Genomic DNA, 221827 nt, shown 5'->3' on the forward strand with positions numbered 1-221827 from the left:
CATTGAGGCCGACGCGTATGCGTTCCTCGCCAGCAATCCGAAGCTGGATTCCAACAAGACGCTGTTCCACGCCGACCACGGCAACATCCTGGCGGCAGCGGTGCCGAGCGTCACCTCGGTCGACGCGATGCGCGTCCAGCTGGCCCAGCAGAAGGACGTGGGCGGGAATGATGTGCTGGATCTGTCGCCGGCACTCTGGCTCGGTCCGACCAAATACGGCAGTGCCGCGCGTGTCACCAACAAGGCCGAGTACGACCCGGACGCTGAAGGGAAGCTGCAGCGCCCGAACGCTGTGCAGGGTCTCTTCCGCGACATCGTCGACACCGCGCGCATCAAGGACGACAAGTGGTACCTGTTCGCCGATCCGAACGACTGTCCGGCCATCGAGGTCGCATTCCTTGATGGGATCACCGAACCCTTCCTGGACTACGAGGAGGGGTTCACCGTCGACGGTGTGCGTTGGAAGGCACGCCTCGATTTCGGCATCGCCGCCCTCGACTATCGCGGCGTGCAGCGCTGCGGCTGATCCCCAACTGGAGCACTGAGACATGGCACAGAACTTCGTATCCGATGGGGACGTGATCCCTTGGACCAACACCACCGATCAGCCGGTTGCATCGGGTCAGCCAGTTGCCGTCGGGCACCAGCTGGGTGTCGCCCTGGTCAACGTCGCAGTCGGCGCGACCGGCAGCGTAGCCCTGGGCGGCGTGTTCACGCTGCCGAAGGTGCCGGCGGCGGTCTTCGAGCAAGGTGAAAAGCTGGTGTGGAGCGCGAGCGCCAAAGCATTCGACGGAAGCGCCGCGACCGCCGCTGCCGGCGACATCACCGGTGCGGCGTTTGCCTGGGCTGCCGGCTCTGCCGGTCAGGCGACGGCCGAGGTGCGGCTCTCGCCGGGCAACGCCACCAAGGCATAACCGAATAGGCCGGCACCGCTCACTGATGCCCGTGTGGCGTGAGCGGTGCCGGTTCTTCCACAGCGACAACGGGGAATCGCATGGGTACCACCGGCACGCCGCGCGGCGTACGCAACAACAATCCTGGCAACATCGACCGTACCAGTACGCCGTGGCAGGGTGAGGATCGGTCAGCTGCTGCCGTCGCCCGCGAGGCCCGCTTCTGCGTCTTCCTGACCCCGCAGGCGGGGTTCCGGGCCTTGGGCAAGACCCTGCTCACCTACCAGCGCAAGCATGGCCTGCGAACGGTGAAGGAGATCATCGGTCGCTGGGCGCCACCGGTGGAGAACAACACCACCGCATACGTGCAGCAAGTTGCTAACGCCGTAGGCGTGTCGCCGTCCGAAGTGATCCGGTTGGACAACCCTGTGACGCTGGGTCGTCTCGCGACCGCCATCGCCAAGCACGAGAACGGTGGCACGTACTGGAACGCCGACGTTGTCGCCGCAGGCATTGCCGAGGCGCTGAAATGATTGGGAGCGGCGTGGGGGATAGCGCACCTTGGTGGCTGGCTGCCAGCGCAGTCGCGCTATGGCTCGTCCGGGAGACGTGGGGTGCGGTTCTGGCGCGCCGAAAAGAGCGCACCGAAACCGACGCCAACGTGGATCTGCTGAACGGGCTCGTAGAGCGGGTGAAGTCGTTGGAGACGTCCCAAGCGGAGGTGGTCAAGCAGTACAACGAAGAGGTTCGCTTGCGCATGAAGGCGCAGGAGGATGCTCATCGCCTGCGGTTGCGTGTCATCTCGCTGGAGTCGGCGCTCAAGCAGTTGGGAGTGGTGGTCCCGCCTGTTGAGGAGTCTGTGGCATGACGCGGGTACTCCTAGCGCTACTGCTCGGTCTGAGCGTCTTGGTTATCTGGCAGAGGGGTTCGGTTGTTCAAGCTCACCGGGCTGCCGACATCGCCTTGGCTGCCCGGGACAGAGCCCGCAATGAGCGTGATGCCGCTGCGACGGCACTGGCCGATGCAAATGGTGTGCTTGCAGCAGAGCGCGGACGCGCTCAGGCAGCCAATGACTTGGCTGCCACATATGAGAAGGAAAAGAACGATGCACAGAAAGCCTCTGATCGTCTCGTCGCTGATCTTCGCGCTGGCAACCAGCGCCTGCACCAGCGTTGGCAAGCGTCCGTCGCCACCGCAGAGCTGTCCGAGGCCGCCGCTGCCGGCAGCCAGCCTGATGGTCGAGCCGACGACCGAATTGAAAGTGCGGGCCGAGCTATTGGCGCCGCCGCCCAGTGCGACGCCCAGGTGAGGGCGCTGCAGGCTTACGCGATGCTGTGTTCGGGAGGTGCGCGGTGAGCGAGCTGGAGTTCCTGCGTGACATGGACGCGACGATCCACGCCTCGTTAGCCCTTGCCGGCATGGCCTGCACGGCCAAGGTGACGGCGGTGAAGGACGGGACTGTCACTGAGGGTGTGAGGGTCTATGTCGATCGCGACGTAGAGACGATCGGCGAGCTGCGCCAGTTCGTCGCCGGCCGTGTCGAGGTGTCCTTTCTGCGTGTAGATGTCGAACCTGAGCAGGGCGACCGTGTAGAGGTTGGCGGTGAGGTGTTCGTGACTTCGAAGAAGCTCAGTGACGACGGCTCGCGCAGCGTCTGGCTGGTGCGCCGTGGCTGAGCGACCCGAACCCCTCTCCTGGCAGCTGGTCGAGTTCTTGCGCGGTCGAGTGCAGATGATCCAAGCCAGCGCCGGATTCCTCACCGACATAGGGGCGGGGCTGATCGTGGTCGACGATGCCGAGCTGGGTGAGGATCAGTCGGGACCAGCCACGCTCATTTCGGTCCAGCAGCTGTCGCGCACCGGCGGTGGCTCTGCCCAGGTCACCTCCGACGCCTCGGTCACGATTGAGTTTGAGGTGCCGCGAGAGAGCGGTGAGGTGAACCCTCGGCTGCTCGTGCACCGGGCCAGGTACGACCTGATTCGCGTGTTGACCTTCAACGACAAGCTGCTACCCAAGGGCATTACCACGTTTGAGTTGCTTCAAAGCCAGATGGCAACCATGGAAGACGACGCAGGGCATTCCGCCGTCGTCGCTCAGATCACCGCGCGGGCTGGTCTGACCGAGACCTTTGAGCCCGTCCCCAACCCGTAGGAGCAGCACCACCATGGCACAGCCCAAAGTCCGCAAGTTTGCAGGCGATCTGCGTTTCTGGGAGCACGGCGCGAACGGCGCCCGCGTTCCCGTCATCCCGGAGCCGGCCGACAAGTTCGGCAACCAGCCGCTGGAGCAGTCGTCGCTGACGTTCAGCTACGAAGCTGGCGACTCGGTGGAAATCAAGAGCAAGCGCCGCGACGCGCGCTATCAGCAGATCATCCACAAGGATTCCAACCCTGGTGTCACCAGTGTCTCGATCACCGCGCTGGAAGTTCCGCCGGCCATCCTGGCCCGCATGCTGTACGGCACGCTTGTGGCCACCCAGGTCGCCGCCGGCACCGCAACCGGCATTTCCGTGACCGTGGGTAGCGCGGACACGCCTGTGAAACTGCCGCACAACTTCCTTCTGGCCGACCCCGAACCGACTTTCAAGAAGGGCGCGGTCGACCTGGTAAAGGGCACGGATTACACCCTCGACTCGGCGCATGGCCTGCTGATCCCGAAATCCAGCGGCCAGCTGCAGGCGGGCGATACCGTCGTGGCGAACTACAAGTACGACGCATATCTGGAAACCGCCATCAGCGGCGGCACCACGCCGAGCAAGTCCTTCCAGATCCTGGGCGATATGCAGGACCGCATTAGCGGCGACGAGGGCCTGCTGACCATCCCGAACGTCGACCTGACCGTGGACGGCGACGTGGACTGGTTCAGCGATGAGCCGATCCAGGTAACCCTGACCGGCCCGGTGATCTTCCAGGCCGGCGAGGCCGATCTCTACACGTTCAAGATCGCAGCGCAGTCGGCGGGCTGAACGAGCTGTTGCCTTCGGCAAAAGGGAGGGCGCCCGAACGGCGCCCTCCCAGCATGAATCAGGAACGTTCAGTGGCGTCCAATCGCAACAACAACCTGCTCAAGTACTACGTCAGCGGTCGGCGGGCAAAGGGCTTCCACGGCCTCACCGACCTGGCTGGCGACGTGCTAAACCGCTACGACCTGTCGGTGCAGCGTGCCTTTGTTGGGCTGCAGCGCCGGGCCGGGCCGGCGACTGCACAGGAGGTGCGCGCCTCCTACAACATCCGGGCCTCGGCTCTGCGCGGTAAGTACCGAGTGGAGACAGGGGAGCGAGGTTACAGCACGGGCAAGCGCGGCAAGGATGATTTCCTCTCCATCTGGGCAAGCACGCGGCAGATTTCGCTGATCGAGTTCGGTGGCCGTTGGGCCGGCCGTAAGTCCAAAGGCGCGACAGCCAGCATTGGTCTGGGCGAATCAAAGACCTACGACGGTGCCTTCATAGCCACGATCAAGGGTCGCAGAGCCATCCGGGTGCGCAGCTGGGATCGGGCGCAGCAGAAGCGCCACGGCCGTGGCCCGGTTCGCATCCTGCGTGGACCCAGCCCGTTCGAGATGCTCTCCGGTGCTGATGGTAACAGTCGGGCCCTGGCGGCGCGCCGTCGCCTGATAGACCGTTTCCACACCACCTATCTGACTGAGTTGCGCCGTCAATGGCGCGTCAACGGAAACACCAATGGCTGATCGGCTGGAAGAAGCAATCCGCGTTGTCATCGAAACCCGGGGCCGCGAGGGTGTGGAAGAACTGCGCGCGGCGTTCGGCGATCTGGGTGACGTATCGGTCGAGACGGCTGGGAAAGCTTCCAAGCTTTTGGACTCGCTGACCGGCCTGAACGTAGCAGCTGCGAAAGCGGATGCGTACGACGGGATGCTGGCTGACCTTGCCGAGCTGGAGCAGCAGTTTGACGCCAACCAGAAAGCCGCGCTGGCCCTTAGCCTCGGCATCGGCGAGATGGAGAAGCCATCCCGTGAGGTACTGGCTACCCAGCGTGAGTTGCGCAAGGAGGGCGAGCGCCTGCAGAAGGCGCTCCATGAGCAGTGGGAAGCTGTCGCCAAGGCCGATAGCGAGCTGTCCTCGCTGGGCGTCAATACCGCCAACCTGGCCGATCACCAGCAGCGTCTGCGGGTCGAGGCAGCCCGTAGTGCAGCAGCACTCAGCGAGCAGGCCCGAGCCGCAGCTGCAGAGGCTGAGGCGGGGCGTCGGCGCAAACAGCTGATCGAGGAAGGCGACGCTGCCTTCCGCAAGCAGGCCAGTACCAGCAAGGCGGCGGCAAAGGCGTTGGCCGATTACCGAGAGCGCGCTGATGACGCCGCAGCCGGCAGCGGTGACCTGGCGTCGGCCACCGAGAGCACTGTTAGCTGGTTTGGCAGGCTCAAGGCGGTAGCCGCTGGCGCGATTGCATTTGTCGGTCTGAACCGAGTGGTCGATGGCATCAAGGCCATCGTGAAGGAAGGCAGCGACGCCGAGCAGGAGCTGGCGCAGCTGGAAGCGGCCCTACAAGCCACGGGACGCACCAGTGAGTTCACCGCGCAGAGCCTGGCCGCCATGCGCCAGCAGCTGCAGAGTGGGCTCTTTGACGATGGGCAGATCAGCGCCGCCCAGGTGCGCCTGCTGTCCTACACCAATATTGTAGGCGAGCAGTTCCCGGCAGCGATGCAGATCACCATCGACCAGGCCCAGCGGTTGGGCATGTCGCTGGAGCAGTCGGCCGAGGTTGTGGGCAAGGCGCTGCAGACGCCGTCTAAGGCTATGGAAAGCCTGAGCAAGCAAGGCTTCACGCTGGACGACAGCCAAAAGGCGCTTATCAAGAGCCTGGAGGCCACGGGTCAGGTCGCGCAGGCGCAGTCCATTATTCTGGACCTGCTTGCAGAGTCGTACGGCGGAGCGGCAGCAGCAGCGAAGGTGGGTACCATCGCAGGCCTGTGGAAGGCGGCCACTGATCGGTTCAAGGACTGGAAGCAGGAAGTTGCCGACCAGGGTGTGCTGACCTACTTCAAGGACCAGCTGAACACGCTTCTGACCACGCTGGATCGCCTTGCGGCCGATGGCAGCCTGTCGCGCTGGGCCAAGCAAACCGCCCAGGCCATCATCACCATGGCCGAGGCGGTAAATGGCACGACCCAGTGGGTTGTGGACCATGCGCGCGTGATCGGTCTGATGGCCGCCGCGTACGCTCAATTCAAGATCGTCGGCGCGCTGATCCAGCTGAACGCCTGGCGTGCCTCCCTGATTGCGACTACGAACGCTCAGATCGCCAACAACGCAGCGGTTGCCAGCGGAAGCCGTGGCATCGGTCGGTTTGGTGCGCTGTTGCGTGGTCTGCCAAAGATCGTGCCCATTACCGTCGCTGTACTGGGGCTGGAAGCGGCCATGGGCGGTCTGGATGTCCTCAAGACCGTGGCTCAGGATATCTGGAAGCAGCACGACCCGGCGCTGAAGCGTGCCGGTGAAGCGCAGCGGGCCTACATCAGCCAGGTACGCGACTCCGCGCTGCAGCTGCGTCAGCAGGCGGTGTCTTTCGTCGCATACCGTGACGTGGTCATCAAGTCAGCCGAAGAGGTTGCGAAGCTGGGCGAGGCCGAGCGGCAAGCCTACGAGAAGCGGCTGTCTGGTCTGGAGCAGTACCTCACCGCGCAGGAGGGGTTCCTGCTGATGCAGCAGAAGGCCGGTGTTGCGACGGCAGAGCAGCTGCAGCAGCTGGGCCAGGTCACACAGCGGTTGCTGGAAGTCTCCACGGGCTTCGCATCCCTGAAAACAGGTGTGAAGACCGCCGCTGATGCTCTATCCAACGGCATTGGTGGCGCTGCTCAGCAGGTTGTGGCGCAGCTTGAAGGGATTGATGGCAACGCCAAGCTGGCGGCTGAGTCCATCCGTAAGATGTTCTCCGGGCTCAACTTTGCCGATACGGCCAGCCTTGCCTCGGTAGGCGAAGCGCTGGGCTTCATCGCCACGCAAGGTGCTGCGGCCCAGCAGAACGTGCGTGATGGCCTTCTCGCGACGCTGCAGCAGCTGTCGGGTGAAGAACTCGCCCGGTTCCAGGGTGCGGCGCAGGCGGCATTCAGCTCGCTGCCGCAGGGGGCAGTGAACGCTGCGGCGGTGCTGCAGACCACTCTGCTTGCCGCGATGACCAAGCTGGGCGTGGCCTCGGGCCAGCTGGGGGTCAGCTTCACCCAGGCAGGTCGGGATGCCATCGCTGCGTTCGGTGCCGTCACAGAGAACGCCATTGCGACCGGCACGCAGATTGAGGCTGCGTTCAAAGCTGCCTTGGGAAATGTGGCAACACTGGACGAGGCACGTACCTTAGGCAGCCTGCTACAGGCTGCGGGCGAGCAAGGGCGCGTCGGCTTTGACTCGGCAGCGAGGTCGGCGGCCGCCTTGAGCGCACGGATTCGCGAGATCCAGGCCGGCCTCAACCCGCTTGCCGATGAGTTCAAACGGCTTGGTATCCAGTCGCAGCAGTCTCTGGATGCGGCCCGTGACTCTGCTTGGGAAGCCTTCGAGACCATCCGGCAGGGAGCGGCCAGCGGTAAAGCATCTGTCGAGGATGTCCGTCGTGCGTTCAGGGCGTACGCCGATACCGCAAAGGCAGCTGTCGCCGATAGTGATGCCTGGCGCCGGAGCCAGGTGCAGTCCCAGCTGGACGTTCAGGGCGCGATCTACGACACCAGCGATTCGATGGAGCAGCTTGGGACAAAGGGCGCCGCTGCGATGGGTCGAGTCGAGCAGGGTGCTCAGAAGGCGACTGACGCCATGCTCGACGTTAAACGCGCATCAGATGAGGCCGCGACCGGCGTTGAACGGGTCGCTGAGGGGGCTTCTGCGGCCGGAGGCAGCTTGGCGAGCGCCTCAAATGCCGCTCAGGGTTTCTCGCTGAGCATGGGTGAGATTTCGCAGAAGACGAGAGACATGTTGAGCCAGATGAGCGGCCCGAACAGCCTTCAGCAGTTCGCCAACATCTGGAACTCGCTGTACGCACAGCGACAGGAGCTTGCCAGGTACACCGAGGAGCAAAAGCAGTTGCTCGAAGGCATGGACGAACTCGCAGGCAAGCGAAAGGAGCTGGCCGAGCGCTTTGACCTGGTCGGCGCCAGCGAGCTCGATAGCGTGGTTCAGCTTGAGAACCAAATCGAAGCGAAGCGGCTGGAAAAGGAAAGGGCCGCGAAACAGGCGGCCGAGGAGCGGCGGAAAGCTGCTGTCGCTGAGGCGGAAGCACAGGCGAAAGCCGACGCCTCCCGGATCAAGGCGGGTGAGGCGAAGGAGCAGGTTCTGGTCATTGACTGGAAGGCGCCTAGCAAGGAGATCGTTGCTGGCGCGACTGCAGCCGAGCAGCAACAGGCCGAGCGCATCGCGAACATGGTTGCGCCACTGGTGCTCCGCAAGGTTCAGCAAAGCCGATCCGTGTCTGTGCGGGGGAGGCGCTGATGACGCGCATCATTCTGGGAGGCATCGACCTTCCTGCCGATCTCCAGTGGACCGATGAGTTCACCGCCTGGCGTATCGGTCAGCAAGCGCGCACGAGCTTGACCGGTGCGTTGATCGTTCAGGAATCGGCGCGACAGGCTGGACGCCCGATCACCTTGAAAACTTCTCGTGACGGGACGGCATACGTTGGCGTGGTGGACCTTCCAACCCTCCGAGCCCTTCAGGAAAGCGAAAGCGAGGCGCGCCTGGCGCCCATCAATCTCATCATGCCCGCGCACAACGGCGGGGACCGCCCCTTCCAGGTGCGCTGGCGCCGAACCGATGGCCCGGCGATCGAAGTTGAGCCGACTCGCTTCGCAGTACCGGCACTCGATGCCGACCTCTTCTCTATCACTCTTCGCCTTATGACGGTGTAATACATGACGATCTCTGCTATCGATATCAAGCTGCGCCAGTCGCAGCGACTCACCGACAACCCCGACGGTGGTGGCCGGATGGTGCAAGCCGAGATCATCGACGGCGCCATGAACAATCTGTTTCCCGACATCGGTGATGAAGAACGCACAACGGGGCGAACGACTCTGCGCAAGTTGTTCGTACACCTGGATACGGCAGCGCCGGACGTCCTGAAGGATGCGATCGGCGTGCTGATCGACCCGCCGAGCGACCCTCGTGTGACCGTGAGCATGTTCGCGACCGGGTCGTACAGCGATGTTCGGCTGGACGCAAAGAACCGCGTCGAGAGCTACATCACGCGCGGTACCGAGTCCAGATTCATCCTGATGGGCAACCATTTCAGCGGGCAGATGACGATGCTGGTCTATACCACGTCAGATGCGCCCAGCCCCGACATCAATGACAACTTCAGCCTGTTGACTCTCGCCGGCTCCGGGCATGACGAGGCGGAGCAGTACGTTCGTGTGAAAACTGTCCTCTCCAGGACCACTCGCACCTTCACGGACGATCAGGGCGCATTCGAGCGCGATGTTCTCGTGATCGAGTTGATCAACCCGCTGCTGCGGAACTTCTTCGGACAAGAGGTCGTGCGCTACAGCGCAACAAAGCCGGCCACCCGCGTGTATGAGACAAACGTGGTTGACGCGACGAGCTATCACAGCGTCAAGCGCCTCTCTGCGGCTGCCAAGCCTGGCGACCTCTCTGTGGTGGTCGACACGCCGTATGTTCCGATTGTCCCCACCTCCACGGCGGAGACGCCGGTGAGCGACGTTCTGGCTGGTATGGGCACCATCAGTCACGTGCAGTCCGGCCCGGTCGGGAGCTTGAGCCAAACGTTCTCGGCGAGCTTCAACGCAGGTGTGCCAGTCAACCGCTACCTGGGCACCGGAATGGCCGTTGGCAGCATCAAGGTCATGGCTGGGAGCGTCGAGCTGGTAGATGACGGCAGCGGTGGCCTGGTATCTGCGGCCGTGACTCCCTGGGGTGGCAGCGTTGACTATCAATCCGGCGTGATATCCATCTCGCACGCGACGGGCGCTGGATTGACCAGCCTGAGCATCTCCGCCACTCCTGCCGGCTCAATCTCTGTGCAGGGCTACACCGACGAGATCACGGTGACCCAAAACAACCAGGGAATGGTCTGGTTGATGCAGCTGACCCCTCTGCCGGCGCCTGGGACGGTCACTGTCGACTATCGGGCTCTGGGGCGTTGGGTGAGGCTGAGCGACAACGGGAAGGGGCAGCTGGTTGGCAAGCCGGGTCAGGGCGGTGGCACGATCAACTACATGACCGGCTCGGTCGTCCTGACGGCCGGGGCTTTGCCGGACCTGAAGAGCAGCATCATTGGCGCGTGGGGCACGGCGGTTGTGGCAGAGCCTCGGACGGGCGATGCCGCCATTTTGCCGCCCGCGTTGCACTTCACGTTGGGGGAGGGGACCGCGATCCCGGGCAGTGTTCACATGCTGCTCCGCGTCGGCGGGGCTGACATCGAGGTGACCGATAACGGCGTGGGTGGTCTGCTTGTCGGGGGACAGCTACGCGGCTCGATCGCGTATGCCACAGGTGAGGTAACGCTGCGGCCGGCGACCCTGCCGGACGCTGATAGCCAGGTCGCGGTCACATATGACTGGGGCCAGCAGCTCAATGCGGCGCCACAGCCGGTGCCGGACGGCTCCGGGATCGTCTCATTTGTGCTGCCGCAAGGGCCTGTGCGGCCGGGCTCGGTTCTCCTTGACTGGGTGATCAGCGTGCGCCGCGATCGCGACGACATCTCGTCAGCGCCGCAGCCAATGCGCGCGATCGCCAGGGACGATGGCAATGGAAACCTGCGGGCCGTCTCGGTCGGTGATGCCAGTGCCGACACGGTGTTGGGCTCGGTGAACTATGCGACCGGGGCGGTAAGCCTGCAGGCTGGAAAGTTCATGGTCCGCCAGGTGTCCTACCCGCAGTACGAGCTTCAGTCCGGTCGGCTGAAGGTGGTGGGGTACGGCCGCTTGGATGTGCTCGCTGAGTTTTCTGCTGGCACTATCATCTCAGTCGCTTGGCTGTTGTCGGGCGACTCCTCGCAGCAAGCGCAGGAGAGCTTGCCGCTGCCCGCGATGCAGCTGCAGCTGACGCCCACCATCAGTGATAGCGTCGTTCCTGGTAGCGTGCGCTTCAGTTTCCGTGGGCGGACATACGTGGACCGCAGCGGCGGCCTGTATCACAGCATCGACCCTGCCACTGGTGCGGGTGTTTACGCCGGCACGATCGACTACACGTCCGGAGTGGTGAATCTGTCGCAGTGGGTGCCGGGCGGAAGCAACCAAGTCCAGATCCTCTCCCTGCTGACCCGCATCGCTGACCCGGGCGTTGCGTTCATCTTCTTCCGCGCGCCGGGCTCCCCTTTGCGACCGGGTATGTTCACGTTGAGGGCCAGCCGCCTCGACGGTGAGCTGCTGACTGCGACGGCTGATATCAATGGTGATATCGCCACCTCCCAGATGCGGGGCACGGTCGATTGGGAGAGCGGTGTCGTCAAGGTGCAGTTCGGCGAGCTCGTGCCCGTCGCCGGCAATGAGGGAATGCCCTGGTTCGACCCCGCATTGGTGGAAGGGGGCCGCGTCTGGCGGCCGGCTCTGGTCCTGCCTGGCTCGATTTACATGGGAGCCGTCGTCTATCGGTCTATCCCCCTGTCTGAGGTCGTGATCGGCCTCTCATCTGTTCGCCTTCCCAGCGACGGCCGTGTTCCAGCGTTCAAGCCCGGGCAGACGGTCCTGATTCACCACACGGCAAAGCACAGCGTTGCGGAGCCCCAGGCGAATCAGGTGCTGAGCTTTGGCCGGACGCGTATCGCAGGGCTGGAAGTCAGGGACGCGGCTGGGAAGCCCGTGGATAGCGCTTGGTACACCGCTGACCTTGATGCAGGGAGCCTGACCTTCAGCGATCCGCTCAACCTTTCCGCATACACGCTGCCAATCGTAGTGAGCGAGCGTGTCGAGGACCGGCGTTTGGTGGTCCAGCCGCAGATCACAGGAGAAATTGAAATCAACACCGGCTTGACCCACGACTACCCAGCTGGCGAATCCCTCATCAGTACGGCGCTGCGGCTTGGCGAGGCGAATGGATCACTGGACCTGCAGGCGCGGGTCGAGAGCCTGTTCGATCAGGCCGCGTGGACCGGAGCCTGGAGCAACATTCCGATTGGCAGCCCGGCGCCTGGCACCTACAACGACACGGACTTCCCTCTCGACGTGACCAACAGCGACGCCATAACGGAAAGGTGGGCTGTGCGGTTCACCAGTTCGACGAATTTTGAAGTCATGGGGGAGACGGTGGGCGTGATCGCCACTGGGAGTACCACAACGGACCTTGCGCCCATCAACCCTCGCACCAACAAGGCGTACTTCAGCATGCGGGCTGCTGGCTGGGGTGGTGGTTGGTCGGTGAACAATGTCGTGCGATTCAATACCGTGGGCGGCTTGGCACCGGTGTGGATGGCGCGGACCACGCTACCTGGTACGCCGGCAGGCGCGACCGACTCCACACGGCTGATGGTCGTGGGCAACGTTGCTGGAGGTGCCCAGTGACGTTGATACCTATCGTCTACCGCAGCACTGATCCGGGAGCGCCTATTCTTAACGGCCAGGCCGGCTCATTGCTTGCCGTGCTCAACGCGATCCTGGTGACAGGGTATGGGGATGGAGCATCCGCGAAGCCTGGCGCAGGCTGGACTCGCCCCTACGCCAGTTCTTCTGTGCAGGTGTTCCGAAACAGTGCTACGACGGGCTCTGGCACCTATTTGCGAGTGCGCGACGATGCATCGGCTGCAACGTTGAACACGGGTTGTCTGGCTCAATTGTTTGCCTACAGTTCGATGTCCGACATTGACACCGGCGCGGATCAAACCCCCAGCGCTGCGCTACAGGCCCGTGGCTCATTCATTGCGAAGGCGCCGACAACAACCGCCGACGCTCGGAGCTGGATTGCCATAGCGACGGAGATTGGTTTCTACCTTTTTACGGCGTGGAGCAACTTTGGCAACGGCCTTGGCCCCTATTACTACGGCGACATTGACACGACAGTATCGGGCGATGTTTTCCCCTTCGTGATGTTCGGTTCGAACGATCTGACGTTCTACACCCCGGCTTGGAACGCCGACGTCTGCTCGTTGTTCTTTGCATCGCCTTTAGGAGTCGCGGTCGAAGGAGTGTCCAGTCGCGACAATTCGTACGTTCCCGGTGGATTTGTGGTGCGCAGCTACAGCGGCGGGCAGAATGCTCCAGGTCGGGTCGCCACTACTGGGATCGATCCGCCTGCAGGTGGGCAGAACAGGCGTTCATATGGCTCCGGGGCATACCCTGTGGGCCCAGACCGTGCGCACGGGGGATACAACTACATGCGCGCAGCAGTGCGTGAAGCGCCGTTCGCCTTGCGTGGTCACTTGCCGGGAATTTTGGTGCCGCTGCATGCCCGGCCGCACGCAGAGGGCAGCGTAGTGCCCTTCATCGAAGGAATCGGGCTCGGCCAATGGCTGGCTGTGAACTACAACGTTGTAGAGCCCGATGTCGCCGATCGCAACGGCCAAGTGCTGTTCCGCCTGGATGCGCCCTGGCGATGATTCATGGAACCTTCTATCGCAGTTGGGGTCCCCGAGGCGGCGACGGCTTCCTCGGCGGAAACGCGCCGGAGGGCGAGGACGACGGCCGGGCGAAGATCATGAATGTGCCGAGTCGCGTGTACATCCAGGTTTATGCGATGCAGGACGCCGTCACCTTCCAGTACCTCGCGTCAGTACTGAGCGGCCCAGATGGCGTGTGGCGTCTTCAAGGTATCGATCGAAAGCTGAGGTACCGGCTGATCGGTACTGATGTGGCTGGCAGGGTCAACTCAGCCATCCAAGACGGGGTAGTGCCGGCAAAGATGGAGCCATGATGGCCCAGGGTGGGGCGTTTGTTCGGCTGAACCTTGGTCCGCGCTTCGGTGGCAGTGGCGGCTTCGCGTCACTGAATCTCGGTGTCGACTGGGATGAGAATCCTGTTGAGCCCGTATTGCGAGGTCTTTCGCTAGCCGCCGCTATCACCTGGAGGGGGGCTGCACAGGCCACGCGCTTGACCAGTGTCGGCTGGGGAGCGTCCACGTCCCTTCGGTGCTTGCGGCTCGTGCCATGGGGAGGCGCGTCGCGCGTCGATGGTTCTACATCAGTGGCTTGGGATGTTGCCCCACGCATAGCCGGCCAAGTCGGTCTGCGATGGGGAAATGCCGCTCGTACGGGCGAGGACATCCTGCTCATGTGGAGCGGGTTGCCGCAGGCGTCCCGATGCCTTCTAGCGTCATGGCGAGGCTGGCTCAGCGTTGCGGGGACCTGCTGTCGCATCGTGTGGATGCGCGGCTCGCCTGTCCGTGGGGATAGGAAGCTGTCGTGGCAGGGTGCGCCCAAGAGGACGAGCGCAATCTGGTCCGATGGCTGGAAACACCTCGGAGCAACCAGGCGATATGGTCGCTTGCCTTGGGGGACTGCGAGGCCGGTGCAGTGGGTTACCCGCCCTCCGGTCAAGCCGGACCCTGATCCAGATCCGGAGCCCGGCGTCCCGCCAGGTCATTCCGTTTCGCTGAACTTGGGTTGCCCCCTGGTCGGGGTTCCCGGTCTTGCCCCCCTCAACCTTGGGACCACAGCGTGCTACGTGGTTCGCCCACAACGCAGGACATATGTCGTGATCAATGAAGTTTCGTTCGTCCGTCTTCCTGACCGGACGCCTATCGAAGTGTCGAGGATCTCCCTCAGCGCTAGCAGGAGCGCTTGGGGGTGGACCTTCGACGTGGAGCTGGCCGACCCAACGCACCTGCCTCTGCTGAAGCCAACAGCGGCGGGCCCTCGCCAGTTTGAGGTATCCCTGAACGGCCATGTGTGGACCGGCATCATCGAGAGTTTCCAGAAGCAGCGAGAGTTCGCCGATGGCGGGGTTCGGCTCAGTGGCAGGTCGCGAACGGCTCTGCTCGCGGCTCCGTACGCGCCGGCAAGGGTGAAAGTCGCTAACGAGGACAGGAGCATGGCTCAACTGGTTGCTGAAGAGCTGGCTGATACGGGATTTACCAGCGAGTACCAGACGGTCGATTGGACGGTTCCTGGTGGTGCTTGGTTCTATGACGCCAGCACGCCGCTAGAGGCGATTAGCGCGCTGGCAGAGGCGAGCGGGGCGGTGGTCCAGTCCCATCCGCAGGATTTGTCGCTTCACGTCCGTGCGAGCTACCCGACCAGCCCGTGGCTCTGGCGCGAGACCCAGCCCGCGCATGTCGTGCAGGAGGACATTGTGCTGACCGAGAGCTTGCAGATGCGGAGCGCGCCACTGTACGACGCCGTCGTGGTGACCGGCGAGATTCCGGGGAAAGGAGTCACTTGCAAGGTGCGTAAGGCTGGCGAGGCGGGGCAGCTCTACGCCCAGCAGGTAAGCAGCCCGCTGATCAGCGTCGCTGCAGCAGGCGCTGAGCGAGGACGCAACGTTCTGAGCGATCGCGGTGAGCAGGCGGCCGTGGACCTGACCGTCCCCCTCTTTCCGAAGCCACTGAAGGCAGGGGAAGTGGGAGCCATCATGCCTCTGGATCTGGTGGAGGTCGTCGCTGCTGAGGGCACCTGGCACGGCCAATGCGAGTCCTTGCGCATCGAGGTTGTGATCGACCAGCAGGCCGTTGTGATTGAACAGACCGCCACTATCGAGAGGCACTACACCGATGCGGACTGACCTGTGGGATCAATTCGGCGAGCTGGTGACCAGCAGCCCGCGATTGCTGGCGACAGTCACCGCCCACAACAGTGACGGAACCAGCACGCTGACCACTTATGACGGAGTGCAGATGCGGGCTTTTGGTCAGCTCCAGTTGCCCATTCCTTACAACGTGTGGGTTCGGGGTGGGCGCCTGGTTGAGGCCGCCCCCAATTTGCCCCTCATCGAAGTAACCGTCTAGCAAGACAGGGCACTGCCCGGACGCCGGCAAGCATCCGGGCAGTGCCGCAACACAGGTGATCTCAGCACCTGGCATTGGCCGTGGCCCCGTCGCCCTCGCGAGAGCGGCGGGATTGTCGGCTTCACCACAAGCTAGCCACGTCATAGGTTCATCTTTCTCGTGAAGCGTCGCGGGGCGGTAACGTGCCAAGGCGCACCATCGTCTGGCGGTGAGTTCATCGCGATGGAGTGATTTATGTATGAACGACGTCGAGGGCTACAGGTACGCATCCAGCACCAACTTGAAGGGCTGCGAGCGATATGGATACGGGTCAAGTATCGGAGTGAAAGGCTTCAAGCGATACGGGTACATGCTCGGCGCAGAAGCGACCGTTCCATTGAGGCTGCTTTCCTGCGAGCAGCAAATCCAGCTCAAGATGTTCAGTGAGGCCTGTGCGCGAATCTAGTGGAACATGATCTAGAAGGCTGAAGTCTCAAAAATGCAAGTAGGAGCAATTAGCGTAAAACTTGAGTGGGCGGCGTAGAACTGCGCCGTCCATCATCGTTCTATTTGCCCGCAGGCGGCTTGGCTTGGGGCGCTCTTGCTTGAGAAATGCAGTGTGAGTGAAGTCGGGTCCTTCATCAGTGGAGGAGGTGGTCCCAGCATCGAGAAGCAAATTCTCTGGCGGCGGTCTCATTGCTCATGTCGCGTGATCGCATGTTGAGTCTCCTCACTAGATCGTCAAGCCAGGCTTCACGGCTCCCATGTGGATCTCTTGTGTAGATGTCGCATGCGATTTTGATGATCGGTTGAATATCTAGGCCGAAGCTGGCTCCAGGAAATGCACCGGAGCCGAAGTGCACGCGCCAATAGATGATCTCTCGTTCGACATCAACGAAGCTTGTATCCCTGCTCATGGCATTTTCCTCGAATGCGCCAAGGTCAGTGTATGAATCGCCCAGGGTTCCGTAGACACCTCGCAGCCATAAACTATGGCTTAGGCGGAGGTGGTTATGAGCACGAAGCGGTACACCGATGAGTTCAAGATCGAGGCGGTCCGACAGATCGTTGAGTACGGCCGTCCGGTAGCGGAGGTTGCCGAGCGACTGGGCGTGTCGATCCATAGTCTTTACGGCTGGAAGCGGCAACAAGGCAAAGGCGATGTTGGCCGGCGTGTCGAGCAGGACCAGAACGCGGAAGTGCGCCGCCTCAAGGCTGAGCTACGCAGGGTCACTGAAGAGCGAGACATCCTAAAAAAAGCCGCCGCGTACTTTGCAAAGGGGTAAGAGCAAAGTACGCCTTCATGAAGCAACACGCAGATGAGTTCGGCCTCGCGGCGATGTGTCGGATGCTTGGCGTCCATCGCAGTGGCTACTACGCCTGGCTAAAAGAGCCGGCAAGCGCTCGCGACAAGGACGATCAGCGGTTGCTCGGCCTAATCAAGCACAGCTGGCTGGAAAGCGGCTCTGTGTATGGCCACCGCAAAGTGACCACAGATCTGCGCGAGCTTGGCGAGACGTGTAGTCGTCATCGCGTGGCACGCTTGATGAAGAGCGAGGGGCTGCGGGCAATGGTCGGCTACGGTCGGCGACCACGCCCATTGAGCGGCCCTGTTGGATCAGTCGCCAAGAACGTTCTGGCTCGCGGCTTCAAAGTCAGTGAGCCAAATCGCGCGTGGGTCACGGACATCACCTACATCCGCACGTACGACGGCTTCCTGTACTTGGCGGTAGTGCTTGATCTGTTTTCGCGTCAGGTCGTTGGATGGGCAACCCGACCAACTCAACATACGGACCTGGTTTTGCAGGCGCTATTGGCTGCAGTGTGGCGGCGCAAGCCAAGCCCCGGGCTTCTGCTTCACTCCGACCAGGGAACCCAGTTCACCAGCGAAGACTGGCAGAGCTTCCTGCGCGAGCACGACATCGTGTGCAGCATGAGTCGACGAGGAAACTGCCATGACAACGCAGCGATGGAGAGCTTCTTCCAGCTACTGAAGCGGGAGCGTATTAAGCGGAGGATCTACAGCAATCACGACGAGGCACGGGCCGACGTCTTCCAGTACATCGAGATGTTCTACAACCCAAAACGGCGGCACAGTTCCAACGACGGGCTGTCCCCGGTAGAGTTCGAGAAGCAGTACGCACTAAACGGCTGACGACTGTCTAGAAAACCCTGGGCGATTCATTCTTTCTCCCGCGATACAACTTAAGCGCATCGCTCTTCTCAATTTCCGCAAGTTCACGGAGAAGGGAGGCAACGTTCTCAATCGACTGAGGATCAGCCTTTACCTCAACCAGCTTGATCAGTACTTCGCTTGCGTTGGCAGCGCCAATGACCAATGGGGCTACATGCTTGAATTCGTCGCTTTCAACACCGAACCGCGCCGCCAGGTTGTGCAGTAGCGACTGTATTGGTTTCCTGGTGCGCTTGGGTAGCTGTTCTGCTACCTTCGCCAATGCTCGGCTGGAATCATTTTTCTGAATTTCTTCGTGCGCCTTCTTCTCTCGGTAAACGGAATGGGCACGAATTCCGGCTTCCATTGCCGAAGTGATGGTCTTTAGAAACTTTTCGACAAGTTCGCTATCTTGTCGAAGATGAGTGCGGTTTGTATTAATGATGTCGACACCGAAACGGTCCAGCTCATCCGCGATTACAATGCACTCCATATAGGATTGTGCATGAAAATTGTGCATGCCGGTTGATAGATCGAGAAGCGTCGGGCCGGCAGCCAGTCGATTGTTGCAGTAGATCCGCGCGCCGCGTTTGGCTGCGGTAAGATGAGCGCCGGGCTTACGGAACTTCACGGAGTACTTGAATTCAAGTGGATCGGTAAGATCGTCTATCTCAATTCTGGTTGACGCAAAACCATCTTTAACGTCGCTTCCGTTGGGATGTACGAAATCGTACTCGGGTTGCTCGGCAACAATTATCTCGCCGTTAACTCTTATGGTGAAGTCTTCCGGAAGGATGCCAAAAAATGCCTCGGCGATTGTATTCTTGATGGAATCAACGCTGTTGCGAACGGCATCGCATTTAAGGCCGGACAGTTCAATTTCTGTGAAAGAGGCCTCAACAGGCTGGTCGTGGTTGTACGTCGCTACAAGCACGGCCTCTTGCAGATTCGGCGAGTTGGCAAGATCGGCGTATCTCATTACAAAGCTTGTAGAAAAGTCTTGTCCTTTCCGTTTTGTCTCGATACGAACAACTTCAGCGGCGCCAAAACCAGCGAGCTTTCCCAATCCTTTACGTCCCATGGCGAATCTCTTGCCAGTCTCCGTTTTTAGATTGTCTTCTTCGCCGGACTTGCTGAGTCGTCGCTTGCGATTAACAGGTAGGAACGCGTTCTGCACCTGGTCCGGGCTCATGCCGTTGCCAGTGTCGCGAATAGAGACTTTAATGCTCTCTGGCAAGGCTAGTAGAAGAACTTGGCCTCGCTTGGGTTTATAGCTCTCTCCTGCCGCTTCAGCTTGCGCTTTTGCGGCGGCCTTCGCGGCATCTCTCACTTCTGTACGAGCTGCTTCAATAGCTTCAACTGGAATTGAAATATCCACGGAAGGTGATTCAGCGTCATATGCGTTTGCCACGAACTCCACCAAACACTTACCGAGTGTCGTGTACATGTTGATGCCGAGCGCTTCAAGCATGCCGCCTTGAATGGACATGGTGAACTTTTGAGGAAGGTCCACTTGCTTTCCAGGCAAGGTCACTGGCGGCGCGTCGTCGCCCGGAGTGGCGGCTGCCGGTAGATCCGAACTATGTACTTGGTTCATGGTGGCTCCTTCCCTGAATTGGCTGCGGCGTTTGGCGAGCATCCTAACAGTGAAGGGCTTTAACGCAATCGCAGGGGCAATCTTGCTATGCGTGGATTGGCGCATCAGGTGTCAATGCTTCCTAGGTGATTGATTTGCAAAGAAAGTCTGTGGATTGCAAATCCGTTTACAGCGGTTCGATTCCGCTTGAGGCCTCCAATTGAAAAGCCCTGACTCCGGTCAGGGCTTTTTTGTTGGCTACGATTGCTTTCCCGCTTGCGCGATCGTTGCGCGGCCTGGCGGCCAGTCATGGCGGATCCGGTGGCGCTACACTGGTCTGATGAACCAGATTGATCACTTCCGCGGCGCCTTGCTCGGCCTCGCGTGCGGCGATGCCGTCGGTACCACGCTGGAGTTCAAGCCTCGTGGCAGCTTCACCCCGATCACCGACATGGTGGGTGGTGGGCCGTTCCAGCTGCAGCCGGGGCAATGGACCGACGATACCTCCATGGCGATGTGCCTGGCCGAGAGCCTGGTGCGTTGTGACACCTTCGATGTGCACGATCAGATGAACCGCTACGCCAACTGGTACCGGCATGGGTACTGGAGTGCGACCGGCGAGTGCTTCGATATCGGTATGGCAACGCGGGCTGCGATCGACCGGTTCCTGCAGGATGGCCATCCGCTGGCGGGTAGTGACGACCCACGCAGCGCTGGCAATGGCTCGATCATGCGTTTGGCGCCGGTGGCATTGCGCTACGCCGGGACCCCCGACCTGCAGGCAATGGCCGAGCTGAGTTCGCGAACGACGCACGCTGCGCAGGAGTGCCTGGAGGCGTGCCGCTTGCTGGCGGTCGCGCTGGAGCGGGCGTTGGCAGGTGGCACCCGTGACGCGGTGCTGGATCTCAGCAATGTCCCCGTCGAGAGCGCGCGGCTGCAGCAGATCGCGGCGGGCGGCTACCGCGGTGCCGCGCGTGAGCAGATCCGTGGCAATGGCTATGTTGTCGACAGTGTCGAAGCTGCACTCTGGTGCTTTGATCGCCACGACACCTTTGAAGCCGTCGTACTCGAGGCGGCCAATCTTGGCGAGGACGCCGACACCACGGCCGCCATCGCGGGGCAGCTGGCGGGCGCATTCCATGGTGCGCGCGGAATCCCCGGGCGGTGGTTGCAGCGGCTGGCCCTGCGTGCCGAAATCCAGGCGCTGGCCAATGCGCTGCACGCCTTGAACCAGGGCAGCGACCGCGCTGCGTGAGTCGGGTTCCCTGCCTGTGAACTGCGCCGGCAGGACGCTCCCTGCCGGCGCCATTTCCGACGCCGCGAGGGAACCCGTGCGGCAGCTCGCATGCCGCGGCCGCCAGTCTCAGCCGGCCACGACATGGAAAGGCGCTATGGTCGGGTTCCACGTCTCAGGGAGCCGCAATGTCGAGCAAGGACATCACGCGTCGCTTCAGCCACGGAGCGAAACGGAAATGAGCAAAGTCATGGCAGATGTGCGTTGGCTGACCTTTCGGTTGAAGAACGGGCAATCCATCGGGCCGGAGCGGCTGAAGGACGGATGGGTGATTGCCTCGGAAACCGCCCGCTGCGAGGTCCGCCGCGAGCATATCGAGGGATCGGGCCTGGTGTATGCGCTGTATGCGCCGGCCAGCCTGGCCTCACCGCGGCGCGCGGAAATGCGCATGCGCGAATTCCTGATGAGCTCGGGCTACACCTTCACGATGGGCACGCTGGGCGGCTGACTGGGCCCGTCATGGTTGCGCTCGCACGGTCAGCGCCTGGCCCTGCATGCCGATCGGGCGGCGTGCATCGTGCAGCACCATGCCGGTCAGGCCGAGGCCTTGGCGGCTGAACGACACATGCCACCCGAGCAGCCCCTTCCGGCACGGTGGTGATGCGTTGCGGCACGCGATGGACTCAGCGTTGCACGGCCTTCAAGGCGTCGACCACCTGTGCCCCAGAAAAACCACAGTGTCCTTCGCCCACCGGCGGCAACACGCGTGGCAGGGGGCGTGCGCCAGCCCGTACGGCCAATTGCGGATACACCGTCTGCATGTGCGGCACGATGGTCGGGTCGTTGTGGTTGAACTGGATCACCAGCGGTCGCTTCAGTGCGCCGGTCATTGCCAGCGTGTCGCGGACATGCGCCTGTGCCGCAGGCACGGGATCGATGCGCTGAACGCCGGCATTGAATGCGGCGTCGTCACCGAATCCGCTGTACACCACCCCCAGGTTGCCGACCGGCATGCCGCCGCTGCGCGTGGCCAGTTCGTGCAGCACCAGCGCGTGCAGGCTGATGGTGCCGGCCAGTGCATCAGGGGACACCTGCAGCCGCCGCGCCAGCACTGCGGCGTGCGACGGATCACGTTGCAGGGCATTGGCGATGCCCTGGTACAACTCGCCCTGTGGCAGCGCGGCGGCTTCGCGCGCTACCAGGCCGGCGGCCGGCAGCCCATCGGCCTTGGGGAAGAAGTAATCGAATGCGACCAGCGTGGTCAGCAGATCGGTCGCGATCTGTTCGCCGCCGAGATTGGCGCCGCACAGCGACACGCCACCTGCGTAGTGCTGCGGGAAGCGCTCGAGGCTGCCGATGGTCACGGCGCCGCCCATCGAGAATCCCAGCATCCAGGTGTGGCGGACATGCTTGAGTTCACCCACTGCCTGCTGGCGCAGGCGTTCTGTATCGGTGATCGCATCGGCCACCGCCCAGCCCTGGCTGGCATAGGCGCTCTGCGCGACGGCGTAACCTGCTGCCAGCAGTGGCGCGGTGCTGTCATTGGCCGCCATGGGTGCGGTGCGTGGTATGCCGACCGGTTCATAGCCATGGGCCAGCATCACCAGGTCGCCGTTCCAGCTGGCCGGTACATCCAGCCGCCACGGTGCGCCCTGCAGCTCGCCGCTGAGCGTGCGCGGTGCCGGCGGTGGTGCAGCCAGCGATGTCATCCAAGGCAGCAGGCAGAGGGCAAGCGCACATCGAAACAAGGGTCGCATCGGGGTCATTCCATGCGGGAATGGCGCCGAGCATAGATCCCTGCACAACCTTGCGCGCGCTGCAGTGCCGCAGGGCATTGCCGGTCGGCGGTGCTGCGCTCTACGCTGGCGGCATGGCCCTGCACAGCATCGCGTCGATTATCCGCATTCCCCACGGGAAGGCGGGGTAGCGCGCGGTCATCTCGGCCAAGCAACCTGCCCGGGAAGGCGGGTTGCATGCAGCGCTCTCCCGGGTAATGAATCCACCAAGGAGAATGCAGATGCACGACCTTTCATCGAACGACGCTGCGCCGACCCTGCACCTGGTGTGCGGCAAGATCGGTGCCGGCAAATCCACCCTGTCGCAGCAGCTGGCGTTGAAGCCGCGCCACGTATTGATCAGTGAGGACACTTGGCTGGCGGCGCTGTATCCGGGCGAAATCCATTCCATTGCCGACTATCTGCAGCGTGCAGCCACGTTGCGCAATGTGCTGGCCGATCATCTGCGCGCATTGCTGCAGGCCGGTGTTTCGGTGGTGCTCGATTTTCCATTCAATACGCCAGCCAGCCGCGCGTGGGCACGTGAAGTGTTCTCGCCGGTTGGCGCTGCACATCAACTGCATTTCCTCGACATTGCCGATGAGGTCTGCAAGGCGCGGCTGCGCGCGCGCAATGCTCTCGGCGAACATCCGTTCCAGGCCAGCGACGAGGAGTTCGAACGTATCACCCGCCACTTCGTTGCACCGGCCGCGGAAGAGCGCTTCGTGGTGATGCGCTATACCGAGGCAGGCCCGGCGTAGCGCAGCACCAGGCGGCCGTCGTCATGCTGGCGCAGCTGCATGAATTCGAGACGGATCACTCAGCCAGTGCCGCCCCCTCAACCGCCGATTCCGATACGATCTGTCACATTGAGTTAGTCTCGCTTGATCCGGAGTCCCGTCATGGTCGACCGTCTCGCCATTCTGCTGGAACGTTTTTCGGTCACCGCCTCGGTGTTCCATGCCGGCGCGCTGTGCGGCATCAACACGCTGGAGGGCGAGGATGAAGCCGGGCAGTTGCACCTGGTGCGACGTGGCCCGCTGCAGGTCAGCCACGGCCAGCAGACCGTGCAGGTCGAGGTGCCGAGCCTGCTGCTGTACCCGCGGCCGATGCCGCATCGGTTCAGCACCGATCCGCAGCACGGCGCCGACATGGCCTGCGCCAACCTGCATTTCGAGGGCGGACGGCTCAACCCGATCAGCGCCGCATTGCCCGATTTCATCTGCCTGCCGCTGGCCGATCTGTACGGCGGCAACGCAGCGCTGGAACTGCTGTTCGAGGAAGCCTTCGAGCAGCGCTGCGGGCGTGCGGCGATGGTCAACCGGCTGTTCGAGGTGGTGATGATCCAGGTGTTGCGGCAGCTGATGGAAGGTGGCGAAATGCGTGGTGGCCTGTTTGCCGGGCTGGGTCATCCGCGGCTGCGGCTGGCGCTGGTGGCGATGCATGAAGCGCCCGCACAGTCCTGGACCCTGGAAGACCTGGCCGAGGTCGCCGGCATGTCACGCAGCGTGTTTGCTGCCAGTTTCCGTGAGGCGATGGGCACCACGCCCGGTCAATACCTGCAGGGCTGGCGGGTGGGCCTGGCGCAGCAGGCACTGCGCCAGGGCAGACCGCTCAAGCGGATTGCCGACGATGTGGGGTACGGCAGCGAAGCCGCGCTGTCGCGCGCATTCAAGGCGCACACCGGGCAGTCGCCGCGCGAGTGGCGTGGGCAGGCCCGCGCCGGCGCGGCCTGAGCTTCAGCCCAGCACCAGCCGGGCCAGTTTCATGCCACCGAACAGGCCGACCAGGCCCAGTGCCACCGAACCGCCGGCGTACAACGCTGCCAGGCCGTGCTGGCCGCGCTGCAGCAGCACGCCGATTTCCAGCGCATAGGTGGAGAACGTGGTGTAGCCGCCGAGAACGCCGGTGGCCAGCAGCAGGCGCAGCTGCGGCGAGGCGCCATTGCGCAGGGCGAAGGCTTCGACCAGCACGCCCATCAGCAGCGCGCCGCTGATGTTGATCAGGAAGGTCGACCATGGCCACGGGCTGCCGACTGCCACCCGCGTACCGATCAGGTTGCAGGCATGGCGAAGGCAGGCGCCGAGCCCGCCGCCGATGAAGACCAGCAAGTAGTTGTTCAATGCGTGCATCACGTGCCTCGGGTACGGGTTCGCTGATTCGATGGCGAACGCCGAGGGCAGGCACGGCCTGCCATCGACGAACGCCGGTTCGTCCTGGCAGGAGCCATCAGCCCTTTCAGGCGGTTATCGGGGGAGCCCCATCCCCATCGGCGACCATGCTACCAGCGGTAGTGCATTCACGTCATCGAGGTCGTCAGCACCCGGATGACCTTGCTGCGGCTGAAGCCGTCCATCAGCAGTTCGAAGGCCAGCAGGTCCAGGGCCGCGTGGCGGCGGTGGTCGATCTCCAGGCCCTTCTCTTCCACCAGATGGCTGACCAGTTCGTAGGCGTCCTGCCAGACATCCAGGTGGGCCTGGCTGGGGATATAGGTATTGCCCCGCTCACCGACGCCTAGCCCGCTCACGCCATACAGCAGTTCGCGCGCATCCAGCTTGGCCGCATCGGCGATGCGGAACAGCTGTTCGGCCTTCACATGGGCGGGGCTGACGTGGTCGTTGAGCCAGTTGCTGATGGTTGCCGTCGTCGAATCGGCGGCGCGGGCCAGATCGGCCGGGCGAGGGTGCCCGGCTTTCTTCATGGCAATGGCGAGTCGTTGGCCGAGAGTATTCATCTATGCAAGCCAGCTTAACGCGTGGATCGCAAAGATCCCTTGTTCCAAGAATAAGTCTGGTTAACAGAAGGACCGACCGTGACCGAATTCTGGAGCAAGGGGCAGGTGCGCACCCGGCTGGGTTTCCGCACCGATGCCGAACTGGCGCGCTTCTTTGGCATAAGCCGATCTGCAGTGTCGCAATGGCCCAAGGATTTCCCGATTCCTGCGTTACGCCAATACATCCTGCATCAGCGCTATCCCAACCTGTTCCCGGCAACTGAAGCCACGCAGGGCGAATAAGCCTCAACTGCGCCGCCTTTTGTCGCATATAGCACTCTAAGTGCCATTTGCTAAGTATGCTTAGCAACATAGGAAACTTCGATGGAACGGGGTCGGGCTATCGATGAGGCCTACCAGGGCAGAGGCTGGAGGAATCGGGTAGGTTGTCGGCTCCGGCCCATCCGGGAAGCCTGTCATCCCGTATGTGGTTTCGTGAACGATTAATAATTTCGATCACGAAAGTCGCTGCATGTAATTGACCTGTCGTGAAATCTATGACTAATTGGCATCAACCGGGCGTGAAGCCCGGGAGTCTTTCAGTAGCTCGCAAGTGAGTCGGTAGACCGTCAACGATGCAGAACAAGTCCAACGGAGGTCGTATGGAATACGGCATGCATGGCTTGGCTGAACGGGTACGCCGCGAACTGGAAGCCAGTTATCACAAACACGGATGCGGTCCGGCGTTCTGGGATACCTACCAGCAGGTGCTGGACCGCCTGGTCCCGCAGGGGACCGAGCGTACCGAAGTCACCAATGAAATGGCGCTGATCATCGAACAGCTCGGCATCGTCCGACGTGCGCAGCTGGTGCCGCCGCACGCCAACGGGCCGCGTTGACCCGTTGATTCAAAGCAGGCGCCAGGCGCCACAGGCCAACAGCGCCAGCAGCATTGACAGCAGTGCCAGGGTCCGCGGTCGCCACCATTGCCGCGGTTGCCCGGCCATGGCCTGCGGACTGCAGTAGCGCACCAGCCCCGGGCCGAAACCGGCCTGGTGCTGCTGCCGCGAGCAGGCGTCCAGGCAGGCGCCGCAGGCCAGGCAATCGGCCTGCGGTCCCTGGCGGATGTCCAGCTGCATCGGGCAGGCGCTGACACACGCGGTGCAGTCGGTGCAGTCGCCCAGGCGATCGGCGCTGAAGGTGGGCATCGGTCCGGCCAGCAGCGGATGTGCGGCGCGGAACACGTAGTCCTGTGCGGTGGTCGGGTCGAGCAGGCCGCGGCCGCGTCCGAGCACGCCCCCCATGCCCGGAGGGCGCATGCCGCGCGGTTCGCCGCGGCGCGCGTCGTACAGCATGCGTGGTGTATGTGGATCGATCAGCAGTGGTTGCATGCGCGCGAACGGGCACAGCGAACGGCACACCTGCTCGCGCAGGAAGCCGGCATTGCCCCAGGTGGCGGCGGCATAGAACAGCACCCAGAATGTTTCCCAGCCGCTCCAGCCGGCATTCGGAGCGGCGGCCAGCAGTCCGGCGATCGGGCTGAACAGGCCGACGAAGGTGATGCCAGTCCACAGCGACAGCAGCCCCCACGCGACCTGGGTGGCCGGGCGCACGGCTGGCACTGGCAAGACCTTGGCCATGCCGTGCGCGATCCAGTCGAAGGCACGACGCCACAGCGTCTGCGGGCAGGCATGACCGCACCAGATGCGGCCGGCGAGGTGGGTGAGTAGCGCAAGGCCCACCGCCAGCACCGCCAGCAACCCGATCAGCACGCCGACATCGCCGGGCCACAACGTCCAGCCGAACAGGTCGAAGCGCCGTGCGTTGATGTCCAGCAGCAGGGCCTGGTGTCCATTCCAGCGCAGCCATGGCAGGGCATAGAACAGGACCAGCAAGAGCGCGCTGAGCGCGCCGCGCCAACGCCAGGGGCGTGGGGTTCCGGTTCCGGTACAGGGCGTACTCATCCCAGCGGCAGCTCGTCGTCGTCATCGCTCGGCAGGGGCCGCTGCAGGTACCAGGTGACTGCGCTGGAAAGTGCGGTCACCGACCAGAACATGAAGAATCCTGCCGTATAGCCCAGTTCACGGCTGATCGCCGTGCCCGGGAAGCTGATCGCCTGCAACCGCAGCGGGTCGACGAAGGCGAAGAACACCACGCTGGCCAGGCCGGCAGCGATGAAGCTGGGCCAGAGGATGGCGCCCCAGTGCTGGATCAGCTGCTGGCGGCGGCTGGGAGAGGGTCTGTTCATGCTGTCCCGGATCGGAATGAGGGCGGCGCGTATACTCCGCCGAGGCCGGCGCAGCATCCGCAGGGCATGCTTCCTGCAATCGTGGCAGCCTAGGTGCAGCGGACTGCGCCGACATTGATCTGGATCAACGGCGGTGCCGGCCGGCTGCGGCACACTGCCGGCACGCTGTGGGTACCCCCGATGAACGCAATACCGCCACCTGTCCTGCCCGTCGCCTCGCCCGGGCTGTGCACCGAGCAGGAAGTGACCCGCCTGGTCCACGACTTCTATGCGCGCGTGCGCGAGGAAGAGCGGTTGGGGCCGGTGTTCCAGGCGCATGTCCACGACTGGCCGGAACATCTGGCGCAGCTGGTCGATTTCTGGTCGGCGATGCTGCGCGGCACGCGCCGCTTCAAGGGCTCGCCGATGTCCAAGCACATGGCCATCGAGCTGGACAAGGACTTGTTCGATCGCTGGCTGGTGCTGTTCCGGATCACCACCGCCGAGTGCGGCAACCCGCCGATGCAGGAGCTGGCCAACGACGTCGCCGCGCGCATCGGTGACACCTTCTGGAAGCGCTACCAGATGCTGCGCTGGCCGCAGGTGGGTCTGCCGGTGCTGGGAATCCCCACCCGCGATTGATCTGGGTCAAGGCGGTCATGGCCGTCCGGCGCGATGCTGGCGGCATGGACACGTTCTCTCCCGCCGCCGGTGGCCTGGCCTGGACCTTCGCCCCCGACCTGCTGCGCCGGCATGACCGGCCGGGGCCGCGCTACACCTCGTATCCGACCGCGCCGCACTTCCACGATGGCTTCGACGCGCCGGCGCTGCGCCAGGCGATCGCCGACAGCAACCAGCTGGCGCGCGCGCTGTCGCTGTACGTGCATGTGCCGTTCTGCTCCAGCCCCTGCTTCTACTGCGGCTGCAACCGGGTGATCACCCGCGACCGCGGTCGGGGCCACAGCTACGTCGCGCGCGTGCTGGCCGAGGCCGACCTGCTGGCGCCGCAGTTCGAGGACGGCCGTGAGGTCATCCAGCTGCATCTGGGCGGTGGTACGCCGAACTTCCTCGAGGCCGAGGCGATGACCACGCTGGTGGAGGGGCTGCGCCGGCGCTTCGATTTCAGCGATTCGCCGCAGCGCGATTTCTCGATCGAACTCGATCCGCGCTTCATCGATACCCGCGATGTCGCCATGCTGGCGCGGCTGGGCTTCAACCGGGCCAGCCTGGGCGTGCAGGATTTCGATCCGCATGTGCAGGAATCGATCAACCGCATACAGGGCGTGCAGCAGACGCTGGACATCCTGCATGCCTGCCGCGACAGCGGCATGCGCTCTGTCAACGTCGACCTGATCTATGGGCTGCCTGGACAGAGCCTGCAGGGATTCGGCCGCACCCTGGAACGAGTGCTGGCATTGCGACCGGATCGCCTGGCGGTGTATGGCTACGCACACCTGCCACACCTGTTCCGCGCGCAGAAGCAGATCGACGAGCGCCGGTTGCCTTCACCGGAAGACAAGCTGGCGCTGCTGGGCCTGGCGGTGGAGAAGCTCTCTGCTGCGGGTTACCAGTACATCGGCATGGACCATTTCGCACTGCCGGAAGAGGACCTGTCGCGCGCGCAGCGTGCCGGCCAGCTGCATCGCAACTTCATGGGCTATACCACCCACGCCGATACCGACCTGCTCGGCCTGGGCGTGAGTGCGATCAGTCATATCGGTGCCACCTACAGCCAGAATCCGCGCGACCTGCCGTCGTGGGAGGACGCGGTGGACCAGGGCCAGCTGCCGGTCTGGCGCGGCGTGGCACTGAGCGCCGACGACCAGCTGCGCGCTGAACTCATCCAGCAGCTGATGTGCCAGGGCGAGGTGGACGGTGCCGTGCTGGGCCAGCGCCATGGCGTCGATTTCGAGCAGTACTTCGCCGAGGACCTGCGTTCGGTGCAGCGGTTGCAGGAAGACGGCCTGGCCGAATACCGCGACGGTGTAGTGCGCGCCAGCGAGCCGGGTCGGCCGCTGCTGCGGCTGCTGGCGATGTGTTTCGACCCCTACCTGCGCGCGGCGCATGAACAGCCGCGTTACTCGCGTGCAATCTAAGGTGTACTCGCGCAGCGCGGTTGGTGCCCGGAGCCGGAATCGAACCGGCATGGGGTTGCCCCCGGCGGATTTTAAGTCCGATGCGTCTACCAGTTTCGCCATCCGGGCCTGCAGCGCGGCGCCGATTGTAGCCCAGCTGCAGAATCGCAGCCGGATTGCCGTGGAGCGGCAGCGTGTTTAACTGTCGCTCCCATTCATGTCATAGTCCCAACCATCGTTCCCAGGGGGGGAGCCGCACGATGTCGCTGCACGCGATTGCCTATTCCAGTGAGGCCCGCGCCGATCTGCAGACAACCGATCTTGACCGCCTGCTGGCCGATGCCACGGCATTCAACCGTGTAGCCGGTGTCACCGGTGTGCTGATGTTCGATGGCAGCCGTTTCCTGCAGTACCTGGAAGGCCCGGAGGACGGTATCGATTCGGTGTACCAGCGCATCGTCAATGCGCGCAGCCACGGCCAGCTGAAGGTGCTGTGCCGCGCGCCGGTGGCGCAGCGGGCGTTTCCGCGCTGGTCGATGGGAACCCGGCGCATTGATGCGGAGCTGCTGGCACAGATCGTTGAATCGGCGTGGCCGGGCTTCCTGCTTGGCAGCGGTGGCTTCGAGCGCCTGCGGCAGGCCTGGACCGGCGCCGATGGCGAACTGGAACCGGCCGCGGTCGCACTGGGCTCCTGATCCCATCTTGGCGGGCAGGCGCCCGGGCCGTTACGCTGTCGCCTTTCTGGCGTGGAATTACACGGAGTGGTGCAGCGAATGAGCAGGTCGGCCGAATCCATGGCGGCATGCATGCCGTTGCGCGGGACATGCCAGTGAGCGCGTCCCTTGCGGCAGCGGAGACCCCGCGTTTTGCGGTGATCGGCCTGGGCTACGTCGGCCTGCCGTTGGCGGTGGCCTTCGGTCGGCACTGGCCGACGCTGGGCTTCGACATCGATGCCGATCGCATCGCCGAGCTGCGCGATGGCCAGGACCATACGCTGGAGGTGGAGGCCGACGAGCTGGCCAGTGCTCGGCAGCTGCAGTACGGCAGCGATCCGGCCTTGCTTGATGCATGCAACGTCTACATCGTCACCGTGCCGACGCCGATCGATGCCTATGAGCAGCCCGATCTGGAGCCGTTGCGTTCGGCGACGCGGCTGATCGCCAGCCATCTGCGCGCGGGTGACCTGGTGATCTACGAATCCACGGTGTACCCCGGCACCACTGAAGAAGTCTGCGTGCCGCTGCTGGAAGAAGGCTCGGGCCTGCGCTTCAACGAAGACTTCTACTGCGGCTACAGCCCGGAGCGGGTCAGTCCCGGTGACCGCCAGCGGCGCCTGGCCGACATCCGCAAGATCACCTCGGGGTCGACAGCGGAAGTGGCTGCGGTGATCGATGGCCTGTACCAGCGCATCATTGCCGCCGGCACGTTCCCCGCGCCATCGATGCGCGTGGCCGAGGCGGCCAAGGTGGTCGAGAACATCCAGCGCGATGTGAACATCGCGCTGGTCAATGAGTTGGCGCTGATCTTCGACAGGCTGGGCATCGATACCCAGGATGTGCTCGATGCCGCCGGCAGCAAGTGGAACTTCCTGCCATTCCGGCCGGGCCTGGTCGGCGGCCATTGCATCGGCGTGGACCCGTATTACCTGCTGCACAAGTCCGAGAGCGTGGGCTACCACCCGGACCTGATCCACACGGCGCGGCAGGTCAACAACCGCGTCGGTGAGCATGTGGCGTCGCGGGTACTGGCGATGCTGGCCGAACGCGGCCGTGAACCAGTGCAGTCGCGCATCCTGGTGCTCGGTGTGACCTTCAAGGAGGATTGCCCGGACCTGCGCAACAGCCGCGCGCTGGAGCTGGCGCAGCGCCTGCGTGATGCCGGCGCTCAGGTCGAGGTCAGTGATCCCTGGGTCGGCCCGGCGGCATTGGCCGATGAGGGCGTGCAGTGGCTGGCCGAACCCGTGGCAGGGGCCTATGACGCGGTGGTGCTGGCGGTTGCCCATGCCCGCTTCAAGGCGATGGATGAGGCGGGTATCCGGTCGCTGCTGGCGCCGGGCGGCCTGGTCTACGACGTCAAATCGGCCTGGCCACGCAACGTGGTTGACGATCGCCTGTAAACCCGGGCGGCGGGCAGCACGGTAGACTCGCAGGCAGTTGCAACCAAGGAACGCCATGCACCGGTATATCGTCTACCTGCTCGCCATCCTGATGTTCCCCATCTGCCTGTGGTTGGCCACGATCTGGCCGGCCTGGTACTGGGGCGTCGGCCTGACCGCCGCGATGGTGGCACTGGGGACCTGGGACCTGCTGCAGAAGCGCAGCACGCTGCGCCGCAACTATCCGGTGATGGCGCACTTCCGCTACGGCCTGGAATCGATCGGTCCGGAAATCCGCCAGTACTTCGTGCAGAGCGACCTGGAGGACGTGCCGTTCTCGCGCCAGCAGCGTGCACTGATCTACCAGCGGGCCAAGAACGAGATGGACACGGTGCCGTTCGGCACCCTGCGCAGCACCTACGCGGTGGATTACGAGTGGATCAACCACTCGCTGGCGCCGACCGCCATCGCCAAGCACGATTTCCGCGTGCTGATCGGCGCCAATTGTGCAAAGCCGTATTCGGCGAGCGTGTTCAATATTTCGGCGATGAGCTTTGGCTCGCTGTCGGCCAACGCGATCCGCGCACTGAACGAAGGCGCGCGGCGCGGTGGCTTCTACCACGATACCGGCGAAGGTTCGATTTCGCCGTACCACCGCGAGATGGGCGGCGATCTGGTGTGGGAGATCGGCTCGGGCTACTTCGGTTGCCGTGACGAAAAGGGCGGTTTCAGTGAAGAGCGCTTCGTCGCCAACGCCACCCATGATCAGGTCAGGATGATCGAGATCAAGCTGTCGCAGGGCGCCAAGCCCGGTCATGGCGGCGTGCTGCCGGCGCCAAAGGTGACCGCCGAGATCTCGGTCACCCGTGGCGTGCCGATGGGCGTGGACTGCGTATCGCCGTCGCGTCACTCGGCGTTCTCGACGCCGGTCGAACTGCTGCAGTTCGTCGCCCGTCTGCGCGAACTGTCCGGCGGCAAGCCGGTCGGTTTCAAGCTGGCCATCGGCCACCCGTGGGAGTGGTTCGGCATTGCCAAGGCGATGCAGGAAACCGGCCTGCTGCCGGACTTCATCGTGGTCGACGGTGCCGAAGGCGGTACTGGCGCAGCACCGGCGGAGTTCGTCGACCATGTCGGCGTGCCGATGCACGAAGCACTGCTGCTGGTGCACAACACGCTGGTCGGCCTGGACCTTCGCGAGCGGATCCGCATCGGCGCGGCGGGCAAGATCACCAGCGCCTTCGACATCGCGCGCACCATCGCGCTGGGTGCCGACTGGTGCAATGCCGGCCGTGGCTTCATGTTCGCGCTGGGCTGCATCCAGTCGCTGAGCTGCCATACCGACAAGTGCCCGACCGGCATCGCCACCCAGGACCCGGCGCGCTGGAAGCACCTGGATGCACCGGACAAGGCCACCCGCGTGTACAGCTACCACGAGCACACGCTGCACGCCCTGAAGGAGCTGTTGTGTGCGGCCGGCCTGAACGATCCGGCCGAACTGGGGCCGGAGCACATCCTGCGTCGTGTTTCGCCTGTCGAGATCCGCTCGCTGGCGTCGCTGTACCGCTACCTGGAACCGGGCGAGCTGCTGCACAAGGTGCCGGATCATGCGGTGTTCCATGCATTCTGGGCCGATGCACGCAGCGATTCGTTCCAGCCGCCGCCGAAGATCCAGGCGCTGCGCGCCAGCAAGTCGCGATAATGTGTTGCTGTAGAGCCGAGCCCATGCTCGGCTGCTTCTCTCATCGCGATGTTGGAACGAAGAACAGCCGAGCCGAGCATGGGCTCGGCCCTACAGGGGGATGTCATGCGGTTCAGGACCGGCACCATCGACGATGTCGCCATGCTGTGGGCACTGCGCACGCGTTGCGTTCGCGAGACGTGCAGCAGCCATTACCCGGCGGAGGTGATCGATCCGTGGTCTGCTTCGCCGCCGCCGTCGCAGTACGCACGGCTGCTGGGGCAGGGAGGCTGCGTGGTGGCCGAGGACGGGCAGGGTGTCCTGCTCGGGTTCGGCGTGTTTGATACCGACGCCAATGAAGTCGATGCGCTGTTCGTCGATCCGGATCGTGGCGGCACGGGCATCGGCCAGGCGCTGATGCAGCGTCTGCTGGCGATGGCCGATCGTGAGCGCGAGGTGGTGCTGTCAGCCTCGCTAAACGCCGTGCCGTTCTACCAACGGCAGGGATTCATTGCCGTGCGGGAGGAAGCCTACCCGCATCCCAGCGGCGTGGCGCTGGCTTCGGTGAACATGCGCAGGCCGTGGTGAGCGCCCGGGGATTGTAGAGTCGAGCCATGCTCGACTGCTTCATCGCCTGAATCAAAGGCAGTTGAGCATGGCTAAACTCCACAATGCGGGTGTCACCGCCCAGCCAGCCACCCGATCACGCCCTCGGCGGCGCGCAGGCCACTGGCATAGCACGCCGTCAGCAGGTAGCCCCCCGTGGGGGCCTCCCAGTCCAGCATCTCGCCGGCACAGAACACGCCGGGTACTGCCCGCAGCATCAGGCCATCATCCAGCGCATCCAGGCGCACGCCGCCGGCAGTGCTGATCACCTCGGCCATCGGCCGTGGACGCAGAAGGCGCAACGGCAGGCGCTTGAGCGTGGTAGCCACGGCAGGCAGGTCGTGGCCCGCATCCTTGCCAAGGATCTCGAACACCAGGGTGGCCTTCACCGCATCCAGTCCGGCCTGACGGCGCAGATGCTCACCAAAACTGCGACCCTTGCGCGGCCGCGAAAGATCAGCCAGCAGGCGTGCTTCATCGCGTCCCGGCACCAGGTCCAGCCACAGCATGGCATGGCCATCACGGTTGATGGTCTCGCGCAGGTCTGCGGCCAACGCGTAGATCAGGCTGCCTTCGATGCCGTACTCGCTGGCTACGCATTCGCCCTGCAGCGACTGCGGTTGTCCGGCCAGGTCGAGCCAGTGCGCGACCACCGGCTTCAACGGTGCGCCTGCATTGCGCTGGGCGAAGAACGGCGTCCAGTCGATGTCGAAGCCGCAGTTGGCCGATTGCAGCGGCGCAATGTCCACGCCTCGTGCCTGCAAGGGGGCGACCCAGGCGCCATCACTGCCCAGCTGCGGCCAGCTGCCGCCACCCATCGCCAACACGCTGGCATCGGCGTGGACATCGATCTCGCCGGCTTCGGTGGCGAAGCGCAGCGCGCCGTCGTTGCCCCAGCCGATCCAGCGGTGGTTGGCATGCAGGCGCACGCCCTGTTCCTTCAGTCGGCGCACCCAGCCGCGCAGCAGCGGCGCAGCCTTGCGGTCGACCGGAAACACGCGGCCGGAGCTGCCGACATAGGTCTCCACGCCAAGGCCGGCAGCCCAGTCGCGCAGCGCCTGCGCGTCGAAGCCATCCAGCCAGCGGCCCACGGCCGTGGATTGCTCGCGGTAGCGGCTGTCGAACAGCGGCCGCGGATCGGAATGGGTGAGGTTGAGACCGCCCTTGCCGGCGATCAGGAACTTGCGGCCGGGTGAGCCCTTGGCCTCGTACAGGTCCACGTCCAGCCCCGCGGCGCGCAGGCGCTCGGCGGCGAACAGGCCGGCCGGGCCACCGCCGATGACGGCGACCCGATGGGGCAATGCGGTATTACGGCTTGACATCGAGCAGCTCGACATCGAACACCAGCGACGAACCGGCCGGAATCGGCCCGACCCGGCGGTCGCCGTAGCCGTAATCCGGCGGGATCATCAGCGTGCGCTTGCCGCCGACCTTCATGCCGGCCACGCCCTCATCCCAGCCGCGGATGACCTGGCCGGCGCCGAGCGCGAAGGTGAACGGCTGGCCGTGCTTGAAGGAGCTGTCGAAGGTCTTGCCGTGCTTGGTTTCGGTGCGGTTGTCGTAGATCCAGCCGGTGTAGTGCACGGTGACCTTGCTGCCGGGAACGGCTTCGGTGCCGGTGCCAGCGACGGTATCGATGCGCTCGAAGGTGGTCAGGGTGCCGCCCGGCGGAGGACCGGAGGGCTCGCTCGAGCAGCCAGCGGCGGCGAGGGACAGCAGCAGGGGAAGCAGCAGGCGGCGCATCGGGCGTCTCCAGAAGGGCGCAGGGCGAGGGCGGCAAGGGTAGCGCATCGGCGCCGGGTATCATGGCGGCATGGCAAAACTCCTGCTCAATCTGCGCAATGTCGGCGACGACGAATATGCCGATGTCTGCACGCTGCTCGACCAGCACGGCATCGCCTGGTACCGCACCGAACCCAGCCCCTGGGGCATTTCCAACGGTGGCCTGTGGCTGCGCGAGGACGCCGATCATCCGCGCGCGAAGGCGCTGATGGCCGGGTACCAGGCGGCGCGCGGTGTGCGCGTGCGGGCCGAGCGTGAGCAGGCGTTGCGGGATGGCACGGCGGAGACCTTTGGCAGCCTGTTCCGGCGGCGGCCGGTGTTCGTGGTGCTGGTGCTGCTGGGCATGGCCGCTGCGGCGGCGCTGGTGCTGCTGCCGTTCATGCTGTTGCGGGGGTAGGGGGCGCGGCCGGGTTGCACCCGGCACCCGCGGTAGTGCCGGCCGTTGGCCGGCAACAGCAACAGCAACAGCAACGGCAGGCAATCCGTGGCGGGCAGGGCGGTGTCGGCAGGCGGGACACGCCGTAAACCCATCCTTGGGGGCTCGATGGCGCCATCCATGGCGCCAACGGTCCCGCCTGCCCACACCGCCCCGCCTCTGACAGATTCCGGGTGTCTGCCGGGCTTGGGGTCGGATCCCTCTGCTGCGCAGAGGGCTCTGACCCCCTGAATCTGTCTGTGCGGGCTGGAGGCGCTAAAATGGCAGGATGATCGCCAACACCGCTGCCTACCATTTCGCCGTCATCGACGCCCCCCAGGCCCTGTGCGACCAGCTGTTGGCGCGTGCCCAGGCGGCCGGGTTGCGGGGCACGATCCTGGTGGCGGGCGAGGGACTGAACCTGTTCCTGGCCGGTGAGCCGGAGGCGGTCGAGGATTTCTACGCCGCGCTGCATGCCGATGCGCGTTTTGCCGGGATGCGGGTCAAGACCAGCCTGAGCGAGCACCAGCCGTTCGCGCGGCTGAAGGCCAAGGTGAAGGACGAGATCATCAGCTTCCGCCGCGATGACGGCCAGCCGCTGGACTATCCGCGTGCACCGGCGGTCGATCCGGCCACCGTGCAGCGCTGGCTGCGGCAGGGCCACGATGACGCCGGCAAGCCGGTGGTGATGCTCGATACCCGCAACCTGCAGGAAGTGGAGTACGGCACGTTCAAGGATGCGCTGGTGCTGCCCATCCACAAGTTCACCGACCTGCCCGAGGCGCTGGCGCCGCATCGCGAGGCACTGAAGGACAGCACCGTGGTCAGTTTCTGCACTGGCGGCATCCGCTGCGAGAAGGCCGCACTGTGGATGGCCAACGATGGCATGGACAACGTGCTGCAGCTCGATGGCGGCATCCTCGGCTACTTCGAGGAGGTGGGCGGCGAAGGTTATGAAGGCCGCTGTTTCGTGTTCGACGAGCGCGTGGCGCTGGATGCCGAACTGAAGCCGATGGTCGACCAGCCGCTGCCGGAACCGCGCCCCAGCGCGTTCTGACACGCTTCTGTAGAGCCGAGCCCATGCTCGGCTGCCTTTTGTTGATCAACAGCAGCCGAGCATGGGCTCGGCTCTACACGGTCCGGCAGGCCCTGAACCGGCTCCGCGGGAATCAGCATCCCGCCACCGTCACTGGCCGCTGCGCCTGGCCGACCCCATGCAGGGGGGATACTGAGACGGAAAACCGCTGATGATCCCGTTGTCGATCCTTGACCTGGCCCCGGTCTGCGAGGGCAGTGACACCACCGCCGCCTTCGCCAACATGCTGGAACTGGCCCAGCACGCCGATGCGCTGGGCTACCGCCGTTACTGGCTGGCCGAACACCACAACATGCCCGGCATCGCCAGCGCGGCCACGGCCGTGCTGATCGGCCACGTCGCGGGCGGCACCCGGCGTATCCGCGTCGGTGCCGGCGGCATCATGCTGCCCAACCATGCGCCGCTGCAGGTGGCCGAGCAGTTCGGCACGCTGGCTTCGCTGTATCCGGACCGCATCGATCTCGGCCTCGGCCGTGCGCCGGGCACCGATCAGCCCACCGCGCGTGCACTGCGCCGCTACTTCGACAGCGCCGACCAGTTCCCGCAGGACGTGCGCGAACTGCTGCACTACTTCGAGCCGGTACAGCCCGGGCAGGCGGTGCAGGCGGTTCCGGGCGGTGGCCTGCGGGTGCCGACCTGGATCCTGGGGTCCAGCCTGTTCGGCGCGCGCATGGCCGCCGCGATGGGCCTGCCCTATGCGTTCGCCTCGCACTTCGCGCCCGACGCCATGGACGAGGCGCTGGCGGTGTACCGCCGCGAGTTCCGCCCCTCGGCCACGTTGAAGCAGCCGCACGCGATGCTGGCCCTGAATGTCGTCGCCAGTGACAGCGAGGCTGAATCGCGCCGCCTGTTCACCAGCCAGCAGCAGAGTTTCGTCAACCTGCGCCGCGGCCGGCCGGGCAAGATTCCGGCGCCGATCGACGACATCGAAGCCTTCTGGGAGCCGCACGAAAGACTCGGCGTGGAGCGGGCCCTGGCCTGCACCGTGCTCGGCGATCCGCAGCAGGTGGCCGATGGCATCGCCGCGTTCGTAGAGCGGCACTCGCCGGACGAGCTGATGCTCACCGCCAACCTGTATGACCACCGCGCGCGCCTGCGTTCGTTCGAACTGGCGATGCAGGCCTGGCATGCCCGCCACGCGGGCTGAACAATGGCGTCACGGCCCGTTGCAGCCGCGACGGGTCTGATGGGGGCTCTTCCCATTGGAGCCTCCCATGGCGGATACCCGCGCCGAACACATCGCCCAGCTGGCAGAACTGATCAAGGACGTGGAGGTGGCGATGTTCACCACCACCGGCGTCGACGGACGACTCTACAGCCGGCCGCTGGCCACTCAGCAGGTCACCTTCGACGGTGACCTGTGGTTCGTCATCACCGCCGACAGCCCGAAGGTTGCCGAGATCGCGCTTGATCCGCACGTCAACGTGGCCTATGCCTCGCCGTCGAAGAACACCTACGTATCGGTGGCAGGGCGCGCGCGCATCGTTGATGACCGCGCGAAGATCGAGGAACTGTGGTCGCCGGCGATGAAACTGTTTTTCCCGGGCGGCAAGGACGACCCGAACCTGCGCCTGATCCACGTGCGGGCCGACTCGGCCGAGTATTGGGATGGTCCGGGCACGCTGCTGGGCAAGGCGTTGAATTTCGTGCTGTCGGCGGTGCAGGACGAGCCGGCGCAGTTGGCCGACAATGGCTTCATCGATCTTCGGTGAGGATCGATGTCCGGTATTGGTAGTGCCGGGCGCTGGCCGGCAGACCTGGAAACGTGGCAGCCGGCCAGCGGCCGGCTCTACCGGATTCCGGCTCAGAACCAGCGCTGGAACAGGTCCACCGTGTAGCCCACCAGCTGTCCCGAACTGAAGCCGAAGAACGCGATCGCCGCCAACGCGGCGATCCAGTTGAACAGCATCAGCGCGCCATCGCGTTCCAGCAGCGCCAGCGAGAACAGCAGCAGCTGGAAGCCGAACAGGAAGTTGGTGAAGGGAATCGGCAACGACAGCAGAAGGCCCAGCAGCACCAGCAGCAGGCCGCTGAAGGCGTGGGCGGGGAGGGGTGTCAACAGCTGCGGCAGGCGTGGCCTCAGCATCCTGTCCAGGCGCCGCAGTGGGCGGTCGATGCGGTCCAGGAAACGGTGCATGGTGCCGCGCTTGGGTCCGCGGCGGGCAATGAAGCCGGGCAGCCACGGCCGGCGCAGGCAGAACAGCATCTGCAGGCCGATCAGGATCACCAGCGGGCCGCTGACCGCGCCACCCATGCCCGGGATCGGGATGAACGAGGGCAGGATCGCCACGAACAGGAACACGCCGAACGCGCTCTGCTGCAGGTTGCTCAGGATCCGGCCGAGCGGCATGTGCTCGGCGGGGTCGCCGGAAGCGAACATCTCCAGCAGGGTGCGGATGCCCTCGTTGCGGTAGGCCGGGCGCTCGGCGCCTGGACCCTGGCCGGCCTCAGGCGGTGAGCTCATCGGCCTGCTCGTCGGACAGCGTGCGCAGCAGCAGCTTGTCCACCCGCGCACCGTCCAGGTCGACCACTTCGAAGCGCCAGCCGGCCCAGTCGAAGTACTCGCCTGCGTGCGGGATGCGGCCGAAGTAGTGGATGCACATGCCGGCCAGGGTGTAGTAATCGCCGTCCTCGGCATCGGGCAGCTCGTTGCTGCCGATCAGTTCGCGCAGGTCTTCGATCGGCAGCGAGCCGTCCACCAGCAGCGAACCGTCCTCGCGGGTCACCACCAGCGCGTCTTCATCGGCATTCTCCACCGCCTGCAGGCGGCCGACCACGGCGCCCATCAGGTCGCTGATGGTCACCAGGCCCTGGATCTCGCCGTACTCGTCCACCACCAGCGCCATCGACTGCTGTTCCTCGCGGAAGATCTCCAGCAGCTTCATCGCGTGGGTCGATTCGGACACGTAAAGCGGTTCGCGCAGGGTCTGGAACAGCGCGTTGTCGCCGCGCGCCATGCGCGTGGCCAGCGATTTCAGTTCAAGTACGCCGACCACGTCCATGTCGTTGTCGCGGTACACCGGGTACCGCGAGAACTCGTGCTCGGCCATGATTTCCAGGTTGCGCTCCAGCCCGGCCTGGGTGTCCAGCCAGGCAATGCGGTTGCGCGGGGTCATCAGGCTGTCGGCGGTGCGGTCGCCCAGGCGCATGACGCGGTTCATCATGTCACGCTCGTGGGCGTCGATCACACCGGCTTCGTGGCTCTCGGCCACCAGCATGCGGATCTCTTCTTCAGTCACCGAGGCGACTTCGTCCTTGCCCAGGCCGAACAGGCGCAGCACCAGCTGGGTGGTCTTGGACAGCAGCCAGACGAAGGGCAGGGCCAGCTTGGCCAGCCAGCTCATCGGCATCGCGACCAGGCCGGCAATGGCCTCCGAGCGGGTCAGCGCCAGGCGCTTGGGCACCAGTTCGCCGAAGATCAGCGTGATGAAGGTGATCAGGCTGACGGCCAGTGCGGTACCGATGTTGCCCGCGTACGCAAACCCCGGCATCAGCCCCTGGATCCAGCCGGCGAAGGCCTCGCCCAGCGCCTCACCGCCGAGGTAGCCGGTCAGCACGCCGATGACGGTGATGCCGATCTGCACGGTGGACAGGAAGCTCTCCGGCTTCTCGGACAGCTCCAGTGCCTTGGCCGCGCGCTTGGAGGTGGCAGCCATCTGCTTCAGGCGGCTCTTGCGCGAGGTCATGACCGACATCTCGGACATGGCGAAGAAGCCGTTCAGCAGAACAAGCGCGAAGACAATCAGGATCATTTCAAACACGGGCGTCGTCCCCGGTTGGTGGCAGGGAGGGCGGGTGCTGGCGATGGCGGCAGGCGCTCAGGAACGGGGTCCGGCGCGGCGCAGGGGGATAAGGGTCGTCGTCCATAAGGTGCGCCCGAAGGCGCGCTGGCATCTTAGCAAAGGGGCATGGCAGGGTGGCAACCGCCTGTTCAGGTTGGGGGTTCCAAGGCCTCGAAAGGGGGCGGGGATACCCGTGATGGTCATCTAGCCGTCATAATTCCGTCTGGTGCCGTCCTTCCCGCGACGGCTGACAGGTTTCTCAATGTTCTCTCTGCAGACCATTTTCGGTTCCGGCAAACAGTTCTACACCCTGCTCGATGAGGCTGCCGTCGCGGCTTCCGACGCCGCCAAGGCGCTGCATTCCATGCTGCGCGAGGCCGACCGCCAGCCCGCGCTGGACGCCTTCAAGCTGGCCCGCCTGCGCGAACGCGCGGCCTCGGACAAGATCAGCCAGGCGCTGGTGGACAGCTTCATGACCCCGATCGAGCGCGAAGACATCGAAGCGCTGGGCTCGGCGCTGTACAAGATTCCCAAGCAGATCGAGAAGTTCGCCGATCGCTATTCGCTGGCCACGACGCACCTGGAGCACATCGACTTCGCGCCGCGCGCGGCGATGCTCGAACAGGCCGCCGGCGTGGTGGTGGAGATGGTGGCCGATCTGCGCCACATGAACCTGGACCGGATGACCGCGCTCAACGAGAAGCTGCGCTCGCTGGAGAACGAGGCCGACCGCCTGATGCTCGAGCTGTACCGCGACATCTATTCGGGCCGCCTGGACAACCTGCAGATGTTCCTGCTGAAGGAGTTCTTCGAGATCCTGGAAAAGGCCATCGACCGCTGCCGCGAGGCTGGCGTGGTGGCGTACCAGATCGTGTTGAAGAACAGCTGACGGACGCCGCCGCATGTTGACCCTTGTCCTGGTGGTGATCCTGGCCGCGCTCGTTTTCGAGTTCATCAACGGCTTCCACGACACTGCCAACTCCATTGCCACCGTGGTGGCGACCAAGGTGCTCTCGCCCGGCTGGGCGGTGATGCTGGCCGCCTTCATGAACCTCATCGGTGCACTGACCGGTACCGCGGTGGCGCTGACCATCGCCTCGGGCCTGCTCAACACCAACGTGGTCGAGGTCACCCCGCAGGTGATCCTGTGCGCCCTGCTGGGCGGCATCATCTGGAACCTGATCACCTGGTGGAAGGGCCTGCCGTCCTCGTCCTCGCACGCCCTGATCGGTGGCCTCTGCGGCGCCGGCCTGGCTGCCGCCCACAACAACTGGGACGCGCTGATCTGGTCCGAGCGCCTGGGCAGCTGGGCGCAGAACAAGGGCCTGCTGTGGAAGGTGTTCGTGCCGATGATCACCTCGCCGATCGCCGGCTTCCTGCTCGGCATCGTGGTGATGGTGCTGCTGTGGGCGCTGATCGCCGGCCTGGCCAAGATCGGTGGTGCCATCGGCCGCCTGGCCCGTCCGCGCATCGTCAACGCCTTCTTCGGCAAGGCGCAGATCGCCTCGGCGGCCTACATGGGCTTCGCCCACGGCCACAACGACGCGCAGAAGACCATGGGCATCATCGCCATGACTCTGATCGGTGCCGAAGCCACCGGCGCATTGAACGACCTGCCGTCCTGGCTGGCCTTCATGCACCCGGACGCGCATGCCGGTGACGGCATCGCGATGTGGATCGTGCTGACCTGCGCGGTGGTGATGGCGGCCGGTACCGCTTCGGGCGGCTGGAAGATCATCAAGACCCTGGGCCACAAGATGGTCAAGCTGCACCCGATCCACGGCTTCGCCGCGGAGACCAGCTCGGCCACCATCCTGACCCTGGCGGCCCACTTCGGCATGCCGGTCTCGACCACGCACAGCATCTCCACCGCGATCATGGGCGTCGGCTTCGCCAAGAACCCGCGCTCGCTGAAGTTCGGCGTGATCGAGCGCATCGTCTGGGCCTGGATCCTGACCATCCCGGCGGCCGGTGGCTGTGCGTACCTGATCCTGAAGCTGTTCGAGCTGTTCGGCTGGACCTGATCGCCACGCCAAGGTTGCAAACGAAAAAGCCCGCCGTATCAGGCGGGCTTTTTCATGGGCAAGAATTTTCCGCACCCACCGTGTCGACCAAGGTCGACACCTACCAGAGCAGAACCAGGGTCAGAGCCCGTTGCCAAGCAACGGGATCCGCCCCCGTGCCGACCAACGGTCGGCACCCACCAACAGCCCTCAGGAAGCCAGCTTTTGCCGTTGCCGTTGCCGTGGCTGTCAGCGGGTGCCGGGCCGCAGGCCCGGCCAAACCCCTTCAATTACGCTGGAACAACGCCTGTACATCCTTGCGGAACGCCGCCTGGCTGTCCGCCCGGCTGTAGAACATGTGCCCGCCCGGATAACTGCGCACCTGCACCCGGTCCGGATTGCTGCCCATCGTCGGCATCTGGTCCACGGTCAGGATCGAGCCCATGAACGGGCACGACAGGTCGTTCCAGCCATGCACGATCAGCACCTGCAGATGCGGGTCGATCGCCACCGCCTGGCGCAGCTGGGTCACCGCACCCTGGCGCAGTTCGCCATTGCGGTCCCACAGCCGGTTCACGTCGTAGTTCAGCGCCTGGTAGCGCGCATCTACTTTCCAGCCGACCACGCGCGTCACGAAGTCGACCATCGCCGTGGTGGTCGGCGCGATGATGCTGTCCAGCAGTGGGTCGTTGGCGCGCTGCTCCGGATCATTCGGGAACGGATCGAACGCGGTCACGTTGGAGTCGTAGCGGCTGCCCAGCGTGCCCTTGTCGCGGAACACTTCACGCAGGTAGGCCTGGGTCTCCAGGCGCCCGCCAGCGCGGCGCACGAACTGCGGGTCCAGTCCGGTCAGCGCGGTGACCCGGCGCAGCATGGCTTCCGTAGCCTGCGGATCGCTGCGGCCCTTCATCAACGCGGTGGCGTAATCGCCACGGGTGTACTCCACCACCTCGCGCATCGCCGCATCGGTCAGCTTGCCCTGGCGCTCCAGGTGCGCCGCGGCGATCGACGGCAGCGTCTGCATCCACGCCATCGGCGAGACATCGGCGTTGTCTTCCAGGGTCGGGCTCAGGTAGGGCGAGACCAGCACCAGTCCGTTCATTGCCACGCCCAGCCGGGTCTGCAGGAAGTGGGTGATGCGCGGGCCGCGGTAGCCACCGTAGCTCTCGCCGGTCAGGTACTTGCGCGAGGCCATGCGCTGGTTGCGCAGCAGCCAGTCGTAGATCGAGCGCGACAGGTATTCGACGTCGGCACTGGGGTTGTAGAGCGCTTTCTTGGCTTCATCGTCGCCGATCCGCGCGCGGCTGAAGCCGGTACCGACCGGATCGATGAACACCAGATCGGTGAAGTCCAGCCAGGTGCCCGGGTTGTCGTGCAGGGTGGCCGGCGCCGATGCGCTGTCACCCTCGGAGCCGAAGGTCACCACCTTGGGCCCGATCGCGCCCATGTTGAGGTACACCGACGACGCACCGGGGCCGCCATTGAGCGCGAAGGTCACCGGCCGGTCCTTGCCCGGCATCGTGTAGGCGGTGAACACCACATCGGCGATCACCTTGCCCTTGGCATCGCGTACCGGCAGGGTGCCGACGGTGGCGGTGTAGTCCAGGGTGCGGCCGGCCAGGCGCATGCTCTGGCGGGCCGAGGCGTCGGCGGGCAGCGCAGGCGCTTCGGTCTTGTCGTCTTTCGGGTCGGGCTTGCCCTCGGCGTCGGACGCGGCCAGCACGCTGGCAGGGGCGATGAGCAGGCCGACGCAGAGCGCGGCAGTGTGCAGCAGGGACTTCATGGCACCGGTTCGGCAGCGGAAGGGGGTTCCGATGCTAGGCCGGTGGCGGGCCATGCCGTATGTGTCCAAAGGCATGGCCGTGCGTTGAGCCCGCTACTGGCCAGATTGGGTCAAGCGGGGAGGGTGGCTGCGGCGTCGTCATCGGCCAGCAGGCCGTAGACGGCCGAGTCGGCCAGCTGCCCCTGGATGCGCCAGCGCTGGCGCAGCACCCCCTCGCGGTGGAAGCCCAGGCGATCCAGCACGTGCGCGGACGGCGCATTGCGCGGGTCGATCTCGGCTTCCACCCGATGCAGGTGCAGGGTGCGGAACAGGTAGGCCAGTACCTGTTGCAGGGCCTCGTGCATATAGCCCTGGCCCTGGCGATCGGGTGCCAGCAGGTAGCCGATCTCGGCGCGCGCCGCATCGCGGTCCACCGCGAATACCACGCAGATGCCCAGCAGCGGACCTTCCAGCGATTCGCGCACGGCCAGCTTCAGCTGGGTGCCGATGGCATGGGCGGCGAGGTCATCGTCGATCTGCTCGCGCGCTTCGGCCAGTCGCGTCCAGGCTGGATGGTTCCACCATCGCATGACATCCGGGTTGGACTGCAGCGTGAACAGCGCGGCGGCGTCGTCACGACGGATCGGGCTCAGGACCAGCCGTGCACTGTGCAGCGGCAGGCCGGGGAACAGCAGCGAGTGGCTGGCCAATACGATGGTCCACACGGGTGGACGCGCATTATGGCGCTGCCGGGTTTGCCGATGGGGGCGGATGGGGTCGGAGCGCATGGGGTCGGATCCGTTTCCTGACAGGAAACGGCTCTGACCCCACTGCCGCCAACCGGGTCAGAGCCCTTTCCTGCGGAAAGGGATCCGACCCCGCTCCGGATCAGACTTCCAGCGAAGCCAGGTCGCCCTTCGACTCCAGCCAGCCCTTGCGGTCGGACGCGCGCTTCTTGGCCAGCAGCATGTCCATCAGCGAACGGGTCTGCTCGCCATCGTCCACGGTCAGTTGCACCAGGCGGCGCGTATCCGGATGGATGGTCGACTCGCGCAGCTGGTTCGGGTTCATCTCGCCCAGGCCCTTGAAGCGGGTGACGTTGACTGCGCCCTTGATCTTCTCGCGCTCGATCTTGTCCAGCATCGAACGCTTCTCTTCCTCATCCAGGGCGTAGAACACCTGCTTGCCCACGTCGATGCGGAACAGCGGCGGCATTGCCACGAACACGTGGCCGGCATCGACCAGCGCCGGGAAATGCCTGAGGAACAGCGCGGTCAGCAGGGTGGCGATATGCAGGCCGTCGGAGTCCGCGTCGGCCAGGATCACCACCTTGCCGTAGCGCAGGCCGGTGATGTCGTCCTTGCCGGGGTCGCAGCCGATGGCCACGGCCAGGTTGTGCACTTCTTCGGAGGCCAGCACGCTGTTGGACGACACTTCCCAGGTGTTGAGGATCTTGCCGCGCAGCGGCAGGATCGCCTGGAAATCCTTGTCGCGCGCCTGCTTGGCGCTGCCGCCTGCCGAGTCACCTTCCACCAGGAACAGCTCGGTGCGCGACAGGTCCTGGCTGATGCAGTCGGCCAGCTTGCCAGGCAGGGCCGGGCCCTGCGTGACCTTCTTGCGGACGACCAGCTTCTCGGTCTTCAGGCGCGCACTGGCGCGCTCGATGGCGATCTGCGCGATCTTCTCGCCCAGCTCCACGTTCTGGTTCAGCAACAGGCTGAACGCATCGTGCGCGGCGCCCTCTACAAAGCCGGCGGCCTGGCGCGAGGACAGGCGTTCCTTGGTCTGGCCGCTGAACTGCGGGTCGGTCATCTTCAGCGACAGCACGAACGACACCCGGTCCCACACGTCTTCCGGGGCCAGCTTGACGCCGCGTGGCAGCAGGTTGCGGAAGTCGCAGAACTCGCGCAGCGCCTCGGTCAGGCCGGTACGCAGGCCGTTGACATGGGTGCCATGCTGGGCGGTCGGAATCAGGTTGACATAGCTTTCCTGGACCAGCTCACCTTCCGGCAGCCAGGCCACGGCCCAGTCCACCACCTCGGTGTCCTTCTTGAGGTTGCCGACGAACAGGTCGGCCGGCAGCGATTCGCGCTCGCCCAGTTCCAGCTTCAGGTAGTCGCGCAGGCCGTCTTCGTAGTACCAGGTATCGACTTCACCGGTGGCTTCGTCGGTCAGCTTGACGGTCAGGCCCGGGCACAGCACGGCCTTGGCGCGCAGCAGGTGCTTCAACGCGCGCACTGCGAACTTGGGCGTGTCGAAGTACTTCGGGTCCGGCCAGAAGCGCACGCGGGTACCGGTGTTCTTCTTGCCGACGGTGCCGACCACCTCCAGCGGCGTGGCGCGGTCGCCATTGCGGAAGGTGATGCGGTGTTCGGCACCTTCGCGCTTGATGTGCACCTCCACCAGGGTCGACAGCGCGTTGACCACGCTGACGCCGACGCCATGCAGGCCGCCGGAGAAGGTGTAGTTGTTGTTGCTGAACTTGCCGCCTGCATGCAGGCGGGTGAGGATCAGTTCGACGCCCGGGATCTTCTCTTCCGGATGGATGTCCACCGGCATGCCGCGGCCGTCATCGCTGACCTCCACGCTGCCGTCCTTGTACAGGGTGATCTCGATCGAGCGGGCATGGCCGGCGAGGGCCTCGTCCACCGAGTTGTCGATCACTTCCTGCGCCAGGTGGTTCGGGCGCGCGGTGTCGGTATACATGCCGGGACGGCGCTTGACCGGGTCAAGGCCGGACAGGACTTCAATATCGGCGGCGTTATAGCGGGCGTTCATCTATCTTCTAAAGCGCGGAGCGACGCGCAAGTGTGCGGTCTGGACGGCGATTTTGCACGCCTGCGGTTCAGCCTCGGCGCCGGGGAGGGGGTAAAATGGCAGCCGCTGGAATCTGAACGCCGGCGGCCCCATCGGGTCGAAACATCCAAGCCATACCGCGAGGAGGACCTCATGAAGAAGTTGCTGACCGTTGCAATCCTGGCCGCTGCCGCCGTTGCAGTGCCGCTGGTGGTGGCGCAGAACGCGGGCCAGCCGGCCCCGCAGCAGGGTGACCAGGCCGACAAGGCGCAGGCCGAGGCCGATGCCAAGGCCAAGCGTCGTGCCCAGGCCAATGCCGAAATGAAGGCGCAGGGCCAGCCGGCCCCGCAGAAGGAAGAAGAGGAAGAAGCGCGCAAGAAGCGCTGATCCCGCAACCTGCCAAGCGCCCTTGCGACAAGGGGTGCGCAACGGAACGCCCCGCTCAGCGGGGCGTTTCTTTTTAGGAACGTGGCGTCTGCCCCTTGGGTTGGCGGCCATCAATCTGTAAACTATGGCTTTCCGGGAGTAAGTGCGTGTCCACCCTTTGCGAATGGGCTGGAGCGGCCAAGCGTGGCTTCCAGCATGGCGGGTCGCAGGTGACGGTCGATTTGGCCGGCACGGCCGCCCCGACCTCGCACGATGGTCCCCGTCCGGCGCCTGCCGCCGCACGGATCCGCACCTCCCTCGCTGTCCCAGCGAACCGGAAAACCCCCTCCGAGCACCATGCCCGCCCTCCGGGTGCGCGTGGTGTTGCCGTGTTCCATTTCCAGACAGGATGCTTGCAGCCATGACTCCCTTGATTTTCGTAACCGGCGGCGTGGTGTCCTCGCTCGGCAAAGGCATTGCCGCCGCGTCGCTGGCCGCCATTCTCGAAGCCCGTGGCCTGAAGGTCACGATGATGAAGCTCGACCCGTACATCAACGTCGACCCGGGCACCATGAGCCCGTTCCAGCACGGTGAGGTGTATGTCACCGACGACGGCGCCGAGACCGACCTCGACCTGGGCCACTACGAGCGCTTCGTGCGCACCCGCCTGAGCCGCAAGAACTCGGTCACCACCGGCCGCATCTACGAGAACGTGATCCGCAAGGAGCGCCGCGGCGACTACCTGGGCGCGACCGTGCAGGTCATTCCGCACATCACCGACGAGATCCGCCGCTGCATCGACGAAGCCACCGAAGGCTACGACGTGGCGCTGGTCGAGATCGGTGGCACCGTCGGCGACATCGAGTCGCTGCCGTTCCTGGAAGCGATCCGCCAGGTGCGCACCGAGCGTGGCCCGGAGAAGGCGCTGTTCATGCACCTCACCCTGGTGCCGTACATCGGCGCCGCCGGTGAGCTGAAGACCAAGCCGACCCAGCATTCGGTGAAGGAACTGCGTTCGATCGGCATCCAGCCGGACGTGCTGCTGTGCCGTTCCGAGCAGGCCGTGCCGGATTCGGAGCGCCGCAAGATCGCCCAGTTCACCAACGTCTCCGAGCGCGCAGTGATCAGCGTGCCGGACGTGGACGTGCTGTATCGCATTCCGTCGGGCCTGCACGCGCAGGGCCTGGACGAGATCGTGGTCAACCAGCTGAAGCTGGCCGACAAGGCCGGTCCGGTCGATCTGTCGATGTGGGAGGACGCAGTCGATGCGACCCTGCATCCGCTGGATGAAGTGACCATCGCCGTGGTTGGCAAGTACGTGGATCACCAGGATGCCTACAAGTCGGTCGGCGAAGCACTGAAGCACGGCGGCCTGCGCCAGCGCACCAAGGTCAACCTGAAGTGGCTGGAAGCACAGGATCTGGAAGGCACCGACATGGCCGCACTGGCCGATGTCGACGGCATCCTGGTGCCGGGTGGCTTCGGTGACCGTGGTTTCGAAGGCAAGGTGCTGACCTCGAAGTTCGCCCGCGAGCAGCACGTGCCGTACTTCGGCATCTGCTACGGCATGCAGGCGGCCGTCGTCGATTACGCGCGCAACGTGGTCGGCCTGGAAGGCGCCAACAGCACCGAGAACGACCGCCAGTCGCCGAACCCGGTGATCGGCCTGATCACCGAATGGCGCACCGCCACCGGCGATGTCGAGAAGCGTGACGACAAGAGCGACCTCGGCGGCACCATGCGCCTGGGCCTGCAGGAACAGCGCCTGAAGCCGGGCACGCTGGCCCGTGAGCTGTACGGCAAGGACGTCGTCGCCGAGCGCCACCGCCACCGCTACGAGTTCAACAACCGTTACCGCACCCAGCTGGAAGATGCCGGCTTGGTGATCGCCGGCAAGTCGATGGACGACACCCTGGTGGAAGTGGTCGAACTGCCGCGCGACGCGCATCCGTGGTTCCTGGCCTGCCAGGCGCACCCGGAATTCCTGTCCACGCCGCGTGACGGCCACCCGCTGTTCATCGGTTTCATCCGTGCCGCGCGCGAGCGCAAGGCCGGCGGCAAGCTGCTTTCCGAAGCGCGCGCCTGACTTGTGAATGGGGGCTTCGGCCCCCATCCTGCATGCTTCAACCCCCAGCGCACCGGCCCGGCCGGTGCTGCGGACAACAAGGAAACGCCATGAAACTGTGTGGATTCGAGGTCGGGCTGGACCAGCCCCTGTTCCTGATCGCCGGCCCCTGCGTGATCGAGTCGATGCAGCTGCAGCTCGATACCGCCGGCAAGCTGAAGGAAGTCACCGACAAGCTCGGCGTCAACTTCATCTTCAAGTCCAGCTTCGACAAGGCCAACCGCACCTCGGGCACCGCGTTCCGCGGCCCGGGCATGGAAGAGGGCCTGAAGGTCCTGGCCGAGGTCAGGAAGCAGATCGGTGTGCCGGTGCTGACCGACGTCCATGAGTACACCCCGATGGACGAAGTGGCCTCGGTGGTGGATGTGCTGCAGACCCCGGCGTTCCTGGTCCGCCAGACCGACTTCATCCGCAAGGTGTGCTCGGCCGGCAAGCCGGTCAACATCAAGAAGGGCCAGTTCCTGGCGCCTTGGGACATGAAGCCGGTCGTGGAGAAGGCCAAGGCCACCGGCAACGAGCAGATCATGGTCTGCGAGCGCGGTGCCAGCTTCGGCTACAACAACCTGGTCAGCGACATGCGCTCGTTGGCGGTGATGCGCGATACCGGTTGCCCGGTGGTGTTCGATGCCACCCACTCGGTGCAGTTGCCGGGCGGGCAGGGCACCAGTTCCGGTGGCCAGCGTGAGCACGTGCCGGTGCTGGCCCGTGCTGCCGTCGCGGTGGGCATCTCCGGCCTGTTCGCCGAGACCCATCCGGATCCGTCCAAGGCCCTGTCCGATGGTCCCAACGCGTGGCCGCTGGACCAGATGGAAGCGCTGCTCGAGACCCTGATGGAGCTCGACGCGGTGACCAAGAAGCACGGCTTCTCGCGCTTCGCGTGAGTCGTGACCCGAGGGTGGCGCTGGAAGCCCAGCGTCATCGCCGGCACTGGAAACAGTGGCCCTGGGGCCTGATCGCACTGGGCCTGGCCGTGCTGTTCACCGTGGGCATGTTTGGCCTGGTGCTGATCGGTGCGGCGTCGGTGCGCCCCCCGGGTGATGGCAGCAGCGCGCTTGATCTGCGTGCGTATTTCATTGCGCTGCTGGTCGCGGAGCTGCTCGGTGCCGCGGGCTGCCTCGCGGCCGCGGTGCTGGCCTGGCGGCTGAATCGCGGCAAGGTGGCGGCTGGCTTTGCGATCATCCTGCTTTCGCTGTGGCTCGGCGCCCTGTTCTACGGATTGCTTTGATGAATACGAGCACGTCGGCGCGCGGCTGGCCCTGGGGCCTTGTCGCGCTGGGGCTGTCCGTGCTCGCCTGGGCGTCCCTGCTGCTGGGAGTAATGGCCTTTGCGGCCAGCTTCGGCTCGCCGGGTGACGGAAACCATGGCATCCAGGCCATGCAGTACTGGATCGTGGCCGCGCTGGTCGCGCTGGGTGTGTCTTTCGTCGGCAGCCTGGTGGCGATGGTGCTCGCCTGGCGACGCCGTCGTGGACCCGTCGCGGCGGCGGTGGCCGGTGCGTTGCTGGTGATGCTGGTGTCGCTGGCCCTGATCGTGATCGGGTCCAGCCGGGGCTGATGCCGCCCAGGCCATTTGGCAAGTGGCGGGCAGCCGGGGATAATCACGCGGCATTCGTTTTGTCGCCCCCTCTCCAGACAGGTAACCGGCCCGACCATGAGTACGATCCGCAGCATCCACGCCCGTGAAATCCTTGACAGCCGTGGCAACCCCACGCTGGAAGCCGAAGTCATCCTGGAGGACGGTTCGTTCGGTCGTGCCGCGGTTCCCTCCGGCGCCTCGACCGGCACCAAGGAAGCGGTCGAGCTGCGTGACGGTGACAAGACCCGTTACCTGGGCAAGGGCGTGCGCAAGGCCGTCGACAACGTCAACACCACGATTGTCGCCGCGCTGAAGGGCTTTGAGGCTACCGACCAGGCCGGCCTCGACCGTCGCCTGATCGATCTGGACGGCACCGAGAACAAGGGCCGCCTGGGTGCCAACGCGCTGCTGGGTGTTTCAATGGCCGCCGCGCATGCCGCCGCTGCATCGAACAAGCAGGCACTGTGGCAGTACCTGGCTGCCAGGACCGGCGTGACCCCGGCGCTGCCGGTGCCGATGATGAACATCATCAATGGCGGCGCGCATGCCGACAACAACGTCGACTTCCAGGAGTTCATGGTGCTGCCGGTCGGCTTCACCTCGTTCTCCGAAGCGCTGCGTGCCGGTACCGAAATCTTCCATTCGCTGAAGTCGGTGCTGAAGGGCCATGGCCTGAGCACCGCGGTCGGCGACGAAGGTGGCTTCGCGCCGGACTTCCGCAGCAACGTCGAAGCGCTGGACACCATTCTCGAAGCGATCGGCAAGGCGGGCTACACCGCCGGCGAAGACGTGCTGCTGGGCCTGGACGTGGCCTCCAGCGAGTTCTTCGAGAACGGCAAGTACAACCTGGTCGGCGAGAACAAGCGCCTGACCTCCGAGCAGTTCGTCGACTTCCTCGCCGACTGGGCCGCGCAGTACCCGATCATCACGATTGAAGATGGCCTGGCCGAGAATGACTGGGCCGGCTGGAAGCTGCTGACCGACCGCATCGGCAAGAAGGTGCAGCTGGTCGGCGACGACCTGTTCGTGACCAACCCGAAGATCTTCCAGGAAGGCATCGACTCGGGCACCGCCAACGCGATCCTGATCAAGGTCAACCAGATCGGCACCCTCAGCGAAACCCTGGAAGCGATCGCCATGGCCGACCGTGCCGGCTACGCCGCCGTGGTCTCGCACCGTTCGGGCGAAACCGAAGACACCACCATCGCCGACATCGCAGTGGCCACCACTGCCACCCAGATCAAGACCGGTTCGCTGTGCCGCAGCGATCGCGTGGCCAAGTACAACCAGCTGCTGCGCATCGAGGAAGCCCTCGGCGCCGGCGCGCGTTACGCCGGTCGTGACGCGTTCGTTTCGCTGAAGCGCTGAGCCGATGCGCGACTGGCGCTGGATGCTGCTGGTGCTGGCCCTGTTGCTGGGCTGGCTGCAGTACCGCTTCTGGTTTGGTCCGGGCAATTCGGGTGAAGTGATGATGCTCGAAGCCCAGGTCGCCAACCAGGAGCGGGACAATGAGGGCCTGCAGCAGCGCAATGATGCGCTCGCTGCGGAAGTGAAGGACCTCAAGGAAGGCCAGTCCGCCATCGAGGAACGCGCGCGCAGCGAGCTGGGCATGATCAAGCCCGGCGAGAAGTTCTATCGCGTGGTCGAGGATGCGCCGGTCCACCCGGCGCAGCCTGCGGCAGGTGTCAGTGCGCAGGTTGGCGACCACCCGGCGGACGTGCCATGAGTGCGGCGATCTGGGTCGTGGTTCCGGCTGCTGGCCGTGGCACCCGCTTTGGCGCGCCGTTGCCCAAGCAGTACCTGCAGGCGGGCGGGCAGATCCTGCTTGCCCATACCCTGGACGCCCTGCTGGCGCACCCGGCCGTGGCCGGGGCGATGGTGGTGATCGGCCCGGACGACGCCGACTGGCCCGGCTGGAACGAGTGGGCGGGCAAGTCGGTGCTGACCTGCATCGGTGGCGCGACCCGTGCCGCTTCGGTGCTGGCTGGCCTGCAGGCGCTGCCGGAGACGGTGCGCGCTGATGAATTCGTGCTGGTCCACGATGCCGCGCGGCCGAACCTGTCCCTGGTCGATCTCGGCCGCCTGCTTGAAGTCGGTCGTGCCGATCCGGTCGGGGCGATCCTGGCCGCACCGGTACGCGACACCCTCAAGCGTGCGGGCGACGACGGTGGCATCGATGGCACCGAGCCGCGCGAGCGGCTGTGGCGCGCACTGACACCACAACTGTTCCGCCGCCACCAGCTCAGCCGCGCGCTGTCCGAAGCCGCCGCCGCCGGTGTTGAAGTCACCGATGAGGCCATGGCCATGGAGCGCCAGGGCCAGCGCCCGCTGCTGGTCGAGGGCAGCGAGGACAACTTCAAGGTCACCACCCCGGCCGATCTGGACCGGTTCGAATTCGTACTTTCCCGCCGCGCCGGCTGACCGTCCGCGCGGCCCTGCAGCAAGGGTTGCATCCATGAGCACCGCACCGTTCCCGCCCGTCCGCATCGGCCAGGGCTACGACGTCCATGCCTTCGGTGAAGGCGACCACATCATGCTCGGCGGGGTGAACGTGCCGCACAGCTGCGGCGTGCTTGCACACAGCGACGGCGACGTGATCCTGCACGCCCTGTGCGATGCGATGCTCGGCGCGCTGGCGCTGGGTGACATCGGCCAGCATTTCCCGCCCAGTGACGACCGCTGGAAGGGCGCCGACAGTAGCGAGTTCGTGCGCCACTGCGACAGCCTGCTGCGCGAGCGCGGCTGGCGCGTCGGCAACACCGACATCACCGTGATCTGCGAGCGTCCGAAGGTCGGCCCGCATGCGCTGGCCATGCGTGAGCGCATCGGTGGGTTGCTGCAGCTGCCGCTGGACGCGGTCAGCGTCAAGGCCACCACCTCGGAGAAGCTGGGCTTCACCGGCCGTGGTGAAGGCATCGCCGCGCAGGCGGTCGTGTTGCTGGTGGCGGCATGATCCCGCTGCCGTTGGCGTTTGGTGCGCCGTTGTTGACGGCGCGCATCCGCACCACGCCGGACGATTTCCAGGTGGATGAACTGCCGGCGTTCGAGGCGAGCGGTGAAGGCGAGCATCTGCTGCTGCACATCCGCAAGCGCGGCGCCAACACCGTGCATGTGGCCAAGGTGCTGGCAAAATGGGCGGGCCTGCCGGAAATGGCGGTGAGTTACGCCGGCATGAAAGACCGTCACGCGGTCACCACCCAGCGTTTCAGCGTGCACCTGCCCAAGCGCATTGCGCCGGACCTGGCCGAGTTGGCCAGTGACGAAATCGAAGTCATCGAGGCAACCTGGCACAACCGCAAGCTGCAGCGCGGCGCACTGGCCGGCAACCGCTTCAAGCTGGTGCTGCGCGAGGTGCAGGGCGATCCCGCCGCGATCAGCGAGCGCCTGCAGCAGATTGCCGCGCGCGGCCTGCCGAACTGGTTTGGTGAACAGCGTTTCGGCCGCGACGGTGGCAACGTGCCGGCTGCACTGGCGATGTTCGGTGGCCGCCGCATGCGCAAGGACCAGCGTTCGCTGCTGCTCTCTGCAGCCCGTTCGGCGCTGTTCAACCGCGTGCTGGCCGCGCGCGTGGAGCAGGGCAGCTGGGACCAGCCGCTCGATGGCGAAGTCTGGATGCTCGATGGCAGTCGCAGCGTGTTCGGCCCCGAGCCGTACACGGATGTGCTGGCCGAGCGGCTGGCGCGTTTCGACATCCATCCCAGCGCGCCGTTGTGGGGCGAAGGCGAGCTGCGCAGCACCGACGCTGCGCGTGAGCTGGAGCTGGCCGCGCTGGACGACGACGAGTCGAAGGCACTGCGGGCCGGCCTGGAAGATGCGCGCCTGAAGCAGGAGCGCCGCGCGTTGCGCCTGCGTCCGGCGCTGCTGCAGCACCAGTGGCTGGCCGACGACGTGCTGGAACTGTCGTTCGCGTTGCCGCCAGGCTGCTACGCCACCGCCGTGCTGCACGAACTCGGCCCCGTCGAAGACGCCTCGCAGGTCTGACAGAAAAAAGGGGACGGAGGGAATTAAGTCGTTTGTGGCACAAACGACTTAATTCCCTCCGTCCCCTTTTCAACGCCGCGCCAGCAGCACCAGTACCGCGCCGGTGCCGCCTTGTCCGGTCGGTGCCGAATGGAATGCCAGCACGTCGTTGCGCAGCCGCAGCAGGCGATCGACCAGGTTCTTCAGCACCGGTGCGCCGCCATCGGACTGCAGTCCCTTGCCGTGGATGATGCGCACGCAGCCGTACTCGTGTGCATGCGCTTCCAGCAGGAACTGGCGCAGCAGGGCTTCGGCCTGTGCGGCGGTGGCGCCGTGCAGATCCAGTTCGTCCTGCACCGAGTACTGGCCGCGCTTGAGGCGCTGGAACAGGCGTGGTGGCAGGTTGTCGCGGCGATAGCTGGCCACGTCGCCGGCTTCCAGTGGCGCACTGTCGCGCAGCAGCCGGGCGAACTCGCCGGCCGCTTCGGCCTCGTCACGTTCGGCCATGCGCGCACGCGGTTTCGGCCGGGGCGCGGCAGGTGCCGGCTCGGCATCCTTGCGCAGCGGCTTCACTTCGCCGATGGCCGCACGGAACAAGGCGGCCGGATCTTCATCATCAGGGTGCGACATGCGCACAGGGTAAACCGCCGGCGCAGGTCTGCCTATGACGGTTCGATGTCGGCCGTGACCGCTGACAGGGTAGGACCGGCGGCCCGCATGCGGCACAATAGACGATGCCCTTGCAGGGTCGACCGCTTCCGCAGGGGAGCGCGACGGTCCCGCCCACACTGCACGGTGATGGAATCGAATTCTTGGAAAATCAAGCGGTTAAATCGAAGATGCGAATCCTGGTCAGCAATGACGATGGTGTCGACGCCGCAGGCATCCGGATGCTTGCCGCGGTCCTGCGCGAGGCCGGTCACGAAGTCACGGTGGTTGCGCCCGACCGCGATCGCTCCGGCGCCAGCAACTCGCTGACCCTGGACCTGCCGATCCGGCTCAAGCGCATCGACCATTACACCGTTTCGGTGGCCGGTACACCCACCGACTGCGTGCACCTGGCGCTGACCGGCCTGCTTGAATTCGAGCCTGACATTGTCGTGTCCGGCATCAACAACGCCGCCAATCTCGGCGACGACGTGATCTATTCCGGCACCGTCTCGGCGGCGATGGAAGGTCGCTTCCTCGGCCTGCCGGCGGTGGCGGTCTCGCTGGTCAGCCGCAACCACGATCCGAAGCACTTCGAGACCGCCGCGCGTGCTGCGGTGGAGATTGTCGCCCGGCTCAAGGCCGATCCGCTGCCGGCCGACACCATCCTCAACGTCAACGTGCCGGACCTACCGTGGAGCGAGGTCAAGGGCTTCGAGGTCACCCGCCTCGGCAACCGCCATCGTGCCGAAGGCTGCATCGCGCAGAAGGATCCGCGCGGCAACGAGGTGTACTGGATCGGCCCTGCCGGCCGTGAGCAGGATTCCGGTCCCGGTACCGATTTCCACGCGGTGCGCACCGGCCACATCTCGATCACCCCGATCCAGGTCGACCTCACCCGCTACCAGGCGCTGGAGAAGGTCGCCAGCTGGGTCGGCGGCCTCAGCGCCGCGCTGGACCAGCCGGCATGAGCCCACGCCTGCGATTGCAGCCGGAAGCCGTCGGTATCGGCATGACCTCGCAGCGCGTGCGTGACCGCCTGGTCGACCGCCTGCGCGAAGCCGGCATCGTCGACGAGCCGACCTTGAACGCGATCCGGGTGGTGCCGCGCCATCTGTTCATCGATGAAGCCCTGGCCTCGCGTGCCTATGAAGACACCGCGCTGCCGATCGGCCATGGCCAGACCATCTCGCAGCCCTGGGTGGTTGCGCGGATGACCGAGGCAGTGCTGCAGGTCTCGCCGAAGCGGGTGCTGGAAGTCGGCACCGGTTCCGGTTACCAGGCCGCCATCCTTGGCGCGTTGGGCCTGGAGGTCTACACCGTGGAGCGCATTGGTGATCTGCTGCGCCAGGCCCGCAAGCGCTTCCGTGCGCTGGGCATGAACATCCGCACCAAGCACGACGACGGCCGCGTCGGCTGGGCCGAGCACGGCCCGTTCGATGCCATCGTGGTCACTGCGGCGGCGCCGGCACTGGTCGACGCCCTGATCGAGCAGCTGGCCGAAGGCGGCCGCCTGGTGGCGCCGGTCGGTGGCCCTGGGGCGCAGTCGCTGGTACAGCTGGACCGCAAGGCCGACGGCAGCATCGAACAACACGTGCTGGCGCCGGTCACGTTCGTGCCGCTGCTGTCTGGCATGCTCGACTAATCCACGGAGCAGGGTTGCATGAAGATTTTCGGGCCGCTGTACGAGCGGGCGATGAAGTGGGCGGCGCACGAACGCGCGCCGACCTATCTGACGGTGTTGAGCTTCTTCGAGGCGATCATCTTCCCGGTGATGCCGGAGGTGATGCTGGCGCCGATGTGCGTGGCCCAGCCCAAGCGCGGCTGGTGGTTTGCCACCCTCAGCCTGGCCGGCTCGATGGTCGGTGCGCTGGTCGGCTACGCGCTGGGTCACTACGCTTTCGAGGCGATCAAGCCGCTGTTTGAAGTGCTGGGCATGCTGCCGGCGATCGAGCAGGGCATCACCACCGTGCAGGCGAAGATGGCCGAATCGCCGTGGGCGGTGTTCACCTTCCTGGTGCTGGGCGGCTTCATGCCCATCCCGATGAAGGTCTTCACGTGGGCATCGGGTATCGTCGGCGTACCGATGCCGCAGTACCTGTTGAGCATGCTGATCGGTCGCGGCAAGCGCGTGTTCGTGCTGGCTGCGGTCATCCGTATCGGTGGTGCGCGTGCTGAAGCGGCACTGCGTCGCTGGATTGAACCGCTGGGCTGGATCGCCACCGCGTTGGTGGTGGTGCTGATCGCCTGGCTTGTATGGAGGTCGAAGTTCGCATGAGTCCTGATCGTCTGAGCAAGGGAGTGCGCATCGGCGCGCTGGCGTTGCTGGTTTCCACCCTGGCCGCCTGCGGCACCGCCACTGTGGTTCGTCCTGGTGGTGGCAGCACCGGTGGTGGTGTGACCACGCCGAAGACCTCGGTGCCCAAGCCCGGGCAGACCGTGGTGGTGCGCAAGGGCGACACCATCTATGCGCTGGCCCGCATCCATGACATCACCCCGGCCGACCTGATTGCCTGGAACAGCCTGGACAACCCCTCGACCATCCATCCGGGGCAGGTGATCCGGCTGTATCCGGCCGGTGCCAGCGGCGGCCGCGCGCCGACCACGGTGGTCACCGCGCCGCGCCCGGGCGGCAGCAGCGCCGGCAGCACGGCGCCAACTCCGGCGCCGGCCGGTCCGGTGAAGAGCAACATCGCCTGGCGCTGGCCGGCCGACGGCGCGATCGTCGGCCGCTACGTTGCCGGCGATGCGACCAAGCAGGGCGTGGACATCGCCGGTACCAGCGGCCAGCCGGTCAAGGCCACCGCCAACGGTGTGGTGGTGTACTCCGGCGCCGGCCTGGTCGGCTACGGCGAGCTGATCATCATCAAGCACAGCGACCAGTGGCTGTCGGCCTATGGCCACAACCGCAAGCGCCTGGTGAATGAGGGGCAGAGCGTGAAGGCCGGTGAGCAGATCGCCGAGATGGGCCGCACCGGTGCGAACCGCGACATGGTCCACTTCGAGATCCGCTACAACGGCAAGCCGGTCGACCCGCAGCAGTACCTGCCGGCGCGCTGATCGTCGATTCATAATCCGGGCGGATCCCCGGCCCGGCGCAGCGCGCCGGGCGTTCGCCGACGGTGCGGCCCATGGGCCGCAAACACCGCCGGCTCACCCGCTACAACGGCAAGCCGGTCGACCCGCAGCAATACCTGCCGGCGCGCTGATCGTCGATTCATAATCCGGGCGGATCCCCGGCCCGGCGCAGCGCGCCGGGCGTTCGCCGACGGTGCGGCCCATGGGCCGCAAACACCGCCGGCTCACCCGCTACAACGGCAAGCCGGTCGACCCGCAGCAGTACCTGCCGGCGCGTTGAGGCAGTGGGATCGGGTGGCGCCGGGCAATGCTCGGCGTTCCCGACCTGTAGCGTCGAGCCGTGCTCGACTCACTGTACGCTGGCCGCCGTGGGTGGCCGTTTGCGACCTTGAGTGGCACATCTCAAGCTTCCCGACAAGCCAGGGAAGCGGCATGCTTCAACGGAACCAGCCTCCCGATCCGGTGCCGCATGTCTCGCCCAACAGCCCTTTTCGCGCTGCTCATCGTCGCGCCGTTGGCGACCGCCGCCAGCGATCCACGTGACGTGGTCACCCGCCTCTACGACGCCATCCAGGCGCCGCAGTCGAACGAAACGGCGATTGCTCCGCTGCTGGGTGATGCCCTCCGCTCAGCCATCGATGCGCAGCGTGCATATGAACAGGCCTGCACCGCACTGGCCGCGCCCGACGAGAAGCCGCACATGCTCGACCAGAGCCCGTATCTGTTGGCGCCGGACCGGCCGGAGACGATAACGGTGGGAGCGCCAGGATCGAGCGGTGACGCCACCTGGGTCCATGTCGACATGGCCGTGGGCGACTATCGCTGGACCGACCGGGTCCTGCTGCAGCGGCAGGGCCCGGACTGGAAGGTCATGGATATCCGCTGGGGGCAGGGTGGCAACCTGATCGGTCGGCTGCAGGCGTTCTCCGCGTTCCGCTGCACACCTTCGGGCAGCTAGTGCCCGGGCGCACCCGGCGGCTCGAACTCAGCCTTCCAGGATGAAGGCGGCCGCGACCTTGCGGCCTTCGCCGGCCAGAATGTTGAAGGTGCGCGCGGCGGCCGGATTGTTCATCACCTCCAGGCCGATGCCACGCGACAGACAGGCGGCCATCACCACCGCGGGCGGGAATACCTGACGGTCTCCCGTGCCGAGCACGATCAGCGCCGGATTCAGCGCCAGGATCGGCTCCAGGTCCGCCAACTGCAGCGCGGCGGCACTTGCCACCGGCCAGTGCGTGACCAGTTGGTCCGGGGTGAGGAAGAAACTGCCGCCCAGCACCTGGTCATTCACCTTGGCCGAGCGGCCATCTGCGGCACGCAGGCTGTAGGCGTAATCCGGCGGTTCGTGGTTCAGCTGCATGACGGTAGGACGATCAGCCGCGCGGCAGCACGATCTGGCGCTGTTCCTTGCTCGGGCGGTACAGCACCGCGACGTGGCCGATGCGCTGCACCAGCGCGCTTTCGGTGGCTTCGACGATCTCGCCGATCATCGCGTCACGGGCGTCGCGATCCTCTGCGGCGACCTTCACCTTGACCAGTTCGTGGCGCTCCAGCACTTCGTTCAGCTCCGCGATGAAGGCTGGGGTCACACCCTTGCCGCCGGTCTGCAGCAGGGCCTTCAGGTCGTGGGCTTGGCCGCGCAGGAAACGGGTCTGGGAGGCGGTCAGGGCGATGGACATGCAGGAAAACACGGTTGAATGGGACGATCAGGGTATCATGAGGACCCCATCAGCCCCTATTTTCAATGGCTACCCGCAGCAAAAGCAGCCAGCGCTGGCTCAAGGAACACTTCTCCGACCCCTTCGTGAAGAAGGCGCAGGCCGAGGGCATGCGCTCGCGCGCCGCCTACAAGCTCGAGGAGCTGCTCGAACGTGACCGCCTGCTGAAGCCGCACATGGTGGTGGTCGACCTTGGCGCGGCCCCCGGCGGCTGGTCTCAGCAGGTTCGGAGACAGATCGGGGACACCGGTCGTGTGCTGGCGCTGGACATCCTGGACATGCCGCCGCTGGCCGGCGTGGAGTTCCTTCATGGTGACTTCAGGGAAGAAGCCGTCCTATCGCAGTTTGAAGCCATGCTCGGGGATCAGCCGGTAGACCTTGTGCTGTCGGACATGGCCCCCAATAAGAGTGGTGTAGGCGCGGTCGACCAGCCGCGGATGATGCACCTGGCGGAGCTGGCCCTGGATTTTGCCGACAACCACCTGAAGACCGGTGGGGCGTTCCTGATCAAGCTGTTCCAAGGTGAGGGCTTTGACGACTACGTGCGCGACATGCGCCGCCGTTACGACAAGGTCTCCATCCGCAAGCCGGAGGCGTCGCGCAAGCGCTCTCCCGAGGTGTATGCCTTGGGTCAGGGAAAACGCGCCCACATGAAGTAAGCTCGCAACGTACGCAAGTTCGACCCCAACGCAACGCCAGCACTGAGAGGAACACCGGAGCCAATGAGGATGAACGACTTGACCAAGAACCTCCTGCTATGGGTGGTCGTCGCCGTCGTGCTGATGGTGGTCTTCCAGAGCTTCTCGCCGAAGTCCTCCGGGGCCGGCGCGCAGGGCGCGTCGTACTCGCAGTTCCTGGACCAGGTGGACAGCGGCAACGTGCAGAAGGTCGCCTTCGGCGGCGACATGCGCGGCGGCACCAGCCAGCTGACCTACACCACCCGCGGTGGGCAGTCGTCCACCATCACCGCGCCGTTCGATCGTGACCTGATCAACGTGCTGCGCACCAAGAACGTGGAGATCGTGCAGGAGGAGCCGTCCAGCGGCATCTCCCTGGGCGCGATCCTGATGAATTTCCTGCCGGTCATCCTGATCATCGGCTTCTGGTTGTTCATCATGCGCCAGATGCAGGGCGGTGGTGGCGGTGCCAAGGGCGCGATGTCCTTCGGCAAGTCGCGCGCCAAGCTGCAGGGCGAGGACCAGATCAAGGTCACCTTCGCCGACGTCGCCGGCTGCGACGAGGCCAAGGAAGAAGTGGGCGAGCTGGTCGACTTCCTGCGCGACCCGTCCAAGTTCACCAAGCTGGGCGGCAAGATTCCGCGCGGCGTGCTGATGGTGGGCCCGCCGGGTACCGGCAAGACGCTGCTGGCCAAGGCCATTGCCGGCGAAGCCAAGGTGCCGTTCTTCTCGATCTCCGGTTCGGACTTCGTGGAAATGTTCGTCGGCGTGGGCGCCAGCCGCGTGCGTGACATGTTCGAGCAGGCCAAGAAGCACGCCCCGTGCATCATCTTCATCGACGAAATCGATGCCGTCGGTCGCCACCGTGGCGCCGGCCTGGGCGGCGGTCATGACGAGCGCGAGCAGACCCTGAACCAGCTGCTGGTCGAGATGGACGGTTTTGAAGGCGGCGAAGGCGTGATCGTGATCGCCGCGACCAACCGTCCGGACGTGCTGGATCCGGCGCTGCTGCGTCCGGGCCGTTTCGACCGCCAGGTGGTGGTCGGCCTGCCGGACGTGAAGGGCCGCGAGCACATCCTGAAGGTCCACATGCGCAAGCTGCCGCTGGCCGACGATGTCGAGCCGATGGTGATCGCACGTGGTACCCCCGGCTTCTCCGGCGCCGACCTGGCCAACCTCTGCAACGAGGCGGCCCTGTTCGCCGCGCGCGGCAACGAGAAGGAAGTCCGCATGGACCACTTCGACCGTGCCCGCGACAAGATCCTGATGGGTGCCGAGCGCCGCTCGATGGCCATGAGCGAGGACGAGAAGACCCTGACCGCGTACCACGAAGCGGGTCACGCCATCGTCGGCCGCCTGGTGCCCGAGCACGATCCGGTCTACAAGGTCACCATCATTCCGCGCGGCCGTGCGCTGGGCGTGACGATGTACCTGCCGGAAGGCGACAAGTACTCGATGAACCGCGTGGCGATCCAGTCGCAGCTGTGCTCCCTGTACGGCGGCCGTGTCGCCGAAGAGCTGATCTTCGGCGAGGACAAGGTCACCACCGGCGCCTCCAACGACATCGAGCGCGCAACCAAGATGGCCCGCAACATGGTCACCAAGTGGGGCCTGTCGGAGCAGCTCGGCCCGATCGCCTATGGCGAAGAGGACGACGAGGTGTTCCTGGGGCGTTCGGTCACCCAGCACAAGAGCGTGTCCAACGACACGGCGCGCCGGATCGACGAGGAAGTGCGCAACATCCTCGACAAGGCCTATGCCCGCACCACCCAGCTGTTGACCGAGAACATCGACAAGCTGCATGCGATGTCGCAGCTGCTGCTGCAGTACGAGACCATCGACGCACCGCAGATCGACGCCATCATGGAAGGCCGCGATCCGCCGCCGCCGGCGGGCTGGAGCAAGTCGAACAAGGACGGTGGCAACGACAAGGGCGGCGACGCCCGCCCGCTGCCGCCGATCGCAGGCCCGGCCGAATCGCATTGACGGCCCGCTGCACGTAACACCAGACGAGGCCGGGGAAACCCGGCCTTGTCGTTTCCGGGCCTTCGGCCCCTTCCGAACCGAACTGATGCTGGAGCCTGCATGTCCGCCCCGAAGCCTGAACCGATTTCCCACACCGCCGAAATGATCATCGCCACCGTGGTCGGCGTGGGCGTAGGGCTGGGCGCCGACAACCTGCTGCTGGGCTGCGTGGTGGGTATCGGTGTCGGCATCGTGCTGAGCATCGCCAGAACCCTGTACGTGGACCGCAAGCGCCGCCGCCGTTGAGGGGTGTCCGCAGGGCTTCGCCCTGCACCCGCGGTAGTGCCGGCCGCTGGCCGGCAACCTCAGCAGCAACAGCAACAGCAACAGCAACATTCCGTGGGGTGGCGGGGCGGTGTCGGAGTGCGGGGACGCCGTGAACCCATCCATGGGGGCTTGGCAGCCGCATCCATACGGCTGACACCCCGCCCTCCGACACCGCCCCACCTCTGACAGATTCCGGCCGCTGTTGGTAGGTGTCGACCTTGGTCGACACGGTAGATCCTCGCCATGCGTGGATGAATCTCTGTCAGATATCGAATCAATTCGGGGTCAGATGCGTTTTCCGTAGGAAAACGGATCTGACCCCACGCCATCCCTCAGTACACCTGCTGTTGCTTCGGCTGTTGCTTCAGCTGTTGCTGTAGCCCGGGCCTCTGCGGGTGCAGGGCGCCGCCCTGCCGAACTAAACTACCCGCCGTCGTCCCTGCAGGATTGCCCATGTTCGATACCTCGCCCCAGCTCGATTGCGCCGGCCGCATCCTGCGCCTGGACCGTGCCCGGGTCATGGGCATCGTCAACGTCACCCCGGACTCCTTCTCCGATGGCGGCGCGCATGACACCACCGAGGCTGCGGTCGCCCATGGCCTGAAGCTGGTCGAGGAGGGCGCCGACCTGCTCGATATCGGCGGCGAATCGACCCGCCCGGGCGCTGCGCCGGTATCGGTCGAGGAGGAGCTGCGCCGGGTGATTCCGGTGATCGAGCAGCTGGCCGCCCGCACCCGGGTGCCGATCAGCATCGATACCTTCAAGCCGGAGGTGATGCGCGCGGCGGTGGCCGCTGGCGCCGGCATGATCAACGACATCTTCGCCCTGCGCCAGGGCGGTGCGCTTGAAGCTGCCGCCGAAAGCGGCGTGCCGGTGGTGCTGATGCACATGCAGGGCGAGCCGGGCCACATGCAGGCCGATCCGCACTACGACGACGTGGTCGCCGAGGTGCATGGTTTCCTGGTGCAGCGCCTGTTCGCTGCCGAGATGGCGGGCATTGCGAAGAAGAACCTGCTGATCGACCTTGGTTTTGGCTTCGGCAAGAGCACCGCCCACAACATGACCCTGCTGGCGCGTTCGGAGCGCTTCCTGGAACTGGGGGTGCCGGTGCTGGCCGGCCTGTCACGCAAGCGCAGCCTGGGAGAACTCACTGGCCGCGACACGCCCTCCGAACGCGTGGCGGCTTCGGTGGCCGCGCACCTGATCGCGGTCCAACGTGGCGCGCGCATCGTGCGCGTGCATGACGTGGCGGCCACCGTCGATGCGCTGAAGATCTGGCAGGCAGTGGAGGCCGTGCCGACGCCGCGTGCCGACGCTGCGCCGACGATCCGCTGGCCGGACGAAGACTGATGGGCGTCGATCGGCGGCCGCTGGCGATCGCCGTGATGGGGCCGACCGCCAGTGGCAAGACCGCCACCGCAATCGCTTTGGCACAGCAACTGGACGGCGAAATCGTCAGCGTCGATTCGGCGCTGGTATACCGCCACCTGGACATCGGCTCGGCCAAGCCTGATGCGGCCGAGCGTGCACAGGCGCCGCACCATCTGCTGGACCTGCGCGATCCCTGGCAGACCTATTCGGCGGCCGAGTTCGCCGCCGATGCCGGCCGGGTCGTGGCCGACATCGTGGCACGCGGCAAAACGCCGATCCTGGCAGGTGGCACGGGGCTGTACTTCCGGGCCCTGCTGCAGGGCCTGTCGCCGATGCCGGAGGCCGACCCGGTGATGCGCGAAGCACTCAGCACCGAGGCGGCCGAGCGGGGCTGGGCGGCATTGCACGCAGAGCTGGCCGAGGTCGATCCGGCCGCCGCCGCACGCATCCATGCCACCGACCCGCAACGCATCCAGCGGGCACTGGAGGTCTATCGCCTGACCGGCACGCCCATCACTGAATGGCAGCGCCGTCCGGGCGTGGCGCCGCTGCCGGTGCGCACCCTCAAGCTGATCCTGGCCCCGCGTGACCGCGCGGTACTGCACCAGCGCATCGAGGCGCGCTTCGACACCATGCTGGCGCAGGGCTTCCTGGACGAAGTGCGGGCACTGCGCGCGATGCCGGAAATGGCCGCCGTGGAGGCCCCGTTGGACCTGCCGGCGGTGCGTGCGGTCGGCTATCGCCAGGCCTGGGAGTACCTGGACGGGGAGGGTGATGCCGCCCGTTTCCGTGACAAGGCGATCTTCGCCACCCGCCAGCTGGCCAAGCGCCAGCTGACGTGGCTGCGCGGCGAGCTTGATGCGCGCTGGTTCGACCCCCATATCGACCAGGAGCGCCTTGCCGGCGCGGTGTCGGCCTTCGTCGCACGCTGAACCCCCGCCAGCCGTGTAACATCATCGGTCGGCGGGCGGCTCGGGGGCCGTGGCAACCGTCGGCAACCCAATAAGAACAATAATCAGGAGTGTGCAATGTCCAAGGGGCAATCGCTGCAGGATCCTTTCTTGAACGCACTGCGGCGCGAGCGCGTGCCGGTTTCGGTGTACCTGGTGAACGGCATCAAGCTGCAGGGCACGATCGAGTCGTTCGACCAGTTCGTGGTCCTGCTGCGCAACACGGTCAGTCAGATGGTCTACAAGCACGCCATTTCCACGGTGGTTCCGGCACGCAACGTGAAGGTCGGTCCGGGCGGTGGTTACGTGCAGTCGGGTGAAGGTGGTCAGGCAGGTGATGAAGCAGACGAGTAATACCGGAGCGGTGAATGTTTGACCGCTCGAAAAAGGGCGAACACGCCCTGTTGATCCAGCCCCATTTCGGCAAGCTGGAAGACGATGTGCTGGAAGAGTTCGGTGATCTGGCCCGCTCGGCTGGGGCCAGCATCGCCGCGACGATCACCGCGCGCCTGGACCGTCCGAATCCGTCAACCCTGATCGGCAGCGGCAAGCTGGACGAGATCAAGGCCGCGGCCGCTGCCAGTGGCGCCGACCTGATCCTGGTCAACCATGCGCTGAGCCCGGGTCAGGAGCGCAACCTGGAACGCTTCCTCGAGCGCCGGGTGATCGACCGCACCGGTCTGATCCTGGACATCTTTGCCCAGCGTGCACACAGCCACGAGGGCAAGCTGCAGGTCGAGCTGGCGCAGCTGCGTCACTTGGCTACGCGATTGGTTCGCGGCTGGACCCACCTGGAGCGCCAGCGCGGCGGTTCGATCGGCCTGCGTGGCCCGGGTGAAACCCAGCTGGAAACCGACCGCCGCCTGTTGCAGAAGCGGGTCGAGCAGCTGCAGAAGCGCCTGGAGAAGGTTGAAGTGCAGCGCACCCAGATGCGCCGTGCGCGTGTGCGCAGCGAGCTGCCGCGCGTGGCCCTGGTGGGCTACACCAACGCCGGCAAATCGACCCTGTTCAACGCCATGACCGGCGCCGAGGCCTATGCCGCCGACCAGCTGTTCGCCACGCTGGACCCGACCGTGCGCCGCATCGCGGTCCCGGGCGGCAGCGTGGTGCTGGCCGACACCGTCGGTTTCGTCCGCGACCTGCCGCATGATCTGGTCGCCGCGTTCCGCTCGACGCTGTCCGAGGCACGCGAGGCCGATTTCCTGCTGCATGTGGTCGACGCCGCCGATCCGCACCGCGAGGAGCGCATCGCCCAGGTGGACGAGGTGCTGACCGCGGTCGGTGCCGGTGACCTGCCGCAGCTGCTGGTGTTCAACAAGATCGACCGCATCGACGGTGCCGACGTCCGCCACGATGGCCAGGATGGCGTGCCCGACGAGTCGCGTCGTGAACGTGTCTGGATTTCCGCGCGTGACGGGCAGGGCCTTGAGCTGCTGCAGGCAGTGCTGGGCAAGCGCCTGGGCCTGCAGCACGTGACCGGTGAATTGCGCCTGCCGCCGGATGCCGGCCGCCTGCGTGCGCGCCTGCACCAGCTGGAAGTGATCCGCAGCGAACAGGCCGATGAAGAGGGCTGGCTGCTGCAGGTGGACCTGCCGATTGCCGAAGCCGAGAAGCTGGCCGCCAGTGCCGATGGCGCGCCGATCCGGGCGCTGTTGCCGGAGAAACTGCCGGTGTGGTGAGCTAGCGGCCCATGGCTGGTAGTGCCGGCCGCTGGCCGGCCACGCAATCGTGCCGGAGGGGCGCGACATCCGGCTGTCATCTGCGGTACAACGGGGTTCTTCACCCCACCGTCATGCCGATGTCCATCCCCACCGACGCCGATCTCAACACCCAGTCCGCCGCGCTCGGGCAGCGCCTGCAGCAGGCCTCGCTGCAGCTGGTCACGGCCGAAAGCTGCAGTGGCGGCTGGATCGCCAAGTGCATGACCGACATCGCCGGTTCTTCGGCGTTCTTCGACTGCGGCATGGTGGTCTACAGCTATGAAGCCAAGCAGCGCCTGCTGGGCGTGCGTGCGCAGACGCTGGAACAGTTCGGCGCGGTCAGTCGCGAAACCGTTCTGGAGATGGTGTCCGGTGCGCTGGTCAATTCCGGTGCCGGCATCGCCGTGGCGGTGACCGGTATCGCCGGCCCCGGCGGTGGCAGTCCGGACAAGCCAGTCGGCAGTGTCTGGATCGGCTGGAAGCGCCGCGGTGGCTACGCCCGCGCCGAGCTGTTCCAGTTCGATGGCGACCGCGAAGCCATCCGCCGGCAAACCGTGGCGGCGGCATTGCGCGGTATCGACGCCCAGCTGTGACATGCTGCTCCGGTAACCGTCCGGAGCACGCATGATGTGGGAAACGCTGGGCACGGTCCGTGACCTGGGCCGACTGCAGGAAATCGCCGTTGTCCTGATCCGCTACGGCTTCGGCGACGTGGTTCGGCGCATCGGCCTGGCCAGCACGCTGGAGCGGGCAGGGCGCCTGTTGCACTGGAACGAGGACCGGCAGGAGCTGCTGCGGATGACCGCACCGGTGCGCGTGCGCAGTGCGATGCAGGATCTTGGCCCGACCTTCGTCAAGCTTGGCCAGGTGCTGGCAACGCGCGTCGACCTGTTGCCGCCGGAGTGGATTGCCGAGCTGTCCGAACTGCAGAACGCGGTGCCGGCCCTGCCGTACGCCGAGATCCGCGGGCAGCTCGAAGCCGACCTGGGCGCGTCGCCGGCGGAGGTATTCGCCTTCCTTGACGAAACCCCGATGGCCGCCGCCTCGCTGGCGCAGGCCCATCGCGCCCGGCTGCATGATGGTCGTGAGGTGGTGCTGAAGGTGCGGCGTCCCGGCATCCGCGACGTGGTCGAGGCCGACCTGCGGCTGCTGGCGCGGCTGGCCGAGATCGTCGAGGCCCGGTTGCCGGACCTGCGTCGCTATCGCCCGGCCGAGGTCGTGCAGCAGTTCACCGTATCGCTGCGCCGCGAGCTGGATTTTGCCGCCGAATGCCGCAATGCCGAACGCATCGCCCGCAACTTCAGCGGCCGTGACGACATACTGATTCCGAAGGTGCACTGGCAGTGGACCTGCGAGAGCCTGAACGTGCAGGACTTCGTCGACGGCATTCCCGGCCGCGATCTGGCCGGCGTCGATGCGGCGGGCCTGGACCGGCGCGAGCTGGCGCGGCGTGGCGCCGGCATCGTGCTGAAGATGGTGCTGGAGGACGGCAGCTTCCACGCCGATCCACACCCCGGCAACATCATCTACCTGCGTGACGGCCGCATCGGCGTGATCGATTTCGGCATGGTCGGCGCGCTGTCCGAAGTGCGCCGCTTCCAGGTCGCGCAACTGCTGCACGGCCTGGTCGAGCAGGACCCGCAGGGCGTGGCGGACGTGCTGCTGGACTGGGCCGGCGGCGTGGAAGTGGACGAGAACCGGCTGCAGCACGACATCAGCCAGTTCGTCGACCAGTACCGTGGCGTGCCGCTGAAGGATCTGCGCATCGGCCTGATGCTGGGCGACATCACCCAGCTGCTGCGCAGCTACAGCCTGACCCTGCCGGCCGACCTGGCACTGATGATCAAGGCCTTCCTGACCCTGGAAGGCATGGGCCGGCAGCTGGATCCGGATTTCGACATGGCCAGCGCCGCCCGCCCGTTCCTGGAGCGCGTGGTGCTGCAGCGTTATGCGCCCAGGGCGCTGCTCAAGCGCGGCCGGCGCAGCCTGTTGGGCCTGGTCGACTTCGCCGGCGAGTTGCCGCGCGACCTGCGCAAGCTGGTCCAGGCGGCGCGCCGTGGTCGCCTCCAGCTGAAGGTGGAGACCACCGCGTTGCAGGGCTTCGGCGAGCAGGTGAACCGAGCCGCGAACCGACTGGTGGTGGGCGTGATCACGGCCGCGCTGATCATCGGCTCGTCGATCGTGATGCACAGCGTCGGCGGGGTTTCCAGCCGCTGGTTGCTGGCGCTGGGCGTGTGCGGATTCATCGGCGCCGGCTTCTGCGGCGTATGGATCCTGTTCTCGATCTGGAGAAGCGGCAAGCACGCCTAGCGTGCTTGCCGCGGAATCGCGCAGCGATTCCCGTAGAGCCGACCGCTGGTCGGCTGCCTTTGCCTTTGCCTTTGCCTTTGCTTTTGCTTTTGCTTTTGCTTTTGCTTTTGCCGCCCGGCCGGGCGTTCGCGCGCTCGCCGGGCATGCCTCGGCACTGCAGATGCCGCCGTGCCACCTCGGCACTTGCAGACCTGAGCGTTAGTAGTAATACTACTAACCATGGACCTGACCGACACCCAGCAGGCGATCCTGCAGTTGATCGCCGAGCGTATCGAGAGCGATGGCGCACCGCCGTCGCAGACTGAAATCGCACGTGCGTTCGGCTTCAAGGGCGTGCGCGCGGCCCAGTACCACCTGGAAGCCCTGGAGCAGGCCGGTGCGATCCGTCGCATCCCCGGCCAGGCCCGCGGCATCCGCCTGGTGCAGGCACCGCCGGTGGAGACTCTGGCCGAGCCGGGCCTGCCTGACAGTGTGCTGCGCCTGCCGGTGCTGGGCCGGGTCGCGGCCGGCCTGCCGATCGGCGCGGATATCGGTTCGGACGATTTCGTGGTGCTGGACCGGGTGTTCTTCTCGCCGGCGCCGGACTACCTGCTGAAGGTGCAGGGCGATTCGATGATCGACGAGGGCATCTTCGACGGCGACCTGATCGGCGTGCACCGCACCCGCGACGCCCATTCCGGGCAGATCGTGGTGGCCCGCATCGATGACGAGATCACCGTCAAGCTGCTGAAGATCGCCAAGGACCGCATCCGCCTGCTGCCGCGCAACCCCGACTACAAGCCGATCGAGGTGCTGCCCGACCAGGACTTCGCAATCGAGGGCCTCTATTGCGGCCTGCTTCGGCCCAACCGTTGACCTGTTCCATAGCGCATTACCCGCGGTCTTTTGTGGCGATTCTCTGGTTCCACTGAGGTTGGTACGGATGTCCGATAATTCTTTTCAGAGCGCCGGGCAGAATCTCAGCCTGTGCGATACGTCCGACTTAAAGTGAGCCCATGGCAAAGAAGACCCCCAAAGACAGCACCCCCAACGACATGACCTCTGCAAGGACCAATACGATGGACGAGAACAAGAAGCGCGCCTTGGCTGCTGCTCTGGGCCAGATCGAGAAGCAGTTCGGCAAAGGCTCGGTGATGCGCATGGGCGACCGCGTGGTCGAGCCCGTCGAGGCCATCCCGACCGGTTCGCTGATGCTCGACATCGCACTGGGCATTGGCGGTCTGCCGAAGGGCCGTGTCGTCGAAATCTACGGGCCGGAATCCTCGGGCAAGACCACCCTGACCCTGCAGGCCATCGCCGAATGCCAGAAGATGGGCGGCACTGCGGCCTTCATCGATGCCGAGCACGCGCTGGACCCGATCTACGCCGCCAAGCTGGGCGTGAACGTGGACGACCTGCTGCTGTCGCAGCCGGATACCGGTGAGCAGGCGCTGGAAATCGCTGACATGCTGGTGCGCTCGGGTTCGGTCGACATCCTGGTGATCGACTCGGTTGCTGCGCTGACGCCGAAGGCCGAAATCGAAGGCGAGATGGGCGACCAGCTGCCGGGCCTTCAGGCCCGTCTGATGAGCCAGGCGCTGCGCAAGCTGACCGGCAACATCAAGCGCTCCAACACGCTGGTGATCTTCATCAACCAGTTGCGCATGAAGATCGGTGTGATGATGCCGGGGCAGAGCCCGGAAACCACCACCGGCGGCAACGCGCTGAAGTTCTACGCCTCGGTCCGCCTGGACATCCGCCGCATCGGCGCGATCAAGAAGGGCGACGAGATCATCGGCAACCAGACCAAGATCAAGGTCGTCAAGAACAAGCTGGCGCCCCCGTTCAAGCAGGTCATTACCGAGATCCTGTATGGCGAAGGCATCAGCCGCGAAGGCGAGCTGATCGACATGGGCGTGGATGCCAAGCTGGTCGAGAAGGCCGGTGCCTGGTACAGCTACGGTGAAGAGCGCATCGGCCAGGGCAAGGATAATGCCCGTGGCTACCTGCGCGACAACCCGACCGTTGCCGCAAAGCTCGAGGCCGAGCTTCGCGAGAAGTTCCAGCCGGCCGAAGCGGCCCGCGAGGAAGGCGACGACGAAGGCGACGACGAGTAAGGCTTGCTGTGGGGCAGGGCGGCGCCGTCAGTGACGTCGCCCTGTCCCGCAGGTTCGAATCGCCCAGGGATGGGCTGGGCGCCACGGATGGCGCCACCCTTGGAGTACCCATGTCCGACGCCGAAGACATTCCGACCGGCCGCAAGCGCCGGCCGCGTGAGCAGACCCCCGTGCAACGGGCGTTGGGCCTGCTGGTCCGCCGCGAGCACTCGCGCAAGGAACTCACCCGCAAGCTGACCTCCCGTGGCATCGAAGACGAAGCCGCGCAGGCCGCTGTCGCCAAGTTGACCGAGGCCGGCTGGCAGGACGACACCCGTTTTGCCGAGAACCTGGTGAGGATGCGCGCCAACACCGGTTATGGGCCGATCCATGTCCGCGCCGAGCTGGGGACCCACGGCCTGGACAGTGCCGCGATTGCCGCAGCGATGGACAGCTACGAAGGCGACTGGCAGGAAAACGCCCGTGATCTGGTCCGCCGACGCTTTGGCGAGGCCGGCCCGCAGGACCTGACGCAGCGGCGCAAGGCTGCCGATCTGCTGGCCCGGCGGGGCTTCGACGGCGACAGCATCCGCCGCGCGACCCGTTACGACCCGGATGACTGAGACTGGCGGCGCCGGGCCTGATACCCTTTAGGTTTTCGGCGGTCCCTCGCGACCCTGGCCAACGCGGCCGGTGGTCCGGGTCCGCCGGCCCGCAGACTGCCAGCCCCCAATGAACGCATCCGCCAAATTCACGACATCCCAGATCCGCAGCGACTTCCTTGAATTCTTCAAGGGTAAAGGCCACACCATCGTGCCGTCGGCGCCGCTGGTGCCGGGCAATGATCCGACCCTGCTGTTCACCAACTCCGGCATGGTGCAGTTCAAGGACGTGTTCCTTGGCGCGGAAAAGCGCAGCTACGTGCGCGCGGCCGACGTGCAGCGCTGCCTGCGCGCGGGCGGCAAGCACAACGACCTCGACCAGGTCGGCTACACCGCGCGCCACCACACCTTCTTCGAAATGCTGGGCAACTGGTCGTTCGGCGACTACTTCAAGAAGGACGCGATCGCCTGGGCCTGGGAGCTGCTGACCCAGGTCTGGAAGCTGCCGGCCGAACGCCTGCTGGTCACCGTGTACCAGACCGACGACGAAGCCTACGAACTGTGGCGCGACATGGTCGGCGTTCCGGAAGAGCGCATCGTACGCATCGGCGACAACAAGGGCGCGCCGTTCGCTTCGGACAACTTCTGGCAGATGGCCGACACCGGCCCGTGCGGCCCGTGCACCGAGATCTTCTACGACCACGGTGATCATATTGCTGGTGGTCCCCCGGGTTCCCCGGACGAAGACGGCGACCGTTTCATCGAGATCTGGAACCTGGTGTTCATGCAGTTCGACCGCCAGCCCGACGGCACCCTGGTGCCGCTGCCGGCGCCGTGCGTGGATACCGGCATGGGCCTGGAGCGCCTGGCGGCGATCCTGCAGCACGTGCACACCAACTATGAGATCGACCTGTTCCAGGCGCTGATCCGCAAGGCTTCCGAGCTGACCGGCACCGCCGACCTGGAGAACAAGTCGCTGCGCGTGATTGCCGACCACATCCGTGCCTGTTCGTTCCTGATCGTCGATGGCGTGCTGCCGTCCAACGAAGGCCGCGGTTACGTGCTGCGCCGTATCATCCGCCGCGCCCTGCGCCATGGCTGGATGCTGGGCGTGCGCCAGCCGTTCTTCAGCAAGCTGGTACCGACCCTGGTCGAGCAGATGGGCGAGGCCTATCCAGAGCTGCCGGCGGCGGTGGACACCGTCACCCGTGCGCTGCAGGCCGAAGAAGAGCGTTTCGCCGAAACCCTCGACGCCGGCATGAAGATCTTCGAGGACGTGGCCGGCAAGGCCAGCAATGGCGTGATCCCGGGCGTTGACGCGTTCCGCCTGTACGACACTTATGGCTTCCCGCTCGACCTGACCCAGGACATCGCGCGCGAGCGCGACCTGACCGTCGACATCGCCGGCTTCGATGCCGCGATGGAACAGCAGCGCGAAACCGCACGGGCGGCCGGCAAGTTCGGCGGCGGCGTGACCCTGCCGGCCGAGCTGGTGGCAACGCTGAGCCCGACCCTGTTCCTGGGCTATGACCGCCTGCAGGCCGACGGCCTGAGCGTGCTGACCCTGCTCAAGGACGGTCGTCCGGTGCAGTCGGCCGATGCCGGTGATTCGGTCATCGTCATCACCAACCAGACCCCGTTCTATGCCGAATCCGGCGGCCAGGTCGGTGACACCGGCGTGCTGGCCGGCAACGGCGTGCGCCTGGCGGTGGAGGACACCCAGAAGTTCGCCGGCCAGTTCCATGGCCACGTCGGCACCTTGTCCGAAGGCGGCCTGAAGGTCGGCGATGTGCTGTCCGGCCAGGTCGATGGCGAGCGCCGTGGCGCCACCATCCTCAACCACTCGGCCACCCACCTGCTGCACGCCGCGCTGCGCGAAGTGCTGGGCACCCACGTGCAGCAGAAGGGCTCGCTGGTCGCGCCGGACCGCCTGCGTTTCGACTTCTCGCACTTCCAGCCGATCAGCGCGGAAGAGCTGGCGGTGATCGAGCGCAAGGTCAACCAGCAGGTGCGTGCCAACAACGCCGCTGAAGTGCACACCATGGCCATGCAGGAAGCGCTGGACTTCGGCGCGATGGCCCTGTTCGGCGAGAAGTACGGTGAGCACGTGCGCGTGCTGAAGATGGGTGACTACTCCACCGAGCTGTGCGGTGGCACCCACGTCAACCGTACCGGCGACATCGGTCTGTTCAAGATCACCTCCGAGGGCGGTGTTTCCGCCGGGGTGCGCCGCATCGAGGCGGTTACCGGCCAGGGCGCCCTGGACTACGTGGACGCCGAAGAGGCCCGCCTGGCCGAGGCCGCTGAACTGCTCGGTGGCAGCGCTGCCGACGTGGTCGAGAAGATCCGTGCCCTCGGCCAGCGCCAGAAGCAGCTGGAACGCGAACTGGAGGCCGTGAAGGCCAAGGTCGCCGCGGGTGCCACGGCCGACCTGTCCGGCCAGGCCGTCGAGGTCGCCGGCGTGAAGGTGCTGGCTGCCCGCCTGGAGGGCTTCGACGCCAAGGCCCTGCGTGACGCCATGGACCGCCTGAAGCAGCAGCTGGGCGACGCGGTGATCGTGCTGGCCGGTGCCCAGGACGGCAAGGCCGCCCTGGTCGCGGGTGTGAACGGCAGCGCAATGGGCAAAGTCAAGGCCGGGGAACTGTTGTCCCATATCGCCGGTCAGATCGGGGGCAAGGGCGGCGGACGCCCGGACCTCGCCCAGGGTGGTGGCGAGGACGGGCCCGCCCTTGCCACTGCGCTGGCTGCAGTCGTCGAATGGGTCAGCCCCCGCCTGTGATGAACCCTGCCGTCCCCCTCCTTGTAGGAGCGGGACGGCTGACGGTACCATTGCGAATCTTTTCCCTTTGTCGTGGTAGCGCTTCTTGACGGAGCGTCAAGCCGGTGGGGGATACCCTTCCACACGGTTCCATGGAGACTTACAAAAATGTTGATCCTGACTCGCCGCGTCGGCGAAACCCTGATGATCGGTGACTCGGTGAGCGTCACCGTGCTTGGCGTCAAGGGTAACCAGGTGCGTATCGGCATCACTGCGCCGAAGGACGTCGCTGTGCATCGCGAAGAGATCTACCAGCGCATCCAGCGTGGTGATGAAGCCGGTGGCACCGGTAGCGAAAATTCTGCCGAATAACGCTTTACCTTCGCACTCGATTAACGTTATGATTCACGCCCCGCTGAGGTGCAACGCACCAGATGCGGAGAATACCCCGGAGTGATGCCCGAGTGGCCGAAGGGGCTCCCCTGCTAAGGGAGTATAGGGTCAAAAGCTCTATCGAGGGTTCGAATCCCTCTCACTCCGCCAGATACAAAGAAGCGCCTGCAGATCCTCGATCTGCAGGCGTTTTTCTTTATGGCCGGCCTTCAGAGCCGTATCGTCACGCCGACCTGGAAGCCCCGCCCCGGCAGGGGCGCGATGTACTTCAGCGGCGAGTTGTGCGGCCGCGCTTCTTCATTGAGCAGGTTGCTGCCATTGACGAACACTTCCACGCCTGCGATGTAGCTGTTGCGCACTGGAAGTTCGCGGCTGACCTGCAGGTCGACCAGGTTGAATGCGTCGAGCGGAATTTCCTCACTGACATTGCGACCCAGGTACTTCTGCGCGTCGTAGTAGGTGCTGGACAGTTGTGCCTTCCAGCCTTCGCGCTGCCACTGCAGGTTGGCGCCGTAGCGGTTGGTCGGCATGTTCGGCAGATACTCGCCGTCGTTGTGGGCGCGCAGCGAATCCGGGTGGTCGGCCTTGTTCTTCACCAGGTCGGCGAAGGCGGAGACGTTCAACGTGCCATAGCGGCCCAGGTCCAATGCCTGCGACGCGTCGATCTCGAAGCCCTTCACCGTGGTGTCGGTCTGCTTCCAGTACTTCAGCGGCAGGCGGTTGGCGGTCTGCAGGCCGGAATAGCCGAGATAGAGGTAGTTCTCGTACCGCATCCGGTACGCGGTGGCGGACAGCTCGAAACCGCCGAGGTGGAACCGGCCGGTCAGTTCCAGGTTCTTCGCGCGCTCCGGTTCCAGGTTCTGGTTGCCTTCTTCCTGTGTCATCACCGAATAGTGCGCGTTGCTGGCATACAGCTCGTTGATCTCCGGGGCGCGCTGTGAGGATGAGTAACGGACCTTGGCCGCGAACAAGGGGCCGAGCTCGACGTACGAGCCGAGGCTGTAGCTGTTGAGCCGGTAGTCGCGGTCCTGCAGTTTCGTGTTGGCGGCATTGCGCGCGGTCTTGAAGCGGCTGGGCTGTAGTGCGTGGTCGACCCGTTCGTGGCGTACGCCGGCATCGAAGGTAACCCAGCCGACGTCCACCGTTTCCTTCAGGAATACCGCATTGCTGCGGGTGTCCACGTCCGGCAGGTAGCGCTGCGAGCCGCTGCCGCTGACATCACGCGACTGGTGGCTGAAACCGACCAGGCCGCTGAGCGGGCCGACGCGTTGATGGCTGAGCAGCAACTCGGCCTGGGTGCTCTCGAAATCGTAGTCGTTTGCCCTGGTGGTACCCAGCCGCTCGCCTGAAGTGTTGTCCAGCCTGGACACGCGGAGTTCCGCGCGCTCGAACCACGGCAGCGGATCACGCAGCAGGGCTTCCAGCGCGTAGCGCTGCTGCTTGATCACCACGCCCACCGGCAGGCCATCGGCATGGTTGGAACCGAACGACAGGTTCTGCATCGAGAAGCCCGGCACGCCGTACTCGCTGTCCTTGGCATCGATGCTGACACCGACGTAGCCGCGGTCAAAGAACAGGGTCGAGCCGAAGGCCACCTGCGAGTTGCGCGCATGGCTGTTGCCCAGCCGATGATGGTAGTCGGGCGTCACATCATTGTTGATCTGCTTCTGCACGTATGACGGCGTGCCGGCGACATAGGCAGGATTGACCGGGTTGATATAGGTGCGGCGCTGCCAGACCGAGGTCGGGTTGTTGGTGTAGAACGAGAATTCACCATCGGCCCAGTCAGGATTCTCGGTCATGAACTGGTCGATGTAAGGCTGCGAGGCCTTGTTGTAGATCTGCTGTACGCGTGCTTCCTTCTGGCAGCTGTCGGCCAGCGCCGAGTTGACGCCGCCGGTCGGCGGGAACAGTCGGGTGTTGCAGACACGGGCCTTGCTGTTGCCGGGGATGTCGTAGTGCGAGATGCGCTGGCGCGAGACCTGCAGGTTGGTCGAGAGGTTGCGCTGGTTGTTGAAGTTCATGCGGAAGCCCTGCGCATCGGCGGCATTGAAGCCCTTGCGCAGGACCAGTTCCATCGACTGGTCCTTGTCTTCCATGCTGCGCGAGATCAGGCCCGAATCGATCTCGACGCTGCCGCCGATCGCATTGCCGCCATAGCGCACCGTGTCCGAGGACTTGTTGACGGTGACGCTGCGCACGAACAGTGGATCGAACGGAATGTTGATGTCGCCGCTGATCGCGTTCATGCCGAGGATGGACTGGCCGTCCTGCAGGATCTGCACGCGGTTGCCGCTGAGGCTGCGGATGACCGGGGCGCCCGCGTTCGGCCCGAAAGCACTGTTCTGCACGCCGGAGACGTGTTCGAGCAGGCCGCCGAGGGTGCGGTTCTGCGCCTGCGGATTGTCGACGGTGACCCGGCTGTCGATGCGCGAGGGCTGGGAGGCCTGGACCTGGAGGGTGGGGAGGGTGGGTTCGTCCGCGGCCTGGGCGGTGTGGACGGCGAACAGAATGGCAGCAGCAAGCAGGTGGCGACGCATGGCAGGACTCGTGAAGGCGAAGTGAAATGTTATAACGTAACTCTTTGTATCGGCAAGGACGGATGAGACCTTGCCGCCAGACCGAAATCGCGGGGGCGCGAATGAGGTTGCCGCGTGTTCAGCGCCCCGCCTTGCGCCGGGCGCCGATGCTGTGCACGATCCGAGGCGCTGCGCCCCACAACGCGTCACGCAGAATCTTCTTCACTGGAACGGAGCAACGTATGAAGCTGTTGTCCGCTGTGTTGTTGTCTGCGCTTTCACTCCCCGCCGTTCCGGCGCTGGCAGTGGAGACTTCGCCTTCTCCCCTGCTGGGGCGCTGGTCGCTGGATATCGCCACGTCTGCGCTACCCGAAGCGCAGCGCCCGAAGCACGTGGTGCTCGAGTTCAAGGACGCCGGTGGTGGCCGCTGGAGCTCGCACGTGGACATCGTCCTGCACGACGGCAAGACCATGAAATCCGACGGCACGCTGGCCCTGGATGGCACGCCCGGCGCCCTGTCCGGCACCTATGGCGCGGACAAGGCCAACCTGAAACTGCCTGCACCGAACACGCTGGTGATGCAGCTGGTGGACCATGGCACGCCGGCCTCCACCCGCATCTACACCGTGGCGGATGACCAGGCGACGATGACCGAGACCAAGGCGTTCTACGGTCATGACGGCACGCCGATCCTGCAGACCAACCTGTTCAAGCGCATGCCGTAGCGATGCTGCATTCACCACGCCCGCAGGGCAGGCGTGGTGAATGCAACGGCCTTACACGGCGGCGGCCGGATCGCGCTTGCCGGTGTCGATGCCGTACTTGTCGATCGCGTCCTGCATCCGCGAGCGTTCGATGCGGCCTTCGTCGGCCAGCGACTTCAGGGCCGCCAGTACGATGAAGTGGCGATCCACTTCGAAGAACGTGCGCAGCGATTCACGCGTGTCGGAGCGGCCGAAGCCATCGGTGCCCAATGCGGTGAAGCGGCGGTCGTTGATGAAGGGACGGATCTGGTCGCCGACGATCTTCATGTAGTCGGTGGCCACCACCACCGGGCCTTCATGACCCTGCAGGCACTGCTGCACGTAGGGCACGCGCGGTTCTTCGGCCGGATGCAGCAGGTTCCAGCGCTCGGCGGACAGCCCGTCGCGGCGCAGTTCGGTCAGGCTGGTCGCGCTCCACACATCGCTGGCGATGCCGAAGTCCTGCTGCAGCAGGTCTGCCGCGGCTTCCACTTCGCGCAGGATCGAGCCGCTGCCCATCAGCTGGACGCGTGGCTGCAAGGCGTTGTCGGCGGCTGCCGGATGCAGCAGGTACAGGCCCTTCAGAATGCCGGCTTCGGTGCCTTCGGGCAGTGCCGGCTGCGGGTAGTTCTCGTTGAGTACGGTGATGTAGTAGTAGATGTCTTCCTGGTCGACATACATGCGTCGCAGGCCGTCGTGGATGATCACCGCCAGTTCGTAGCTGTAGGTCGGGTCGTAGGACACGCAGCTCGGAATCACCGACGACAGCACGTGGCTGTGGCCGTCATCGTGCTGCAGGCCTTCGCCCATCAGCGTCGTGCGGCCCGACGTCGCACCGAGCAGGAAGCCGCGGGTACGCGCGTCGGCAGCGGCCCAGGCCAGGTCACCGACGCGCTGCAGGCCGAACATCGAATAGAAGATGTAGAACGGAATCGTGGCCAGGCCGTGGTTGCTGTAGGCGGTGCCGGCGGCGATCCATGAACAGATCGCACCGGATTCGTTGATGCCTTCCTGCAGGATCTGACCGTCCTTGGCTTCCTTGTAATAGCTCAGCTGGCCGGCATCCTGCGGGGTGTACAGCTGGCCCAGGTAGGAGTGGATGCCGATCTGGCGGAACAGGCCTTCCATGCCGAAGGTGCGCGATTCATCGGGCACGATCGGAATCACCAGCTTGCCCAGATCCGGGTCCTTCAGCAGGCTGGTGAGGATGCGCACGAAGCCCATGGTGGTGGACTGGCCGCGATCGCCACTGCCCTGCAGCTGGGTGTTGAAGATCGACAGCGGCGGCAGCGGCAGCGGATCCACCTTGGCCAGGCGCGCCGGCAGCTGCCCACCCTGGATGCGGCGGCGTTCGGCGAAGTAGGCGGCCTCGGCGCTGCCCGGTTCCGGGCGCAGATAGGGCATCTCCTCCAGCTGCTCGTCGCTGACCGGCAGGTTGAAGCGGTCGCGGAAGGCGCGTACTGCATCGGCGCTCATCTTCTTCAGCTGGTGGTTGATGTTCTGGCCTTCGCCGGCTTCGCCCATGCCGAAACCCTTGACCGTCTTGGCCAGGATCACCGTCGGCCGGCCGCGGGTGTTCACCGCCTGCTGGTAGGCGGCGTACACCTTCTGCGGATCGTGGCCACCACGTGCCAGCGCCCAGATGTCGTCGTCGCTCATGTGCGCGACCAGCTCCAGCAGCTCGGGGTAACGGCCGAAGAAATGCTCGCGCACGTAAGCACCGCTCTGCGACTTGAAGGTCTGGTAGTCGCCATCCACGCATTCCATCATGCGCTGGCGCAGCAGGCCGCTGTGGTCGCGGGCCAGCAGGTCGTCCCAGCCACTGCCCCAGATCAGCTTGATCACGTTCCAGCCGGCCGCGCGGAACGTGCCTTCCAGTTCCTGGATGACCTTGGCGTTGCCGCGCACCGGACCGTCCAGGCGCTGCAGGTTGCAGTTGACCACGAACACGATGTTGTCCAGCCGCTCGCGGCCGGCCAGCGAAATCGCCGCCAGCGATTCGGGCTGGTCCATCTCGCCGTCGCCGAGGAAGGCCCAGACCTTGCGGTCCTGGTGCTGCTTCAGGCCGCGGTACTCGAGATAACGCATGTAGCGCGCCTGGTAGGCGGCGGTCAGCGGGCCCAACCCCATCGACACGGTGGGGAACTGCCAGAACTCCGGCATCAGGCGCGGGTGTGGATACGAAGACAGGCCGTCACGACCGGCTTCGCGGCGGAAGTTGTCCATCCGTGCCGGATCGATGCGCCCTTCCACGTACGCACGGCCGTAGATGCCCGGCGCGGAATGGCCCTGGATGTAGATCATGTCGCCGTCGAAGGTGTCGGTACGGCCACGGAAGAAATGGTCGAAGCCCACGTCGTACAGCACCGCCGCCGACTGGTAGGTGGCGATGTGGCCGCCGACGTTGGAGTGCTTGCCGGCGCGCAGCACCATCACCATCGCATTCCAGCGGATCATCGCGTTCAGGCGGCGCTCGATGGCCAGGTCGCCCGGGTAGGCCGGCTGGCGCTCCGGCGGGATGGTGTTGACGTAGGCGGTCCACGCGCGCGCATGCAGATCGCCGTGCCGCTGCGCATCCAGCTCGCTGAGCTGGTCGATCAGGTAATGCGCGCGTGGCCGGCCACCGGCCTGCATCACCGCCTCCAGCGATTCACGCCACTCCCGCGTTTCCAGCGGGTCGGTATCGAAGGGGGTCAGGGCTTGGTTCATGACTGTCTCCAGAGGGCGCCGACTCCGCCTGGGCGACAACACCGGCTGGGCGCACAGCACTGGAGCGGGGTCGCAATGGCGGGGCCGTGACGCGAAGGGCGACCGTGGCGGCCACCGGGGAGGCAAGCGTAGGCCCGGCCCCGCGGCTTCGATAGGCGGGCCCGGCTTGGGTCTCTGGCAAGCAAGGGTTGGCACGGTGCGCCATATCATGGGCGAATGTGCCGGGCGGAGAGTGCCTGGCATGGCCGCCTGCTGCAACGCCACTGTCATCGATGGCCGTCACCCTGCGGGGCTTTCCAGCCTCGGGGTGTTGGCCGGCCGTGAACAGCGTGAGGATCTGGGAGAAGAGCTACGCGCTGCGCCGACGGCTGCTGCGTGGCTTCTTCCTGCGTCGCGGTTCTGCCAGCGAAGACGCCGAGGACCTGGCGCAGGAGGTGTACCTGCGGCTGCTGCGGGCCACCGGCGAGAATGCCGCAGCGATCGAGAACCCGGAGGCCTACCTGTTCACGGTCGCGGCCAACCTGGCACGCGAGCACGCGCGCGCGCGTTTGTCGCTGCCGCCGTTGGAAGACGTGGATCAGCTGGCCGAAGTGCTGAAAAGCGAAGAAGACATCGAGGGCGAGTTCGAGCGCGCGCAGCGCTGGAACGATATCCGCAGCACCATCGCACGTCTGCCGGCGACCACGCGACGGGTGATGGAGCTGCATTACCGCGACGGGCTGGACTGCCCGGCAGTCAGCCAGCAGTTGCAGGTGTCGGTGCACATGGTGCGCAAGCACATCGGCAAGGGTCTGGAGGCCTGCAGGAAGGCGCTGGGCGCCAGGGAGCACGCATGAACCGGAACGCATCGCCCATGGCCGACGACACGGTCGCCTGCGAGGCAATGGACTGGTTCCTGCGCAATCGCGAGGGAGTGCTGGACGAGGCCGAGCGGATTGCGTTCCTGGACTGGATGAAGCGCTCGCCCGAGCACGTGCGCGCCTATATGCACGCCCTCGCGCTGCACCGGCAGGTCGGCGAGGCACTGCAATCGCCGTTGCCGGAAGAGGCGCCGGCGCCGCCACGGCAGGCGGCCGCCAAAGTGGTGCCTCTGTTCGATAGTGCCCCCGCCGCGCCGCACGCCGCGCCGCTGCGCCGCCGCACGCGCGGGTGGGTGATGGCTGCCGCAGCCTGCATCGCCCTGCTCGGCGTGGGCCTGGTTCCGCAGCTGATACCCACCGAACAGCTGTACAGCGCCGACCACGGTGAACTGCGTGACCTGGTGCTGCCTGACCGGACACAGGTGCGGCTCAACGCGGACAGCCGCCTGCGGGTACGCATGGGCTGGTTCAGTCGCAAGGCGGAACTGCTGCAGGGCGAGGCGACGTTCGACATCGCACGCGACCGCCGCCCGTTCGAGGTGCAGGTGAACGGCTTGGAGATCCGGGACATCGGCACAGTCTTCGACGTGTCGCGACGCCTGCAGAGCACGCGCATCGGTGTGGTTTCCGGCGAGGTCGAGGTCTGGAGCCAGGGCGCGGGTGCCCGCCGCCTGGCCCAGTTGGGGCAGGGCCGGGTGGTGCAGGTCGACGCGCGCAGCCATGCGGTGGAGTCCTTGGACATGCCACTGTCGATGCTGCTGGACTGGCAGCAGCGCAAAGTGTCCTTCCTTGACGAACGCTTGGACGAAGTGGCTGCTGCCTTCAACCGGCACAACCAGGTGCAGGTGCGCGTGCTGGACGAGGGCGCGGCATCGGCACGGTTGTCCGGCAGCCTCGATGCGCATCGCATCGGTGCGCTGCAGGCCTTCCTCGAACGTGACCCGCGCTTCGTGGTGAGCCGCGAGTGCGACACAGTGCGGGTTGGCAGCCGCTGAGGCCGAGGTGGCCGTGGACTGTCAGAAAAAATTCATTGAATCCGCGTTCTCCACTTTGGTGGATGCGGGCTCTTACTTGGGAGAAGCCGCTGCCGATCCGCGCAGCGGCGCCTGCTGCCTTCTCTCTTCCAAGGACCCGTGATGCGCAACACGCTCTACCTGTCGATCATCCTCGCCCTGTCTCCCGGCAGCATGCCATTGGCCTTCGCCGCCGCCGCCGATGGCCTGGAGGCGCGTGTGTCCACGCCGATCGCGGCACAGCCGTTGGCGCGTGCACTGGAGCAGTTGTCACGCAGTTCCGGGGTGCAGTTCCTGTACTCGGCCGATGGCGATGCCCGCATGGCCGGTGCGGTGCCGCGCGGTGCCACCGTCAGGCAGGCGCTGGATGCACTGCTGGCCGGTACCGGTCTGGGCTACACCGTGGTGGATGGCAATGTCATCGCCATCGATCCGGCACCGGTACGCAACGCGCCGAACCCCGGCGCACCGAAGCCGCGCGAGGCCGAGGCGGTGGTGGCGCCGACCCTGGACACGGTGAAGGTGATTGCCGCGCACGAGGTGATCGACCAGAAGAAGACCTCACCGGTGATCAAGGATTCGGTGGTCTACGACGAAATGGACAGCTACGGCGACGAGACCCTGGCCGAGAGCCTGATGGCCGCTCCAGGCCTGAGTGCGGTGGAGGATGCCGGCGAGCCACGTTACGTGACGGTGCGCGGCGTACAGGCCAATCTCAACTACACCACCATCGATGGCATCGCGATTGCCAGCGTGGGTGGCAGTGGCTCCGGCGAACGCATGAACAACCTGCAGCTGATTCCCAGCGACATCGGCACCCGTACCGACATCTACAAGAGCTTCAGTGCGGAGCAGGCACCGGATGCGATCGGCGGCGTGATCGACATCATCAGCCGCAGTGCCTTCGACCGGTCCGGCAAGTACGTGTTTGCCGACGTGGCAGGTATCTATTCCACGGCCGAGACCAACGTCGAGCGCAGCGCTGGCGGCAACCACGAAACCCTGGGCCACTTCGGCAAGAGCGCCAAGATGGTGTTCTCCAACCAGTTCGGCGCCGGGCAGGAGTTCGGCATCGTTGCGGTGGCACGCTATGAGCAGCGTTCGCGCAACAGCGTCAAGCGCTGGGTGGAGTCGAACTACTACTACAACGACGCCGGCAAGTACCTCACCGACGGCACCACCGGGCCGGATGAGGCCAAGGGTTGGAACGGGCTGCGTGCGCCCGGCAATTTCAGCACCGGCACCTACACCAACTTCATCACCAACTTCGGCGGCTCGGCCAAGCTGGAATGGAAGCCGTCGGACGATCCGTTCTACGCATCGCTGCTGCTGTACTCGTACCGGTTCTACGAGAACTCGACGATGAACAAGACCGACCTGTACGGCAACGCCAAGTTTCCGATCCGCAACCAGACCGAGGACAGCGGCACCACCCAGATCAACAGCATCTACATCAAGAACCGCCACGACCGCTGGGACCGCAGCAACCGTGGCGCCATCGCCAGCTTCAACTGGGACATCGGCGACCGTTCGCGGCTGAGCCTGCGTGGCGGCCATACCGAAGAGACTTTCCACAACAACCAGGTCTACTGGGGTGTGCGCGCCTACCCAAGCAGCCTGTTCGTCGACTACGAGAACGACAGCCACGGTTTCCCCAACGCGGTAGCGGTGTCCGATTCCAGCCTGTTGACCAGCTCGGCGTTCAAGCTCAATCCGGCGCAGGCCTATGTCTCCCCGCGCGATGCCAAGGAGAGCATCGACAACCTGCGCGCCGACTTCAGCTACAACATCGACGCCGATGCGCGTGGCTTCGGCCTGGCCACCGGCGCCGAATACCGCCACCTGAAGATCCGGCAGGACATCGACTTCGACTACTTCAAGAGCAGCGCCACGCTCAACGATTACCTGTATCCGGGATCGACGCTGCTGGGCAGCGTGCCGGGCTTCCCGCTGATCGACAACCGCAAGTGGAACGAGGAACTGCTACCGGAACTGGGCAACAACAATGCGGCGTATCCGAATGCCAACTTCACCAGTGACTACAAGTACGTGGAGGACATCACCAATGCGTACGTGTCCGCGCACTACGCCTGGGACCGGCTGCTGCTGATCGGTGGCCTGCGCCATGACCACACCCGCTTCGATGCCTACAGCCCGTTCAGCAATGATGGCGGCACCACCTATACCTCCGCCTTCCGCAACACGAGCGGTGGCTACAACAACCTGTTGCCCTCGTTGAATGCGACGTTCAAGCTGAGCGAGGACCAGCACCTGCGCTTCTCCGCCAGCCGCACGCTGGGCCGGCCGACGCCGAGCAACATTGCCCAGGCCACCAGCACCAGCTGTGGCGATGACGAGGAGGGCAGGGGCTTCTGCACCATCAAGCAGGGCAATGCGAACCTGCAGCCGCGCCGTTCCACCAACATCGACCTTGCATGGGACCTGTACTTCAACGGCAACAACGGCCTGGTCTCGGTGGCGTTGTTCGACAAGGTAATCAAGGACGACATCTACACCCTGACCACCTTCGAGAACGTGGGCGATACCCGTTACCGGGTGACCCAACCGATGAACACCGATGAGTCCAGGCTGCGCGGCGTCGAGTTCGCGGTGGCCAACCGCAACCTGCAATGGGGCCGCCAGCGCTTCGACATGTACTTCAACGCCACGCGGCTGGAAGGCAGGACCAACTACCGCATCACCGATGGCACCGAGCGACGCCTGGACCGGCTGCTGTACCAGCCGGACTGGTCGCTCAATGGTTCGGTGATCTGGCGCATGCCGTGGAAGAACTCGCAACTGCGCCTGTCCGGAACCTACCGCAGCCGGATGCTGGTCGACTTCGGCGACACCCAGTGGCTGGATTCGTACTACGACCCGTACATGACCTTCAACATGGCCTTCAGCCACAAGGTCAGCAGGCACGTGACGCTGAAGTACGAAGCCAAGAACCTGTTCAACACCCAGCCGACCTACAGCACCGGCCCGAACGGGCGCTTCCGTACCGAGATCGACGACTACGGCCGCTTCTTCTACTTCCACATCATCTACAACTGAGGGCACAGCCGTGGAGACGATCAATCGCAGGCGATTCCTGGCCCTGGCCGGCCTGTCCGCTGCCGGCGCCTGGATGGGCACGGCACGCGCGCTGGCCGCGCAGGCCGATGCCACCACGCTGAACCCGCGCAACCTGCTGGCCAAGCCGCGCTTTGCCAGCACGCCCTTCACCCTGGGCGTGGCCTCGGGTGATCCCACGGCCGACGGCATGGTGCTGTGGACGCGGCTGGCGACGGAGCCGCTGGTGTTCGGCGGTGGCATGCCGACCCGGCCGATGGTGGTCGAATGGCAGCTGGCAGCGGACGAAGGCATGCGCAAGGTGGTACGCCAGGGTTCGGCGCTCGCGCATCCCGAACTCGGCCACGCGGTGCACGTGGAACTGGAAGGATTGGCGCCCGGACGGCCCTACTGGTACCGCTTTACCGTGGGTGGCCACGCCAGTGCAGTCGGTTGTACCCGCACGCTGCCGGCAGCCGCGGCAGCGGTGGATCGCGTGCGCTTTGTGGTGGCCGGCTGCCAGCACTACGAAGAAGGCCACTACACCGCGTGGCGGCGCATCGCCGAGGAACCGCTGGATTTCGTCTTCCACTACGGTGATTACATCTACGAAGGTGAAAGCCAGCCTGGCCTGCGGAAGATGAACGGCCAGCCGTTCACCAACCTGCGCAACCACGTCGGCCCGCAGACCTACACGCTGGATGATTACCGCCGCCGCTACGCCCAGTACAAGAGCGATGCCGACCTGCAGGCCGCGCATGCGTCGGCACCGTGGTTCGTCACTTTCGATGACCATGAAGTGGACAACAACTGGGCCGGCGCCGAAGACCAGGACGATACGCCCAGCGAAGTGTTCCTGCTGCGGCGCGCACAGGCGTTCCAGGCCTACTACGAGAACATGCCGATGCGCCGTTCGGCATTCCCGCGCGATGGCCACATGCAGCTGTACCGGCGCGCACGCTACGGAACGCTGATGGACCTGCACCTGCTCGACACACGCCAGTACCGCAGCAAGCAGGTGAACATGGCGCTGCGTGAGGACGTGGAATCGCCGGAGCGCAGCATTGTCGGTGCGAAGCAGGAGCGCTGGCTGTTCGATGGCCTGGCCGATGCCGCACCGCGTTGGCACACCATCGCCCACCAGGTGGCGCTGGGCAACTACATGCGCGAGAAGGACGGCGTGGTGCAGTCGTCCGATGACCAATGGTCGGGTTACCTGGACAGCCGTCGGCGCCTGCTCGACCACATCCAGAAGGTCGGCTTCGGCAACGTGGTGACCGCCTGTGGCGACGCGCACCGGCATTACGCCAGCGACCTGGTGCAGGACCACCGTGACTCGGGCGTGGTCTCCAGCGAGTTCCTTGCCACTTCGATCACTTCGGGGGCCGATGGCCAGGGCGTGGACGCTTACGCCCGCAACCAGCTTGCGCACAGCCCCAATCTGAAGGCGACCACCGACAAGCGTGGCTATGTGCTGTGCGATGTCACCCCTGATGCGTGGATCGGCGACATGAAGACGCTGGATACGGTGATGCGACCGAACGGTACCGTGCAGAGCTGGAAGCGCTACGCGGTGGAGCACGGCCGGCCGGGGCTGCAGGAGGCCTGAATCTAGCGGTCTGCGCTGTAGAGCCGAGCCCACGCTCGGCTGCTTCTTTCGGGGCAATGCGACCGGGGCGAAAGCAGCCGAGCATGGGCTCGGCACTACAGGGATTCTTCAATCGTGCTCGAACCGCAGCGGTTCGGTGCCCATCGCCGGGTCACTGGTACCGGGACGACCATCCTCGGTGCGGCCGGCCAGGCGCAGGGTACTGTCGCCCGCACCGATGTGCAGGTCGTACCAGCCTGCGGTGGGCGTTGCGTCCCACGCCAACGTGGTCTCCGCGCGCGCCGGCAGGGCCATCGTCTGCTCGGGCATGTGGCCGGCATAGGCGCCCGCCTGCACACGCACCTGCTGTGCGCTGTCACCCAGATTGCGCAGGTGCAGCCGCAGCTGGCCATCCGCGCGATCAATTGAAGCCTGCACGGCAGGAGCCTTGGCCGCACCCTGGAAGTGGCGGTGGAAGCCGTTCGGACCGAGCAGCCACAGGTCATAGCGGCCCTGGGCGTCCAGCGGCCAACGCTCGCGCAGCGGCATGCCCGGCAGCAGCGTGTAACGGCGCGGCACCGCCTCCAGCCGCAGCCGATCGTAGACATGCAGCACTGCCGCTGCGCCCTCGCAGGACAACGCCAGGTCAACGCCCGCGACGTCGACCGCAGCAATCGATGCCTGCGGTCGATAGGGAAGGGCACGCGCCGGGCGTACACCGCTTTCCTGTTTCGCTGGCTTCAGCCCCTCTGGCAGCGCGGGCACGGTGCGCCCCGGCAAAGCAGCGGCGCGTGCGGCCACCGCGCTCACGTCGGGCAGGCCGCGGACGAACGGGCGGGTATCGCGCTGGGCAAAGTCGAACGCAGTGCTGAGGTCGCCGCAGACCGCGCGGCGCCACGGCGAGATGTCCGGCGCGGACACACCAAAGCGGCGTTCGATCAGTCGAATGACCGAGGTGTGGTCGTACACCTGCGAATCGACCCAGCCACCGCGGCTCCAGGGCGAGATCACGTACAGCGGCACGCGCGGGCCCAGTCCATACGGGCGGCCGCGCAGTTCGGCGAAGTCGTACTTCTCATCTCCCGGTGCCGGATGGCGGTGGTACTCGCCTTCAGTGCTGACCGAGGACGCACCCGCCCAGCCACCGTCCACCGGCGAAGGCGGTGCCGGTGGTGGCATGTGGTCGAAGAAACCGTCGTTCTCGTCGAACATCAGCAGCAGGGCGGTGCGGCTCCACACCTGCGGATCGGCGGTCAGTGCATCCAGCACGCGCGCGGTATAGGCCGCGCCCTGGGCCGGGCTGGAGGGGCCGGGATGCTCGCTGCCTGCCGCGTCGGCGATGATGAAGCTGACCTGCGGCAGGCGTCCGTCGATGACGTCCTGGCGCAGCTGCGCCAGGCCACGCGTGCTGACCCCGCGTGCGCGCAGCTGCGGGTCATGCCCCGGCGCAGCGCGGTAGGCCTGGCGGAACGCCTCGAAGCCGGCCAGCGGGTTGTCGGTGAAGTTGTCGGCCATGTCCTGGTAGATCTGCCAGGATACCCCCGCCTTCTGCAGGCGTTCGACATAGCTGGCCCAGCGGTACGACGCAGGATGCCCGCCGTGCTCGGTGAAGTTGTCGTGCGAGTTGGCGATCACCGGGCCGCCGGCGCGGGCGGCAGCATCGTTGTGGCCGGTCCACAGGAACACCCGGTTCGGGTTGGTTCCGGCCTGCATCGCGCAGTGGTAGGCGTCGCAGATGGTGAAGGCATCGGCCAGGGCGAACTGGAAGGGCAGGTCGCTGCGCTGGAAGTAGCCCATCGAGTGGTTCTGCTTGGCTTTCGGCCATTGCCCCATGCGTCCGTGGTCCCAGGCCCGCTGTGCATCCGGCCAGGTGTGCGGCGTGCCTTCCACGCGCATGTAGCCGAAGTGCGCGGCGGTATCCAGCGGGAACGGCGCGATCGCGCGCTTGCCGCTGGCATCGGGCTGCAGCCACAGGCTGCGCGCGCGGGCGCCGGCCTGCAGTGCCTGCGCCGGAGCGACGAAGCGATCGCCGAAACCCCGCACGCCCGGCAGCGTGCCGAAGTAGTGGTCGAACGAACGGTTCTCCTGCATGAACACCACGATGTGCTGCAGGTCTTCCAGGCTGCGGGTCCGCGCGGCGGGGGCGATCGCGGCGGCCCGGGCGATGCTGGGCAGCAGCGGGGAAAGGCCGGCGGCAACGCCGGCCTGCAACAACCGGCGTCGGCCGATATCGGTCACGGGCTCACTCACAGGTCCACACGGAAGGAGATGCCGACGGTGCGCGGAGCGCCGATGAAGGCGTTGTCGCGGCCGTCCACCCCCGCAAGATACCGCTTGTCGGTGAGGTTGCTCACCACCAGGTTGGCACCCATGCCCTTCAGGCGCGGCGACAGGCCCTGCAGGTCGAAGCCGATGTTCGCGTTGAACACGGTGGCCGAGGGCAGCTTGTTGACGTTGGCGGCGTCGAGGTAGCGGGTGCCCAGGTAACGGCCGGACAGGCCGAAGTTCCAGTTCTCGCCCTGCCAGTCCGCCGAGAGTACGAGGGTCTGTTCGGGCTGGCCGATCACCTTGGCGCCGTCGACGATGCCCAGCTGGGTATCGCGCGCGGCATCACCGCTGCCCAGGTACTTGGAGCGGTTGTAGGTGTAGGCGGCGTTGAGGCGCCAGCCGTTGTCCCAACCGTAACCGAACGCCGCTTCCAGGCCGTTGCTTTCCACGCCGCCGAAGTTCTCGTAGACGCCGTCGGTCTCGCCCAGGTAGTCGATGCCGCTGACGAAGCCGGCCGGCAGGTAGACGATGCGGTTGTCGAATTTGATGTTGTACAGCGTGACCGAGGCGGTCAGGGGCCAGCGGCTGATGCGCATGCCCACTTCAATGTTGTCAGCGGTCTCCGGCTCGACGTTGCGGAAGCGCTGCGGGTCGGTCTCGCCGAGCACGCCGGAAGGAATCGCGGCGAAGTTCTGCGAGAAGCCGGCGAACAGCTCCATGCCTTCCGCGCCCGGCGCCCAGGTCAAGCCGGTGGACAGAAGCGGGTCGGACCTGGAATCGGATGTGACGTGCTCGCTGGCACCGATCACGCGGCGGCGCGACTGGTCGACGAAGAACTGCTTCACGCCCAGACGTGCGCTGAACGGCCCGAACCGCGCCACGTCCTCGACGTAGTACATCTGTTCGTCGACCTTGTACTTGTCCTCGAACTGTACCCAGTACGGCTGGTGGTCGAAGGCGATGTCCTGGCCGACGTTGAGCAGGCGATGCCAGTCGCGGCGTGCCGAACGGTCCAGCTTCTCCACCCACAGGCCGCCGCGGATCGTGTTGTCGACTGCGCCGAAAGTCTGGCGCCATTCGACGTCGGCGGTAACGCCCATGCGGTCGTTGTCGTAGTGGGTGTGGCGATACGACTGCGCGCCCAGCACGTTGCCGGCGTAGCAGTTCGGATCGTACTCGGCGGTGAAGCCCAGGCGCGGGCTGCAGCTGGCCAGGCGCTGCGCGGCACTGCCATCGGGATTGACGAAGAAAATCTGGCCACGGTTGCTGCCGCCGTACACGGTCTTGCCACCGAGGTATTCCGACTCCGGGCGACCGGCTCCGTCATCGCTGACCTGGGCCAGGTACGGTGGCAGCCAGTCGCCGCGGCCTTGCATGCGGTGCCCGTAGGCGGCCACCGAGGCCTTGAAGCCGTTGCCACCGTCGAAGGCCGCGCGCAGGTAGCCGAAGGTGTTCTCGCGCAGCGCACGCGAGCCGGAACGGTAGTTCTGGTCCAGGTAGGGAATGCCGGTGAGGGTACCGACCAGGTTGTCGCGATCCGGATTGGTCGCGAAGCCCTTCGGTGAGACGCTGGTGTACTCCGGCTCGTCCGCATCGTTGTAGGACAGGTAGCCGGTCAGGGTCCAGCGATCCAGTTCGGTGATGAACTTGCCGGCGATGTGGTCATTGCTGGTCTTGCCGCTGCCATCGATCCAGTCATGCACGCGCGCCGACGAGGCACTGACCCAGGCGCGGGTGTGGCCGCCGAGCAGGCCGGTGTCGTAGCGCACGTAGTACTTGCGTGCCTCGTTGTCACCGGCGCCGACCACGAAGCGCAGGCGGCTGTCCTGCAGCGGATCGCTGGTGAGGAAGTTGAGCGTGCCGCCCAGGGCCTCGTTCGAGCGCGAGGAGATATCGGCGGTGCCCTGGCTGACTTCCACCGTTTCCAGGTCGAGGGTGTCGATGTAGCGGTTGGCCAGCGAGCCGCCGCCGTAACCCGAACCACCATTGGGCAGGCCGTCGATGGTGGTGCCGATCTGCTGGGTATCACGGTTGGTGACGAAGCCACGCATGCTGATCTGCGTGCCCCACACCGACGAGCCGGTGGCATCGGCCTCGCTGACCACCACGCCGGGCACTTCGTTGAGCGCGTCGTTGACGCTGCTCATCACGGTCTGCCGGTTCAGCGTTTCCGCACGCACGGAAGTCTTGGCATAGCTGGTGGCCTGGCCGATCACCTGCACCTGGTCGAGGGTGCGGGCCTCACTGCTGCGCGCTTCAGCGGCATCGCCCTGCGGTGCTTCGGCCAGGGCGTCCAGTGCGGGAGCGATCAGCAGGGCAAGCAGCGAGACACGGGGAAAGCGCGCAGACGTTCGCATCGAGACCGGACCTTCAGAGCAGGGAAGCCCCGGAGTGTCGGCAGCGCCAATGACATCGGCATGACGTGGCGATGCAGGAATCGTGTTCTGCGACGGCCGGCACCCGCCGCCTGCTTCAGTACCGTGCGTCCTTGGGCTTCGGGTCACGCGGCCAGTCCTTGCCCTTGTTGGCGAAGTCCGGCCGCGGCTGGTTGATGAAATAGCCGGCGATGTCCACCGCATCCTGGTCCGGCATCACCTGCTGCCCCAGCGGCGGTGCGCGGGTCACTGCCGGTGGCATGTTGTGCTTGATGAAACCGGCCGCCTTGTACAGGCGCGCCATGCCGGCACCGATGTTGAAGCTGTGGTCGCCCCACAGCGGCGGGAAGGCGATGTCACCGCTGGCATCGCGTCGGCCTTCGCCGTTGTCGCCATGGCAGGCGGCGCACTGCACGGCATACAGCGCCTGGCCGCGGACCGGGTCCGGAGTCAGCGTGCTGTCGATGGGGCCCTCACTGGGCGCGGCCACTTTTGCACCCTCTGGCACCGGGCTGCTCAGCCACGCCATGTAGTCGAGCATCGCGCGCATCTGCGGTGCGTCCTTCGGCAGCGGCTTGCCGTTCATCGAGCGCTGCAGGCAGCCATTGATGCGCTCGGTCAGCCCGATCACCTTGCCCGGGCGCGGCATGTAGCGCGGATAGGCACCGCCGCCGGTATTGAAGTAGTGGTTGCCGAACGGTCGCTTGCCCTCGGCCATGTGGCACGAATTGCAGTTCAGATCGTTGCCGACGTTGTCCGGAAGCAGGCGCGCGGTCTCGTTGAGGATGCGCCGGCCGAGCATCACCGATTCGGCATTGCCCAGTCCGGCGATCTCCTCGGCACTGGGCGCGTGGTAGTGGGCGACCACCTTGCCCTGTGCATCGAGGATATCGATCGTACTGGCTACGGCGGCATCCAGGCCCGGGTGCAGGTGACGATAGGCGAGGGTGCCCGCACCGGCCAGCAGCACCACGGTGATCGCACTACCGAGCAGCAGGCGGGAACGTTTGCGCGAACGCTTCATCGTGCGGCCTCCTGCGGAACGAAGTGCACCGGCTTGTCACGCACCACCCGGCGCATGCGTGCCACCTCGACCTCGCTCACCGCGCTGGCCTGGTTGCCCCAGCTGCTGCGGATGAAGGTCAGGATCTGTGCCAGCTGCGCGTTCGGCAGCTGCTCGAAGCCGGGCATGGTGAAGGCCATGCGGTCGTGCGGGGTGTGCGGGGTGCGACCCCCGATCAGGGTCACCTGCACCAGCGAACTGGGGTCGTCGGCGAACACGATCGAGTTGCCGGCCAGGGCCGGATAGACGCGTGGCATGCCGCGCCCGTCGGCACGGTGGCAGGCCTGGCAGTGCTCGGCATAGGCCAGCGAACCGGCCACGCGATAGTCGCCACTACGCAGCGCGGCGGTGGTGGTGTCGGTACCAGGCGACCACTGAGCACTGCGTCCCTCACGCGCCGGCAGCTGCTTCAGGTAGCGCGCCATGGCCAGCAGGTCAGCGTCGGACAGGTACTGCGTGCTGTGCTCGACCACGTCGGCCATGCCACCGAAGGCTGCCGATCGATCGGTGCGCCCGGTGCGCAGGAAGTCGACGATCTCGCCCTCGCTCCAGCTGGCCAGGCCGGTCGATTCATTGCGCAGGTTCTTCGCATACCAGCCTTCCAGCACCGAGCCGGACAGGAACTGGCGGCTGCCATCGTCGGCCATCGCCTTCTCCTGGAACGCCAGCCCACGTGGTGTATGACAGGCGCCGCAGTGGGCCAGGCCCTCAACCAGCTCAGCGCCACGCTGCTGGCCCACATCCAGCGACGGATCCGGGTTGAAGCTGCGCGGGCGCGCGAACAGCAGCTGCCACCATGCCAAAGGCCAGCGCATGTTGGCCGGCCATGGAATCGTGCTGTCGGCGTTGCTTTGCTTCACCGGCTGCACCGAGCCCATGAAATAGGCATACAGCGCCTTGATCTCGGCATCGCTGGCGATCACGTACGAGGCATACGGCATCGCCGGATACAGCGGCTGGCCGTCGTGGCGGATGCCGCGGCGGACCGCGCGTTCGAAATCGGCGTAGTCGTAGGCACCAATGCCGGAGTCCGGATCGGGGGTGATGTTGGTCGAATAGATCGTGCCCATCGGCGTCTGCATGCCCAGGCCACCGGCGAACGGCTTGCCGCCCGGCGCGGTGTGGCAGGCCGCGCAGTCGGCGGCACGTGACAGGTAGCGCCCCTGCGCGATCAGCGCCGGATCGTGGATGTCGACCTGCGCGGTCTGTCGCGGTGCGAACCAGTAGGGCGTGCTGCGGGCGATGCCGTAGGCGGCGGCCACCGTGGCGGCCAGGGCAATGGCGAGCTTGAACGAGATGCGCATGGCGGCACTGTGGGCACTCCCGGGCGCGCGTTCATTGATCCGGATCAATGACTGAACGGATACAGCTTTTACACCAAACTGAATCGTTCCTGCGTTGTCATCAAGCCGTCATCCGTGCGCGATAGATGGCCGGTCTATTGGGCGTTACCGTCCCAATCTGTCTGATTCACCCCTATGACGTGATATGAAGCGCCTGCTGCTGTTGTTGCTGGCGTGCGCCGGCCTGTGGCTGGCCGCATGCTCATCCTCGATCAACGCCTCGTCCACCTCACTCGCCGATCAGCTGATCGCGCCGGGCGGCGTGTCGACCCTGCTCGATCGTCCGCGCATCGCCGCGGCCATCGCCGAACTGCCCAACCGCCATGGCTTCGCGGCGGGCCGCGATGGCGTGCCGATCTTCTGGCGCGTATTCGATCCGGGCGACTACGGCGCGCGTTACCGCTACCTGCCGCAGCGCCACGAGAACGGCCTGCCGCTGGATACCGGCCTGAGCCTGGCCGTGCCGCAGCCGTTCCGCGCGCAGGCGCCGCGCGGCACCGTGGTGCTGCTGCATGGGTGGATGATGAACGGTGATTCGATGCTGCCATGGTCGCTGCAGCTGGCCGAATCCGGCTACCGCGTGGTCACGCTCGACCTGCGCAACCATGGCCAGTCCGGCACCGGCCCGTCCGGCTATGGCACCTATGAGTCGGATGACGTGGTCGATGTGATCGGCGAGCTGCGCGCGCGCGGCGAAGTGACCGGGCCGCTGTACCTGTTCGGTGTGTCCTATGGTGCGGCCACGGCGGTGTTCACCGCCGACAAGCTGGGTGACCAGGTCGAAGGCGTGGTGGCGATGGAATCGTTCGCCAATGCCGGCGTGGCGATCCGCACCATGATCCCGCACCTGATGGGGCTCCAGCCGGAAGGCCTGAAGGCGCAGGCGGTGGCGTCGTACGCGCGCTGGCGCTACGGCGGCCAGGACATCAACCAGGTGATCGCCGCCGCCAGCCGCCGCATCGACGTCGATCTGGACCGCGTGGACGTCGCGCGTGCGTTGGCCGATACCCGCGCCTGCGTGCTGTTGCTGCACGGGCAGGGCGACCAGCACATTCCGGTCAGCCAGGGCCGCGAACTGGCCCAGGCCAATCCGCGCGCGCACTACATCGAAATGCGCGGCGAGGACCACATCACCCTGCCGCTGCGGCTGGACCTGCTGGCGGGCGTGGTCGATGACTGGATGGCGCGCGACGAGCACCATCCGCAGAGCGCGTGCCCGGCACCGCAGCTGCCGGCCCAGGCTGAGTGGCTGGCGCGCAGCTGAGAAAAGGGGACGGAGGGGATTAAGTCGTTTCCAGGCCAGGTGTGCGGGAAACGACTTAATCCCCTCCGTCCCCTTTTTCTGTCAGGCCACGCGTCGTGCCAGTGCGCGGGCAGACGCCGCGACGCCGAGCAGCAGCGCGGCCACGCACAGGAAGGCGAAACCGAGGCTGGTGGCATGCGCCAGTGCGCCGATCGCTGCCGGACCGGCGAGGATGCCGGCGTAACCCAGTGTGGTCACCGCGGTGATGGCGATGCTCTCCGGCATCACCCGCTGCTGGCCCGCCATCGAGAACAGCGCCGGCACGATGTTGGCGCAGCCCAGCCCGACCAGTACGTAGCCGGCCAACGCCACCGGGAACGAGGGCACCAGCGTGGCCAGGATGAAGCCCGCCGCAGCGGTGATGCCGCCGATGACCAGCGTGCGGGTCCGGCCGAGGCGCTCGACGATGCCGTCGCCGAACAGGCGCATCGCGGTCATCGCCAGGGTGAACAACGCAAAGCCGGCCCCGGCCTGGTCGCGCGGTACCTGCCGCACTTCCGCCAGGAACACCGCACTCCAGTCCAGCATTGAGCCCTCGGCAAGGAACACCACGAAGGCCAGCACGCCGATGAACAGGACCACGCCGTGCGGCAGCGCCAATAGCGGGCCTTCGTGCAGGATCCGTTGCGGACGCCAGTGCGGTGCCGACAGCACGGCAACCAGCAGCAGCGCGGCCACCGAAAGCAGCGCGGCCAGCCACAGCGGCGTGCCGAGGATCAGCAGCCCGGTCATGCAGCCGGCGCCGACGAATCCACCGATGCTGTAGAAGGCGTGGAAGCCGGACATCATCGCGCGCCCGGCGTCGCGCTCGACCGCCACGGCCTGCATGTTCACCGTGCAGTCCATCGCGCCCACACCGGCGCCGAACAAGAACAGGGCGGCGCCCAGCGCAAGCGGCGAGGGCGCCAGTGCCAGCAATGGCAGTGCCAGCAGCAACGCTGCGCAACTGGCCACCAGCAGGCGCCGGCAGCCCAGTCGCCCGGTCAGCGCACCTGCCAGTGGCATCGCCAGCAGCGAGCCGAGCCCGAGGCACAGCAGCACGGCGCCGAGGCTGGCGTCGGACAGCCCGGCCTTGGCCTTGGCGTAGGGGACCATCGGTGCCCACGCGGCGGTGGCGAATCCGGGAATGAAGAAGGCGGCGCGGGTGGCGTGCTGCTGGGCACGTGGGGATGAAGGCGTCATGCTTGATGCGAAGCTCCGGGAGAGCTCCATGAAATCGTTATCAGGCCAGGTCGGCAAGTGCCATGCATGACATCAAACGACGCATACGATTGCAGTGACCCGATTGCGTCACCAGCGATTAACGCCACGCACGGACAGTGGCTGCACAGTCGGCATCCCGCCGGCCGCTGCCGGAGACCTGTACATGAGCACGACACCGACCATCCTCCTTGTCCATGGATTCTGGGGCGGGGCCGCACATTGGGCCAAGGTGATCCTGGAACTGCATCGCAACGGCCACGACCGCGTGCAGGCGGTGGAACTGCCGCTTACCTCGCTGGCCGACGACGCAGGACGCACCCGGAAAATGATCCGGCAGATCGACGGGCCGGTGCTGTTGGTCGGCCACTCCTACGGCGGCGCGGTGATCAGCCAGGCCGGTAGCGAGCCCAACGTGAAGGGCCTGGTCTACATCGCTGCCTTCGCGCCTGATGCCGGCGAGAGCCCCGGTGGCATCACCCAGCAGCACCTGCCGGAGGCAGCGCCGAACCTGGCACCGGACAGCGATGGCTACCTGTGGCTGCGTGCGGACAGGTTCCATGAGAGCTTCTGCCAGGACCTGAGCGCCGACGAGGGCCGGGTGATGGCGGTGACCCAGAAGGCGCCGTTGGCGAGCACCTTCGGTGATGCGGTCAGCGATCCGGCCTGGAAGCACAAGCCGAGCTGGTACCAGCTGTCCCGCCAGGACCGCATGATCGCGCCGGACAACCAGAAGGCCATGGCCACGCGCATCCAGCCCAAGCGATTGCTGGAGCTGGATGCCAGCCATGCCTCGCTGGCCTCGCAGCCGAAGGAAGTGACCGCGCTGATCCTGGAGGCCTGCGCCGCCATCGGCGGCTGAGCCTGCGCGGCGCGTCGCACCGCACGACAGGATTCCACCTTCGGCGAGATCACCAACCCGGCCACGCAGGCCAAGGTGGTACATCGCACCCAACCGTATTGGTTGCTGGATGCGATGGCGCGTTATGAATTCAGTGATCGCCTGTCGGCCACGCTCAACGTCAACAACCTGCTGGACAAGCGCTACTACACGATCTTCAGCTGGTACAGCACCTACACCTGGGGTGAGCCGCGCAATGTGCGGCTGGCGATGACGTACAGGTTCTGACGCGGGTCCTGTAGAGCCGAGCCCGCGCTCGGCTGGCTGTCACACCGCAGCCGAGCGTGGGCTCGGCTCTACGGAAATGCGCCCGCGATGCTTTGCGGCATCGCGGGCGTTGTGGTTACAGCGGCAGGTCGAACACCAGCACTTCGGCGTCGTTGCCGTTTTCCAGGGTCAGCTGCGCTTCGTCGCTGACCTGCAGTGCATCACCGGCTTCCAGGGTGATGCCATTGACCTGCAGCTGGCCTCGGGCAACCTGCACATAGGCACCACGGCCATTGCCGAGCGCGTGGTGCAGCTTCTGGCCGCCATCGAGGATGGTGGCGAAAATGCGGGCATCCTGGTGGATGCGCAGCGAACCGTCGGCACCGTCCGGCGAAGCGATCAGGCGCAGCTGGCCGCGCTTGGTCTCCGGGGCGAAGTGGGTCTCCTCGTAGGACGGCGTGATGTTCTCGCGGTCCGGGAAGATCCAGATCTGCAGGAAGTGCACGGTCTCGTCGGCCGAGTGGTTGAATTCGCTGTGGCTGACACCACTGCCGGCACTCATGCGCTGCACGTCGCCGTAGCGCAGCACCGAGCCGGTGCCCATCGAGTCCTTGTGCTCCAGCGCGCCGCCCAGCACATAGGAAACGATCTCCATGTTGCTGTGGCTATGGGTGCCGAAGCCCTGGCCGCCGATCACCTTGTCTTCGTTGATCACCCGCAGCGGGCCGAAGCTGACGTAGCGGGGGTCGTAGTAGTTGGCGAAGGAGAAGGTATGGCGCGAGGACAGCCAGCCATGCTCGGCCAGGCCACGGGTAGCGCTCTTGCGGATCTGCAGCATGATGGAATCTCCTTGTTCGATGGTTTCGATGGGGCGGGGTGAGGCGGTAGTTGCCGTGTTTCCCCGTTGGAGAGAAGTATCTGCTTGCGCCCGGGGTTTGAAAAACGGATAGTTTTGACGGCCATCATCGAAAAATTCGAATGCTCAAGCTCAGCCTCGATGCCCTGCAGATCCTGGATGCCATCGACCGCCGCGGCTCTTTTGCCGGCGCCGGCAAGGCGCTGCACAAGGTGCCCTCGACCATTTCCTACACTGTGGCCAAGCTGGAGGAGGACCTGGGCGTGCAGCTGTTCGACCGGGTCGGCCCGCGTGCCGAACCGACCGAGGCCGGACGCGCCCTGCTGGACGAGGGGCGCCATCTCCTGCGTGCGGCCCGCGAGCTGGAGCTGCGGGTGCGCCGGGTGGCGTCGGGCTGGGAGACCGAACTGACCCTGGCGGTGGACTCGGTGTTCCCGACCTGGCTGCTGGGCCCGGACATCGCCGCGTTTCGTGAGGCGGAGGCGCCGACCCGGCTGCGGCTGATCGGCGAGGCCTTGTCCGGCACCTGGGAGGCCCTGCTGGACCGCCGCGCCGACCTGCTGGTCGGGGCGCCGGGCGAGGGGCCCAGTGGCGGTGGTTACGTGGTCGAGCCGCTGGGCACGGTGGAGTTCGTGTTCGCGGTCGCACCGGATCATCCGTTGGCCAAGGTGCCGGGCGTGCTCGGTCGCGAGCAGCTGGTCGAGCACTGCGCGATCGCCGTTTCTGATTCGGCGCGGCGGTTGCTGCCGCGCACGGTGGGCCTGTTGATGGGGCAGGAGATGCTGACCGTGCCTGACATGGCCAGCAAACTGAAGCTGCAATGCGAAGGTGTGGGCTTCGGCTTCCTGCCCGAGCCGTGCGCGCGCGCTGCAGTGGCGCGTGGCCAGCTGGTGATCCGCGAGGTGGAGGAACACAAGCCGGAGGAAACGTTCTGGCTGGCCTGGCGCACCGGCGAGGACGGCGCGGCACTGCGGTGGTGGCGCGAGCGCCTGCGCAGGCCGGAGCTGCTGTCGCAGTGGTGGCAGGCAATGGCCAAGGGGTAGGGTTTGGCAGGGCTGCGCCCTGCACCCGCCGAGGCCAAAGCAACAGCAACAGCAACAGCAACAGCGTGCATTCCGTGAGGTGGCGGGTTGGGTCCGGCTGCGGGAGACGCCGTAAACCCCCAGGCCGGCCCAGCCGCTGGCGGCTGTGCGTTCGGGCGCTTGCGAAGCAGTGCTTCGCAAGCAAAGCGCCCTCACCCATGGGGGCTTGGCCGCGGCATCCATGCCGCGGACACTCCCGCAACCGGACCCACCCCGCCTTCGACAGTTTTCCGCGATCTGTCGGAACGGCGTACTGCTCTGGTAGGTGTCGACCTTGGTCGACACGGTAGATCCACGTCATGCGTGGATGAATTCACTCAATATCTGACAGATGTGTCGACCAAGGTCGACACCTACCAACAGCCGCGTGAACCTGTCGAAGGTGGGGCGGTGTCGGAGTGCGGGGTGTCAGCCGCATGGATGCGGCTGCCAAGCCTTATCTGATCGGAATCTGGCAGCGTAGGTGTCGAGAGCCGGCGTGGGCCGCCGTGTAAGCCTGGATCTCGACGATCGCCATGTAGCAACTGTGTTGATGGAGGGGCCAAGCCCCTCCATCAACACAGTTGCCACATGGACGTACTTGCGGCGTCCCCGCACTCCGACACCGCCCCGCCAACCCACGGAATGCCAGCTTCTGCTGTTGCCGTTGAGGTTGCCGGCCAGCGGCCGGCACTACCAGGGGTGCAGGGCGCAGCCCTGCCGAAAAACACGCATAAAAAAAACAGCAGGCCGAGGCCTGCTGTTTCGGTGTAATGGTGCGCCCGGAGAGATTCGAACTCCCGACCGCCTGGTTCGTAGCCAGGTACTCTATCCAACTGAGCTACGGGCGCCAATTACATAAACTTGTTGTGCTGACTGTGTATGGTGCGCCCGGAGAGATTCGAACTCCCGACCGCCTGGTTCGTAGCCAGGTACTCTATCCAACTGAGCTACGGGCGCGCGGTACACAATCAAATTTTACTGCATTTCCAGCGGCGGATGCTGAAAACCTGTCGAGTGGTGCGCCCGGAGAGATTCGAACTCCCGACCGCCTGGTTCGTAGCCAGGTACTCTATCCAACTGAGCTACGGGCGCCCTGCGACAGGAGCGGAATTATGCGGATGTCGGCGCGTACCGTCAACAGTTTTGTGAAAATTTTCATCCAACTGAATGAAAAAGCGGTCCGCCACAGCGTCAGGGGCCTTCAGCCAGGCGAAATGATCGGCACGCGTGCCCAGTTCCTGCCCCGACAGCACGCGCAGCTGCGCGTCCACATTCGGCAGCTTGGCCAGCAATGTCTGCATCGATCCGGTCGGTGCCAACCAGTCGTGTTCCATCAACACCGCCTGCGCGCTGCCATGCACGCGCGCCATCTGTGCGTCGAGGTCTTCGTCCATGCCGGCCGCGGCATAGTGGTTGTTCAGGCCCACGCGCGCCCAGTCGGCGATCAGTCCGCGCGCTTCGGTGCCGCCGAAGCCGAGGCGCCGACCATGCAGTACGCCCTGGCGCTGTGCGATCCACGGCAGGAAGCGGTAGACCAGCGGCAGCAGCCAGCCGCGCGGTGGTGGGAAGCCACGCCAGAACGGTGAGCCGCTGGCCGCCAACCACAAGCGGTTGAAGTGCTGCGGATTGCGGCCGGCATGCACGCAGGCCAGCTGACCGCCGAGGCTGTGGCCACCGATGATCCAGGGCAGCGCGCCGGCCTCGTCATCCGCCGCGACAAGGACCGCCTGGCTGGTGGGCAGATCCTGTTCGAGTACCTCGCGATAGCCCCAGTCCTGCGTGCGCGACGGCCGCAGTGAGCTGCTGCCATTGCCGCGCCACTCGTGCAGGTACACCGCCACGCCCTTCGCCGCCAGCGCCTGCGCCAGCGGCAGGTAGTGGCGCGCGGCCACGCCCAGTGCCGGCAGCCACAGCAGGCGCGCGATGGGCTGTGCAGGCACGCAGGCAATCACTTCGTAGCGATGGCCATCAGCGCACTGCACGGCGAGGACGTCCGGTGTGAGGCTCATGCGTGTGGTGCCGCGCCGAAGTGATCGAGCACCAGCACCTCGCTGCGGCCGGGGGCATAGCCCTGCTGCAGGCCGCGTGCAACGTAGTCGATACCGGCTTCGCAGGCATTGGCCAGGCTCAAGCCGTTGCACAGTTGCGCGGCGATGGCCGAGGCCAGCGTGCAGCCGGTGCCATGTGCGTCCAGCGGCAGGCGGGCATGGATGAATTCTTCGCTGCTGACGCCGTCGAAGTAGCGGTCGATCACGCGGTTGCCTTCCTGCAGATGGCCACCTTTGAGCAGCACCGCACCGGCGCCCAGGTCGAGCAGGGCGGAGGCCGCCCGTTCGGCGTCATCGCCGTTGCCGATCTTCCGTCCGACCAGCAGCTCTGCTTCCGGCGTGTTCGGGGTGATCAGCGTGGCCAGCGGGATCAGCCGCTCGCGCATCGCCTGCAGGGCGCTGTCTTCCAGCAGGCGCGCGCCGCTGGTGGCGACCATCACCGGGTCCAGCACCACGTGTGGCGGGCGATGGCGCTCCAATGCATCGGCGACGGCATTGATCACCTCGGCGTTGGCCAGCATGCCGAGCTTCACCGCGTGGATGTCGAAGTCGTCGAAGCAGGCGTCCAGTTGCGCGCGCAGGAAATCGATCGGCGGCACATGCACGGCGATGACGCCGCGGGTGTTCTGCGCGGTCAGTGCAGCAATCGCGGAAAGGCCATGCACGCGGTGTGCGGCGAAGGCCTTCAGGTCGGCCTGGATGCCGGCGCCACCACCGGAGTCGGAGCCGGCGATGGTGAGGGCGGAAACGGGAGTGGTCGGGCTCATCCAGCGATTGTGCCGTGGTCACCGTAAAGGCGGTAGCGTCGCCGCTGATAGATGGGGTCAGATCCCTTTACCGCAGGCAAAGGGATCTGACCCCTGGAGCGCCGCCCTCAATGCCGCCAACGCGCCCACTGCTGGTACAGCACATAACCCAGTCCGGTCAGGCCGGTCAGCAGGGCGGGGGCAAGCAGGGCGTCGTACTGCCAGCGCACGAACAGCCAGGCGCCGAGGATGCCGCCGGCGAGGAAGCCGCTGATGATCAGGCCGCTGAGGGTCAGTCGCCGTACCTGCAGTGGCAACCCGCGCAGCAGGTGGCCCAAGCCGATGCCGAGGTCGGTGAACATGCCGCTGAGGTGGGTGGTGCGCACCACCGCGCCGCTGAAAGTGGTGGCCATTGCATTCTGCAGGCCGCAGGCCATGGCGGCGGCCAGTGCGCCCCAGATCTGGTGCTGTTCGAACAGCGGAATGGACACCAGCAAAAGAGCCGATTCCAGCGCCAGCGCCACGCCGTAGCGTCGGCCCAGCTGCAGGGTGCTGTCCTGGATCAGCAGGCCGCTGAGCATTGCGCCCAGCGAGAACGCGATCAGCAGTCCCCACAGGTGTCCGACCGCGCGCCAGTCACCCTGGGCCAGCGCCATGCCGAGCTGGCTGGTACTGCCGGTCATGTGGCTGACCGCCTGGTGCTCGAAACCGAGGAAGCCGACCACGTTGACCATGCCGGCCACGCACGAGAGCGCGACCGCGCCGATCCAGACCCAGGTGGGCAGGCGTATTCCCATCGGCGGGGCCCCTCAGGGCCCGCCGAAGCCGCCGTTGAACTGCAGCTCGCTGAAGGTGTTGCTGGCCGGGTCGAACACCGCGCCCCAGAACTGCGCGCCGCCATCGCAGACGCGGATCGCTTCGCGGGCCGGATTGATGCCGCTGTCGTCGGGCAGGTGGAAGGCATTGATGTAGATCAGGCGTCGGCCTGCGCTTTCGATGCCGACGTACTGCCGGTCAAAGTCGAGCACCTTCGGCACCTGGGCCTCCAGCGAAGACAGATTCGCTTCCAGCTGGTCGATCTGCTGCCGGCTGGGTGCCCAGTAGCCGCTGACCCGCCCGGCCTCGCGGCCGGGGCTGGGCCGCGAGCAGGTGTCGAGCACCTGCGCGGCGATGATCGGGCGGGTGACCACCCAGGACTGGCCGGTGCGCTCGGCGGTGGGCACACTGGCCGGGCCGCGCGTAGTGGTGCAGGCGCCCAGCACGGCTGCGAGGGTGATTGCAGCCGTGGGCAGCAGCAGGCGGGTGCGGCGGTTCACAACACCTCCGAAGCGTAATCGGCCAGGCGCGAACGCTCGCCACGGCGCAGGGTGATGTGTGCACTATGCGGCCAGTTCTTGAAGCGATCCACCGCGTAGGTCAGGCCCGAGGTGGTCTCGGTCAGGTACGGGGTGTCGATCTGCTCGACGTTGCCCAGGCAGACGATCTTGGTGCCGGGGCCGGCGCGGGTGATCAGCGTCTTCATCTGCTTCGGGGTGAGGTTCTGCGCCTCGTCCAGGATCAGGTAGCGCGACAGGAACGTGCGGCCGCGCATGAAGTTCATCGAGCGGATCTTGATGCGGCTGGCCAGCAGGTCGTTGGTCGCCTGGCGCCCCCACGTGCCGCCTTCCTGGTTGTGCGTGAGCACTTCCAGGTTGTCGGTCAGCGCGCCCATCCACGGCGTCATCTTCTCTTCTTCGGTGCCGGGCAGGAAACCGATGTCTTCGCCGACGCTGACCGTGGCGCGGGTCATGATGATCTCGCGGTAGCGCTGCTGGTCCATCGTCTGCGCCAGGCCGGCGGCCAGCGCCAGCAGGGTCTTGCCGGTGCCGGCGGTACCCAGCAGCGTGACGAAGTCGATCTCCGGATCCATCAGTGCGTTGAGGGCGAAGTTCTGCTCGCGGTTGCGTGCGCTGATGCCCCACACGGCGTGGCTGCCGTGGCGGAAATCATCGACCAGCGACAGCACCACCTTGCCGTCACCGACCACGCGGCTGACGCGCAGCTCGACTTCATCTTCGCCGGGCAGGTAGACGTACTGGTTCGGGTACCACTCCTCGCCGTCCTGCGCCTGGATTTCGTAATGGGTACGGCCCTTGTCGCTCCAGCTGCGCAGGTCGTCGCCGTGGCGCTTCCAGAAGTCTTCCGGCAGCTCGGTAGCGCCGGTGTAGAGCAGGCTGAAATCGTCCAGCGCGCGGTCGTTCTCGTAGTCCTCGGACACGATGCCGGCGATGGCGGCCTTGATCCGCAGGTTGATGTCCTTGGAGACGAACACCACCGGCAGGTCGGGGGTTTCTTCCTTCAGGGCCAGGATCGCGCCGAGGATGGCGTTGTCCGGGATCACCTTGCCGAAGCTCTTGCCAGCGTCGAAATGGCTGGTCTGGAAGCGCAGCTTGCCGGCGCTCTGCTTGCCGCGCAGCTGCAGCCCATTCGGGCGCTGCAGCGGAATGCCGTCGGCCAGGTTGTCCAGGCCGGAGGCCTGCACCAGCTCGTTGAGGAAGCGGCTCACCTGGCGGGCGTTGCGGCTCGCTTCGGAGGTGCCCTTCTTGCCGTTGTCCAGCTCCTCGATCACCTGCATGGGCAGGTAAACGTCGTGCTCCTCGAATTTGAACAGCGCGGTCGGATCGTGCATCAGCACGTTGGTATCCAGCACGTAGATGCGCTTGCCTCGGGTCATCGTCGATTCCTGGTTACGGACAGGGAAAAACCACCACGGCCTGCTGCCGGGCAGGGTGATGGCAGACACAGTAGGCAGTGGGACTCACTTGGACTGGGAGGCCTTCAGTTCGGCGAGAACGGCATCGGCATGGCCGGCGACCTTGACCTTGCGCCAGGACTGCACGATGCGGCTGTCGGGGGAAATCAGGAAGGTGCTGCGTTCGATGCCACGTACCTGCTTGCCGTACATGTTCTTCATCTTGATCACGTCGAAGGCGCTGCACAGCGCTTCGTCGCCATCGCTGACCAGGGGGAAGCCGAAGCCCTGCCTGGCACAGAAATTGTCGTGCGACTTCACCGAATCGCGCGAGACGCCCAGCACGACCGCGCCGGCCTTCTTGAACTTCGGCAGCAGCGCGTTGAAGTCGATACCTTCGGTGGTGCAGCCGGGAGTGCTGTCCTTGGGGTAGAAGTACAGCACCAGCCACTGGCCGGCATAGTCGCCGAGGGTGGCCTGGTCGCCACCGGACAGCGCCAGCGGCAGGGAGAGGGTGGTGCTGTCCAGGGTATCGCCGTTGTTCATGAGGTCCTTCTGTCGAGCCTGGGTTCTTTCCAAGACAATTGCATGAAACGCCACGCGCCCGTGAGAGGCGCGCGAAAAATCAGGAATTCATTCAGAACTTCATCGGGTCCATGATCGCGTCCAGGTTCAGGTGGTCGCAGAACTCAAGGAAATCGTCGCGCAGCGCGGCGATGTGCATGTTGGCCGGCACGCCGATGGTGACCTGTGCACTGAACATTTCCGCACCGGTCTGCATGGCGCGGTAGCGCGTGCTCTGCAGGTTCTCGATGGTGATGCCCTGGCGGTCGAAGAAGTCGGCCAGCTGGAACAGGATGCCCGGCTTGTCGGCGGCGATCACTTCGACGATGTATGGCAGCAGGTTGGACTGCGCCTGCTTGGCGGCGGTGCGGTACCAGACCAGCTTCAGGCCCTCCTCGCGCTCCAGCCGGGTCAGCATCGCCTCGAGCTTGGCCACCGAGTCCCAGGAGCCGGTGGCCAGGGCGGTGACCGAGACATCGCGGCCGACCGTGGCCAGGCGTGCGTCCACCAGGTTGCAGCCGCTGTCGGCGATGCGGCGGGTGACGGACAGCAGGGGGGACTCCGGATGCGTCGTATAGGCGTTGATCAGGAGGTGGTTTTCGCTCGGCGCGGGGCGCGGGGTGGTGTCGGTCAAGGCGATTCCGGGTAATGCATGCGTGAGTCTGAATGCCCGCCAGAGGCGGGGATCCACCGGTGTCCAGCATACTTGCCCGTGCTTTCGCGCCGCAAGTAACATTCAGGCCGCCCCCAGCCTTTCGTGGCGGGCGTTTCCCTTCCCAGCCAAGAGCAGCACGTCCTTGTCCCTTTCCGGCCTCATCACCGCGCTGGCGACCCCGTTCCGGGCCGACGGCGCCCTCGATCCCGATGGTTGGCAGCGCCTGCTGCACCTGCAACTGGAGGGTGGCGTCCATGGCGTTGTCGTGGCTGGCTCGACCGGCGAAGCGGCGACCCTGACCGATGCCGAGTACGACCAGCTGCTGGCCAGCGCCGTCGAACGCATCGGCGGCCGCATCCCGGTCATGGCCGGCACCGGCCTGTCGGGCACCGCCAAGACCATCGAACAGACCCGCCGTGCCGCCGCCCTTGGCGCCAGCCACGCACTGGTGGTCACCCCGCCGTACGTGCGGCCGACGCAGGCTGGCCTGATCGCGCACTATCGCGCGGTGGCCGACCAGGGCGGGCTGCCGGTCGTGCTGTACAACGTGCCCGGCCGTACCGGCTGCGACATGCAGCCGGAGACCGTGGCCGAACTGGCCAGCCACCCCAATATCGTCGGCATCAAGGAAGCGGTGGGTGACACCGGCCGGGTGCAGGCGCTGCTGGCGCTGCGCAGCCCGACGTTCGCGGTGCTCAGTGGCGACGACGGCACCGCCGCGCGTTCGATCCGGGCCGGCATCGATGGCCTGATCTCGGTCGGTTCCAACGTGCTTCCGGGCGCGTATCGCCGGATGTGCGAGCTGGCTGCCGCGCACGACCAAGAAGCCACCGAGTCGTGGGACGCGCGCCTGCATCCCTTCCATGATTTCTGTGGCGTCGAACCCAACCCGATCCCGGTCAAGGCGCTGCTGCGCCGCATCGGCATCGGCCATGACCTGCGCCTGCCGCTGCTGCCGCTGTCGGCAGCACATCATCCCGCGGCCGACCACCTTGCCGGCGACATCGCCGCCCTCGAAGCCCTTTCCAGCCACTGACCTTCCGTCTTGGTCTGACCCAGGAGATTCACATGCGTCAATCCGTTTCCACTGTCCGCGTGCTGTCCTACGCCCTGCTTGCTGTAGCTGTTGCGGCCGGCACCACCGGCTGCTTCAAGCGTGGCGTCAAGGGCGACTACGCCCTGGCCCCGGAAATGCGCCCGCTGGAAGTACCGCCGGACCTGAACCTGCCCAACGCCACCACCGACAACAAGGTGCCGACACTGGCCTCGGCCACCAAGCCGGCGGCGCCGGTCGCCGCAGCCCCGGCGGTGGGCAACACCGGTTTCACCATTGCCGGTGGCAAGGATGAAGCCTTCGCCAAGGTCGGTACCGCGCTGGAAGGCGTCGAAGGCGTGACCATCGCCAGCCGCGCGCAGCTGCTGGGCTCGTACGACGTGGCCTACGAAGGCAGCAACTTCCTGGTCCGCGTGGTGGCGGTTGATGCAGGTGCCTACATCTCCGCGGTCGACCCGCGTGGCCTGCCGGCCACCGCCGAAGCGCCGGTGAAGCTGATCGCCGCGCTGAAGGCGAAGCTGGCTCAGTAAGGGTCGCCCTGGTGGAGGCCGACCTTGGTCGGCGCTTCCGTGCCAACCAAGGTTGGCACCTACCGGAAGACGTGCCTTGGTAGAGGCCGACCTTGGTCGGCGCTTTTGTGCCAACCAAGGTCGGCACCTACCGGAAGACGTGCCTTGGTAGAGGCCGACCTTGGTCGGCGCTTTTGTGCCAACCAAGGTTGGCACCTACCGAGAACAGAAAAGGGCGCCATGGGCGCCCTTTTCCGTTGCCGCCGCGGGCGCTTCTCAGCGCTCCAGCAGCTTCAGCTTGTCCGGCTTGCCGTCCCATTCGCCGGCGTCGGCGGGCGGGTCCTTGCGCACGGTCAGCACCGGCCATTCCTTCGCCAGCTCGGCATTGAGGGCAACGAAGCCTTCCTGGCCGGCGGGGACGTCGTCCTCGGGGAAAATCGCGTTGACCGGGCACTCCGGCTCGCAGAGGGTGCAGTCGATGCACTCATCCGGGTCGATCACCAGGAAGTTCGGGCCTTCGTGGAAGCAATCCACGGGGCACACTTCCACGCAATCGGTGTGTTTGCACTTGATGCAGTTTTCGGTGACGACAAAGGGCATGGGCTGGGGGTGGATCGATTCCTGAACCCGCCAATTCTAGAACAGGTTGGCCCCCGGTGTCGGGATGGGACGGAAAACGGGCGTCTGGCAGGCGCGGCCATTGGCGGCACGGCAGGGCGTGTGCGAGGCTGCGCGACAACCGGTCCTGGTGGCCGGGCTCCCTTCCCAGCAGGATCGTCCATGTCCCAGGCCCCGTCCCGCACCGCCTCCCACGGTGGTGAAAACACGGCGTTCATCGTCCTGATCAGTTGCGTGGCCACGCTTGGTGGCTTCCTGTTCGGCTTCGACAGTGGTGTCATCAACGGCACGGTCGATGGCCTGCGCCAGGCCTTCAACTCCAGCGAGGCGGCGCTGGGTTTCGAAGTTGCCTCGATGCTGCTGGGCTGCGCGGTCGGTGCATTCCTGGCCGGTTGGTTGGGCGATCGCCTGGGGCGCCGTGGTGTCCTGATCGTGTCCGCGCTGATGTTCCTGGTCTCGGCGCTGGGCGCCGGGGCGGCCCACGCGTCCTGGCTGTTCATCGCGGCCCGCGTGCTGGGCGGCTTTGCGGTGGGGGCGGCCAGCGTGATGTCACCGGCCTACATCGCCGAAGTCGCCTCGGCGCGCTATCGCGGCCGGCTGGCCACGGTGCAGCAGATGGCCATCATCTGCGGTTTGTTCGCGGCCTTCCTCAGCAATTACCTGCTGGCCCGCGCCGCCGGCGCCTCGACCGAGCCGCTGTGGCTGGGCCACGAAGCCTGGCGATGGATGTTCTGGATGCAGGCGCTGCCCTCCGCGCTGTTCCTGCTGTTGCTGCTGGTGATTCCGGAAAGCCCGCGCTTCCTGGTGCTGAAGGGCCGCCAGGGGCAGGCGAGGGCGGTGTTGTCGCGACTGTACGGCGAGGCCGCTGCCCGGGCCAAGCAGGCCGAGATCGAAGCCAGCCTGGCACAGGACCAGCACAAGCCGCGCTTCGGCGACCTGCGCAGCAGGGCTACCGGCAGGCTGCGCCCGATCCTCTGGGTGGGCATCGGCCTGGCCATGTTCCAGCAGCTGGTCGGCATCAACGTGGTGTTCTACTACGGCGCGGTGCTGTGGCAGGCGGTGGGCTTCTCTGAAAGCGACGCACTGCTGATCAATGTGCTGTCCGGCGCGCTGAGCATCGGCGCCTGCCTGCTCACCGTGCTGCTGATCGACCGCATCGGGCGCAAGCCGCTGCTGTGGGTCGGCTCGGTCGGCATGTCGGTGGCGCTGGTGCTGATGGTGGTGGCGTTTGCCAGCGGCAGCCTGGCCGGCGGGCGCCTGCAGCTGTCCGATGGCATGGGACGGCTGGCGCTGGTCGCCGCCAACGTCTACGTGGTGTTCTTCAACATGTCCTGGGGCCCGGTGATGTGGGTGATGCTGGGCGAGATGTTCCCCAACCAGATCCGCGGCCCGGCGCTGGCGGTGGCGGGTGCGGCGCAATGGACCTCGAACTTCGCGATCACCGTGACCTTCCCGATGCTGCTGGCCGGCATCGGCCTGGCCGGCGCCTATGGCATCTACGCGGTGGCGGCCATCCTCTCGATCGTCTTCGTGGTCCGCTACGTACGCGAGACCAAGGGCAAGGAGCTGGAGCAGATGGAAGGCTGACGGCGACTGGCTTCGGTTGCGTTCCGTTGGCGCCTGCTTGTCCAGAGTGTGAGGGGGCAGGCCGCCCTCTCCAGGACACGCAAGAGCCCATCCATGGTGCTCGATGGCGCCTTGCTCGCGTGCGCTGTCCTGCGCACTCGGCAAGACCAGGCTTGTGCTCCTGCCCAACCCGTCGGGCGCATGCGCCCAACCCATCGCGCCAACGGTCCTGGAGAGGGCGGCCTGCCCCCTCCTGACAGTTTCATGGTGCGTGCGGATGCGGCGAAGCGCTGGTCGGTTGTTGCCGCAGCTGGCGGGAAACCGTCCAGAGTCGGTGGGGTCACCCAGGGCAGGACCGTTGGCGCCAAGGATGGCGCCATCGAGCCCCCATGGATGGGTTCACGGCGTGTCCTGCCCTGGGTGACCCCACCGGCTCGAGCCGATTGCAGGGAGGCGCCAAAGCGACCAACCCGACCGCAATCACTGCAATCCCGGAAAACAGAAAAGCCCGCACAAGGCGGGCTTTTTCGGTTCCTGCTGCGGCGACTGGCGCTCCCTAGGGGACTCGAACCCCTGTTTTAGCCTTGAGAGGGCCACGTCCTAACCACTAGACGAAGGGAGCGTAACTGTGTCGCTGCCGAGGCAGGAGCGCTAGTATATGCACCTCGATGCCATTGGGCAATCCCGAAACTTCAACCGGAAGCGCCAACATCATTTCCTCTGCTACATCACCGTTCAGCCTGCGCGTCATCCCGCGCGACCAGCACACGATCTCCCGCAAGGACATCAGCCCGAACGCCCTGCGCGTGCTTTACCGCCTGCGCGATGCCGGCTTCGGCGCCTACCTTGTCGGCGGCGCGGTGCGCGATCTGCTGGTCAATGGCCAACCCAAGGATTTCGACGTGGCCACCGACGCCACGCCCGAGCAGGTCAAGCAGCTGTTCCGCAACTGCCGCCTGATCGGCCGCCGGTTCCGCCTCGCCCACGTAGTGTTCGGTCGCGAAATCATCGAAGTCGCCACCTTCCGTGCCAACAGCGATGACGGCAGCGGCGACCGCGAGATGGAAAACGGCATGCTCGTGCGCGACAACGTGTACGGCACCATCGAAGACGACGCCATCCGCCGCGACTTCACCTGCAACGCCCTGTACTACGCCATCGAGGACTTCTCGGTGCGCGACTACACCGGTGGTTTCGAGGACGTGCAGGCGCGCCTGATGAAGCTGATCGGCGACCCGGTGCAGCGCTACCAGGAAGACCCGGTACGCATGCTGCGAGCGGTGCGCCTGGCGGCCAAGCTCGGCTTCCAGATCGAAGAGGGTACTGCCGCGCCGATCCCGCACCTGGCCGGCCTGCTCAACGAAGCTGCGCCAGCGCGCCTGTTCGAGGAAGTGCTCAAGCTGTTCCTGTCCGGACACGGCGTGGCCAGCTTCGAAGGCCTTGAGCGTTACGGCCTGCTCGACGTGCTGTTCCCGGAAAGCGCCAAGGCGCTGAAAGCCAACCGCACCGGCGCGCTGCGCCGCATGCTGGTCGAGGGCCTGGCCAATACCGATGCGCGGGTGGCCAACGACGAACCGGTCTCGCCGGCGTTCCTGTTCGCGCTGCTGCTGTGGCCGGCGTTCTGCCGTGCACAGGCGACCCTGCTCAAGCAGGGCGTGGCACCGGAAGAGGCGCAGCGCCGCGCCGCCGACCGCGTCACCGTGCAGCAGTTGAGCACCATCGCGCTGCCGCGCCGCTTCTCGCTGCCGATGCAGGAAATCTGGCTGCTGCAGTCGCGCTTCAGCTCGCGCCAGCGCAAGCGCGTGTTCCGCACCCTGACCCATCCGCGCTTCCGTGCCGCGTTCGATTTCCTCAGCCTGCGCCAGGTGGCGTCGTCCGAGCACGCCGCCGATGTCGAGTTCTGGCGCGAAGCGCAGGCGCAGTCCGGTCGTGAGCTGGAGTCGTCGCTGGATGCGATGCACAGCGAAGATGGCGATGACGAGAGCGGAGCGCCGCGCAAGCGCCGCCGTCGCCGCCGTCGTCCGGGTGCCGCGGCCGGTGCAGCGGGCGAGTAAGCGATGACCCTCGCCTGGATCGGCCTCGGCGCCAACCTCGGCGACGCGGCCGCCACCGTCGGCGCGGCGATTGCCGCGCTGGACGGCCTGCCCGGTACCCGGCTGCGCCAGGCCTCGCGGCTTTACGCAACGCCGGCCTGGGGCAATGAAGACCAGCCGCCGTTCGTCAATGCGGTGGCCTCGGTCGAAACCACCTTGCCGGCCGATGAGCTGCTGCAGGCCATGCTGGCGCTGGAGCAGCGCTTCGGTCGCACGCGTGATCCGGCAGTGCACTGGGGCCCGCGCGCGCTGGACCTGGATCTGCTGCTGTATGGTGCGCAGGCGCTCGACCAGCCTGGGCTGAAGGTGCCGCATCCGTACCTGCACGAGCGTGCCTTCGTGCTGGTGCCGCTGGCCGAAATCGCGCCGGAACTGACAATTCCTGGCCATGGACGCGTGCAGGATGCAGTGATGCGGGTCGATGCCTGCGGGATCGCGCCGATAGGGTGATAATGCCCGGGTTATCTCCCCCGGTTATCAGCACATGAGCACCCACGCAGACAGCAAGCCCTGGACCGTTCCCGCCCTGGCCGAGGCCAAGCGCAATGGCCAGAAGCTGGTCATGTTGACCGCCTACGACGCCGGCTTCGCCCGCACCTTCGATGCCAACGGCGTCGATCTGATCCTGATCGGCGATTCGCTGGGCATGGTCGTGCAGGGTCATGATTCGACCCTGCCGGTGACCGTGGCCGACATGGTCTACCACACCCGGGCCGTGGCCCGCGTGCTGCAGCGTGCGCTGCTGGTGGCCGACCTGCCGTTCGGCGCCGATGCCACCCCGGAACGCGCGCTGGATGCCTCGCTGCAGCTGCTGCAAGCCGGTGCCGAGATGGTCAAGATCGAAGGTGCCGGCTTCAAGGTCGACATCATCCGCTACCTGGTCGAGCGCGAGATTCCGGTCTGCGCGCACCTCGGCCTGACCCCGCAGTCGGTGCTGCGACTGGGCGGCTTCAAGATCCAGGGCCGCGGCGATGCTGCGCGCCAGCTGGTGGAGGACGCCAGGGCCGTGGCCGCCGCAGGCGCCAGCATCATGGTGCTTGAATGCGTGCCGACCCCGGTCGCTGCCGAAGTGACCGCTGCGGTGGATGTGCCGACCATCGGCATTGGCGCGGGCCCGCAGTGCGATGGCCAGGTGCTGGTGCTGCACGATTTCCTCGGCCTGGACAGTGGCCATCGCCGTCCCAAGTTCGTCAAGGATTTCCTTGCCGAAGGTGGCTCGGTGGCCGGTGCCACCCGCGCCTTTGCCGACGCGGTGCGCGACGGCAGCTTCCCCGACGAACAGCACGCCTACGCCCAATGATCCAGACCTTCAACGAGCTCGGCGCGTTGCGCGAGCAGATCGCCCAGTGGAAGCGTGAGGGCCTGCGCGTGGCGCTGGTGCCGACCATGGGCAACCTGCATGGGGGGCACCATTCGCTGGTGACCCTGGCCCGCCAGTACGCTGACAAGGTGGTGGCGAGCATCTTCGTCAATCCGACCCAGTTCGGCCCCAACGAGGATTTCAGTCGCTACCCGCGCACGCCCGAGGCCGACGTGGCCGGGCTGGAGCAGGTCGGCTGCGATGCCGTGTGGCTGCCCAGCGTGGAGACGATGTATCCGCTGGGCGTGGACAGGACCACGCGCATGCACGCGCCGGGTGTCAGTGAAGTGCTGGAAGGCGCCAGCCGCCCGGGGCACTTCGATGGCGTCTGCACGGTGGTGGCGCGCCTGTTCCTGCAGGTGCAGCCGGACGTGGCCGTGTTCGGCCGCAAGGACTACCAGCAGCTCGCCGTGATCAGGCAGATGGTGGCCGAGCTGTCGTTCCCGATCCAGATCGTCGGTGCTGAGATCGTGCGCGACGAGGATGGCCTGGCCAAGAGTTCGCGCAACCAGTACCTGAGCGACGAACAGCGCCCGGTCGCGACCACCATCCACCGCACCCTGCTGGGCATGCGCGAGGGCTACGTGGCGGGGCAGGCACGTGATCGCATCGAAGCCGACGCCACGGCCACATTGCAGGCAGCCGGGTTCCAGGTCGACTACGCGGTGCTGCGCACCCCGGAGCTGGCCGAGCCGACCTTCGACGGCGGTGGCCGCGTGGCGCTGATTGCCGCGCGCCTGGGAACCACCCGGTTGATCGACAACCTGGAGTTCTGAGTTCCGGCGGCGCCGCGCGATGCATGGGGTCAGATCCCTTTTCCAGGGGAAAAGGGTTCTGACCCCGGTTTCACCGGCTACCTGAACAGGTTGCCGGCCGTGATGCCCCGCGCTGCGCGGGTGCTAGAATCCGCTCTTTCCTTTGCCGTTGCAGCGCCCCCATGCACCTGTCCCTGCTCAAGACCAAGATCCATCGCGCCACCGTCACCCATTCCGAGCTGAACTACGAAGGCTCGATCGCCATCGATGACAACCTGCTGGCTGCCACCGGCATCCGCGAGTTCGAGCAGGTGCACATCTGGGACGTGACCAATGGTGCGCGTTTCTCGACCTATGCCATTCGCGCCGAAGCCGGCAGCGGCGTTGTCTCGCTCAACGGTGGCGCCGCGCGCCACGTGCAGGTCGGTGACATCATCATCATCGCCGCGTTCGCCAGCATGACCGAGCAGGAAGCTGACAGCTTCAGGCCGAAGCTGGTGTACGTTGATGGCAACAACCAGATCACCCACACCAACGACACGATCCCGACCCAGGCCGCATGACAACGAACAACGGATTCGACTCGCTGCATTCCCACGCCCAGCGCCTGAAGGGCGCAAGCATTCCCAGCCTGCTCGCCGCCGAACCCGGCCGTGTACAGGAGCTGGCGCTGCGGGTCGGTCCGTTGTACGTCAATTTCGCCCGGCAGAAATACGATGCCGCGGCGTTGAAGGCGCTGTTGGCGCTGGCTGCCGAGCGTGATGTCGGTGGTGCCATCACGCGCCTGATCCGCGGCGAACAGGTCAACCTGACCGAAGGGCGCGCCGCGCTGCATACCGCGCTGCGCGGCGATGTGGTCGATGCGCCGGTGGCGGCCGAGGCCTATGCCACCGCGCGCGCGATCCGCCAGCGCATGGGCGTGCTGGTGCGCGCGCTGGAAGACAGTGGCGTGACCGATGTGGTCAGCGTCGGCATCGGTGGTTCCGACCTTGGCCCGCGCCTGGTCGCCGACGCGCTGCGTCCGGTCAGCGGTGCGCGCCTGCGCGTGCATTTCGTCTCGAACGTGGACGGCGCCGCCATGCAGCGCACGCTGGCCACGCTGGATCCGGCCAAGACCGCCGGCATCCTCATCTCCAAGACCTTCGGTACGCAGGAAACGCTGCTCAACGGCCAGATCCTGCACGACTGGCTGGGCGGCAGCGAGCGCCTGTATGCAGTCAGCGCCAATCCGGATCGCGCCGCCAAGGCCTTCGCGATCGCCGCCGATCGCGTACTGCCGATGTGGGACTGGGTGGGTGGCCGCTATTCGCTGTGGTCGGCGGTCGGTTTCCCGATCGCGTTGGCGATCGGCTTCGAGCGCTTTGAGCAGCTGCTGGAAGGCGCCGCACAGATGGATGCGCATGCGCTGGATGCACCGCTGGAGCGCAACCTGCCGGTGCTGCATGGCCTGACCGACATCTGGAACCGCAACCTGCTGGGCCATGCCACGCATGCGGTAATGACCTACGACCAGCGTCTGGCGCTGCTGCCGGCCTACCTGCAGCAGCTGGTGATGGAAAGCCTGGGCAAGCGCGTGCAGCGTGATGGTGCGCCGGTCACCACCGACACCGTGCCGGTGTGGTGGGGTGGGGCAGGCACCGATGTGCAGCACAGCTTCTTCCAGGCGCTGCACCAGGGCACCAGCGTCGTTCCGGCCGACTTCATCGGCTGTGTGCACAACGATGATCCCTACACGATCAATCACCAGGCCCTGCTGGCCAACCTGTTGGCACAGACCGAGGCGCTGGCCAATGGCCAGAGCAGCGACGATCCGCACCGTGATTACCCGGGCGGGCGGCCGAGCACGCTGATCCTGCTCGACGCGCTGACCCCGCAGGCACTGGGTGCGCTGATCGCCATGTACGAACACGCCGTGTACGTGCAGTCGGTGATCTGGAACATCAACGCGTTCGACCAGTTCGGTGTCGAGCTCGGCAAGCAACTGGCCAGTGGCCTGCTGCCGGCGCTGCAGGGCGAGGATGTAGCGGTTGCCGATCCGATGACCCGCGAGATCCTGGCGCAGCTGAAGCGCTGATGCTCTGGTAGTGCCGGCCGCTGTCCGGCAACCAGGTGATGCTTCAATCGTTCATGAGGTTGCCGGCCAGCGGCCGGCACTACCGCAGAAGATGGGTTGCCGGCCAGCGGCCGGCACTACCGCGTCACCGGCTCGGGTCGCGCTCCGGGCTTGGCCGCTTGGCCAGTTTGCGCTGCAGCGAGCGCCGGTGCATGCCGAGCAGGCGCGCGGCCGCTGACACGTTGCCGCCGGTCTCGTGCATCGCCTGCTGGATGTGTTCCCACTGCAGGCGGCTGATCGGCGTCATCGCATCGGGCACTTCCATTTCGCCATCGTCGGCCGGGCCGTCGTCTTCCTCGCCGAGGGCGCGCAGGATCATCGGCACCGTGGCCGGCTTCGGCAGGTAATCATCCGCACCCAGCTTGATCGCCTCCACCGCGGTGGCGATGCTGGCGTAGCCGGTCACCAGCAGGATCCGCATGTCCGCGCGCAGCGCGCGCAGCGGCTGGATCAGTGCCAGGCCGGAATCGCTGCCCAGCTTCAGGTCGATCAGCGCGAAGGCCGGTGGATGCTGCCGGGCCAGCGCCAGCGCACTGGCGGCATCCTGTGCGGTCTGCGTTTCAAGCCCCTTGCGGGCCAGGCTGCGTTGCAGGGTACGCAGGTACAGCTCGTCGTCGTCGACCAGCAGGCCCAGGGTGGAATGGTGAAGGCTCATGGGGTGTCCTCGCGTGGGGCCAGCGGCAGGCGGAAGCCGACGCGGCTGCCGGCCCCCTGGGCCGGGCGCATCCACATCTCGCCGTCGAGGCGTTCGATGGTGGCATGGGACAGGGCCAGGCCGACGCCCATGCCCTCGCTCTTGCTGCTGCCGAACAGCTTGCCCGGCAGCACGGCGGCACGGGCGTCGAAGCCATGGCCGTAGTCGCGGACTTCGCCGATCAGGTCGTCGCCTTCGATGCGCAGGTCCAGGTCCACGCGTGGCCGGCCGGCTTTCTCGCCGGCATCGGCGGCGTTGTTGAGCAGGACCATCAGCAGATGGCCTACGCCCGGGTCCAGCGGCAGCCGCAGCGGCGCATCATCGTTGCGGTGCAGGTCGATGGTCGGCCGCACCAGGCGCCATTGCTCAAGCACCTGCTGTGCGCTGGAATGGCTGCGGCCCGGTGCGTCGGCCGAGGCCGGAGCAGCCAGCGCCAGCACGCGCTCCCGGCACTGCACCAGCAGCTCGCGCAGGGTTTCCATGTCCTCGCGCACTTCCGGCTCTTCGCTGCGCTCGGCCACATCGTCGGCGAGCAGGGTCATGGTCGCCAGCGGCGTGTTCAGTTCATGCGCCACCGAGGCGGCATGGGTGGCCAGCGCGACGATGCCCTCGTTGCGGGCGAAGCGCTCGCGCAGTGCCGACAGTTCCAGCTCGCGCTCCCGCAGGGCCAGCGCCAGCCGGGTGGAGAAGGCCAGTACCACCGCGGCGGAAATCAGGAAGTTGGCGACCACGCCCCAGCGATTCAGGTCCTGCGCGCGGAAGTAACCGTCCGGCAATGGCTGGCCGAAGATGCCGCTGGCGGCGTAGCCGAGCAGGCAGGCCAGTGCGACCGCCAGTGCCCAGCGCAGGGGCAGGGCGAATGCGGCCAGCGCGATCAGGATCAGGAACAGCGAGCTGAACGGGTTGGCCATGCCGCCGCTCCAGCCGACCATCCAGGTCAGGATGATCACGTCCACCAGGATGTGGCCGAACGCGGTCAGCGGTGCGGTGTCAGCCGCGTCCGGACGCAACTGGGTATAGATGTTGAACAGGGCCAGCACCGCCACGCCGGCCCATAGCGGCAGCTGCGGCAACGGCAGGCCCAGCACCCAGGTGGCAACCAGGATGGTGGCGGCCTGGCCGCCTACGGCAAGCCAGCGCAGGCTGCACAGGGTACGGAGAAACGGGGCGTCGGGACCGGTCATTCACGCTCATCGTATGTGTTCACGGGCGGCTGTGCCTGCGACAATCGGCCGCAGCCGTGCCACCGGCTGAATGCGAGTCACCCGGAATGCGGGGGCGGGCGGTAGAATGCGCCCATGCACGACGCCGTCACCCGCCCGACTCCTCCCTCCGATGCCACCTCCTGGCCCCGCCGCCAGACCCATGCCGTGCAGATCGGCGGGGTCACCGTAGGCGGAGGCAAGCCGGTCGTGGTGCAGTCGATGACCAACACCGACACGTCCGACGTGGCCTCCAGCGTGAAGCAGGTGGCCGAGCTGTGGCGGGCCGGTTCGGAAATGGTGCGTTTGACCGTCAATACCGTGGAAGCCGCTGCGGCGATCCCGCGCATCGTCGACAAGCTGGCGATGATGGGCATCGACGTGCCGCTGATCGGTGATTTCCACTACAACGGCCACCAGCTGCTGACCGCCGAGCCGGCATGTGCCGAAGCGCTGGCCAAGTACCGCATCAATCCGGGCAACGTCGGCTTCGGCAAGAAGAAGGATCTGCAGTTCGCCCAGTTGATCGAGTTCGCGATCCGCTACAACAAGCCGGTGCGCATCGGTGCCAACTGGGGCTCGCTGGACCAGGCCCTGGCGGCGAAGTTGATGGACGAGAACAACCTGCGCGAGCAGCCCTGGGATGCCGGTCGCGTGCTGCGCGAGGCGCTGATCCGTTCGGCGCTGGATTCGGCCGAGCAGGCGGTGGAGCTCGGCCTGCCGCGCGATCGCATCGTGCTGTCGGCCAAGGTCAGTGGCGTGCAGGAGCTGATCGCGGTGTACCGCGACCTGGCCCAGCGCTCCGATTTTGCCCTGCACCTGGGCCTGACCGAGGCCGGTATCGGCAGCAAGGGCATCGTCGCCTCGTCGGCGGCGCTGGGCGTGCTACTGCAGGAAGGCATCGGTGACACCATCCGCATCTCGCTGACCCCGGAACCGGGCCAGTCGCGCACGCAGGAAGTGATCGTCGCCCAGGAACTGCTGCAGACCACCGGCCAGCGTGCCTTCACGCCGCTGGTCACGGCTTGTCCGGGCTGCGGCCGCACCACCTCCGAGTTCTTCCAGGAACTGGCCAAGGTGGTGCAGAACCACGTGCGCGAGAAGATGCCGCTGTGGAAGATCCACCATCCGGGTGCGGAGAACATGACCCTGGCGGTGATGGGCTGCATCGTCAATGGGCCGGGTGAGTCGCGGCACGCCAACATCGGTATTTCCCTGCCGGGCACCGGTGAAACCCCGGCCGCGCCCGTGTTCGTCGATGGCGAGAAGAAGGTGACCCTGCGTGGCGAAAACATCGCCCAGGAGTTCGTCGCCCTGATCGACGATTACGTCGAACACAAATATGTCCGAAGCGCCGGATAAGCCTGCGATCCTCGCTGCGCCGGAGTCCGCCTCCGGTTTCCGCCACTGGATGGCCCGCAATGCCTGGCGCCTGGTGCTGCTGTTCGGTGGCGTGCTGCTGCCGTTGGCGGGTTTCGTCGCGCTGGCCGACGAAGTGCACGAGTTTGAATCGTTCCATTTCGATGCGCCGCTGCTGTGGCAGATGCATGGCCTGCACTCACCGCTGCTGGACCGCTTCTTCGTGCTCATTTCCAGGCTGGGCTACGAATGGTTCCTGATTCCCGCCGACGTGCTGATCATCGGCGTGCTGCTGGGCTACCGGCGTTGGCGTGAGGCCACGTTCGTGGCGGTCAGCTTCGTCGGCTCGGCGCTGCTGAACATGGGCAGCAAGCATTTCTTCCAGCGCCAGCGCCCCAGCCTGTGGGAATCGATCGCGCCGGAATCGACGTTCAGCTTTCCCAGCGGCCACGCGATGGGCTCGATGACCCTGGCCGTGACCCTGGTGCTGCTGGCCTGGAACACCCGCTGGCGCTGGCCGGTGCTGCTGCTGGCGCCCGCGTTCAGCCTGCTGGTCAGCGTCTCCCGGGTCTATCTGGGCGTGCATTACCCCTCCGATATCCTGGCCGGATGGTGTGCCGCGCTGGTTTGGGTGGTAGGGTGCTATCTGGTCATGTTCAGTCGCCGGCATCCTTGGCGACGTCAGGATTCGCCGCCAGCGACGGCCAGCGAAGCATCATCACAGGGGGATTGACGTGGATGGCCCCTCCGGGGCGTCTACGTAATAGATCAGTTGTTTCGTTGCAGCAGGTTCTGCAAGACAGGGGGCAAGCACAACGCGCGGTACTGTGATGCGCAAGGCAGAATGCCCGGGTCGCATCTCGAACGCGCTTGCAGGGGTATCGGCGCCCTGCCTAGCTTGACCTGCAATGGCCGCATTCGAAGAGGTACGTGAATGACGATTCGAGTCTACCTGGTGGATGACCACGCACTGGTCCGCACCGGGATGAAGATGATCCTGTCGGGGGAGACCGACATCGAGGTGGTGGGCGAAGCCGAGACCGGCGAAGATGCGCTGCGCGACGTCCGCCAGCTGCTGCCGGACGTGGTGCTGTGCGACCTGCACCTGCCCGGCGTGAGTGGCATGGAGGTGACCGAGCGCATCGTCCGCAGCCATCGCAACACCCGCGTGGTGATCGTGTCGGTGCTGGAAGACGGTCCGCTGCCGAAGCGCTTGCTGGAAGCCGGGGCTGCGGGCTACATCGGCAAGGGCTGCGATGCACAGGAGCTGCTGCGTGCGGTGCGCGATGTGGCCATGGGCCGTCGCTACCTGGGCACCAGCATCGCGCAGAACCTGGCCCTGTCGACCGTTGAAGGCAACGGCTCTCCATTCGACAGCCTGTCGCCGCGCGAGCTGGAAGTGGCGTTGCTGCTGACCCAGGGCCTGCGCCAGGAAGACATCGCGCGGCGCCTGAGCCTGAGTGCGAAGACGGTGAACACGCACAAGGCGCGGCTGTTCGAGAAGATGGGGATCCACGACAACATCGCGCTGGCGCGCATGGCCAGCCAGTACGGGCTGGTGGATCCGGCACGGCCGCTGTAAGGGATTCGGCCAACGGCTGAGCCCTCCGCAGGGCCACCGACAGGTTCCGTGCGCCGTCACTGCCGATAGAGGAAATGTAGAGCCGAGCCTATGCTCGGCTGCTTTCCGGCCTGCGGGCGCGGAGCCGAGCATGGGCTCGGCTCTACAGCTGCGTCGGGCTCAGTGGCCGCGTACGCGCTTGATGATCTTCGCGGCGTCGGCGGCGCTGGCGCGCACCTTGTCCCACTGACCGTCGGCGATCCAGCTGCCCGGCACCATCCACGAACCGCCGATGCAGACCACGTTCTTCTGCTCGAGGTACTCGGCGGCGGTGTTTTCGGTGATGCCGCCGGTCGGGCACAGCTTGAGGTCGGCAACCGGGCCGGCCAGACCCTTGATCATCGCCAGCCCCCCCACGGCGGTGGCAGGGAACAGCTTGCACACGCGGAAGCCGCGCGCATACAGCGACAGCAGTTCGGTCGGCGTGGCCGCACCCGGCACTACCGGCAGCGGTGCCGCCGCCAGCGCATCGGCCAGCGCCGGTGGCGTACCCGGGGTCACCAGGAAGTCCGCGCCCGCATCGATCGACTGCTGCATCTGCTCCACGGTCAGCACCGTGCCGGCGCCCACCACCACGTCCGGCAGCTCGCGCTTGAGCATCGCCAATGCTTCCATCGCCACTGGCGTACGCAGCGTCAACTCGATCGCCGGCAGGCCACCTTCCAGCAACGCCGCACTGACCGCACGCGCCTGGTCCAGCGTATGAATCGTCACCACCGGCAGGATGCCCGCCGCACGCAACAGCTCCGCCGCCTTCACCTGATGTTGTTCGATACCCATGCTTTTGCCCTTGCCTTTGCTCTTCTTGATTCAGTGGCCGCAGCGCAAATGACGCGCCGGGAATTGTCCAGGGCGCTCTACTGCCCAGGCCGGGAAGCCTGCCGCGGCTTTTCGCTTCAGGCGTCTTTTGCCTCATGCGGCGCCGCCGCCGCTGCGGCATCGTGCCCCAGCTCGTACTCCGCGTCGTATTCCCACGGCCCGCCATCGGCCGCCGCCGGCCCGCACGAAATCGAAATCGCGCCCTGATCAGCCGGACCCACCACGCGACGGTTGATCGCGAACAGGTTGCGGCCCAGGTCATGCGCGGCAGGCGCCGTGTTCGGGGCCAGCGGACGCGCGGCCCACTCGGCCGCGTCCACCAGCACTTCCAGCGTGCCGGCCTCGCCATCAAGGCGGATCATGTCGCCCTCGCGGACCTTGGCCAGCGGACCACCGCGCGCCGCTTCCGGCGTCACATGGATCGCCGCCGGAATCTTGCCCGAGGCGCCGGACAGGCGGCCGTCGGTGACCAGTGCCACGCGCCGGCCCTGGTTCTGCAGCAGCCCCAGCAGCGGCGCCAGCGAATGCAGTTCCGGCATGCCGTTGGCACGCGGGCCCTGGTAACGCACCACCGCCACGAAGTGCTCGGGCAGCAGGCCGCCGGCATGCAGCTTGTTCAGCACCTGCGGCGCATCGACAACCACGGCCGGTGCTTCGATCGTGCGGTACTGCGGCTTCACCGCCGACAGCTTGATCAGCGACTTGCCCAGGTTGCCGCGCAGCAGGCGCAGGCCGCCCTGGTGCTCGAACGGGTTGTCGACGCCACGCACCACTTCGTCATCGGCGCTGTGTTGCAGGCCCGGCAGGTAGACCAGCTGGCCGTCGCGCAGCTGCGGCTCGCGCGCGTAGTCGGCCATGCCGCCGCGCGCCACGCTGACCAGGTCACCGTGCATCAGGCCCGCCCTGATCAGCTCGCCGAACACGAAGGCCGGTCCGCCAGCGGCCGCGAAGCGGTTCACGTCGGCCTCGCCGTTCGGATAGACGCGGGCCAGCAGCGGAATCAGCTGCGACAGTTCGTCGAAGTCGTCCCAGGTCAGCACGATGCCGGCGGCACGCGCCACTGCGATCCAGTGGATGGTGTGGTTGGTCGAACCGCCGGTGGCCATCAGCGCGATGACCGCGTTGATGATCGCGCGCTCATCGATGATCCGGCCCAGCGGACGGAAGTCGTCACCGAGCGCGGTGATGTCCAGCGCACGTTCGGTGGCTTCGCGGGTGAGGGCGTCGCGCAGCGGCGTGCCCGGATTGACGAACGATGCGCCCGGCAGCTGCACGCCCATCGCTTCCAGCAGCACCTGGTTGGAATTGGCGGTGCCGTAGAAGGTGCAGGTGCCAGCGCCGTGGTAAGACGCGGACTCGGCTTCCAGCAGCTCTTCGCGGGTGGCTTCGCCGGCGGCATAGCGCTCGCGCACTTCCGCCTTCTGCTTGTTCGGGATGCCCGGGGTCATCGGGCCGGCCGGCACGAACACCGCCGGCAGGTGGCCGAAGGCCAGCGCGCCGATCAGCAGGCCCGGCACGATCTTGTCGCACACGCCGAGGTAGACGGTGGTATCGAACATGTCATGGCTGAGGCCGATCGCAGTGGCCTGGGCGATCACATCGCGCGAGAACAGCGACAGTTCCATGCCGCCGCGGCCCTGGGTGACGCCGTCGCACATCGCCGGCACGCCGCCGGCCACCTGTGCCGTAGCACCCAGCTCGCGGGCGATCTCGCGGATCTGCTCGGGATAGGTCTCGAACGGCTGGTGCGCCGAGAGCATGTCGTTGTAGGCGGTGATGATGCCCAGGTTCGGCGTCACGCCGCCGCGCAGGCGGCTCTTGTCGGTACCGCCACAGGCGGCGAATCCATGGGCGAGGTTGCCGCAGCTCAGGCGGCTGCGGAACGGGCCTTCGCGCAGGGAGGCGTCGATCGCGGCCAGGTAGGCGGCACGCGAGGCGGCGCTGCGGCGGATGACACGCTCAGTGATGGCTTGCAGTTGCGGATGGAGGCTCATTGGCTACCGGCGTTCAAGGTGGCGAGAGGCAAGCGGCGGCGGGGCGCCGCCGCCGACATCAATCAGCCCAGTGGACGCGCAGGCGCGCGCCTTCCAGGTTGATCGCGTTGAGGATCGGATACTGCTGGGCGTCGTTGCTGTCCAACGCTTGGCGCAGCACCTGCAGCTTCTGCTTGCCGCGCAGCAGCAGCAGGCGCTGTCGGCACTGGCGCAGCCCATGCGGGGTCAGCGTGATGCGCAGCGGCCACTGGTTCGCACCCGGGCAGCCGGTGGCATCCAGCGCGGCATAGGGCAGGGTGCTTTCCAGTGCGCGGGCGAGATCCTTCGAGCCCGGGAACAGCGAGGCGGTGTGGCCGTCGTTGCCCATGCCCAGTGCCACCAGGCTCGGCGGCTGGCTGTGCTGTGCCTGCAGGTTGGCGGTGTACACGCATTCGGGCAGGGGCTTGCCGATCCGCACCAGTGGATCGAAATGCGCACCCTCGGCGCGTTTCAGCAGGTGCTCGCGCACCAGCCAGGCATTGCTGTCGCGATCCTGCGGCGACAGCCAGCGCTCGTCGGCCAGGCTCACTTCCACCCGGTCCCAGTGCACGTCCAACTCGGCCAGCGCCTGGTAGACCGGCGCCGGTGTAGTGCCGCCAGACAGCAGGATGCGGGCGCGGCCCACTTCGTTGATGTCGTGGTTGAGGGTGTGCGCCATCTCGGCAGCAACGGCTTCGATCCAGCCATCGGCATCGCCATGGTTGATGAACTCGATGCGGTCGTCGTGGAAGGTGGTGGGGCTCATGCGGCAACTCCAGGTGCGTCACGTTCGGCGTCGGCGGCATAGGCGGCGGCGCCCAGCAGTCCGGCGTGGGGATGCATCACCGCCAACGAGGGCACGCGCGCCATGATGGAAGAGAATCGGCCCTTGTGCTCGAAACGCTGGCGGAAACCGGAGTGCTGCAGCGAATCGAGCATCTTCGGGGTCAGCCCGCCGGTCAGGAACACGCCGTCCCAGGCGCCCTGGGTCAGCACCAGATCGCCAGCAATGGCGCCGAACACGGCGCAGAACACATCCACGGTGCGCATCGCCTGCGGATCGCCGTGCAGGGCGCGGGCGGTCACGTCCACCGGCTGCAGCTGGCCCGGATCGATGCCGGCCATCTCGCACACGGCGCGATGGATGTTGACCAGGCCGGGGCCGCAGATCAGGCGCTCGTTGGAGACGCGGCCGAACTGCTCGGACAGGATCTCCAGGATGCGGATCTCTTCCGGGGTTCCCGGCGGGAAGCTGACATGGCCGCCTTCGGTTTCCAGCGGATAGCAACGGCCGTGGCGCATGATCAGGCCGCCGACGCCGAGACCGGTACCGGGCCCGATCACCGCGTAGTTGCGTGGCTGGCCGGGCTTGCCCGGTACCCAGGCAGCCCCACCGACCTGGACCACGTCATCGGGCTGCAGCAGCGAAATCGCCATCGCCTGCGCGGCGAAGTCGTTGATCAGGTGCAGTTCGTCGAACCCGAGCATGGCAGCGGTGCGGCTGCGCGAGATCACCCACGGATGGTTGGTGATGCGTGCTTCGTCACCATCCACGCGACCGGCCACGGCGAACACGCCGCGGCTTGCCGTGGCGCCGATCTGTTCCAGATGGTGGCGCGCGGCATCACCCAGCGACGGGAACTCCGCCACCGCGTACTCGCGGATGCTGTCCTTCTGCAGCGGTGCGTCCAGCGAGGTGTCGGCCAGGGCGAAGCGCGCGTTGGTGCCACCGATGTCGGCGACCAGCACTGGCTGCGAGCTGGCACTCATGCCGACGCTCCGCTGTCGGGCGCGTCCAGGTCCTGCGGCAGGAACCCGCCCGCATTGCCCGGGCCCCATTGGCCGGCGGGGTAGGGCTCCAGCGGCAGCTTGGCGTCCTTCCAGGCGTCGGCGACGCTGTCGATCCAGGCCCAGGCCGCACGCACTTCGTCATCGCGCACGAACAGCGTGTGGTTGCCGTTGAAGGCATCCAGGAACAAGCGTTCGTAAGCGATACGGCGGTGCAGGCCGGTCGGCACCGACAGTTCCAGCTCCAGCGGATGCAGCTCCAGCGCGCCCCATTCCGGGCCTGCCAGGCTGCTCATCAGGCCCAGTTCGATGTTTTCCTGCGGCTGCAGCTGGAACACCAGGCGGTTCGGTGCGGCCTGCGCGCGCTGCGGGCGCTCGAACAGCCAGTGGGTGACCGGCTTCAGCGTGACCACCACGCGGGTGGTGCGCTCGGGCAGGCGCTTGCCGGTGACCAGGTGGAACGGCACGCCGCTCCAGCGCCAGTTGTCGATATGCGCGGTGACACCGGCGAAGGTTTCCACGTCGCTGCCTTCCGGCGGCTGGTAGGCCTGTGCCGGCTGGCCATTGATGGTGCCGGCGGTGTAGCGGCCACGGATGCTGTCACGCGCGGCGTGCCTGGCATCGAGCGGGCGCAGGGCGCGCAGCACCTTGACCTTCTCGTCGCGGATGCGATCGGCTTCCAGCGATGCCGGCGGTTCCATCGCCACCATGCACAGCAGCTGCAGGATGTGGCTCTGCACCATGTCGCGCAGCGCGCCGGAGCGGGCGTAATAGGCATCGCGGCCATCCACGCCTTCGCTTTCGGCCACCAGGATGTGCACCGATTCGATGTAGTTGCGGTTCCACACCGCTTCCAGCAGCGTGTTGCCGAAGCGCAGTGCGATCAGGTTCTGCACCGCGGCCTTGCCCAGGTAGTGGTCGAGGCGGAACACGCGGTCCTCATCGATCCACTGGCCGATGGTGCTGATGATTTCCTCGGCGCTCTCGCTGTCGCTGCCGATCGGCTTTTCCAGCATCAGGCGTGCCGGCGCGGCGAGGGCGCCGCCCTTGGCCAGGCCTTCGCAGGTGGAGATGTACAGGCCCGGCGGGATGGCGAGGTAGCTGACGCACTTGCGGTGCACGAGGTCGGCGACCGCGGCGGCAACCGAGTCGACGTCGCGCAGGTCCACAGAGCGGTAGTCGATGCGACGCAGCAGGGCGCTGATGTCGTCCTGCGTGGCCATCGGCATGGCCTGCTGCAGGCGCGGCCGCAGGATGTCATGGAAGGCTTCGGTGTCATGCCCGGACAGGGCCAGCGCACGGATGCGGAAGTCCTCCGGCAGCAGGCCGTCGCCAAGCAGGCGAAGCAGCGAAGGGAACAGGTAGCGCTGGGCCAGATCACCTGTGGCACCGAACAGGAAGAGGGTGTCGTGCATCGCTCGAGTTTCAGATCCGGGTGACATCGTTGTCAATCGCTTCATGGCTGGGTTCGGGGGACATCCGCGCAACTGCCTGTCCGAGGTTCGTCAGGGGCGTTCTCCGGGGTGCCGGAAGACCGTTCCATTCGAAACCACTGCCTCGGTGGAACCTTCGTTCAACCGCCGACGCAGATCGGTGCGCACCGATCATCGGATAGTGCCACGTGAAAACGTTTACATGGCAGAATGGGCAACTGTATTCGATTGCAGTGCTCGCCGTCATGCGGCAAGCGCGCAATCATCACTGCCATCGGGAGGGCCGAGGCAGTCCCAAAAGACAGCCCGGCTTCGGGCGGACCGGATAGGTGATATGGCAAAAGTGCAGTTGCAGGGTGTGCGCAAGGTCTATGACAACGGCCAGGTCGCGGTGAAGGACGCCAGCTTCGAGGTCGCCGATGGCGAGCTGATGGTGCTGGTCGGCCCGTCCGGCTGTGGCAAGTCGACCCTGCTGCGGATGGTGGCTGGCCTGGAGGAGATCAGCGGCGGCACGCTGACCATCGGTGATCGCGTGGTCAACGACGTGGCGCCGAAGGATCGCGACATCGCGATGGTGTTCCAGAGTTATGCGCTGTACCCGCACATGACCGTGGCCGAGAACCTGGCCTTTGGCCTGAAGCTGCGCGGTCACGACAAGGCGACCATCGACAAGCGCATCGCCGAGGCGGCGCAGACGCTGGGCCTGACCGAGATGATGGACAAGCTGCCCAAGGCGATGTCCGGTGGCCAGCGCCAGCGTGTCGCGCTGGGCCGTGCGCTGGTGCGCGAGCCGGCGGTGTTCCTGCTCGACGAACCGCTGTCCAACCTGGATGCCAAGCTGCGCCACAGCGTGCGTACCGAGATCGCGCAGCTGCACCGCAAGCTGGGCACCACCATGATCTACGTGACGCACGACCAGGTCGAAGCGATGACCCTGGGCCAGCGCATCGTGGTGCTGAAGGATGGCGTCATCCAGCAGATCGATACGCCGATGGCGCTGTACGATCGCCCCGCCAACCTGTTCGTGGCCGGCTTCCTCGGCAGCCCGGCGATGAACGTGCTGCGCGGTACGCTGCAGGGCGATGCCGGTGGCGTGACCGTGGTCGATGGTGAGTGGCGTGCACCGCTGGGCCAGGCCATCATCGATCCGGCCTGGCTGCAGAAGCCGATCGCGGTGGGCGTGCGTCCGGAGCACCTGCAGCCGGCGGACGCCGACGATGCGCATGCGTTCGTCGCACGCATTGAAGGCATCGAACCGGTCGGTAACGAGATCTTCGTCAACCTGAGCAGTGGCCAGCACGCGCTGACCATGCGCGTGGCGCCGCAGGCGCTGCCCGAGGTGGGCGAGCAGATCCGCGTGGCGATCCATCCGCAGGGCCTGCATTTCTTCAACCCGGAAACCGGCGCGCGCCTGTAAGGGGTAGTGCCGGCCGCTGGCCGGCAACCTCAACCCTGCATGGTTGCCGGCCAGCGGCCGGCACTACCATTCCTGCACCCACCCGTGCAGGTCCCCGCCTGCTTCAGCGGGCCAGGCCATCCAGCAACGGCACGCGCTGCGCAATGGCATCGCCCACCTGCAGGTCAGCGTCGCTGGCCTCCAGTGGCAGTACCGCCAGTGCCAGGTCGCCGGCCACGCTGGCAATCGTGCCCAGCCCCGCGCCATCCTGCTGCACGCCATCGCCGGCCTGTGCCGGTGCTGCGGTATGCAGCAACTGCACCGCACGCTTGGCCTTGCCGAGGAAGTGGGTGCGGGCGACGATTTCCTGGCCGGGATAGCAGCCCTTCTTCACGCTGTAGCCGTTCAGGCGGTCCAGGCCCAGCTGTTGGGGGGTCCACACTTCGCGCTGGCCTTCTTCCAGCCGCGGCAGGCCGTAGCGCAGGTCGGCCTGGCGCCAGGCCAGGGCGAAAGCGGCCTCATCGGCTTCATTGCCGGCAGCGAACGCGTCGGCGCTGCCAATGCGCAGGGTGCGCGGCAGGGCATCGCTGCCCAGGTCCAGCTCCCAGCCGTCGCCTGCGGTCTGCGCAATCGCCGCGCCGCTGGCGGCCTCGGGCGCGGTGAACGCGCCAGCCGCCGCCAGATCGCTGCGCACCTGCACCTTCACCTTGCGGCGGAACACGAAGCGCTGCAGTTGCGACGCAATCGCATCGGCATCGCCGTCAGCCAGCACCAGCATCACGTGGTCGTCGGCCAGCCGAAGCAGCTGGAACACCGCCAGGGTACGGCCCTTGGCGCTCAGCCAGGCACTCCACTGCCAGTGCTGCAGGGGCAGGGCGGTGACATCGCTGCTGAACTGGGCGTGGGCAAAGACAGCCGCATCCGGGCCCTGCAGGCTCAGCAGCTGGTGGCCGGGCAGGCGCGGATATCCGACGAAAGCAGGGGGCAGGTTGTCAGGCACGTGAACGAGGTCTAAAATTTGTGCGTTGCGAGACCGAACATGATAGGCCAAACAACCCCCACTCCCGACGACGAATCTGAAGCCCCGCTGGTCCCCGTGGCACCCGTGCCCGTGGAACAGGAAAAAGCGGAAGAATTCGGCGGCCGCGGCGGACTTGATCCGGTGCGGTATGGCGATTGGGAGAAAAACGGACGCTGCATCGATTTCTGATCAGCATTGAGCCAACGCGGCCGTGTGCCGCCCAGCCGAGACAACGAGCCCAGCGAATGGCGACCAGACAACGCCCACTTTCCCCGCACCTTCAGGTGTATCGCTGGCAGATTCAGATGGCCACCTCGATCCTGCATCGAGCCACTGGCGTCTTTCTGTCTGTTGGTGCCCTCATCATCGCCGCCGGCCTGCTGGCCCTGATGATGGGGCCCGAGTCCTGGAACTGCTTCACCGGCCATGCCGGGGCCTGGTATGGCCGCGTGTTCCTGTTCGCGTGGACATGGTCGTTCGCCTATCACCTGTGCAATGGCATCCGCCACGTCGTGCAGGACTTCGCCATCGGCTTCAGCATCCCCGCCTTCATCCGCAGCAGCTGGCTGTCGGTCATCGGCAGCCTGGTGATCACCCTGCTGGTGTGGGCCTATGTGATGTTCGGAGGTGCCGCGTGAGCAAGTTCCGTACCCCGTTGAAGAACGTGCGCGGCCTTGGCTCGGCCAAGACCGGCACCGAGCACTTCGTGCACCAGCGCCTGACCGCCGCCGCACTGGTGGTGCTGGGCATCTGGTTCCTGGTCTTCGTGCTGGGCCTGCTGGGCTCGGACTACGCCACCGCCGCCGCCGCCGTGGCCAAGCCGTGGAACGCGGTGCCGCTGATCGGCCTGCTGATCGCCATGTTCTGGCACGCGCAGCTCGGCATGCAGGTCGTGCTGGAAGACTACATCCACGAATCGCTGCTGGCCCTGGTGCTGCAGACCGCGGTGAAGTTCGTCGCCGTGCTCGGCATGATCGTCAGTGTGTTTGCGGTGGGCCGCATCGCCCTCGGCGTTGCCTGAGCCCAGGCACCTACACAGGAATCCAGATTAGATGTCCGCTTACAAGATCACCGAACACAAGTACGACATGGTCGTGGTCGGCGCCGGCGGTGCCGGCCTGCGCGCCACGTTCGGCCTGGCCGCCAAGGGCCTGCAGACCGTGTGCCTGACCAAGGTCTTCCCGACCCGTTCTCACACCGTTGCCGCCCAGGGCGGTATCTCGGCCGCGCTCGGCAACATGGGCGAGGACGACTGGCGCTACCACTTCTTCGACACCATCAAGGGGTCGGACTGGCTGGGCGACCAGGACGCCATCGAGTACATGTGCCGTGAAGCCATCCCGGCCATCATCGAGCTCGAACATTACGGCGTGCCGTTCTCGCGCACCGCCGAAGGCAAGATCTACCAGCGTCCGTTCGGTGGCATGACCACCAAGTATGGCGAAGGCCCGGCGGCGCAGCGTACCTGCGCGGCGGCCGACCGTACCGGCCACGCGATGCTGCACACGCTGTACCAGCAGTCGCTGAAGCACGACGCGCGCTTCATGATCGAGTACTTCGCGCTCGACCTGATCTTCGACGAGGAAGGCGCCTGCCGCGGCGTGCTGGCCCTGGACATGTCCGACGGCACCCTGCACCTGTTCCGCGCCCAAGGCGTGGTACTGGCCACCGGCGGCTACGGCCGTGCCTACTTCAGCGCCACCTCGGCGCACACCTGCACCGGCGACGGTGGCGGCCTGGCCATGCGTGCCGGCATCGCCATGCAGGATATGGAGTTCGTGCAGTTCCACCCGACCGGCATCTACGGCGCCGGCTGCCTGATCACCGAGGGTGTCCGCGGTGAAGGTGGCATCCTGCGCAACAGCAGCGGCGAGCGCTTCATGGAGCGTTACGCGCCGCACTACAAGGACCTGGCCTCGCGCGACGTGGTCAGCCGTTCGATGACCATCGAGATCCGCGAAGGCCGCGGCGTCGGCGAGCACAAGGACCACATCCTGCTCGACCTGACCCACCTCGGCCCGGGCGTGATCGACGAGAAGCTGCCGGGCATCGCCGAGAGCGCCCGCATCTTCGCCGGCGTCGACGTGCACAAGCAGCCGATTCCGGTCATCCCGACCGTGCACTACAACATGGGCGGCATCCCGACCAATTACCACGGCGAAGTGGTGCAGAAGGTCGGCGACAACGACAATGCCGTGGTGCCGGGCCTGTACGCCATCGGCGAAGCGGCCTGCGTGTCCGTGCACGGCGCCAACCGCCTGGGCTCGAACTCGCTGCTGGACCTGGTGGTGTTCGGCCGTGCCGTGGCCAACCGCTGCGCCGAGACCATCAAGCCGGGCGCCGCGCACAAGCCGCTGCCGGCCGATGCCTGCGACAAGGCGCTGGGCCTGCTGGACAAGCTGCGCCACGCCAACGGCGATACCCCGACTTCGGTCATCCGCGATCGCATGCAGCGCACCATGCAGGCCGACGCGGCGGTCTTCCGCACCAGCCAGACGCTGAAGGAAGGCTGCGAGAAGATGGACAAGATCTTCGACTCGTTCCAGGACGTGAAGGTCTCCGACCGTTCGCTGGTGTGGAACTCGGACCTGATCGAGACCTACGAGCTGAACAACCTGCTGCTCAATGCGGTGGCGACGATCAACTCGGCCGAACAGCGCAAGGAAAGCCGCGGCGCGCATGCGCACGAGGACTTCCCGGACCGCGACGACGTCAACTGGCAGAAGCACACCCTGGTCAGCGTCGACGAGAAGGGCAAGTGCAGCTTCGACTACCGTCCGGTGCACATGTACACGTTGACCGACGACGTGTCCGTGGTGCCGCCGAAGCCGCGCGTGTACTGATCCGACCCCGCCTACCATGCAATCCGCGCCCACGGGCGCGGGCCGCCTGAGCCAACGAGAGCAGCCATGGCCGAGTTTTCACTCCCCAAGAATTCCAAGATCACGAAGGGCAAGCATTTCCCCGTCAAGAACGGCGGCAAGAATGTGCGCACCTTCAAGATCTACCGCTGGAGTCCGGACGACGACAGCAACCCGCGCACCGATACCTATGAAGTCGATCTGGACGCCTGTGGCCCGATGGTCCTGGACGCCCTGATCAAGATCAAGAACGAGATCGACCCGACCCTGACCTTCCGCCGCTCGTGCCGCGAAGGTATCTGTGGTTCGTGCGCCATGAACATCGACGGCACCAACACCCTGGCCTGCACCCGAGCCATCTCGGACTGCGGCAAGAAGGAAGTGCCGATCTACCCGCTGCCGCACATGAACGTGGTCAAGGACCTGGTTCCGGACCTGACCCACTTCTACGCGCAGTACGCGTCGATCAAGCCGTGGATCCGCACCCAGACCCCGGCACCGCCGGACCGCGAGCGCCTGCAGTCGCCGGAAGACCGCAAGAAGCTGGACGGCCTGTACGAGTGCATCCTGTGCGCCTGCTGCTCGACCAGCTGCCCGAGCTACTGGTGGAACGGCGAGCGTTACCTGGGCCCGGCGATCCTGCTGCAGGCCTACCGCTGGATCATCGACTCGCGCGATGAGGACACCGGTGCGCGCCTGGACGATCTGGAAGATCCGTTCAAGCTGTACCGCTGCCACACCATCATGAACTGTGCCCGGACCTGCCCGAAGGGCCTGAACCCGGCACTGGCGATCGCCGAGATCAAGAAGCTGATGATGGAACGCCGCGCCTGATACACGGCGCAGGGTAGTTGCATGACCCCAGTAGAGCCACGCCATGCGTGGCTTTGCTGTATCTGGAGAAACACGATGGAAGAAGACGTTCTGCTGAAGAAGCTGCGCTGGCGCTGCCGCCGCGGCATGCGTGAGCTGGACCAGCTGTTCGGCCGCTACCTGGACCACGAGTGGAGCACTGCGCCGACCGAAGAGCGCGAGGTTTTCCTGTTCCTGCTCGACTGCGAGGACGATAAGTTGTGGCGCTGGTTCATGGGCTACGAGGCCTGCCCGCATGCGCACGCGATCCCCCTCATGCAGAAGATCCTCGCCCTCAAGCCTTGAGTGGCGCCCCTCGCGGCTGCAGGCCGCCGCCCAGTTGGCGGTGCTGCTGGCTGCGCCGTGGCTGCTGCGCGCATCGGATCTGCCTTCACGGCTGCTGATGCCCGCAGTGGTGCTGGCCTGGTGCACGGGCCTGGCCGAACTGGCCTGGCGCCAGCGCAGGCCGCGCGTGCAGGTGCTTCTGCCGCCGCTTCCCGAGCCACTGCAGGTGGCCGGGCAGGACGTTGATACGCCACGGCTGGTGGTGCGTGGCCCATGGCTGTTGTTGCTGTGGCGTGAGGATCGGCGCCGCCAGCGCCTGCTGTTCTGGCCGGATGTGCTCGATTCCGGGCAGCGACGTGAACTGCGACTGGCCGTGGCCGCACCCGCCGTTTCCCGTCAGCCCCGGACGATGGCACCATAAGCTGAATTGACCGGCGTGCCTGCATGTTCAAACCCATTCCCGTGGCCATTGGCCTGCGCTACCTGCGCGCCAAGCGCCGCAACGGCTTCATCTCCTTCATCTCGATGGCATCGATCCTGGGCATCGCGCTCGGCGTTACGGTGCTGATCACCACGTTGGCGGTGATGAGCGGATTCCAGAAGGAAATCCGCAGCCGCCTGCTGCAGATGACCGCGCACACCACCATCAGCCGCGACGGCGAGCCGATGCCGGACTGGATGCGCGTGGTCGACGTAGCCCGCAAGGATCCGCGCGTGGCCGGTGCCGCGCCTTACATCGAGATCCAGTCGATGATCAGCGGCCCACGCGTGCAGGGTGCGATCATCCAGGGCATCGATCCGGCGCTGGAGCCGAAGGTATCGGTGATCGACAAGAAGGTCACCAAGGGCAGCTATGCCAGCCTGACGCCGGGCAGCTTCAACCTGCTGCTGGGCAAGGAACTGGCGATCTGGCTCGGCGTCGACGTCGGTGACCAGGTGCTGGTGACCTTCGCCGAAGTGCAGGGCACGCCTGCCGGTGCCGTGCCGCGGATGAAACGCTTCACCGTCAGCGGCATCTTCGAGGCCGGCTACAACGAGGTCGACCGGGGCGTCGGCTTCGCCAACATGCAGGACCTGGAGCGCGTGCTGCGCAGCGACGGCGCCACCGGCGTGCGGCTGAAGCTGCACGACATGGACCGCTCGCTGGAAGTGGGCGTGGACCTGGCGCAGAGCCTGGGTGGTGCCTACCGCGTGAGTGACTGGACCCAGCAGAACGCCAACCTCTACCACTCGCTGCGCATGGAGAAGGTGGTGATGGGCATCCTGCTGTCGCTGATCATCGCCATGGGTGCGTTCAACCTGGTGTCCTCGCAGGTGATGCTGGTGACCGACAAGCAGGCCGACATCGCCATCCTGCGCACCCTCGGCCTGACCCCGGGCGGGGTGATGCAGGTGTTCATGGTGCAGGGTTCGCTGATCGGCATCTTCGGCACGCTGGCCGGCCTGATCGGCGGCATCACCCTGACCCTCAACCTGGAACGCATCCTGGGCGCCATCGAAAGCGTGTTCAACGTCAAGCTGCTGCCGGAGGATGTGTACTACATCACCGGCCTGCCGACCGACATGCAGACCGGCGACGTGGTGGCGATCACCGTGGTCGCGCTGCTGATGAGCTTCCTGGCCACCCTGTATCCCGCCTGGCGGGCGGCACGCACCCAGCCGGCGGAGGCCCTGCGTTATGAATAAGGTCTTCAACCGCGGCGATGAGGTGATCCGCGCCGAAGCACTGGGCAAGACCTACGCCGAAGGGCGCATGCAGACCCCGGTGTTCGATGGACTGGACCTGACCGTGACCGCCGGCGAAACCGTGGCGATCATCGGTGCCTCCGGTGCCGGCAAGAGCACGCTGCTGCACCTGCTGGGCGGGTTGGATATTCCGACCGCAGGCGAGGTCTACGTGACCGGCCAGCGCATGTCCGCGCTGTCGGACACCGCGCGTGGCCTGCTGCGCAACCAGGCGCTGGGCTTCGTCTACCAGTTCCACCACCTGTTGCCTGAGTTCACCGCGCTGGAAAACGTGATGATGCCGGTGCTGCTGGCCGGCACTGCCGTGGCCGAAGCGAGCAGCCGGGCCACCACGCTGCTGGAAGCGGTCGGCCTCGGACATCGCCTGGACCACAAGCCGGGCGAGCTGTCCGGTGGTGAGCGCCAGCGTGCCGCAGTGGCCCGTGCGCTGGTCAATCATCCGGCCTGCGTGCTCGGTGACGAGCCGACCGGCAACCTGGATGACCGCACCGCGGGCACCGTGTTCGAGCTGATGCTGGAACTCAACCGCGCGCGTCATACCAGCCTGGTGCTGGTTACCCACGACCGCAGCCTGGCGAGGCGCCTGGACCGGGTGCTGGAGCTGCGCGAAGGTCGCCTGCACGCGCTGGCCCACGCCGACGTCTGAGCGGCCGGCAACGGCCGCCTCCCGGCGCCTGAACGGGTTTACCTGCCCTCGCGCCGGCCGCACATCGGCCGGCGCATGATCGCAGCAGGTTCCCCGAGGAGATCGCCATGAAGACCCCGATCCTGATCGCCGGACTCTGCCTGGCGCTGGCCGCCTGCGCGACCACCGGCCGGCTCAGCAGTACCGAGAAACTGGATCTGTACCGCGCCCACGCCGGCGCGCCGCAGAACGACATGCAGTTCTTCGGCAGCCTCAATGGCTGGACCGAACTGGGTGACAGCGCGCTGGCGGTGTGGACCCGGCCGAGCGAGGCTTACCTGCTGGAACTGAGTGGTCCGTGCCCGGACCTGTCGTACGCCACCGCCATCGGGTTGACCAGCAGCATGGGCCGCGTGTCATCGCGTTTCGACAAGGTGCTGGTGCGCGACCCGACCGGTGGCCCGCGCATGCCGTGCTTCATCAACAGCATCCGCAAGCTGGACGTGAAGGCACTGCGTGCCTCCGAGCAGGAGCTGCGCCAGGCGCAGGTGCAGGAGCGCGAGGAAAATACGAAATAGCGCGGTAGTGCCGGCCGCTGGCCGGCAACCTGGCATCTGCGCGATGCCGGCCAGCGGCCGGCACTACCTTTGGGTCAGGCTTCCGGGGTGAAGCCGGCAGGCTTTTCCGCGTCCTTCTCGAACAGGAACTTGACCAGTTCGCCCTCAAGGAATGCGCGATGCTCCGGGGTGCGCGGCGACAGGCGGTTTTCGTTGATCAGCATGGTCTGGTGCGCGAGCCACGCGGCCCAGGCCTGCTTGCCGATGTTGTTGAAGATGCGCTGGCCCAGTTCGCCGGGGTAGGGCACGAAGTCCAGGCCCTCGGCATCGCGTTGTTCGTACTGGCAGAAGACGGTTCGGGACATGGCACTCACTCGTGGTTGCGGGGTTTCTTGGAATTTCGTTTCGGCGCCTTGGTCGTGGCGCCGTCGAGCAGCTTGCGGATCGGCGCTGGCAGGCCCAGCGCGGGCAGCTCGTCGTTGGCGACCCAGCGCAGCGTGGGTTCTTCCACGCGCAGGCCGTGCACCTGCCGCGACAGTACCTGCAGGTGCAGCTTGTAGTGGCTGAAGGTGTGCTGCAACACCGGCAGTTCCTCGGCGTCTTCCAGCGAACCTTCGACGTGCGCGTCGAACCAGTCCTGCAGTACGCTGCCGGCATCGGCCTGCGGCAGCGTCCACAGCTGCGCCCAGATGCCGGTGTCCGGCCGCTTCTGCAGCAGCACGCGCTGCTGGGCATCGCGCAGCAGCAGGGCCACGGCTTCGCGCTCGGGCAGGGTCTTGCTGGGCTTGGGCGTGGGCAGTTCGGCGGTACGGCCTTCGCGGCGCGCCGCGCACGCGTCCTGCAGCGGGCAGATCACGCAGGCTGGCTTGGCGCGGCTGCACACCGTCGCACCCAGGTCCATCTGCGCCTGGGTGTAATCAGCCATTCGCCCGGCCGGCACCTGCGCCACGTGCGCCTCGGCAATCGACCACAACTGTTTCTCGATGGCCGGCAGGCCGGGAAAGCCGTCGATGCCGTGGTAACGGCTGAGCACGCGCTTGACGTTGCCATCGAGGATCGCGAACGGATCGTTCCAGGCCTGGCTGAGGATCGCACCTGCGGTGCTGCGGCCGATGCCGGGCAGGGCATGCAAGGCATCGAAATCGCGCGGCAGGTCGCCGTCGTGCAGTTCCACGCAGCGCTTCGCGGCGGCATGCAGGTTGCGTGCGCGGGCGTAGTAGCCGAGCCCGGCCCACTGCGCCATCACCGCGTCATTGCTGGCGGCGGCGAGGTCGGGCAGCGTCGGGAAATGCTGCAGGAACCGCTGGAAGTACGGGATGACCGTGGCTACCTGGGTCTGCTGCAGCATGATTTCCGACAGCCAGACCCGATAGGGGCTGCGTGGGTGCTGCCAGGGCAGGTCGTGGCGACCATGGTCGTCGAACCAGTGCAGCAGGCGGGCGACGAAACCGTCCCGTTCTGCAGTTTCGGCGCTGGCGTGCGGCTGGCGGGGCATTGGAGTTCCAGAGAGGCAGCCACCCGTGGGGTGGCTCTACCAGGCTGCGGTAGAGCCACGCCATGCGTGGCTGCGCGGTGTATCAGGCGCCCAGCGCTTCGGGCAGCAGGGCGTCGACGAACGCTTCCGGATCGAACACGCGCAGGTCTTCCGGGCGCTCGCCGATACCGGCAAAGCGGATCGGGATGCCGAACTCGCGGGCCAGCGCGAACACCACGCCGCCCTTGGCAGTGCCGTCCAGCTTGGTCACCACCAGGCCGGTCACGTTCACTGCGGCATTGAACTGGCGCAACTGCGACAGCGCGTTCTGGCCGGTGGTGCCGTCGATCACCATCAGCACTTCGTGCGGGGCGGTGGGGTCGATCTTGCCGAGCACGCGGCGGATCTTGCCCAGCTCGTTCATCAGGCCGGACTGGGTGTGCAGGCGGCCGGCGGTATCGGCGATCAGCACCGAGGTGCCGCGGGCCTTGCCGGCCTGCAGCGCGTCGAATGCCACCGAAGCGGCATCGGCGTTCTGCCCCTGCGCGACCACGGCTACGCCGTTGCGCTCGCCCCAGGCCTGCAACTGGGCCACGGCGGCGGCGCGGAAGGTATCGCCGGCAGCCAGCATCAGGCTGTGGCCGTCGTCCTTGAAGCGCTTGGCCAGCTTGCCGATGGTGGTGGTCTTGCCGACGCCGTTGACGCCGACGGTGAGCACCACGAAGGGCTTGGCGTTGCGATCGATCACCAGCGGCTTGGCCACCGGCTGCAGGATCGCGATCAGCTCGGCGCGCAACGCGGCCAGCAGCGCATTGGCGTCGGCGAACTCGCGCGACTTCATGCGCTTGCGCAGGCCCTCGACCAGATCGGTGGTGGCGCCCACGCCGACGTCGGCGGTGATCAGTGCGGTTTCCAGTTCGTCCAGCAGATCGTCGTCGAGCTTGGGGTTGCGCGAGAACAGTCCACCGAAGCTGCGCGCGATGACGCTGTTGCGCAGGCGTTCGCGCCAGCCGGGCTTGCCGGCAGGCGCCGGAACGGCATCGATCGAGGCGGCGGCAGGCAGGTCGTCGGTGACCGGTGCCGGGGTGGGCTGAGGCAGTGGTGCGGGTGCCGGTTCGATGGCCGGGGCCGCCACCGGGGCGACGTCGATCCGGGCGGCCGATTGCGGAGCGCTCGGAGCGGGAACGACCGGAGCCGGAACCACCGGAGCCGGAACCACCGGGGTGGGCTCGAAAGCGACCGGAACGACGGCTGCCGGCGGCGGCTCGGCCGGCGCAGGCGCGGCCGGTACGGCTACCGGTGCTGGCTCTTTGTCCTCGACCGGCGCGGCCGACGGGAACGCCGCCGCCAGCTCTTCAGCCGAGTAGTGCTGGGTCTTGGGTGCCTCCGCTGCGGGGGCATCCTGGGGCTTCTTGCGGCGGAAAAAACTGAGCATTGGCAAAAGGCGCTGAAATCAGGGGGATATGCTACCACTCGGGCCTGTCGGGCCGATGTGACTCAAGGTCGCGGCCCGCCGGCCGTTAACCGGTCCGGAGGGCTGCGTCGTGCGGCCCGGAGACCGCCATGGACAACGTGATGGGAATTGCCCTCGGCGGGATGCGTGCGTCCCAGCAGGGCGTGCAGGTGGCTGCGCACAACGTGGCCAACCTGGCGACCCCGGATGCCCAGCGCCTGCAGCTGCAGCGCAGTGCTGCCGGGCAGGGTGGGGTGCAGGCCGCGGTGATTCCCGTCGGCGCCGATGCCGGCGCGCCGCTGGGTGACCTGCTGGCCGCGAAAGCCGAGGTGGTGGCCTTCGCCGCCAATGCCGCGGTGATCCGCCGCCAGGACCAGATGCTGGGTTCGCTGCTGGATCGCGACGCCTGAACCCCTTCGGCAGGCGCCAACCGCCGCCCCTGGTGGGTGCCAACCTTGGTTGGCACTCTCCACCCGCGCCGGTAGGTGCCAACCTTGGCTGGCACGCTCGATCCGCCCCGGTAGGTGCCAACCTTGGTTGGCACGCTTTTGGGGCGCCAACCAAGGTCGGCCTCTACCAGAGCACCGCCGGGTAAGCCGGGCCATGCCCGGCGACCACCCTGTCGATCAGGCCGACAGCTCCAGCAGCAGCTTGTTCAGCCTCGCCACGTAGGCACCCGGGTCCTTCAGGCTGTCACCGGCGGCCAGCGCGGCCTGGTCGAACAGCACCCGGCCGAGGTCGTCGAAACGCGCGCCATCGGCTTCGGCATCCAGCTTGGCAATCAGTGGGTGGCCCGGGTTGATTTCCAGCACCGGCTTGCTGTCCGGCACCTTCTGCCCGCTGGCTTCCAGGATCTGGCGCATCTGCAGGCCCAGGTCCTGTTCGCCGATGGCCAGTACCGCCGGCGAATCGGTCAGGCGGTGTGACACGCGCACTTCGGCCACGTCATCGCCCAGCACGGTCTTCAGGCGCTCGACCAGGCCCTGCTTGTCCTTCGCCGCGGCTTCCTGTTCCTGCTTGTCCGCTTCGGTTTCCAGCGCGCCCAGGTCGAGATCGCCACGAGCGATGTCGACGAAGCCCTTGCCGTCGAAATCGGTCAGGTAGCCCATCAGCCACTCGTCGATGCGGTCGGTCAGCAGCAGCACTTCCACGCCCTTCTTGCGGAACACTTCCAGGTGGGGGCTGTTGCGCACCTGGCTGTAGCTCTCGCCGGTCAGGTAGTAGATCTTGTCCTGGCCTTCGGTCATGCGGCCGAGGTAATCGGCCAGCGACACCGTCTGCGCATCGCTGTCGCCGCGGGTGGAGGCGAAGCGCAGCAGCCCGGCCACCTTCTCGCGGTTGTTGTAGTCCTCGGCCGGGCCTTCCTTCAGCACTTGGCCGAATTCCTTCCAGAACGTGGCGTATTGCTCCGGCTTGTCGGCGGCCAGCTTGTCCAGCATGTCCAGCGAGCGTTTGGTCAGCGCCGCCTTCATCGAATCGATGACCGGGCCGGACTGCAGGATCTCGCGCGAGACGTTCAGCGACAGGTCGTTGGAGTCGACCACGCCCTTGATGAAGCGCAGGTACAGCGGCAGGAACTGCTCGGCCTGGTCCATCACGAACACGCGCTGCACATAGAGCTTCAGGCCCTTGGGCGCATCGCGGTGGTACAGGTCGAACGGCGCGCGGCCGGGCACGTAAAGCAGCGAGGTGTACTCCAGCTTGCCTTCGACCTTGTTGTGGCTCCACGCCAGCGGATCGCTGTGGTCGTGCGCCACGTGCTTGTAGAACTCGGTGTACTCGGCGTCGCCGATCTCGGTGCGCGGACGGGTCCACAGCGCGCTGGCGCGGTTGACGGTCTCCCACTCGACGGTGGCGCCTTCCTCGCCTTCCTTCGGCATCTGGATCGGCAGGCCGATGTGGTCCGAGTACTTCTTGAGGATGCTGCGCAGGCGCCAGCCGTCGGCGAAATCATGTTCGCCATCCTTCAGATGCAGGACGATGCGGGTGCCGCGCTCGGCCTTGTCGACGGTGGCGACGTTGAAATCGCCTTCGCCGCGCGAGGTCCAGCGCACGCCTTCACCTGCGGCCAGGCCGGCGCGGCGCGAGGTCACTTCGACCTCGTCGGCAACGATGAAGGCGCTGTAGAAGCCGACGCCGAACTGGCCGATCAGCTGCGAATCCTTCTTCTGGTCGCCGGACAGCTGGCGCAGGAAATCGCCGGTGCCGGACTTGGCGATCGTGCCGAGATGGGCAATCGCCTCGGCGCGACTCATGCCGATGCCGTTGTCTTCGATGGTGATGGTGTGGGCGGCGGGGTCGAAGCTGACGCGCACGCGCAGTTCGCTGTCGCCTTCCAGCAGGGCCGGCTGGGTCAGGGCCTCGAAGCGCAGCTTGTCGGCGGCGTCGGCGGCGTTGGAGACCAGCTCGCGCAGGAAGATCTCCTTGTTCGAGTACAGCGAGTGGATCATCAGCTGCAGCAGCTGCTTGACTTCGGTCTGGAAGCCAAGGGTTTCGGTCTGGGTGGTCTCGGTCATCGATAGGGCTCCATGTGCAATGCCGCGCCAGCGCGTGCGGCCTCGCCAAGGGGTATGGCTGATTGTCCCGAAATCAAGGGGTTGGTCGGCCGGGCTTGCAGCCCTGCACCTGCAGAGGCCGATGCAACAGCAACAGCAACAGCGGGCTATCCGTGGGATGGCGGGGCGGTGTGGATTGGCAGGACACGCCGTGAACCCCCCTCCGGGGGCCGGCCCAGCCGCTGGCGGCTGTGCGTTCGGGCGCTTGCGAAGCAGTGCTTCGCAAGCAAAGCGCCCTCACCCATGGGGGCTCGATGGCGCCATCCATGGCGCCAACGGTCCTGCCACCCCACACCGCCCCGCCTCTGACAGGTTCACTCGGCTGTTGGTAGGTGTCGACCTTGGTCGACACATCTGTCAGATATCGAAATAAATCTGGGGTCAGATCCGTTTTCCGCAGGAAAACGGATCTGACCCCAAGAGCTGTTCCGACAGATCGCAGGGAACTGTCGAAGGCGGGGTGCATCCAATGGGGTCAGATCCGTTTTCTGCAGGAAAACGGATCTGACCCCAAGAGCCGTTCCGACAGATCGCAGGAAACTGTCGAAGGCGGGGTGGGTCCGGTTGAGGGGGCGTGTGATCTGGCCCCCCGTCAGCGGACGCCAAGAAGCGATACTTTGATCGCACTTGGAGGTCCCTTATGTCCCGTATCACCCGTCGTAGCTATACCGATGAGTTCAAGCACCAAGCCGTGGAGCTGGCCGAGTCGCTCGGGCCGGCCGCAGCGGCCCGTCAGTTGGAGATGTCGGTCAAGACGCTGGCAAATTGGCTTGACGCGGTCCGTGCTGGCCGGTCGTTGACCTCTGAGGCTCGCAGGCCAGCCACCGACCTGGAAAGCGAGATCAGCCGCCTTCGGGCCGAGAACGCCAATCTGAAGATGGAGCGGGAAATCCTAAAAAAAGCGGCGGCGTTCTTTGCCAGAGAGTCCAAGTGAGGTACGCCTTCGTCGCCAGTCAAAGGACTCAGTACCCGACCAGGTTGTTGTGTCGGGTTCTTGGGGTTTCTGTCTCTGGATTCCATGACTACCTGCACCGGCAGTGTGCCCAAACGTGCGATGTCGATTTGGCCCTCCGTACCGAGCTTCGGGCCATTCATGTGACCAGCAGGCGCAGTTATGGGCGACGTCGGCTGGTCAGGGCCTTACGAGCCAGGAATCATCCAGTCGGCCACAAGCGCGTGGCACGGTTAATGGCCGAGGAGCGAATCCAGGGCAAGGCCAAAGGCCGATTCCGACCCAAGTCCTCTGGCGGCTCATCTCAGCTCGCCCCCAACCTGCTGGATCGGCAATTTGCCCCCGGAACCGGACCGACGGCGTGGGTCGGGGATATCACGTATGTCCCTACCCGCCAGGGATGGCTGCATCTGGCCGTGGTCATCAGCGTCCAGACCCGGCAGGTGCTGGGCTACAGCGTTTCCACGCGTCTGACTGAAGAGCTGGTGGTGAAAGCATTTGCCAATGCTTGGGCTCTGCATCCACAACGACCCGGCCTGATCTTCCATTCAGATCGTGGTGGGCAGTACTGGGGAAACGAGTTTCGCCAGCTGCTGCAGTCCCATGGCGTGGTCCAAAGCATGAGCCGGCCTGGCAATTGCTGGGACAACGCGGTGGCCGAGAGCTTCTTTGCGACGCTCAAGACAGAAGAGGCTGCCGAGCCTTACGCCAGTAGAGAACAAGCCAGCCAGTCCATCGCTGCTTACATCCACGGCTTCTACAATCCAGCCCGGCTACACTCGGCGCTGGGCTACCACTCGCCTAACAACTACGCCCGGCAGCTCCGGACTGCCGCCTGAAACGGCTTCATGGCGTCCGTTTTCAGGGGGCCAGATCAGTGAGCCGCATGGATGCGGCGACCGAGCTTACATGGACGTACTTGCAGCGTCCCCCTCAACCGGGCCCACCCCGCCATCCCACGGGGATGCCCGCTGTTGCTGTTGCTTCGGCTTCTGCGGGTGCCGGGCGCCGCCCGGCCGAACTACAATCCCGCTCATGCTGAATTTCTCGAATTCCTCCCGCCGGGGGCGCCGATGAGCGGCCGCGGTGGCAATGACGGCCAGGTCCGCATCATCGGCGGGCGCTGGCGCAATACCCGGCTGCCGGTGCCGACCCTGCCGGGCCTTCGCCCCAGCAGCGACCGCGTGCGCGAAACCCTGTTCAACTGGCTGATGCCCAAGCTCGGCGGGGCCCGCGTGCTGGACCTGTTCGCTGGCAGTGGCGCGCTGGGCCTGGAGGCGGTCTCGCGTGGCGCTGCCCACGCCACCCTGGTCGAGCGCGATGCGCAGCTGGGACGCAACCTGACCGCCGCCGTCGCCAGGCTGCAGGCCAGCGACCAGATCACCGTCGTGCAGGCCGATGCCCTGCGCTGGCTGCAAGGGGCGCAGGCGCAGCAGGCCGACCTGGTCTTCATCGACCCGCCGTTTGCCGATGGCCTGTGGCAGGACGTGCTGGCCCAGCTGCCGCGGCACCTGGCCGCCGACGCCTGGCTGTACCTGGAATCGCCGGCCGGCCACGTGCCGGTGCTGCCGCCGGACTGGCTGCTTCACCGCGAGGGTGGCACCCGCGAGGTGCGCTTTGCCCTGTACCGCCGTGCCACTGCTACACTTTGACCTCATCTGAACATCTGCATCCGCCCATGACCGTGGCCAATCGCCGCATTGCCGTCTACCCCGGCACGTTCGACCCCATCACCAACGGTCATATCGACCTTGTGAGCCGGGCCGCGCCGCTGTTCGAAAAGGTCGTGGTCGGCGTGGCGCAGAGCCCGTCCAAGGGCCCGGCGCTGCCGCTGGAGCAGCGCGTGCAGCTGGCGCGTGGCGCGCTGGCCCACCACGGCAACGTCGAGGTCATCGGCTTCGATACCCTGCTGGCCCATTTCGTACGTTCGGTGCAGGGCGGGGTGCTGCTGCGCGGCCTGCGCGCGGTGTCCGACTTCGAGTACGAATTCCAGATGGCCAGCATGAACCGCCACCTGATCCCCGAGGTCGAGACCCTGTTCCTGACCCCGGCCGAGCAGCACAGCTTCATTTCGTCCTCGCTGGTCCGCGAGATCGCGCGCCTGGGCGGCGACGTGTCCGGTTTCGTGCCGGCCGCGGTGCTCGAAGCCCTGCGCAAGGTCCGCGAAGCGAAGTCGGCACAGTCGTAAGCCCCGCTGTACCCGCACCCCATTACGTACACCACCACGCACCATTCCGGGAGGAAACCCATGAACACCACCATGCGCGCGATGCTGATCGCTTCGTTGGCCCTGGCCTTCACCGCCTGCAAGAAGGAAGAGGCCGCTCCGGTCGACGAGGCCAAGCAGGCCCTGGTCGCCCCGGCCAAGGACGACGATGCAGGCTGGAAGAAGTACCTGCAGGAAGTGGCGATCCAGAACATGGGCAACATCACCAACAGCCCGTTCCTGTACTACCTCTCGCCGGAATCGGACCCGGACTTCCAGGCCAAGTACGAGCGCCAGACCGAGAGCGCGACCCAGGCCGTGGCCCGTGGCGTGCAGCCGGGCAACATGCTGGCCTTCGGTTCGTCGGCCTCGGGCAAGATGGCTGACATGATCCAGGCCGTGTTCAAGGACGTGTCGCCGGATTCGATGAAGGGCGTGCGCGTCGTCTTCATCGGCCAGTCGGCCGACAACGCCCGCGTGCAGGCTGCGATCCAGCCGACCGGTGCCGAGTACATTTTCGTCGAAGCCAAGTAATACCGAGCCATGGCGGCCATGCTCCGGCATGGCCCGGGCGGCATCCTGCAAGGGCGCCGCTGATGACCTGACCGGCCCGCGCGCCCGCGCTGGCCGGTCCTTTGTCCCAGGGCGCGGGCGAGGAGTATCGCCGTGTCGCTGAAAATCAACGAGCTCTGCGTCAACTGCGACGTATGCGAGCCGGCCTGCCCCAACCAGGCCATTGCGATGGGTGAAACCATCTACGTGATCGACCCTGCGCGCTGCACCGAATGCGTGGGTCATTTCGACGAGCCACAGTGCGTGGTCGTCTGCCCGGTCGAGTGCATCGACCCGGACCCGGAGATCGTGGAAACGGAAGACCAGCTGCTGGCCAAGCTGCGCCAGCTGCAGCACGATCACCCCGAACTCTACGCGGAGCCCCCATCCGAATGAAGACGCTGATCGTCCGCCCCCTGTTGCTGCTCGGCCTGCTGCTGAGCCCCATGGCCTGGGCCGACAGCCCGGCCCGTGCCGATCGCCCTGATGGCGCGGCCATTGCCAGCGGCCACGCACTGGCCACCCAGGCCGGCATCGACATCCTGGCGCAGGGCGGCAACGCCTTCGACGCTGCAGTGGCGGTGTCGTCCACGCTGGCGGTGGTCGAGCCGATCAGTTCCGGGTTGGGCGGCGGCGGCTTCTTCCTGCTGCACGACGCGGCCACCGGCAAGGATGTGATGCTGGATGCGCGCGAGACCGCCCCGGCCGCGGCGACCCCGCAGGCCTTCCTCGACAAGCAGGGCAACCTGGACCGTGATCGTTCGGTCAACGGTGCCTGGTCGGCGGGTATTCCCGGCCTGCCCGCAGCGCTGGTCGAGCTGTCGGCCAAGCACGGCAAGCTGCCGTTGTCGGCCTCGCTGCAGCCGGCGATCCGCATCGCGCGCGAAGGTTTCCCGGTGTACGACCGCATGGCCAAGGGCTACGCGTCGCGGCGTGAAGTGATGGAGCGCTATCCCGGCACGCGCGAGGTCTACCTGCGCAATGGCAAGCCGATCGCCAGCGGCGACCTGTTCAAGCAGCCGGAACTGGCGCAGACGCTGGAGCGCCTGGCCGCGGGGGGCTTTGATGGCTTCTACAAGGGCCAGACCGGAAAGCTGTTGCTGGCGGGCGTGAAGCAGGCTGGCGGCAAGTGGACCGCTGAAGAACTGGCCGGTTACCGCGTCAAGCAGCGCGAGCCGATCGTGTTCAACTACAACGGCTGGAAGATCACCACCGCGCCGCCGCCGTCGTCCGGTGGCATCGCGCTGGCGAGCATGCTGCAGATCCTGGAAGGCTGGGACATCAGGAAGATGGACCCGGCCCACCGCACCCACCTGGTGGTGGAGTCGATGCGCCGCGCCTACCGCGACCGCACCTTCTTCCTCGGCGATCCGGACTTCGTGCAGATCCCGCAGAAAGTGCTGACCAGCAAGGATTATGCGCAGGGCCTGCGGGCGACCATCCATCCGGAGAAGGCCACGCCCAGCGACCTGCTGTCGGGCAATCCGACGCCGCTGGAAGATGACGAGACCACGCACTTCTCGATCATCGACCGCGACGGCAACCGCGTCGGCGCCACCCAGACCGTCAACCTGCTGTATGGCTCGGGGCTGATTCCCAAGGGCACCGGCGTGCTACTGAACAACGAGATGGACGACTTCGCGCTGAAGCCGGGCACGCCCAATGCGTTCGGCGTGATGGGCTATGAGGCCAATGCGCCGAAGGCCGGCAAGCGCATGCTCAGCTCGATGACGCCGACCTTCATGGAGAACGCCGACAAGGTCGTGGTGCTGGGCACCCCGGGTGGCAGCCGCATCATCACCATGGTGCTGCTGGGCATCCTCGGCTACGACGACGGCCTGGATGCACAGCAGGTTGCCGCGCTGCCGCGCTACCACCACCAGTGGCTGCCGGACCTGATCGAAGCCGAGGACGATGCGTTCGACGCGGCGACGGTGAAGCAGTTGCAGGCGATGGGCCACAAGATCGACCTGCCGGGTGACGTCGCCGCAGGCGGCCGCGGTTCCAGTCACGTGTGGGGCAACCTGCAGACCGTGGAATGGGACCGCAAGGCGAACAAGCTGTTCGGCGGCAGCGACCCCCGCAACCCGGTGGGCAGCGCCCAGGTCGTGCCGGCACGCTGATCCGGTAGCGCCGGCTGCTGGCCGGCAATCCGGCAGATTACCGAAACCCCGCCTTTGCCGGCGGGGTTTTCTGTTTCCTTTCTAGCGATTATTTAACGGGCCGGCGCCGATAATCGACGCATGAAACTCTGGTCTATTCGTGGAAACTCGCAGCGCCTCGATGGCGGCGCGATGTTCGGCAACGCACCGCGTGCGTTGTGGGAAAAATGGGCGGCGCCGGACGAGCTCAATCGCATCGAGCTGGCCTGCCGCGCACTGCTTGCCAGTCCGCTGGAAGGCAAGACCGTGCTGTTTGAAACGGGTATCGGGGCGTTCTTCGATCCGCGCATGCGCGAGCGCTACGGCGTGCAGGAAAGCCAGCACGTACTGATCGATTCGTTGCGCGAAGCCGGCTTCGAGCACGAGGATATCGACGTGGTGGTGCTCAGCCACCTGCACTTCGATCATGCCGGTGGCCTGCTGGCGGCATGGAGCGAAGGGCGAGAGCCGGAACTGCTGTTCCCCAATGCGACTTATGTGGTCGGTGCGCAGCATTGGCAGCGCGCCGTGCAGCCGCATCCGCGCGACCGTGCCAGCTTCATTCCGGAACTGCCGGGCCTGCTGCAGGCCAGTGGCCGGCTGGAAGTGGTGGACGGGGAGTACTCGAAGGCACTTGGCCGCAGCGTGCGCTTCAGCTACAGCGACGGGCATACGCCGGGACTGATGCTGGCCGAGATCGTCGGTCACGCGCATGCCGGCGAAAGTGCGCATGGTGGCGTGGTGTTCTGTGCCGACCTGATCCCGGGGCGCTCATGGGTACACGTGCCGATCACCATGGGCTACGACCGCAACGCCGAGCTGCTGATCGACGAGAAGCGGCAGTTCCTTGAAGACAAGCTGGCGCGCAACGTGCGGCTGTTCTTCACCCACGACCCGCAGGTGGCGCTGGCGCAGCTGGGCCGTGATGACAAGGGACGTTTCGTGACCCTGCACGAACAGGGCGAGCTGAAGGCGCGCGCCCTGGGGTAATGAAAAGGCCGGGCAATGCCCGGCCTTTCACTGACGGTGGTAGATCCACGCCATGCGTGGATGGCGTTCGATCCGGACGCGACGATTATGACGACTTCAGGCAGCTGCTCATGAAGGTCTTGCGCGCATCACCGGCCAGCTTCTTCGCGCCCGCGTCAGCGTTGCACTTGCGCATCCGTTCCTGCTGCGGATTGACCGCCTTGGTCTCGGCGGCGTGGCCGCTGAGGCAGGAGCTCTGCGCGGTCTTGTAGGCATCACCCTTCAAGCCCTTGTTCTTGGCCGAGCATTCGGCCATGCGCTGCTGCTGCGGGGTTGTGGCGTTGGCAGCCAGGGGCAGGCCGACCAGCAGGACGGCGGCCAGCAGGAAAGAGGCTTTCATCGGGAGCTCCAAGGGTGGCGGGTGCGCGGAGCATTCGCTTCAGGCCGGCAAGGCCACGTGAAGAATCACGCCAGTGCCGCGCCTGCTTGCGGCAACGTTCAGACCGGCGTATTACTTAGCTATATGGGTAAGTATTATCCTGCCATTGAAGACGTCTTCCAGGCACTGGCCGACCCGACCCGTTGCGCGATCGTAGCGGCGCTGGGGCAGGGACCGCGCACGGTGTCGATGCTGGCCGAACCCTTCGAGATGGCCTTGCCCTCGCTGATGAAACACCTGGCCGTGCTGGAGCGCAGCGGCGTGGTGCGCAGCCACAAGCAGGGGCGCACACGCACCTGCGAACTGGTGCCGGCGCGGCTGGGCCAGGCCGAACAATGGCTCGCAGAACAGCGTGCGGCTTGGGAAGCGCGTTCCGACCGCATGGTCGATTTCGTCGAAACCCTTCACCGACAGGAGCAGGCCCATGGCCGTAGACGCAGGTAACAACCCCGACACCGATCTGGTGATCAGCCGTGTGCTGAACGCACCGCGCGCCGCCTTGTGGCGGGCGTGGACCGACCCGGAACTGCTGCGCCAGTGGTGGTGCCCGAAGCCGTGGACCACCGAGGTACGCGCATTCGACCTGCGCCCCGGCGGGGCCTTCCACACCTTCATGCAGGGCCCCGATGGCGGCAGCAGTGACAATCCGGGCAGTTTCCTGGAGATCGTGCCGCAGCAGCGCCTGGTGTTCACCTCGATGCTGGGTGCGGGCTGGCGACCGCAGTCACCCTGGCTGGGCTTTACCGCCGTGATCACGATGGAGGACGAGGGGCAGGGCTGCCGCTACACCGCGCGGGTGATGCACCCGGACAAGGCCCTGCGTGACCAGCATGAGCAGCTGGGCTTCTTCGACGGCTGGACCACCGCCATCGACCAGCTGGAAGCCTTCGCCGCCGGGCTGTAGGCCGGAATGCGGGGTGGTGGGGTCAGGGCCCTTTCTGCGAAAGGGGTCCGACCCCCGCGATGTTGGGGTCGGATCCCTTTCGCTGTGAAAGGGCTCTGACCCCGGTTCACCGGATCAACCGACGCGGGTACCGAAGATGCGGTCGCCGGCGTCGCCCAGGCCCGGCAGGATGTAGCCCTTGTCGTTGAGCTGGGCATCGATGGCTGCGGTGTAGATCTCCACGTCCGGGTGCACGGCCTTGACCGCTTCGATGCCTTCCGGCGCGGCCACCAGGAAGATGCCCTTGATGCGGCGGGCACCGGCACGCTTGAGCATGTCGATGGTGGCGATCAGGGTGCCGCCGGTGGCCAGCATCGGGTCCAGGATCAGCGCGTCGCGCTCTTCCAGGCGGCCGGTCAGGCGCTCGAAGTAGGGCACCGGCTGCAGGGTTTCCTCGTCGCGCTGCAGGCCGACCACGCTGACACGGGCCGCCGGGATCAGCGACAGCACGCCACTGAGCATGCCCAGGCCGGCACGCAGGATCGGCACCACGGTGATCTTGGCGCCGGCAATACGCTGCACCGTCACCGGGCCGGCCCAGCCGGGCAGGGTGTGCGGCTCGGTGTCCAGGTCGGCGGTGGCCTCGTAGGCCAGCAGCGTACCCAGCTCGTTGGCCAGTTCGCGGAAATCCTTGGTGCTGAGCGCAGCGTTGCGCATCAGGCCGATCTTGTGCTGCACCAGCGGGTGGCGCACTTCGACGATCTTCATGGTCGGGAAGGGGGAAAAGGAGAGAGGAGGCCATTTTGCCGGATTGGCGTGTCGAACCCCAAACCGGGCCTGGATCTGATCTACATGAAATGTGCAGGCGCATGTCACGGCCATGCAACCTTGCGGACATACCGTGCAGACCCATTCTTAACAGGAATGGGGATTCCCAGTGCATATCAAGACTCCGTTGGCCGTTGCCATCACCCTGACCCTGGCGATGGGGGCCGCGGCACCGCTGCAGGCTGCCGGGCAACAGGCGGTAGCCGCTACCGGCGCCGTGGCGGCCGACGCGGTAGACCTGGACCGTATCGAAGTGCGCGCCCAGCTCGAATCGCAGATCCGCGCGGTCGACCTCAAGCGCAGCAGCGACGCCATCGAGGACGCGGTGTCCTCCGATGCCCTGGGCCAGTATCCGGACAAGAACGTGGCCGAATCACTGCAGCGCCTGCCGGGCGTCAGCGTGACCCGCGACCAGGGCGAAGGCCGCTTCGTGGTCATTCGCGGCCTGGATGCCAATCTCAACAGCGTCAGCGTGGATGGCATCGCCATCGGTACGCCGGAAGATTCCAGCCGCGCCGCGCCGCTGGACGTGATCCCATCGGACTCCACCGAGCGCCTGCGCGTGGTCAAGTCGCCGACCCCGGACATGCCCGGTGATGCCATCGGCGGCGCCGTGCTGGTGGAATCGGCGTCGGCCTTCGACCGCGACGGCCGCAGCCTGCGCGGCAAGATCGAGGGCAGCCACCAGCAGCTGTCCGGCGAGACCAGCCCCAAGGCCGCCTTCAACTACAGCGAAGTGTTCAACGACACGTTCGGCGTGGCGCTGGGCGTGAATTACCAGAAGCGGAAGTTCGAGTCGGACAACACCGAAGTGGAGTACGACGGCGAGGACGATGCCGCCCCCGGTGACGTGACCGCGATCAACCTGCAGCACCGCAAGTACGAGATCGAGCGCAAGCGCATCGGTGCCAACCTCAACCTCGACTGGCGCCCCAACGAAGACAGCACGTACTACCTGCGCACGCTGTACAGCCAGTTCGACGATGCGGAGACCCGCCAGCGCGTGATCTTCAACTTCGACGACGCGAAGATGGTCAAGACCGGCACCGACCAGTACCGGCTCGATGGCATGCCGAAGGACTCGATCGACAAGCGCATGCGCTACCGCACCAAGAAGGAGAACACCTTTGCGGCCAGTCTTGGTGGCGAGAACAAGCTGACCAACGCCGTGGTCGATTACCGGATCGGCTACACCCGTACCGAAGAGCGCGTGAACGACGAGATGGAGGCGCGCTTCAAGCTCAACGGCAAGGCCTTCAATGGCACCCTGGACCAGAGCAGCCGCCTGCCCAGCTACAGCTTCGACAATCCGCAGTGGCTGGACAACGGCAACTACGCGTTCGACCGCGTCGTGCTTTCGCCCAAGCAGGTGAACGACAAGGAACACAGCGCGCAGGTCAACGTGCGCTTCGACGGCGACAGCAGCAGCATCAAGTTCGGCCTGCTCGGCCGCTGGCGCGACCGCGACGTGAATGTCGATGAGCGCGAACTGCGCGTCGGCCCCAAGGTGGTGCTGTCGAGCTGGACCACCTCTTCGCCGGAGCATCGCCACGGCAACATGGGGGATGGCATGGACTCGGCTGCGATGCGCGCGTTCTGGGCCGCCAATGGTGGCCAGTACAGCGCCCGCCCGCAGGATGTCGGCGGCAATGCGATGACGTCGCTGGAAGAGGATTACGTGGCCAGCGAGGACATCTTCGCCAGCTATGCCATGGGTACCTGGGATGTGGGCGCGCTGCGCATCATCGGCGGCGTGCGCGTGGAGAACACCCGCTTCAAGGCGGTCGGCAACCAGGTGGACGTGGCCGCCAACGGCCGCAGCTTCACCGTCACCCCGCGCGTGGCCAACAGCAGCTACACCAACGTGCTGCCGGGCCTGCATCTGCGCTATGACGCGGCCGATGACTGGGTGCTGCGCGCCTCGGCCAACAAGACCGTATCGCGCCCGTCCTTCGGCGACGTCTCGCCGCGCGTGGGTTACAGCCGCGGTGACGAGGAAGTGCGCCTGGGCAACCCGGAACTGGATCCGTACGAGTCGAAGAACATCGACCTGTCGGTGGAGAAGTACATCGGCAGCAGCGGCATCGTTTCGCTGGGCCTGTTCCACAAGTCGATCGATGGCTACATCGTGGAGACCGTGCGGACCAATGATCCGGCCTACGGCGGATTCGACGTGACCCAGCCGATCAATGGTCGCAAGGCCACCGTGCGTGGCGCGGAATTCAACTGGCAGCAGCAGCTGGCCTTCCTGCCGGAGGGCCTGGATGGCCTGCTGATCGGTGCCAGTGGCACCTGGCTGGACACCACGTTCGATGCCGGCATCAAGGGACGTGAGGGCGAGGACTTCACCCTGCCGCGCGCTTCCAAGCGTGTCTACAGCGCACACATCGGCTATGAAAAGTACGGTGTAAGCACGCGTCTGGCGGCCGTGTACCGCAGCGAGTATTTGGACAGCATCGGCAAGGGGCGTGCATTCGACATCTACGTGGCACCCAACACCCAGCTCGATTTCTCGCTGGACTACAAGTTGACCCCGCGCGTGAGCATGTACTTCGAAGCGCAGAACCTGCTGGACAAGCCGCTGGAGCTGTACCAGGGCACCCGCTCGCGCACCCTGCAGATGGAAGAGTACGGCCGCACCTATGCGCTGGGCCTGAAGGTGGCGCTGTGATGGGGCGTGGCGTCACTGTCCTGGCCGCCGCGCTGGCGGCTACGCTGGTCGCCGGCTGCACGCCGGCCACCGGCAACGATCCGGTTGCGGGAGCGGCCGCGCCGGCCGCCAATGGCGAGCGCGTGGTGAGCACCATCGCCGAAGCATTCCTGTCACCGATGACCCCGGCCGACAACATCGACTCGCCGGCGGCCTGGCGCGCGCCGGACGGCGCGCTGTGGCTGATCGCCACCGCCAAGGCCACCGACAAGCTGGTGGTCTACGACGGCAGCACCGGCCAGCACCTGCGTGACGTCGGCAGCAGCGGCACCGCACCGGGGCAGTTCGACCGCCCAAACGGCATCGCGGTGACCGACGACCTGCTGTGGATCGTCGAGCGCGACAATCACCGCGTGCAGGTGCTGAGCCTGCCGGACTTCGCGCCGCTGGCGACCTTCGCTTCGGACGACCTGCGCAGGCCGTACGGTCTGTGGGTCGACCGCCGTGCCGATGGCTACAGCGTCTACGTCACCGATTCCTGGGACAACGGCGAGGATGCGCAGGGGCGTGACATCCTGCCGCCGCTGGCCGAGCTGGACAAGCGCGTGCGCCAGTACCATGTGACCCGCGACGGCGCGAAGGTCGAGGCGAAGCTGGTGGCCAGCATCGGCGATACCACCGAGGCCGGTGCACTGCGCGTGGTCGAGTCGATCTGGGGCGACCCCGAGAACGACCGGCTGCTGATTGCCGAAGAGGACGAGCGCTACGCCAGCGAGTTCAAGGTCTACACCCTGGCGGGCCGCTTCACTGGCACCACCTTTGGCCGCGACGTGTTCAAGGCCCAGGCCGAAGGCGTGACCCTGCGCACCTGCGGCAAGGACGGCTGGTGGATCACCACCGAACAGGGCAAGCAGCGCAGCGTGTTCCACCTGTTCGACCGGCACACGCTGAAGCCGGTCGGCGCGTTCCAGGGCAATACCGTGGCCAACACCGATGGCATCTGGATGATGCAGCAGCCCAGCGCGCGCTTCCCACACGGTGCGCTGTATGCAGTACATGACGACCAGGGCGTGGTGGCCTTCGACTGGGAGAGCATCGCCAAGCAGCTGGCGTTGCCGCTGGAGTGTGGCGCATGAGCGGGCAGTGCGTAATGCGCGCGCTGGCGCTGGGCCTGCTGCTGGCGCTGCCGTCGCTGTCGTTCGCGGCGGCCGAACCGAATACCCAGGTGCCGGCAGGTAGCCGCCACTACGCGGCGACGACGGTGCCGGACCGCATCGTCGCCTCGCCGGCGGTTGATTCCAGCCATGGGTTCGCCGTGGCCTGGCGTACCGACGACAGCGTGCAGGCGCCGCTGCTGGAAATCGCGCTGGCCGCAGATTCGCCGGCCATTGAAGGCATCCGCCAGGTGCGTGCGACGACCCGCGCGCTGCAGACCGAGAACGGTCTGTCGCACCACCATCGGGCAGATATCGATGGCCTGCAGCCGGATACCCAGTACGTCTACCGTGTGCAGGGCAATGGCAGCTGGAGCGCCTGGAACCAGCTGCGCACGCTGGCCAGCGCCGATCAGCCGCTGACCCTGCTGTACTTCGGCGATACCCAGAACAAGAACGTCAGCCATGTCAGCCGCGTGGTGCGTGCCGCGCAGAAGGCTGCGCCGCAGGCGCGCATGAGTCTGTTTGCCGGTGACCTGGTCAGCGGAGGCGACAACATGGATGACAGCGAGTGGGGTGAGTGGTTCGCTGCGACCAGTTGGCTGGCGCAGGAAACGCTGGTGGCGCCGGCCATCGGCAACCACGAGTACTTCGAGGAATTCGAGGACACCCCGCAGGAGCGCCGCGTGCTGGGCCGCCACTGGCCGGTGACGTTCGCGCTGCCGGGCAATGGTGCCACCGCCGCGCAGCAGACCAGCTACTGGTTCGATGCGCAGGGCGTGCGCGTGGCCGTGGTCGATGGCACATCGGCACTCGACCTCGGCACCGCCAAGGCGCAGGCACAGTGGCTGGACAAGGTGCTGACCGGCAATCGGCAGGCGTGGACCATCGTGCTGCTGCACCAGCCGTTCTACTCGCCGCGCGAAGGGCGCGAGAACGCCGCGTTGCGTGACGTGCTGCTGCCGGTGGTACGCCGCCACAACGTAGATCTGGTGCTGCAGGGCCATGACCACACCTATGGCCGCCGTGGCGAAGGGCAGGCCGCGACGCCGCAGTATGTGGTGACCGTGGCCGGACCGAAGCAGTACCGCCTTTCCGACGAAGCGCGCAGGACGATGGACCCGGTGGCCGAGGACACCCAGCTGTTCCAGGTGCTGAACATCGACCCGCAGCACCTGCGCTATGAAGCACGCACCGTGACCGGCCGTTTTTACGATGCCTTCGAATTGCGTCGTGATGCCAAGGGTGGAAAGCAGCGCACGGAGTTGACCGAAGGCCGCATCACGCCACGCGACTGCCCGCGTGCGCAGACCGCCAAGGGTCGCGCCGACCGCTGCTGGGAATGAGGAGACGCCGATGACCACACCCCGCCGCATCATTCCATTGGCTGCCATCGGCGCGTCCCTGCTGTTGCTGGCCAGTGCGGTAACCGCCGCCGATACCGTGCTGCATCCCTTCCTGGTCGCCCAGCCGGCGCAGGCCCCGCAGGAAGTGAACCTGGCGGTGGAGATCCCGGCCGGCAGCTTCACCAAGTACGAGATCAAGGAAGACGGGCTGGTGCACGTGGACCGCTTCCAGTCGATGCCGGTCGCCTATCCGGCCAACTACGGCTCGATGCCGCGCACCCTGGCCGGCGACAACGATCCGCTGGATGCGCTGGTGTTGACCCGCGAACCGCTGCATCCGGGCGTGATCGTGCGTTTCCGGCCGATTGGTTACCTGAAGATGATCGATGGCGGCGAGCACGACGAGAAGATCATCGGGGTGCCGACCGACAAGGTCGACCCGACCTACGCCAGTATCCGCGACCTGGCGGACCTGCCGGAGGCCGAACGGCAGCGGATCGAAGCATTCTTCCGCGTCTACAAGGACCTGCCGGCCGGGCGCAACCCGGTGCAGCTAAATGGCTGGGGCAACGCCGCCGAGGCACGGTCAGTGATCCGCGAGGCCATGCAGCGGTTCAAGCGCTAGAACCCCGCCGTGGGTGGGTGGCCGGACGCGCGCATCACCTTCACCGCCCCTGGCTATCATGTCCGCCTTCCACATCGAAGGCGGTGCATGTGTCGGTAGCGTTGGTATGGTTCCGCCGTGATCTGCGGCTGCAGGACAATCCGGCCCTGCAGGCCGCGCTGGATGCGGGTCACGACGTGGTGCCGGTCTATCTCCACGCGCCGCACGAGGAAGGCGAGTGGGTGCCTGGCGCGGCCTCCGATGCGTGGCGCCACCGTTCACTGGGTGCCTTGGACGCCGACCTGCGCACGCGCGGTTCGTCGCTGGTGCTGCGTAGTGGTGACAGCCTGCCGGCCCTGCAGTTGCTGATCGAGCAGACCGGCGCCGAGGCGGTGTACTGGAACCGCAAGTACGAGCCGGCTACGCAGGCACGCGACGCCACCATCAAACGCACGCTGCGCGAGCAGGGCATCGACGCACAGAGCTGCAATGGCAGCCTGTTGTTCGAGCCCTGGGACATCGCGACACAGCAGGGTCAGCCGTACAAGGTGTTCACTCCGTACTGGCGCAACGTACTCAGTCATTGGCGCCTGCCGACGCTGAGTGCCGCGCCGAAGGCACTGACCGCGCACTCGGTCGACGGCCTCGCATTGGACGAGCTGCGGCTGGCGCCCACGCTGGACTGGGATTCCGGCTTCTGGGAGCACTGGCAGCCGGGCGAGGCCGGCGCGCTGGAGGCGTTGTCCGTGTTCGAGGACGGCGCGTTGCGCGGTTACCGCGAGCAGCGTGACCTGCCGGACCGGGTCGGCACCTCGCGGCTGTCGCCGCATCTGCATTTCGGTGAGATCGCACCGTGGCGCATCGCGCATGCGCTGGAGAGATTGCGCAGTGCCGGCACTGATGCCGACATCGACGGCTATCTGCGCCAACTGGGTTGGCGCGATTTCGCCTACCACCTGTTGCATCACTTCCCGAAGACGCCGACCGACAACCTCAATCCGCGTTTCGACCGCTTCCCTTGGGCCACGCCCACTGCAGCGCAACTGCATGACTGGCAGCGCGGCAACACCGGCGTGCCGATCGTCGATGCGGGCCTGCGCGAGCTGTGGCACACCGGTTACATGCACAACCGGGTACGGATGATTGTTGCCAGCTACCTGTGCAAGCACCTGCGTGCGCACTGGCTGCAGGGCGCGCGCTGGTTCTGGGACACCCTGGTCGATGCCGACCTGGCCAACAACACGATGGGCTGGCAGTGGGTGGCAGGCACCGGCGCCGACGCGGCCCCGTACTTCCGGGTGTTCAACCCGGTCACCCAGGCGGAGAAGTTCGACCCGCAGGCGCGCTACATCAGCCGCTGGGTGCCCGAACTGGCGGCGCTGCCGGTGAAGGCGCGCTTCGCGCCGTGGCAGCATCCGCTGCTGCTGGCGGCGCATGCCCCGGGCTATCCGCGTACGCCGCTGGTGGATCTGGCCGCCGGCCGCGATGCTGCGCTGGCCGCCTACCGGCAGACGGGGGCTGGGTAAAGCGCGGGCTGAGCGTTCCAGTCAGTTAGCTGAACGCGGCCCTGTTGCCGCGACCGATCATCATCCCGACATCGCATCGGGCTGTTTATTCTCTCTGCGCCCGTAAGCTGCCGACCCGACCGGAAAACAAGGAGAACCACATGATCCGCAACACCACCCGCAACGTCGCACTGGCCCTGATGAGTGCGGCCGTCCTGTCGGCCTGCGCCACCGGCGGCTCCTATGTGCAGAGCGACCAGTACGGCAACCCGACCGAACAGCAGAACCGTACCGGCCGCAACGCGCTGATCGGTACCGCCATCGGTGTGGCTGCCGGCCTTCTGACCGGTGACAGCGCCACCGAGCGTCGTCAGCACGCACTGATCGGTGCCGGTATCGGTGCGCTCAGCGGCGCCGCCGTCGGCCAGTACCAGGATCGCCAGGAACGCGCGCTGCGCGAGCGCACCGCCAACACCGGCATCGATGTGCAGCGCCAGGGCGACAACATCATGCTGAACCTGCCGGACGGCATCACCTTCGACTTCGGCAAGGCCACCCTGAAGCCGCAGTTCTACGGCTCGCTCAACGGTGTGGCCGGTACGCTGCGCGAGTACAACCAGACCATGATCGAAGTGGTGGGCCACACCGACAGCATCGGCAGCGACGCGGTCAACAACCGCCTGTCGAAGGAGCGCGCCGATTCGGTGGCGCAGTACCTGATCGGCCAAGGCGTGCAGAGCGTGCGCATCGAAACGCTGGGGGCCGGCAAGTCGTATCCGATTGCCGACAACAGCACCGATGCCGGCCGTGCCAAGAACCGTCGCGTTGAAATCCGCGTGATTCCGCTCAAGCAATAACGCGTAGCGTTGTTGCTGTTCCGGCCTGGCCGGAACGAAAATGCCGCCCTTGCAGGCGGCATTTTCTGTAGGTGCCGAGCGTGCTCGGCACGCCGATAGCGCTTCCGGTTGCGGCTTCTCCGAACGGCGCCGACCAAGGTCGGCATCTACCGAAAGCCACGCAGCCGGAACGAAAATGCCGCCCTTGCAGGCGGCATTTTCTGTAGGTGCCGAGCGTGCTCGGCACGCCGATAGCGCTTCCGGTTGCGGCTTCTCCGAACGGCGCCGACCAAGGTCGGCATCTACCGAAAGCCACGCAGCCGGAACGAAAATACCGCCCTTGCAGGCGGCATTTTTGTGGGTGCCGAGCTTGCTCGGCACGCCGACAGCATTCCCGTTCGCGGCTTCTCCGAACGGCGCCGACCAAGGTCGGCATCTACCGGACGCCCGGCGCAGTCGGAAGGAAATGCCGCAACTCATCTCCTGGTAGATGCCGACCTTGGTCGGCGCTGTTCCAACCGCAGTCGAGCATGGCTCGACTCTACAGAAGCCGGTTACACCGCCGAGGCGGCGACCTTCTCCAGGATGCGCTTGCCGCTGCTCTCCAACGCCGCGTCTTCCTGGGCCTTCTGCTGCTGTGCCAGCTTCGCACCCGGGCACTGCGCCAGCATGTAGTTGGCGTCGAAGTTGAGCTTTTCCACCAGGAAATCGACGAACGCCCGCACCTTCGGCGAGACCAGGCGGCCACCGGCGAACACGGCGTTGAAGTCCACTTCCGGGCCGGTCCAGCCGGCCAGCACGCGCCGTACCATGCCGGACTCGACGAACGGCTTGGCCATCACATCACCGGTCAGCAGCAGGCCTTCGCCACACACCAGTGCACCATTAAGCGCAGACATGTCGTTGGCGGTCATCAGCGGGGTGACCGGGAAGTCACGCAGCTCGCCGCCGTTCTCGCCCAGCTGCCAGGTGAAGCGCGGTGAATTGCCAGTGTGATACGGCTTGCGCATCGCCAGGATGCGATGGAACTGCAGTTCTTCCGGATGCAGCGGCTCACCATAGCGCTCGATGTAGGCCGGGCTGGCGAACACCTGCGTGCGCAGGCTGCCCAGCTTGCGCGCGACCAGGTTGGAATCGGGCAGGGCGCCCACACGCAGCGCCAGATCCGCTTCGCCGGCAATCAGGTCCAGCTTTTCGTTGCCCATGTGCATGTCCAGGCGGATTTCCGGATACTGCGCATGGAACTGGCCCAGCAGCGGGGCGATCCAGGTGATGCCGATCGAATAGGGCACGGTGAAGCGCAGCCAGCCGCGCGGGCCGGACTGCAACTGGCTCACCGCGCTTTCGGCTTCTTCCAGCTCGCGCGCGATGCGCTGGCAATGCTCGTGGTAGATCGAGCCGGCTTCGGTCAGGCCGAGGCGGCGGGTGGTCCGGTGCAGCAGCCGCGCGCCCAGGCGCGTTTCCAGCTCCTGCACTTTGCGGCTGACCGTGGTCTTGGGCAGGCCGAGCGATTTGGCAGCGGCAATGAAACTGCCTTGCTCGACCACCTTGACGAAGATCAGCGTCTCGTTGAGATCGTGGGACATGGTCGGGGATCCTGGACGTCGGGGATGGGACAATCGTGACAGAACGATTGGACCGGGAGCGGGATGATTATTCCCCTTAATCAGGACTAATCAAGTAAAGGTTTGAGGTCTATCGTGGCGCCATTCGTGAAATGGAGCCCCCTCGCCATGAGCCTGCGCAACATTCTTGCCCGCTTCCGGCATGTCGGCCAGAACACCCTGGACCTGGCGATGACCGTCGAAGCCCGTCCGAGTTCCTTGGTACACAAGGACTTTCGTGAGTTTACCGCGCCCATGCGTCAGCAGCGTGGCGGTGCCATCCGCCTGGCCCCGCACAAGGGTGACCGGCTGCGCCGGATCGGGACTGTCCCGGATTTGGGAGGAAATGTCCCGTGAATGGGATACTGACGCCCGAAGTCCTGGTCCTCGGCGGCACCGGTGCCGTCGGCCAGGGCGTGGTCGGCGCATTGCTGGAAGCCGGCAGCCCTGTGCTGGTGGTTGGCCGCGACCCGGGTCGGCTGGCGGCGCTGCATGAGCAGTTCGCCGACGAGCCTGGCCTGGAGACGCTGCTGGGCTCGCTCAGCGATGACGGCTCGGCACGTGCCTTGGCCGAACGCATCGCGCAGCGCCCGCGTCCGCTGGCGGCGGTCATCGCCGCAATGGGTGGCCCCTACCGTCGCGGCCGGGTGACCGACCGCAATGGCGATGAGCTGTTGGGGGCGATGCAGGCCGACCTGATGCCGCACGTGCACGCGGTGCGTCACCTGCTGCCACTGCTGCAGGACAACGTGCATGCACGCCGCTACGTGATGATCGGCAGCCCCGCCAACGCCAAGCCCTGGGCGGGCTACGGCGAGACCTCGATCACCACCGCCGCGCTGCGCATGTACGCGCAGGTGGTGCACCAGGAAGCGCAGGCACTGGGTGTGCGCGCGCAGATGCTGGAAGTCTGCAGTCCGGTGTGCACCCCGGCCAACGCGGCCAATGCGTGCATCGAGTGGCCAAGTTCGTTGCTGGTCGGTCGTCGTGTGGTCTCCCTGCTGGACGGCTGCCGCGACAACCGCGCCATCGTCCGCTGCGACAGCAGCGATGCCGAACTGCCGCGCGGCCTGCTGCACCTGGATGTCCCTCCACTGTGGCGCGATACCGCGGGCATCGCTTGACCTCGACCATGGTTGAGGTCGCAGTATGCGCCGCCGATTTTTGCAACACGTTCTCATATAGCTGTACCACCCCTCCGTACGGATGCATGCCATGACTTCCCCCAATACCACCCCACATCGTTTCGGCCATCGCATCGCGATGGTCGGCGTGTCGATCCTCGCCGCGGCCGTGCTTGCGGCCTGCAGCGGCGGCCATGCCGAAGAGGCCGGTGCTCCGCCGCCGCCGCAGGTCAGCGCCGCGCCGGTGCTGGTCAAGCAGGTCAGCCAGTGGGACGAGTTCAGCGGCCGCGTCGAAGCGGTGCAGAGCGTTGAACTGCGCCCGCGCGTGTCCGGCTACATCGACAAGGTCAACTACGTCGAAGGCCAGGAAGTGAAGAAGGGCGAAGTGCTCTTCACCATCGACGCGCGCAGCTACCAGGCCGAGTACGATCGCGCGGCCGCCGAGCTGGCCCGCGCCCGCACCCAGGCCACGCTGGCCCGCAGCGAGTCCGAGCGTGCCAAGCGGCTGTCCGAGCAGCAGGCGATCTCCACCGAGACCGCCGAGCAGCGCCGCGCGGCTGCCGACCAGTCCGGCGCCGCCGTGCAGGCCGCGCAGGCGGCGCTGGATGCAGCCCGCCTCAACCTGGAGTTCACCAAGGTGCGTGCACCGATCGATGGCCGTGCCGGCCGCGCGATGGTCACCGCCGGCAACCTGGTCACCGCCGGCGACAGCGCCAGCGTGCTGACCACGCTGGTCTCGCTGGATACCGTGTTCGTCTACTTCGATGCCGACGAAAGCACCTTCCTGCGCTATGCACAGATGGCACGCAAGGGCGAGCGCCCCAGCGAGCGTGACAGCGCGCTGCCGGTGAAGGTCGGCCTGTCCGGCGAAGAGGGCTACCCGCATGCGGGCAAGGTCGACTTCCTCGACAACCAGGTGGCCCGCAGCACCGGCACCATCCGCGTCCGTGCGCTGCTGGACAACGCCGACCGCCAGTTCACGCCGGGCCTGTTCGCCCGCGTGCAGCTGCTTGGCAGCGGCCAGTTCCAGGCCATGCTGATCGATGACAAGGCCGTGCTGACCGACCAGGACCGCAAGTACGTCTACGTGGTAGACAAGGATGGCAAGGCCCAGCGCCGCGACATCCAGCTCGGCCGCACCGCCGACGGCCTGCGCATTGTCGAGCACGGCCTTGCCGCCGGCGACAAGGTGATCATCGACGGCGTGCAGAAGGTCTTCATGCCGGGCATGCCGGTGCAGGCCAAGGCCGTGGCGATGCAGCCGCAGGCTGCGCCGGCACCGGGCCGCGATGCCACCGCCGCCCTGAACCACTGATCCGCCGGCTCCTGATCCGCGTCCCCGCTTAGCTGCCGGCGCCAGCGGCAGCCTTCCCTGCCTTCGTCATCCCGGCGAGGGGCAGGGTGGCTGTTGCCCGCCGGACGCCTTTCCCAGGAATTCCTCCATGGACTTTTCCCGTTTCTTCATCGACAGGCCGATCTTCGCGGCGGTGCTGTCGATCGTGATCTTCGCCGCAGGCCTGATCACGATTCCAATCCTGCCGATCAGCGAGTACCCCGAAGTGGTGCCGCCGTCGGTGGTCGTGCGCACGGTGTATCCGGGCGCCAACCCCAAGGTCATTGCCGAGACCGTCGCCACGCCGCTTGAAGAAGCGATCAACGGCGTCGAAGGCATGATGTACCTGAAGTCGGTTGCCGGCTCGGACGGCGTGCTGCAGATGACCGTCACCTTCCGCCCCGGTACCGATCCGGACGCGGCGGCGGTGAAGGTGCAGAACCGCGTGGCGCAGGCGCAGGCGCGCCTGCCCGAGGACGTGCGCCGGCAGGGCGTGACTACGCAGAAGCAGTCGCCAACCTTCCTGATGGTGGTGCACCTGACCTCGCCGCAAGGCAAGTACGACACCCTGTACCTGCGCAACTACGCCCGCCTGCACGTCAAGGATGCGCTGGCGCGTATTCCGGGCGTGGGTGACGCGCAGATCTTCGGTGGCGGCGACTACGCCATGCGTGCCTGGCTGGACCCGGACAAGGTGGCTTCGCGTGGCCTGACCGCCAGCGACGTGGTGCGTGCCATGCGCGAGCAGAACGTGCAAGTTTCGGCGGGCCAGCTCGGCGCCGAACCGTTGCCGAACAGCCAGTTCCTGACCCTGATCAACGCCCAGGGCCGCCTGAAGAGCGAAAAGGAATTCGGCGACATCGTGCTCAAGAGCGGCACCGATGGCGAGATCGTGCGCCTGGCCGACGTGGCCCGCCTTGAACTGGGTGCCGGTGACTACACCCTGCGCTCGCAGCTGGATGGCAAGAACGCGGTCGGTATCGGTATCTTCCAGTCGCCCGGTGCGAATGCGCTGGAGATTCGTGACCAGGTCATCTCGACGATGGACGAGATGCAGAAGACCATGCCGGCCGACGTGAAGTACGAAGCGGTGTATGACACCACCATCTTCGTGCGCGACTCGATCAAGGCCGTGGTCTCCACGCTGCTGGAAGCCATCGCCCTGGTGGTGCTGGTGGTGATCCTGTTCCTGCAGACCTGGCGTGCCTCGATCATCCCGTTGATCGCGGTGCCGGTGTCGGTGGTGGGTACCTTCGCCGCGCTGTACCTGCTGGGCTTCTCGATCAACACGCTGAGCCTGTTCGGCCTGGTGCTGGCGATCGGCATCGTGGTCGACGACGCGATCGTGGTGGTGGAGAACGTCGAGCGCAACATCGAGGAAGGCCTGTCACCCACCGCTGCGGCCCACCAGGCCATGCGTGAAGTGTCCGGCCCGATCGTGGCGATCGCGCTGGTGCTGTGTGCCGTGTTTGTGCCGATGGCCTTCCTGTCCGGCGTCACCGGCCAGTTCTACAAGCAGTTCGCAGTCACCATCGCCATCTCCACGGTGATCTCGGCGATCAACTCGCTGACCCTGTCGCCGGCCCTGGCCGCGCGTCTGCTGAAAGCCCATGGTGCTCCGAAGGATGCGCCGAGCCGCCTGATCGACCGCCTGTTCGGCTGGGTGTTCCGTCCGTTCAACCGCTTCTTCAAGTCCAGCTCGGAGAAGTACGAGCGTGGCGTAGCCCGCATCCTCGGCCGTCGTGGCGCGGTGTTCGTGGTCTACGCGATCCTGCTGGTCGGTACCGGCGTGATCTTCAAGCTGGTGCCGCCGGGCTTCATCCCGACCCAGGACAAGCTGTACCTGATCGCCGGTGTAAAGCTGCCGGAAGGTTCGTCGATCGCGCGCACCGATGAAATGCTGCGCAAGGTCGCCAAGATCGCCCAGGAAACCGATGGCGTGGCCCACACCATCTCGTTCCCGGGTCTGAACGCGCTGCAGTTCACCAACACGCCGAACACCGGTGTGGCGTTCATCCCGCTCAAGCCGTTCGCCGAGCGCCATGGCCGCACCGCCGCACAGATCAATGCCGAGATCAACCAGAAGATCGCCGGCCTGCAGGAAGGCTTCGCGTTCGCGATGATGCCGCCGCCGATCCTCGGCCTGGGCAACGGCAACGGCTACCAGATGTTCATCGAGGACCGTGGCAACCTGGGTTACGGCGCGCTGCAGAACGCGGTGCAGGCAATGCAGGGCACCGTTGCGCAGACGCCGGGCATGGCCTTCCCGATCAGCAGCTACCAGGCCAACGTGCCGCAGCTGGATGCCGAAGTGGACCGCGTCAAGGCCAAGGCGCAGGGCGTGCAGCTCACCGAGCTGTTCGACACCCTGCAGACCTACCTCGGTTCGGCCTACGTCAACGACTTCAACCAGTTCGGCCGTACCTGGCAGGTGATCGCCCAAGCCGACGGTCCGTTCCGCGAGACGGTCGAGGACATCGGCAAGCTGCGTACCCGCAACGACCGCGGCGAGATGGTGCCGATCGGTTCGATGGTCACCATCAAGCAGACCTTCGGCCCGGACCCGGTGCTGCGCTTCAATGGCTATCCGGCAGCAGACCTGGCCGGTGAGGCCGACCCGCGCCTGCTGTCCTCGGCCGAGGCGATGAACAAGCTGACCGAGATCGCCGGCAAGGTGCTGCCGGTGGGCATGACCACCGAATGGACCGACCTGAGCTACCAGCAGGCGACCCAGGGCAAGGCGGCCTTCATCGTGTTCCCGGTGGCGATCATGCTGGCCTTCCTGGTGCTGGCCGCGCTGTACGAGAGCTGGTCGCTGCCGCTGGCGGTGATCCTGATCGTGCCGATGACCCTGCTGTCCGCGCTGTTCGGCGTGTGGCTGACCGGTGGCGACAACAACGTGTTCGTGCAGGTCGGCCTGGTGGTGCTGATGGGCCTGGCGTGCAAGAACGCGATCCTGATCGTCGAATTCGCCAGAGAGCTGGAGATGGGCGGCAAGGGCATCGTTGAAGCCGCGCTGGAAGCCTGCCGCCTGCGTCTGCGCCCGATCGTGATGACCTCCATCGCCTTCATCGCCGGTACCGTGCCGCTGGTGCTGTCGCACGGCGCGGGTGCCGAGGTGCGCTCGGTGACCGGTATCACCGTGTTCGCCGGCATGCTGGGCGTGACCCTGTTCGGCCTGTTCCTCACCCCGGTGTTCTACGTGGCCCTGCGCAAGTTCGTCACCCGCAACGGCGGTGGCCAGCTGGTGCAGCACGGCGAGCCGACCATCCACCACTGACATGGAACCCCGTCGCCGCCGGTCACTGGCCGGCGGCGGCTTTCCCCTCACAAGGCATGCATCCATGAATACCCATCAGAACAAGATCGCGCTGGTCACCGGCGCCACCCGTGGCATCGGCCTGGAAACCGTGCGCCAGCTGGCCCAGGCAGGTGTGCATACGCTGCTGGCCGGTCGCAAGCGCGATACGGCGGTGGAGCTGGCACTGAAGCTGCAGGCTGAAGGCCTGCCGGTCGAAGCCCTGCAACTGGACGTGACCGACGCGGCCAGCATCGCCGAAGCGGTCGAGCAGGTGCGCCAGCGTCACGGCCGCCTCGACATCCTGGTCAACAATGCCGGCATCATGATCGAGAACCCGGCGCAGGCGCCGTCGGAGCAGTCGCTCGACACCTGGAAGCGTACCTTCGACACCAACGTGTATGCGCTGGTCGCAGTAACCCAGGCATTCCTGCCGCTTGTCAAGCAGGCCAAGTCCGGGCGCATCGTCAACGTGTCGAGCATGCTCGGCTCGCAGACCCTGCACGCGGATCCCTCATCGGGCATCTACGACTTCAAGATTCCCGCCTACAACGCGTCCAAGGCCGCGGTGAACAGTTGGACCCTGAGCCTGGCCTACGAGCTGCGCAACACCCCGATCAAGGTCAATACCGTGCATCCGGGTTACGTGAAGACCGACATGAACGGCGGCAACGGCGAAATCGAAATCGCCGAAGGCGCGCGCTCCAGCGTGCAGATGGCGCTGATCGGCGAATCCGGTGCCAGCGGCAGCTTCACCTACCTGGGCGAGGTGCTGCCATGGTGATCCGCACGTTGGCGATGGCCGTCTCCAGCCTGGTGCTGGCAGGCTGTGTCAGCGTCGGCCCGAACTACAAGGCCCCGGTGCAGGAACCGGTGGTCCTGCAGAGCGCACAGCAGCCGGTCTTCAGCACCGTTTCGCCGGTGGCCAGCTGGTGGGCGCAGTTCGATGATCCGGTGCTGGAACAGCTGGTGCATGGCGCCCTGTCGGACAACCTGGACCTGCGCGTGGCCGTGGCCCGCGTCAGCCAGGCCCGCGCGGTGTTCGTCGAAAGCCGTTTCGACCAGGCGCCGCACATCACCGCTGGCGGCAGCTACGACCGCCGCAAGCAACCCGATCCGCAGCTGGGTGGGCAGCGGGTGTTCAGTGAAAGCTACCAGCTCGGCTTCGACGCCGGCTGGGAGCTGGATCTGTTCGGCCGCAAGCGCCGTGCCGCTGAGGCCGCACGCGCCGACCTCGGTGCCGAGCAGGCCAACCTGGCCGATGCGCAGGTACTGGTCGCCGCCGAAGTGGCACGCAATTACTTCGAGCTGCGCGGAACGCAGAAGCGCATCGCGGTGGCCCAGCACACGCTGGAAAACCTGCGCGATACGCAGAAGCTGACCGAGGCGCGCTGGGAACTGGGCGCGGGAAGCGAGCTGGATGTGCAGAGCAGCCGCGCCCGCCTGAAGGCGATCGAGGCCGACATCCCGTTGCTGGAAGTGGCCGAGGCGCAGTCGCGCAACCGGCTGGCCGTGCTGCTCGGCCAGCGCCCGGAAGTGCTGACCGACATGCTCGCGCCGCACGACGTGCCGGCCTTCGCCAAGGCGCTGCCGCTGGGCGATACCCGCGAACTGCTGCGCCAGCGCGCCGACGTGCGCGCGGCCGAGCGTCGCCTGGCGGCTGCGACCGCACGCGTGGGCGTGGCCACCGCGGACCTGTTCCCGCGGTTGTCGCTGTCCGGCTTCGTCGGGTTCCTCGGCGGCGATGCCAGTGGCCTGGTCAATGGCAACAACAAGGCCTGGTCGCTGACCCCGTCGCTGAGCTGGGCAGCATTCGACTTCGGTACCGTGCGTGCACGCCTGCGTGCCAGCAAGGCTGAAGCCGAAGGCGTGGCCGCGCAGTACGAGCAGGCCGTGCTGCTGGCGCTGGAAGATACCGAGAACGCGCTGACCCGCTATTCCAAGCAGCAGGCACGGCTGGCGATCGTGGTCGAGCAGGCACAGGCCGCACGGCGTGCCGAATCACTGGCACAGATCCGCTATCGCGAAGGCTCGGAAGACTTCCTGACCCTGCTGGATGCGCAGCGCACGCAGCTGGCGGCCGATGACGCCCTGGCGGCGGCCGAGTCCGAAGTCAATGTCAGCGTGGTGGGCGTGTACAAGGCGCTGGGCGGCTGGGGGCAATCACCGCAGCAACCGAGCGTGGCGCAGGTGCAGTAACCGCAGGGGACGGAGGCAGTGCTTCCGTCCCCTCCTGCTTTCAGGGCCACTGATTGGCAGGCACCTCGCGCTCGCGCATGCGCACGATGCAGAAGCGATGGCCGGTCGGTGCTTCCATCACCCACCAGCGTTTGACGAAGCCTATCCGGCGCGCGCCGAGCTTCTCCAGGCGGTCGGCCTCGGCATCGATGTCGTCGCTCTCGATGTCCAGGTGCACCCGTGACGGGTGATCGACCCGCTGGACTTCCACGTTCAAGCCCGCCGGTGCACCCAGCAGGTCTGCATACTCGGCGCCCCCTTCGACACGCGCCGCCTGTGCCTGCAGGCCGAGCGCGGCGGCCCAGAAGCCGGCACCTGCGTCGGCGGGAAGGTCCTGGCAGTCGATGATGAATCCAGCCAGCCGGCTCTGGTGGGCCATGTCCTGCTCCGCAGTTCGGGGGAGGAGGCAGGGTAACGCGATGCGTTCCGCGTACATCTTCACCTTCGTGACGTTTCTGACTCTGCCGGAATGCCGGCCCGACGTGTAACAAGTGGGTCAGGCACTCGGGAGGACAGGCGATGGCGGATGGAAGGCGGGATACCCAACGGATGTTGTTCGGCGATCCGGGTCCACCCGGTGCGGGTCTGTCAGTGGCGGTCGTGGTGCTGCTGGTGCTGGCGACGATGGCGGCGGCGGTCGGTTTCCTGCGCCTGCAGGATTCGATGTTGGGGCTGGGCCTGATTGGCGTGGCCGTGTTCCTGGCGATCGGGGCCCGCATCTGCCAGGCGCGCGACCAGCATCAGGCGCTGTATCGCCTGCTGTCGCGGCAGCCACCGCCGTAGCGGCGGCTGCCGTGGCTGCTCAGTGCCTGGGCCAGTCCAGTTCGACCACCAGCGGGAAATGATCCGATGGCAGCACGCCACCGATGCGGCGGTCATCGGTCAGGAAGCTGCGCGCATGGAAGCCGCGCACCAGGACCCAGTCCAGCTGCACGGTGGCCTTGCCGGTAAAATCGTGGAAGGTCAGCCGCGGGCCCTGCGGAGCCTTCACCTGGGTACGGGTGTCCTGCAGCACGCGGGTGAATGCCTTGTAGGTGTCGCCGCCGGGTTCGCTGTTGAAGTCGCCGGTCAGCACGACGGGCAGATCGGCCGGCAGGTTGGCCACGCGCTTGCCGATCAGTTCGGCACCCTTGACCCGCCGCGGCTCGTCTTCGTCGCGGTAGGGCAGGTGGGTGTTCATGAAGTAGAAGCGGCGGCCGTCGTCGATGCGGCGGAACAGCGCCCAGGTGACCATGCGTGGGTACAGGTTGCCCCAGGTGATGCTGCCGGGCACATCGGGCGTATCGGACAACCAGAAGTTGCCTGATTCCTCGATCGCCAGCACCTTGCTGTCGTAGAACACGCCCATGTGCTCGTCGCCGCTGCCGCCGCGGCGGCCCTCGCCGAACCAACGGTAGCCGGGGAGGTGTCCTGCCAGGTACTCGGCCTGCTCCTGCACCAGTTCCTGGGTGCCGATCACCGCCGGGTGCGCATCGAGGATGACCTTCACCATCGCGTCGCGACGGTCGGGCCAGCGCTTGCCCGGCTCGGTATCAGCCGGGGTGCGCACATTGAACGACATCACCTTCAACGGCGCGGGGGCTGCGGCCCAGGCGCTGGTCGCAGGCAGGGCAAGCGCCAGCAGCGCAGACAGTACAGGGCGACGGAAACGCGACAACATCGTGGAATCCCTCCATTCCATGAAAACGGTTTCATGGAGCATCGCACGGATTGCCTGTTCATGGCTGTGCGCGCGCTGGCGGTATCCGCCGGTCGCCGCGGCGTATTCAGCAGGGCCTTGACAGCGCATTGACCCGCCCGCGCGGGCCTGCGTGCTAGAACGGCGCTGCCGGCCACTGAACCCGGCACCGCAGCAACCATCCACGGAACCACAAGGAGCTGTGCCATGACACGATTGATTCGCGCCCTGCAGGTGTCGCTGAACCTGCGTTCGGACAATTCCACGCAGTGCATCCGTTCCAAGTATCGCTACTGGAATATCTTCTGACCGGAAGGACTCCACGTATTCGATGACATCGCCAGGGAGGGTCGATGATCTTCCCTGGCATTGGAGGCAGGGCATGGATGAGCGTGCAGCGGATGCGGAAGTGGTTTCCATCGACGACCTGCTCGAACGCGTGCGTCGCGAAGGGCCGGTACTGCGCTTCAACAATGATGTCGTCGGCATCTTTGATCCGGCCCTGGCGGTCAGGATCGACAAGGCCAACACCGACCAGCACACCGTACCGGATTCACTGATTGATTTTCTCGGGCTGCGCAGTGGCAGGGACCCTGTTGCGTGGCGCGAGGTGCGGGCGTTGCTGAGCGAGCAGGCCGGGCGGCTGGCCAGTCCCGGCCACATGCGCGACCTCTACACGCGCATGCACGGCTTCCTTGCCCAGCGCGCGGACAGGCCGCATGACCTCAGCGAACTGAGCTGGTGGACGATCTCGCAGTCGCTGTTGCCGATGCTGATCGACGGCCTCAGTCGATCCGACGTCGATGCGCTCATCGGTGAGCAGAAGACCCGATACAACGCCATCGTGCTGCAGAACTTCTCATTCTGGCGGCGGATCATCGACTTCCATCTTTCCCGCCGCGCGGCGCGCACGGTGTCGCGGCACATCCGGCGTCGTGCGCGCCAGACCGTGCCGCGCGAGGACTTCCTGCAATCCCTGCTGCCGCTGGTGCAGCGGGTCGGGGTGGATCGCGTGGCCTATCTGGTGTCGATGGTGCTGGCCGGCATGTCGGGCCTGCCGGGCATCACGGCGGCCAGCCTGCTGTACGCGATGTACCGATTTCCGCACTGGCAGGCGCGTATCCGCGAGGAAACCTCGGCGCTGAGCCTGGAGCAGTTGTATGCGCTGCCGATCAAGTCGCTGCCGTGCACGTCGCGTTTCGTCAAGGAAACCCTGCGGCTGTGGCCGGGACTGTTCGCCCTGCATCGTCCGGCCTCGCACGATATCGATATCGAGGGCGTGTGCATCCGCAAGGGCGGGGCATACGAGTTGTCGTCCTACTTCCAGCATCATTCGCCGGAGTACTGGCAGAACCCGGACAGCTTCGATCCTGATCGCTGGTTGCCGGAGCGACGCCAGGCCAACAAGGGCGCCTACGTGCCCTTCGGATTTTCCTCGCGGGCCTGCATCGGCAGTGCGGTCGGCCACGCGCAGCTGCTGCTGTTCTGCGCATTGGTGACCCGCGATTTCGAGTTGACGGTGCAGGATGAGCCCACGCCGTGGATGCAGCTGGAAGGCTTTGCCATTCCGGTCGATTTCATCGGTACGCTGACGCCGCGGCACGCCTGACAGCATCTGTACTGCCTGGCTCAGTCTTCAATCTCGCCACGGCGGCCTGCCGCGCGCACCGCCTGCGCGGTGGTGGCCACGCCGAGCCGTTGTCGCGCTCGCCGCAGGTGGTTCTCCACCGTGCGTGCAGACAGCCCCAGCGTGGCCGCGATCTCCGCCTGGCGCCGTCCAGCGGCGACCCAGCGCAGCACCTCGCGTTCGCGTGCGCTCAACGCGCCTGCGCGAACATCCGCGGGCGCCTCGGCGAGCTGGCGCGCCGCACGGAAGGCTGACGTTCCGACCATTTCCAGCAGCAGGCGCGCGCTGGCGGATGCATCAATCGAGGTGCCGGCGAAACTGACCGCACCCTCCAGGCCGGTCGGGCCGAACACCGGAACCTGTAATCCATGCAGGCCATCGCCGCGCGGCTGCTTCACCACCTGATAGCGTTCGCCGCGCACCCCCTGGCGCTTGCTCCAGAAGAACGGCGCATTGCTGTCCAGTACATGGCGGTTGACCGGGCAGGCATGCAGGTAGCGGGCAAGTCCGGTATCGCTGCCGTCGCCGAACCAGTCACCCTCGATCCAGTACACGCGCTGCGCGTCGCGTTCCAGCCCGGTCCCGGTGGCAAACACCAGCAGTCGATCGTAGCCCAGGGGTGAGGCGGCGGCGCGCAGCACGCCGCCCACCGCGGGCAGTGACCGCGCCTGTTCCAGTTCCAGCAGCGCGGGCACCAGCGCAGGCATGTGCTCAGCGCCCCGCCAGTGCATCGAGCAGCGTACGCGCGGCCAGCTTGCCCAACGCGTTGCCGGCCAGCGGACTGTCGCCGGTCAGCAGCAGGCGATCCTGCAGCACGCTGCCATCAACCCCCTCGTTGACGATCTGCACGCCCTGCTGCGCCAGGCGTTCACCGAAGAACCAACGCAGCTGCCCCGGCATGTAGCCGATCTCCGGTGTCTGCCGGTCCATTGCGTCGGGGAAGGCGCAGATGCGGTAACCACGGAACAGCGAGCCACCGTCGGCTTCGTCGACGCCCGCCGCCAGCAGCGCCGCCGGGCCATGGCAGAGCGTGATGATGTGGCGCTGCCCGGCCATGGCCCACTGCAGCGTGGCCTTCACCGCCGCGCTCTCCGGCAGGCCGATCAGTGCGCCGTGGCCACCGGGAATGAAGATGGCGGCATAGTCCGAATCGGCTCCCAGGCCGGCCACCACCTCATCCAGCTGCAACGGCTGGCGGAAGCGCGCCTCATAGCGTTCGTACAGGGCGCCGATCTCGCGGTCCTCGCGCGGGAAGGCCCACCACTCGAACTTCACGGCGTTGCCGGACAGCGTCGCCACGTCGATGTCGAAGCCGGCCTTGTCCAGGTGGTACATCGGCAGCAGGGTTTCCACCGGGTGGTTGCCGGTGGAGAACAGGTGGCCATTGGCGGTCGGCAGATAACGCTCGTCGGCGGCGATCATCAGCACCTTCCAGCGGCCATCGCGGCGTGCATCCGGATAGTCGGCCCCGGACAGGTCGCTCTTGGGCGAGGTGAACTGCGAAAGCGAGTACGGCGACGGGAAGAAGGCATCGCGCTCGGCCGGATCGGGGCTGGGCTGGCGGCTGGGCTCTTGCGTGTTCATGCGGACCTCCGTTGGGGGAAAGTGAGCCCAGCATAGGAGGCCGCGTGCGCAGGCGCGATGAGGGATTCCCCTCAATGGACCACCACCCGGATGCTGCATCGCGCCACCGGCCCGGTTGGACAGCGGGATTATGTCGTGTTATCTAGCCGGTGCCGGGATAATCCCGGCATAACCACACAGCAAGCAAAGGAATGAAAATGAAAAGATTCGCCCGAGCATTGCGCGTCACTCTGAATATCCATCCGAACGAGAAGAGCAGTGTGTGGAATACCTGGCCGCTCTGGGTCGAGTTCTGATCCTGCGGGGCAACCCCGCGATTGAGCGGTAGCAAGACGAAGGGACTCGTCTTTCGAGTCCCTTCCTGCCGGAGACGCACTGCATGCAAGGGATGTCGAATGAAGGCAGCGCCATTGCTGCCGAGCGCCTGGCTGCGCGGGTGGAGCGCGAAGGACCGGTGCTGAAACTGGAAACCGGCGGTATCGGGGTGTTCTGCCCAGAGCTGGCCGGCAAGGTCGACAAGGAGAATTCCGAGCACCTGTTCGTGGTCGAGTCGCTGGCCGACCTGTTCCGCCGGCACGAACGCGTGCGCTGGACCGAAGTGCGCAGCCTGATCGCGACCCGCAGTGCTGAGCTTACCGGAGCGCAGACCCTGGAGGCGCTGCAGTCGCGCATGCGGCAGGCGTTGGACGCACTGTGCGGGCGCGAGCTGGATGCCACGCCAGCCGTGTGGAAGGTGATGGCGCATCCGCTGGTGCCACTGGTGATCGATGGGCTCGACGCGCGCGGCACCGCGGCCATCGAACGCGCCCTGCATCTGCGCTACACCACCCAGGTCGAGCAGGTCATCCATCGGCGTCATCTGCTGCGCAACTTCCTCATCGGTCGTGGCGAATCGCGGGCGATCGCCGCCGAACTCAGGCGCCGGGTCCGCAGCGGACGTTCGGCGCTGGACTATGCACAGTCATTGTTGACCCTTCGCGAGCGCATCGGCCTGGACAAGGTCACCTACCTGGTCACCGTGCAGCTGATCGCCATTTCCGGGGTGCCCGGCATGATGGCCGCCTGCCTGCTGCTGGCGATGCAGATGCATCCACACTGGCGCCAGCGCATCGAGGAGGAATTCGCGCCGCTCTCGGATGCGGAGATCCATCTGCTGCCGATGGCCAGGATTCCCTGCACGATGCGCTTCCTGAAGGAAGTGATGCGGCTGTATTCCACGCCCTTCAACAACCGTCGGGTGGCCGCCTGCGATCTGCAGGTGGAAGGGCAGGCCATCGCCGAGGGCACGGTGTTCGAGCTGAGCTCGTTCATCCAGCATCGCTCGGCGAAATACTGGGATGACCCGCTGCAGTTCGATCCCGATCGCTGGCTGCCCGAGCGGCGCAAGCGCACCGCCGGCATCTATGTGCCTTATGGCTTCCCCACGCGCTCGTGCGTGGGGTCGGCGGTGGGCAACGCGCAACTGGTACTGCTGTGTGCGCTGCTGGCGCGCGAATTCCGTTTCACCCCCAGCGCCGACTACCGGCCCGAGGTGCGCATGGAAGGCTTCGCGATTCCCGCGGCGCTGCACGGCACGTTCTCGCGCCATGAGGCCGGTGCCTGATCTGCAGGGGCGGGCGGCTTACTTTGCCGTACGCCCGTGTTCCTGCATGTCCTCATGCAGGATCCGCCGCAGCTCGACGATGGCCGGCGTGGCTTCCTGCACGCTGTGACCGGACACGATCACCTTCTCCGAAACGGCGTGTGGCAGGTGCGAGCTCCAGTAGGGCACCAGCCCGTCATCGGTTTTTTCCAGTGGGCCATCGGCCTTGGCGCGGGCGATGATCGAGTGGTAGTGCACCTTCGGTGACATCGGCAGGTCGGCCACGGCGCGGACGAACGGGTCGTCCTTGTCCAGGTTCTGGATGCTGTTCATCTGGTAGCCGTGCTTGCCATCGTTGCGATCGATCTGGCCGTCGTTGGCCAGCGTCGCCACGTCCTCCAGCACGGTCAGCGGCAGCCGTACCAGGCGGCCGATCCAGCGGCCGAGGCGGGTACCGGCCACGTCGGTGCCGCGATGCGGTGTGGCGATGAACACCACCCGCGATACTTCCGGTTCCGGCAGGAAGGTCAGTACCGGCGCGCCCTTGGTGCGCAGCAGCTCGCGCTGGGCGGGCGTCATCTGCGCGGTGGCCAGCAGGGTGTCGACCAGGTGGTCGCCGGAGGAAGAGACCATCAACCGCGCGATCACCCCGCCCATGCTGTGCCCGACCAGCACCATGTCATGCGAGGCCTGCGCCTTGCCGCTGGGGTCGAAGTGCTTGAGCACTTCGGCCAGCGTGTGGCGCATCGCATCGTGGCTCATCGCGATGGGCATGTTGGTCGGGTAGTAGAACTGCCAGACCTGGAAGTCCTGGCGGATCTCGTCGTCGCGCATCAGTTCGTTGGCCACGTTCACCCAGGCCTCGGGACTGCTGGCCAGCCCATGGATCATCAACAGCACGCGGCGGTTCGGGTCGTAGGGCTGCATCATGTACAGATGCGGCGCGTCGATGCCGCCCTTGCCACCAAACAACGAGCGCAGCGACTGCTGGCTGAAGTTGGAGCGCGCCAGCCACAATGCGTAGCCCGCAGTGAAGTTGGCCGCCAACGGCACCTGCTGGCCGTGCAGGGTTACTTCCGAGACCTGGTAGGGATCGTGGATCTCCAGTTCCGGCTCGTCGTCGTGCAGCACTTCCCACAGGTTCTTTCCCGAGAAGCGCAGCAGCACCGTCATCGAAGGCGAGGGCATCTCGCTCCAGCTCTGCGCGGCCGGGGTGCTTGCCTGCGCGGCGGGCGTCGCTGCCGAAGGCGGGGTGGCCGTGCTGCCAGCCGGATCGTCCATCACCGCCACCAGCTCGGCACCGAAGCCATCGCGGCGATGCACGCTGCGCAGCGTACCGGTGAACGACAGCGAGGCCGCCGGTACCAGCTCGGTGGGGGTGCGCGTGTCCAGCGGCGATGCTTCGCCTGAAGGGGCCAGCACGAAGGTCCAGCGGCCCAGCTGGAAATGGCTGGCCTGGCTGTGCACGCGCCCGGTGGCGTACGCGTTGTACAGCTGCACCGAGGCTTCCTGCACAGCCAGGTTGTAGTAGTCGCGCACCTGGGTCTGGCGGTCCTCGAAACCACGCTGATTGGCGGTGCGCTCGGTGAAGAACAGATAGGCATAGGCCTGGCGCGCGACCTGCATCCACGCATCGAGGCGCGGCTGGAAGTCGGCATCCAGTTCGGTGATCGCGGTCTTGGCGCGGCCGGATGCCGAGTACTCGCGCTTCGGTGCCGGCAGGGTCATCGCATGCTGCAGCCACAACTCGGCCAGGCTGGAGCGCTTGTCTTCCTCGCGCACCACGATGCTGCTTTCCATGGCCTCGATGCAGGGCAGGCCGGGCTTGGCACAGACGCCCTCATCGAGCCCGGCCACGCGCAGGGTCTCGGTGGTCGCCGCGCTGAGCTTGCCGGAGGTGAGGATGTCACCGCGCTTGAGCGCGATGTACTGGCCGGGCGTGACCGAGGCGACCTGCACCGACGGTCCGAACTGGCGCAGCGTCGCGCAGCCCCCCAGGGTGAGCAGCACGGTGATGATGAGGGTCGTGCGGCCGATGAAGCCCATGCCCGTGGTAGCCATACGATGCTCCTGCGCGGTGGCGTCACTCTAGCGGCCGGCCTGTCAAAGCGGAATAGACCGAACGGTCGGTTTGGGCCTGGCCGCCGTGGGCGATTCAGCCATTCCCGTGTGACACTGCGGCGAATGGAAGGGACACGGTGATCGCGATGGCCTGGCTGGAAACCCGCATTCCCCCGCCCGTGGTGATGCTGCTGTGCGCCGCTGCGGGCTTTGCAGCACGCTGGCTGTGGCCCGGTTTCCACCTTCGGGTGCCGGTGCCGGTTCTGCTCGCAGGCGTGACGGTGACGCTGGGTGTCGTGCTCAATCTGCTGCCCAAGCTGTCTTTCCAGCGCGCCGGTACCACCGTCAATCCTCTGCGACCTTCGGCGTCGAGCGCGCTGGTTACCAGCGGAATCTACCGCCGCACGCGCAATCCGATGTATCTGGGCCAGGCGTTGGTCCTGCTTGGCGCCATGGTGTACCTGCAGAACCTGATCGCGCTGCTGGTGGTGCCGCTGTTCCTGGTGTACATCACCCGGCTGCAGATCCTGCCGGAGGAGCGGGCACTGATGGCCCGCTTTCCCGAGGCGTACGCGCAATACCGTCATCGCGTGCCGCGCTGGCTGTAGCGTCGGCTACGCCATCAGCGGCTGATCTGGCACTTCACCGCAGCCGAATAACCCTCGTAGTCGTCGCCCGCGATCACGTGCAGGGTGTGGCGCTTGTCGATGCGCTTCACGTACGACGGCTCTTCGGTGTTGGCATGCTCGTTGACCTCGGTCACCGACCAGGCCTTGGCCAGGCGCTTGGAATCGACGCCGTTCAAGTACACGAAGAGGCTCTTCTCGCCTTCGGCCACGTTTACATCGGCACTGGTGACCGTGCCGCCAAACAGCGCGACCGGCTTGTCCTCCGGCTCGAAGGTGCCGCCCGGTTTCTTGGCCAGGCCGGCGGCCTGCAGCGCATCGATGGCGTCGGCCGCACTGAAGTTCGAGCCGGCCTTGCAGGCCAGCAGCGCTTCCAGCGTGGCGGTGCCGGGGGGCGCGATGGCCGGCGCCGCAGCGTGCGTGGCTGAGGCTGCGGCGAGGGTGGTGAGGAGCAGGACGAGCGTGGTTGTGGCGGTTTTCATTGCAGATCCTTCTGGCGGCAGCAGGCCGGGGCAATGCAGCGATGGAGCGAAAGCTCCATCCCGATTATGCCCCACGCTTCCCGCACGACGAGCAGGCACAAAAAAGCCGGAACCCCCTCGACGGGAGATCCGGCTTCTTGCGGCCTCGACAGGCCATACAGATGGTGGAGGTGGGCGGATCGTCCCAGCACCTCTTTCTAAGCAGTTGAACTGCAAGGAAAAGTTGCCGGGCCCGCTCCCTCAAAACGATACCTCAAACGATACCCAATCGTAGCATGCAGGCACGGTAAGGGACTCGTGGGCGGCCGTTCTCGAAAGAGGACGGCATGCTGTGGAAACTTTTGGCGGTGATGGCTTTGTTGGCCGGCGTTCCGGCCTGGGCGCAGGGCGGTTCGATTCCGCCCACCGGAACGGAGCAGGGTTGGAAGGGGCTGCACCTGGCGGAACTGGTAAGCGAGCCCGGGGAGGGCCTGAGCGATTTGATGCTGCGCATTGCCCCGGTCCTGGACCAGCACACCCGTGAAAGCGGCCACGAGGTTTGCGGCATGGTCGCCCAGTCTGCGGATGCAGAGCGGTTTGGCATCCGCTTGGGCACGACGAAAGGGGCGATGACCTGTTCCATGTCGCGGTCCAACGTGCCCGACGGCATGCACGCCCTGAACGTCTCTATCCACTCTCATCCCCACACCCGTTCAGTGCTGCCGACCGCCGCAGACGTGTCCTTCTACGCGGAAAATCCGCTGTCGTCGGGCCGAATGGTGAAGCGTGGGCGTTCTGAGCGTGTGGGCGGCGCCTACTTCTCAAGCGGCGATTATGCCGCCGGCCCGGGCTACCTGGTGGCCGAAGGTCAGTTGCTCTACCAGGAAGGCAAAGGAACCGAGCGAAACCTGGGCCGCTTTGATGTTACGCCGGCTGCGTTGGCGGAGCCCAAGTAAACCGAAATCAAGCCAGGAGAAAGTCCCGCAATGCGGGGCTTTCTTATGCCATTTCAGGGCAGAACGCGGTAGTAAAAGGCAACGCTGCCGCGTATGACGGAGCCGTTGTCAGTGGAGGCGTTGCCACGAAACTCAAACTCCACGCGCTTACCGTTGAAGCTGAGAACCTGGTTGCTAGCCGTGAATGACGTCGGGCTTCCCGGACGTGCGGTGTTGCTGCTGTTCCCACCACCTGCAACCGTGGCGGTGGCTCCGTTGTAGGTGATTTCAATGCTGCCGTTGCCGCGCACTGGTCCCCAACTGCTGGACCACTCGGAGCTCTGGCCTGCCAGATAAGTCCAACTCGTGGCTTCGGTCAACGTGCGGTTGCCCACGGTTCCGTAGGCATTGGCCACAGACAGATTGACGAATCCCGAGGTAACCACCAGCCCCTGCGTGGCGCAGTTGTTGGATGTAGTCCCCCACCCGCTGGTAGCCGTGTAGGTGCCGCTCCAGCTATCCGACGTGCTCGACACCGGCGAGCCGGTGGCGGCCGGGCACACCCAGGACGTGGTGCGCGTGCCGTTCTCGACGCGGCTGCGCTGCTGCCAGTGCTCGCCCACCTGGCCAGCCGGGCAACCGACGTTTTGGCGTTCGGCCGGCGCGTCGCGGGAGATGGCCACGGAGGTAGGCGACGGAGCCACGCACGCGGGCGCGCATGTGCTGGAAACAGTCGTCCACGGTCCATAGGTCCCCGTGGCCCAGGCCTCGTAAGGCCCGCCCACCTCGCCGCAATAGCCCTCTCGTTGCTGCCAGTGCTCGCCCACTTGGCCAGCTGGGCAACCCACGTTTTGAGATTGCGTCGGCGGCACCGTGCAGACCGGCAAAACCTTCGGCGTGCTCGGAGGTAAAACTCCCGGCGTTGGCGGCGGGGTCGTCGGTGTCGCTGGTGCTGGCGGGGCCGTAGGCACGGCCGGGGGGGGTGCTGAGGGCGTGCCAGGCGTCACCACGCCAGGCGTTCCAGGCACAGCATCGCCCACGCTGGGGGCTCCATTGACCGGGGCGACTGGCGTGGCTGGGTTGGTCGGGTTCACCGATGGCGGAGCCGTAGGCAGCGCGATGGACGACACCGCAACCGACGAGCCGGACGCCAGACCGGAGAAATACACGAAGCCCAGGCGGTCCCCGCCGTGCTGCTCGCACGCAACGGCGGCGCTGGCCGGGTCGTATTTGTTGTTCACATAGACGCTCTCGCCATTGACCTGCGCATCGGCAACGGCCGGGTCACCGGCCATCGCGGCAACCAGCTTGGCGCATGCCGCCTTGGGCACGTCGCGGGTTTCGACTAAAAACGAGTCGTTGCCGTGCTTGACGGTGTTCGGCAAGAACGACACCGAGCCGCCCCATGCATTGCGGAGGCCATCGCTGTGCCGCAGCCGCTGCGCAGCCAGGCCATCGGTTTGCACGAGCGAGGTGGACAGGCCCGAGTAGCCGCCAAGGATTCCTAGGCTGCGGTCGATGGCGTTGGCGGTTTCACTGAAATCTAGTTGAGTTTGTTTCACGTAGGCGGCCACTGAAGTGGGGCCGAACAGCAGCCAGCCGGCGGCCGCCATGGCTGACATTGCGGCCAGCACCAACAACACCTCCACCAGCGTATAGCCGCCCGGCTTCTGGCCACGCGGAGCGCTTGGCGGGGGCGTCGGGCACTCCGCCTTGCGCTTGCGACGCGCGTCGAGCAGGTCGCCCAGCGAGCCCAGGAAGTGAACGCGCAGGGCTTCGCTCTGCTGTTCAAGCAGCGGGTCCGTGGATCTCTTATCGTCGATCATGACCGGGCCGCCTCTCTTGCGGCCGCACGAGTTTCGAGGTGTTTGATGCCGCGCTCGCGAAGTGCGTCCCGCCGTTGTGGTTCGCGCTCGAGTTGGCCGGCGATGATCAAAAGGGCACCCACAATCTCTGCCTCATCCCAGCCGTCTGCACCGGCGGCGATGACCAGCCCGCCCAACCCAATCTTGCGGTGCGCATCGGCCGAGCGGAACAGTTTGGCGCGCTCCTTGGCCTTGTCGCGCGCGGCTTGGCGGGCTTGCCGCTCTTTCTCTTGCTTCTCAGCGACCAAGAGCTTTGCTTGCTCCTTCGCCGCGACTTCCAGCATCTTCGCCAGTTTTAGTTTTTGCTTTTCAATAGCTGCCACGGCACGCCTGCATTAAGTCCTGATAAACCATGCAAGCAGATTCGGCGCGGAGCGCAAGGGGGCAACGCCCATTTTCTGGCGCGAGCGAGCAGCGAGCGCCGCTTTTGACTTTGGCTAAAAAGTTGACAGTTCCGTTGTGCATGTAACTCTGATTCAGGGGGCCCGCGAGCGTAGCGAGTAGCCCCGGTTCTCTTGAGTTTGATGCGGGTGCGAAGCGCCCAAAGAAAACAACAAGAGCGCACTTAGAGTAATCCCTTCGGGATTACGTGCGGTCAGGGGCTTCGCCCCCGACACCCCGGCGCGCTTCGCACGCCAGCCCCCCATTGCTCGCCCCCCCAGGGGGCTGCGCTCGGAGACTGGATTGGCGATTTACCACCTCACTGCTAAGGCTTACTCGCGCTCGGGAGGACACTCGTCCACCGCTGGCGCTGCCTATCGTGCAGGGGTGCGGATTGAAGATGCATTGACCGGGACGGTCCACGACTACACGCGCCGCCAAGGCGTCGCGTTTTCGGCGCTCTGCCTGCCGGGCGAACAGACAGCCGACCGGGCCGAGTTTTGGAACCGGGTCGAGGCACATCACAAGCGCGGAGACGCCATCACGTGCCGCGAGGTGGAGGTGGCGCTTCCCGCCGAACTTTCGGCCGAAAAGCGTCAGGAACTGGCGCATGGCTTTGCCCGTCATTTGGCCGAGCGCTACGGCGTGGCCGCTGACGTGGCCATCCACGAGCCGAGCAAGGGCGGGGACGGGCGCAACCACCACGCGCACATTTTGCTCAGCGCGTGCAGCGTCAACCCAGACGGAAGCTTGGGGAAAAAGGCTGTGGCATTGGACCCGATTGCGTGCAAGCGAGCCAAGCAACCCACACTGGCCGAAAGGGAACGCGAGTTCTGGGCCACGGCCGTCAACCGCATGCTGGCCAGCGAAGGCATGGCTGCACGCGTGGACCATCGTTCGTTGTTGAGCCAGCAGGCCGCGGCCGTCCAAAACGATGATTTCGCCAAGGCGGCCCAGTTGGACCGCCCGGCCACCAAGCACGAAGGCAAAGCGGTCACCCAAGCCCGCCGCCGTGGCGAACGGTTGCCGCGCGCCAAGCGAAACGATCGGGTCCGCCAAGCGGCCGACAGCCGCGTCACCGCCCATGCCGAGCGCTTCGAGGCATTGAAAGCCCAAGCCGCCGCCGAGGGGCGCTTGGCCCATGTGGACGAGCAAGCCCTGCACGCGCAAGCGCTTTTGGAACGTCGCAAAGAATCGGCGGTGCGCTTGCGCGCTGCTGCCCAGCCATCCCCCACCGAGGCCCCACGCCATGACCGAACTACCACCACTCCCCAGCGCCGACGCGCCCCCGCTCTCACGCGAGATAGCGTTGATGCTCTCCGAGTCCGAAAACCCGGAGTTGGCAACGAGCGCATGCCTGCGCTGCGCCCACTCCACAACCTTAACCCTAGGTTGGCCGGTGGCGGACGACCAGCCGCCGAGAGGGCCGGATTTAGTCGTGTTTTGCGGACAGATGCACCGCGACATCACGACCCTCGTCCGGCGGTGCTCCGGATTCCAGTCCAACTCCTGACGCCCAAGCCAGGGGCCGCCGTCCAGGCGCGTGCACAGCGTCCCGCTGCGCACAGAGCCGGGGCATCCATGCCCCGGCCGGCCGCTGGCGCGGCTGGTCAGCAGGGCAAGGGGGCGGCAGGCATCGAGCGCGCTTCACGCAAACACACTCAGAACAGGCAGGCGGAAATCATGGCCGGAGACCAGGCGGTAAAAAATCTAGAAGAGATGATTGAACAGATGTTCAAAGTGGCGCGTCGGGCCCTTCAGTCCACGAATGCCACCCCTGAGCAGCGCTCTGTCTCTCGCACGCTCCTCCAACGGCGTGACGACTTGGCCGAAAAGCGCCAGGCGCATGCGGACGCCAAACAAGCCAGGGAGGACGCCAGGCTGGCCCGCCGCAGGGCGGTGGCTGACGCCAACACGTTCCCAGTGCCGATGGATCTCCGCTCCACGTTGCTGCGCAAGATGGGACGGCCTACCGCAATAGACCGGGCCGCACAGGCGGTGCAAGAACAGAAGCAGCAGGCCCGGCTGCAAGAGCAGCACGCCCGCGCGTTGCGCGAACAGACTAAAGAAGCCACAGACAAGGCCGGTGTGGCGTTTGAGTTGGCAACCTCGGACTTTCTGACGCAGTTCCCGCACCAGTTCCCGCCCGCCAAACCCACTGCCGAGCTCGCACCGACGCACGACCTGCTCCCATTGCCGCCGAACTCAAAGCAGGTCCCCCGGTTACCCGAGCCCGTCAGTTCGCTCCGCCGTCCGTCGCGGACGCCCTGAGTAGGGCGTCGCGCTGCTCTGGAGTCAGCTAGGCAAGCACCTGCAAGGCTTCGGCCATCCTAAAGTTGAATCGCCTTAGGGAAAACTTTCTCAGCTAACGACGCCTCTTTACCTATGGATACGATGTCACTAATGGCGCTTGCGTGAACAACATTGCCTAGATTCATCATAGATTGGACTACCGGCACAATGGTCGTGGAGGTCGGGATATTTCTTTGGATGAGCTTGCCTTCGCTAGTGTAAAGCGGCCCTGAAGCCAAGATGCCTAGCAGCTGCGCCCTAGTTCCCGGCGTGTATGCGTTATCTTTTGTTCTATACATCAAATCTTCAAACAAAAAAACCGGAGATCCGCTCGAGCCAGGGAAGCAAGCGGCATCAATAACGAACTCGGGCTTTCCATTCCACTTCAAGAACGGATGGGAGGCGGTGCTTCCTCGCCTTGCTAACGGGCGATTATTTTTCTCATCCCATAGTCCGTTCGGATAACCAACCATCATCACCGGCTCAATCGGTCTGATGTTTTTTATTTCGTCATCCGGGACTAGAAATCTGGCATTTAGAAATGTATTCCTAAGCTGGTATCCGGTCGAATGGATTTCCTCCATAATGTCGCCAATAAAGAAGGCGCAAAGGTCAACGTTGGGGTCGGGGTGCGGTAGCATCCGTTCCTGACAGCCAGGGATGAAAAAAACTCGGTGGATGTCTCCTGGCGCAACGACCATCTCGCTGATGTCCGTGCTTGGCTGACGAACAGTCAGCGTCATTTTTATCTCATTGCAGTTGGCGACAACATGCTTATTCGTAACGACCATCGGAAACGTTGCGACTCCCTCAGGGACATTGAACTCACCCACATAGAAGAATCCCGTTCCTACAGACGCTGATACGCCCGCGTTGCCGCATAGAAGGCGAACCGTGGAGAGTGAAATCAGAGTTGCTGGGTTCATTCACTACCTCTAGAGATGAAAAATACGCCCCCGGCTTGACAAATGCCGGGGGCGTCTTAGTTTGGATTCACGGCCCCCGAGTTTGACCGACTCGGAGGCGAGCAAAGTAGGAATCAGCTACGCATGCCCAGGCGGTGCCCCTTGAGGCCACTCTAACAAGCCCGGACAGACCCGCAAGCCCCCCCCCCCCTCCTTTCCTCGCCCCCGAATCTGCCCAGCCCGAAGGCCGTTGGTAGCCGTAACTCGTTGTCGGTGGAAAGACCGGCTGCGCACAAGGAGAACTGGGAGCCCGCAAGGGCTTGGGTTGACCCCACCAGGGTGCGCAGGCTTTGAAGCAGGGGGACCGGGCGCTGTATGGCCTGCAACCTGCGCCAACCAGGTAGTTCAAGCGTCGCAGAGGCGTGGGGAGTGCTCAATCTGGCCCCACTCGTGTGCCCTGTCGCGGTCCGACTATCAGCGGTTTGTGGCCCATGGATGGCAGCTAGGATGATATTTTCCAGCGACGGCTGGGGAACGGGCAAGCCCACAGGAGAGACGCCACATAGTGGTGACGGAACCCTGAGCCGGCGCGGTTGGACCGCGTGAATCCGTCGTAGCGGTGTAGTCCTTCTATCACCGCGCCCGACTGTCGGGCCGTCCCTTGGGGCGGTAACCAACGGGGGCCAAGTCACCCCGACCGCTTCGCGCGGAGGTCCTAGGGGAGACTTTGCCCTTCATCGTCGGGGGGAGCCGGAGGCGACCCCCAAGATGAAGGGCAAAGCAGGGGAGCTCAGCGAAGCTTTAAGGGGAAGAAGGGCAGGCCCGTGCAGGCTTTTCCAGTTCCAGAAAAGCACATCGGCGCGCGTCGGCCCCTTGCGCATCCAGCGAGATGCGCTAAAAACTGTCGATGGACAGTGCCACCCGCCGAGCCGCCGCCAAAGCGGCAGACAAACTTCTGAAAGCCGCTGGTTACGACACGCGGGGCAAGAACCTGCGCAAGACCATGAAGAAGAAACGCAAAGCGGCCCACGTTGCCCGGCAAGGGAAAAAGACGGGGAAAATGCGGGGTGCTTTGGCCCGCAAGTCCATGGCTTGACGCCTACTCATGTGCATGCCGTCGCTGGGACGGTATTCCTGGCAGTTTGACTGGCGTCGGGGTATTGTTCGCCTACACCCTGCTAGGAGGCATACCGTGGGCGAATGGTCGGACTATTTTGACGATTTTCCGGAGGAGAACCCAGCGAACTGGGTTAACGGACGTTTTGACCCTGCGGGGGCCCGGCGCGAGCATCACAGGGCCGAAGCGCTTACGCAGGCGCAAGCAGACTTGAACAGCACCATTCGAAGGATGATTGACGAGGGCAACCGGCGCGCCAGCGAAAAGGACGCTAAACCGTAGTCAATGGCTAGCCGGGGTAAGAGGGCGGATGCACTTTTCTTGGTCTTCTCTTGACGCGCCGACACCCAAAGCCCCCGCTCACTCGGGGGCTTTGCTTTTCTTGGCTTGGCGCGTCTTGGCGGCTTTCTCCCTGCGGCGCTCGATGTGGGCCACCTGCTTAAAGGCCCGGTCAAACTGACCTGGCACATAGGTCGGCAGCGGCACGGGTGGGCCGTATTCGTTCAGCGCCGCAAAGCGCTTGGGGATGGTGCCGGGGTTCACGTAATGCTTGAGGCCGCTGGGCAAGGTCAAGTCATGCCCCGTGATTTCCTGGGTCACTTGGATGGCCGCCCCGAGTTCGTTGACCAGCGTGTTCGCTACGTTGTGGCGGAAGCAGTGGAAGGACTTCAGGCGACCGGTGAGGCCGCGCTTGATGGCGTAGGCGCGGAACTGGTCGCCCATCGTGTCCCCGTAGCCGCCGGCTTCCGAATGCTGGAGGTGCGGGAACAGGCGGTCAAACCCGGCCCGCTTCACGTCCTCGACGAACTCTAGGAATCCCGCCTGCAGCACGTTGTCCGACAACGGGACAAAGCGCGAGGAATGCGCGTTCTTCAGGCGCTGGTCCGGGCGCAGGGCACGGATATGGATGCCCCAATGGCCGCCCACCTCTGCAACGTCGTCCACATAGAGCTGGGCCACCTCGTTGACGCGCGCACCCGTGGCGACGCCCAGGATGGAGCCGAACCAGCGGTGCGGGTATTTGCTCGCCCACGGCGGGAATGCCTCGGCATCGAAGAGCGCGGCCAGCTCTTCCGGCGTGAAAGGTTCGCGGGTCGGTGCGTCGGTCTTCGACTTGGAGCGATTCATGATGGCCTTGTGCGGGGCTTTGGGGATAAGGGCCTCGTCGGCCTGGGCGTTGAAGAAAGCGGCCAGGTGGTCGCGGCGCTTCTCCTGGGTGCGTTCCAGCAGGGTCGGGTGGCCGCCTCTTTTGGCCTTCGCCAACACTTCCTTGGGCGTCAGGCCACGAAACACGGCTTTCTTGCTTGCGTTGGCCGGGTAGACCGCCAGCGCATCCAGGAACGCGCGCACGTCCGTGGCCGTGACTTCTTCAATCGGCTTGTCATCGCCCAGGGCCAGGAAGAGGCGAAGCGTGTATTCGGTGTCCATGACGTTGCGCACGGCCCGTTGAGCGCGTTGCATGTCGCTGAGGTAGACGTCAATGCGCTCGGACAGCAGCGGCCCGGCGGGAGGCGCAGGTGGCGCCAGGGGCCGCGGGGGTTCCCAGCCGTGCATGCCCGCCATGAGCGGGTCCTTTGCTGCGAGAGCGTTCAAGTCCTGCACGGTCTGCCGGAACAGCCGGCGGTCCTCGGCCGTGTTGATTTCCACGCCGCCGAGCGTCAGCCCGTTGGGCAGCCGCACCTGCTGGATGGTCAGGTCGTTGTGCCCGTTCTCGCGCACCCTGCGCAAGATGTCCTTGATGTCGTCGTTCACCATCGCCCCTGTTCGAATGGCTCGGAAAGACTCCGATAGTGCCACCGCCATGCGTGCAGCGACCAGCCTGGCGGTATCGCCTCGGCCGGGCAGGGCACGAACAAGGAAGCGGCAACCCAGCACCGGGCGTAAATCCACGGGCACCAGAAAGCGGGCGTAAAGCCCGCTGGCGCGCTTCAACAAGAAGGGTTTGGGCAAAACGATACCTCAAACGATACCTGAAAGGGGTATCGTTTGAGGCGCGTTTTCTACCAAAAAGCCTTGAAAAATCAACACACTTAGCGTAAATTTCAAGGCGAGAATGGTGGAGGTGGGCGGAATTGAACCGCCGTCCGAAGGCACTCCATCCCCAGCACTACATGCTTAGCTCACCGTTGGATCTCGTCCCCGAACAGCACGGTGCGCAAAGCGCATCCGGGAACCAGCCTGTTGTGTTCTAGTGCCGGACTGACAGGCAGCCATCCAGCGCGATTCCATGATAGTGACTCTACACCGCGAGCATGGACACAAGCGGTTTCGAGGCTTAGGCCTTAAGCGGCCAGAGCGTAGTTGTCGTCGTTGGCAACTAGAGTTTTGCAGCTGGATTTACGAGGAAAGCTACCCCCTCGGCATGCGCCAGGCAACTTCACAACCCCCGTCGAAACCAATGCACCCCCGGTTTCTTCAAGTTCTGCAAGGTACAAGGCCTGTTTCGTGTCGCCACGGCCAGTGCCTGCCCAACGCTGCCAATGCTACGCCAAAACAGCTGAACAGTCACCGTGGCAATCCACAACATGTTGTAGAGCCAGCGGCATAGCGGATTGGTAACGTCATTGGCACGAATTTGCGACACACTGGCGGCGACCATCCGGGCCAGGACAGACACGGAGACTGTGGGTGACCGATGCAAGCCAACAACGCAGCCTGCGGCAGCTGATCGGGCCGGTCGGTGCCGACTACCAGCGGCGCGCCCTGCCGCCCGGCTGGGTCTGGGCGGTGCTGGCGGTGTTGCTTGCGGCCACCGCACTGACCGAGCTGCCGGCGACTGCGGCCGCGGCATTGGTGGCCAGTGCGGTGGTTGTGCACTGGTCGCAGCGCGGTCGCATCCATTGGCTGGGCTGGCGCCTGCCGGGCCTGGCCGTGTTGGCGGCCCTGCTGTGGGGGCCGGAAGTGCTGTCGCAATGGTTCGAGCACGGGCTGGCCGTGGTCCTGATGTCGCTGGCCAGCCTCAGCATCGGCGTGCATGTATGGCAGGCGCGACAGATGGCGCGGCAGCTCCAGGGCGCGGCCGATTCGCTGGATGACGCCCAGCTGCTGGCCCTGCTGCCGGCCGACGCGGCCCAGCTGGCGCAGCGGTGGCGCGCCGGCGATGACCGGCATGCGCCGGAACTGGCAGTGGTGATGCACCTGGCCGTGATGCACGCGGCGCTGGCACCGCGCATGCGCGGGCAGGGCGTGCTGGCAGGGTGATCGGTCGGCGGCTTCTACAGCCGCCGTGGTCAGGAGCCTGGCAACGCCTTGCGCAGGTAGATCCGCTCGTGCCCGGGCGGGCAATCGGGCAGCCGCCCATAGACGGTGTAGCCCTGCCGCAGGTAGAAAGCTTCGGCCTGCCAGTCGAAGGTATCCAGCATCACGTTGCGGGCGCCAAGCTGGCGCGCGGCGGCTTCTGCTTCCGCCAGCAGGCGCTGGCCGATGCCTTGCCCGCGCAGTTCCGGGTCCACCCACAGCACATGTACCTGCAGCCAGCCGGCACAGACGTCGGCCAGCACACCACCGCGCAGGGCGCCGTGCTCGTCATGCCAGGCCAGGCGGACTGGAGTCTCATCGAGTGAATCGCCGCCGTGGGCCTGGTTGAAGGCCAGCAGGCGCGCGCACAACGTGCGCGTTTCATCGGCGCTGGCAGTCACCATGGCGCCGATGGGGGCGGTCATGCGTCGCGGTTGCCGCGACGCATCACACGCTGCTTCTCGATCGCCCAGTCGCGGTCCTTGGCGGCATCGCGCTTGTCGTGGGTCTGCTTGCCCTTGGCCAGCGCGACTTCGAGCTTGATCTTGTTCTTGCTCCAGTACATCGCAGTGGGCACGATCGTGTAGCCATCGCGCTCGACCTTGCCGACCAGCTTGTCGATCTCGCTCCGGTGCAGCAGCAGCTTGCGCTCGCGCCGGTCATTGGCCACCACGTGGGTGGAGGCCTGGATCAACGGGGTGATCTGCGCGCCGATCAGGAAGATCTCGCCGTGCTTCACATAGGCGTAGGCGTCGATGATGTTGCCGCGGCCCGCACGGATCGACTTCACCTCCCAGCCCTGCAGGGCCAGGCCGGCTTCGAAGCGCTCTTCGATGTGGTACTCGTGGCGGGCACGCTTGTTCAGCGCGATGGTCTTGGTGGCCGTCGCGCTCTTTGCTTTATCCTTGCCGCTGTTCTTGCTCATTTCCGTATTGTCTCCGATTCGGGCCCGCCCGGTCGATTGCCGAAACGTCCTGTATTCATGCCTACTATCCGCCGCAGCGCCCTGGTCGAACATTCGGCCGCGCGCATGTTCGACCTGGTCAACGACGTCCAGGCCTATCCGCGCCGTTTCCGCTGGTGCTCGGCTGCCCAGATCCTGGAGCAGGGCGAGGACCGCCTGGTGGCGCGCCTGGACCTGGGCCTGGGCTCGTTCAGTACCTGGTTCCAGACTGAAAACACCCTGCAGCGCCCGCACAGCATCGACATGCAGCTGCGCGATGGCCCGTTCAAGCAGCTGCACGGCCGCTGGGAATTCCATGCGCTGGCCGAGGATGCGTGCAAGGTCACCCTGACCCTGGAGTTCGAACCCAGCTCGCGCCTGCTCGGTCCGGCCCTGGCGATCGGCTTCCAGGGACTGGCCGATCGCATGGTCAATGATTTCGTCCGCGTCGCCGACGAGGGCTGAGCGATGATCGAGGTCGAGGTGGTGCTGGCCTGGCCGGAGCGCGTGCTGTCGCGCCACCTGCAGCTGGAAGAGGGAGCGACCGTGGCCGACGCCATCGCCGCCGCTGCGCTGGAAGGTAGTGCCGACTGTCCGGCCGCCGCGGTGCATGGCGTGCTGGCCCGTCCACAGCAGGCGCTGCTGGACGGGGACCGCATCGAGCTGCTGCGCCCGCTGCTGGCCGACCCCAAGGACAACCGCCGGCGTCGCGCGCTCGGCGGTTGATCCCGGCAACCCGTCCCTGCGGACGGGCAGGCCTCAGCGGCCCTTCTTCTTCTTGTCCTTCGGCAGGTTGCGGCCGAACTGGCGCACCGTCTGCTGGGCCAGGGCCTTGTCGTTGTCCGGGAAGTAGTCGCCTTCCCAGCGGGTAACGGCGTCATTCTCGAAGAACACCACGAAGTTCTTCACTTCGGTGCGGCCGAGGCGGTTCACGCGCTGGCTGGAGGTATAGTCCCAGCGCTGGGCGTGGAACGGGTCGGGGATGGACGGGGTGCCCAGCAGCGCGGTGACCTGCTGCTTGCTCTGCCCGACCTGCAGCTTGGCCACGGCATCTTCCCGGATCAGGTTGCCCTGATAGATGGGTTGCTTGTAGATGATGCCGCACCCGGTGGTGGACAGGGCGACGGCGGCGACCAACAGGAGATTGCGCATCGGGACTGGCGGTTGGGGAAATCAAACCGATGATACACTCCCGGCGTGCCACCGCGACCCAATCCGAGGCAGCTGGCGCTAAATCGCCAATGAACGGAGACCTATGGAAACCCACGACCTGCGTAAAGTCGGCCTGAAGGTGACCCATCCGCGGATGCGGATCCTGGCGCTGCTCGAACAGCGCAATGCCCAGCACCACCAGCACCACATGACCGCCGAGGACATCTACCGCCAGCTGCTCGAGCATGGCGACGAGATCGGCCTGGCGACGGTCTACCGGGTGCTGACCCAGTTCGAGGCCGCCGGCCTCGTGCTCAAGCACAATTTCGAGGGTGGCCAGGCCGTTTACGAGCTGGACCGTGGTGGCCACCACGACCATATGGTCGACGTGGACAGCGGCAAGATCATCGAATTCGAAAGCCATGAGATCGAGGAGCTGCAGCGCAAGATCGCGGCCGATCACGGCTATGAGCTGGAAGAACACTCGCTGGTGCTCTACGTGCGCAAGAAGCGCAAGTAGGCCGTTCCGGCCAGCCGCTAGCGACGAAACCCCGGGCTTGCCCGGGGTTTTTCGTTGCCGGGGTCAGGGCCCTTTCCCTCCAGGAAAGGGGGCCGGCCCCGGGCGCTCTGCGGGGTCGGATCCCTTTGCGCCAGCAGAGGGCTCTGACCCCTTGCAACCGAGCAGGATCTCCAGGTCCACCGCCTCGGCCATCGCCCGGTTGCCGGCATCCCCCGGGTGGAGGTGGTCGCCGGAGTCGTAGGCGGCGGCCATCCGTGACGGATCGGCCGGGTCGCGCAGCGCCGCGTCCAGGTCGATCACCGCGTCGAACGGGCTGTTGCTGCGCAGCCATGCATTGAGCTGTTGGCGCAGGGCCTCCTTGTCCGGGTGGTAGTAGTCGTCCAGCGGCGTGCCGGGCAGGGCGCCCGCGAACGGCATCAGGGTGGCGCCGAATATGCGTAGACCCCGCCGGTGGGCCTGTTCGGCCAGGGCACGATAGCCGGCCTGCAGCTCGGGCAGGGTGGGCCGGGGCTGCGCGCGGGCGAAGGCAGTACCGGGCCAGCTGATGTCGTTGATGCCGATCAGCACGATGACGCTGGCGACGCCGGGCTGATCCAGTGCATCACGCCGCAGGCGGGCCAGAACCGACTCGCCCATGCCGTCGCTCAGCAGCCGATTGCCGGAAATGCCCGCGTTGACCACCGCCACCCCGCGCGGGGCGAGGCGTGCGGCCAGGTGGTCGGTCCAGCGCTGGTCCTGGTCGAGGCTGGCGGTGGCGCCGTCGGTGATCGAATCGCCGATCACCACCACGCTACGCGCACTGGCGGCGCCCTCGACCTCGATCCCGGTCAGGAACAGGCGTGCGGTAGTGGAACTGGCATCCTGCAGGTCGCGCGCCCGGGCCTGATTGCCGCTGGCGATCCAGCTGGTCTGGCGGCCGTCCCAATGGAACGTCTGCACCGGCGTCGGCCCCGGCACGAAGACGCTGACCTGCAGCGCCTGGTGGTCTTCCGTGGCCACCGCCAGCGGATCGCTCAGCCGTTCCTGACCGACACCGATCAACACCCCAGGCTGGCCGTCGAAGCTGAGCGGTTGCGGGGTGGCGCCCGCGCCCGCGGCCACGCTGGCCGCCCCGATCCGCAGCGGCTGGGTGCCGTAGGCATTGCTCAGCCGCACCCGCAGCCGGGACCCGCCCAGGCTGATGCGCGCGGTCTGGCGGAAGGTCTGGTCCTGCAGCGCGGCCGGAACCAGGGTCGGGAACAGGAAATCCGCGTCCCAGACCGGTTGCGGGCTGGCCTGCCAGCTGGCGACCCAGTGCGGGGCGGATGCGGCACTGGCGACGCCGGACAGGGCGAGCAGGGCGGTGGCGGTGAGCTGGCTCAAGCGGTTCATCGGGCAATCCAAGGGGAAGGGAACGCCATGGTGATTCCGGGGTCATCTGTGAACTAGACTGCGCATGGACAATCATCTGTGAACTGGATTCATCGTCATGGCGCGACCCGACATCAACCGATCCGGCGAACTGGAAGTGTTCGTGCGGGTGATCGAGACCGGTGGCTTCTCCGCCGCCGCACGCACCCTGGACATGACGCCGTCAGCAGTGAGCAAGCTGGTGGCCCGGCTGGAGCAGCGGCTGGGTACGCGCCTGCTGCAACGCTCCACCCGCCAGCTGCAGCTGACCCCGGAAGGCTGCGCGTTCTACGAGCGCGGCCTGCGCGTGCTGGCCGACCTGGAGGAGGCCGAGCGCTGTGCCAGTGCCCATGCCGAGCCGCGTGGACGGTTGCGGGTCAACTCCAACGTGCCGTTCGGCCAGCATTTCCTGTTGCCGCTGCTGCCGGCATTCCTCGAACGCAACCCGCAGGTAGGCGTGGACCTGACCCTCAATGACGAGGTGATCGACCTGCTTGAGCAGCGCACCGACGTGGCGGTGCGGGCCGGTCCACTGAAGAGCTCCAGCCTGGTGGCGCGGCGGCTGGGTGCGACGCGGATGATGATCGTGGCTGCACCGGCCTACGCGCAGCGGCACGGGCTGCCACGCACTGCCGAGGAGCTGCAGTCGCACAACCGGTTGGATATCGGCCATGCGCGCGCGATGCAGGGCTGGCCATTGTTGCAGGACGGGCGCGAACGCATGCTGCTGCCCAGTGGCAACGCGCGCGCCAGCAACGGCGATGCGCTGCGCCAGCTGGTGCTGGGTGGGCTGGGCATGGCGCGGCTGGCAGCATTCCAGGTGCAGCAGGACATTGCCGCCGGGCGCTTGCTGCCGGTGCTGGAGGACGCCAATCCCGGTGACCTGGAAGAGGTGCACGCGGTGTTCCTGGGGCAGGGCGGCTACCTGCCGCTGCGGGTGCGCGCGTTTCTTGATTTCCTGGTGGAGAACGTCGATCTGACGCAGCCACAGGGGTAGTGCCGGCCGCTGGCCGGCAACCTCATGATCTTCATCCACCCGCATCGGGGTGCCGGCCAGCGGCCGGCACTACCTTGCGGAAGCCGAGCCAATGCTCGGCTCGGCCGGCGTTACACCTGCAGCAGCTTGCGTGCGGCGGCGCGCGCTTCCTTGCTCACTTCCACGCCGCCGAGCATGCGCGCCAGTTCTTCCTCGCGCGCCTTGCTGTCCAGCTTTTCCACTGCGCTCTGGGTCATGCCTTCCACCGGGGCCTTGCTGACCCGGTAATGGGCATGGCCCTTCGAGGCGACCTGCGGCAGGTGGGTCACGCACAGCACCTGGCGCTTCTCGCCAAGGGCGCGCAGCTTCTGGCCGACGATGTCCGCCACCGCGCCACCGATGCCGGAGTCGACTTCGTCGAACACCATGGTCGGCACTGCATCCAGGTCCAGCGCGGCCACTTCGATGGCCAGCGAGATGCGCGACAGTTCGCCACCCGAGGCCACCTTGCGCAGGGCACGCGGTGGCTGTCCGGCATTGGCCGCCACCAGGAATTCCACGCGCTCGGCACCCTGCGGGTCGGGCTTGCCGGCGTCCTGCGGCTCCAGCTCGATCAGGAACTGGCCGCCGCCCATGCCCAGCTCGGCGATGATGCCGGTGGTGGTGGCCGACAGCTCGGCAGCGGCGGCGCGGCGGCTGGCGGTCAGCAGCCCGGCCTGCACGCGCCAGGCCGCAGCGGCCTTGTCGATCTCGCCGGCGAGGCGCTGCAGGCGTTCGTCAGCACCACGCAGCTGTTCCACTTCGGCGTGCATGCGCTCGCGCTGCGCGCCCAGCTCGTCCATCGGCACACGGTGCTTGCGGGCCAGGTCGTGCAGGCGGCCGAGGCGACGCTCGTTCTCCTCGAACTGTTCCGGGTCGGCGTCGAGGTCGTCATGCACGCGGTCCAGCAGCGACAGGGCTTCGTGCAGCTGGATCGAGGCGTTTTCGATCAGGCCGTCGACCTCGCCCAGGCGCGGGTCGTGTTCGATCAGGCGCGACAGCTCGTGGCGCACCTGCTGCAGCAGGTCCAGCGCGGAACTGCCGTCGTCGCCATTGAGCTGGTTGCTGGCCGTCTGGCAGGCACTCAGCAGGGCACTGGCATGGGCCTGGCGGCGGTGGCTGGCGCCCAGCGCGGCAATCGACTCCGGTTCCAGATCCTCGCGGTCCAGTTCGCGCAGCTGGTGCTCCAGGAAGCCGATCCGGTCACTGACGTCGCCCTGCTGCGACAGCGCCAGCGATTCATCGACCAGCGCCTGCCAGGCCGCAGCGGCGCGGCGCACCTGGCGGCGCTCGTCCTCGTTGCCGGCATAGGCGTCCAGCAGGGCCAGCTGTGATGGGCGTGCCAGCAGGGCCTGCTGCTCGTGCTGGCCGTGGATCTCCACCAGCAGCGAGGCCAGGTCGCCCAGCTGCGCCAGGGTCACCGGGCGGCCGTTGATCCAGGCCCGCGAGCCGCCATCGGCACGGATCACGCGGCGCAGCTGGCACTGCTCCTCGTCGTCCAGCTCGTTGTCGGCCAGCCACTGGCGCGCGGCCTGCAGCTGGTCCAGCGCGAACTCGGCCGACAGCTCGGCGCGCGCGGCGCCGTGGCGGACCACGCCGCTGTCGGCGCGCAGGCCGGACAGGAAGCCCAGCGCGTCGACCATCAGTGACTTGCCGGCGCCGGTCTCGCCTGAAACCACGGTCATGCCTGGCCCGAACTCCAGTTCGGTGGCGCGGACGACGGCGAAATCCTTGATCGAAAGATGTCTGAGCATGGGTAAGGGGGTGTCAGCAGCCGCGCAACGCTAGCACGCGGGCGCGGGAGGTCCAATGACTTGCCAAGGTGATCCGCCGCCATTATCTAGTGTCCGTGTCTCACAGGTTGATTCCATGCACGGTTCTCCCGACCAGCTTGCCCCGCGTGCGCGCCATCTGCTGCGCACGCTGATCGCGCGTTACATCCAGGACGGTGAGCCGGTCGGCTCGCAGACGCTGGCGCGCGTGGCCGGGCTGGAGGTCAGTCCGGCCACCATCCGCAACATCCTGGGTGACCTGGAAGACCTGGGGCTGCTGGCCTCGCCGCACACCTCGGCCGGGCGCGTCCCGACCGCACATGGCTACCGGGTGTTCGTCGACAGCCTGCTGCAGATGCAGCCGCCGGGCGAAGGCGAGCTGGCCCGGCTGCGCCAGGAACTGGCCGGCGGCGGCAGCACCCAGGCCCTGCTTGGCAGCGCCTCGGAGCTGCTGTCGGCGATGAGCCACTTCGTCGGCGTGGTCAGCGCCCCGCGGCGCGAGCAGTTCGCGTTCCGCCAGATCGATTTCGTGGCGCTGGACGGGCGCCGGGTGCTGGCGATCCTGGTGTTCGCCGACAACGAGGTGCAGAACCGGGTCATCGAGACCCGCCAGGAGTTCGCGCCGGGCCAGCTGGAACAGGTCGCCAACTACCTCAACGCGCATTTCGCCGGCCTGCCGATGGCCGAGATCCGCACCCGCCTGCTGCTGGAACTGCGTGATGCCCGTTCGGAGCTGGAGCAGCTGCTGGCGCACAGCATCGAGCTGGCCGAGCAGGCCCTGCAGCCGGCGGCCGACGACATGCTGGTGGCCGGCCAGACCCGCCTGATGGGGGTGCAGGACCTGTCCGACCTGGAGCGGCTGCGCGAGCTGTTCGAGCTGTTCTCCAGCAAGCGGGAGATCCTGCAGCTGCTGGAGCGCACCATCCAGGCCCCGGGGGTGCGCATCTTCATTGGCGAAGAGACCGGGATGATGCCGTTGCAGGGGGTGTCGCTGGTCACCGCCCCCTATACCGCCAATGGCCAGGTGCTGGGCGTGCTGGGCGTGATCGGCCCCAAGCGGATGGCCTACGACCGGATGATCCCGCTGGTCCAGGCTACTGCCGATGTACTCGGCGCGGCGTTTTCGCCAGCCGGGCGCACTCCTGGAACATCCGACGCTTGAAACGCAGCATCCCGCCCACACTAGGGTGGGTGGAGGCGGAGACTGACCGCCAGGGACCCAGACATGAACCACGAACATCCAGATATCGAATCCCAGCAGACTGCCGCCGATGCGGCCGCCGCCGCCGGCGTCAACGACGAAGTGGAGCGCCTGCGCGCCGAGGTCGAGCAGATCAAGGCCGATGCGCTGCGTGAGCGCGCCGACCTCGAGAACCAGCGCAAGCGCGTTGCCCGTGACATCGAGCAGGCCCGCAAGTTCGCCAACGAGAAGCTGCTGGGCGAGCTGCTGCCGGTGTTCGACAGCCTGGATGCCGGCTTGAAGGCGGCCGGCGATGACCCGCATCCGCTGCGCGAGGGCCTGGAGCTGACCTACAAGCAGCTGCTGAAGGTTGCCGCCGACAACGGGCTGGTCCTGCTGGACCCGATCGGCCAGCCGTTCAACCCGGAACACCACCAGGCCATCAGCCAGGTGCCGGCCCCAGACGCCGCCCCGGGCAGCGTGGTGACCGTTTTCCAGAAGGGTTACCTGCTCAACGAGCGCCTGCTGCGGCCGGCGCTGGTGGTGGTGGCCGCCGACTGACCCCTCCAGGGCCGGAAGGCGGGAATGTCCCGTCACCCGGCCCGACGCTGAACGCGCCGAGCGACCGGAAACACAGCGTTCGGGAGATGGCTTGAATGTTCCACGAGCCTCCCCCACATCGTATTCATCCACCGGCCGAACGGCCGGACTGACCCCAACAAGCATCCTCAGGAGTCTCCCCCATGGGCAAGATCATTGGTATCGACCTCGGCACCACCAACTCGTGCGTGGCGATCATGGACGGCGGCAAGGCCCGCGTCATCGAGAATTCGGAAGGCGATCGCACCACCCCGTCGATCGTCGCCTACACCAAGGACGGCGAAGTCCTGGTGGGCGCCTCGGCCAAGCGCCAGGCCGTCACCAACCCGAAGAACACCTTCTACGCGGTGAAGCGCCTGATCGGCCGCAAGTTCACCGACGCCGAAGTGCAGAAGGACATCGCCCACGTCCCGTACAGCATCCTGGCCCATGACAACGGCGATGCCTGGGTGGCCACCAGCGACGGCAAGAAGATGGCGCCGCAGGAAATCTCGGCCAAGGTGCTGGAAAAGATGAAGAAGACCGCCGAGGACTTCCTCGGTGAGAAGGTCACCGAAGCGGTCATCACCGTGCCGGCCTACTTCAACGACAGCCAGCGCCAGGCGACCAAGGATGCCGGCCGCATCGCCGGCCTGGACGTCAAGCGCATCATCAACGAGCCGACCGCGGCCGCGCTGGCCTATGGCCTGGACAAGGGCGACAACAAGGATCGCAAGATCGTGGTGTACGACCTGGGCGGCGGCACCTTCGACGTCTCGGTGATCGAGATCGCCAACGTTGACGGCGAGAAGCAGTTCGAAGTGCTGGCCACCAACGGCGACACCTTCCTGGGCGGCGAAGACTTCGACAACCGCGTCATCGAGTACCTGGTTGAAGAATTCAACAAGGACCAGGGCATCGACCTGCGCAAGGATCCGCTGGCCCTGCAGCGCCTGAAGGACGCTGCCGAGCGCGCCAAGATCGAGCTGTCCAGCGCCCAGCAGACCGAAGTGAACCTGCCGTACGTCACCGCTGACGCCTCGGGTCCGAAGCACCTGAACATCAAGCTGACCCGCGCCAAGCTGGAAGCGCTGGTGGAAGACCTGATCAAGAAGTCGATCGAGCCGTGCCGCGTCGCCCTGAACGATGCCGGCCTGCGTTCGAGCGACATCAGCGAAGTGATCCTGGTCGGTGGCCAGACCCGCATGCCGAAGGTGCAGCAGGCGGTGACCGAATTCTTCGGCAAGGAACCGCGCAAGGACGTCAACCCGGACGAAGCCGTGGCACTGGGCGCTGCGATCCAGGGCGGCGTGCTGGGCGGCGACGTCAAGGACGTGCTGCTGCTGGACGTGACCCCGCTGTCGCTGGGTATCGAAACCATGGGCGGCGTGTTCACCAAGATCATCGAGAAGAACACCACCATCCCGACCAAGGCCTCGCAGGTGTTCTCCACCGCCGAGGACAACCAGTCGGCCGTGACCGTGCACGTGCTGCAGGGTGAGCGCGAGCAGGCCCGCTTCAACAAGTCGCTGGCCAAGTTCGACCTGTCCGGCATCGAGCCGGCTCCGCGTGGCCTGCCGCAGGTGGAAGTGTCCTTCGACATCGACGCCAACGGCATCCTGCACGTGTCGGCCAAGGACAAGAAGACCAACAAGGAACAGAAGGTCGAGATCAAGGCCGGTTCGGGTCTGTCCGAGGAAGAGATCGCACGCATGGTCGCCGACGCGGAAGCCAACCGCGAAGAAGACAAGAAGTTCCAGGAGCTGGTGCAGGCCCGCAATCAGGCCGATGCCCTGATCCACGGCACCCGCAGTGCCATCACCGAGCACGGCAGCAAGGTCGGCGGCGATGTCATCGGCAAGGTCGAGGCGGCCCTGGCCGACCTGGAAACCGCGATGAAGGGTGACGACAAGGCACAGATCGAAGCCAAGTCGAAGGTGCTGGAGGAAGCCGGCCAGTCGCTGTTCGCCGCTGCTTCGGCCGACCAGGGCGGTGCCCCGGGTGCCGACGCCGGCAACGCCGGCAAGGCGCAGGACGACGTGGTCGACGCCGAGTTCACCGAAGTCAAGGACGACAAGAAGGCCTGATCCGGACCGACACGGGACGCTGGCCATCAGCGTCCCGTTGTCGCATCAGGGTCCTGACCGCCCACCGGCGTGTCGGGGCGCCCGACGCAAGAGCGGACCTGGTTCCGCTCTTCCGCTTTGACGAATCCCGACTTTCCGGAACCAGATTCACCATATGAGCAAGCGCGATTACTACGAAGTGCTGGGCGTTGCCCGCACCGCCACCGACGACGAGCTGAAGAAGGCCTACCGTCGCTGTGCGATGAAGTTCCACCCGGACCGCAACCCGGGTGATGCGGCGGCCGAAGCCTCCTTCAAGGAGTGCAAGGAAGCCTACGAAGTGCTGTCCGATGGCAACAAGCGCCGCATGTACGACAGCCACGGCCACGCTGCGTTCGAGCACGGCATGGGCGGTGGTGGTCCGGGCGGCCCGGACATGAACGATATCTTCGGCGATATCTTCGGCAACATTTTTGGCGGTGGCGGCGGTGGGCCGCGCCAGGCCCGTCGCGGCGCCGACATCGGCTACGTGATGGAGCTGGACCTGGAAGAAGCGGTACGCGGCGTCGAGCGCCGCATCGAGATCCCGACCCTGGCCGAGTGCGGCGACTGCGATGGCAGTGGCTCCGAAGACGGCAAGGTCGAAACCTGCAATGTGTGCCATGGCCGCGGCCAGGTGCGCATCCAGCGCGGCATCTTCGCCATGCAGCAGGCCTGCCACAACTGCGGCGGCCGTGGCCAGATCATCGCCAAGCCCTGCAAGACCTGCCACGGCAACGGCCGTGTCGAGGAAGACAAGGTGCTGTCGGTGAAGGTGCCGGCGGGCGTCGATACCGGCGACCGCATCCGCCTGCAGGGTGAAGGTGAGGCCGGTCCGGCCGGTACGCCGCCGGGTGACCTGTACGTGGAAGTGCGCGTGCGCGAGCATGCGATCTTCCAGCGCGATGGCGACGACCTGCACTGCGAAGTGCCGATCCGCATCTCGCAGGCAGCGCTGGGCGACACCGTGCGCGTGGCGACCCTCGGCGGCGAAGCGGAAATCCGCATCCCGGCCGAGACCCAGACCGGCAAGCTGTTCCGCCTGCGTGGCAAGGGCGTGCGTTCGGTGCGCAGCCGCAGCGAGGGCGACCTGTACTGCCGCGTGGTGGTGGAGACCCCGGTCAACCTCACCAACGAACAGCGCAAGCTGCTGGAGCAGTTCGAAGCCACCTTTGTCGGCGAGGAAGCACGCAAGCATTCGCCGAAGTCGGCGACGTTCATGGATGGCGTGAAGGGCTTCTGGGACCGGATGACGTCCTGAGTTTTTCAACCGAAGCGTTGAGCGGTAGCGCCGGGCCATGCCCGGCGTTTTCGTTTGCGATCAGCGGAAAAACGCCGCGGGCGTCTGCCCCAGTTGGCGTTTGAACATGCTGGTGAACGCGCTGGGGCTGTCGTAGCCCATCGCCAGCGCCACATCGATGACCTTGTCGCCGACTGCCAATCGCTCCAGGGCGGCCAGGAGCCGCGCCTGCTGCCGCCACTGCCCGAAGGTCATGCCCAGTTCGCCGGCGAAATGGCGCTGGATGGTCTTCACGTCCACCTGCAGCGCCTGGGCCCAGTCCTGCAGCGTGGCGTCATCGGCGGGATGCTTCTGGATGTGCTGGCAGATCCTCTGCAGGCGCGGGTCGGTGGGCGAGGGCAGGTGCAGCGGCAGCACGTCCATGCGGTGCAGCTCGTCCAGCAGCAGGCGCACCACGCGACCGTCGCGGCTGTCGTCCACGTGCGCGGACTCGATCAGGCTGGCCGCCAGCAGTAGTTCGCGCAGCAGCGGCGCCACCTGTACTGCGAACGCCCCATCCGGCAGTTGCGGTGCAAAGTCCGGTTCCACGTACAGGCTGCGCATGTGCACCTCGGCGATGCAGTCCACCGCATGCACCATGCCGGCCGGAACCCAGATCGCGCGGGTGGAGGGCACGACCCAGCGGCCACCGTCCGCGCGCACCACCATCAGGCCGGACATGGCGAAGACCAGTTGGTGACGGCGATGCCGGTGTGGCGCGATGTGGGTACCGGGCGGGTAGTGCCGGGCGCGGCTGGTCACCGGGCGGTGTACCGGCACTTCGTTCCACGGCGCGGTCTCGCGGATCGGGCAGGGAGTGTCCTTTTTGCGATAGGCCATGACCCGAACGCGGCAGAAGGGAGTGGGGGCCCACCGTAGCATGCGTGGCTCGCCCCCAACCTGACTGTGTCCATGTCGACCCTGGCTTCTCCCGCAACGACCTCACGCCCGGTGGCTCCCGGCGTGCTGGCCGCCATCTCCACCTCGCATGTCGTCAACGACATGATGCAGTCCCTGATCCTGGCCATCTATCCGGTGATCAAGGGCGGCTTCAACCTCAGCTTCACCCAGATCGGCCTGATCACGCTGACCTACCAGCTCACCGCGTCGATCTTCCAGCCGTTGATCGGCATGGCCACCGACCGCCGCCCGGCACCGTACTCGCTGCCGATCGGCATGGCCTCGACCCTGTGCGGCATGCTGCTGCTCGGCTTTGCGCCGAACTACGCGGTGGTGCTGATGGCTGCGGCGATGGTCGGCATTGGTTCGGCCATCTTCCACCCGGAGGCCTCACGCATCGCCCGGCTGGCCTCGGGCGGTCGCCATGGCTTCGCGCAGTCGGTGTTCCAGGTGGGTGGCAACTTCGGTACCGCGCTGGGGCCGTTGATCGCTGCGGCCGTGATCGTGCCGTATGGCCAGCGTGCCGCATCATGGTTTGCCGGCGCCGCGCTGATCGGCATCGCGCTGCTGACCTATGTTGGCCGCTGGTATGCACTGCACCTGGGCACACCGCGTCCGGCCAGCACCGCGTCTATGGCCCCGCGGCATTCGTCGCGCACCGTGGCCAAGGTGCTGGCGATCCTGCTGGTGCTGATCTTCAGCAAGTACTTCTACATGGCCAGCATCGGCAGCTACTTCACCTTCTACCTGATCCACCACTTCGGCATTCCGGTGGCACAGGCGCAACTGCATCTGTTCGCGTTCCTGGTGGCGTCTGCCGCCGGTGGTTTCCTCGGCGGCCCGCTGGGTGACCGCATCGGCCGCAAGCCGATCATCTGGACCTCGATCCTCGGCGTGGCCCCGTTCGCGCTGATGCTGCCGCACGCCGATCTGCTATGGACCACAGTGCTGGCAGTGCTGATCGGCTTCGTGCTCTCCTCGGCGTTCTCGGCCATCGTGGTGTACGCGCAGGAGATGATGCCGCACCGCATCGGCATGGTGTCCGGCCTGTTCTTCGGCTTTGCATTCGGCATGGGCGGGCTTGGCGCGGCCGTGCTGGGCATGCTGGCAGACAGGACCAGCATTGAATTCGTCTATCAGCTGACCGCGTTCCTGCCACTGCTGGGCATCGTCGCGGCGTGGCTGCCGCCATCGCGGCCTGCTGCTCACTGAGGGGGTTGGGTTTGCAGGGCTTGCAGCCCTGCACCTGCAGAGGCAACGTCAACAGCAGAAGCGGGCTATCCGTGGGTTGGCGGGGTGGGTCCGGTTGCAGGGGACGCCGTAAACCCATCCCTGGGGGCTTGGCCGCGGCATCCATGCCGCGGACACCCCTGCAACCGGACCCACCCCGCCTTCGACAGTTTCCTGCGATCCGTCGGAACGGCTCTTGGGGTCAGATCCGTTTTCCGAAGGAAAACGGATCTGACCCCGATTTATTTCGGTATCCCACAGATGTGCCGACCAACGGTCGGCACCCACCAACAGTCGCGGGAATCTGTCAGAGGCGGGGCGGTGTGGGTGGGCAGGACCGTTGGCGCCATGGATGGCGCCATCGAGCCATGGGTGAGGGCGCTTCGCTTGCGAAGCACTGCTTCGCAAGCGCCCGAACGCACAGCCGCCAGCGGCTGGGCCGGACCCCGGAGGGGGGTTTACGGCGTGTCCTGCCCACCCACACCGCCCCGCCATCCCACGGATAGCTCGCTTTGGCTTTTGCCTTTGCCGTTGCTTGAAGCTTCGGCAGGTGCAGGGCTGCAAGCCCTGCCGAAAACTCCCTTGGGCGTAGAATGCGGCCATGAGCGAATCCCTTGATAACCACCTGGTCCACGGCCGCCGCCAGCGGCCGGATGGGCCGTCGCCGATCGATGTCATCTCGGTCCAGTCGCAACTTGTGTACGGCCACGCCGGCAACAGTGCCGCCGTCCCGCCGATGCGCGCACTGGGCGTGCGCGTCGCCGAAATCCCGACCGTGCTGCTGAGCAATGCGCCGTTCTACGACACTACGCGGGGCCGCGTGCTGCCCGCCGACTGGTTTGCCGACCTGCTGCTGGGTACCCACGAGCGTGGCCTGCCGCAGCGGGCGAAGATGCTGGTGTCCGGCTACTTCGGCAGCACCGCCAACGGTGCGGCCTTCGCCGACTGGCTGGACAACATCCTGCCGGCCTGCCCACAGCTGCGTTACTGCCTGGACCCGGTGATCGGTGATACCCATACCGGACCCTACGTGGAACCGGGCCTGGAAGCGATCTTCGCCGAGCGCCTGCTGCCGCACGCCTGGCTGGTGACGCCCAATGCCTTCGAACTGAATCGCCTGACCGGCATGCCGGCACTGGCCGAGGCCGATGCCATCGCCGCCGCGCGCACGCTGCTGGATCGTGGCCCGCACTGGGTGATCGCGCACAGCGTAGGCGGCAACCCGGGTGAGCTGGTCACCCTGGCGGTCGGGCACGAGGAAACCTGGCGCTGGACCTCACCGCTGCTGCCGGTGGACGTGGCCGGTACCGGTGACGTGCTGATGTCGCTGGTGGTGTCGTTCCTGCTGCGCGGTGAGTCGATGCAGCAGGCGATTTCGCGCGCGATTGCCGGCACCCATGCGGCGCTGGAGGCGACCCTGGACAACGGCTTCGAGGAGTTCGACGTGATCGCTGCCGCGCCGGCGGCGCTGGCCGAAGGAACGCGCTTCCGCGCTGAACGCGTGGCATGAGCGGCCTGGATCCACGCACGCCGCGCACGGTCGGCATCGTCGGCAGTGCTGGTGCCTATGGGCGCTGGCTGTGCCGCTTCTTCCAGCAGCACCTGCAGCTGCAGGTGATCGGCCATGACCCGGCCGACCCGGACTCGCACACGCCGGAACACCTGCTGGCGCAGGCCGATGTACTGGTGTTCTCGGCACCGATCCGGCACACGCCGGCGTTGATCGCCGAGTACGTGCGGCAATCGGCGGGCCGCGAGCAGGGCAGGCTGTGGCTGGATGTGACCTCGGTAAAGGAGGCACCGGTGCAGGCGATGCTGGCCTCGCAGGCCGAAGTGGTCGGACTGCACCCGATGACCGCGCCACCCAAGGCGCCGACCCTGAAGGGGCGGGTGATGGTGGTCTGCGAAGCGCGGCTGCAGCACTGGCGGGCATGGGTCGATACGCTGTGCACCGCGCTGCAGGCCGAGTGCGTGCGCGCGACGCCGCAGCACCACGACCAGATGATGGCGCTGGTGCAGGCGATGGTGCATGCCACCCACCTGGCGCAGGCAGGCGTGCTGCGCCAGTACCAGCCGCAGCTGGGCGATCTGGCCGCGATGATGCCGTACCGTTCGGCGTCGTTCGAGCTGGACACGGCGATCATCTCGCGCATCCTGTCGCTGAATCCGGCGATCTACGAAGACATCCAGTTCGGCAACCCGTACGTGGCGCCGATGCTGGAGCGGCTGGTGGGGCAGCTGCAGGCCCTGCAGGTGCAGGTCGGACAGGGCGACGACGGCGCACGGGCTGCATTCCGTGAGCAGCTGCTGTCAGCCAATCGCAGTGCCTTCGGCGAGCAGGCCCTGGCGGATGGCAACTACACGTTCGAACGCGTGGGGTATCTGCTGGCCGATCTGACCGAGCGCAACGCGCTGTCGGTGCACCTGCCGGAGGACCGGCCTGGCTCGCTGCGCGAGCTGTTGAACGTGTTCGAGCAGCATGGCATCAGCCTGGCTTCGATCCATTCCTCGCGCACGCCCGGCGGTGAAGTGCACTTCCGCATCGGATTCGTGGCCGGCAGCGATCCGGCGGCGATCACCCGGGCCGCGGCCGACGTGGACGCCAGCGGCATCGGACGGGTGCTGGGCTGAATTCATCCACAGGCGGTGTGGATGGTTTCTGAGCAAACGTGTGGATAACCCTGCGCAGCCCTTGTCAGGAAAGGCTGTCAAGATGCTTGGTGAAAAATTGATCACGCCTTCTTGTGGAGTCGAGCCTTGCTCGACTGCCCTTGGCAAAGAGCGTGTCGACCGAGGTCGACACCTACCAGAGCAGGGCGACACGGCCAGTGCCCACCAAGGTGGGCAGCGCTAGATCATCAACCGCAGTTCGCCGCCGCTGGTGGTGAATTCGCGGCCATTGCGAACCAGATGACGCCCGTCATCCAGCTCGTAACGCGGCGTGGATTCAGAGTGATGCCCGCTGCCATTCGCCTCGGGCTTGAACTCGATGATGATGTGGCTTTCGCCATTGCTGTCGACTGCAGGGAACTGACGGAACGACATCGCGTACCTCCTTCAGCGGATGCTGCTGATGCGAAGCCAGCTTGGTCCGGCCGATGTTAGCCGGCCGTCATCAATCGATGAACTGCAGTCGTGCCAGTTCAGCGTAAAGTCCGCCTTCGGCCAGAAGCTGGGCATGGGTACCTTCGGCCACGATGCGGCCCTGGTCCATCACCACGATGCGGTCGGCCTTGAGCACGGTGGCCAGGCGGTGGGCGATGACCACCGTGGTGCGACCGGCCATCAGCCGCTCCAGCGCCTGCTGCACGCTGTGCTCGCTCTGTGCGTCCAGCGCGCTGGTGGCTTCATCGAGCAGCAGGATCGGCGCGTCCTTCAGCAGTGCGCGGGCAATCGCCACGCGCTGCTGCTGGCCACCGGACAGGCGCGCACCGCGTTCGCCCAACTCACTGTCGTAGCCCTGCGGCAACGCGCGCAGGAAGCCATCGGCCTCGGCCGCACGCGCGGCAGCTTCGACCTCGGCGTCACTGGCCTGCAGGCGGCCATAGCGGATGTTGTCGCGCGCACTGGCCGCGAACAGCGTCGGCTGCTGCGGCACCAGCGCCAGCTGCGCGCGCAGCTCGGCCGGATCGACCTGGCGTACGTCGATGCCATCCACGCAGATGCGGCCGCTGGCCGGATCGTGGAAGCGCAGCAGCATCGACAGCACCGTGCTCTTGCCCGCGCCCGACGGGCCGACCAGGGCCACCGTCTCGCCCGGGCGGACATGCAGGTTGAAGTGGTCCAGCGCGGCCTGGTCCGGACGTTGCGGATAGTGGAACACCACGTCGTCGAACTGGATTTCGCCGCGCAATGGTTGCGGCAGAACGTGCGGCTGCGCCGGCGCACGGATCTCGATGTCTTCCTGCAGCAGCTCGCCAATGCGGCCCATGCCACCGGCTGCACGCTGCAGTTCGTTCCACACTTCGGCCAGCGCGCCCACCGAGCCGCCGCCGATCAGCGCGTACAGCACGAACTGCCCCAGCGTGCCGGCACTGAGGCGCCCGTCGATGACATCGTGCGCGCCCAGCCACAGCACGCCAACGATGGCGCCGAACACCAGCAGGATGGCGCTGGCGGTGACCAGCGACTGCGCACCGATGCGTCGGCGCGCGGCGCCGATGGCATCGCCCAGTGCCTTGTCGAAGCGTCCGCGCTCGTAAGGCTCGCGTGCATGTGCCTGCACCGTGCGCACGGCGCCCAGCGTCTCGCTGGCCAGGCTGTTGGCATCGGCGATGCGGTCCTGGCTGCTGCGTGCAACCGTGCGCAGCTTGCGCGCGCCGATGATGATCGGCAGTACCGCCAGTGGGATGCCGAGCAGCGACCATGCCGCCAGCCTGGGGCTGGTGACGAACAGCATGGCCAGGCTGCCGACCACGGTGACGCTGCTGCGCAGGGCGACCGACATGGTCGAGCCGACCACGCTGCGCAGCAGTTCGCTGTCAGCGGTCAGGCGCGAGACCAGTTCGCCGCTGCGGCTGCGGTCATGGAAACCGGCACCGAGCTGGATCAGGTGTGCGTACAGGCGGCTGCGCAGGTCGGCCACGACTTTTTCGCCAAGCAGCGACACGAAGAAGAACCGTGCGGCCGTTGCCAGTGCCAGCACCACCGCCACCAGCATCAGCAGGGCGAAGGCACGGTTGATCTGGCCACCGCTGGTGAAGCCGTGGTCGATCATCTGCTTCACGGCGGGGGGCAGGCTCAGCGTGGCGGCCGAAGAGACCGCCAGCGCCAGCAGCCAGGCGGTGAACAGCCCGCTGTGGCGGCGCACGAACGGCCACAGCGTCCTCAGGCTGCCGAGGCGGCGCAGCGGTGGGGCCGAGGCGGGGGCGTCGTCCTTGTCAGTCATCCTGGTCGTCGTCTTGTATGCGGATACGGTCACGGGTGGCGTCGCGCAGGCGGATTTTCAATGCATCGACCTGATCGGCCGGCAATTCGACCCGCAGGCACACGCCGTTGGCATCGAACTGTTCATCGCGCTTCACGGCGCCGAAGCTGGGAAGGGTGGCATGCAGGGTGCCCAGATCCTCGAAGCCGGCCAACAGCTGCAGCCGGGCCATCGCCACCAGCGGCAAGCGCGGGGCGGTACGCAGGCATTCGGCGGCGGCGCCACCGTAGGCGCGCACCAGTCCACCGGCGCCCAGCTTGATGCCGCCGAACCAGCGCGTCACGACCACCATCACCCGGTCGAAGCCCTGGCCGTCGATCGCAGCCAGGATCGGCCGCCCAGCGGTGCCGGCGGGCTCGCCATCGTCACTGGAGCGGTAGTCCTGGCCGTGCCGGTAGGCCCAGCAGTTGTGGGTTGCGTCGGCTACGGCCACCTGTTGCAGGAACGCCAATGCTGCCGCGGCGCCATCGATCGGCGCGGCATGGGCAATGAAGCGGCTGTGTTTGACTTCCAGCGTGTGGCTTACCGGCTGGGCGAGGGTATCGGGCATTCCCGCCATTCTACGGGGTCGCCGGAGGTCACTGCCCGCTTCAGTCGTCCAGCAGCGGGCGCAGGTCGCGCGGCAGGCGCGCTTCCGGATACTGCTGCACATAGCGCTCCAGGCTGGCGCGGGCCAGGTCGCGCTGGCCGTCATCGCGGCGCGCGCGGATCTTCTGCAGCCACTGCCGTCGCGGCAGCTGTGCATCGGCGTCCACCTCGGCCTGCACGGCATCCGCACTGAGCCGCGCGTCGGCGCCCCGGCGCATGACGCCGGGCGCGGAGCGGCTCGGGGCCTGCCGCTTCATCGAGGTGATCTCTACCCGATCCAGTGCCTGCGCCCGTTCCGCATCGGCAGCGTTGGCCACTGGCGCCTCGGCGCTGCGTGCTTTCAGCGCCCCTGCCGGGGCCGGCGCCAATGCCGGTGCAGGTGCCGAATAGGCAGCCGGTGCGGGAGGCGCGGGCGGTGCCGCTGCCGGTGCGGTGGCCGGACCAGGCGGGAGCGCCGCAAAGGACGTATCGGCGGCCGCATCCGCCGCCATCGATCGTGCAGCCTGGGCCGGAGCTTCAGCAGTCTCGGTCGGCGCAGGCTTGGCTACCCGCGCGACGGACGGCGCCGGGGGAGCGGCAACAGGGGCCGCCTCGGGTGCTGCAGGTTCGGTGGCCGTTTCCGATGCGGCAACCGCGCTGTCGGCTGGACTGCTCCCCGCGGCCTGATCGGCGGCCGCGACGTCTGCCGCAGCGGGCGCCGCGGCAACAGCGGCCTCGCCTGCCGGAACCGGCGGCGGTTCCGGGCGCAGCTGCCAGGCGATGCCGATGGCGAACACCATCGAGGCGGCGATGCCGAACACCGCCGGCCAACGCGGACGTGTGCGCTGCCTGCGCGGCGCCTCGGCGGGGACAGCAGCATCGGCCGCCGGTGCGTGCACGGCAGCGCGCGCCGCGGCCAGGATGGTGGCGTCCAGCGCGGCCGGCGGGGCCTGTTCGACGCGACGGCCGAGCAGGCGCGCCAGCTCGCGTTCTTCCGGCGTCAGCGGTTCGTCTCGGTTCATGCGTTCAATCCCGCACGCAGCTTGTCCATCGCATAGCGCAGCCGCGATTTCACGGTTTCCCGGCCTACGCCGGTGATCTGGCCGATCTCCTCCAGGCTCAGTTCCTGATCCAGCCGCAGCTGCAGCACTTCGCGCTGCTCGGGCGGCAGTTGCTCCATCGCCAGCTGGATGCGGCGACGTTGTTCGAATTCGGAAAGCTCGGCTTCCGGGGTCTGCCCGTCCTCGATCGCGGCCAGGCGCAGGTCGGCGTCGGCCGGTGCGGCAGGGCGATGGCGAGCGGCCCGCCAGTGGTCGTTCAGGCGGTTGTGGGCGATGCGGAACAGCCAGGTGCTGAATGCAGCGTCAGGCTGCCAGCCCGCGCGCGCGCTGATCACCCGCTGCCAGACATCCTGGAAGATCTCCTCGGCCAACGCGTTGTCGCGCAGTTGCCGCAGCAGGAAGCCGAACAGGCGCTTGCGATGGCGTGCATACAGGCTTTCGAACGCGCGCAGGTCGCCACCGGCCCAGGCCAGCATCAAGGCTTCATCGGTTGGCAGTGCGCTGGCTTCCACAGCGTACAGGGTAAGGCCTGCAGGCGGTGGCGCATAGCGGGTGACGGGGGCGGGCAGGGCGAGGTTCATGGCGTGGAAGCGGCTACGGGCAGGAGGAAAAACGTACGGGCGCACGATTCGGGGTTTACGGGCTTCCATTGCCCCCCGGGTGGCGCGCTATGCTCGGCGGCTCAGGGGAGGCGACGCACAGACGGCGCCGAGAGATTGTCATTTGTCCACGCACGTTGAACCGGCGGAAGAGCCACCACACGAGGCCGTGCTGAGCACGGCGCTGGTGCGCGCATTGCATGCGCTGCTGCCGGACTCGGCCGTGGTCCGTGTTGGCTGGGATGACCCGCAGCTGGGCCGCGGACAGGGCGGCTGGCCGGCTGTCGCGGCGGCCGACGCGTTGACGGTGCCCGGCGTGGGCAACGGTTGCCATGGCTGGGAATATGACGGTGCCCGCCTGCAGTTGTCGGTCGAAGGCGCCGTGCCTTCAGCGGCGTGGTGGGGGCTGGCCCGGCAGGCCATGGAGCTGGCGTTGCAGCGCGGTCGCCAGGCCGGGCAGATCAAGGCGCTGGAAGAAGCTGAACGGCTGCAGCAGGCGCTGTTCCAGATCGCCGATCTGGCTGGCGCCGACCTGGAGATGTCGGAGATGCTGCGTCACGTGCACGGCGTGCTTGGCACGCTGATGTACGCGGAAAACTGCTACATCGTCGAGTACGACGATGTCCGCGACCAGATCCGCTTCCTGTACTTCGCCGACCAGGTCGATGACTTCGTCGCCGATCCGTCGCAGAGCCATGACGCCGACGAGATGCCGCGCAGCCTGACCGTGGCGTTGCTGCGCCACGGCAAGCCGCTCAGCGGCCCCTCGCGCGAGTTGCTGGCGCGCGTGGTCGAGCAGGAGCACGACCCGCAGCGTGGACCGGAGAGCCTGGACTGGCTGGGCGTGCCGATGCTGCGCGATGGCCGGGTATGCGGCGCCATCGTGGTGCAGAGCTATGAGCTGGCGGCCCGTTATGGCGAGGCCGAGCGGGCGCTGCTGGGTTTTGTCGCGCAGCACGTGCAGACCGCGATGGACCGGCGCCAGGCGCAGGTCCGGCTGGAACAGCAGGTGGAGCGGCGCACGCTGGAGCTGCAGCGTGCCAACCACAGCCTGCAGGATGAAGTGGCCGAGCGCCGCCGCGCAGAGCAGCTGCAGACCGCGCTGTACAACATCGCCGAGATGGCGATGTCGGCCGACAGCCTGGCCCAGTTCTACGGGCAGGTGCATGGCGTGGTCGGGCGCCTGCTTGACGCGCGCAATTTCTACATCGCGCTGGTGAACGGGGCCGGCAGCGGCCTGGACTTCGTCTACTCGGTGGACGAGCACAACGCCAGCCGTGCACCACGCCCGTTCAGCCGCGGCCTGACCGAGTACGTGGTGCGCAACCGGCGTCCGTTGCTGGCTTCGCGGCAGCAGATCGACGCACTGCTGGCCAGCGGCGAAGTGCGCGAATCGGGCGCACGTTCGCATTGCTGGCTGGGCGTGCCGCTGCTGCGCGATGACGAGGTGGTCGGCGCGATCGTGGTGCAGAGCTACAGCGAGAACAGCACGTTCAGCGTGCACGATCAGCGCTTGTTGACCTTCGTTGCACAGAACATCGGAACCGGGCTGGCGCGCCAGCGCGACCAGCAGCAGCTGCGTTCGGCGCATGCCGAGCTGGAAAAGCGCGTGGAAGAACGTACCCGCGAGCTGGCCGAGGTCAACGAGAAGCTGCTCGGGCAGATCGGCGAGCGCCTGCGTGCCGAGCAGCGCCTGACCCATCAGGCCATGCACGATGCGCTGACCGGCCTGCCCAACCGCCTGCACCTGCTTGATCGCCTGCAGGATGCGCTGGCGCTGGCCAAGCGCGAGGGTGGGCCGGTGTTCGCCGTGCTGTTCCTCGACCTGGACCGCTTCAAGCTGGTCAACGACAGCATCGGCCACGCTGCCGGCGATCGCATGCTGGTGGAGGTGGCCAAGCGCATCGTATCGATGGCCGGCACCGATGACGTGGTGGCGCGGCTGGGCGGCGATGAGTTCGCGGTGCTGCTGCAGTGTCCGCAGGGGCTGGCACAGGCGCTGGAGTTCGGCCAGCGGCTGTTGCTGGCACTGCAGGAATCGATGTGGATCGCCGGGCGCGAACTGTTCCCGTCCGGCAGCCTGGGCATCGCCTTGTGGAACCCGCGCTACCGGACCGGTGAAGAACTGCTGCGCGACGCAGACGCGGCGATGTACCGGGCCAAGGCGCAGGGTCATGACCGCTGCGCGATCTTCGACGAAGACATGCGCGAAGAAGCGATGCGCAGCCTGGACCTGGAAGCGGATCTGCGGCGTGCGATCAACAACCGCGACTTCGTGCCGTTCTACCAGCCGATCGTGCGCCTGTCCGATGGCGAAGTGGTGGGGCACGAGGCCTTGCTGCGCTGGCGCCACGAGCGTCGTGGCCTGTTGCTGCCCGGGGCGTTCCTGGAGCTGGGCGAGGAAAGCGGCCTGATCGAGCAGGTCGACTGGCTGATCTACGAACAGGTCATCGCGGGACTGGCCGAAGGCGGCCACGGCTATGTCTCGGTGAACGTATCGCCACGCCATTTCCGCTCGGCCGAGTTCAGTGGCCGCCTGTTCGGTCTGCTCGATGCATGCGGTGCCGACCCGCGCCGGCTGCGCCTGGAGATTACCGAGGTGGCGCTGCTGGATGATGGCCCGCACACGCTGCGCATCCTGCAGGGCCTGCGCGAGCGTGGCATCCAGGTGCAGCTGGACGATTTCGGTACCGGCTTCTCGGCGCTGTCCTACCTGCACCGCTTCCCGATCAGCACGTTGAAGATCGACCAGAGCTTCATCGCCGGCCTGCATGGGCCGGAAGTGCAGAGCACGCGCGCGCTGGTCGAGGGCGTGTTGTCACTGGCCCGCACCTTGGGCATCGAAACCATCGGCGAAGGCATCGAGACCGAAGCGCAGCGGCAGACGCTGCGCGAACTTGGTTGCGACTACGGCCAGGGCTACCTGCTGGGCCGTCCGGCGCCGTGGGAGGGCGCGGTGGCCTGAGCCACCGCGCCGGGTCGCCTCAGCGCAGGGCGGAGCGACGCTTCTCGTCGATCCACTTGGAAGCCTGGGCCGGCTGATAGTTCTGCATCCACTCCAGCATTTCCTCGATGTCCGAGCCGTACCACAGGTCCTGGCGCTGGTCCGGATGCAGGAAGCGCTCTTCCACCATGCGATCGATCATGCCGATCAGCGGGGCGTAGAAGCCTTCCACGTCGAGGAAGGCGCATGGCTTGTTGCCGATGCCCAGCTGGCGCCAGGTCAGCATCTCGAAGATCTCTTCCATGGTGCCGAAGCCGCCGGGCAGGGCGACGAAGCCATCGGCGAGGTCGAACATGCGCGACTTGCGCTCATGCATCGAACCGACGATCTCCAGTTCGGTCAGGCCGCGGTGGGCCACTTCCCAGTCGGCCAGCTGGCGCGGGATCACGCCGGTCACCTCCCCGCCGGCGGCGAGCACGGCATTGGCCACGGTTCCCATCAGGCCGACGTTGCCGCCGCCATACACCAAGCGTAGGCCGTCACGGGCGATGCGATCACCCAGGGCAATGGCGCGTTCGGTGTAGGCCGGCTTGCTGCCAGCGTTGGAACCACAGTACACACAGATCGATTTCATGGATCTTCCTGTCTCTTGGCCGGAAACGAAAACGCCCCGTCGCCAACCGCAGGGCGGTCAGGGACGGGGTGTCGGTGGATTATGAGGCCTTGACAGGCCTTCTGTAGAGCCGAGCCACGCTCGGCTGCGCTTCGTTCAGATCGCGGCAAAGGCTGAGTCGAGCATGGCTCGACTCTACAAACGCCAAGCAGGCTTACGCGGCAGCCGCCTGTTCGCGACGCGGGCCTTCACGCAGGGCGCGGCCCACCATGCCGACCAGCAGGTCCAGCTCATCGCTGTCCATGCCGAAGTGCGGGGTGAAGCGCAGCGAATTCTCGCCGCCGTGGATCACGTTGATGCCGTGCTGGCGCAGCCATTCCTCGGTGGAATTGGCGCCGTAGCACTTGAACTGCGGGGCCAGCTCGCAGGAGAACAGCAGGCCGGTGCCCTGCACCTTGGTGATCAGGCCACCCAGTTCGCTCTTGAGCTGTTCCAGCTTGCGCACGGCCTCGGCACCGCGTTCGGCGATGTTGGCACGCACCTGCGGGGTCAGCTGCGCCAGGGTGGCACAGGCCACGTCCAGCGCGCGTGGGTTGCTGGTCATGGTGTTGCCGTAGATGCCCTTGCGGTACAGCTGCGCGGCGTGCTCGGTCACCGCCAGCACCGACAGCGGGTACTGCGCGGCGTTGAGCGCCTTGGAGTAGGTCTCCATGTCCGGCGGATCCAGGCCTTCGAAGCCCGGGTAATCGACCACCGACAGCACGCCATGCGCGCGCAGACCAGCCTGGATCGAGTCCAGCAGCAGCAGGCTGCCGTGCGCACGGGTCAGCTCACGGGCCACGGCATAGAACGCCGGCGGCACCGAACGGCCCGGGTCGCCTTCGCCCATTACCGGTTCCAGGAACACCGCCTCGATGAACCACTGGTTGCGTGCGGCGTCCTCGAACACCTTGCGCAGGCCGGCCTCGTCGTACGGCGCCACGGTGATCACCGAATCCTCGCCGCGGTAGCTGGCCAGGTGCTGCATGTAGCTCTTGCGGCTGGAATCGGAATACAGGGCAGGGCGGTCGGTACGGCCATGGAAGCTGCCCTTGACCACCACGCGCTTGATCGTGGCGCCGGCGTGGCGCGCGCCCGGGTCGGTCTGCAGCTTGGCGTTGACGTCGGCGATGCGCGCGGCCAGGCCAACCGCCTCGGAGCCGGAATTCAGGCACATGAAGCGCGCGAACGGGCAGCCGCCACGGCGGTGGCCGATCTCGGCGCGCAGGGCCGTGATGAAGCGCTGCTGCGACAGGCTGGGGGTCATGATGTTGGCCATCACCTGTGGGCGTGCCATCGCCTCCAGCACGGCATCCGGGGTGTGCCCGAAGCCGAGCATGCCGTAGCCGCCGGCGTCGTACAGCACCGCGCCCTTCAGGGTGACCACCCAGGGGCCACGCGCGGCCAGCGCCACGTACGGGGTCACTGCATCATCGGCGTAGAAATTGACGAAGCCGTCCTGCATCGCGTCGATCTGCGCCTGTTCGTCCTGCGCCAGCAGCGGCCCCAGGTCGGCCTGCACGCGCGCGAACTCCTCGGCGGCGGCATCCACTGCGGCGATCAGCTGCGGGTGGCGGACGGACAGGGCGGTCAGGGTGGCGTCGTCCAGGCCGGTGGTGAGGCGGGTGCCGGGCTGGGTGCGCAGGGGGGCGAGGCGTTCGATGAAGCTCATTGCAGATCTCCTGAAACGATGGGTCGCACGGGCCTTCAAAAGCAAAACGCGCGTCAACGCGCGCTTGGGGGCAGGCTCGTGCAGCGGACTTCCGACTCGATGCTAGCACTTGTTTTTTTGCGCGATAACCCCGCAAAAACCTGCTGCATAGCAGCATTTTGCGCGACGTTCGCCGCGAAGCACGCCGGCTCGCAGACGCTGGACGTACAATGCGCGCCATTGTCGACCTGTTGCCGCCCACTGCCTTGAAGAAGTCCGATTTCAACTACGACCTGCCGGCCGAACTGATCGCGCAGGCGCCCCTGGCCGAGCGTTCCGCCAGCCGCCTGCTGCTGGTGCCGCAAGCCCCCGCCGCGTTCACCGACCTGCAGGTGCGTGACCTTCCGTCGCTGCTGCAGCCGGGCGACCTGCTGGTGTTCAACGACACCCGGGTGATCCCGGCGCGCCTGTTCGGGCAGAAGGCCAGCGGCGGCCGCGTGGAGATCCTGATCGAGCGCTTGCTCGGCGGCCAGCAGGCCCGTGCCCAGGTCGGCGCCAGCAAGTCGCCGAAGGCCGGCAGCCGCATCGCGCTGGATGCCGGTGGCGAAGCCGAGGTGCTGGGCCGCGATGGCGAGTTCTACGTGCTGCAGTTCCACGTGCCCGAGTCGCTGGAGCAGTGGCTGCTGCATGCCGGCCGCCTGCCGCTGCCGCCGTACATCCAGCGCGAGCCGGGCGTGGACGACCGCGAGCGCTACCAGACCGTGTTCGCGCGCGAAGTGGGCGCGGTGGCGGCACCGACCGCGGGCCTGCATTTCGACGAACCGTTGCTGGCCGCACTGAAGGAAAAGGGCGTGGAGTTCGGCCACGTCACCCTGCACGTGGGCGCGGGCACCTTCCAGCCGGTGCGTGCCGAAGACCTGAAGGACCACGTGATGCACCGCGAGTGGCTGAATGTCGGTGCCGAACTGGTGCAGCAGGTGCGGCGCACGCGCGCCGCCGGCGGCCGCGTGATCGGCGTCGGCACCACCGTGGTGCGCGCGCTGGAAAGCGCGATGCGCGATGGCGAGCTGCTGCCGTTCGCCGGCGAGACGCAGATCTTCATCACCCCCGGCTACCGCATCCGCAGCGTGGACGCGATGGTGACCAACTTCCACCTGCCGGAAAGCACGCTGCTGATGATGATCTCCGCGTTTGCCGGCAAGGAGCGCGTGTTCGAGGCCTACCAGCACGCGATCGAGCAGCGCTACCGCTTCTTCAGCTACGGCGACGCGATGCTGCTGTTCCCGCAGGCGGGGTAGCGCGCCCCGGGAGGGCAGGGGCCCCCTGTGGGTGCGCACCTTGGTGCGCACGCCTTCTTGGGAGACAATAGGCAACTATTTGCCCCAATGACCGCTCCATGTCCCGACTGCAGTTCCAGCTCCAGACCCGCGACGGCCGTGCCCGCCGTGGCCGCCTGACCTTCCCGCGTGGCACGGTGGAAACGCCGGCCTTCATGCCGGTGGGGACCTATGGCTCGGTCAAGGGCATCCTGCCGGACCAGGTGCGCGCGCTGGGCGCCGAGATCATCCTCGGCAATACCTTCCACCTGTACCTGCGCCCGGGCCTGGACATCATCGCCGACCACGGCGGCCTGCACGGCTTCTGCCGCTGGGATGGCCCGATCCTGACCGACTCCGGCGGCTTCCAGGTGTTCTCGCTGGCGCACCGCCGCAAGATCACCGAGCAGGGCGTGACCTTCGCCTCGCCGACCGACGGCGCACGGGTCTTCCTCGGTCCCGAGGAGAGCATGAAGATCCAGAAGGTGCTCGATTCGGACATCGTGATGATCTTCGACGAATGCACCCCGTACCCGGCCACCGAGGACGTTGCCCGCCGTTCGATGGAGTTGAGCCTGCGCTGGGCGCAGCGCAGCCGCAACGCGCATGACGAACTGGGCAACGACGCGGCCCTGTTCGGCATCGTCCAGGGCGGCGTGCATACCGACCTGCGCAGCCGCTCGGCCGATGCCCTGCAGGCGATCGGCTTCGACGGCTACGCCATCGGCGGCCTGGCCGTGGGCGAGCCGGAGCACGAGCGCAACGCCATGCTCGACCACCTGGACCCGGAGCTGCCGGGCGACCGCCCGCGCTACCTGATGGGCGTGGGCCGGCCGGAGGACCTGGTCGAGGGTGTCGCACGTGGCGTGGACATGTTCGATTGCGTGATGCCGACCCGCAACGCCCGCAACGGCCACTATTTCACCTCGTTCGGCACCGTCCGCATCCGCAACTCCCAGTACGCGCGCGACATGGACCCGATCGAGCCGGGTTGTGGCTGCGTGGCCTGCACCGGCGGCTACACCCGTTCCTACCTGCGCCACCTGGACCGCTGCAACGAGATGCTGGCGCCGATGCTGGGCACCCTGCACAACCTGTTCTACTACGAAAAGCTGATGGCCGACATCCGCGCGGCGATCGAGGCGGGAACCTTCCTGGCCTTCCGTGAGTCCTTCTACGCGGCACGCGGGGCGGTGGCCCCGCCGCTGTAACCCGAACGCCCCCTGCCAAACGGCCCAAGGACGAACGCCCGGGGCCGTGGCATACTTCAAGGCTGACCCAGATCCGCGGTCGACACCCCCGTCCCTGAAGGGACGGGAGCGCCGCCCAACCAAAGGACCAACGATGAACCTGCTTGCTTTCCTGATTCCCGCCGCCCACGCCCAGGCCGCCGGCGGCCAACCGCAGGGCATGGGCCTGACCACGCTGCTGTTCCCGGTCATCCTGATCGCCATCATGTACTTCCTGATGATCCGCCCGCAGATGAAGCGGCAGAAGGAACACAAGTCCATGCTGGAGAAGATCAAGCGTGGCGACGAAGTGCTGACCAACGGTGGCATCGCCGGCAAGGTCACCGACATCGGCGACAACTTCATCACCATCGAAGTGGCCGAGAACGTGCGCATCCGCGTGCAGAAGGGCGCTGTCGGCAGCGTGCTGCCGACCGGCACCCTGGATTCGGCCAAGTAAGCCACTCCCTTTCCGAAGCACAACCGCGGCGCCGGGGATGGCGCCGCGCGGGACCCAAGCAATGCTCGAATTTCCACGCTGGAAGTACGTCGTCATCCTGATCGTACTGGCGCTCAGTGCGCTGTACGCGCTGCCCAACATCTACCAGAAGGACCCGGCCATCCAGATCACCGCCAACCGTGGCGGGCAGATCGACGATGCGCTGCGCGACCGTGTGCTGGCCGACCTGAAGAAGGCCGGGGTCACTGCCATCGGTGCCGAAAAGGAAGGGGAAAGCCTGATCGTCCGTCTGCCGGACCTGAAGTCGCAGTCTGCGGCCAGCGATGCCCTGCGCGACACCGTCGGCGAGAAGTACACGGTGGCCCTGAACCTGGCCTCGACCGTGCCGGACTGGCTGGCCCGGCTGGGCGGTCGCCCGATGGTGCTCGGCCTGGACCTTCAGGGTGGCGTGCACTTCGTGCTGCAGGTCGACCAGAAGGCCGCCCTCGACAAGCGCCTGGATGCCTACACCGAAGACGTGCGCGGCACCCTGCGTGACGCCCGCATCGCCTACCAGTCGGTGGAGCGCCGTGCGGACAACAGCATCGTGGCCAACCTGAGCCCGTCCGCCGGTGACGACGCCGCGCAGCGTGCCCGTGCCGCCCTGGTCAAGGCACAGCCGACGCTCGGCTATGACGTCAGCGGCAACCGCATCACGGTCACCGTGCCGGAGACCGAGATCACGCAGATCGCCAACGGCGCCATCGAGCAGAACATCAACACCCTGCGCAACCGCGTGAACCAGCTCGGCGTGGCCGAGCCGATCATCCAGCGCCAGGGTGCCGACCGTGTGGTCGTGCAGCTGCCGGGCGTGCAGGACACCGCCGAAGCCAAGCGCATGATCGGCGCCACCGCCACCCTGGAGTACCGCGCGGTGGTCGAGGGCAATGCGCAGGACGCCATCAATTCCGGCCGCATCCCGCCGGAAGCGAAGGTCTACCAGCAGCGTGATGGCCGCGGCCCGATCCTGCTGAACAAGCGCGTGATCGTCACCGGTGACCAGATGGTCGGCGCGCAGGCGGTGACCGATTCGAACAGTGGCTCCCCGGCCGTCAGCGTGACGCTGAACAATGTCGGCGGCCAGCGCATGTTCGACTTCACCAGCGCCAACGTGAACAAGCCGATGGCGGTGGTCTACACCGAACGCGTGCCGACCGTGACCGTCGTCGACGGCCAGGAAGTGCGTGGCTTCAAGGTCAACGAGGAAGTGATCTCGGTGGCCAACATCAACGGCGTGTTCGGCAAGAACTTCCAGACCACCGGCCTGCAGAAGAAGGAAGCCGAGGACCTGGCCAAGCTGCTGAAGTCCGGCTCGCTGGCCGCGCCGATGGACTTCGTCGAAGAGCGCGTGGTCGGCCCGAGCCTGGGCGCCGAGAACGTCAAGAACGGCATGCGCGCGGTGGTGTTCGCGTTCCTGTTCACCCTGGTGTTCTTCAGCATCTACTACCGCATGTTCGGTGTGATCACCTCGGCGGCGATGCTGTTCAACCTGCTGATCGTGGTGGCGGTGATGTCGCTGTTCGGCGCGACCATGACCCTGCCGGGCTTCGCCGGCCTGGCGTTGTCGGTGGGCCTGTCGGTGGACGCCAACG

Annotated in this window: 212 protein-coding genes, 6 tRNA genes, 1 other RNA gene, 1 pseudogene and 1 riboswitch (2 of these 221 running past the window's edge); of the genes and pseudogenes, 143 read left to right on the forward strand and 77 right to left on the reverse strand. The window is 66.2% G+C overall.

Annotated features, from left to right (window positions below):
- From ACT6SE_RS07310 to ACT6SE_RS07380, 15 genes are all read left to right on the forward strand, one after another.
- Positions 1–526, forward strand: the 3' portion of a protein-coding gene (locus ACT6SE_RS07310) for a prohead protease/major capsid protein fusion protein (protein ID WP_444811124.1). It extends 1457 nt beyond the left edge of the window; 526 of the gene's 1983 nt are visible here — the last part of the coding sequence; the start codon falls outside the window, past its left edge; it ends in the stop codon at positions 524–526.
- 22 nt (positions 527–548) lie between these two features.
- Positions 549–914, forward strand: a complete 366-nt coding sequence (locus ACT6SE_RS07315; RefSeq protein ID WP_015994696.1) for a DUF2190 family protein — start codon at positions 549–551, stop codon at positions 912–914.
- Positions 915–994: 80 nt separating this feature from the next.
- Entirely contained in the window at positions 995–1426 is a 432-nt protein-coding gene (locus ACT6SE_RS07320) for a virion protein (RefSeq protein WP_015994697.1), read from the forward strand.
- On the forward strand, positions 1423–1761 hold the full coding sequence (locus tag ACT6SE_RS07325) for a hypothetical protein (protein ID WP_015994698.1): 339 nt from the start codon (positions 1423–1425) through the stop codon (positions 1759–1761). Before ACT6SE_RS07320 ends, ACT6SE_RS07325 begins: the two co-directional genes overlap by 4 nt.
- A complete protein-coding gene (locus ACT6SE_RS07330) occupies positions 1758–2249 on the forward strand; it encodes an Rz like protein (protein WP_015994699.1) in 492 nt (163 codons plus the stop codon). Before ACT6SE_RS07325 ends, ACT6SE_RS07330 begins: the two co-directional genes overlap by 4 nt.
- On the forward strand, positions 2246–2569 hold the full coding sequence (locus tag ACT6SE_RS07335) for a head-tail joining protein (protein WP_015994701.1): 324 nt from the start codon (positions 2246–2248) through the stop codon (positions 2567–2569). The genes ACT6SE_RS07330 and ACT6SE_RS07335 overlap by 4 nt, the downstream gene beginning before the upstream one ends.
- A gap of 55 nt (positions 2570–2624) precedes the next feature.
- Positions 2625–3044, forward strand: a complete 420-nt coding sequence (locus ACT6SE_RS07340; RefSeq protein WP_444811125.1) for a hypothetical protein — start codon at positions 2625–2627, stop codon at positions 3042–3044.
- Between the two features lie 13 nt (positions 3045–3057).
- Positions 3058–3858, forward strand: coding sequence for a hypothetical protein (locus tag ACT6SE_RS07345; protein ID WP_444811126.1), 801 nt, complete (start codon positions 3058–3060; stop codon positions 3856–3858).
- Between the two features lie 53 nt (positions 3859–3911).
- The gene (locus ACT6SE_RS07350) at positions 3912–4580 is read left to right on the forward strand and encodes a hypothetical protein (protein WP_015994704.1); all 669 of its coding nucleotides are present in this window, start codon (positions 3912–3914) and stop codon (positions 4578–4580) included.
- Positions 4573–8319 carry a Laminin subunit alpha-2 gene (locus tag ACT6SE_RS07355; RefSeq protein WP_444811127.1) on the forward strand — a complete coding sequence of 1249 codons (3747 nt, stop codon included), beginning with the start codon at positions 4573–4575 and terminating at the stop codon, positions 8317–8319. The genes ACT6SE_RS07350 and ACT6SE_RS07355 overlap by 8 nt, the downstream gene beginning before the upstream one ends.
- On the forward strand, positions 8319–8735 hold the full coding sequence (locus tag ACT6SE_RS07360) for a hypothetical protein (protein ID WP_015994706.1): 417 nt from the start codon (positions 8319–8321) through the stop codon (positions 8733–8735). The genes ACT6SE_RS07355 and ACT6SE_RS07360 overlap by 1 nt, the downstream gene beginning before the upstream one ends.
- Positions 8736–8738: 3 nt before the next feature.
- The gene (locus tag ACT6SE_RS07365) at positions 8739–12344 is read left to right on the forward strand and encodes a hypothetical protein (protein WP_444811128.1); all 3606 of its coding nucleotides are present in this window, start codon (positions 8739–8741) and stop codon (positions 12342–12344) included.
- Positions 12341–13375 (forward strand): hypothetical protein, encoded by a 1035-nt coding sequence (locus ACT6SE_RS07370; protein WP_279934255.1) that lies wholly within the window; start codon positions 12341–12343, stop codon positions 13373–13375. The genes ACT6SE_RS07365 and ACT6SE_RS07370 overlap by 4 nt, the downstream gene beginning before the upstream one ends.
- Positions 13372–13689, forward strand: coding sequence for a hypothetical protein (locus ACT6SE_RS07375; RefSeq protein ID WP_414607136.1), 318 nt, complete (start codon positions 13372–13374; stop codon positions 13687–13689). Before ACT6SE_RS07370 ends, ACT6SE_RS07375 begins: the two co-directional genes overlap by 4 nt.
- A gap of 779 nt (positions 13690–14468) precedes the next feature.
- The gene (locus ACT6SE_RS07380) at positions 14469–15494 is read left to right on the forward strand and encodes a hypothetical protein (protein WP_444811129.1); all 1026 of its coding nucleotides are present in this window, start codon (positions 14469–14471) and stop codon (positions 15492–15494) included.
- Positions 15495–16337: 843 nt separating this feature from the next.
- Here ACT6SE_RS07380 and ACT6SE_RS07385 read toward each other — a convergent pair.
- Positions 16338–16613 (reverse strand): hypothetical protein, encoded by a 276-nt coding sequence (locus ACT6SE_RS07385; protein ID WP_026346911.1) that lies wholly within the window; start codon positions 16611–16613, stop codon positions 16338–16340.
- A gap of 96 nt (positions 16614–16709) precedes the next feature.
- On the opposite strand from ACT6SE_RS07385, the gene ACT6SE_RS07390 reads away from it, so the two are divergent.
- Positions 16710–17851 (forward strand): IS3-like element ISStma9 family transposase gene (locus ACT6SE_RS07390; protein ID WP_087944428.1). Its coding sequence is split into 2 segments (ribosomal slippage): positions 16710–16947 and positions 16947–17851, totalling 1143 coding nucleotides; the frame shifts between segments, so codons are not numbered across the junction.
- A 7-nt stretch (positions 17852–17858) separates the two neighbouring features.
- On the opposite strand, the gene ACT6SE_RS07395 is transcribed toward ACT6SE_RS07390, so the two are convergent.
- Positions 17859–19466 carry an ATP-binding protein gene (locus ACT6SE_RS07395; protein WP_444811130.1) on the reverse strand — a complete coding sequence of 536 codons (1608 nt, stop codon included), beginning with the start codon at positions 19464–19466 and terminating at the stop codon, positions 17859–17861.
- A gap of 319 nt (positions 19467–19785) precedes the next feature.
- On the opposite strand from ACT6SE_RS07395, the gene ACT6SE_RS07400 reads away from it, so the two are divergent.
- Both ACT6SE_RS07400 and ACT6SE_RS07405 read left to right on the forward strand, forming a co-directional pair.
- Positions 19786–20700, forward strand: coding sequence for an ADP-ribosylglycohydrolase family protein (locus ACT6SE_RS07400; RefSeq protein WP_049420092.1), 915 nt, complete (start codon positions 19786–19788; stop codon positions 20698–20700).
- Between the two features lie 217 nt (positions 20701–20917).
- Positions 20918–21187: a hypothetical protein gene (locus ACT6SE_RS07405; protein WP_032959304.1), complete on the forward strand. Its 270-nt coding sequence runs from the start codon at positions 20918–20920 to the stop codon at positions 21185–21187.
- A 175-nt stretch (positions 21188–21362) separates the two neighbouring features.
- On the opposite strand, the gene ACT6SE_RS07410 is transcribed toward ACT6SE_RS07405, so the two are convergent.
- On the reverse strand, positions 21363–22436 hold the full coding sequence (locus ACT6SE_RS07410; protein WP_046429887.1) for an alpha/beta hydrolase family protein: 1074 nt from the start codon (positions 22434–22436) through the stop codon (positions 21363–21365).
- A 260-nt stretch (positions 22437–22696) separates the two neighbouring features.
- Here ACT6SE_RS07410 and ACT6SE_RS07415 point away from each other — a divergent pair, with 260 nt between their 5' ends.
- Positions 22697–23215, forward strand: a complete 519-nt coding sequence (locus ACT6SE_RS07415; protein WP_014646670.1) for an AAA family ATPase — start codon at positions 22697–22699, stop codon at positions 23213–23215.
- Between the two features lie 141 nt (positions 23216–23356).
- On the forward strand, positions 23357–24190 hold the full coding sequence (locus ACT6SE_RS07420; protein WP_014646671.1) for an AraC family transcriptional regulator: 834 nt from the start codon (positions 23357–23359) through the stop codon (positions 24188–24190).
- Positions 24191–24193: 3 nt separating this feature from the next.
- Here ACT6SE_RS07420 and crcB read toward each other — a convergent pair whose 3' ends face one another.
- Positions 24194–24586, reverse strand: a complete 393-nt coding sequence (gene crcB, locus ACT6SE_RS07425; RefSeq protein ID WP_014646672.1) for a fluoride efflux transporter CrcB — start codon at positions 24584–24586, stop codon at positions 24194–24196.
- An 81-nt stretch (positions 24587–24667) separates the two neighbouring features.
- Positions 24668–24731, reverse strand: a riboswitch (Fluoride riboswitch).
- 22 nt (positions 24732–24753) lie between these two features.
- On the reverse strand, positions 24754–25155 hold the full coding sequence (locus ACT6SE_RS07430; protein ID WP_005415999.1) for a helix-turn-helix domain-containing protein: 402 nt from the start codon (positions 25153–25155) through the stop codon (positions 24754–24756).
- A 111-nt stretch (positions 25156–25266) separates the two neighbouring features.
- On the opposite strand from ACT6SE_RS07430, the gene ACT6SE_RS07435 reads away from it, so the two are divergent.
- Together ACT6SE_RS07435 and ACT6SE_RS07440 are read left to right on the forward strand one after the other, a co-directional pair.
- Positions 25267–25470 carry a hypothetical protein gene (locus ACT6SE_RS07435; RefSeq protein ID WP_014646673.1) on the forward strand — a complete coding sequence of 68 codons (204 nt, stop codon included), beginning with the start codon at positions 25267–25269 and terminating at the stop codon, positions 25468–25470.
- A gap of 359 nt (positions 25471–25829) precedes the next feature.
- Complete coding sequence (locus ACT6SE_RS07440) at positions 25830–26066, forward strand: hypothetical protein (protein ID WP_005416001.1); 237 nt, start codon at positions 25830–25832, stop codon at positions 26064–26066.
- Positions 26067–26075: 9 nt separating this feature from the next.
- On the opposite strand, the gene ACT6SE_RS07445 is transcribed toward ACT6SE_RS07440, so the two are convergent.
- Positions 26076–27131 carry a 4Fe-4S dicluster domain-containing protein gene (locus tag ACT6SE_RS07445; RefSeq protein ID WP_046429888.1) on the reverse strand — a complete coding sequence of 352 codons (1056 nt, stop codon included), beginning with the start codon at positions 27129–27131 and terminating at the stop codon, positions 26076–26078.
- Complete coding sequence (locus ACT6SE_RS07450) at positions 27128–27415, reverse strand: hypothetical protein (RefSeq protein ID WP_032959293.1); 288 nt, start codon at positions 27413–27415, stop codon at positions 27128–27130. The genes ACT6SE_RS07445 and ACT6SE_RS07450 overlap by 4 nt, the downstream gene beginning before the upstream one ends.
- A 180-nt stretch (positions 27416–27595) precedes the next feature.
- Between ACT6SE_RS07450 and ACT6SE_RS07455 the strand changes: the two genes are divergently transcribed.
- Together ACT6SE_RS07455 and hemN are read left to right on the forward strand one after the other, a co-directional pair.
- Positions 27596–28036, forward strand: a complete 441-nt coding sequence (locus tag ACT6SE_RS07455; RefSeq protein ID WP_041863293.1) for a group III truncated hemoglobin — start codon at positions 27596–27598, stop codon at positions 28034–28036.
- A 44-nt stretch (positions 28037–28080) separates the two neighbouring features.
- Complete coding sequence (gene hemN / locus ACT6SE_RS07460; RefSeq protein WP_444811163.1) at positions 28081–29490, forward strand: oxygen-independent coproporphyrinogen III oxidase; 1410 nt, start codon at positions 28081–28083, stop codon at positions 29488–29490.
- 21 nt (positions 29491–29511) lie between these two features.
- On the opposite strand, the gene ACT6SE_RS07465 is transcribed toward hemN, so the two are convergent.
- Positions 29512–29598, reverse strand: a tRNA-Leu gene (locus ACT6SE_RS07465).
- 131 nt (positions 29599–29729) lie between these two features.
- Here ACT6SE_RS07465 and ACT6SE_RS07470 point away from each other — a divergent pair.
- From ACT6SE_RS07470 to ACT6SE_RS07485, 4 genes are all read left to right on the forward strand, one after another.
- Positions 29730–30164, forward strand: coding sequence for a BLUF domain-containing protein (locus ACT6SE_RS07470; protein ID WP_046429889.1), 435 nt, complete (start codon positions 29730–29732; stop codon positions 30162–30164).
- Positions 30165–30298: 134 nt separating this feature from the next.
- On the forward strand, positions 30299–31585 hold the full coding sequence (locus ACT6SE_RS07475) for a nucleotide sugar dehydrogenase (RefSeq protein ID WP_014646680.1): 1287 nt from the start codon (positions 30299–30301) through the stop codon (positions 31583–31585).
- 55 nt (positions 31586–31640) lie between these two features.
- Positions 31641–33263: an FMN-binding glutamate synthase family protein gene (locus tag ACT6SE_RS07480; protein WP_049442295.1), complete on the forward strand. Its 1623-nt coding sequence runs from the start codon at positions 31641–31643 to the stop codon at positions 33261–33263.
- 105 nt (positions 33264–33368) lie between these two features.
- Positions 33369–33830, forward strand: coding sequence for a GNAT family N-acetyltransferase (locus tag ACT6SE_RS07485; protein WP_046429893.1), 462 nt, complete (start codon positions 33369–33371; stop codon positions 33828–33830).
- A 92-nt stretch (positions 33831–33922) separates the two neighbouring features.
- Here ACT6SE_RS07485 and ACT6SE_RS07490 read toward each other — a convergent pair whose 3' ends face one another.
- Together ACT6SE_RS07490 and ACT6SE_RS07495 are read right to left on the reverse strand one after the other, a co-directional pair.
- Positions 33923–35170 carry a TIGR03862 family flavoprotein gene (locus tag ACT6SE_RS07490; RefSeq protein WP_046429894.1) on the reverse strand — a complete coding sequence of 416 codons (1248 nt, stop codon included), beginning with the start codon at positions 35168–35170 and terminating at the stop codon, positions 33923–33925.
- Complete coding sequence (locus tag ACT6SE_RS07495) at positions 35157–35591, reverse strand: FKBP-type peptidyl-prolyl cis-trans isomerase (RefSeq protein WP_014646684.1); 435 nt, start codon at positions 35589–35591, stop codon at positions 35157–35159. Before ACT6SE_RS07495 ends, ACT6SE_RS07490 begins: the two co-directional genes overlap by 14 nt.
- 70 nt (positions 35592–35661) lie before the next feature.
- On the opposite strand from ACT6SE_RS07495, the gene ACT6SE_RS07500 reads away from it, so the two are divergent.
- The 4 genes from ACT6SE_RS07500 to ACT6SE_RS07515 all read left to right on the forward strand — a co-directional run bounded on the left by ACT6SE_RS07500 (position 35662) and on the right by ACT6SE_RS07515 (position 38853).
- Entirely contained in the window at positions 35662–36027 is a 366-nt protein-coding gene (locus ACT6SE_RS07500) for a DUF6164 family protein (RefSeq protein WP_032959288.1), read from the forward strand.
- Positions 36028–36334: 307 nt separating this feature from the next.
- Positions 36335–37102, forward strand: a complete 768-nt coding sequence (locus ACT6SE_RS07505) for a sulfurtransferase (protein WP_046429896.1) — start codon at positions 36335–36337, stop codon at positions 37100–37102.
- Positions 37103–37292: 190 nt separating this feature from the next.
- Positions 37293–38288: an LLM class flavin-dependent oxidoreductase gene (locus ACT6SE_RS07510; RefSeq protein ID WP_046429897.1), complete on the forward strand. Its 996-nt coding sequence runs from the start codon at positions 37293–37295 to the stop codon at positions 38286–38288.
- Positions 38289–38355: 67 nt separating this feature from the next.
- Entirely contained in the window at positions 38356–38853 is a 498-nt protein-coding gene (locus tag ACT6SE_RS07515) for a pyridoxamine 5'-phosphate oxidase family protein (RefSeq protein ID WP_014646688.1), read from the forward strand.
- 92 nt (positions 38854–38945) lie between these two features.
- Here ACT6SE_RS07515 and ACT6SE_RS07520 read toward each other — a convergent pair whose 3' ends face one another.
- Positions 38946–39605 carry an exopolysaccharide biosynthesis protein gene (locus tag ACT6SE_RS07520; RefSeq protein ID WP_046429899.1) on the reverse strand — a complete coding sequence of 220 codons (660 nt, stop codon included), beginning with the start codon at positions 39603–39605 and terminating at the stop codon, positions 38946–38948.
- On the reverse strand, positions 39589–40893 hold the full coding sequence (locus ACT6SE_RS07525) for a hemolysin family protein (protein ID WP_032959200.1): 1305 nt from the start codon (positions 40891–40893) through the stop codon (positions 39589–39591). Before ACT6SE_RS07525 ends, ACT6SE_RS07520 begins: the two co-directional genes overlap by 17 nt.
- A 292-nt stretch (positions 40894–41185) precedes the next feature.
- On the opposite strand from ACT6SE_RS07525, the gene ACT6SE_RS07530 reads away from it, so the two are divergent.
- Together ACT6SE_RS07530 and ACT6SE_RS07535 are read left to right on the forward strand one after the other, a co-directional pair.
- The gene (locus tag ACT6SE_RS07530) at positions 41186–41812 is read left to right on the forward strand and encodes a DUF47 domain-containing protein (RefSeq protein ID WP_004152833.1); all 627 of its coding nucleotides are present in this window, start codon (positions 41186–41188) and stop codon (positions 41810–41812) included.
- Positions 41813–41825: 13 nt separating this feature from the next.
- The gene (locus tag ACT6SE_RS07535; RefSeq protein ID WP_014646691.1) at positions 41826–42947 is read left to right on the forward strand and encodes an inorganic phosphate transporter; all 1122 of its coding nucleotides are present in this window, start codon (positions 41826–41828) and stop codon (positions 42945–42947) included.
- Between the two features lie 265 nt (positions 42948–43212).
- Here ACT6SE_RS07535 and ACT6SE_RS07540 read toward each other — a convergent pair whose 3' ends face one another.
- The 3 genes from ACT6SE_RS07540 to parE form a co-directional block, all read right to left on the reverse strand.
- A complete protein-coding gene (locus ACT6SE_RS07540; protein ID WP_046429900.1) occupies positions 43213–44709 on the reverse strand; it encodes a S10 family peptidase in 1497 nt (498 codons plus the stop codon).
- A 110-nt stretch (positions 44710–44819) separates the two neighbouring features.
- Positions 44820–45398, reverse strand: coding sequence for a GNAT family N-acetyltransferase (locus tag ACT6SE_RS07545; protein ID WP_046429987.1), 579 nt, complete (start codon positions 45396–45398; stop codon positions 44820–44822).
- A gap of 178 nt (positions 45399–45576) precedes the next feature.
- Complete coding sequence (parE, locus tag ACT6SE_RS07550) at positions 45577–47466, reverse strand: DNA topoisomerase IV subunit B (RefSeq protein ID WP_032959196.1); 1890 nt, start codon at positions 47464–47466, stop codon at positions 45577–45579.
- 171 nt (positions 47467–47637) lie between these two features.
- On the opposite strand from parE, the gene ACT6SE_RS07555 reads away from it, so the two are divergent.
- The 10 genes from ACT6SE_RS07555 (at position 47638) to truD (ending at position 55531) form a co-directional block, all read left to right on the forward strand.
- Positions 47638–47871, forward strand: coding sequence for a hypothetical protein (locus ACT6SE_RS07555; protein WP_014646695.1), 234 nt, complete (start codon positions 47638–47640; stop codon positions 47869–47871).
- A 400-nt stretch (positions 47872–48271) separates the two neighbouring features.
- Positions 48272–49936, forward strand: a complete 1665-nt coding sequence (locus ACT6SE_RS07560; protein ID WP_014646697.1) for a CTP synthase — start codon at positions 48272–48274, stop codon at positions 49934–49936.
- 89 nt (positions 49937–50025) lie between these two features.
- The gene (kdsA, locus tag ACT6SE_RS07565; RefSeq protein ID WP_005408999.1) at positions 50026–50856 is read left to right on the forward strand and encodes a 3-deoxy-8-phosphooctulonate synthase; all 831 of its coding nucleotides are present in this window, start codon (positions 50026–50028) and stop codon (positions 50854–50856) included.
- Positions 50853–51200 (forward strand): hypothetical protein, encoded by a 348-nt coding sequence (locus ACT6SE_RS07570; RefSeq protein ID WP_032959194.1) that lies wholly within the window; start codon positions 50853–50855, stop codon positions 51198–51200. Before kdsA ends, ACT6SE_RS07570 begins: the two co-directional genes overlap by 4 nt.
- Positions 51200–51529: a hypothetical protein gene (locus ACT6SE_RS07575; RefSeq protein WP_046429902.1), complete on the forward strand. Its 330-nt coding sequence runs from the start codon at positions 51200–51202 to the stop codon at positions 51527–51529. Before ACT6SE_RS07570 ends, ACT6SE_RS07575 begins: the two co-directional genes overlap by 1 nt.
- 96 nt (positions 51530–51625) lie before the next feature.
- Complete coding sequence (eno, locus tag ACT6SE_RS07580) at positions 51626–52918, forward strand: phosphopyruvate hydratase (protein ID WP_046429903.1); 1293 nt, start codon at positions 51626–51628, stop codon at positions 52916–52918.
- Positions 52919–52922: 4 nt separating this feature from the next.
- The gene (gene ftsB, locus ACT6SE_RS07585; RefSeq protein ID WP_005412924.1) at positions 52923–53276 is read left to right on the forward strand and encodes a cell division protein FtsB; all 354 of its coding nucleotides are present in this window, start codon (positions 52923–52925) and stop codon (positions 53274–53276) included.
- Positions 53273–53971 carry a 2-C-methyl-D-erythritol 4-phosphate cytidylyltransferase gene (gene ispD / locus ACT6SE_RS07590; protein WP_014646701.1) on the forward strand — a complete coding sequence of 233 codons (699 nt, stop codon included), beginning with the start codon at positions 53273–53275 and terminating at the stop codon, positions 53969–53971. The genes ftsB and ispD overlap by 4 nt, the downstream gene beginning before the upstream one ends.
- Before the next feature lie 34 nt (positions 53972–54005).
- Positions 54006–54503, forward strand: a complete 498-nt coding sequence (gene ispF, locus ACT6SE_RS07595) for a 2-C-methyl-D-erythritol 2,4-cyclodiphosphate synthase (protein WP_014646702.1) — start codon at positions 54006–54008, stop codon at positions 54501–54503.
- The gene (gene truD, locus ACT6SE_RS07600) at positions 54500–55531 is read left to right on the forward strand and encodes a tRNA pseudouridine(13) synthase TruD (protein ID WP_046429904.1); all 1032 of its coding nucleotides are present in this window, start codon (positions 54500–54502) and stop codon (positions 55529–55531) included. The genes ispF and truD overlap by 4 nt, the downstream gene beginning before the upstream one ends.
- 69 nt (positions 55532–55600) lie before the next feature.
- Here truD and ACT6SE_RS07605 read toward each other — a convergent pair whose 3' ends face one another.
- Positions 55601–56140, reverse strand: a complete 540-nt coding sequence (locus ACT6SE_RS07605; protein WP_032959185.1) for a Smr/MutS family protein — start codon at positions 56138–56140, stop codon at positions 55601–55603.
- A 209-nt stretch (positions 56141–56349) separates the two neighbouring features.
- Here ACT6SE_RS07605 and surE point away from each other — a divergent pair, with 209 nt between their 5' ends.
- From surE to ACT6SE_RS07630, 5 genes are all read left to right on the forward strand, one after another.
- Positions 56350–57129, forward strand: a complete 780-nt coding sequence (gene surE, locus ACT6SE_RS07610) for a 5'/3'-nucleotidase SurE (protein ID WP_032959183.1) — start codon at positions 56350–56352, stop codon at positions 57127–57129.
- Entirely contained in the window at positions 57126–57803 is a 678-nt protein-coding gene (locus ACT6SE_RS07615; RefSeq protein ID WP_014646706.1) for a protein-L-isoaspartate(D-aspartate) O-methyltransferase, read from the forward strand. Before surE ends, ACT6SE_RS07615 begins: the two co-directional genes overlap by 4 nt.
- Positions 57804–57821: 18 nt before the next feature.
- Positions 57822–58436, forward strand: coding sequence for a YqaA family protein (locus ACT6SE_RS07620; protein WP_014646707.1), 615 nt, complete (start codon positions 57822–57824; stop codon positions 58434–58436).
- Positions 58433–59218 carry a peptidoglycan DD-metalloendopeptidase family protein gene (locus ACT6SE_RS07625; protein ID WP_046429908.1) on the forward strand — a complete coding sequence of 262 codons (786 nt, stop codon included), beginning with the start codon at positions 58433–58435 and terminating at the stop codon, positions 59216–59218. The genes ACT6SE_RS07620 and ACT6SE_RS07625 overlap by 4 nt, the downstream gene beginning before the upstream one ends.
- Before the next feature lie 487 nt (positions 59219–59705).
- Positions 59706–60194, forward strand: a complete 489-nt coding sequence (locus ACT6SE_RS07630) for a hypothetical protein (protein ID WP_046429909.1) — start codon at positions 59706–59708, stop codon at positions 60192–60194.
- 27 nt (positions 60195–60221) lie between these two features.
- Here ACT6SE_RS07630 and ACT6SE_RS07635 read toward each other — a convergent pair whose 3' ends face one another.
- Together ACT6SE_RS07635 and yhbY are read right to left on the reverse strand one after the other, a co-directional pair.
- A complete protein-coding gene (locus ACT6SE_RS07635) occupies positions 60222–60596 on the reverse strand; it encodes an Mth938-like domain-containing protein (RefSeq protein WP_014646710.1) in 375 nt (124 codons plus the stop codon).
- A 13-nt stretch (positions 60597–60609) separates the two neighbouring features.
- Complete coding sequence (yhbY, locus tag ACT6SE_RS07640; RefSeq protein WP_014646711.1) at positions 60610–60915, reverse strand: ribosome assembly RNA-binding protein YhbY; 306 nt, start codon at positions 60913–60915, stop codon at positions 60610–60612.
- Positions 60916–60980: 65 nt separating this feature from the next.
- Here yhbY and rlmE point away from each other — a divergent pair, with 65 nt between their 5' ends.
- The 15 genes from rlmE (at position 60981) to ACT6SE_RS07715 (ending at position 76232) form a co-directional block, all read left to right on the forward strand.
- Complete coding sequence (gene rlmE / locus ACT6SE_RS07645) at positions 60981–61613, forward strand: 23S rRNA (uridine(2552)-2'-O)-methyltransferase RlmE (protein WP_005409014.1); 633 nt, start codon at positions 60981–60983, stop codon at positions 61611–61613.
- A gap of 69 nt (positions 61614–61682) precedes the next feature.
- The gene (gene ftsH / locus ACT6SE_RS07650; RefSeq protein ID WP_005409015.1) at positions 61683–63617 is read left to right on the forward strand and encodes an ATP-dependent zinc metalloprotease FtsH; all 1935 of its coding nucleotides are present in this window, start codon (positions 61683–61685) and stop codon (positions 63615–63617) included.
- A 99-nt stretch (positions 63618–63716) separates the two neighbouring features.
- On the forward strand, positions 63717–63902 hold the full coding sequence (locus ACT6SE_RS07655) for a hypothetical protein (protein WP_014646713.1): 186 nt from the start codon (positions 63717–63719) through the stop codon (positions 63900–63902).
- A gap of 474 nt (positions 63903–64376) precedes the next feature.
- The gene (gene folP / locus ACT6SE_RS07660; protein WP_046429911.1) at positions 64377–65273 is read left to right on the forward strand and encodes a dihydropteroate synthase; all 897 of its coding nucleotides are present in this window, start codon (positions 64377–64379) and stop codon (positions 65271–65273) included.
- Positions 65273–66226: a tRNA (adenosine(37)-N6)-dimethylallyltransferase MiaA gene (gene miaA / locus ACT6SE_RS07665; RefSeq protein ID WP_014646715.1), complete on the forward strand. Its 954-nt coding sequence runs from the start codon at positions 65273–65275 to the stop codon at positions 66224–66226. The genes folP and miaA overlap by 1 nt, the downstream gene beginning before the upstream one ends.
- A gap of 96 nt (positions 66227–66322) precedes the next feature.
- Positions 66323–66598, forward strand: a complete 276-nt coding sequence (gene hfq, locus ACT6SE_RS07670; protein WP_004152891.1) for an RNA chaperone Hfq — start codon at positions 66323–66325, stop codon at positions 66596–66598.
- A 14-nt stretch (positions 66599–66612) separates the two neighbouring features.
- Positions 66613–67923, forward strand: a complete 1311-nt coding sequence (gene hflX, locus ACT6SE_RS07675; protein ID WP_046429913.1) for a ribosome rescue GTPase HflX — start codon at positions 66613–66615, stop codon at positions 67921–67923.
- A gap of 119 nt (positions 67924–68042) precedes the next feature.
- Positions 68043–68537: a CinA family protein gene (locus ACT6SE_RS07680; RefSeq protein WP_041864135.1), complete on the forward strand. Its 495-nt coding sequence runs from the start codon at positions 68043–68045 to the stop codon at positions 68535–68537.
- A 34-nt stretch (positions 68538–68571) separates the two neighbouring features.
- Positions 68572–70254 carry a 2-polyprenylphenol 6-hydroxylase gene (gene ubiB / locus ACT6SE_RS07685; RefSeq protein ID WP_046429990.1) on the forward strand — a complete coding sequence of 561 codons (1683 nt, stop codon included), beginning with the start codon at positions 68572–68574 and terminating at the stop codon, positions 70252–70254.
- 219 nt (positions 70255–70473) lie between these two features.
- Complete coding sequence (lexA, locus tag ACT6SE_RS07690) at positions 70474–71109, forward strand: transcriptional repressor LexA (RefSeq protein WP_046429914.1); 636 nt, start codon at positions 70474–70476, stop codon at positions 71107–71109.
- 203 nt (positions 71110–71312) lie between these two features.
- Positions 71313–72350 (forward strand): recombinase RecA, encoded by a 1038-nt coding sequence (gene recA / locus ACT6SE_RS07695; protein WP_049420399.1) that lies wholly within the window; start codon positions 71313–71315, stop codon positions 72348–72350.
- Between the two features lie 110 nt (positions 72351–72460).
- Positions 72461–72952, forward strand: coding sequence for a recombination regulator RecX (gene recX / locus ACT6SE_RS07700; RefSeq protein WP_046429917.1), 492 nt, complete (start codon positions 72461–72463; stop codon positions 72950–72952).
- A gap of 109 nt (positions 72953–73061) precedes the next feature.
- The gene (gene alaS / locus ACT6SE_RS07705; protein WP_046429918.1) at positions 73062–75710 is read left to right on the forward strand and encodes an alanine--tRNA ligase; all 2649 of its coding nucleotides are present in this window, start codon (positions 73062–73064) and stop codon (positions 75708–75710) included.
- Between the two features lie 147 nt (positions 75711–75857).
- Positions 75858–76061 carry a carbon storage regulator CsrA gene (gene csrA / locus ACT6SE_RS07710; protein WP_004152909.1) on the forward strand — a complete coding sequence of 68 codons (204 nt, stop codon included), beginning with the start codon at positions 75858–75860 and terminating at the stop codon, positions 76059–76061.
- Positions 76062–76139: 78 nt separating this feature from the next.
- A tRNA-Ser gene (locus ACT6SE_RS07715) sits at positions 76140–76232 on the forward strand.
- A 59-nt stretch (positions 76233–76291) separates the two neighbouring features.
- Here the strand turns inward: ACT6SE_RS07715 and ACT6SE_RS07720 are convergent.
- Positions 76292–78622, reverse strand: coding sequence for a TonB-dependent receptor (locus ACT6SE_RS07720; RefSeq protein ID WP_046429920.1), 2331 nt, complete (start codon positions 78620–78622; stop codon positions 76292–76294).
- Between the two features lie 221 nt (positions 78623–78843).
- Here ACT6SE_RS07720 and ACT6SE_RS07725 point away from each other — a divergent pair, with 221 nt between their 5' ends.
- Positions 78844–79326, forward strand: coding sequence for a hypothetical protein (locus ACT6SE_RS07725; RefSeq protein WP_014646723.1), 483 nt, complete (start codon positions 78844–78846; stop codon positions 79324–79326).
- A gap of 51 nt (positions 79327–79377) precedes the next feature.
- On the opposite strand, the gene aceE is transcribed toward ACT6SE_RS07725, so the two are convergent.
- Positions 79378–82053, reverse strand: a complete 2676-nt coding sequence (aceE, locus tag ACT6SE_RS07730) for a pyruvate dehydrogenase (acetyl-transferring), homodimeric type (RefSeq protein WP_046429921.1) — start codon at positions 82051–82053, stop codon at positions 79378–79380.
- A 320-nt stretch (positions 82054–82373) separates the two neighbouring features.
- On the opposite strand from aceE, the gene ACT6SE_RS07735 reads away from it, so the two are divergent.
- From ACT6SE_RS07735 to ACT6SE_RS07750, 4 genes are all read left to right on the forward strand, one after another.
- On the forward strand, positions 82374–82889 hold the full coding sequence (locus ACT6SE_RS07735; RefSeq protein ID WP_041863300.1) for an RNA polymerase sigma factor: 516 nt from the start codon (positions 82374–82376) through the stop codon (positions 82887–82889).
- Positions 82886–83908: a FecR family protein gene (locus ACT6SE_RS07740; RefSeq protein ID WP_046429923.1), complete on the forward strand. Its 1023-nt coding sequence runs from the start codon at positions 82886–82888 to the stop codon at positions 83906–83908. The genes ACT6SE_RS07735 and ACT6SE_RS07740 overlap by 4 nt, the downstream gene beginning before the upstream one ends.
- Before the next feature lie 141 nt (positions 83909–84049).
- A complete protein-coding gene (locus ACT6SE_RS07745; RefSeq protein WP_046429925.1) occupies positions 84050–86983 on the forward strand; it encodes a TonB-dependent receptor in 2934 nt (977 codons plus the stop codon).
- A 10-nt stretch (positions 86984–86993) separates the two neighbouring features.
- The gene (locus ACT6SE_RS07750; protein WP_046429926.1) at positions 86994–88589 is read left to right on the forward strand and encodes an alkaline phosphatase D family protein; all 1596 of its coding nucleotides are present in this window, start codon (positions 86994–86996) and stop codon (positions 88587–88589) included.
- Between the two features lie 108 nt (positions 88590–88697).
- Here ACT6SE_RS07750 and ACT6SE_RS07755 read toward each other — a convergent pair whose 3' ends face one another.
- The 4 genes from ACT6SE_RS07755 to ACT6SE_RS07770 form a co-directional block, all read right to left on the reverse strand.
- Complete coding sequence (locus ACT6SE_RS07755) at positions 88698–90806, reverse strand: phosphocholine-specific phospholipase C (RefSeq protein ID WP_014646729.1); 2109 nt, start codon at positions 90804–90806, stop codon at positions 88698–88700.
- Between the two features lie 8 nt (positions 90807–90814).
- Positions 90815–93193, reverse strand: a complete 2379-nt coding sequence (locus tag ACT6SE_RS07760) for a TonB-dependent receptor domain-containing protein (protein WP_046429927.1) — start codon at positions 93191–93193, stop codon at positions 90815–90817.
- Between the two features lie 115 nt (positions 93194–93308).
- Positions 93309–94235: a c-type cytochrome gene (locus ACT6SE_RS07765; RefSeq protein WP_014646731.1), complete on the reverse strand. Its 927-nt coding sequence runs from the start codon at positions 94233–94235 to the stop codon at positions 93309–93311.
- Positions 94232–95578, reverse strand: coding sequence for a c-type cytochrome (locus ACT6SE_RS07770; RefSeq protein WP_014646732.1), 1347 nt, complete (start codon positions 95576–95578; stop codon positions 94232–94234). The genes ACT6SE_RS07765 and ACT6SE_RS07770 overlap by 4 nt, the downstream gene beginning before the upstream one ends.
- Positions 95579–95762: 184 nt before the next feature.
- On the opposite strand from ACT6SE_RS07770, the gene ACT6SE_RS07775 reads away from it, so the two are divergent.
- Positions 95763–96881 (forward strand): alpha/beta fold hydrolase, encoded by a 1119-nt coding sequence (locus ACT6SE_RS07775; RefSeq protein ID WP_014646733.1) that lies wholly within the window; start codon positions 95763–95765, stop codon positions 96879–96881.
- Positions 96882–96962: 81 nt separating this feature from the next.
- On the opposite strand, the gene ACT6SE_RS07780 is transcribed toward ACT6SE_RS07775, so the two are convergent.
- Positions 96963–98102, reverse strand: a complete 1140-nt coding sequence (locus ACT6SE_RS07780) for an MFS transporter (RefSeq protein ID WP_046429928.1) — start codon at positions 98100–98102, stop codon at positions 96963–96965.
- 184 nt (positions 98103–98286) lie between these two features.
- On the opposite strand from ACT6SE_RS07780, the gene ACT6SE_RS07785 reads away from it, so the two are divergent.
- Positions 98287–98982 (forward strand): alpha/beta hydrolase, encoded by a 696-nt coding sequence (locus tag ACT6SE_RS07785; RefSeq protein ID WP_014646735.1) that lies wholly within the window; start codon positions 98287–98289, stop codon positions 98980–98982.
- A gap of 27 nt (positions 98983–99009) precedes the next feature.
- A pseudogene (locus ACT6SE_RS07790) lies at positions 99010–99249 on the forward strand (TonB-dependent siderophore receptor); the annotation flags it as partial.
- 115 nt (positions 99250–99364) lie between these two features.
- Here ACT6SE_RS07790 and ACT6SE_RS07795 read toward each other — a convergent pair.
- Positions 99365–100066: a pirin family protein gene (locus ACT6SE_RS07795; protein WP_014646736.1), complete on the reverse strand. Its 702-nt coding sequence runs from the start codon at positions 100064–100066 to the stop codon at positions 99365–99367.
- 140 nt (positions 100067–100206) lie between these two features.
- On the opposite strand from ACT6SE_RS07795, the gene ACT6SE_RS07800 reads away from it, so the two are divergent.
- Positions 100207–101127, forward strand: coding sequence for a LysR family transcriptional regulator (locus tag ACT6SE_RS07800; protein ID WP_046429929.1), 921 nt, complete (start codon positions 100207–100209; stop codon positions 101125–101127).
- A gap of 792 nt (positions 101128–101919) precedes the next feature.
- Here the strand turns inward: ACT6SE_RS07800 and ACT6SE_RS07805 are convergent.
- From ACT6SE_RS07805 to ACT6SE_RS07850, 10 genes are all read right to left on the reverse strand, one after another.
- A tRNA-Arg gene (locus tag ACT6SE_RS07805) sits at positions 101920–101996 on the reverse strand.
- Between the two features lie 32 nt (positions 101997–102028).
- A tRNA-Arg gene (locus ACT6SE_RS07810) sits at positions 102029–102105 on the reverse strand.
- Positions 102106–102163: 58 nt separating this feature from the next.
- Positions 102164–102240 (reverse strand) — tRNA-Arg (locus ACT6SE_RS07815).
- On the reverse strand, positions 102231–103157 hold the full coding sequence (locus ACT6SE_RS07820; protein WP_049420095.1) for an alpha/beta hydrolase family protein: 927 nt from the start codon (positions 103155–103157) through the stop codon (positions 102231–102233). Before ACT6SE_RS07820 ends, ACT6SE_RS07815 begins: the two co-directional genes overlap by 10 nt.
- The gene (thiD, locus tag ACT6SE_RS07825; RefSeq protein WP_046429932.1) at positions 103154–103963 is read right to left on the reverse strand and encodes a bifunctional hydroxymethylpyrimidine kinase/phosphomethylpyrimidine kinase; all 810 of its coding nucleotides are present in this window, start codon (positions 103961–103963) and stop codon (positions 103154–103156) included. Before thiD ends, ACT6SE_RS07820 begins: the two co-directional genes overlap by 4 nt.
- 107 nt (positions 103964–104070) lie before the next feature.
- Complete coding sequence (locus ACT6SE_RS07830) at positions 104071–104739, reverse strand: YoaK family protein (protein ID WP_046429933.1); 669 nt, start codon at positions 104737–104739, stop codon at positions 104071–104073.
- A 12-nt stretch (positions 104740–104751) separates the two neighbouring features.
- Entirely contained in the window at positions 104752–105258 is a 507-nt protein-coding gene (locus ACT6SE_RS07835) for a hypothetical protein (protein ID WP_014646741.1), read from the reverse strand.
- Positions 105255–106655, reverse strand: coding sequence for a PhoH family protein (locus ACT6SE_RS07840; RefSeq protein WP_014646742.1), 1401 nt, complete (start codon positions 106653–106655; stop codon positions 105255–105257). The genes ACT6SE_RS07835 and ACT6SE_RS07840 overlap by 4 nt, the downstream gene beginning before the upstream one ends.
- Positions 106656–106739: 84 nt before the next feature.
- Positions 106740–107219, reverse strand: coding sequence for a peroxiredoxin (locus tag ACT6SE_RS07845; RefSeq protein ID WP_014646743.1), 480 nt, complete (start codon positions 107217–107219; stop codon positions 106740–106742).
- Positions 107220–107310: 91 nt separating this feature from the next.
- Positions 107311–107871 carry a glycine cleavage system protein R gene (locus ACT6SE_RS07850; RefSeq protein WP_005409051.1) on the reverse strand — a complete coding sequence of 187 codons (561 nt, stop codon included), beginning with the start codon at positions 107869–107871 and terminating at the stop codon, positions 107311–107313.
- 163 nt (positions 107872–108034) lie between these two features.
- On the opposite strand from ACT6SE_RS07850, the gene dapA reads away from it, so the two are divergent.
- Together dapA and ACT6SE_RS07860 are read left to right on the forward strand one after the other, a co-directional pair.
- The gene (dapA, locus tag ACT6SE_RS07855) at positions 108035–108928 is read left to right on the forward strand and encodes a 4-hydroxy-tetrahydrodipicolinate synthase (protein ID WP_046429935.1); all 894 of its coding nucleotides are present in this window, start codon (positions 108035–108037) and stop codon (positions 108926–108928) included.
- Positions 108929–108960: 32 nt separating this feature from the next.
- Positions 108961–109476 carry a hypothetical protein gene (locus ACT6SE_RS07860; RefSeq protein ID WP_032960832.1) on the forward strand — a complete coding sequence of 172 codons (516 nt, stop codon included), beginning with the start codon at positions 108961–108963 and terminating at the stop codon, positions 109474–109476.
- A gap of 255 nt (positions 109477–109731) precedes the next feature.
- On the opposite strand, the gene fdxA is transcribed toward ACT6SE_RS07860, so the two are convergent.
- On the reverse strand, positions 109732–110055 hold the full coding sequence (gene fdxA / locus ACT6SE_RS07865; protein WP_005409054.1) for a ferredoxin FdxA: 324 nt from the start codon (positions 110053–110055) through the stop codon (positions 109732–109734).
- A 180-nt stretch (positions 110056–110235) separates the two neighbouring features.
- Between fdxA and ACT6SE_RS07870 the strand changes: the two genes are divergently transcribed.
- Positions 110236–111660, forward strand: coding sequence for a sugar porter family MFS transporter (locus ACT6SE_RS07870; RefSeq protein ID WP_046429936.1), 1425 nt, complete (start codon positions 110236–110238; stop codon positions 111658–111660).
- A 526-nt stretch (positions 111661–112186) separates the two neighbouring features.
- On the opposite strand, the gene ACT6SE_RS07875 is transcribed toward ACT6SE_RS07870, so the two are convergent.
- Positions 112187–112261: transfer RNA gene (locus ACT6SE_RS07875), tRNA-Glu, on the reverse strand.
- Positions 112262–112313: 52 nt separating this feature from the next.
- Here ACT6SE_RS07875 and pcnB point away from each other — a divergent pair.
- The 6 genes from pcnB (at position 112314) to pgi (ending at position 117921) form a co-directional block, all read left to right on the forward strand.
- On the forward strand, positions 112314–113693 hold the full coding sequence (gene pcnB, locus ACT6SE_RS07880; protein WP_032960826.1) for a polynucleotide adenylyltransferase PcnB: 1380 nt from the start codon (positions 112314–112316) through the stop codon (positions 113691–113693).
- A gap of 3 nt (positions 113694–113696) precedes the next feature.
- Positions 113697–114182: a 2-amino-4-hydroxy-6-hydroxymethyldihydropteridine diphosphokinase gene (folK, locus tag ACT6SE_RS07885; RefSeq protein ID WP_032960824.1), complete on the forward strand. Its 486-nt coding sequence runs from the start codon at positions 113697–113699 to the stop codon at positions 114180–114182.
- Positions 114183–114216: 34 nt separating this feature from the next.
- A complete protein-coding gene (gene panB, locus ACT6SE_RS07890) occupies positions 114217–115032 on the forward strand; it encodes a 3-methyl-2-oxobutanoate hydroxymethyltransferase (protein WP_014646749.1) in 816 nt (271 codons plus the stop codon).
- Positions 115029–115868: a pantoate--beta-alanine ligase gene (gene panC, locus ACT6SE_RS07895; RefSeq protein WP_046429939.1), complete on the forward strand. Its 840-nt coding sequence runs from the start codon at positions 115029–115031 to the stop codon at positions 115866–115868. Before panB ends, panC begins: the two co-directional genes overlap by 4 nt.
- 161 nt (positions 115869–116029) lie before the next feature.
- Positions 116030–116410, forward strand: a complete 381-nt coding sequence (gene panD, locus ACT6SE_RS07900) for an aspartate 1-decarboxylase (RefSeq protein ID WP_014646751.1) — start codon at positions 116030–116032, stop codon at positions 116408–116410.
- A complete protein-coding gene (gene pgi, locus ACT6SE_RS07905) occupies positions 116407–117921 on the forward strand; it encodes a glucose-6-phosphate isomerase (RefSeq protein ID WP_046429940.1) in 1515 nt (504 codons plus the stop codon). Before panD ends, pgi begins: the two co-directional genes overlap by 4 nt.
- Positions 117922–118045: 124 nt before the next feature.
- On the opposite strand, the gene ACT6SE_RS07910 is transcribed toward pgi, so the two are convergent.
- A complete protein-coding gene (locus ACT6SE_RS07910) occupies positions 118046–118615 on the reverse strand; it encodes a response regulator transcription factor (RefSeq protein ID WP_012510702.1) in 570 nt (189 codons plus the stop codon).
- On the reverse strand, positions 118612–119838 hold the full coding sequence (locus ACT6SE_RS07915; RefSeq protein ID WP_032960817.1) for an ATP-binding protein: 1227 nt from the start codon (positions 119836–119838) through the stop codon (positions 118612–118614). Before ACT6SE_RS07915 ends, ACT6SE_RS07910 begins: the two co-directional genes overlap by 4 nt.
- Positions 119839–119952: 114 nt before the next feature.
- Between ACT6SE_RS07915 and ispG the strand changes: the two genes are divergently transcribed.
- From ispG to ACT6SE_RS07930, 3 genes are all read left to right on the forward strand, one after another.
- Complete coding sequence (gene ispG, locus ACT6SE_RS07920) at positions 119953–121218, forward strand: flavodoxin-dependent (E)-4-hydroxy-3-methylbut-2-enyl-diphosphate synthase (RefSeq protein ID WP_041863307.1); 1266 nt, start codon at positions 119953–119955, stop codon at positions 121216–121218.
- Positions 121199–121948: a phosphatase PAP2 family protein gene (locus ACT6SE_RS07925; protein ID WP_014646755.1), complete on the forward strand. Its 750-nt coding sequence runs from the start codon at positions 121199–121201 to the stop codon at positions 121946–121948. Before ispG ends, ACT6SE_RS07925 begins: the two co-directional genes overlap by 20 nt.
- A 201-nt stretch (positions 121949–122149) precedes the next feature.
- Positions 122150–122797 carry a response regulator gene (locus ACT6SE_RS07930; protein WP_005416124.1) on the forward strand — a complete coding sequence of 216 codons (648 nt, stop codon included), beginning with the start codon at positions 122150–122152 and terminating at the stop codon, positions 122795–122797.
- 159 nt (positions 122798–122956) lie between these two features.
- Here ACT6SE_RS07930 and ACT6SE_RS07935 read toward each other — a convergent pair whose 3' ends face one another.
- The 5 genes from ACT6SE_RS07935 to zwf form a co-directional block, all read right to left on the reverse strand.
- Positions 122957–123616, reverse strand: a complete 660-nt coding sequence (locus ACT6SE_RS07935; RefSeq protein WP_014646757.1) for a bifunctional 4-hydroxy-2-oxoglutarate aldolase/2-dehydro-3-deoxy-phosphogluconate aldolase — start codon at positions 123614–123616, stop codon at positions 122957–122959.
- Positions 123617–123732: 116 nt separating this feature from the next.
- Positions 123733–125649 (reverse strand): phosphogluconate dehydratase, encoded by a 1917-nt coding sequence (gene edd / locus ACT6SE_RS07940; RefSeq protein ID WP_032958604.1) that lies wholly within the window; start codon positions 125647–125649, stop codon positions 123733–123735.
- A gap of 58 nt (positions 125650–125707) precedes the next feature.
- Positions 125708–126433, reverse strand: a complete 726-nt coding sequence (gene pgl, locus ACT6SE_RS07945; RefSeq protein WP_014646759.1) for a 6-phosphogluconolactonase — start codon at positions 126431–126433, stop codon at positions 125708–125710.
- A complete protein-coding gene (glk, locus tag ACT6SE_RS07950) occupies positions 126430–127437 on the reverse strand; it encodes a glucokinase (protein ID WP_014646760.1) in 1008 nt (335 codons plus the stop codon). Before glk ends, pgl begins: the two co-directional genes overlap by 4 nt.
- Positions 127434–128870: a glucose-6-phosphate dehydrogenase gene (gene zwf / locus ACT6SE_RS07955; protein ID WP_014646761.1), complete on the reverse strand. Its 1437-nt coding sequence runs from the start codon at positions 128868–128870 to the stop codon at positions 127434–127436. Before zwf ends, glk begins: the two co-directional genes overlap by 4 nt.
- 352 nt (positions 128871–129222) lie before the next feature.
- Here zwf and ACT6SE_RS07960 point away from each other — a divergent pair, with 352 nt between their 5' ends.
- Entirely contained in the window at positions 129223–130305 is a 1083-nt protein-coding gene (locus ACT6SE_RS07960; RefSeq protein ID WP_046429943.1) for an ABC transporter ATP-binding protein, read from the forward strand.
- Positions 130306–130408: 103 nt separating this feature from the next.
- On the opposite strand, the gene ygfZ is transcribed toward ACT6SE_RS07960, so the two are convergent.
- The gene (ygfZ, locus tag ACT6SE_RS07965; RefSeq protein ID WP_046429944.1) at positions 130409–131284 is read right to left on the reverse strand and encodes a CAF17-like 4Fe-4S cluster assembly/insertion protein YgfZ; all 876 of its coding nucleotides are present in this window, start codon (positions 131282–131284) and stop codon (positions 130409–130411) included.
- 39 nt (positions 131285–131323) lie between these two features.
- Between ygfZ and ACT6SE_RS07970 the strand changes: the two genes are divergently transcribed.
- The 10 genes from ACT6SE_RS07970 to ACT6SE_RS08015 all read left to right on the forward strand — a co-directional run bounded on the left by ACT6SE_RS07970 (position 131324) and on the right by ACT6SE_RS08015 (position 138252).
- Positions 131324–131494, forward strand: coding sequence for a DUF1674 domain-containing protein (locus tag ACT6SE_RS07970; RefSeq protein WP_080342731.1), 171 nt, complete (start codon positions 131324–131326; stop codon positions 131492–131494).
- Between the two features lie 56 nt (positions 131495–131550).
- Positions 131551–131943 carry a succinate dehydrogenase, cytochrome b556 subunit gene (sdhC, locus tag ACT6SE_RS07975; RefSeq protein ID WP_024958620.1) on the forward strand — a complete coding sequence of 131 codons (393 nt, stop codon included), beginning with the start codon at positions 131551–131553 and terminating at the stop codon, positions 131941–131943.
- On the forward strand, positions 131940–132326 hold the full coding sequence (sdhD, locus tag ACT6SE_RS07980) for a succinate dehydrogenase, hydrophobic membrane anchor protein (protein ID WP_005409077.1): 387 nt from the start codon (positions 131940–131942) through the stop codon (positions 132324–132326). Before sdhC ends, sdhD begins: the two co-directional genes overlap by 4 nt.
- 31 nt (positions 132327–132357) lie before the next feature.
- Complete coding sequence (sdhA, locus tag ACT6SE_RS07985; protein WP_014646765.1) at positions 132358–134148, forward strand: succinate dehydrogenase flavoprotein subunit; 1791 nt, start codon at positions 132358–132360, stop codon at positions 134146–134148.
- 66 nt (positions 134149–134214) lie between these two features.
- Positions 134215–135000 carry a succinate dehydrogenase iron-sulfur subunit gene (locus ACT6SE_RS07990; RefSeq protein WP_005409079.1) on the forward strand — a complete coding sequence of 262 codons (786 nt, stop codon included), beginning with the start codon at positions 134215–134217 and terminating at the stop codon, positions 134998–135000.
- A 75-nt stretch (positions 135001–135075) separates the two neighbouring features.
- The gene (locus ACT6SE_RS07995) at positions 135076–135324 is read left to right on the forward strand and encodes an FAD assembly factor SdhE (RefSeq protein WP_005409080.1); all 249 of its coding nucleotides are present in this window, start codon (positions 135076–135078) and stop codon (positions 135322–135324) included.
- Positions 135275–135724, forward strand: a complete 450-nt coding sequence (locus ACT6SE_RS08000) for a hypothetical protein (RefSeq protein WP_046429946.1) — start codon at positions 135275–135277, stop codon at positions 135722–135724. Before ACT6SE_RS07995 ends, ACT6SE_RS08000 begins: the two co-directional genes overlap by 50 nt.
- A 23-nt stretch (positions 135725–135747) precedes the next feature.
- A complete protein-coding gene (locus tag ACT6SE_RS08005; RefSeq protein ID WP_032958619.1) occupies positions 135748–136989 on the forward strand; it encodes a lipoprotein-releasing ABC transporter permease subunit in 1242 nt (413 codons plus the stop codon).
- Positions 136982–137695, forward strand: coding sequence for a lipoprotein-releasing ABC transporter ATP-binding protein LolD (gene lolD / locus ACT6SE_RS08010; protein ID WP_014036806.1), 714 nt, complete (start codon positions 136982–136984; stop codon positions 137693–137695). Before ACT6SE_RS08005 ends, lolD begins: the two co-directional genes overlap by 8 nt.
- A gap of 107 nt (positions 137696–137802) precedes the next feature.
- A complete protein-coding gene (locus ACT6SE_RS08015; RefSeq protein ID WP_032958624.1) occupies positions 137803–138252 on the forward strand; it encodes a DUF6491 family protein in 450 nt (149 codons plus the stop codon).
- A 74-nt stretch (positions 138253–138326) separates the two neighbouring features.
- On the opposite strand, the gene ACT6SE_RS08020 is transcribed toward ACT6SE_RS08015, so the two are convergent.
- From ACT6SE_RS08020 to ftsY, 3 genes are all read right to left on the reverse strand, one after another.
- Positions 138327–138596, reverse strand: a complete 270-nt coding sequence (locus tag ACT6SE_RS08020; RefSeq protein ID WP_004153160.1) for an oxidative damage protection protein — start codon at positions 138594–138596, stop codon at positions 138327–138329.
- A gap of 5 nt (positions 138597–138601) precedes the next feature.
- Complete coding sequence (gene mutY / locus ACT6SE_RS08025) at positions 138602–139726, reverse strand: A/G-specific adenine glycosylase (RefSeq protein ID WP_046429947.1); 1125 nt, start codon at positions 139724–139726, stop codon at positions 138602–138604.
- 82 nt (positions 139727–139808) lie between these two features.
- On the reverse strand, positions 139809–141140 hold the full coding sequence (gene ftsY, locus ACT6SE_RS08030) for a signal recognition particle-docking protein FtsY (protein ID WP_046429948.1): 1332 nt from the start codon (positions 141138–141140) through the stop codon (positions 139809–139811).
- Positions 141141–141268: 128 nt separating this feature from the next.
- Here ftsY and ACT6SE_RS08035 point away from each other — a divergent pair, with 128 nt between their 5' ends.
- Complete coding sequence (locus ACT6SE_RS08035) at positions 141269–141568, forward strand: hypothetical protein (RefSeq protein ID WP_014646771.1); 300 nt, start codon at positions 141269–141271, stop codon at positions 141566–141568.
- 216 nt (positions 141569–141784) lie between these two features.
- Here ACT6SE_RS08035 and htpG read toward each other — a convergent pair whose 3' ends face one another.
- Positions 141785–143674, reverse strand: a complete 1890-nt coding sequence (htpG, locus tag ACT6SE_RS08040) for a molecular chaperone HtpG (protein WP_046429950.1) — start codon at positions 143672–143674, stop codon at positions 141785–141787.
- A 679-nt stretch (positions 143675–144353) separates the two neighbouring features.
- Between htpG and ACT6SE_RS08045 the strand changes: the two genes are divergently transcribed.
- The 8 genes from ACT6SE_RS08045 to ACT6SE_RS08080 all read left to right on the forward strand — a co-directional run bounded on the left by ACT6SE_RS08045 (position 144354) and on the right by ACT6SE_RS08080 (position 150554).
- A complete protein-coding gene (locus tag ACT6SE_RS08045) occupies positions 144354–144647 on the forward strand; it encodes a transposase (RefSeq protein WP_006388655.1) in 294 nt (97 codons plus the stop codon).
- The gene (locus tag ACT6SE_RS08050) at positions 144644–145504 is read left to right on the forward strand and encodes an IS3 family transposase (protein WP_046429951.1); all 861 of its coding nucleotides are present in this window, start codon (positions 144644–144646) and stop codon (positions 145502–145504) included. Before ACT6SE_RS08045 ends, ACT6SE_RS08050 begins: the two co-directional genes overlap by 4 nt.
- A 234-nt stretch (positions 145505–145738) precedes the next feature.
- Entirely contained in the window at positions 145739–146317 is a 579-nt protein-coding gene (rsmD, locus tag ACT6SE_RS08055) for a 16S rRNA (guanine(966)-N(2))-methyltransferase RsmD (protein WP_014646773.1), read from the forward strand.
- 26 nt (positions 146318–146343) lie between these two features.
- Entirely contained in the window at positions 146344–146853 is a 510-nt protein-coding gene (coaD, locus tag ACT6SE_RS08060) for a pantetheine-phosphate adenylyltransferase (RefSeq protein ID WP_014036814.1), read from the forward strand.
- Between the two features lie 60 nt (positions 146854–146913).
- Positions 146914–147405, forward strand: a complete 492-nt coding sequence (locus ACT6SE_RS08065) for a hypothetical protein (protein ID WP_005409092.1) — start codon at positions 146914–146916, stop codon at positions 147403–147405.
- Between the two features lie 132 nt (positions 147406–147537).
- On the forward strand, positions 147538–147819 hold the full coding sequence (locus ACT6SE_RS08070) for a YfhL family 4Fe-4S dicluster ferredoxin (RefSeq protein WP_004153175.1): 282 nt from the start codon (positions 147538–147540) through the stop codon (positions 147817–147819).
- Complete coding sequence (gene ggt / locus ACT6SE_RS08075) at positions 147816–149546, forward strand: gamma-glutamyltransferase (RefSeq protein WP_014646774.1); 1731 nt, start codon at positions 147816–147818, stop codon at positions 149544–149546. The genes ACT6SE_RS08070 and ggt overlap by 4 nt, the downstream gene beginning before the upstream one ends.
- Positions 149547–149666: 120 nt before the next feature.
- Positions 149667–150554: an MBL fold metallo-hydrolase gene (locus tag ACT6SE_RS08080; protein WP_019338337.1), complete on the forward strand. Its 888-nt coding sequence runs from the start codon at positions 149667–149669 to the stop codon at positions 150552–150554.
- Positions 150555–150639: 85 nt separating this feature from the next.
- Here the strand turns inward: ACT6SE_RS08080 and ACT6SE_RS08085 are convergent, their stop codons facing one another.
- The gene (locus tag ACT6SE_RS08085) at positions 150640–150933 is read right to left on the reverse strand and encodes a PsiF family protein (protein WP_046430010.1); all 294 of its coding nucleotides are present in this window, start codon (positions 150931–150933) and stop codon (positions 150640–150642) included.
- A gap of 57 nt (positions 150934–150990) precedes the next feature.
- On the opposite strand from ACT6SE_RS08085, the gene ACT6SE_RS08090 reads away from it, so the two are divergent.
- Together ACT6SE_RS08090 and ACT6SE_RS08095 are read left to right on the forward strand one after the other, a co-directional pair.
- Entirely contained in the window at positions 150991–151416 is a 426-nt protein-coding gene (locus ACT6SE_RS08090; protein ID WP_229653747.1) for an ArsR/SmtB family transcription factor, read from the forward strand.
- A complete protein-coding gene (locus ACT6SE_RS08095) occupies positions 151397–151876 on the forward strand; it encodes an SRPBCC family protein (RefSeq protein WP_046430012.1) in 480 nt (159 codons plus the stop codon). The genes ACT6SE_RS08090 and ACT6SE_RS08095 overlap by 20 nt, the downstream gene beginning before the upstream one ends.
- Before the next feature lie 114 nt (positions 151877–151990).
- Here the strand turns inward: ACT6SE_RS08095 and upp are convergent, their stop codons facing one another.
- A complete protein-coding gene (gene upp / locus ACT6SE_RS08100) occupies positions 151991–152623 on the reverse strand; it encodes a uracil phosphoribosyltransferase (protein ID WP_005409099.1) in 633 nt (210 codons plus the stop codon).
- A 217-nt stretch (positions 152624–152840) separates the two neighbouring features.
- Here upp and ACT6SE_RS08105 point away from each other — a divergent pair, with 217 nt between their 5' ends.
- The 6 genes from ACT6SE_RS08105 to ACT6SE_RS08130 all read left to right on the forward strand — a co-directional run bounded on the left by ACT6SE_RS08105 (position 152841) and on the right by ACT6SE_RS08130 (position 160799).
- Positions 152841–155354, forward strand: coding sequence for a TonB-dependent receptor (locus tag ACT6SE_RS08105; RefSeq protein ID WP_153643700.1), 2514 nt, complete (start codon positions 152841–152843; stop codon positions 155352–155354).
- Complete coding sequence (locus ACT6SE_RS08110) at positions 155354–156469, forward strand: phytase (protein WP_046430017.1); 1116 nt, start codon at positions 155354–155356, stop codon at positions 156467–156469. Before ACT6SE_RS08105 ends, ACT6SE_RS08110 begins: the two co-directional genes overlap by 1 nt.
- Complete coding sequence (locus tag ACT6SE_RS08115) at positions 156466–157833, forward strand: purple acid phosphatase family protein (protein ID WP_046430019.1); 1368 nt, start codon at positions 156466–156468, stop codon at positions 157831–157833. Before ACT6SE_RS08110 ends, ACT6SE_RS08115 begins: the two co-directional genes overlap by 4 nt.
- Positions 157834–157843: 10 nt before the next feature.
- Positions 157844–158458 (forward strand): inorganic diphosphatase, encoded by a 615-nt coding sequence (locus ACT6SE_RS08120; RefSeq protein WP_014646782.1) that lies wholly within the window; start codon positions 157844–157846, stop codon positions 158456–158458.
- A gap of 89 nt (positions 158459–158547) precedes the next feature.
- Positions 158548–159963: a cryptochrome/photolyase family protein gene (locus ACT6SE_RS08125; RefSeq protein ID WP_046430020.1), complete on the forward strand. Its 1416-nt coding sequence runs from the start codon at positions 158548–158550 to the stop codon at positions 159961–159963.
- A gap of 140 nt (positions 159964–160103) precedes the next feature.
- Complete coding sequence (locus ACT6SE_RS08130) at positions 160104–160799, forward strand: OmpA family protein (protein ID WP_014646784.1); 696 nt, start codon at positions 160104–160106, stop codon at positions 160797–160799.
- A gap of 533 nt (positions 160800–161332) precedes the next feature.
- On the opposite strand, the gene ACT6SE_RS08135 is transcribed toward ACT6SE_RS08130, so the two are convergent.
- Positions 161333–162364, reverse strand: a complete 1032-nt coding sequence (locus tag ACT6SE_RS08135; protein WP_032959145.1) for a LysR family transcriptional regulator — start codon at positions 162362–162364, stop codon at positions 161333–161335.
- 147 nt (positions 162365–162511) lie between these two features.
- Here ACT6SE_RS08135 and ACT6SE_RS08140 point away from each other — a divergent pair, with 147 nt between their 5' ends.
- The 6 genes from ACT6SE_RS08140 to ACT6SE_RS08165 all read left to right on the forward strand — a co-directional run bounded on the left by ACT6SE_RS08140 (position 162512) and on the right by ACT6SE_RS08165 (position 170336).
- The gene (locus tag ACT6SE_RS08140; protein WP_444811131.1) at positions 162512–162739 is read left to right on the forward strand and encodes a hypothetical protein; all 228 of its coding nucleotides are present in this window, start codon (positions 162512–162514) and stop codon (positions 162737–162739) included.
- Positions 162736–163506 (forward strand): SDR family NAD(P)-dependent oxidoreductase, encoded by a 771-nt coding sequence (locus ACT6SE_RS08145; RefSeq protein WP_014646786.1) that lies wholly within the window; start codon positions 162736–162738, stop codon positions 163504–163506. Before ACT6SE_RS08140 ends, ACT6SE_RS08145 begins: the two co-directional genes overlap by 4 nt.
- A gap of 91 nt (positions 163507–163597) precedes the next feature.
- On the forward strand, positions 163598–164821 hold the full coding sequence (locus ACT6SE_RS08150) for an efflux RND transporter periplasmic adaptor subunit (RefSeq protein WP_014646787.1): 1224 nt from the start codon (positions 163598–163600) through the stop codon (positions 164819–164821).
- A gap of 127 nt (positions 164822–164948) precedes the next feature.
- Positions 164949–168119, forward strand: coding sequence for an efflux RND transporter permease subunit (locus tag ACT6SE_RS08155; RefSeq protein ID WP_014646788.1), 3171 nt, complete (start codon positions 164949–164951; stop codon positions 168117–168119).
- A gap of 64 nt (positions 168120–168183) precedes the next feature.
- Positions 168184–168921, forward strand: a complete 738-nt coding sequence (locus ACT6SE_RS08160) for an SDR family oxidoreductase (protein WP_014646789.1) — start codon at positions 168184–168186, stop codon at positions 168919–168921.
- Complete coding sequence (locus ACT6SE_RS08165; protein ID WP_088375443.1) at positions 168915–170336, forward strand: efflux transporter outer membrane subunit; 1422 nt, start codon at positions 168915–168917, stop codon at positions 170334–170336. Before ACT6SE_RS08160 ends, ACT6SE_RS08165 begins: the two co-directional genes overlap by 7 nt.
- A 40-nt stretch (positions 170337–170376) precedes the next feature.
- Here ACT6SE_RS08165 and ACT6SE_RS08170 read toward each other — a convergent pair whose 3' ends face one another.
- Complete coding sequence (locus tag ACT6SE_RS08170) at positions 170377–170754, reverse strand: VOC family protein (RefSeq protein WP_014646791.1); 378 nt, start codon at positions 170752–170754, stop codon at positions 170377–170379.
- A 140-nt stretch (positions 170755–170894) separates the two neighbouring features.
- Between ACT6SE_RS08170 and ACT6SE_RS08175 the strand changes: the two genes are divergently transcribed.
- The gene (locus ACT6SE_RS08175; protein ID WP_032959134.1) at positions 170895–171158 is read left to right on the forward strand and encodes a hypothetical protein; all 264 of its coding nucleotides are present in this window, start codon (positions 170895–170897) and stop codon (positions 171156–171158) included.
- A 19-nt stretch (positions 171159–171177) separates the two neighbouring features.
- Here the strand turns inward: ACT6SE_RS08175 and ACT6SE_RS08180 are convergent, their stop codons facing one another.
- Positions 171178–172035, reverse strand: a complete 858-nt coding sequence (locus ACT6SE_RS08180; protein ID WP_032959133.1) for an endonuclease/exonuclease/phosphatase family protein — start codon at positions 172033–172035, stop codon at positions 171178–171180.
- Between the two features lie 400 nt (positions 172036–172435).
- Here ACT6SE_RS08180 and ACT6SE_RS08185 point away from each other — a divergent pair, with 400 nt between their 5' ends.
- Positions 172436–173662 (forward strand): cytochrome P450, encoded by a 1227-nt coding sequence (locus ACT6SE_RS08185; protein ID WP_014646794.1) that lies wholly within the window; start codon positions 172436–172438, stop codon positions 173660–173662.
- A gap of 20 nt (positions 173663–173682) precedes the next feature.
- On the opposite strand, the gene ACT6SE_RS08190 is transcribed toward ACT6SE_RS08185, so the two are convergent.
- Together ACT6SE_RS08190 and hchA are read right to left on the reverse strand one after the other, a co-directional pair.
- Positions 173683–174387 (reverse strand): PA1136 family autoinducer-binding transcriptional regulator, encoded by a 705-nt coding sequence (locus ACT6SE_RS08190; protein ID WP_014646795.1) that lies wholly within the window; start codon positions 174385–174387, stop codon positions 173683–173685.
- 4 nt (positions 174388–174391) lie between these two features.
- Positions 174392–175264 carry a glyoxalase III HchA gene (gene hchA, locus ACT6SE_RS08195; protein WP_014646796.1) on the reverse strand — a complete coding sequence of 291 codons (873 nt, stop codon included), beginning with the start codon at positions 175262–175264 and terminating at the stop codon, positions 174392–174394.
- A 379-nt stretch (positions 175265–175643) separates the two neighbouring features.
- Between hchA and ACT6SE_RS08200 the strand changes: the two genes are divergently transcribed.
- A complete protein-coding gene (locus ACT6SE_RS08200; RefSeq protein ID WP_046430025.1) occupies positions 175644–176867 on the forward strand; it encodes a cytochrome P450 in 1224 nt (407 codons plus the stop codon).
- Positions 176868–176885: 18 nt separating this feature from the next.
- On the opposite strand, the gene ACT6SE_RS08205 is transcribed toward ACT6SE_RS08200, so the two are convergent.
- Complete coding sequence (locus tag ACT6SE_RS08205; protein WP_046430027.1) at positions 176886–178907, reverse strand: esterase/lipase family protein; 2022 nt, start codon at positions 178905–178907, stop codon at positions 176886–176888.
- Positions 178908–179053: 146 nt separating this feature from the next.
- Here ACT6SE_RS08205 and ACT6SE_RS08210 point away from each other — a divergent pair, with 146 nt between their 5' ends.
- On the forward strand, positions 179054–179515 hold the full coding sequence (locus ACT6SE_RS08210; protein WP_049420521.1) for a methyltransferase family protein: 462 nt from the start codon (positions 179054–179056) through the stop codon (positions 179513–179515).
- 14 nt (positions 179516–179529) lie between these two features.
- On the opposite strand, the gene ACT6SE_RS08215 is transcribed toward ACT6SE_RS08210, so the two are convergent.
- Complete coding sequence (locus ACT6SE_RS08215) at positions 179530–180015, reverse strand: hypothetical protein (protein ID WP_032959123.1); 486 nt, start codon at positions 180013–180015, stop codon at positions 179530–179532.
- A gap of 326 nt (positions 180016–180341) precedes the next feature.
- Here ACT6SE_RS08215 and ACT6SE_RS08220 point away from each other — a divergent pair, with 326 nt between their 5' ends.
- On the forward strand, positions 180342–180950 hold the full coding sequence (locus ACT6SE_RS08220; protein ID WP_444811132.1) for a hypothetical protein: 609 nt from the start codon (positions 180342–180344) through the stop codon (positions 180948–180950).
- Positions 180951–181003: 53 nt separating this feature from the next.
- Here the strand turns inward: ACT6SE_RS08220 and ACT6SE_RS08225 are convergent, their stop codons facing one another.
- Both ACT6SE_RS08225 and ACT6SE_RS08230 read right to left on the reverse strand, forming a co-directional pair.
- The gene (locus tag ACT6SE_RS08225; RefSeq protein ID WP_444811133.1) at positions 181004–182755 is read right to left on the reverse strand and encodes a type 4 pilus major pilin; all 1752 of its coding nucleotides are present in this window, start codon (positions 182753–182755) and stop codon (positions 181004–181006) included.
- Positions 182752–183117, reverse strand: a complete 366-nt coding sequence (locus ACT6SE_RS08230; protein WP_390328257.1) for a conjugal transfer protein TraD — start codon at positions 183115–183117, stop codon at positions 182752–182754. Before ACT6SE_RS08230 ends, ACT6SE_RS08225 begins: the two co-directional genes overlap by 4 nt.
- Positions 183118–183478: 361 nt before the next feature.
- On the opposite strand from ACT6SE_RS08230, the gene ACT6SE_RS08235 reads away from it, so the two are divergent.
- Complete coding sequence (locus tag ACT6SE_RS08235) at positions 183479–185446, forward strand: MobA/MobL family protein (protein WP_444811134.1); 1968 nt, start codon at positions 183479–183481, stop codon at positions 185444–185446.
- Between the two features lie 59 nt (positions 185447–185505).
- On the opposite strand, the gene ACT6SE_RS08240 is transcribed toward ACT6SE_RS08235, so the two are convergent.
- Positions 185506–186393, reverse strand: a complete 888-nt coding sequence (locus ACT6SE_RS08240; RefSeq protein WP_154583321.1) for a S1 family peptidase — start codon at positions 186391–186393, stop codon at positions 185506–185508.
- An 886-nt stretch (positions 186394–187279) separates the two neighbouring features.
- Between ACT6SE_RS08240 and ACT6SE_RS08245 the strand changes: the two genes are divergently transcribed.
- Positions 187280–187468: a hypothetical protein gene (locus ACT6SE_RS08245; protein WP_017156939.1), complete on the forward strand. Its 189-nt coding sequence runs from the start codon at positions 187280–187282 to the stop codon at positions 187466–187468.
- Positions 187469–187849: 381 nt separating this feature from the next.
- Here the strand turns inward: ACT6SE_RS08245 and ACT6SE_RS08250 are convergent, their stop codons facing one another.
- Positions 187850–189424, reverse strand: coding sequence for a tyrosine-type recombinase/integrase (locus tag ACT6SE_RS08250; protein ID WP_444811135.1), 1575 nt, complete (start codon positions 189422–189424; stop codon positions 187850–187852).
- 119 nt (positions 189425–189543) lie between these two features.
- Positions 189544–189897, reverse strand: a transfer-messenger RNA (tmRNA) gene (gene ssrA / locus ACT6SE_RS08255).
- A 220-nt stretch (positions 189898–190117) separates the two neighbouring features.
- Between ssrA and ACT6SE_RS08260 the strand changes: the two genes are divergently transcribed.
- Positions 190118–190690 (forward strand): hypothetical protein, encoded by a 573-nt coding sequence (locus tag ACT6SE_RS08260; protein WP_014646803.1) that lies wholly within the window; start codon positions 190118–190120, stop codon positions 190688–190690.
- 29 nt (positions 190691–190719) lie between these two features.
- On the opposite strand, the gene ACT6SE_RS08265 is transcribed toward ACT6SE_RS08260, so the two are convergent.
- Entirely contained in the window at positions 190720–191151 is a 432-nt protein-coding gene (locus tag ACT6SE_RS08265) for a GNAT family N-acetyltransferase (RefSeq protein ID WP_046430139.1), read from the reverse strand.
- Positions 191148–191651 carry an SsrA-binding protein SmpB gene (gene smpB / locus ACT6SE_RS08270; RefSeq protein ID WP_041863318.1) on the reverse strand — a complete coding sequence of 168 codons (504 nt, stop codon included), beginning with the start codon at positions 191649–191651 and terminating at the stop codon, positions 191148–191150. Before smpB ends, ACT6SE_RS08265 begins: the two co-directional genes overlap by 4 nt.
- 57 nt (positions 191652–191708) lie before the next feature.
- Between smpB and ACT6SE_RS08275 the strand changes: the two genes are divergently transcribed.
- Positions 191709–192134, forward strand: coding sequence for a type II toxin-antitoxin system RatA family toxin (locus tag ACT6SE_RS08275; RefSeq protein ID WP_032959119.1), 426 nt, complete (start codon positions 191709–191711; stop codon positions 192132–192134).
- Positions 192135–192137: 3 nt separating this feature from the next.
- Positions 192138–192395, forward strand: a complete 258-nt coding sequence (locus tag ACT6SE_RS08280) for an RnfH family protein (RefSeq protein ID WP_014646806.1) — start codon at positions 192138–192140, stop codon at positions 192393–192395.
- 33 nt (positions 192396–192428) lie between these two features.
- Here the strand turns inward: ACT6SE_RS08280 and ACT6SE_RS08285 are convergent, their stop codons facing one another.
- On the reverse strand, positions 192429–192821 hold the full coding sequence (locus ACT6SE_RS08285) for an outer membrane protein assembly factor BamE (RefSeq protein WP_046430140.1): 393 nt from the start codon (positions 192819–192821) through the stop codon (positions 192429–192431).
- Positions 192822–192924: 103 nt separating this feature from the next.
- Between ACT6SE_RS08285 and fur the strand changes: the two genes are divergently transcribed.
- Positions 192925–193341: a ferric iron uptake transcriptional regulator gene (gene fur / locus ACT6SE_RS08290; RefSeq protein WP_014646807.1), complete on the forward strand. Its 417-nt coding sequence runs from the start codon at positions 192925–192927 to the stop codon at positions 193339–193341.
- Between the two features lie 63 nt (positions 193342–193404).
- Here fur and ACT6SE_RS08295 read toward each other — a convergent pair whose 3' ends face one another.
- The gene (locus ACT6SE_RS08295) at positions 193405–194712 is read right to left on the reverse strand and encodes an SGNH/GDSL hydrolase family protein (RefSeq protein WP_046430142.1); all 1308 of its coding nucleotides are present in this window, start codon (positions 194710–194712) and stop codon (positions 193405–193407) included.
- 97 nt (positions 194713–194809) lie between these two features.
- On the opposite strand from ACT6SE_RS08295, the gene ACT6SE_RS08300 reads away from it, so the two are divergent.
- Positions 194810–195727 (forward strand): LysR family transcriptional regulator, encoded by a 918-nt coding sequence (locus ACT6SE_RS08300; RefSeq protein WP_032959114.1) that lies wholly within the window; start codon positions 194810–194812, stop codon positions 195725–195727.
- A 110-nt stretch (positions 195728–195837) separates the two neighbouring features.
- Here the strand turns inward: ACT6SE_RS08300 and recN are convergent, their stop codons facing one another.
- Complete coding sequence (gene recN / locus ACT6SE_RS08305; RefSeq protein ID WP_046430144.1) at positions 195838–197499, reverse strand: DNA repair protein RecN; 1662 nt, start codon at positions 197497–197499, stop codon at positions 195838–195840.
- 115 nt (positions 197500–197614) lie between these two features.
- Between recN and hrcA the strand changes: the two genes are divergently transcribed.
- From hrcA to dnaJ, 4 genes are all read left to right on the forward strand, one after another.
- The gene (hrcA, locus tag ACT6SE_RS08310) at positions 197615–198679 is read left to right on the forward strand and encodes a heat-inducible transcriptional repressor HrcA (protein ID WP_010484463.1); all 1065 of its coding nucleotides are present in this window, start codon (positions 197615–197617) and stop codon (positions 198677–198679) included.
- Positions 198680–198742: 63 nt separating this feature from the next.
- The gene (gene grpE / locus ACT6SE_RS08315) at positions 198743–199258 is read left to right on the forward strand and encodes a nucleotide exchange factor GrpE (protein WP_014646812.1); all 516 of its coding nucleotides are present in this window, start codon (positions 198743–198745) and stop codon (positions 199256–199258) included.
- A gap of 182 nt (positions 199259–199440) precedes the next feature.
- Positions 199441–201363 (forward strand): molecular chaperone DnaK, encoded by a 1923-nt coding sequence (dnaK, locus tag ACT6SE_RS08320; RefSeq protein WP_046430147.1) that lies wholly within the window; start codon positions 199441–199443, stop codon positions 201361–201363.
- 154 nt (positions 201364–201517) lie between these two features.
- Positions 201518–202642 (forward strand): molecular chaperone DnaJ, encoded by a 1125-nt coding sequence (dnaJ, locus tag ACT6SE_RS08325; protein ID WP_014036853.1) that lies wholly within the window; start codon positions 201518–201520, stop codon positions 202640–202642.
- Between the two features lie 60 nt (positions 202643–202702).
- Here dnaJ and ACT6SE_RS08330 read toward each other — a convergent pair whose 3' ends face one another.
- The gene (locus tag ACT6SE_RS08330; RefSeq protein WP_014646814.1) at positions 202703–203500 is read right to left on the reverse strand and encodes an AraC family transcriptional regulator; all 798 of its coding nucleotides are present in this window, start codon (positions 203498–203500) and stop codon (positions 202703–202705) included.
- 72 nt (positions 203501–203572) lie between these two features.
- On the opposite strand from ACT6SE_RS08330, the gene ACT6SE_RS08335 reads away from it, so the two are divergent.
- The 3 genes from ACT6SE_RS08335 (at position 203573) to ACT6SE_RS08345 (ending at position 207421) form a co-directional block, all read left to right on the forward strand.
- On the forward strand, positions 203573–204772 hold the full coding sequence (locus tag ACT6SE_RS08335) for an MFS transporter (RefSeq protein ID WP_041863321.1): 1200 nt from the start codon (positions 203573–203575) through the stop codon (positions 204770–204772).
- Positions 204773–205391: 619 nt separating this feature from the next.
- Positions 205392–206300: a pyridoxal kinase gene (gene pdxY, locus ACT6SE_RS08340; RefSeq protein WP_014646816.1), complete on the forward strand. Its 909-nt coding sequence runs from the start codon at positions 205392–205394 to the stop codon at positions 206298–206300.
- A complete protein-coding gene (locus ACT6SE_RS08345) occupies positions 206297–207421 on the forward strand; it encodes a prephenate dehydrogenase (protein WP_032960565.1) in 1125 nt (374 codons plus the stop codon). Before pdxY ends, ACT6SE_RS08345 begins: the two co-directional genes overlap by 4 nt.
- A 219-nt stretch (positions 207422–207640) precedes the next feature.
- Here ACT6SE_RS08345 and ACT6SE_RS08350 read toward each other — a convergent pair whose 3' ends face one another.
- From ACT6SE_RS08350 to ACT6SE_RS08370, 5 genes are all read right to left on the reverse strand, one after another.
- Entirely contained in the window at positions 207641–207835 is a 195-nt protein-coding gene (locus ACT6SE_RS08350) for a hypothetical protein (RefSeq protein ID WP_014646818.1), read from the reverse strand.
- A gap of 70 nt (positions 207836–207905) precedes the next feature.
- On the reverse strand, positions 207906–209678 hold the full coding sequence (locus ACT6SE_RS08355) for an ABC transporter transmembrane domain-containing protein (protein WP_046430164.1): 1773 nt from the start codon (positions 209676–209678) through the stop codon (positions 207906–207908).
- Positions 209671–210267, reverse strand: coding sequence for an IMPACT family protein (locus tag ACT6SE_RS08360; RefSeq protein WP_032960562.1), 597 nt, complete (start codon positions 210265–210267; stop codon positions 209671–209673). The genes ACT6SE_RS08355 and ACT6SE_RS08360 overlap by 8 nt, the downstream gene beginning before the upstream one ends.
- A 40-nt stretch (positions 210268–210307) precedes the next feature.
- Positions 210308–211306 (reverse strand): hypothetical protein, encoded by a 999-nt coding sequence (locus ACT6SE_RS08365; protein WP_046430166.1) that lies wholly within the window; start codon positions 211304–211306, stop codon positions 210308–210310.
- Complete coding sequence (locus ACT6SE_RS08370) at positions 211303–211821, reverse strand: RNA polymerase sigma factor (protein ID WP_229653773.1); 519 nt, start codon at positions 211819–211821, stop codon at positions 211303–211305. The genes ACT6SE_RS08365 and ACT6SE_RS08370 overlap by 4 nt, the downstream gene beginning before the upstream one ends.
- A 247-nt stretch (positions 211822–212068) precedes the next feature.
- On the opposite strand from ACT6SE_RS08370, the gene ACT6SE_RS08375 reads away from it, so the two are divergent.
- Entirely contained in the window at positions 212069–214909 is a 2841-nt protein-coding gene (locus ACT6SE_RS08375; RefSeq protein ID WP_046430168.1) for a bifunctional diguanylate cyclase/phosphodiesterase, read from the forward strand.
- A 19-nt stretch (positions 214910–214928) separates the two neighbouring features.
- Here ACT6SE_RS08375 and ACT6SE_RS08380 read toward each other — a convergent pair whose 3' ends face one another.
- The gene (locus ACT6SE_RS08380) at positions 214929–215522 is read right to left on the reverse strand and encodes an LOG family protein (RefSeq protein WP_014036864.1); all 594 of its coding nucleotides are present in this window, start codon (positions 215520–215522) and stop codon (positions 214929–214931) included.
- A gap of 193 nt (positions 215523–215715) precedes the next feature.
- On the reverse strand, positions 215716–217212 hold the full coding sequence (locus ACT6SE_RS08385; RefSeq protein WP_014646824.1) for an aminotransferase class III-fold pyridoxal phosphate-dependent enzyme: 1497 nt from the start codon (positions 217210–217212) through the stop codon (positions 215716–215718).
- Between the two features lie 209 nt (positions 217213–217421).
- Between ACT6SE_RS08385 and queA the strand changes: the two genes are divergently transcribed.
- The 4 genes from queA to secD form a co-directional block, all read left to right on the forward strand.
- Positions 217422–218489, forward strand: a complete 1068-nt coding sequence (gene queA, locus ACT6SE_RS08390; protein ID WP_014646825.1) for a tRNA preQ1(34) S-adenosylmethionine ribosyltransferase-isomerase QueA — start codon at positions 217422–217424, stop codon at positions 218487–218489.
- Positions 218490–218587: 98 nt separating this feature from the next.
- A complete protein-coding gene (tgt, locus tag ACT6SE_RS08395; protein WP_014646826.1) occupies positions 218588–219718 on the forward strand; it encodes a tRNA guanosine(34) transglycosylase Tgt in 1131 nt (376 codons plus the stop codon).
- A 133-nt stretch (positions 219719–219851) separates the two neighbouring features.
- Positions 219852–220196, forward strand: coding sequence for a preprotein translocase subunit YajC (gene yajC / locus ACT6SE_RS08400; RefSeq protein WP_046430173.1), 345 nt, complete (start codon positions 219852–219854; stop codon positions 220194–220196).
- A 61-nt stretch (positions 220197–220257) separates the two neighbouring features.
- A protein-coding gene (gene secD, locus ACT6SE_RS08405) for a protein translocase subunit SecD (protein WP_046430175.1) crosses the window boundary here: on the forward strand, positions 220258–221827 show its 5' portion. Its footprint extends 287 nt past the window's final position; 1570 of the gene's 1857 nt are visible here — the first part of the coding sequence; it begins with the start codon at positions 220258–220260; the stop codon falls past the right edge of the window.

It is taken from the genome of Stenotrophomonas sp. LC732, assembly GCF_052446685.1.
GTDB classification, from domain to species: domain Bacteria; phylum Pseudomonadota; class Gammaproteobacteria; order Xanthomonadales; family Xanthomonadaceae; genus Stenotrophomonas; species Stenotrophomonas muris.

What these genes read in the sequence shown, in the direction of transcription:
- ACT6SE_RS07315 (WP_015994696.1), top strand. Translation starts at nt 549, where the DNA reads ATGGCACAGAACTTCGTATCCGATGGGGACGTGATCCCTTGGACCAAC.
- ACT6SE_RS07320 (WP_015994697.1), top strand. Translation starts at nt 995, where the DNA reads ATGGGTACCACCGGCACGCCGCGCGGCGTACGCAACAACAATCCTGGC.
- ACT6SE_RS07325 (WP_015994698.1), top strand. Translation starts at nt 1,423, where the DNA reads ATGATTGGGAGCGGCGTGGGGGATAGCGCACCTTGGTGGCTGGCTGCC.
- ACT6SE_RS07330 (WP_015994699.1), top strand. Translation starts at nt 1,758, where the DNA reads ATGACGCGGGTACTCCTAGCGCTACTGCTCGGTCTGAGCGTCTTGGTT.
- ACT6SE_RS07340 (WP_444811125.1), top strand. Translation starts at nt 2,625, where the DNA reads ATGATCCAAGCCAGCGCCGGATTCCTCACCGACATAGGGGCGGGGCTG.
- ACT6SE_RS07345 (WP_444811126.1), top strand. Translation starts at nt 3,058, where the DNA reads ATGGCACAGCCCAAAGTCCGCAAGTTTGCAGGCGATCTGCGTTTCTGG.
- ACT6SE_RS07350 (WP_015994704.1), top strand. Translation starts at nt 3,912, where the DNA reads ATGAATCAGGAACGTTCAGTGGCGTCCAATCGCAACAACAACCTGCTC.
- ACT6SE_RS07355 (WP_444811127.1), top strand. Translation starts at nt 4,573, where the DNA reads ATGGCTGATCGGCTGGAAGAAGCAATCCGCGTTGTCATCGAAACCCGG.
- ACT6SE_RS07360 (WP_015994706.1), top strand. Translation starts at nt 8,319, where the DNA reads ATGACGCGCATCATTCTGGGAGGCATCGACCTTCCTGCCGATCTCCAG.
- ACT6SE_RS07365 (WP_444811128.1), top strand. Translation starts at nt 8,739, where the DNA reads ATGACGATCTCTGCTATCGATATCAAGCTGCGCCAGTCGCAGCGACTC.
- ACT6SE_RS07375 (WP_414607136.1), top strand. Translation starts at nt 13,372, where the DNA reads ATGATTCATGGAACCTTCTATCGCAGTTGGGGTCCCCGAGGCGGCGAC.
- ACT6SE_RS07385 (WP_026346911.1), bottom strand. Translation starts at nt 16,613, where the DNA reads ATGAGCAGGGATACAAGCTTCGTTGATGTCGAACGAGAGATCATCTAT.
- ACT6SE_RS07395 (WP_444811130.1), bottom strand. Translation starts at nt 19,466, where the DNA reads ATGAACCAAGTACATAGTTCGGATCTACCGGCAGCCGCCACTCCGGGC.
- ACT6SE_RS07400 (WP_049420092.1), top strand. Translation starts at nt 19,786, where the DNA reads ATGAACCAGATTGATCACTTCCGCGGCGCCTTGCTCGGCCTCGCGTGC.
- ACT6SE_RS07405 (WP_032959304.1), top strand. Translation starts at nt 20,918, where the DNA reads ATGAGCAAAGTCATGGCAGATGTGCGTTGGCTGACCTTTCGGTTGAAG.
- ACT6SE_RS07410 (WP_046429887.1), bottom strand. Translation starts at nt 22,436, where the DNA reads ATGCGACCCTTGTTTCGATGTGCGCTTGCCCTCTGCCTGCTGCCTTGG.
- ACT6SE_RS07415 (WP_014646670.1), top strand. Translation starts at nt 22,697, where the DNA reads ATGCACGACCTTTCATCGAACGACGCTGCGCCGACCCTGCACCTGGTG.
- ACT6SE_RS07420 (WP_014646671.1), top strand. Translation starts at nt 23,357, where the DNA reads ATGGTCGACCGTCTCGCCATTCTGCTGGAACGTTTTTCGGTCACCGCC.
- crcB (WP_014646672.1), bottom strand. Translation starts at nt 24,586, where the DNA reads ATGCACGCATTGAACAACTACTTGCTGGTCTTCATCGGCGGCGGGCTC.
- ACT6SE_RS07430 (WP_005415999.1), bottom strand. Translation starts at nt 25,155, where the DNA reads ATGAAGAAAGCCGGGCACCCTCGCCCGGCCGATCTGGCCCGCGCCGCC.
- ACT6SE_RS07440 (WP_005416001.1), top strand. Translation starts at nt 25,830, where the DNA reads ATGGAATACGGCATGCATGGCTTGGCTGAACGGGTACGCCGCGAACTG.
- ACT6SE_RS07445 (WP_046429888.1), bottom strand. Translation starts at nt 27,131, where the DNA reads ATGAGTACGCCCTGTACCGGAACCGGAACCCCACGCCCCTGGCGTTGG.
- ACT6SE_RS07450 (WP_032959293.1), bottom strand. Translation starts at nt 27,415, where the DNA reads ATGAACAGACCCTCTCCCAGCCGCCGCCAGCAGCTGATCCAGCACTGG.
- ACT6SE_RS07455 (WP_041863293.1), top strand. Translation starts at nt 27,596, where the DNA reads ATGAACGCAATACCGCCACCTGTCCTGCCCGTCGCCTCGCCCGGGCTG.
- hemN (WP_444811163.1), top strand. Translation starts at nt 28,081, where the DNA reads ATGGACACGTTCTCTCCCGCCGCCGGTGGCCTGGCCTGGACCTTCGCC.
- ACT6SE_RS07470 (WP_046429889.1), top strand. Translation starts at nt 29,730, where the DNA reads ATGTCGCTGCACGCGATTGCCTATTCCAGTGAGGCCCGCGCCGATCTG.
- ACT6SE_RS07480 (WP_049442295.1), top strand. Translation starts at nt 31,641, where the DNA reads ATGCACCGGTATATCGTCTACCTGCTCGCCATCCTGATGTTCCCCATC.
- ACT6SE_RS07485 (WP_046429893.1), top strand. Translation starts at nt 33,369, where the DNA reads ATGCGGTTCAGGACCGGCACCATCGACGATGTCGCCATGCTGTGGGCA.
- ACT6SE_RS07490 (WP_046429894.1), bottom strand. Translation starts at nt 35,170, where the DNA reads ATGTCAAGCCGTAATACCGCATTGCCCCATCGGGTCGCCGTCATCGGC.
- ACT6SE_RS07495 (WP_014646684.1), bottom strand. Translation starts at nt 35,591, where the DNA reads ATGCGCCGCCTGCTGCTTCCCCTGCTGCTGTCCCTCGCCGCCGCTGGC.
- ACT6SE_RS07500 (WP_032959288.1), top strand. Translation starts at nt 35,662, where the DNA reads ATGGCAAAACTCCTGCTCAATCTGCGCAATGTCGGCGACGACGAATAT.
- ACT6SE_RS07505 (WP_046429896.1), top strand. Translation starts at nt 36,335, where the DNA reads ATGATCGCCAACACCGCTGCCTACCATTTCGCCGTCATCGACGCCCCC.
- ACT6SE_RS07510 (WP_046429897.1), top strand. Translation starts at nt 37,293, where the DNA reads ATGATCCCGTTGTCGATCCTTGACCTGGCCCCGGTCTGCGAGGGCAGT.
- ACT6SE_RS07515 (WP_014646688.1), top strand. Translation starts at nt 38,356, where the DNA reads ATGGCGGATACCCGCGCCGAACACATCGCCCAGCTGGCAGAACTGATC.
- ACT6SE_RS07520 (WP_046429899.1), bottom strand. Translation starts at nt 39,605, where the DNA reads ATGAGCTCACCGCCTGAGGCCGGCCAGGGTCCAGGCGCCGAGCGCCCG.
- ACT6SE_RS07525 (WP_032959200.1), bottom strand. Translation starts at nt 40,893, where the DNA reads ATGATCCTGATTGTCTTCGCGCTTGTTCTGCTGAACGGCTTCTTCGCC.
- ACT6SE_RS07530 (WP_004152833.1), top strand. Translation starts at nt 41,186, where the DNA reads ATGTTCTCTCTGCAGACCATTTTCGGTTCCGGCAAACAGTTCTACACC.
- ACT6SE_RS07535 (WP_014646691.1), top strand. Translation starts at nt 41,826, where the DNA reads ATGTTGACCCTTGTCCTGGTGGTGATCCTGGCCGCGCTCGTTTTCGAG.
- ACT6SE_RS07540 (WP_046429900.1), bottom strand. Translation starts at nt 44,709, where the DNA reads ATGAAGTCCCTGCTGCACACTGCCGCGCTCTGCGTCGGCCTGCTCATC.
- parE (WP_032959196.1), bottom strand. Translation starts at nt 47,466, where the DNA reads ATGAACGCCCGCTATAACGCCGCCGATATTGAAGTCCTGTCCGGCCTT.
- ACT6SE_RS07555 (WP_014646695.1), top strand. Translation starts at nt 47,638, where the DNA reads ATGAAGAAGTTGCTGACCGTTGCAATCCTGGCCGCTGCCGCCGTTGCA.
- ACT6SE_RS07560 (WP_014646697.1), top strand. Translation starts at nt 48,272, where the DNA reads ATGACTCCCTTGATTTTCGTAACCGGCGGCGTGGTGTCCTCGCTCGGC.
- kdsA (WP_005408999.1), top strand. Translation starts at nt 50,026, where the DNA reads ATGAAACTGTGTGGATTCGAGGTCGGGCTGGACCAGCCCCTGTTCCTG.
- ACT6SE_RS07575 (WP_046429902.1), top strand. Translation starts at nt 51,200, where the DNA reads ATGAATACGAGCACGTCGGCGCGCGGCTGGCCCTGGGGCCTTGTCGCG.
- eno (WP_046429903.1), top strand. Translation starts at nt 51,626, where the DNA reads ATGAGTACGATCCGCAGCATCCACGCCCGTGAAATCCTTGACAGCCGT.
- ftsB (WP_005412924.1), top strand. Translation starts at nt 52,923, where the DNA reads ATGCGCGACTGGCGCTGGATGCTGCTGGTGCTGGCCCTGTTGCTGGGC.
- ispD (WP_014646701.1), top strand. Translation starts at nt 53,273, where the DNA reads ATGAGTGCGGCGATCTGGGTCGTGGTTCCGGCTGCTGGCCGTGGCACC.
- ispF (WP_014646702.1), top strand. Translation starts at nt 54,006, where the DNA reads ATGAGCACCGCACCGTTCCCGCCCGTCCGCATCGGCCAGGGCTACGAC.
- truD (WP_046429904.1), top strand. Translation starts at nt 54,500, where the DNA reads ATGATCCCGCTGCCGTTGGCGTTTGGTGCGCCGTTGTTGACGGCGCGC.
- ACT6SE_RS07605 (WP_032959185.1), bottom strand. Translation starts at nt 56,140, where the DNA reads ATGTCGCACCCTGATGATGAAGATCCGGCCGCCTTGTTCCGTGCGGCC.
- surE (WP_032959183.1), top strand. Translation starts at nt 56,350, where the DNA reads ATGCGAATCCTGGTCAGCAATGACGATGGTGTCGACGCCGCAGGCATC.
- ACT6SE_RS07615 (WP_014646706.1), top strand. Translation starts at nt 57,126, where the DNA reads ATGAGCCCACGCCTGCGATTGCAGCCGGAAGCCGTCGGTATCGGCATG.
- ACT6SE_RS07620 (WP_014646707.1), top strand. Translation starts at nt 57,822, where the DNA reads ATGAAGATTTTCGGGCCGCTGTACGAGCGGGCGATGAAGTGGGCGGCG.
- ACT6SE_RS07625 (WP_046429908.1), top strand. Translation starts at nt 58,433, where the DNA reads ATGAGTCCTGATCGTCTGAGCAAGGGAGTGCGCATCGGCGCGCTGGCG.
- ACT6SE_RS07630 (WP_046429909.1), top strand. Translation starts at nt 59,706, where the DNA reads ATGTCTCGCCCAACAGCCCTTTTCGCGCTGCTCATCGTCGCGCCGTTG.
- ACT6SE_RS07635 (WP_014646710.1), bottom strand. Translation starts at nt 60,596, where the DNA reads ATGCAGCTGAACCACGAACCGCCGGATTACGCCTACAGCCTGCGTGCC.
- yhbY (WP_014646711.1), bottom strand. Translation starts at nt 60,915, where the DNA reads ATGTCCATCGCCCTGACCGCCTCCCAGACCCGTTTCCTGCGCGGCCAA.
- rlmE (WP_005409014.1), top strand. Translation starts at nt 60,981, where the DNA reads ATGGCTACCCGCAGCAAAAGCAGCCAGCGCTGGCTCAAGGAACACTTC.
- ftsH (WP_005409015.1), top strand. Translation starts at nt 61,683, where the DNA reads ATGAACGACTTGACCAAGAACCTCCTGCTATGGGTGGTCGTCGCCGTC.
- ACT6SE_RS07655 (WP_014646713.1), top strand. Translation starts at nt 63,717, where the DNA reads ATGTCCGCCCCGAAGCCTGAACCGATTTCCCACACCGCCGAAATGATC.
- folP (WP_046429911.1), top strand. Translation starts at nt 64,377, where the DNA reads ATGTTCGATACCTCGCCCCAGCTCGATTGCGCCGGCCGCATCCTGCGC.
- miaA (WP_014646715.1), top strand. Translation starts at nt 65,273, where the DNA reads ATGGGCGTCGATCGGCGGCCGCTGGCGATCGCCGTGATGGGGCCGACC.
- hfq (WP_004152891.1), top strand. Translation starts at nt 66,323, where the DNA reads ATGTCCAAGGGGCAATCGCTGCAGGATCCTTTCTTGAACGCACTGCGG.
- hflX (WP_046429913.1), top strand. Translation starts at nt 66,613, where the DNA reads ATGTTTGACCGCTCGAAAAAGGGCGAACACGCCCTGTTGATCCAGCCC.
- ACT6SE_RS07680 (WP_041864135.1), top strand. Translation starts at nt 68,043, where the DNA reads ATGTCCATCCCCACCGACGCCGATCTCAACACCCAGTCCGCCGCGCTC.
- ubiB (WP_046429990.1), top strand. Translation starts at nt 68,572, where the DNA reads ATGTGGGAAACGCTGGGCACGGTCCGTGACCTGGGCCGACTGCAGGAA.
- lexA (WP_046429914.1), top strand. Translation starts at nt 70,474, where the DNA reads ATGGACCTGACCGACACCCAGCAGGCGATCCTGCAGTTGATCGCCGAG.
- recA (WP_049420399.1), top strand. Translation starts at nt 71,313, where the DNA reads ATGGACGAGAACAAGAAGCGCGCCTTGGCTGCTGCTCTGGGCCAGATC.
- recX (WP_046429917.1), top strand. Translation starts at nt 72,461, where the DNA reads ATGTCCGACGCCGAAGACATTCCGACCGGCCGCAAGCGCCGGCCGCGT.
- alaS (WP_046429918.1), top strand. Translation starts at nt 73,062, where the DNA reads ATGAACGCATCCGCCAAATTCACGACATCCCAGATCCGCAGCGACTTC.
- csrA (WP_004152909.1), top strand. Translation starts at nt 75,858, where the DNA reads ATGTTGATCCTGACTCGCCGCGTCGGCGAAACCCTGATGATCGGTGAC.
- ACT6SE_RS07720 (WP_046429920.1), bottom strand. Translation starts at nt 78,622, where the DNA reads ATGCGTCGCCACCTGCTTGCTGCTGCCATTCTGTTCGCCGTCCACACC.
- ACT6SE_RS07725 (WP_014646723.1), top strand. Translation starts at nt 78,844, where the DNA reads ATGAAGCTGTTGTCCGCTGTGTTGTTGTCTGCGCTTTCACTCCCCGCC.
- aceE (WP_046429921.1), bottom strand. Translation starts at nt 82,053, where the DNA reads ATGAACCAAGCCCTGACCCCCTTCGATACCGACCCGCTGGAAACGCGG.
- ACT6SE_RS07740 (WP_046429923.1), top strand. Translation starts at nt 82,886, where the DNA reads ATGAACCGGAACGCATCGCCCATGGCCGACGACACGGTCGCCTGCGAG.
- ACT6SE_RS07745 (WP_046429925.1), top strand. Translation starts at nt 84,050, where the DNA reads ATGCGCAACACGCTCTACCTGTCGATCATCCTCGCCCTGTCTCCCGGC.
- ACT6SE_RS07760 (WP_046429927.1), bottom strand. Translation starts at nt 93,193, where the DNA reads ATGCGAACGTCTGCGCGCTTTCCCCGTGTCTCGCTGCTTGCCCTGCTG.
- ACT6SE_RS07765 (WP_014646731.1), bottom strand. Translation starts at nt 94,235, where the DNA reads ATGAAGCGTTCGCGCAAACGTTCCCGCCTGCTGCTCGGTAGTGCGATC.
- ACT6SE_RS07770 (WP_014646732.1), bottom strand. Translation starts at nt 95,578, where the DNA reads ATGCGCATCTCGTTCAAGCTCGCCATTGCCCTGGCCGCCACGGTGGCC.
- ACT6SE_RS07775 (WP_014646733.1), top strand. Translation starts at nt 95,763, where the DNA reads ATGAAGCGCCTGCTGCTGTTGTTGCTGGCGTGCGCCGGCCTGTGGCTG.
- ACT6SE_RS07780 (WP_046429928.1), bottom strand. Translation starts at nt 98,102, where the DNA reads ATGACGCCTTCATCCCCACGTGCCCAGCAGCACGCCACCCGCGCCGCC.
- ACT6SE_RS07785 (WP_014646735.1), top strand. Translation starts at nt 98,287, where the DNA reads ATGAGCACGACACCGACCATCCTCCTTGTCCATGGATTCTGGGGCGGG.
- ACT6SE_RS07795 (WP_014646736.1), bottom strand. Translation starts at nt 100,066, where the DNA reads ATGCTGCAGATCCGCAAGAGCGCTACCCGTGGCCTGGCCGAGCATGGC.
- ACT6SE_RS07800 (WP_046429929.1), top strand. Translation starts at nt 100,207, where the DNA reads ATGCTCAAGCTCAGCCTCGATGCCCTGCAGATCCTGGATGCCATCGAC.
- ACT6SE_RS07820 (WP_049420095.1), bottom strand. Translation starts at nt 103,157, where the DNA reads ATGAGCCTCACACCGGACGTCCTCGCCGTGCAGTGCGCTGATGGCCAT.
- thiD (WP_046429932.1), bottom strand. Translation starts at nt 103,963, where the DNA reads ATGAGCCCGACCACTCCCGTTTCCGCCCTCACCATCGCCGGCTCCGAC.
- ACT6SE_RS07830 (WP_046429933.1), bottom strand. Translation starts at nt 104,739, where the DNA reads ATGGGAATACGCCTGCCCACCTGGGTCTGGATCGGCGCGGTCGCGCTC.
- ACT6SE_RS07840 (WP_014646742.1), bottom strand. Translation starts at nt 106,655, where the DNA reads ATGACCCGAGGCAAGCGCATCTACGTGCTGGATACCAACGTGCTGATG.
- ACT6SE_RS07845 (WP_014646743.1), bottom strand. Translation starts at nt 107,219, where the DNA reads ATGAACAACGGCGATACCCTGGACAGCACCACCCTCTCCCTGCCGCTG.
- ACT6SE_RS07860 (WP_032960832.1), top strand. Translation starts at nt 108,961, where the DNA reads ATGCGTCAATCCGTTTCCACTGTCCGCGTGCTGTCCTACGCCCTGCTT.
- fdxA (WP_005409054.1), bottom strand. Translation starts at nt 110,055, where the DNA reads ATGCCCTTTGTCGTCACCGAAAACTGCATCAAGTGCAAACACACCGAT.
- ACT6SE_RS07870 (WP_046429936.1), top strand. Translation starts at nt 110,236, where the DNA reads ATGTCCCAGGCCCCGTCCCGCACCGCCTCCCACGGTGGTGAAAACACG.
- folK (WP_032960824.1), top strand. Translation starts at nt 113,697, where the DNA reads ATGACCCTCGCCTGGATCGGCCTCGGCGCCAACCTCGGCGACGCGGCC.
- panB (WP_014646749.1), top strand. Translation starts at nt 114,217, where the DNA reads ATGAGCACCCACGCAGACAGCAAGCCCTGGACCGTTCCCGCCCTGGCC.
- panC (WP_046429939.1), top strand. Translation starts at nt 115,029, where the DNA reads ATGATCCAGACCTTCAACGAGCTCGGCGCGTTGCGCGAGCAGATCGCC.
- panD (WP_014646751.1), top strand. Translation starts at nt 116,030, where the DNA reads ATGCACCTGTCCCTGCTCAAGACCAAGATCCATCGCGCCACCGTCACC.
- pgi (WP_046429940.1), top strand. Translation starts at nt 116,407, where the DNA reads ATGACAACGAACAACGGATTCGACTCGCTGCATTCCCACGCCCAGCGC.
- ACT6SE_RS07910 (WP_012510702.1), bottom strand. Translation starts at nt 118,615, where the DNA reads ATGAGCCTTCACCATTCCACCCTGGGCCTGCTGGTCGACGACGACGAG.
- ACT6SE_RS07915 (WP_032960817.1), bottom strand. Translation starts at nt 119,838, where the DNA reads ATGACCGGTCCCGACGCCCCGTTTCTCCGTACCCTGTGCAGCCTGCGC.
- ispG (WP_041863307.1), top strand. Translation starts at nt 119,953, where the DNA reads ATGCACGACGCCGTCACCCGCCCGACTCCTCCCTCCGATGCCACCTCC.
- ACT6SE_RS07925 (WP_014646755.1), top strand. Translation starts at nt 121,199, where the DNA reads ATGTCCGAAGCGCCGGATAAGCCTGCGATCCTCGCTGCGCCGGAGTCC.
- ACT6SE_RS07930 (WP_005416124.1), top strand. Translation starts at nt 122,150, where the DNA reads ATGACGATTCGAGTCTACCTGGTGGATGACCACGCACTGGTCCGCACC.
- ACT6SE_RS07935 (WP_014646757.1), bottom strand. Translation starts at nt 123,616, where the DNA reads ATGGGTATCGAACAACATCAGGTGAAGGCGGCGGAGCTGTTGCGTGCG.
- edd (WP_032958604.1), bottom strand. Translation starts at nt 125,649, where the DNA reads ATGAGCCTCCATCCGCAACTGCAAGCCATCACTGAGCGTGTCATCCGC.
- pgl (WP_014646759.1), bottom strand. Translation starts at nt 126,433, where the DNA reads ATGAGCCCCACCACCTTCCACGACGACCGCATCGAGTTCATCAACCAT.
- glk (WP_014646760.1), bottom strand. Translation starts at nt 127,437, where the DNA reads ATGAGTGCCAGCTCGCAGCCAGTGCTGGTCGCCGACATCGGTGGCACC.
- zwf (WP_014646761.1), bottom strand. Translation starts at nt 128,870, where the DNA reads ATGCACGACACCCTCTTCCTGTTCGGTGCCACAGGTGATCTGGCCCAG.
- ACT6SE_RS07960 (WP_046429943.1), top strand. Translation starts at nt 129,223, where the DNA reads ATGGCAAAAGTGCAGTTGCAGGGTGTGCGCAAGGTCTATGACAACGGC.
- ACT6SE_RS07970 (WP_080342731.1), top strand. Translation starts at nt 131,324, where the DNA reads ATGATAGGCCAAACAACCCCCACTCCCGACGACGAATCTGAAGCCCCG.
- sdhC (WP_024958620.1), top strand. Translation starts at nt 131,551, where the DNA reads ATGGCGACCAGACAACGCCCACTTTCCCCGCACCTTCAGGTGTATCGC.
- sdhA (WP_014646765.1), top strand. Translation starts at nt 132,358, where the DNA reads ATGTCCGCTTACAAGATCACCGAACACAAGTACGACATGGTCGTGGTC.
- ACT6SE_RS07990 (WP_005409079.1), top strand. Translation starts at nt 134,215, where the DNA reads ATGGCCGAGTTTTCACTCCCCAAGAATTCCAAGATCACGAAGGGCAAG.
- ACT6SE_RS07995 (WP_005409080.1), top strand. Translation starts at nt 135,076, where the DNA reads ATGGAAGAAGACGTTCTGCTGAAGAAGCTGCGCTGGCGCTGCCGCCGC.
- ACT6SE_RS08000 (WP_046429946.1), top strand. Translation starts at nt 135,275, where the DNA reads ATGCGCACGCGATCCCCCTCATGCAGAAGATCCTCGCCCTCAAGCCTT.
- ACT6SE_RS08005 (WP_032958619.1), top strand. Translation starts at nt 135,748, where the DNA reads ATGTTCAAACCCATTCCCGTGGCCATTGGCCTGCGCTACCTGCGCGCC.
- lolD (WP_014036806.1), top strand. Translation starts at nt 136,982, where the DNA reads ATGAATAAGGTCTTCAACCGCGGCGATGAGGTGATCCGCGCCGAAGCA.
- ACT6SE_RS08015 (WP_032958624.1), top strand. Translation starts at nt 137,803, where the DNA reads ATGAAGACCCCGATCCTGATCGCCGGACTCTGCCTGGCGCTGGCCGCC.
- ACT6SE_RS08020 (WP_004153160.1), bottom strand. Translation starts at nt 138,596, where the DNA reads ATGTCCCGAACCGTCTTCTGCCAGTACGAACAACGCGATGCCGAGGGC.
- mutY (WP_046429947.1), bottom strand. Translation starts at nt 139,726, where the DNA reads ATGCCCCGCCAGCCGCACGCCAGCGCCGAAACTGCAGAACGGGACGGT.
- ftsY (WP_046429948.1), bottom strand. Translation starts at nt 141,140, where the DNA reads ATGCTCAGTTTTTTCCGCCGCAAGAAGCCCCAGGATGCCCCCGCAGCG.
- ACT6SE_RS08035 (WP_014646771.1), top strand. Translation starts at nt 141,269, where the DNA reads ATGGACAACGTGATGGGAATTGCCCTCGGCGGGATGCGTGCGTCCCAG.
- htpG (WP_046429950.1), bottom strand. Translation starts at nt 143,674, where the DNA reads ATGACCGAGACCACCCAGACCGAAACCCTTGGCTTCCAGACCGAAGTC.
- ACT6SE_RS08045 (WP_006388655.1), top strand. Translation starts at nt 144,354, where the DNA reads ATGTCCCGTATCACCCGTCGTAGCTATACCGATGAGTTCAAGCACCAA.
- rsmD (WP_014646773.1), top strand. Translation starts at nt 145,739, where the DNA reads ATGAGCGGCCGCGGTGGCAATGACGGCCAGGTCCGCATCATCGGCGGG.
- coaD (WP_014036814.1), top strand. Translation starts at nt 146,344, where the DNA reads ATGACCGTGGCCAATCGCCGCATTGCCGTCTACCCCGGCACGTTCGAC.
- ACT6SE_RS08065 (WP_005409092.1), top strand. Translation starts at nt 146,914, where the DNA reads ATGAACACCACCATGCGCGCGATGCTGATCGCTTCGTTGGCCCTGGCC.
- ggt (WP_014646774.1), top strand. Translation starts at nt 147,816, where the DNA reads ATGAAGACGCTGATCGTCCGCCCCCTGTTGCTGCTCGGCCTGCTGCTG.
- ACT6SE_RS08080 (WP_019338337.1), top strand. Translation starts at nt 149,667, where the DNA reads ATGAAACTCTGGTCTATTCGTGGAAACTCGCAGCGCCTCGATGGCGGC.
- ACT6SE_RS08085 (WP_046430010.1), bottom strand. Translation starts at nt 150,933, where the DNA reads ATGAAAGCCTCTTTCCTGCTGGCCGCCGTCCTGCTGGTCGGCCTGCCC.
- ACT6SE_RS08095 (WP_046430012.1), top strand. Translation starts at nt 151,397, where the DNA reads ATGGCCGTAGACGCAGGTAACAACCCCGACACCGATCTGGTGATCAGC.
- upp (WP_005409099.1), bottom strand. Translation starts at nt 152,623, where the DNA reads ATGAAGATCGTCGAAGTGCGCCACCCGCTGGTGCAGCACAAGATCGGC.
- ACT6SE_RS08105 (WP_153643700.1), top strand. Translation starts at nt 152,841, where the DNA reads ATGGGGGCCGCGGCACCGCTGCAGGCTGCCGGGCAACAGGCGGTAGCC.
- ACT6SE_RS08110 (WP_046430017.1), top strand. Translation starts at nt 155,354, where the DNA reads ATGGGGCGTGGCGTCACTGTCCTGGCCGCCGCGCTGGCGGCTACGCTG.
- ACT6SE_RS08115 (WP_046430019.1), top strand. Translation starts at nt 156,466, where the DNA reads ATGAGCGGGCAGTGCGTAATGCGCGCGCTGGCGCTGGGCCTGCTGCTG.
- ACT6SE_RS08120 (WP_014646782.1), top strand. Translation starts at nt 157,844, where the DNA reads ATGACCACACCCCGCCGCATCATTCCATTGGCTGCCATCGGCGCGTCC.
- ACT6SE_RS08130 (WP_014646784.1), top strand. Translation starts at nt 160,104, where the DNA reads ATGATCCGCAACACCACCCGCAACGTCGCACTGGCCCTGATGAGTGCG.
- ACT6SE_RS08135 (WP_032959145.1), bottom strand. Translation starts at nt 162,364, where the DNA reads ATGTCCCACGATCTCAACGAGACGCTGATCTTCGTCAAGGTGGTCGAG.
- ACT6SE_RS08140 (WP_444811131.1), top strand. Translation starts at nt 162,512, where the DNA reads ATGAGCCTGCGCAACATTCTTGCCCGCTTCCGGCATGTCGGCCAGAAC.
- ACT6SE_RS08150 (WP_014646787.1), top strand. Translation starts at nt 163,598, where the DNA reads ATGACTTCCCCCAATACCACCCCACATCGTTTCGGCCATCGCATCGCG.
- ACT6SE_RS08155 (WP_014646788.1), top strand. Translation starts at nt 164,949, where the DNA reads ATGGACTTTTCCCGTTTCTTCATCGACAGGCCGATCTTCGCGGCGGTG.
- ACT6SE_RS08160 (WP_014646789.1), top strand. Translation starts at nt 168,184, where the DNA reads ATGAATACCCATCAGAACAAGATCGCGCTGGTCACCGGCGCCACCCGT.
- ACT6SE_RS08165 (WP_088375443.1), top strand. Translation starts at nt 168,915, where the DNA reads ATGGTGATCCGCACGTTGGCGATGGCCGTCTCCAGCCTGGTGCTGGCA.
- ACT6SE_RS08170 (WP_014646791.1), bottom strand. Translation starts at nt 170,754, where the DNA reads ATGGCCCACCAGAGCCGGCTGGCTGGATTCATCATCGACTGCCAGGAC.
- ACT6SE_RS08175 (WP_032959134.1), top strand. Translation starts at nt 170,895, where the DNA reads ATGGCGGATGGAAGGCGGGATACCCAACGGATGTTGTTCGGCGATCCG.
- ACT6SE_RS08180 (WP_032959133.1), bottom strand. Translation starts at nt 172,035, where the DNA reads ATGTTGTCGCGTTTCCGTCGCCCTGTACTGTCTGCGCTGCTGGCGCTT.
- ACT6SE_RS08185 (WP_014646794.1), top strand. Translation starts at nt 172,436, where the DNA reads ATGGATGAGCGTGCAGCGGATGCGGAAGTGGTTTCCATCGACGACCTG.
- ACT6SE_RS08190 (WP_014646795.1), bottom strand. Translation starts at nt 174,387, where the DNA reads ATGCCTGCGCTGGTGCCCGCGCTGCTGGAACTGGAACAGGCGCGGTCA.
- hchA (WP_014646796.1), bottom strand. Translation starts at nt 175,264, where the DNA reads ATGAACACGCAAGAGCCCAGCCGCCAGCCCAGCCCCGATCCGGCCGAG.
- ACT6SE_RS08200 (WP_046430025.1), top strand. Translation starts at nt 175,644, where the DNA reads ATGCAAGGGATGTCGAATGAAGGCAGCGCCATTGCTGCCGAGCGCCTG.
- ACT6SE_RS08205 (WP_046430027.1), bottom strand. Translation starts at nt 178,907, where the DNA reads ATGGCTACCACGGGCATGGGCTTCATCGGCCGCACGACCCTCATCATC.
- ACT6SE_RS08210 (WP_049420521.1), top strand. Translation starts at nt 179,054, where the DNA reads ATGGCCTGGCTGGAAACCCGCATTCCCCCGCCCGTGGTGATGCTGCTG.
- ACT6SE_RS08215 (WP_032959123.1), bottom strand. Translation starts at nt 180,015, where the DNA reads ATGAAAACCGCCACAACCACGCTCGTCCTGCTCCTCACCACCCTCGCC.
- ACT6SE_RS08220 (WP_444811132.1), top strand. Translation starts at nt 180,342, where the DNA reads ATGCTGTGGAAACTTTTGGCGGTGATGGCTTTGTTGGCCGGCGTTCCG.
- ACT6SE_RS08225 (WP_444811133.1), bottom strand. Translation starts at nt 182,755, where the DNA reads ATGATCGACGATAAGAGATCCACGGACCCGCTGCTTGAACAGCAGAGC.
- ACT6SE_RS08240 (WP_154583321.1), bottom strand. Translation starts at nt 186,393, where the DNA reads ATGAACCCAGCAACTCTGATTTCACTCTCCACGGTTCGCCTTCTATGC.
- ACT6SE_RS08245 (WP_017156939.1), top strand. Translation starts at nt 187,280, where the DNA reads ATGGACAGTGCCACCCGCCGAGCCGCCGCCAAAGCGGCAGACAAACTT.
- ACT6SE_RS08265 (WP_046430139.1), bottom strand. Translation starts at nt 191,151, where the DNA reads ATGACCGCCCCCATCGGCGCCATGGTGACTGCCAGCGCCGATGAAACG.
- smpB (WP_041863318.1), bottom strand. Translation starts at nt 191,651, where the DNA reads ATGAGCAAGAACAGCGGCAAGGATAAAGCAAAGAGCGCGACGGCCACC.
- ACT6SE_RS08275 (WP_032959119.1), top strand. Translation starts at nt 191,709, where the DNA reads ATGCCTACTATCCGCCGCAGCGCCCTGGTCGAACATTCGGCCGCGCGC.
- ACT6SE_RS08280 (WP_014646806.1), top strand. Translation starts at nt 192,138, where the DNA reads ATGATCGAGGTCGAGGTGGTGCTGGCCTGGCCGGAGCGCGTGCTGTCG.
- ACT6SE_RS08285 (WP_046430140.1), bottom strand. Translation starts at nt 192,821, where the DNA reads ATGCGCAATCTCCTGTTGGTCGCCGCCGTCGCCCTGTCCACCACCGGG.
- fur (WP_014646807.1), top strand. Translation starts at nt 192,925, where the DNA reads ATGGAAACCCACGACCTGCGTAAAGTCGGCCTGAAGGTGACCCATCCG.
- ACT6SE_RS08295 (WP_046430142.1), bottom strand. Translation starts at nt 194,712, where the DNA reads ATGAACCGCTTGAGCCAGCTCACCGCCACCGCCCTGCTCGCCCTGTCC.
- ACT6SE_RS08300 (WP_032959114.1), top strand. Translation starts at nt 194,810, where the DNA reads ATGGCGCGACCCGACATCAACCGATCCGGCGAACTGGAAGTGTTCGTG.
- recN (WP_046430144.1), bottom strand. Translation starts at nt 197,499, where the DNA reads ATGCTCAGACATCTTTCGATCAAGGATTTCGCCGTCGTCCGCGCCACC.
- hrcA (WP_010484463.1), top strand. Translation starts at nt 197,615, where the DNA reads ATGCACGGTTCTCCCGACCAGCTTGCCCCGCGTGCGCGCCATCTGCTG.
- grpE (WP_014646812.1), top strand. Translation starts at nt 198,743, where the DNA reads ATGAACCACGAACATCCAGATATCGAATCCCAGCAGACTGCCGCCGAT.
- dnaK (WP_046430147.1), top strand. Translation starts at nt 199,441, where the DNA reads ATGGGCAAGATCATTGGTATCGACCTCGGCACCACCAACTCGTGCGTG.
- dnaJ (WP_014036853.1), top strand. Translation starts at nt 201,518, where the DNA reads ATGAGCAAGCGCGATTACTACGAAGTGCTGGGCGTTGCCCGCACCGCC.
- ACT6SE_RS08330 (WP_014646814.1), bottom strand. Translation starts at nt 203,500, where the DNA reads ATGGCCTATCGCAAAAAGGACACTCCCTGCCCGATCCGCGAGACCGCG.
- ACT6SE_RS08335 (WP_041863321.1), top strand. Translation starts at nt 203,573, where the DNA reads ATGTCGACCCTGGCTTCTCCCGCAACGACCTCACGCCCGGTGGCTCCC.
- pdxY (WP_014646816.1), top strand. Translation starts at nt 205,392, where the DNA reads ATGAGCGAATCCCTTGATAACCACCTGGTCCACGGCCGCCGCCAGCGG.
- ACT6SE_RS08345 (WP_032960565.1), top strand. Translation starts at nt 206,297, where the DNA reads ATGAGCGGCCTGGATCCACGCACGCCGCGCACGGTCGGCATCGTCGGC.
- ACT6SE_RS08350 (WP_014646818.1), bottom strand. Translation starts at nt 207,835, where the DNA reads ATGTCGTTCCGTCAGTTCCCTGCAGTCGACAGCAATGGCGAAAGCCAC.
- ACT6SE_RS08355 (WP_046430164.1), bottom strand. Translation starts at nt 209,678, where the DNA reads ATGACTGACAAGGACGACGCCCCCGCCTCGGCCCCACCGCTGCGCCGC.
- ACT6SE_RS08360 (WP_032960562.1), bottom strand. Translation starts at nt 210,267, where the DNA reads ATGCCCGATACCCTCGCCCAGCCGGTAAGCCACACGCTGGAAGTCAAA.
- ACT6SE_RS08365 (WP_046430166.1), bottom strand. Translation starts at nt 211,306, where the DNA reads ATGAACCGAGACGAACCGCTGACGCCGGAAGAACGCGAGCTGGCGCGC.
- ACT6SE_RS08370 (WP_229653773.1), bottom strand. Translation starts at nt 211,821, where the DNA reads ATGCTGGCCTGGGCCGGTGGCGACCTGCGCGCGTTCGAAAGCCTGTAT.
- ACT6SE_RS08380 (WP_014036864.1), bottom strand. Translation starts at nt 215,522, where the DNA reads ATGAAATCGATCTGTGTGTACTGTGGTTCCAACGCTGGCAGCAAGCCG.
- ACT6SE_RS08385 (WP_014646824.1), bottom strand. Translation starts at nt 217,212, where the DNA reads ATGAGCTTCATCGAACGCCTCGCCCCCCTGCGCACCCAGCCCGGCACC.
- queA (WP_014646825.1), top strand. Translation starts at nt 217,422, where the DNA reads ATGCGCGCCATTGTCGACCTGTTGCCGCCCACTGCCTTGAAGAAGTCC.
- tgt (WP_014646826.1), top strand. Translation starts at nt 218,588, where the DNA reads ATGTCCCGACTGCAGTTCCAGCTCCAGACCCGCGACGGCCGTGCCCGC.
- yajC (WP_046430173.1), top strand. Translation starts at nt 219,852, where the DNA reads ATGAACCTGCTTGCTTTCCTGATTCCCGCCGCCCACGCCCAGGCCGCC.